The sequence below is a fragment of the Borrelia sp. A-FGy1 genome (assembly GCF_014084025.1).
GTDB lineage: Bacteria > Spirochaetota > Spirochaetia > Borreliales > Borreliaceae > Borrelia.
The window spans coordinates 743,281-918,483 of sequence record NZ_CP043682.1 but is presented as its reverse complement, the minus strand read 5'-3'; the positions used below and the strand labels follow the sequence as shown (position 1 = coordinate 918,483).

148 protein-coding genes, 6 tRNA genes and 1 other RNA gene (1 of these 155 only partly in view) are annotated in these 175,203 nt (G+C 27.4%); 59 read left to right on the top strand and 96 right to left on the bottom strand.

Features of this window, described 5'->3' with window-relative positions; translation table 11 throughout:
* Positions 1-786 precede the first annotated feature (786 nt).
* The 3 genes from F0310_RS04215 to F0310_RS04210 all read left to right on the top strand — a co-directional run bounded on the left by F0310_RS04215 (position 787) and on the right by F0310_RS04210 (position 3,293).
* Entirely contained in the window at positions 787-1,482 is a 696-nt protein-coding gene (locus F0310_RS04215) for a hypothetical protein (RefSeq protein WP_232535953.1), read from the top strand.
* A gap of 47 nt (positions 1,483-1,529) precedes the next feature.
* Entirely contained in the window at positions 1,530-1,847 is a 318-nt protein-coding gene (locus F0310_RS05795) for a hypothetical protein (protein ID WP_232535952.1), read from the top strand.
* A 780-nt stretch (positions 1,848-2,627) separates the two neighbouring features.
* Positions 2,628-3,293 (top strand): hypothetical protein, encoded by a 666-nt coding sequence (locus tag F0310_RS04210; RefSeq protein WP_182117678.1) that lies wholly within the window; start codon positions 2,628-2,630, stop codon positions 3,291-3,293.
* A gap of 119 nt (positions 3,294-3,412) precedes the next feature.
* Here the strand turns inward: F0310_RS04210 and arcC are convergent, their stop codons facing one another.
* Genes arcC through arcA form a run of 4 tightly spaced genes read right to left on the bottom strand, consistent with a single transcriptional unit; the run spans position 3,413 to position 8,091 of the window.
* Positions 3,413-4,363 (bottom strand): carbamate kinase, encoded by a 951-nt coding sequence (gene arcC / locus F0310_RS04205; RefSeq protein WP_232535951.1) that lies wholly within the window; start codon positions 4,361-4,363, stop codon positions 3,413-3,415.
* A 23-nt stretch (positions 4,364-4,386) separates the two neighbouring features.
* Positions 4,387-5,799, bottom strand: a complete 1,413-nt coding sequence (locus tag F0310_RS04200; protein ID WP_182117676.1) for a YfcC family protein — start codon at positions 5,797-5,799, stop codon at positions 4,387-4,389.
* Positions 5,800-5,851: 52 nt separating this feature from the next.
* Positions 5,852-6,835 (bottom strand): ornithine carbamoyltransferase, encoded by a 984-nt coding sequence (gene argF, locus F0310_RS04195; protein WP_182117675.1) that lies wholly within the window; start codon positions 6,833-6,835, stop codon positions 5,852-5,854.
* 26 nt (positions 6,836-6,861) lie between these two features.
* Complete coding sequence (gene arcA, locus F0310_RS04190; RefSeq protein ID WP_182117674.1) at positions 6,862-8,091, bottom strand: arginine deiminase; 1,230 nt, start codon at positions 8,089-8,091, stop codon at positions 6,862-6,864.
* Positions 8,092-8,227: 136 nt separating this feature from the next.
* On the opposite strand from arcA, the gene F0310_RS04185 reads away from it, so the two are divergent.
* The 3 genes from F0310_RS04185 to F0310_RS04175 are packed head-to-tail and all read left to right on the top strand — an operon-like array spanning position 8,228 to position 10,975.
* Entirely contained in the window at positions 8,228-9,820 is a 1,593-nt protein-coding gene (locus tag F0310_RS04185) for a hypothetical protein (RefSeq protein WP_182117673.1), read from the top strand.
* 12 nt (positions 9,821-9,832) lie between these two features.
* Positions 9,833-10,426 carry a ribonuclease H1 domain-containing protein gene (locus F0310_RS04180; RefSeq protein WP_182117672.1) on the top strand — a complete coding sequence of 198 codons (594 nt, stop codon included), beginning with the start codon at positions 9,833-9,835 and terminating at the stop codon, positions 10,424-10,426.
* Positions 10,427-10,441: 15 nt separating this feature from the next.
* A complete protein-coding gene (locus tag F0310_RS04175) occupies positions 10,442-10,975 on the top strand; it encodes a hypothetical protein (protein ID WP_182117671.1) in 534 nt (177 codons plus the stop codon).
* A 57-nt stretch (positions 10,976-11,032) separates the two neighbouring features.
* Here F0310_RS04175 and F0310_RS04170 read toward each other — a convergent pair whose 3' ends face one another.
* Genes F0310_RS04170 through uvrB form a run of 3 tightly spaced genes read right to left on the bottom strand, consistent with a single transcriptional unit; the run spans position 11,033 to position 19,284 of the window.
* Positions 11,033-14,497: an LPS-assembly protein LptD gene (locus F0310_RS04170; protein ID WP_182117670.1), complete on the bottom strand. Its 3,465-nt coding sequence runs from the start codon at positions 14,495-14,497 to the stop codon at positions 11,033-11,035.
* Positions 14,452-17,313 (bottom strand): excinuclease ABC subunit UvrA, encoded by a 2,862-nt coding sequence (uvrA, locus tag F0310_RS04165; protein WP_182117669.1) that lies wholly within the window; start codon positions 17,311-17,313, stop codon positions 14,452-14,454. The genes F0310_RS04170 and uvrA overlap by 46 nt, the downstream gene beginning before the upstream one ends.
* A gap of 6 nt (positions 17,314-17,319) precedes the next feature.
* Positions 17,320-19,284 (bottom strand): excinuclease ABC subunit UvrB, encoded by a 1,965-nt coding sequence (gene uvrB / locus F0310_RS04160; protein WP_182117668.1) that lies wholly within the window; start codon positions 19,282-19,284, stop codon positions 17,320-17,322.
* Between the two features lie 116 nt (positions 19,285-19,400).
* Between uvrB and F0310_RS04155 the strand changes: the two genes are divergently transcribed.
* Genes F0310_RS04155 through F0310_RS04140 form a run of 4 tightly spaced genes read left to right on the top strand, consistent with a single transcriptional unit; the run spans position 19,401 to position 27,277 of the window.
* Positions 19,401-21,110, top strand: coding sequence for a phospho-sugar mutase (locus F0310_RS04155; RefSeq protein WP_182117667.1), 1,710 nt, complete (start codon positions 19,401-19,403; stop codon positions 21,108-21,110).
* Positions 21,111-21,132: 22 nt separating this feature from the next.
* Positions 21,133-23,331 carry an AAA family ATPase gene (locus F0310_RS04150; RefSeq protein WP_182117666.1) on the top strand — a complete coding sequence of 733 codons (2,199 nt, stop codon included), beginning with the start codon at positions 21,133-21,135 and terminating at the stop codon, positions 23,329-23,331.
* Positions 23,332-23,342: 11 nt separating this feature from the next.
* Positions 23,343-26,477 carry an isoleucine--tRNA ligase gene (ileS, locus tag F0310_RS04145; protein WP_182117665.1) on the top strand — a complete coding sequence of 1,045 codons (3,135 nt, stop codon included), beginning with the start codon at positions 23,343-23,345 and terminating at the stop codon, positions 26,475-26,477.
* A complete protein-coding gene (locus tag F0310_RS04140; RefSeq protein ID WP_182117664.1) occupies positions 26,465-27,277 on the top strand; it encodes a hypothetical protein in 813 nt (270 codons plus the stop codon). The genes ileS and F0310_RS04140 overlap by 13 nt, the downstream gene beginning before the upstream one ends.
* Positions 27,278-27,399: 122 nt before the next feature.
* Here F0310_RS04140 and F0310_RS04135 read toward each other — a convergent pair whose 3' ends face one another.
* The 3 genes from F0310_RS04135 to sbcD are packed head-to-tail and all read right to left on the bottom strand — an operon-like array spanning position 27,400 to position 32,453.
* On the bottom strand, positions 27,400-28,332 hold the full coding sequence (locus tag F0310_RS04135; protein WP_182117663.1) for an ROK family protein: 933 nt from the start codon (positions 28,330-28,332) through the stop codon (positions 27,400-27,402).
* Positions 28,333-28,378: 46 nt separating this feature from the next.
* A complete protein-coding gene (locus tag F0310_RS04130; RefSeq protein ID WP_182117662.1) occupies positions 28,379-31,234 on the bottom strand; it encodes an AAA family ATPase in 2,856 nt (951 codons plus the stop codon).
* Positions 31,221-32,453 (bottom strand): exonuclease subunit SbcD, encoded by a 1,233-nt coding sequence (sbcD, locus tag F0310_RS04125; protein WP_182117661.1) that lies wholly within the window; start codon positions 32,451-32,453, stop codon positions 31,221-31,223. Before sbcD ends, F0310_RS04130 begins: the two co-directional genes overlap by 14 nt.
* Before the next feature lie 75 nt (positions 32,454-32,528).
* Between sbcD and topA the strand changes: the two genes are divergently transcribed.
* The 4 genes from topA to F0310_RS04105 all read left to right on the top strand — a co-directional run bounded on the left by topA (position 32,529) and on the right by F0310_RS04105 (position 39,324).
* The gene (gene topA / locus F0310_RS04120; RefSeq protein WP_182117660.1) at positions 32,529-35,066 is read left to right on the top strand and encodes a type I DNA topoisomerase; all 2,538 of its coding nucleotides are present in this window, start codon (positions 32,529-32,531) and stop codon (positions 35,064-35,066) included.
* 9 nt (positions 35,067-35,075) lie between these two features.
* Positions 35,076-37,565 carry a helicase-related protein gene (locus F0310_RS04115; protein WP_182117659.1) on the top strand — a complete coding sequence of 830 codons (2,490 nt, stop codon included), beginning with the start codon at positions 35,076-35,078 and terminating at the stop codon, positions 37,563-37,565.
* A gap of 681 nt (positions 37,566-38,246) precedes the next feature.
* Complete coding sequence (locus F0310_RS04110; protein ID WP_476577979.1) at positions 38,247-38,543, top strand: hypothetical protein; 297 nt, start codon at positions 38,247-38,249, stop codon at positions 38,541-38,543.
* Positions 38,536-39,324: a phosphodiester glycosidase family protein gene (locus F0310_RS04105; protein WP_182117658.1), complete on the top strand. Its 789-nt coding sequence runs from the start codon at positions 38,536-38,538 to the stop codon at positions 39,322-39,324. The genes F0310_RS04110 and F0310_RS04105 overlap by 8 nt, the downstream gene beginning before the upstream one ends.
* Here F0310_RS04105 and F0310_RS04100 read toward each other — a convergent pair.
* Positions 39,317-39,868, bottom strand: a complete 552-nt coding sequence (locus F0310_RS04100; RefSeq protein ID WP_182117657.1) for a hypothetical protein — start codon at positions 39,866-39,868, stop codon at positions 39,317-39,319. The genes F0310_RS04105 and F0310_RS04100 overlap by 8 nt on opposite strands.
* 73 nt (positions 39,869-39,941) lie before the next feature.
* On the opposite strand from F0310_RS04100, the gene F0310_RS04095 reads away from it, so the two are divergent.
* A complete protein-coding gene (locus F0310_RS04095; RefSeq protein ID WP_182117656.1) occupies positions 39,942-40,301 on the top strand; it encodes a hypothetical protein in 360 nt (119 codons plus the stop codon).
* Between the two features lie 172 nt (positions 40,302-40,473).
* On the opposite strand, the gene miaA is transcribed toward F0310_RS04095, so the two are convergent.
* The 8 genes from miaA to panF are packed head-to-tail and all read right to left on the bottom strand — an operon-like array spanning position 40,474 to position 47,693.
* Positions 40,474-41,376: a tRNA (adenosine(37)-N6)-dimethylallyltransferase MiaA gene (miaA, locus tag F0310_RS04090; protein ID WP_182117655.1), complete on the bottom strand. Its 903-nt coding sequence runs from the start codon at positions 41,374-41,376 to the stop codon at positions 40,474-40,476.
* Positions 41,363-41,563, bottom strand: a complete 201-nt coding sequence (locus F0310_RS04085) for a DNA-directed RNA polymerase subunit omega (RefSeq protein WP_182117654.1) — start codon at positions 41,561-41,563, stop codon at positions 41,363-41,365. Before F0310_RS04085 ends, miaA begins: the two co-directional genes overlap by 14 nt.
* A 24-nt stretch (positions 41,564-41,587) precedes the next feature.
* Positions 41,588-42,127, bottom strand: a complete 540-nt coding sequence (gene cmk, locus F0310_RS04080; RefSeq protein WP_182117653.1) for a (d)CMP kinase — start codon at positions 42,125-42,127, stop codon at positions 41,588-41,590.
* Positions 42,124-42,990, bottom strand: coding sequence for a YicC/YloC family endoribonuclease (locus tag F0310_RS04075; RefSeq protein ID WP_182117652.1), 867 nt, complete (start codon positions 42,988-42,990; stop codon positions 42,124-42,126). The genes cmk and F0310_RS04075 overlap by 4 nt, the downstream gene beginning before the upstream one ends.
* Positions 42,991-43,001: 11 nt before the next feature.
* A complete protein-coding gene (gene murC, locus F0310_RS04070) occupies positions 43,002-44,408 on the bottom strand; it encodes a UDP-N-acetylmuramate--L-alanine ligase (protein WP_182117651.1) in 1,407 nt (468 codons plus the stop codon).
* The gene (locus tag F0310_RS04065; protein WP_476577995.1) at positions 44,398-45,312 is read right to left on the bottom strand and encodes a hypothetical protein; all 915 of its coding nucleotides are present in this window, start codon (positions 45,310-45,312) and stop codon (positions 44,398-44,400) included. Before F0310_RS04065 ends, murC begins: the two co-directional genes overlap by 11 nt.
* Positions 45,313-45,319: 7 nt before the next feature.
* Complete coding sequence (locus F0310_RS04060) at positions 45,320-46,270, bottom strand: pseudouridine synthase family protein (RefSeq protein WP_182117649.1); 951 nt, start codon at positions 46,268-46,270, stop codon at positions 45,320-45,322.
* Between the two features lie 4 nt (positions 46,271-46,274).
* Positions 46,275-47,693: a sodium/pantothenate symporter gene (gene panF / locus F0310_RS04055; RefSeq protein ID WP_182117648.1), complete on the bottom strand. Its 1,419-nt coding sequence runs from the start codon at positions 47,691-47,693 to the stop codon at positions 46,275-46,277.
* Between the two features lie 243 nt (positions 47,694-47,936).
* Here panF and coaBC point away from each other — a divergent pair, with 243 nt between their 5' ends.
* Positions 47,937-49,112, top strand: a complete 1,176-nt coding sequence (gene coaBC, locus F0310_RS04045; protein WP_182117646.1) for a bifunctional phosphopantothenoylcysteine decarboxylase/phosphopantothenate--cysteine ligase CoaBC — start codon at positions 47,937-47,939, stop codon at positions 49,110-49,112.
* Here the strand turns inward: coaBC and F0310_RS04040 are convergent.
* From F0310_RS04040 to mutS, 14 genes are all read right to left on the bottom strand, one after another.
* Positions 49,109-50,539, bottom strand: a complete 1,431-nt coding sequence (locus F0310_RS04040; protein WP_182117645.1) for a HEAT repeat domain-containing protein — start codon at positions 50,537-50,539, stop codon at positions 49,109-49,111. The genes coaBC and F0310_RS04040 overlap by 4 nt on opposite strands.
* Positions 50,536-52,056: a murein biosynthesis integral membrane protein MurJ gene (murJ, locus tag F0310_RS04035; RefSeq protein WP_182117644.1), complete on the bottom strand. Its 1,521-nt coding sequence runs from the start codon at positions 52,054-52,056 to the stop codon at positions 50,536-50,538. Before murJ ends, F0310_RS04040 begins: the two co-directional genes overlap by 4 nt.
* On the bottom strand, positions 52,049-53,176 hold the full coding sequence (gene tgt / locus F0310_RS04030; RefSeq protein ID WP_182117643.1) for a tRNA guanosine(34) transglycosylase Tgt: 1,128 nt from the start codon (positions 53,174-53,176) through the stop codon (positions 52,049-52,051). Before tgt ends, murJ begins: the two co-directional genes overlap by 8 nt.
* 16 nt (positions 53,177-53,192) lie before the next feature.
* A complete protein-coding gene (locus tag F0310_RS04025; RefSeq protein WP_182117642.1) occupies positions 53,193-54,257 on the bottom strand; it encodes an LptF/LptG family permease in 1,065 nt (354 codons plus the stop codon).
* Positions 54,254-55,543: an LptF/LptG family permease gene (locus F0310_RS04020; protein WP_182117641.1), complete on the bottom strand. Its 1,290-nt coding sequence runs from the start codon at positions 55,541-55,543 to the stop codon at positions 54,254-54,256. Before F0310_RS04020 ends, F0310_RS04025 begins: the two co-directional genes overlap by 4 nt.
* Positions 55,518-57,020: a ligand-binding sensor domain-containing protein gene (locus tag F0310_RS04015; RefSeq protein WP_182117640.1), complete on the bottom strand. Its 1,503-nt coding sequence runs from the start codon at positions 57,018-57,020 to the stop codon at positions 55,518-55,520. The genes F0310_RS04020 and F0310_RS04015 overlap by 26 nt, the downstream gene beginning before the upstream one ends.
* An 18-nt stretch (positions 57,021-57,038) precedes the next feature.
* Positions 57,039-59,171, bottom strand: coding sequence for a polyribonucleotide nucleotidyltransferase (pnp, locus tag F0310_RS04010; RefSeq protein WP_182117639.1), 2,133 nt, complete (start codon positions 59,169-59,171; stop codon positions 57,039-57,041).
* A gap of 13 nt (positions 59,172-59,184) precedes the next feature.
* A complete protein-coding gene (gene rpsO / locus F0310_RS04005; protein ID WP_182117638.1) occupies positions 59,185-59,451 on the bottom strand; it encodes a 30S ribosomal protein S15 in 267 nt (88 codons plus the stop codon).
* Between the two features lie 143 nt (positions 59,452-59,594).
* Positions 59,595-60,440, bottom strand: a complete 846-nt coding sequence (gene truB, locus F0310_RS04000) for a tRNA pseudouridine(55) synthase TruB (protein ID WP_182117637.1) — start codon at positions 60,438-60,440, stop codon at positions 59,595-59,597.
* A gap of 8 nt (positions 60,441-60,448) precedes the next feature.
* Positions 60,449-60,808 (bottom strand): 30S ribosome-binding factor RbfA, encoded by a 360-nt coding sequence (rbfA, locus tag F0310_RS03995; RefSeq protein WP_182117636.1) that lies wholly within the window; start codon positions 60,806-60,808, stop codon positions 60,449-60,451.
* Between the two features lie 23 nt (positions 60,809-60,831).
* Complete coding sequence (gene infB / locus F0310_RS03990; RefSeq protein ID WP_182117635.1) at positions 60,832-63,339, bottom strand: translation initiation factor IF-2; 2,508 nt, start codon at positions 63,337-63,339, stop codon at positions 60,832-60,834.
* A 4-nt stretch (positions 63,340-63,343) separates the two neighbouring features.
* A complete protein-coding gene (gene nusA, locus F0310_RS03985) occupies positions 63,344-64,789 on the bottom strand; it encodes a transcription termination factor NusA (protein ID WP_182117634.1) in 1,446 nt (481 codons plus the stop codon).
* A 13-nt stretch (positions 64,790-64,802) separates the two neighbouring features.
* The gene (gene rimP, locus F0310_RS03980; RefSeq protein ID WP_182117633.1) at positions 64,803-65,234 is read right to left on the bottom strand and encodes a ribosome maturation factor RimP; all 432 of its coding nucleotides are present in this window, start codon (positions 65,232-65,234) and stop codon (positions 64,803-64,805) included.
* Positions 65,235-65,839: 605 nt separating this feature from the next.
* Complete coding sequence (gene mutS, locus F0310_RS03975; protein WP_182117632.1) at positions 65,840-68,413, bottom strand: DNA mismatch repair protein MutS; 2,574 nt, start codon at positions 68,411-68,413, stop codon at positions 65,840-65,842.
* 71 nt (positions 68,414-68,484) lie between these two features.
* Here mutS and F0310_RS03970 point away from each other — a divergent pair, with 71 nt between their 5' ends.
* Positions 68,485-68,997, top strand: a complete 513-nt coding sequence (locus tag F0310_RS03970; RefSeq protein WP_182117631.1) for an STAS domain-containing protein — start codon at positions 68,485-68,487, stop codon at positions 68,995-68,997.
* 32 nt (positions 68,998-69,029) lie between these two features.
* Here F0310_RS03970 and F0310_RS03965 read toward each other — a convergent pair whose 3' ends face one another.
* Genes F0310_RS03965 through F0310_RS03955 form a run of 3 tightly spaced genes read right to left on the bottom strand, consistent with a single transcriptional unit; the run spans position 69,030 to position 76,429 of the window.
* Complete coding sequence (locus tag F0310_RS03965; RefSeq protein ID WP_476577994.1) at positions 69,030-69,548, bottom strand: OmpH/Skp family outer membrane protein; 519 nt, start codon at positions 69,546-69,548, stop codon at positions 69,030-69,032.
* Positions 69,549-69,577: 29 nt separating this feature from the next.
* Positions 69,578-72,022, bottom strand: coding sequence for an outer membrane protein assembly factor BamA (gene bamA, locus F0310_RS03960; protein WP_476577993.1), 2,445 nt, complete (start codon positions 72,020-72,022; stop codon positions 69,578-69,580).
* 33 nt (positions 72,023-72,055) lie between these two features.
* Complete coding sequence (locus F0310_RS03955) at positions 72,056-76,429, bottom strand: translocation/assembly module TamB domain-containing protein (protein ID WP_182117628.1); 4,374 nt, start codon at positions 76,427-76,429, stop codon at positions 72,056-72,058.
* Positions 76,430-76,501: 72 nt separating this feature from the next.
* Here F0310_RS03955 and tmk point away from each other — a divergent pair, with 72 nt between their 5' ends.
* Complete coding sequence (gene tmk / locus F0310_RS03950) at positions 76,502-77,110, top strand: dTMP kinase (RefSeq protein ID WP_182117627.1); 609 nt, start codon at positions 76,502-76,504, stop codon at positions 77,108-77,110.
* Positions 77,111-77,186: 76 nt separating this feature from the next.
* Positions 77,187-77,759 carry a hypothetical protein gene (locus F0310_RS03945; RefSeq protein WP_232535960.1) on the top strand — a complete coding sequence of 191 codons (573 nt, stop codon included), beginning with the start codon at positions 77,187-77,189 and terminating at the stop codon, positions 77,757-77,759.
* A 45-nt stretch (positions 77,760-77,804) separates the two neighbouring features.
* On the opposite strand, the gene F0310_RS03940 is transcribed toward F0310_RS03945, so the two are convergent.
* The 17 genes from F0310_RS03940 to F0310_RS03860 all read right to left on the bottom strand — a co-directional run bounded on the left by F0310_RS03940 (position 77,805) and on the right by F0310_RS03860 (position 91,636).
* Positions 77,805-78,890 (bottom strand): thymidine kinase, encoded by a 1,086-nt coding sequence (locus tag F0310_RS03940; protein ID WP_182117625.1) that lies wholly within the window; start codon positions 78,888-78,890, stop codon positions 77,805-77,807.
* Between the two features lie 28 nt (positions 78,891-78,918).
* On the bottom strand, positions 78,919-80,556 hold the full coding sequence (locus F0310_RS03935; RefSeq protein WP_232535950.1) for a S1C family serine protease: 1,638 nt from the start codon (positions 80,554-80,556) through the stop codon (positions 78,919-78,921).
* A gap of 16 nt (positions 80,557-80,572) precedes the next feature.
* Positions 80,573-82,048 (bottom strand): hypothetical protein, encoded by a 1,476-nt coding sequence (locus F0310_RS03930; RefSeq protein ID WP_182117623.1) that lies wholly within the window; start codon positions 82,046-82,048, stop codon positions 80,573-80,575.
* A gap of 19 nt (positions 82,049-82,067) precedes the next feature.
* Positions 82,068-83,972, bottom strand: a complete 1,905-nt coding sequence (ftsH, locus tag F0310_RS03925; RefSeq protein WP_182117622.1) for an ATP-dependent zinc metalloprotease FtsH — start codon at positions 83,970-83,972, stop codon at positions 82,068-82,070.
* Positions 83,969-85,285: a tRNA lysidine(34) synthetase TilS gene (gene tilS / locus F0310_RS03920; RefSeq protein WP_182117621.1), complete on the bottom strand. Its 1,317-nt coding sequence runs from the start codon at positions 85,283-85,285 to the stop codon at positions 83,969-83,971. The genes ftsH and tilS overlap by 4 nt, the downstream gene beginning before the upstream one ends.
* Positions 85,285-85,851: an aminoacyl-tRNA hydrolase gene (gene pth / locus F0310_RS03915; protein WP_182117620.1), complete on the bottom strand. Its 567-nt coding sequence runs from the start codon at positions 85,849-85,851 to the stop codon at positions 85,285-85,287. Before pth ends, tilS begins: the two co-directional genes overlap by 1 nt.
* A gap of 6 nt (positions 85,852-85,857) precedes the next feature.
* Positions 85,858-86,406 carry a 50S ribosomal protein L25/general stress protein Ctc gene (locus tag F0310_RS03910; protein WP_182117619.1) on the bottom strand — a complete coding sequence of 183 codons (549 nt, stop codon included), beginning with the start codon at positions 86,404-86,406 and terminating at the stop codon, positions 85,858-85,860.
* Positions 86,407-86,428: 22 nt separating this feature from the next.
* A tRNA-Gln gene (locus F0310_RS03905) sits at positions 86,429-86,500 on the bottom strand.
* 65 nt (positions 86,501-86,565) lie between these two features.
* Positions 86,566-86,856, bottom strand: coding sequence for a septation regulator SpoVG (gene spoVG / locus F0310_RS03900; protein ID WP_182117618.1), 291 nt, complete (start codon positions 86,854-86,856; stop codon positions 86,566-86,568).
* Positions 86,857-86,932: 76 nt separating this feature from the next.
* Entirely contained in the window at positions 86,933-87,292 is a 360-nt protein-coding gene (rsfS, locus tag F0310_RS03895) for a ribosome silencing factor (RefSeq protein WP_182117720.1), read from the bottom strand.
* Positions 87,267-88,451, bottom strand: coding sequence for an LCP family protein (locus F0310_RS03890; protein ID WP_182117617.1), 1,185 nt, complete (start codon positions 88,449-88,451; stop codon positions 87,267-87,269). Before F0310_RS03890 ends, rsfS begins: the two co-directional genes overlap by 26 nt.
* A gap of 9 nt (positions 88,452-88,460) precedes the next feature.
* Positions 88,461-89,027 carry a nicotinate (nicotinamide) nucleotide adenylyltransferase gene (gene nadD / locus F0310_RS03885; protein ID WP_182117616.1) on the bottom strand — a complete coding sequence of 189 codons (567 nt, stop codon included), beginning with the start codon at positions 89,025-89,027 and terminating at the stop codon, positions 88,461-88,463.
* A 68-nt stretch (positions 89,028-89,095) separates the two neighbouring features.
* Positions 89,096-90,106 (bottom strand): GTPase ObgE, encoded by a 1,011-nt coding sequence (obgE, locus tag F0310_RS03880; protein ID WP_182117615.1) that lies wholly within the window; start codon positions 90,104-90,106, stop codon positions 89,096-89,098.
* 25 nt (positions 90,107-90,131) lie between these two features.
* The gene (rpmA, locus tag F0310_RS03875) at positions 90,132-90,377 is read right to left on the bottom strand and encodes a 50S ribosomal protein L27 (RefSeq protein ID WP_182117614.1); all 246 of its coding nucleotides are present in this window, start codon (positions 90,375-90,377) and stop codon (positions 90,132-90,134) included.
* Positions 90,364-90,696, bottom strand: a complete 333-nt coding sequence (locus F0310_RS03870; RefSeq protein ID WP_182117613.1) for a ribosomal-processing cysteine protease Prp — start codon at positions 90,694-90,696, stop codon at positions 90,364-90,366. The genes rpmA and F0310_RS03870 overlap by 14 nt, the downstream gene beginning before the upstream one ends.
* Complete coding sequence (rplU, locus tag F0310_RS03865) at positions 90,696-91,007, bottom strand: 50S ribosomal protein L21 (protein WP_182117719.1); 312 nt, start codon at positions 91,005-91,007, stop codon at positions 90,696-90,698. Before rplU ends, F0310_RS03870 begins: the two co-directional genes overlap by 1 nt.
* A 98-nt stretch (positions 91,008-91,105) precedes the next feature.
* Positions 91,106-91,636, bottom strand: a complete 531-nt coding sequence (locus tag F0310_RS03860) for an adenine phosphoribosyltransferase (RefSeq protein ID WP_182117612.1) — start codon at positions 91,634-91,636, stop codon at positions 91,106-91,108.
* Positions 91,637-92,444: 808 nt separating this feature from the next.
* Here F0310_RS03860 and flgF point away from each other — a divergent pair.
* From flgF to F0310_RS03790, 14 genes are all read left to right on the top strand, one after another.
* Positions 92,445-93,293 (top strand): flagellar basal-body rod protein FlgF, encoded by an 849-nt coding sequence (gene flgF / locus F0310_RS03855; protein WP_182117611.1) that lies wholly within the window; start codon positions 92,445-92,447, stop codon positions 93,291-93,293.
* A 12-nt stretch (positions 93,294-93,305) separates the two neighbouring features.
* Positions 93,306-94,100 carry a flagellar basal-body rod protein FlgG gene (gene flgG / locus F0310_RS03850; RefSeq protein ID WP_182117610.1) on the top strand — a complete coding sequence of 265 codons (795 nt, stop codon included), beginning with the start codon at positions 93,306-93,308 and terminating at the stop codon, positions 94,098-94,100.
* Positions 94,101-94,152: 52 nt separating this feature from the next.
* The gene (locus F0310_RS03845; RefSeq protein WP_232535949.1) at positions 94,153-94,740 is read left to right on the top strand and encodes a hypothetical protein; all 588 of its coding nucleotides are present in this window, start codon (positions 94,153-94,155) and stop codon (positions 94,738-94,740) included.
* Between the two features lie 168 nt (positions 94,741-94,908).
* Positions 94,909-95,175, top strand: coding sequence for a flagellar basal body P-ring protein FlgI (locus tag F0310_RS03840; protein WP_182117609.1), 267 nt, complete (start codon positions 94,909-94,911; stop codon positions 95,173-95,175).
* 140 nt (positions 95,176-95,315) lie between these two features.
* Positions 95,316-95,636, top strand: a complete 321-nt coding sequence (locus F0310_RS03835) for a rod-binding protein (RefSeq protein WP_182117608.1) — start codon at positions 95,316-95,318, stop codon at positions 95,634-95,636.
* Positions 95,637-95,778: 142 nt separating this feature from the next.
* Positions 95,779-96,582 (top strand): sigma-70 family RNA polymerase sigma factor, encoded by an 804-nt coding sequence (locus F0310_RS03830; protein WP_182117607.1) that lies wholly within the window; start codon positions 95,779-95,781, stop codon positions 96,580-96,582.
* Between the two features lie 44 nt (positions 96,583-96,626).
* Entirely contained in the window at positions 96,627-97,550 is a 924-nt protein-coding gene (locus F0310_RS03825; RefSeq protein ID WP_182117606.1) for a divergent polysaccharide deacetylase family protein, read from the top strand.
* Complete coding sequence (gene tsaD, locus F0310_RS03820) at positions 97,519-98,535, top strand: tRNA (adenosine(37)-N6)-threonylcarbamoyltransferase complex transferase subunit TsaD (RefSeq protein ID WP_182117605.1); 1,017 nt, start codon at positions 97,519-97,521, stop codon at positions 98,533-98,535. Before F0310_RS03825 ends, tsaD begins: the two co-directional genes overlap by 32 nt.
* The gene (locus tag F0310_RS03815) at positions 98,532-99,347 is read left to right on the top strand and encodes a PfkB family carbohydrate kinase (protein WP_182117604.1); all 816 of its coding nucleotides are present in this window, start codon (positions 98,532-98,534) and stop codon (positions 99,345-99,347) included. Before tsaD ends, F0310_RS03815 begins: the two co-directional genes overlap by 4 nt.
* A gap of 153 nt (positions 99,348-99,500) precedes the next feature.
* Positions 99,501-100,586 (top strand): undecaprenyldiphospho-muramoylpentapeptide beta-N-acetylglucosaminyltransferase, encoded by a 1,086-nt coding sequence (murG, locus tag F0310_RS03810; RefSeq protein WP_182117603.1) that lies wholly within the window; start codon positions 99,501-99,503, stop codon positions 100,584-100,586.
* On the top strand, positions 100,580-101,068 hold the full coding sequence (locus tag F0310_RS03805) for a CvpA family protein (protein WP_182117602.1): 489 nt from the start codon (positions 100,580-100,582) through the stop codon (positions 101,066-101,068). Before murG ends, F0310_RS03805 begins: the two co-directional genes overlap by 7 nt.
* Before the next feature lie 14 nt (positions 101,069-101,082).
* Positions 101,083-102,126 (top strand): hypothetical protein, encoded by a 1,044-nt coding sequence (locus F0310_RS03800; protein ID WP_182117601.1) that lies wholly within the window; start codon positions 101,083-101,085, stop codon positions 102,124-102,126.
* Positions 102,126-103,286, top strand: a complete 1,161-nt coding sequence (locus tag F0310_RS03795; protein ID WP_182117600.1) for a two-component system sensor histidine kinase NtrB — start codon at positions 102,126-102,128, stop codon at positions 103,284-103,286. Before F0310_RS03800 ends, F0310_RS03795 begins: the two co-directional genes overlap by 1 nt.
* The gene (locus F0310_RS03790) at positions 103,279-104,634 is read left to right on the top strand and encodes a sigma-54-dependent transcriptional regulator (RefSeq protein WP_182117599.1); all 1,356 of its coding nucleotides are present in this window, start codon (positions 103,279-103,281) and stop codon (positions 104,632-104,634) included. Before F0310_RS03795 ends, F0310_RS03790 begins: the two co-directional genes overlap by 8 nt.
* A gap of 258 nt (positions 104,635-104,892) precedes the next feature.
* On the opposite strand, the gene F0310_RS03785 is transcribed toward F0310_RS03790, so the two are convergent.
* Entirely contained in the window at positions 104,893-105,780 is an 888-nt protein-coding gene (locus F0310_RS03785) for a LysM peptidoglycan-binding domain-containing M23 family metallopeptidase (RefSeq protein ID WP_182117598.1), read from the bottom strand.
* A 110-nt stretch (positions 105,781-105,890) separates the two neighbouring features.
* Between F0310_RS03785 and F0310_RS03780 the strand changes: the two genes are divergently transcribed.
* Complete coding sequence (locus F0310_RS03780; RefSeq protein WP_182117597.1) at positions 105,891-106,220, top strand: nucleoside triphosphate pyrophosphohydrolase family protein; 330 nt, start codon at positions 105,891-105,893, stop codon at positions 106,218-106,220.
* A gap of 34 nt (positions 106,221-106,254) precedes the next feature.
* Entirely contained in the window at positions 106,255-107,121 is an 867-nt protein-coding gene (locus F0310_RS03775; RefSeq protein ID WP_182117596.1) for an undecaprenyl phosphate translocase family protein, read from the top strand.
* Between the two features lie 9 nt (positions 107,122-107,130).
* Here F0310_RS03775 and F0310_RS03770 read toward each other — a convergent pair.
* Both F0310_RS03770 and F0310_RS03765 read right to left on the bottom strand, forming a co-directional pair.
* A tRNA-Leu gene (locus F0310_RS03770) sits at positions 107,131-107,214 on the bottom strand.
* Positions 107,215-107,925: 711 nt separating this feature from the next.
* Positions 107,926-108,516: an ATP-dependent Clp protease proteolytic subunit gene (locus tag F0310_RS03765; RefSeq protein ID WP_182117595.1), complete on the bottom strand. Its 591-nt coding sequence runs from the start codon at positions 108,514-108,516 to the stop codon at positions 107,926-107,928.
* A gap of 57 nt (positions 108,517-108,573) precedes the next feature.
* Here F0310_RS03765 and F0310_RS03760 point away from each other — a divergent pair, with 57 nt between their 5' ends.
* From F0310_RS03760 to F0310_RS03730, 7 genes are all read left to right on the top strand, one after another.
* Positions 108,574-109,287 (top strand): Rossmann-fold NAD(P)-binding domain-containing protein, encoded by a 714-nt coding sequence (locus F0310_RS03760; RefSeq protein ID WP_182117594.1) that lies wholly within the window; start codon positions 108,574-108,576, stop codon positions 109,285-109,287.
* Between the two features lie 13 nt (positions 109,288-109,300).
* On the top strand, positions 109,301-110,398 hold the full coding sequence (locus F0310_RS03755) for an NAD(P)/FAD-dependent oxidoreductase (RefSeq protein WP_182117593.1): 1,098 nt from the start codon (positions 109,301-109,303) through the stop codon (positions 110,396-110,398).
* A gap of 200 nt (positions 110,399-110,598) precedes the next feature.
* Positions 110,599-111,561 (top strand): ribonuclease Z, encoded by a 963-nt coding sequence (locus F0310_RS03750; protein WP_182117592.1) that lies wholly within the window; start codon positions 110,599-110,601, stop codon positions 111,559-111,561.
* Positions 111,562-111,578: 17 nt separating this feature from the next.
* On the top strand, positions 111,579-112,505 hold the full coding sequence (locus F0310_RS03745) for an ABC transporter ATP-binding protein (RefSeq protein ID WP_182117591.1): 927 nt from the start codon (positions 111,579-111,581) through the stop codon (positions 112,503-112,505).
* A complete protein-coding gene (locus F0310_RS03740; protein WP_182117590.1) occupies positions 112,505-113,239 on the top strand; it encodes an ABC transporter permease in 735 nt (244 codons plus the stop codon). The genes F0310_RS03745 and F0310_RS03740 overlap by 1 nt, the downstream gene beginning before the upstream one ends.
* A 6-nt stretch (positions 113,240-113,245) precedes the next feature.
* Positions 113,246-114,745: a Gldg family protein gene (locus F0310_RS03735; protein ID WP_182117589.1), complete on the top strand. Its 1,500-nt coding sequence runs from the start codon at positions 113,246-113,248 to the stop codon at positions 114,743-114,745.
* 11 nt (positions 114,746-114,756) lie between these two features.
* Positions 114,757-115,785 (top strand): DUF4340 domain-containing protein, encoded by a 1,029-nt coding sequence (locus F0310_RS03730; protein WP_182117588.1) that lies wholly within the window; start codon positions 114,757-114,759, stop codon positions 115,783-115,785.
* Here the strand turns inward: F0310_RS03730 and F0310_RS03725 are convergent.
* Both F0310_RS03725 and F0310_RS03720 read right to left on the bottom strand, forming a co-directional pair.
* On the bottom strand, positions 115,715-116,266 hold the full coding sequence (locus F0310_RS03725) for a hypothetical protein (protein WP_182117587.1): 552 nt from the start codon (positions 116,264-116,266) through the stop codon (positions 115,715-115,717). The genes F0310_RS03730 and F0310_RS03725 overlap by 71 nt on opposite strands.
* 29 nt (positions 116,267-116,295) lie before the next feature.
* The gene (locus F0310_RS03720) at positions 116,296-117,801 is read right to left on the bottom strand and encodes a hypothetical protein (RefSeq protein ID WP_182117586.1); all 1,506 of its coding nucleotides are present in this window, start codon (positions 117,799-117,801) and stop codon (positions 116,296-116,298) included.
* Between the two features lie 103 nt (positions 117,802-117,904).
* On the opposite strand from F0310_RS03720, the gene F0310_RS03715 reads away from it, so the two are divergent.
* The 3 genes from F0310_RS03715 to F0310_RS03705 are packed head-to-tail and all read left to right on the top strand — an operon-like array spanning position 117,905 to position 120,177.
* Complete coding sequence (locus F0310_RS03715; RefSeq protein ID WP_182117585.1) at positions 117,905-118,345, top strand: septum formation initiator family protein; 441 nt, start codon at positions 117,905-117,907, stop codon at positions 118,343-118,345.
* 27 nt (positions 118,346-118,372) lie between these two features.
* On the top strand, positions 118,373-119,326 hold the full coding sequence (locus F0310_RS03710; RefSeq protein ID WP_182117584.1) for an ABC transporter permease subunit: 954 nt from the start codon (positions 118,373-118,375) through the stop codon (positions 119,324-119,326).
* Positions 119,327-119,328: 2 nt separating this feature from the next.
* Positions 119,329-120,177: an ABC transporter permease subunit gene (locus tag F0310_RS03705; RefSeq protein ID WP_182117583.1), complete on the top strand. Its 849-nt coding sequence runs from the start codon at positions 119,329-119,331 to the stop codon at positions 120,175-120,177.
* A gap of 2 nt (positions 120,178-120,179) precedes the next feature.
* On the opposite strand, the gene F0310_RS03700 is transcribed toward F0310_RS03705, so the two are convergent.
* A complete protein-coding gene (locus F0310_RS03700; RefSeq protein ID WP_182117717.1) occupies positions 120,180-120,815 on the bottom strand; it encodes an endonuclease III domain-containing protein in 636 nt (211 codons plus the stop codon).
* A gap of 73 nt (positions 120,816-120,888) precedes the next feature.
* Here F0310_RS03700 and F0310_RS03695 point away from each other — a divergent pair.
* Positions 120,889-120,962, top strand: a tRNA-Arg gene (locus tag F0310_RS03695).
* A gap of 6 nt (positions 120,963-120,968) precedes the next feature.
* Positions 120,969-121,041, top strand: a tRNA-Pro gene (locus tag F0310_RS03690).
* 79 nt (positions 121,042-121,120) lie between these two features.
* Here F0310_RS03690 and F0310_RS03685 read toward each other — a convergent pair.
* From F0310_RS03685 to F0310_RS03675, 3 genes are all read right to left on the bottom strand, one after another.
* Positions 121,121-123,124 carry a P83/100 family protein gene (locus F0310_RS03685; protein WP_182117716.1) on the bottom strand — a complete coding sequence of 668 codons (2,004 nt, stop codon included), beginning with the start codon at positions 123,122-123,124 and terminating at the stop codon, positions 121,121-121,123.
* A 122-nt stretch (positions 123,125-123,246) separates the two neighbouring features.
* The gene (locus tag F0310_RS03680) at positions 123,247-124,920 is read right to left on the bottom strand and encodes a PQQ-binding-like beta-propeller repeat protein (RefSeq protein WP_232535947.1); all 1,674 of its coding nucleotides are present in this window, start codon (positions 124,918-124,920) and stop codon (positions 123,247-123,249) included.
* A gap of 32 nt (positions 124,921-124,952) precedes the next feature.
* Positions 124,953-126,584, bottom strand: a complete 1,632-nt coding sequence (locus tag F0310_RS03675) for an ABC-F family ATP-binding cassette domain-containing protein (RefSeq protein ID WP_182117582.1) — start codon at positions 126,582-126,584, stop codon at positions 124,953-124,955.
* 141 nt (positions 126,585-126,725) lie between these two features.
* Between F0310_RS03675 and groES the strand changes: the two genes are divergently transcribed.
* Positions 126,726-126,998, top strand: a complete 273-nt coding sequence (groES, locus tag F0310_RS03670; RefSeq protein ID WP_182117581.1) for a co-chaperone GroES — start codon at positions 126,726-126,728, stop codon at positions 126,996-126,998.
* A gap of 220 nt (positions 126,999-127,218) precedes the next feature.
* Positions 127,219-127,926: a tRNA (5-methylaminomethyl-2-thiouridine)(34)-methyltransferase MnmC2 gene (mnmC2, locus tag F0310_RS03665; protein ID WP_182117580.1), complete on the top strand. Its 708-nt coding sequence runs from the start codon at positions 127,219-127,221 to the stop codon at positions 127,924-127,926.
* A gap of 636 nt (positions 127,927-128,562) precedes the next feature.
* Here the strand turns inward: mnmC2 and valS are convergent.
* Together valS and F0310_RS03655 are read right to left on the bottom strand one after the other, a co-directional pair.
* Entirely contained in the window at positions 128,563-131,187 is a 2,625-nt protein-coding gene (gene valS, locus F0310_RS03660; protein ID WP_182117579.1) for a valine--tRNA ligase, read from the bottom strand.
* 28 nt (positions 131,188-131,215) lie between these two features.
* Positions 131,216-132,181, bottom strand: coding sequence for a tRNA dihydrouridine synthase (locus tag F0310_RS03655; protein WP_182117578.1), 966 nt, complete (start codon positions 132,179-132,181; stop codon positions 131,216-131,218).
* 47 nt (positions 132,182-132,228) lie between these two features.
* On the opposite strand from F0310_RS03655, the gene F0310_RS03650 reads away from it, so the two are divergent.
* Both F0310_RS03650 and F0310_RS03645 read left to right on the top strand, forming a co-directional pair.
* Positions 132,229-133,059 carry a purine-nucleoside phosphorylase gene (locus F0310_RS03650; RefSeq protein ID WP_182117577.1) on the top strand — a complete coding sequence of 277 codons (831 nt, stop codon included), beginning with the start codon at positions 132,229-132,231 and terminating at the stop codon, positions 133,057-133,059.
* Positions 133,046-135,109: an ATP-dependent DNA helicase gene (locus F0310_RS03645; protein WP_182117576.1), complete on the top strand. Its 2,064-nt coding sequence runs from the start codon at positions 133,046-133,048 to the stop codon at positions 135,107-135,109. Before F0310_RS03650 ends, F0310_RS03645 begins: the two co-directional genes overlap by 14 nt.
* Here the strand turns inward: F0310_RS03645 and F0310_RS03640 are convergent.
* Positions 135,099-135,896: a septal ring lytic transglycosylase RlpA family protein gene (locus F0310_RS03640; RefSeq protein WP_182117575.1), complete on the bottom strand. Its 798-nt coding sequence runs from the start codon at positions 135,894-135,896 to the stop codon at positions 135,099-135,101. The two genes, F0310_RS03645 and F0310_RS03640, sit on opposite strands and share 11 nt — an antisense overlap.
* A 158-nt stretch (positions 135,897-136,054) precedes the next feature.
* Between F0310_RS03640 and F0310_RS03635 the strand changes: the two genes are divergently transcribed.
* Positions 136,055-137,056 (top strand): L-threonylcarbamoyladenylate synthase, encoded by a 1,002-nt coding sequence (locus F0310_RS03635; RefSeq protein WP_182117574.1) that lies wholly within the window; start codon positions 136,055-136,057, stop codon positions 137,054-137,056.
* A gap of 260 nt (positions 137,057-137,316) precedes the next feature.
* Here the strand turns inward: F0310_RS03635 and plzA are convergent, their stop codons facing one another.
* Entirely contained in the window at positions 137,317-138,102 is a 786-nt protein-coding gene (gene plzA, locus F0310_RS03630; protein WP_182117573.1) for a c-di-GMP-binding receptor PlzA, read from the bottom strand.
* A 416-nt stretch (positions 138,103-138,518) separates the two neighbouring features.
* Between plzA and F0310_RS03625 the strand changes: the two genes are divergently transcribed.
* From F0310_RS03625 to F0310_RS03605, 5 genes are all read left to right on the top strand, one after another.
* Complete coding sequence (locus F0310_RS03625) at positions 138,519-141,230, top strand: penicillin-binding protein 1A (RefSeq protein ID WP_182117572.1); 2,712 nt, start codon at positions 138,519-138,521, stop codon at positions 141,228-141,230.
* Positions 141,231-141,234: 4 nt separating this feature from the next.
* Positions 141,235-141,633 (top strand): ParB N-terminal domain-containing protein, encoded by a 399-nt coding sequence (locus F0310_RS03620; protein WP_182117571.1) that lies wholly within the window; start codon positions 141,235-141,237, stop codon positions 141,631-141,633.
* A 34-nt stretch (positions 141,634-141,667) separates the two neighbouring features.
* A complete protein-coding gene (locus F0310_RS03615; protein WP_182117570.1) occupies positions 141,668-143,242 on the top strand; it encodes a glucose-6-phosphate isomerase in 1,575 nt (524 codons plus the stop codon).
* Between the two features lie 85 nt (positions 143,243-143,327).
* Positions 143,328-144,719, top strand: a complete 1,392-nt coding sequence (locus tag F0310_RS03610; protein WP_182117569.1) for an L-cystine transporter — start codon at positions 143,328-143,330, stop codon at positions 144,717-144,719.
* A gap of 21 nt (positions 144,720-144,740) precedes the next feature.
* Complete coding sequence (locus F0310_RS03605) at positions 144,741-146,072, top strand: CoA-disulfide reductase (protein ID WP_182117568.1); 1,332 nt, start codon at positions 144,741-144,743, stop codon at positions 146,070-146,072.
* Between the two features lie 102 nt (positions 146,073-146,174).
* Here F0310_RS03605 and F0310_RS03600 read toward each other — a convergent pair whose 3' ends face one another.
* From F0310_RS03600 to F0310_RS03585, 4 genes are read right to left on the bottom strand one after another with little or no spacing between them, the layout of a single operon-like run.
* Complete coding sequence (locus tag F0310_RS03600; RefSeq protein WP_182117567.1) at positions 146,175-147,518, bottom strand: ATP-dependent 6-phosphofructokinase; 1,344 nt, start codon at positions 147,516-147,518, stop codon at positions 146,175-146,177.
* A 36-nt stretch (positions 147,519-147,554) separates the two neighbouring features.
* Positions 147,555-148,526, bottom strand: coding sequence for a MinD/ParA family protein (locus F0310_RS03595; protein ID WP_182117566.1), 972 nt, complete (start codon positions 148,524-148,526; stop codon positions 147,555-147,557).
* Between the two features lie 10 nt (positions 148,527-148,536).
* A complete protein-coding gene (locus F0310_RS03590) occupies positions 148,537-149,319 on the bottom strand; it encodes a potassium channel family protein (protein ID WP_182117565.1) in 783 nt (260 codons plus the stop codon).
* 7 nt (positions 149,320-149,326) lie between these two features.
* Positions 149,327-150,646, bottom strand: a complete 1,320-nt coding sequence (locus F0310_RS03585; protein ID WP_182117564.1) for a TrkH family potassium uptake protein — start codon at positions 150,644-150,646, stop codon at positions 149,327-149,329.
* An 84-nt stretch (positions 150,647-150,730) separates the two neighbouring features.
* Here F0310_RS03585 and cyaB point away from each other — a divergent pair, with 84 nt between their 5' ends.
* Positions 150,731-151,252, top strand: a complete 522-nt coding sequence (gene cyaB / locus F0310_RS03580; RefSeq protein ID WP_182117563.1) for a class IV adenylate cyclase — start codon at positions 150,731-150,733, stop codon at positions 151,250-151,252.
* On the opposite strand, the gene F0310_RS03575 is transcribed toward cyaB, so the two are convergent.
* From F0310_RS03575 to F0310_RS03490, 18 genes are all read right to left on the bottom strand, one after another.
* Complete coding sequence (locus F0310_RS03575) at positions 151,229-152,662, bottom strand: hypothetical protein (RefSeq protein WP_232535945.1); 1,434 nt, start codon at positions 152,660-152,662, stop codon at positions 151,229-151,231. The two genes, cyaB and F0310_RS03575, sit on opposite strands and share 24 nt — an antisense overlap.
* Positions 152,652-153,275, bottom strand: a complete 624-nt coding sequence (gene pgsA / locus F0310_RS03570) for a CDP-diacylglycerol--glycerol-3-phosphate 3-phosphatidyltransferase (RefSeq protein ID WP_182117562.1) — start codon at positions 153,273-153,275, stop codon at positions 152,652-152,654. Before pgsA ends, F0310_RS03575 begins: the two co-directional genes overlap by 11 nt.
* Position 153,276: 1 nt before the next feature.
* Positions 153,277-155,028 carry a threonine--tRNA ligase gene (gene thrS, locus F0310_RS03565; protein ID WP_182117561.1) on the bottom strand — a complete coding sequence of 584 codons (1,752 nt, stop codon included), beginning with the start codon at positions 155,026-155,028 and terminating at the stop codon, positions 153,277-153,279.
* A gap of 149 nt (positions 155,029-155,177) precedes the next feature.
* Positions 155,178-156,497, bottom strand: a complete 1,320-nt coding sequence (rodA, locus tag F0310_RS03560; RefSeq protein ID WP_182117560.1) for a rod shape-determining protein RodA — start codon at positions 156,495-156,497, stop codon at positions 155,178-155,180.
* A gap of 6 nt (positions 156,498-156,503) precedes the next feature.
* On the bottom strand, positions 156,504-158,303 hold the full coding sequence (mrdA, locus tag F0310_RS03555; protein ID WP_182117559.1) for a penicillin-binding protein 2: 1,800 nt from the start codon (positions 158,301-158,303) through the stop codon (positions 156,504-156,506).
* Positions 158,304-158,786 carry a rod shape-determining protein MreD gene (locus F0310_RS03550; protein WP_182117558.1) on the bottom strand — a complete coding sequence of 161 codons (483 nt, stop codon included), beginning with the start codon at positions 158,784-158,786 and terminating at the stop codon, positions 158,304-158,306.
* Positions 158,783-159,628, bottom strand: a complete 846-nt coding sequence (gene mreC / locus F0310_RS03545) for a rod shape-determining protein MreC (protein WP_182117557.1) — start codon at positions 159,626-159,628, stop codon at positions 158,783-158,785. Before mreC ends, F0310_RS03550 begins: the two co-directional genes overlap by 4 nt.
* 2 nt (positions 159,629-159,630) lie before the next feature.
* Positions 159,631-160,680 (bottom strand): rod shape-determining protein, encoded by a 1,050-nt coding sequence (locus F0310_RS03540; protein WP_182117556.1) that lies wholly within the window; start codon positions 160,678-160,680, stop codon positions 159,631-159,633.
* A gap of 10 nt (positions 160,681-160,690) precedes the next feature.
* Positions 160,691-161,656, bottom strand: coding sequence for a tetratricopeptide repeat protein (locus F0310_RS03535; RefSeq protein WP_182117555.1), 966 nt, complete (start codon positions 161,654-161,656; stop codon positions 160,691-160,693).
* 16 nt (positions 161,657-161,672) lie between these two features.
* An RNA gene (gene rnpB / locus F0310_RS03530) (RNase P RNA component class A) lies at positions 161,673-162,019 on the bottom strand.
* 12 nt (positions 162,020-162,031) lie between these two features.
* Complete coding sequence (locus F0310_RS03525) at positions 162,032-162,790, bottom strand: zinc ribbon domain-containing protein (RefSeq protein WP_182117554.1); 759 nt, start codon at positions 162,788-162,790, stop codon at positions 162,032-162,034.
* A 10-nt stretch (positions 162,791-162,800) separates the two neighbouring features.
* Positions 162,801-164,681, bottom strand: a complete 1,881-nt coding sequence (gene rpoD / locus F0310_RS03520; protein ID WP_182117553.1) for an RNA polymerase sigma factor RpoD — start codon at positions 164,679-164,681, stop codon at positions 162,801-162,803.
* Positions 164,678-166,447, bottom strand: coding sequence for a DNA primase (gene dnaG, locus F0310_RS03515; protein WP_182117552.1), 1,770 nt, complete (start codon positions 166,445-166,447; stop codon positions 164,678-164,680). Before dnaG ends, rpoD begins: the two co-directional genes overlap by 4 nt.
* Positions 166,448-166,460: 13 nt before the next feature.
* Positions 166,461-167,501 (bottom strand): endolytic transglycosylase MltG, encoded by a 1,041-nt coding sequence (gene mltG, locus F0310_RS03510; RefSeq protein ID WP_182117713.1) that lies wholly within the window; start codon positions 167,499-167,501, stop codon positions 166,461-166,463.
* Between the two features lie 179 nt (positions 167,502-167,680).
* Positions 167,681-167,762, bottom strand: a tRNA-Tyr gene (locus tag F0310_RS03505).
* Positions 167,763-167,765: 3 nt separating this feature from the next.
* Positions 167,766-167,839 (bottom strand) — tRNA-Thr (locus tag F0310_RS03500).
* 67 nt (positions 167,840-167,906) lie between these two features.
* A complete protein-coding gene (locus F0310_RS03495) occupies positions 167,907-168,230 on the bottom strand; it encodes a hypothetical protein (protein WP_182117551.1) in 324 nt (107 codons plus the stop codon).
* Between the two features lie 6 nt (positions 168,231-168,236).
* On the bottom strand, positions 168,237-170,006 hold the full coding sequence (locus tag F0310_RS03490; protein WP_182117550.1) for a hypothetical protein: 1,770 nt from the start codon (positions 170,004-170,006) through the stop codon (positions 168,237-168,239).
* 119 nt (positions 170,007-170,125) lie between these two features.
* Between F0310_RS03490 and F0310_RS03485 the strand changes: the two genes are divergently transcribed.
* Entirely contained in the window at positions 170,126-171,358 is a 1,233-nt protein-coding gene (locus F0310_RS03485) for a CCA tRNA nucleotidyltransferase (RefSeq protein WP_182117549.1), read from the top strand.
* Here the strand turns inward: F0310_RS03485 and rnc are convergent.
* From rnc to rimM, 8 genes are all read right to left on the bottom strand, one after another.
* Positions 171,330-172,061, bottom strand: a complete 732-nt coding sequence (gene rnc / locus F0310_RS03480; protein ID WP_182117548.1) for a ribonuclease III — start codon at positions 172,059-172,061, stop codon at positions 171,330-171,332. The genes F0310_RS03485 and rnc overlap by 29 nt on opposite strands.
* Before the next feature lie 5 nt (positions 172,062-172,066).
* Positions 172,067-172,309 (bottom strand): acyl carrier protein, encoded by a 243-nt coding sequence (gene acpP, locus F0310_RS03475; protein WP_120104473.1) that lies wholly within the window; start codon positions 172,307-172,309, stop codon positions 172,067-172,069.
* A 22-nt stretch (positions 172,310-172,331) separates the two neighbouring features.
* Positions 172,332-172,514: a 50S ribosomal protein L32 gene (gene rpmF / locus F0310_RS03470; protein ID WP_182117547.1), complete on the bottom strand. Its 183-nt coding sequence runs from the start codon at positions 172,512-172,514 to the stop codon at positions 172,332-172,334.
* 50 nt (positions 172,515-172,564) lie between these two features.
* Positions 172,565-173,062, bottom strand: coding sequence for a pantetheine-phosphate adenylyltransferase (coaD, locus tag F0310_RS03465; protein ID WP_182117712.1), 498 nt, complete (start codon positions 173,060-173,062; stop codon positions 172,565-172,567).
* A gap of 2 nt (positions 173,063-173,064) precedes the next feature.
* Positions 173,065-173,595: a hypothetical protein gene (locus F0310_RS03460; protein ID WP_182117546.1), complete on the bottom strand. Its 531-nt coding sequence runs from the start codon at positions 173,593-173,595 to the stop codon at positions 173,065-173,067.
* A gap of 134 nt (positions 173,596-173,729) precedes the next feature.
* Positions 173,730-174,092: a 50S ribosomal protein L19 gene (gene rplS / locus F0310_RS03455; protein ID WP_182117545.1), complete on the bottom strand. Its 363-nt coding sequence runs from the start codon at positions 174,090-174,092 to the stop codon at positions 173,730-173,732.
* Positions 174,070-174,789 (bottom strand): tRNA (guanosine(37)-N1)-methyltransferase TrmD, encoded by a 720-nt coding sequence (gene trmD, locus F0310_RS03450; protein WP_182117544.1) that lies wholly within the window; start codon positions 174,787-174,789, stop codon positions 174,070-174,072. The genes rplS and trmD overlap by 23 nt, the downstream gene beginning before the upstream one ends.
* Positions 174,786-175,203, bottom strand: partial view of a ribosome maturation factor RimM gene (gene rimM / locus F0310_RS03445; protein ID WP_182117543.1) — the 3' portion only. 83 nt of this gene lie beyond the right edge of the window; the window shows 418 of its 501 coding nt (coding positions 84-501); the start codon falls outside the window, past its right edge — the gene reads right to left on this strand; its stop codon occupies positions 174,786-174,788. Before rimM ends, trmD begins: the two co-directional genes overlap by 4 nt.

Sequence of the window (175,203 nt, the reverse complement as noted above, 5' to 3'; positions counted from 1 at the left end):
TTATTATAAAGAAATAAAAACTAAGTCAGGAACTGCCTAAAGTAAAGCTTGCAGATCATGCTCTAGTGGATTACCGCTCTTTAAAGAGCCTAAAAAGCTATTTTGGATAGATACAAGAAGCTATTTCTATATTCTTTCTTTATTAGAAACAGCAGTTCACTTATGCTAAGTATATAAGCTCTTATAGAACTATTGATACTTATACTGATTGTAGTATTTGTAGTATTGGATGTTTTAGATTTTCTAAAATACGTAGCTATGCTCTTGCTGACTTAGAAAACAAAAAGCTAGAAAAAGAATATGCTAAGCTTAGCAAGATTATTCCAAAGAATGCTATACCTGATTATAAAACACCTCTTTAGATGATGCAATTTCGGCGTATAAGAAAGCTATAAATAAGGCTAGTAAGGCTGAAGGAAGAATAAGGGCAGTAAATGACTATTTAAAAATTAACGAAGAGAAAAGAAAAAAACATAATTTGTTTAAAAACAGCTAGAGGTTATTGTAGGTGCTATTGCAGGCATTGCTCATCCTACACTTGAAGATTGATGGTTTGCTAATGCAAAAAGGTTTGCTCGTAATGCTAAGTGGGAGAAGCAAATAAAATGGTTAATGCTATTGATAAACTATCAGCTGCTTATAGAAGGGTTAAATCTTAATAACCTTAATAATTCTTAAGCTTAATTAGCTATCTCTTATAACTATTTAGAAACTCTTTACCTCTAACTTGATTTATAATAAAAATAATACTTAGGTTAGTAATTAAAGAAAAAGGAGAGGATATTAATGAAAAAAAGAAGCAATATCTGCATTTTACTTCTAGCAACAATTTTGCTTGTGTCTTGCAAGTTTTTTGGAAATAATAGCTCACGTAAAGAAACAGATTCTTTTTTTGATGCGGCTAGTAGTATTAGTAATCTAGCCTTGGATGCTTCTTCTAGCAAGCAAGATGAAAGTACAAGTGATGCTATAGGTGAAGATAAAAAGAATGAGACTAGCACTGACATGCTTGCCGATGCTCCCTCTGCTTATAGTGTTGGTCCTAGTATAGATAAGCAAGAAAATAAAGGTAAGTTAACTGAAGAAGATAATAAAAATCTTTATACTTTTCTTTATAAAACTATATCATATCAATATATTCTAATTTCTATTTATAACAAATATACAAGACATTATAATACCATTGCTACCTACGGCAGCTGTGATACGTATCGCATTGGGTGTTTTAGTTCAGGTCCTTCTGCAGAACGTAAACAAGCTATTGCTGATCTAGAAAAATTAAATCTAGACCAAGATTATACTAAACTTAGCAAGATGCTAAAGAGTGCAGTGCCTATTTATAACACTAAAACTTTAGATGATACAATTGCTGAGTACAAGAAAGCTGTAAGCAAAGCTAGCGAGGCTGAATGTAGGATAGAGATAGAAAATGACTATGCAGCAGCTCAAAGTGCTGCTGAAGATAAGAAGAAAAAAATATAGACTATTTAAAAATAGTTGCAGACGTTCTTCCTGTTATTAAAAAGACCATGGAAATAGCTAGTATAACTTATGCTAATGCTTTTGCCATTATAGCTTCTAGGTTATCTTCTAGCGAATTTAGACAAGCTGTTTTTGAGTTTAATGCTGTTGCTAAGGAATATGCTAATGGAAAAGGAGATAACGCTGCTAGCGTTATTGTAGGTCCTATTTCTAGTATGACTTACGTCACATTTGAAGATGGGTTTGCAAGAGCAAAAATGTTTGCTAGTAATTATAAAGGAGAAGAGGTAAAAAGAATGACTGCTGCTATTGACAAGCTATACACTGTTTATAAAAGGGTCAAAATAAAAGGGTTAAATAATTGATATAAAAACAATTAGGCTAAGATTAGAATTAGAAACTTGCTTATCTTAACTAAAAATAACAAATTATTTGTTACCTATAATTTCTATGAAATTTAGGAGGAGACTCCTGATAATATCAATAGGGCCCCTCCCTTAAGTTTAGGTAATACTTATATAGGTAAGAAGAATATTTTTTTACGTTGTTATTAATATTAAAATATTAATATTTAAAAAGATAAAATTATAATTATTATTCATTAACAAAAATCCATATTTATAAAATGATACATCAAAAGACATAAAGATTTTATTACAGATAATTAAGATATAACTAATAACAAAAATGTTGAATAATATCCGTATGATTATCACAAAGAAGATTTAATCTCTAACTGATCAGATATGAAAATAATTTATTAGTAAACATTAGTAAATAAATAATAATAGAAGCTAAATATATACTTGTCATTATATACATATTCACTGATAGTTACTTCTTCTTGTTCAATTTTTAATACCACCAACTAAATTTCTAGTTCTATATTTATTTAAGATCCTTTAAGCTCCATCGCTATTTTATAGTGTTACATAGAATTTTTATAGAATTTTAATGATATAAAATTACTCACTTTAATACTTTAATTATTAACTTCATTTCTTTTTTCTAACAGACTACCTAAGAGAGAAACTCATAACAAATTTACTGATAAGATAAATAATTTTATTTAACAACATTTGACAAAAATATATTTAATCAATATTATTAAATAATAGATATTAATTAAATTAAAGGAGATAACTTTGAATAATTTATTTACAAAATTATTGTTTATTGCTGTATTAATTTTATTTTTTAGTTGCGAATTTAGTCCTCAGTTAAAAGAATACATGGATAAGTTTACTGAATCTACTCCAAAAACTAATAATCAAAAAATCAAATCAACTCTCTCCTCTAAAGAGTCTGAACAAAAATACAATCTTGAAAAGAAATTATTAAAGGAAAAAAATTCAAGGACTACAAAAGAAGAAACTCAGCAACAAGTTATTCTTAAAAATGTAGTATCAAGAGATAATAATATAGAAAAAAATGATGACACCGACGATACTACTGAATACAGCATTCACTCAGAAATATTGAGACAGGCACGTAAACAAAGACAAGAACGTGAAAGACAAGAACGTGAAAGACAAGAAATCGAAAGAAATACATCAATAAAAGTAAATACTGTACTAATCTGGGCTAGAGGAAAAATGAAGGAAGCCATCAAAAGATTAGATTTTAGTCCTAACAGAGAAAACCATATACAAAAGATAAAGGAATACTGGGGAAAATACGGAGAATGGGTTAACAAAGAAGGACACAAATCATCATTAGAAGTAATGAAAAATAAATTTTTAGAAGGATTTTCTCCAATAATAATAGAAGCTAATAATGATAACAAAAACCGCATTATGCGCATTGGATAGTTAACTCCAATTACTACATATATTTCTAAGGTAGTCTTCTGTAAGGGACTATTTTAGAAATACCCTCTTATTAAAAACAGCTTTCAATATTTGATATAGCAATAAAATCAACTTTAAAATTAATCTCTAATAATAGTGCCTTTAATATTACCTATTTCTTTAGTGAGATTATTAATTGATGTAATAACAGCCAATCTTCCTGAGCTAGACTTTACAAAGTCCACACTAGCTTTAACTTTAGGCAACATAGACCCTGATTCAAAATGTCCCTCACTTATATACTTCTCCATCTCTATAGTATTAACTTCGTCTAATAAAACCTCATCTGCTTTACCAAAATTTAAAGATACCTTATCGACCGTTGTAATTATAATTAAAATATCAGCTTGTATATCCTGTGCTAATTTAGATGATGCAAAATCTTTATCAATTACTGCACTTATTCCTTCAATATTTCCTTTCAAATCTCTCGCAATAGGCACCCCACCTCCACCGCATGCAATAACTACAAATTTATTCCTAATTAATTCCCTTATTACTTCAGTCTCTATTATCTCTACTGGCATTGGTGAAGCTACTATTCTTCTATAGCCGCCCCTACAGCTATCTTCTCGCAAAACATACCCCTTATTTTTCTCAAGTTCCAATGCTGTAGCTTTATCATAAAATGGGCCAATCGGCTTACTAGGTTCCTTTAACCCTTTATCTTCCCTATCTACTATTACTTGAGTAATCAAAGCAGCAACATCTTTAATTATTCCTCGTTCATTAAACTCATTTCTCAACGCCTGTTCAATATGATATCCTATCATTCCTTGACTCATAGCTCCACATACATCAAACGGCATAATAGGAGTTTCATGTCTAGCCAATTCATTCTGAAGCACTATCCTACCCACTTGCGGTCCATTGCCATGACTAATAATTACATCATATCCACTCTCAATTAAATCCACAATTCCTACAACACTCTTCCTTATAATTTCCAACTGTCTCTCTGCTGTTGTTTCCCCCACTCCATACTCTAAAGAATTTCCCCCAAGACATACAACAATCTTTTTGCTATCCATTTTACACATACTCCTCTTATAATTTAAATATAAACACTGGCCATTATTACTAAAATGCATACTATAAATTCAATAATAAATAATGGCAAAACAAATTTAAACCAACTTCCATACCCTAATCTTGCAATTCCTAAAACTGCCATTATAACTCCAGTAGGAGTTATTAAATTCACAAGTCCAGATGCTGTTTGCATAGCAATAACAACAGATGACCTTGGAACTTCCAAAAAGTCAGCCAAAGGTGACATTATTGGCATCGTAAGACTTGCATGTCCAGAAGAAGATGGAATAATGAATCCTGTAAATATTTGAACAATCTCATTTAAAACTATAAACAAAGCTTTTGGTAACCCGTATAAAAATTCAGCTGCTGCATTTAATATTGTAGCTGTAATTAATCCATCATCAGCTACTATCATAACTCCTCTAGCTATCCCAATAATAATAGCAGCTGTCATCATATCTTTAGCTCCCTCTATAAATGCATCCCACATCTGAGATTCGCTCATCTTACAAACAACAGCGGAAAGTATTGCTGTACCAAGATACAACATAGTCATCTCTTGCATCCACCAACCAAGTTGTATAATACTATACATCAAAAATAAAACCATTACTCCATATAAAAATAAAACTATTTTACGCTCATTTGTAAATGATGATACATTAACTCCAATACTATTCTCACTGTCTTTAATAAATACATTATAATGCTCCTCTCTTTGTGTGTATACAATAGATTTAGTAGGATCTTTCTTTACTTTCAATGCATACACTAAAACATATATTATTGCAATCAAAGTAGACACCACATATAAAATAAGACGAAAATAAAACCCATCATTTAAATCAATCCCAGCAATTGCTGATGCAATTCCTGTTGAAAATGGATTAATAGTAGATGCCATGGTACCTATACCAGCACCCAATCCAATAATTGAAACAGCTACTATCATATCATAGCCTAAGGCTAATACTAAAGGAATCATAACAAGATAAAATGGAAGTGTTTCTTCACACATTCCTGTTGTGGTCCCGCCTATTGAAAAAATAAACATCATAAAAGGAATAAAAATTTTATCTTTACTTCCCATCTTTCTAATCGCTGCAGTTATTCCTGCATCAACCGCTCCTGTTCTTAAAATTACACCATAAGATCCACCAACAATTAAAATAAATATAATAACCTCAACCGCATGCTCCATGCCTTTAGCCATTGAAGTTAAAACAGTATAAATACCATCAAAAAATCCCCTAGAAGGTCTTTCCACTGTATGATAAGTTCCAGATATAATAACCTCTTTAGTACTTCCATTGACCACTCTTGTCTCTTTAGAAAACTCACCGGCAGGAAGTACATAAGTCAATATCGTCATAAATACTATTAAAGAAAATATTATTGTAAAACTACTTGGAAATTTAATTTTCCCAATCATGTTATCCCTCCTAACATATCTCATACATTTTCCTAAAAGGATATAAATAAAACTATCCCAAAGTTGCAATCATTAAAGCCTTGATAGTATGTAATCTATTTTCAGCCTCATCAAATACAATAGATTGACTACTCTCAAAAACATCATCTGTAACTTCAATGCCCTCAAGTCCATATTTGTCAAATATTTCCTTGCCAAGCACTGTATCTAAATCATGAAAAGCAGGTAAACAATGCATAAATATCGCATCTTCCTTTGATAATTTCATAAGTTCCTTATTAACTTGATATGGTTTTAGAAGCCTTATTCTTTCATCCCAATTAAACTCCCCCATAGATACCCAGACATCAGTATAAACAATATCTACATCTTTTACTGTTTCTTCTATAGAACTAGAAATAGTAATGCTACCCCCATTCTTATCCGCTATGTCTATTACTCTGTTTATCAATTCTGAATCTGGAAAAAGCTCTTTTGGGGCAAATATCCTAAAATCCATTCCCATTAAAGCACATCCTTCCATCAAAGAATTAGCAACATTATTTCTTCCATCCCCACAAAAAACAATTTTCAAATTTTTCAAACATCCTTTATGCTCTTCAATAGACATAAAGTCAGCAAGCACCTGTGTAGGATGAGCAATATCTGTTAGCCCATTATAAACCGGAACATTAGAGTACTTAGCTAAATCTTCTACAGCCCGCTGAGAAAATCCTCTAAACTCGATAGCATCATATATTCTTCCCAATACTCTTGCGGTATCAGAAATTGACTCTTTTTTTCCTATTTGGTTGCCAGTTGGTCCCAAATAAGTAACCCTAGCTCCTTGATCATAAGCAGCAACCTCAAATGCACACCTTGTTCTTGTTGAATCTTTTTCAAAAATAATAGCTATATTCTTTCCCTTAAGTTTCTGCTCTTCATTTCCAGTATACTTAGCTTTTTTTAAGCTATGAGACAACTCAAGTAAATATTCAACTTCCTTCTGAGTAAAATCCAAAAGTCTTAAAAAACTTCTGTTTCGTAAGTTATACATAAATCTTTCCTCCCTTAATTAAAAAATTAAATATCTTCCCTTATTAAAGGCATTGCCATACATCTTGGGCCACCTCTTCCTCTTGAAAGCTCACCAGAAGGAATTTCATGGACTTCAATTCCAAATTTTTCAAGTAATCTATTAGTAACATGATTTCTAGAATAAACTATAACTTTTCCCGGAGCTATTGCTAAAGTATTAGCACCATCATTCCACTGTTCTCTTGCCCCATGGATTAAATCTCCTCCAGCGCAATTTATTATATTAACTTTAGATCCAAGATAGAAACCTAAAATATCTTCTAATTTTGCTTTCTCAATATTAACTCTAATATCCCCAGAGTCCTCATTATAAGTTAAAGCATAAATAGTAAATCTCATGTCATCATTGCTATAACTCGTGAAGGTACTACGATCTATTTGAGTAAAAACTGTATCTAAGTGCATATAAGCTCTACTTTGTGGTATTTGAAAAGCCAAAATAGTACTGAAAGACGCTTTTGCTTTAAAAATTTTTTTAGCTACTTTTTCAACAGATTCAGACTCAGTTCTTTCAGAAATACCAATAGCCAAAACATCTCGACTTAAAACTAACTCATCACCACCTTCTAAAGTAGTATCTTCGTCTCTAGTAAACAATATAGGTACATTCTCTTTATAAATAGGATGATGCTTAAAAATATAGTCTGCAAATATTGTTTCCCTCCTTCTTGTTTTAAATTTCATTCTATTTATTGTCACTCCATTACCAATACTTGAAAAAGGATCTCTAGTAAATAGTAAATTAGGCATAGGTTCCGTAATTAAAGGATATTCACTGTTTACCAAATAATTAAGAGAATCTGATTTATAATTCTTAAATTCATCTCTAGTAACTCCCGCTATCATCTTTGAAATCAGATTTTTAACAGTCATATTACAAAAATAATCTTTTAAAGCTTTAGTTTTATTTTCTGTTCTAATCCCTGCTTCAAGAATAAACTGAGATATAAATTTATCTTTAATTTTATCATCACTAGAAATAGTTTCACTAATTAAATCCTCAATATAGATAACCTCAACTCCATTATTTCTCAAAGTATCTGCAAAAGCATCGTGTTCTTGTCTGGCAACTTCAAGATAAGGAATATCATCAAACAATAACCTATGCATTATTGAAGGTGTCAAATTTTCCAATTCTTCTCCAGGCCTATGTAACAAAACTTTTTTTAAATGACCTATTTCTGAAAATACATTAATTGGTTTTAAATACTTCATAATAAAACCCCTTTATAAAAGTTAATAATTTTTAATTAAATTACATATTAAAATTTAAATAATAAAAAATCAATATAATTAAAAATTATAAAAATTATTATAAAAAATATTTAATCAAATATGATAAAATAATAACATGCAATATCTTCGATATATATTGAACTTAGTAATTTGTTTACTAGCAAATTCTTGTGCTTTATTCAAAAATAGTCCGCAAAAAAATTATACTGATTCTAACATATTTCTTACACATAAATCGATCTCTGGCCCTTCTATTGTAACTAATATGACACATACTCAATATCATATACCTATAAATAAAATCGAAAAAATATTACAACAAACAGAAGAACCCCATTCATTAAAAATGATGGCAATCGAATTAAAAATCAATCCTCAAAAATTAGAAGAAATAAAAAATTATCTACTAGCCTATAAAAATCATCTAAACAACTCACAAGAATGGAAATTATTTCTTGAAAAAAGTAATATAAATGGATATTTAAATATCAAAATTGACACAAGCTTCATAAAAAAATCCAGCGAAACTTACTCAAATTCAGCTAGTAAAAGATTAACAGAAATAACTGAAACACAAATGTATCTAGAAAAAGAAATTTTAGTGTTGCTAGAACAAATATTTCACGAAAAAAATATAGGATACATACCTTTTAAAGACATTAATTCTTTTTTTCCTAAAGAGGACACAATAAATTATTCTATAACTAAAGATATAATAAATGGAAAAGAGTACATAACTCCGCACATAATAGCAAATCAATTATTAAAATTTAAAGATAAACAATACTTTATTCGCTTTATGTTTTTTCTCAAAATTGAAAATAACAAAATAAAAGAAATACTTCAAAAACAAAAAATTGCTGATGAAAACAATAATTCTTACAATTCAACACAATCAAAGAAAAATTTAAATTTCAAAAACAATCATAACTTAATCCCTAATATAATAGACCCAGATACAAACTCAGAAATAACACCACAGAAACTAAGATCACTTTTATCAAATGGAGATATATTACTAATAAAACCAAAAATCGACTGGACTGAATTTTTTTATTTTTGGCAACACGTAGGAGTATTCGATTCCAATAAGTATGATAATACAAAAAAATTTACATTTAAAGGAGAAGATAGCTTTGATATAAAATCTGTAATTACAAGCAATCAAATTAAATTTGAAACAGCATCTGTCCAAGGATCTGGATATGAAAAACTCTCGACTTATGTACAAGCAAGAATATTAAAAATATTATCACCTATAACAGATACAAAAACTATCCAAAAGGCAATAAATTTTGGAAGAAATAGATATGTTGACAATAATTTTGGATATATGGTTCCACTACTTTCTTCTAATATGTGGGCTGACTCATTTAACCTTGAAGATATTCATCATAAAACTTATTGTTCATTGGTAGTTGATAGAATATACAGAGTAGCTGGACTTAATGTATCAAGGAACTATGAAATATCCGGCATAGTAACACCTGGAGAAATAAATGCAGCTGCCTATGATTTTTACATGTCATATACAATAACAGGCATATTCCCAAGTGTATTACCAAAAAGAATCATTAAACCAACTCTTAAAGAAAAGTTTATAGGATATAATAAAGAAATAGTAGACAAAATAGAAATAAAGCGCTCAAATGAAAAAATTTTTGGCAAACCTTGTAACATAACTAATGTTTGGTGCTTAGGAGGTTAATTTAAATTCAATATGAAAAAATATTATGCATGCATCTTGACTGATAAAAATGAAAAAACTATTCTTACATCTTGGGAAGAATGTAAAAATAAAATTATAGGGAAAAAAAACAAAATAAAAAGTTTTAAGACAAAAGAAGAAGCAGAAAACTGGCTAACAAAAGGCTCTAATAGAAATACTACTTATCCAGTAGGAATATACTTTGATTCAGGAACTGGAAGAGGAAAAGGCGTAGAAATAAGAGTTGTCAATGAAAAAGGTATATCAATATTGAATAAAATAATAGACCAAAGTTTAATTAACAAACATAACAATTATTATGTAAAAGATTTTGAAGGAATTAGCAATAATTATGGAGAACTTCTTGGTCTATATATTGCACTAAAAATAGCATTAAAGGAAAATGTAAAAAATATATACGGAGACAGCAAACTAGTAATCGATTATTGGTCCAAAGGATTTTACAATAAAAAATTAAAAGAAACTACTATTAAGCTAATCAAAAATATTATCAAACTAAGAAATGATTTTGAAAACAAAGGTGGAGAAATACTATTTATTTCTGGAGATAATAATATTGCAGATCTTGGCTTTCATAAAAGATGAATTAATACTTTATAAGTGAATCTATATATAAAATCTATTACTAAAATAATATGTACACTATTATCTATAACTTCATGCACTACAATAGATTTTAAAAAAGAATATGAAACAAAGTTTGATATTCTAGAATCCCATGCAAAATATATTAGTATAAATGCTATTAAAGCAGAAAATGAATACATCTATATCAACCTTACAAATAGAAGCCAAGAAATAGTAAAAATAAACTGGCAACACACAAGCTTAAATTCCAAAAATATTGTTACAATAAAAGACGATATTAAATTAATAAATAACATAGAACAATATAACAATAAATATAAAGAATTTTTTATTGGACCTGAAACTTCTCAAGAATTTACATTGTTTTTATTAGGGATATCTAATAAAAACAATCAAATTTCATCCAATAAATCAGAAGCACATAGCTATTCATTTAAGCAAATTACATATCCAGCTATTCTAAAACTTAACATAGTTAAAGCCAATATTGATACAAACAAAACTATCAATATACTAATATCAAAAATTCCAAAATCTAATTCTTAATATGTTCATGATCATTTATTAAAATAAGTATATTCAGCTTAAACCTTAATAAGAATATTATTTTCTAGTTTCACGATTAATTAAAAGTTCATAATCCGTGCTTGAATTACTTTCAAATGATGTCTTAATAGGCTCGAAGAAATTCCAGGAAACATAAATTGAAAAATTATTCCTCCAAATAGAAGAATACCTATTGCTACTAGAATCCTTTAAGATATCAGGATTTAAATCATACTCACCTACAAACTTCCAATCATAAAAATTAAATTTAAAGCCTGTACTAATTTTTTTAATCTTGAATAATGAAGCTTTTCTATCTTGTAAATTAAAGAAATTAAATGACTTAAATAAATCTGAAAAAATATTGACTGTTGCAAGTCCAGCCTGATTCATATATTTTCCAAAATATCTAAAAGTCTTTGTATTAATAGAACGAGTAGAAAAATACAATTCAAAAAATTCAGTATATTTAAATTTAAAGCTAAATTCTGCCCAAAGTTCATTATCATCAATAAATTTTTGCAAATTAATTTTCCAACCAACGTTTATTCCAAGTCCAACTGAAAATTTTTCATCAAAAAATTTAAAAGTATATAAATCTCTCTTATACTGAGAGCTTAAAACATAAGGAACAAGTTTAGTAGTAGTTCCTACCCTTAAAAAATCACCTATAAATTTATCATATTTATACTCAAACTCATCCTTCATTCCAAATGTAAGCTGAAAATCATAAGCATTTAACTTAAAGGAAAGCTCAGACATCCTATTAATCAAAGGATCATAGGCAACTAACAAAGCAACCTTAAAATAATCTAAATATTTAGGCTCTATCTTATAATATAAAGCAGGGCCCATTTCCAAACCTTTATAAGGAGAGCCTGGTCTTAAAGGCTCTGTACCAACAGTTCTATTTATGAGTTTAGTTTTATACTCTTCCTTAAATTTTTTATCATATTTTACTCCAATACCTAACTCTTGTAATAAATAAGGAAATTCTAAAGAAAACTTAAGCTCAGAAGAAGCATGCATATTTTCAAAGGTATTCTTAATCAAACTTGAAAGGTTAGTACTAAAATATCCGTAATCATAAATCAAATTAATATTTAATTCTTGATAAAGAGTTTCAGGACTATTCCAAAAGACGCTCCCACTCTTTCCATCTAGAACCTTAACTTCTCTATCATACTTTTTGTCAAATGAATAAAGAGTAATTTTATTCTCAATTTTAATACTACTTCTAGAAAAAGCAGGATATCTAATAAAAGGTAATAAGTCTAAATTTATTTTATTAATAATTGAATGCTCTCCTTTCTTATCTTTTTCTACTAAATTATAATCTTTATCTAAAGGATTATACTCATCTGTATTTAAGTATATAACTTCTTCAAAAGTAATAAGTCGATTATAAAAATCAGCATGAAACTTTAAATCTATTTTACTTTTAATATCAAATAAATAGCTTTTTACAGCATATTTAAAATCTTGAGGAGATTCGACTTTAGAATCATCAAAAAATATGTTATTTTTAAAGTAAGGATTAATTCCAATTCTAATATAAAAAGAATCTGTATGATTAATATCATTTGATGTAATCATTTCAGGCGACAAATATAAATCTTTACTTAAATCATTTCTTCCTTTAAGTTTTTTATCAACATCTTTACTTTTTTTATTTTGGATATCATTTCCTTCTTCTCCAATATCTTTAACTTTTGGGGTCATAATTATCTCTTCATTCTTATTATCTGAAAAAGAAGCCCAACTATTATTGTAAAGATCTTTTTGAAAATTGATATCAACATAAGGAATATAAACTCTCTCTAAATAAAACCATTTTCTAGTTGGATCTTCAATATCTTTTGGCTTTATCAAAGGATTTGTACCATAAATATTACTAGAATCTGCCAATTTAAAACTAAAACCTATATTATTTAATTTATAATCAAAAAGAGTATTATTATCAAAAGTTCGATTATAAAAAGAAGACAAATTCCAATCAAAAGTCTTTATCATATCTTGCTTTTCCAAAGCTTTTTTACGAGATCCAAGAAAGAAAAGAAGAGTCGAATTCTCTAATCTATTTTTAAAGTCAATCATTACATAAGGATCTGAATAGTGCTCAAAAACCATTGAAAAAAGTGCATCACTTATTAAAAATTCTGACTTAGTCCTAAATAAATATCTAAAAGGTACCTCAAATCCAAATATGTCACCCTTATTTAAATTATCAAAATTAAAAATAGAATAATCGATGTTTTCATCTTTAAACGGTCGATAGTTACCTGTGATACTATTTTTATATAGATTTCTTGTAAACCCTAAACCAAAATTACCTTCAAAAGTCTTAAAAATATCTAAAGTAGCACTTACATCAAAATCAAGCCCCAAATAAAACCCCAAACTAGAATAAATATCAAAAATCAATTTGACATAGTCCTTATTTACCTTAGAAATAGCATCTTTAGAAAAAAAATAAGTTAAATAACCATTTCTAATATAAGAATTTTTATTTGAATTATATATTGAATTAAAATCAAAATCTAGGAAAGAAGCATCCTCATTATTAAAAGTCTTTTTTCCAAATAAATAGACAGTATTAAAAAGAGTAAATCCCTTTCTTAAAGAATATTCTAAAGACGGATTAAAAAATAAACTATCACCTGGTTTAAAAAAAAATGGTATATATAATATAGGGACTTCCCCCATGTAAAATACAGCGTTTATAACTCCAAAATCTCCAGAAGGCAAAACCCATATTTTGGAAGCCCTAATAGAATAGTAAGGATCTGGAACTTTACTAGTTGTAATAAAAGCCTTCTCTAATATATTAGTATCATTATCCAGCTTCTTTAAAATTTTTCCTCCAAATGAAACAACATGATTAATTAAATTTTTATGTATTTTCTTTTGAATAATTCCATTCTTTAAAAGAAAATTTTGAGAATCAAAATCAACAAATAACTCATTACCATAAAAATATAACTTTTCATCAGAGTTTAAATCAAGCTCATAATCAACATTTCCACTAGCAAAAAGCTTTTTAGTTTTTCTATTAAAAATGATTTTATCACCCTTAATATTATGTTTCTTACTATCTTTTACATCTTCAATGACAAGACTAACATTTCCTTTAAATATAATATTTTCATCTTTAGTAAGCTCATAGGTAAAATTTTCAAGACTATCTGTACTTTTAATTATTATTTTATATCTACCACCATCTTTACCTATATCTTTTGAAAAAAAATCAGGAGATAATCCAAATTTTTTCAATAGTAACTCTCGTATCTTAGAAACATCTTTTTCTTCAATACCTTCTTTTAAAGCCCATTTTTTTAAATCTTCATCACTAGAAAGTTCAAGCTCCTTTAAATTAGCTTTTTGAATTAAATTTAACTTTTCTTTACTATAATGTTTTTTATTATCATTAACTACTTGAGCAAAAAGGATAAAAAAATTGGAAATGCTTAATAATACTACAAAAGTTTTTTTAAAAACATTCCTGTATAGGAACTTTTGCATTTTGAAACCTCTTCAGGAGTTCCAGATACAATAATATCTCCCCCAGATAGTCCACCTTCAGGTCCTAAATCTATTATATAATCTGCCTGTTTTATTACATCCAAATTATGCTCTATAAGAACTACAGTATTTCCATTCTTAACAAGAAGCTGCAATACTTCCAACAATTTTTTTATATCATCAAAATGTAAACCCGTTGTTGGTTCATCAATAATATAAAAAGTTTTTCCTGTACTTCGCTTTGCAAGCTCAAAGGCCAATTTAACACGCTGAGCTTCACCTCCCGAAAGAGTTGTTGATGTTTGGCCTAATTTAATATATCCAAGGCCAACTTCATCTAAAACTTTTAAATAATGATTTAATTTTGGAATATTTTCAAAAAAATCTTTAGCCTCAATTACGCTCATCTCTAAAACATCATAAATATTTTTACCCTTATATCTTATCTCTAAAGTTTCTTCATTAAATTTTCTACCTTTACATAAATCACAAGGAATAAAAACATCTGGCAAAAAATGCATCTGAATATTTAAAGAACCTTCTCCTTGACATTTTTCACATCTACCTCCCTTAACATTAAAAGAAAACCTCCCAGCCTTAAATCCTCTTGCTTTAGACTCTGGTAATTTTGAAAAGAGTTCTCTTATTTCTGTAAAAAGTCCAACATAAGTTGAAGGATTTGATCTTGGAGTTTTACCTATTGGTTTTTGATTTATCTGAATAATCTTATCAACCTGCTCATACCCAATAATATCTTTAAATCCATTACAATAATTTATATTTCCCTTTAGCCTACTATCAAGAGCCGGATATAATACTTCATTTAAAAGAGTACTTTTCCCGCTACCAGAAACTCCTGTTATCACAGTAAATATCCCTAAAGGAATTCTAACATCAATATCTTTTAAATTGTTTTTATTAGCTCCTAAAAGTACAATTTTCCCTCTTTCTGATTTACGTCTCATTTTTGGAACATCTATTTTAAGTAGACCACTCAAATACTTTCCAGTAAGACTATTCTCATTATTTAAAATATCAGACAAAATTCCCTTAGCCACTATTTCCCCACCATAAATCCCAGACCCAGGTCCAATATCAACAATATAATCAGCAGTACGTAAAGTTTGTTCATCATGTTCTACAACAATGATTGTATTCCCAAGTTTCTTTAAATTGACAAGAGTATTTATCAATTTTTCATTATCTCTTTGATGCAATCCAATACTAGGCTCATCAAGTACATAAAGAACCCCAACAAGTGCTGATCCTATTTGAGTAGCAAGCCTAATGCGTTGAGCCTCACCTCCTGACAGAGTTCCCGATATTCTATCTAAATATAAATAAGAAAGCCCAACATCTATCAAAAACTTAAGCCTATTCTTAATTTCTTTTAAAATTTCCTTAGAAATTTTTATATCAACTTCATCAAGATTAATATTCTCAAAAAATGAATAAGAATCTATAACAGAAAGATTACTAAGCTCCTGTATATTTTTCCCACATAATTTAACAGATAAAGCAGAAATATTCAATCTCTTGCCCTTACAAGAATTACATATCTTGCGGGACATCAAACCTTCATAAAATAACCTAGCACTTTCAGACTCTGTTGTAAGATAACGCCTTTTTAAAAGAGGAAGAAGACCTTCAAATTCCTTAGAATAATGAAACCCGCCGTCTATATCCTTATTCTCAATTTCCTTAGATCGATAAACAAAGTTTATTTTTTCATTTGTTCCATACAAAATCTTTCTAAGAACATTTTCTGGAATATCTTTTACAGGAGTATCTAGATTAAAACCATAATGATTAGCAAGTCCCCTAAAAATTGCTACAGCCCAAGAAGAACTAGTTTTAAAAGTAATGAATGCATCTTCAATAAAAGAAAGCTCTAAATTAGGACAAATTTTTTCAAAATCAAATTCAAGTGTAATACCAAGTCCAGAACACTCACTACAAGCACCAAATAAACTATTAAAAGAAAAAAGCCTTGGCTCTATTGCAGGCAGAGAAAATCCACATAAAGGACAACTATTATGCTCCGTGAAAATTTTATCTATCTTTTCTAAATTATTTTCAATTTCTACCCGTAAATATCCATTAGAAACAGACAAAGCAGTTTCAACCGAATCTGAAAGCCTAATTCTTGTATTTCTACTTAACTTTATTCTATCTACAATAATCTCAATATTGTGTTTTTTATTCTTATCTAAGTTTAAATTAATAGCATCTTCTACTAAATAATCTTTAGAATCTACTCTTACCCTATTAAATCCTTGATTTAATATTCTATTAAGCTCTTTCTTGTGCGAGCCCTTAGCCCCCATAACAACAGGCGCAAATAAAACAACCTTAGATCCTTCAGCATAACTTAAAATAGTATTAATTATTTTATCTAAAGACTGTTCTTCTATAAGACTTCCATCATTTGGACAATATGGCTTCCCAATTTTTGCAAACAATAATCTATAATAATCATAGATCTCAGTAATTGTTCCAACAGTTGACCTCGGATTATTGCTTATTGTTTTCTGTTCAATTGAGATAGCAGGAGATAAACCACCTATATAGTCAACATTAGGTTTCTTCATTACTCCTAAAAACTGCCTTGCATAAGCTGATACAGACTCCATATACCTTCTCTGCCCTTCTGCAAAAATTGTATCAAAAGCTAAAGATGATTTACCAGAGCCACTTTTTCCAGATATCACTACTAAGCTATTTCTTGGAATATCAATATCAATATTTTTTAAATTATGCTCTCTAGCGCCTCTGATAGTAATTTTTTCATTCAAAAACTCATACTCCTTACGCATAAAATTTTAATTTTTAGTTAATTCTCTTATTTTATCTCTTAAAAAGATAGCATCTTCAAACCTTTCGTCATTAACTGCTTCATCCAGCTTAAACTTAAGTTTATTGATAAGATTTTTCTTAGATAAATTTTTATCTGAAATAATTTTTTTAATATCATCATTAACAGTTTCGCTTTTTAATTCTTTTTCTAAAATATTTTGAACTCTTTTAATAACAGTCCTTGGAGTAATATTATTTTTCCTATTGTATTCAATTTGAATACTCCGCCTTCTATTAGTTTCATCAATAGCATCTTGCATTGAAAAACTTACTTGATCATAATACATTATAACACAACCATTTGAGTTTCTAGCAGCTCTACCAATTACTTGTATTAGAGAAGTAGAAGACCTTAGAAAGCCTACTTTATCCGCATCCAGTATTATAACAAGAGATACTTCAGGAATATCTAATCCCTCTCTTAACAAATTAATTCCCACAATAACATCAATCTCTGATTTCCTAAGTGATGTAATAATATCAACTCTCTCAATAGCATTAAGCTCTGCATGTAAATAACTAGACTTAATATCAAGACTTAATAAATAATCCGTTAAATCTTCTGCCATTTTTTTAGTTAAAGTTGTAACTAAAACTTTCTCATTCAAAGCAATTCTTTTTTGTATTTCATTATAAATATCTTCCATTTGCCCATCTGAATTCTTAAGAATAATCTCTGGATCAACAAGACCTGTCGGACGAATTATTTGCTCAACAATAATGCTACTTTTTTCACACTCTTCAAGCCCAGGAGTAGCTGAAATAAAAACAGCTTGATTAATAATAGATTCAAATTCATGATATTTAAGAGGTCTATTCTCAAGCGCTGACGGAAGTCTAAATCCAAAATTCACAAGATTCAATTTCCTTGCATAATCTCCATTATACATCCCTCTAATCTGTGGCAAAGTCACATGTGATTCATCAACAAAAAGCAAGTAATCCCTAGGAAAAAAATCAAAAAGACAATAAGGCCTCCCTTTTTCATTTTCGCTAAAATATTTAGTATAATTTTCTATACCTTGACATGTCCCAGTTTCTCTTAACATTTCAATATCATATTCCACCCTTTGCTTAAGTCTTTCAGCCTCAATAAACTTTCCATTTTCTTTAAAATAATGATATTGAATCTTTAAATCAAGATATATTTTAGGAAGAGCATCTAATATAGTATTATAAGGAATAACAAAATAAGACTTAGCAAAAAGAGTAAATTCATCCACACTTCCTAAAATCTTTTTTGTAAATGGGCTAATCCTTTTAATACTAACAATTTCATCAAAATCCAAATAAATCCTATAAGCAAAATTATCATGCTCATTACTAGGCCATACATCAATAATATCTCCTTTAATAGAAAATTTATCATGCTCAAGATTCATAAGAGTTCTTGAATACTGCAATTTCACAAAAATATCCGCCATATCCTTAATAGAAATCTTTTGTCCTACAAAAAAAGCATGCGCTGAGCTTTTAAAAAATTCTGGAGAACCTAAGGCATAGATTGAAGATACTGTAGCAACAACAATAACATCTCTCCTTCTAGAAAGAGAAGTTACTGCCCTTATCCTCTTTATATCAAGCTCTTCATTAATAGTGGCTTCCTTTTCTATATACAAATCTTTTGAAGCAATATAAGACTCAGGCTGATAATAATCATAATAAGAAACAAAATATTCAACTGCATTATCTGGAAAAAAATCCTTAAATTCCCTATAAAGCTGTGCTGCCAAAGTTTTATTATGGCTAATTATCAAAGAAGGTCTGTTTAAATCTCTAATAACATTAGCAACTGTAAAAGTCTTGCCACTTCCTGTTACACCCTTTAAGGTCTGATACTTATTATTAAATATAATTGATTCTTTAATCTGCCTAATTGCTTTTGGTTGGTCACCGGCAGGAACATAATCAGACTTCAAACAAAATTTCATAAAAACCGACCTTAAACAAAATTACAATCAACATTTGATTACTTATTTTATGTTTAAAATATAAAATAATATATATCTATATACAAAATCTTTAATATAAAATAAAGGAAAATAACATGAAAAACAATGAACTCTTTAAAAGAATAAAAAAATATATCCTTATTGAAAAAAATAAATACTTTAAAGATGAAGCAATAAAACTACTCAACGAAAACAATAAAAACGAATTGCTTAACAGATTTTACAAAGATATAGAATTTGGCACGGCTGGTATGAGGGGCATTATTGGAGCCGGTACTTATTATATGAATACCTACAACGTAATAAAAGCAAGCCAAGGAATTGCTAACTATATTCTTAAAATAACTAAAAACCCAAAAGTTGTGATAAGCTATGATTCAAGATATTTCTCAAAAGAATTTGCTTATGATGCTGCTGAAATTTTTTCATTAAATGGTTTTAAAGTTTATATATATAAACAATTAAGACCAACACCTCAATTGTCTTATACAGTGATAAAATTAGATTGCGATATTGGAATAATGATAACAGCAAGTCATAATCCAAAAGAATACAATGGATACAAAGTTTATTGGAAAGGAGGATGTCAGATAATACCTCCTCATGAATCCCTTATAATATATGAAATTCAAAAAATGTCTCATATTGAAAGCATTATTATAAAAGAAGAAAAAATAAATAATAAATCAATAGTAGAACTCAATAATGAAATTGATATTCCATTCATAGAAAAAATAAATGAAAAATTTCCTAACTTTAATGAAAAAAGCAAACAAATAAAATTAAGAGTAGCGTATACTCCTTTACATGGAGCAGGAGGAATAATAATAAAAGAATTATTCAAAAACAGTAAAGTAGAATTATTAATTGAACCAACACAAATAAATCCTGATCCGGAATTTCCCACAGTAAAATACCCTAATCCTGAATACAATATTGCTATGTCTAAAGTAATAGAATTTGCCAAAACAGAAAAATGCGACATTGCGATTGCAACTGATCCAGATGCGGATAGGATAGGCCTTGCCTTTAATAACGGCACAGAATGGAAAATTTTAAATGGAAATCAAATAGCATGCATTTTATCGAACTATTTATTATCTAAAGAGAGTAATCCAAAAAATACATTTATAGTAGCTTCCTTTGTCACAACTCCTATGTTGGATAAAATAGTTTATAAATATAATTCAACATTATTTAGAACATATACAGGATTTAAATGGATAGGAAACTTAATAGATGAAATGAAAATCAAAGAACCGAATAAAAAATTTATTTTTGGTTGTGAAGAAAGTCATGGATACTTAATTGGAGATGTAACTAGAGACAAAGATGCATTTTCAGCTATCAAAGGTTGTTGCGAATTAATGCTTACTCTTAAAGAAAATAAAATGACAATGGAACAATATCTTCAAGAAATGTACAAAGAATTTGGATATTATGAAGAATTTTCAATTACTAAAAACTTCAAAGGTTTTCAAGGAGAACCTTTAAGAGAAAAACTAATGTCAAAGTTAAGAAATGAAAAACAAAAAGAATTTGCAGGAATTAAGGTGATTAAAAAATTAGACTATCAAAAATTGAAAGAAATAGATATTAATGGAAATGTCAACGAAATATTAGATTACAAATATCCTACTAATGCAATAAAATTATTATTAGATAATGAAACCACAATAACTGTTAGGCCTTCTGGAACAGAACCAAAAATTAAATTTTATGTATCTATACATTCAAGATACGAACAAAAAAATAATATTTTTGATATAATTAATAATATAAATATGGAGATAGAAAAATATTAATATAGCAGAAAATCTAGTAAATTTGGTTGAAGTATCCGCAAAAGAAGTTGCTAGAAAAAACAAAAATAGAGAAGTTTCAATCTGGCATCTGTTGATGTCTATCCTCATTCGTCCTAAAAAATCTGAGATAAAAAGTATAGACACAAAAACCTTAAAAAACATTAAACAAGATACATTATATGAAATAGAAAAATTAGAAAAAGTTTTAGTAACTCCTAATGAAATTATAATTCCAAAAATAAACAGAGAAATTTTTATTCTTATTGAAAAAGCAAAAAAAGAATTTAAACCTAAAACTTCAATAGGAATAAAAGAAATTTTTTATTTAATATTAAAAACAAAAAAATTACTAAAAAAATATAAACTTAATAAATTAAGCTTTGGATTTAATGAAGAAAATATAATAACAAACATAGACAAAATAAGATTAATTGAAACATATAAAGAATTTGAAGATGAAATAAGACTTGAAAACGAAAACTTCGAAATTGGGAAATATGTTAAAAATTTAACAGCACTTGCAAAGGAAAATAAACTTGATCCTTTAATTGGGCGTGAAAAAGAAATTCAAGAATTAATAAATATACTTGAAAGACGAAATAAAAATAGCACAATCTTAATAGGAGAACCTGGAATTGGAAAAACAGCAATAGTAGAAGGACTCGCAATAAAAATTGCAAATAAAGAAATAAAAAGTAAATTACAAAATAAAATAATACTAAAAATTGATACTTCTGACTTAGTATCAGGCACAAAATATAGGGGTGAATTCGAAGAAAGATTAAATAATATAATTAAATCAATTAAAAATAATAAAGATACAATAATATTTATTGACGAAATACACACGCTAATGGGAGCTGGAAATTCTGAAGGTGCTCTTGATGCATCAAATATTTTAAAGCCAGCCCTGTCTCGCTCCGAAATACAAATTATAGGAGCAACAACTTATGATGAATATAGAAAGTATATTGCTAAAGACAAAGCATTTATCCGAAGATTTCAAACAATATCAATAAAAGAACCTAATGAAAAAGAAACTCTAAATATTCTAAATAATATAATAAAAAATTTTGAAGATTATCATGGTGTTACTTACAAAAAAGAGGCAATCGAAAATGTAATATATTTATCATCAAAATATCTAATCAATAAAAGATTTCCTGACAAAGCAATTGACCTCATTGATATTGCTGGAGCTAAAAAAAAACAAGAGACAGCATGCAAGGTAATTAATGCCGAAGACATTAAAAGAATAACAGATGCAATGTTAGATATCAAAACAGAATCTAATATTAAAGAAGAAATTGATATACTTAAAAAAGCAGAAATACAAATAAGAGAAAAAATAATTGGACAAAACCATGCTATAAATGAGATCCTTAGAGAAATAGTTAAAACAAAACTTGAAATAAATGATAACAGCAAACTCTTAACAGCAGCATTATTTATAGGCTCAAGCGGAAGTGGAAAGACAATGCTAGCAAATGAAGTATCAAATATAATTATGGAAGATGAAAACTCAATATTAAAACTAGATATGTCAGAATATAGAGAAGAAAATTCTATTTCAAAATTAATAGGAACAAATCCTGGATATATAGGCTACGCTGATGGAGGACTACTAATAAATAGAATAAAATATTATCCCAAATGCTTCATTATATTTGAAAACATTGAAAATGCTCACAATTCAGTTCTTAATATAATTGAACGAATAATTGAATATGGTGAGCTTATTGATAGTCAAGAAAACAAGATATCTTTTAAAAATGCCATTCTTATTCTTACTACATCTATTGGATCTGAAATACTTCTTGGAAAAGGAAATATTGGATTTGGCAAGACAAATAATAACATAAATATTAAAAGTGAAATAAATAACCAACTTAAGAAACGATTTAAATCAACTTTATTGGATAAAATACAAAAAAAAATTATACTTAATATATTGCAAGAAGAAGATGTTAAAATAATCTATAATAATTATTATAAAAATCTTATTTCAAGATATAATTCTAAGAATATTAAAATAAAAATGGATAAAAATATTAAAAATTATATAATTAAAACTTTTTATGACAAAAACTCTGGAGCAAGAAGTATATTAAATGCAATAAAAGAAGAAATAGAAGAAAAAATTATTAATAAAATTTTTAAAAACCCCACTATTAATCTAATAAAAATATACTTAGAAAAAAACAAGATAAAAATAGAATAAAAGGAAGCTTTATGTTTAAGAATGTAGATAGTAAAGTAGATTTTCCTAAAATAGAAGAGAAAATATTAAAATTCTGGAATGATAATAAAATTTTTGAAAAATCTATTCAACAAAGAATAGGTTGTGAAGAATTTATATTTTATGACGGACCTCCTTTCGCAACAGGGCTTCCTCACTTTGGTCATTTTGTTCCAAATACAATTAAAGATATAATCCCAAGATATAAGACAATGAAAGGAAAATATGTTAAGAGAAATTTTGGGTGGGACACTCATGGTTTGCCTGTAGAATATGAGGTAGAGAAATACTTAGGAATTTCTGGAAGCAAAGAAATAGAACAATATGGAGTTGAAAAATTTAATGAAGAATGCAGAAAAATAGTTCTTAAATATACAAAAGAATGGGAAAAGACTATTTCAAGATTAGGTAGATGGGTAGATTTTAAAAAAAATTATAAAACAATGGATACAAACTTCATGGAGTCTGTATGGTGGATATTTAAGAATCTTTATGATAAGGGTTTAATTTACGAAAGTTATTATGTATTGCCATATTCTCCAAAACTTGCAACTCCACTCTCAAATTTTGAGGTAAATCTTGGAGAATACAAGGAAGTTAACGATCCATCACTCACTGTCAAGTTTAAAATAAGAGAAAAGAATGAATATTTACTTGCATGGACAACAACTCCTTGGACATTGCCTACAAATCTTGGAATTGCCGTTGGAAATAATATAGAATATTCCAAAATCTTCGATAAAGAAAGAAATGAAATTTTCATAATTGGAACTAGAAGGCTAAATCACTATTATAAGTTTGAAAAAGAATACACAATAATAGAACAATTTAAAGGTGAGCACATTGCTGGAATAGAATATGAACCTATATTTGACTATTTTATAAAACAAAAAAGAAAAGGCGCTTTCAGAGTTCATACAGCAGAATATGTCACAACTAATGATGGAACAGGTTTAGTACACATTGCTCCCTTTGGAGAAGAAGATTACCATATACTTAAAAGCAAAACAAAAGTTGACATAATAAATCCTATAGATGCCGAATGCAGATTTACAAAAGAAGTAAAAGATTTTGAAGGCCTATTTGTTAAAGATGCAGACAAAAAAATAATAGAACAACTAAAATCTATGAATCTCATTTTTAAAAGAGAAAATTTCTTGCATAGGTATCCATTTTGCTACAGAACAAATACACCTTTAATTTACAGACCTGTAAGTTCATGGTTTGTAAACATTGAAGCAATAAAGGAAAAACTTATAAAATCAAATGAAAAAATTAACTGGATTCCTTCCCATTTAAAAAAAGGAAGATTCGGAAAATGGTTAGAAAATGCAAGAGATTGGGCAATAAGCAGAAATAGATTTTGGGGGAATCCAATACCAGTTTGGGTTTGCTCAAAGTCAGGAAATAAAATATGCATAGGCTCCAAAGAAGAACTTGAAAGCTATTCAAGACAAAAGATAAGTGACCTACATAAAGATAAAATTGACAAAATAACTTGGCCCAGCGAATATGGAGGCACATATATACGCACAAGTGAAGTTTTAGACTGCTGGTTTGAATCTGGATCAATGCCTTATGCAAGTAATCATTATCCATTCGCCAATAAAGATAATTTAAATAATATTTTCCCTGCAGACTTTATTGCAGAAGGTCTAGATCAAACAAGAGGATGGTTCTATACTCTAACAATATTAGGAACTGCGCTTTTTGAAAAACCCGCTTTTAAAAATGTAATAGTCAATGGACTCGTATTATCTAGTGACGGAAAAAAAATGTCTAAATCTCTTAGAAATTATACAGATCCAATGAAAGTAATAAACACATTTGGAGCTGATGCTTTAAGGCTTTACTTAATAATGAGCCCTGTAGTAAAAGCAGATGACTTAAAATACAGTGATAATGGAGTTAAAGACGTTCTCAAGAACATTATCATACCTATCTGGAATGCATATTCATTTTTTATAACTTATGCAATAATTGATAAATTTAAAGTTAATGATAACTTTAATTTATCCAAAAATAACATTCTTGATCAATGGATAATTAGCGAAACTGAAAGTTTAAAGAAAATACTAAACGAAGAAATAGATAAATACAACTTAACAAAAGCAATAGATAAACTTATTGAATTCATTGATAAACTAAACAATTGGTATATAAGAAGATCAAGAAGAAGATTCTGGAAATCTGAGAATGATACTGATAAACAAGATGCTTATGAAACTTTATATTATTCACTAAAAAGTTTGATATTAATGCTTGCTCCATTTATTCCTTTTTTAACAGAAAATATTTATCAAAATTTAAAGACAACAGATGAGAAAGAATCAATTCACCTAAACGAATATCCAAAAGAGATTAAAGAACTTATAAAACAAGATATTGAAGAAAAAATGAATTTCATAAGAAAAGTAGTATCAATTGCAAGAGCGCTTAGAGCCTCTTATGACATTAAAATAAGAAAACCTATTAACACAATCTATGTTGTTACTAAGAACCAAAAAGAGCAAGAAACACTACATGAAATGCAAGAAATAATACTTGAAGAAATAAATGCAAAAGAAATAAAAATAAAATCAAATGAAGAAGAACTTGTTACTTATGCAGCAAAAGCCAATTTTAGAGAGCTTGGAAGCAAGCTTGGTAAAAATATGAAAGCTGTGTCATCAGAAATAATGAAGCTAAAAAATGAGGCTATATTGCAAATAATAAATGGCAATACACATATTATTCAAACACAAGGTAATACATATGAAATTACAATAAAAGACATAATACTAGAAAGAAAAGAAAAAGAAAACCTAAAAGTAATAAATGAAAACTCTATTACGATTGGACTAGATTTATTAATAACAGAAGAGTTGTATTTAGAAGGTTTATCAAGAGAATTTATAAGAAAAATTCAAAACTTAAGAAAAGAAAATAAATTTAATGTCAGTGATCGAATCATACTATATATAGATAACAATAAAACATTAACCAAAATAATAAGCAAATTTGAAAACTATATTAAATCTGAAACACTAATATTAAAAATAGAGGTAAACAAAGAAAAAGCAACAACAAAGATAGAACTTGATAATGATATAGAAATAATGATAGGCATTGAAAAATGCACAAGTTAATTGATAAAATTTTTACATTCATTCTTTTTGTAGGATGCTCAACCTTAACTTACCATTCACCTAAAAATAAAATATCTTCAATCATGTTATTAGATCCCTTTTCAGATATATACGCGTATATAGATATATCAAAAAACAGATTTATCTACGATGATTTAAGCTTTAAACACAAAATTGGAATTAATTCCTTTGGTAATTTATATTTAAGTTATACAAAAAATCCAGAAAGCTTTTCTTCAATAATAACAGGTAATTTTCCCAAAAATATTTTCTGGGGAATACAAAATAATTCAAACTTTGAATCTAAAGGCAACTTGTTAATAAATCCAAAATGGAAAATTAAAAACTCAAATATATATATTACTCCTACTAAAGACAAAAGAGGATTTCTAATAAATCAAAAAGAAACAGTATATAAAAACGAAAATATCTTAACAACACAAATCGATATACTTGAGAAAAACGAAATATTCTTTTGGATTAAAGATATCTCTTTATTAATACCAAATAATATAAATAAAAAAAATTTAATTCCTTTTAATAGAGCAACTCTTTTTGGAAATAGTGAAAATGAAATTGACTATAATTTAAAAGCCTATTTAAAAACTAAAAATCCTGCAATACTATCTATTTTATCAAAAAAATTAATACCAACTCTAATAAAAAGTACAACAAAAATAATAATTTCAAGTCCTATAAACTCTAAGATACAAGATAAAAACACTGTAGAACTTGAATTTAAGATTAAAAAAGAAAGTGTTAAAGAATTCATATCAACTTTATTTTTTAAAAAAAAATAAGAATAAAAAGATTATTCTGCTAAAATGCATACTTTTTTAATTCTAATATATTTTTAACACTAATTAAAAATAGTAATTAATATATTAGACTCATAAATTAAAAATCATAATCTTTTATAAAATTATATGTTATATAACAAATTATTTTCAACAAAATAATGATATAATGCTCCAATTTTACCAGAATCATTATTAAATTTAGTTGTCTCAAGTTTAACAAGTTTCCTGATATCATCATCATAAACACTAGCCAATTCCATAGACCATAAATTTTCTAATTTTTTATATATATTACTTATTAAATCAGATCTTGCACTTATTCCTCCCCCAATCAAAATTTTTTCAGGATTTAAAATAAAAGTCAAATTAAAAATTCCAAATGATAAAGTTTCAAAAAATTTTTCAACTTCATCCCTAGCATGACTATTCCCACAATCAGCAAGTTCAAAAACATATTCTCCAGATACTTTATTTAAGTCTTTTTCTAAGCGTTCTGCAACTCTCTTTCTTAAAGACGCAACAGAGGCTATAGACTCCCACCTACACTTAAAAGGGATATTATTATCAAGACCTCTAGTAATCATAAACCCTATCTCACCAGACATAAAAGAATGCCCTCTTAAAAGTTTTCCATTCATGAATATTCCAGCACCAATGCCTGTTCCAAGAGTCAAAGCAATAAAATCATTAGAATAAATAGCATTGCCTTTAAATTTCTCAGCTAAAGCAACACAATTAGCATCATTTTCAATCTCAACATTAATACCCGTTAAAGCTTCTAGATTTTCTTTTAAAGGATAATTAACAAACCCCTTAATGGCATTTACTCTAATAACAATTCCTTTAGGATCAACAAATCCAGGCATGCAAATAGCAACTCCTTTAACATTTTCTTCTCTTTTATAGAAATTAATTATATTGACCAAAATATCAACTTGTTCATCAGGAGTAGTACCCGATCTAACTTCTTGCTTATCAAGAAAATTACCTCCACTATCTGCTAAGGAATATTTAGTACTAGTACCTCCAACATCAATTACCGCATAGCATCCCATGTAAAATCCTTATTTTTAAAACTCAAATTAAGTATATAATAAAAATTTAAAAACTTTCTATAGAAATATTAGAAATTTTCGATATCTTACTTATCGTTATTTTTGCTTTAATCTCTTCTTTCAAATAAGCAACATGAGAAATTATACCTATCTGACGACCATCAACTTGTTGAAAATCAGAAATTTTTGGAATAACCATTTTTAAGGTATCTTCATCAAGGCTTCCAAAGCCTTCATCAAGGAAAAATGCTTCTATTTTAAGTTCACTATCTCTTATCATATCTGAGAGTGCTAGAGACAGCGATAAAGAAACAAGAAACTTTTCACCTCCAGAAAGAGTCTTTACACTACGAGTCATCCCCCCATCCCTTCTGCTTTTAACTAAAAAATCAAAATCTTTACTTCCCGAATTAATTTGAAGCTCAAAATCAGGAAGAATAACACTTAAATATCTTTTATTTGATATTTTTAATATTTCTTCAATTAAAAAACTCTGAACATAATACTTTAAGCTAGGAGAAGTAGTTATAACTTTCCTTAAAATTTCCAACTTTTCCCTTCTTTCATTCAAATTTATTAACTCCTTCTGAACGCTCTCTATATTAATTTTCTGATTATTGAGTTCTTCTTTCAAAGCCTGTAAATTTAAAAAGTTTGACTCATAATGACTAATATCCTTGGATAAAATTTCAATTTTAGACATAAAATTAGATTTCAATCTCAAAAAGTAATCCAAACTGTCTCTGTTAGGTTTAAAAGAATCAAAAGAAAAAATATATTCTTTACCTTCAAAACTATCTTGAATTGACGCTTTTAAATCCAGAAAATTAGTATTAAATTCATTTAATTCTTTCTCAAGCTCATCTCTCAAACTTACTTTACTTTGCTTCATAAATTCAATTTGACTTTCAAGTCTAAGCTTTGAATTGTTTATATTGCTTAAAATTGAATCTACTCTTAAATACTCATCATTCAATTTATTTTTATCGCTTAAAAATTTTTCAAATCCTTTCTCCAATAAAATAGGATCATCTAAATTTATACTTAAGTTAATTTTAGATAACAAATTTTTTATCTTATCTAGATTTTCTTTAATCTCTATTTCTTTAAAATCAATTTTTGAATTTAAATCACTTAAAGTCAATTTTAAAATTTCAACTTCTTTAAGCTTATTTTCAAAAATCAAAATCTTATTTTTGTCAGAATAATCTATATATCTATTGAACAGATTGTTACCTATTACTTTTAAAATTTCTGCATTTTTATTATTAAATTCTGAAATCTGATTTTCTCGCCTAATTTTATTTGCTCTTTCATTTAATATTTCTGCATTAATGTCATCTAGCTTAGATTGCAAAACTTGAAGCCTAGTATTTATCTCTAAAACATAATCTAAGCTACTAGCTTTTAATTGTTCCTTTCCTTGGTATGTATAATATTCATCTTCAATAAACTTAAGACTATCTATATCTTTATCAATAGATTCTTTATTTTTAATTAAATCTTTTAATATTCTTTTATATAAATCTATCTTAATATCGATTTTAATATCTTTTAATGTATTAAAATTTGATTCTATAAATAAATCTAATTCACATTTATATTTTAATATCAACTCTTCAATAAAGCATTTAAATAATTTTAATGCCTCATAATAAATATATTTATCAAAATCAAATGTTACTTCTTTTACATTAATACTACTTTTAAGCTCTATATTCTTTCTTGTCTGTTCTTCTAATAGCTTTTCCCTTTGCTCTTCCAACTGAAGTTTTTCTATGTTCAATTTTTCATAAGTACTCTCGTCATCAACATTCACCTCAGAAGAAAAAAGAAAATTTTCATAATATAATTCTTTTACATAATTAAACTTAAGGATATTTAAGTTTAAATATTTTAATTCTTCTAAATTTCTTTTAACACTTGAAAGCTTAAATAAAAGCATATTTTTATCATTAAGAAACTGAATTTGACTTTTAATTAAATCTTCTAAATTTAAAAACTCATAAGAATTGTAAAATTTAAGACCTTCTCCTACCTTTGCTCTGATGTTTTCATGTAAAGAATACTCATAATCTAAATCCTCTTTACTCTTAATAGTAGAAGATAGCTCTAGCTCTAAATTATCTATCCTATTCTCTACATCTAAATACTTTTGAATGTTCTTAATTATTTTGTCGCAAATAAATATTAATTTATAAACCTTCTCAAGACTTTCCCTTAGCTTTTTGATATCAATCAAATCCAAAAGATTAGTTAACCTATTTAATTTACTCTTATTATTATCTATTCTATTTTTCTCTTCTAACTCTATAAATTCCAATTTTTCTATATTCAAATTTGTAAATTCAAATTCTCTCCTTAAAAAAAATTCTATATCATCATACTTTTTTAAATTAAAAATATTATCAATTATTGCTGTCTTAATTTTTGGTTTAGAAGTCAAAAATTCTTGAAAATTGCCTTGAGGTAATATAACAGTCTGACAAAACTGCTCAAAATTTAACCTACAAAGACTCCTTATATATGCTAAAACATCTTCTCTATTTTCAATATAATTATTATCACTAAGGCTTCTTAATAGCATATTTTTAGGAGTCTCCTTTTGCTTTACATTAAGCTCAATGAATGATTCATAAATTTTTCTAGAAACAGTAAAAGTAAGTTTAACATAAGCATTATCAAACCCTTTAGAAATTGCATCTGAAATATTCTTATCAAGTCTATAAACTCTTGCATAAAGAGCAAGAGTTATACAGTCAAGGATGGTACTCTTACCAGATCCAGTATTCCCAGAAATCAAAAAGATTCCAGAATTTTTTAGAATAGGAACATCAAAATTTATCTCATATTCTCCTTTATAAGAAGCTATATTTTTAAATATAAGCTTATTTATTCTCATATTCTCCTGCTTTTCCCCTAAGCAATATTTCTTCAAAAAGAGCAACAAGCTCTTCTTCTTTAAATTTGCTTCCCCTTCTAAAACCATTAATAATATCTCTTTTCAACTTTTCTTGAAAAAAATACTTTTCATCCCTACTCAATACCTCTTCTTTACTAATTAACTTTGTTCCTGGCTCTAAAGAATTATCTTCTATATTTGATAAATCATAATAAATATCAAATATTTTAATTAAGCTTGATTTTGCTAAACTGTATATCTGTTCTTCAAGCTCAGTTTCTATTCTCTCATTAATCTCAATTTTTAAGTAGCAAAGATATGGAAACTTTTCTTTAATTTTATGCAATTCAATCAAAATCTCATTAAAATAACCTCGCAAAAAATGCAACTCGCCATATACAGGAAGTAAAACCTTATCCTGCGATACCAACTTACCACCATTGAAAAACAAAATATTAATATATTTATTTTTATCCTCGCCAAATGAATACTGAATCGGAGACCCTGAATAAACAATATTAGACTTTAATCTCCTAAAATCATGTATATGACCAAGAGCAACATAAGAGAACTTATCTCCAAAAACACTAACAGGAATAATAAAGCTATTGCCAATAATACTAACACTTCTTGTGTTACAAAAAAAAGCATGTGCAATCAAAATTTTAGGAACACTATGATACTTAATATCAAGAGAACTAATAATATTTGCTATTTTATCTCGATATGCATACTCAAGTTTTTGAAAAAATGCATTACCATTAAGCTCTATGTCCCTATATTTCTGATTTAAAATAAATCTTTCATTTATATAAGGTATACAAGCAACAATAAATTGAACTTCATCATCATCTTTTAAAAAGATTACTTGATCAATAAGTTTATCTTCCGTAATTAAAAAAAAATTAAACTTCGAGAATATCTTTTTATTAATATTAAAATACTCTTTCTTATCATGGTTACCTGAAATAACTACACACCATTTACAAGAAGTAAAAGATAATTCATAAAAAAAATCATTTATTAATTTTTGCTCTTCTAGCCCAGGCCTCTTTGAATCATATACATCACCAGCAACAAGTAAAAGATCAATACTTTCATTTTTAATAAATTTCAATAAAAAATTTAAAAATTTTTGTTGCTCGTCAATTCTATAAAAATGCCCAAGCTTCTTACCCATATGCCAGTCAGATGTATGTAAAGCTCTATAACTCTTCATAAATGTCACATCATTTTTTTTAAAAGATTATAACAATTTATACATTATGTTATATTATAAAAATATAAGGGAAATATGCAACAAGAAAGATTAATAATAGTAGAATCACCTACAAAGGCAATAACAATAAAAAAATATCTTGATAATTCATTTCTAGTAGAAGCCTGTATAGGACATATAAGAGATTTACCAAATAGCGCTAAAGAAATACCTGAAGAATATAAAAAATTCGAATGGGCCGCTTTGTCTATAGATTATAAACATGACTTTAAGCCTCTTTATATAATTCCAAATAATAAAAGAATAGTAATTGAAAAGCTTAAAAAGCTTATAAAAGGAAAAAATGAAATATATCTTGCTACTGACCAAGACAGAGAGGGAGAAACAATTGCATTTCACCTAAAAGAAGTTTTAAAAATTAAAAATTACAAAAGAATGGTTTTTCATGAAATTACAAAAAGCGCAATAATTGACTCACTTAAAAATACAAGAAAAATTGATATGGATCTCGTTAATGCTGGAGAAACAAGAAGAATACTAGACAGACTTTATGGGTACACAATATCTCCCTTACTTTGGAAAAAAATTGCTTATGGTCTCTCAGCAGGTAGAGTGCAATCTGTTGGCCTTAAATTAATCATAGAAAAAGAAAAAACAAGAATAAATTTTAAGAAAGCTAACTATTACTCAATTTCAATTGAATGTAAACATAGCAAAAATGATATCCAAGTAAAAACAATAATAGACAAAATTGAAAATAAAAATGTAGCTGAAAGCAAAGATTTTATAAATGAAACAGGATTACTACAAAATTCTAATAAAACAATTTTAATAGATAAAACATTGATGGATAAACTTGTAAAGGAATTAAAACAAGCAAAAAAAATTGAGATAATCTCAATTGAAACAAAAGAAGTAAAACAAATTCCCCCTAGACCATTCATTACGTCATCACTTCAACAAGAAGTAAATAGGCGACTCAAAATAAGTACAAAACAAATTATGAGTTACGCACAAAAACTATATGAAAGTGGTTACATAACCTATATTAGGACAGACTCTTATAACATTGCAAAAAGTGCAAGGGAAAAAATTAAAACTATTATAAAAGAAAAATATGGAGAAAAATACTTAGAAATAAATGATCGAATATATTCTAAATCAAAAATGGCTCAAGATGCACACGAAGCTATAAGACCTTCTGAAATGTTTACTTCTCCTCAAAATATAAAAACAGAAAGCGAAACTGCCAGAGAAATATACAAGATCATATGGGATAGAACCATTGAATCAATGATGGCAAACTCGATAAAAGAAATTATTAAAATAACATTTAAATATAAAATATTAACTTTTAAATCAAATTTTACAAAAATAATTTTTGACGGATTTCTTAAAAACAGTAGAGAACCTTACGAAAACAGCACTATAGATTTTTCTCTAATTAAAGAAGGTGATAAATTTATAATACTAAATATAAAACCAGAAGAACATGAAACAAAACCTCCATTAAGATACACAGAAGCTACCCTTGTGCAAAAACTTGAAAAAGAAGGAATAGGACGTCCCTCCACTTATTCCACTATTATCTCAACACTTCTTGAAAGAGAATATGTATTTAAACAAAATAACACACTAATACCAACAATAAAAGGAGCTGCTGTTGTAAAGCTTTTAGAAAAATACTTTCCATTACTAATTGAAGTAAAGTTTACATCCCTAATGGAAGAAAACTTAGATAAAATCGCAGTAGGTAAATTAGACAAAATAAAATATTTAAGCCAATTCTATAATGGAGATAAAGGTCTTAAAAATACAGTAGATAAAATAGAGCCTATTATTAGTTCCGGAGAGTTTAGAACAGTTTATGAATATAAAAATAATAAAACATTTAACTATGCAATAAACATTGGTAAATTTGGACCTTATCTAATTTCTAATGGGAATAATTATTCTATAAACATTACAACTCCCTTAGAAAATCTGTATAAAGAAGAAGAAATAAAAAAAATAATAGAAGAGAAAGAAATACAACCTAACATACTAGGAATTGATCCTGAAACAGGACTTAATGTAGTATATAAAAACTCAAAATATGGAGGGCTTATCCAACTTGGAGAAGATATCCATGCTCCACAAGAATTCACAAAAACTGGAAAACTCAAAAAACCTAAAATAATTAAAGCTAAAAAGGTATCAACAAAAAACATAGAATATGAAAATATAAACTTAGATCTGGCGCTCAAGCTACTTTCACTTCCAAAAGTAATTGGAGAATATCCAAAAACCAATGAAAAAATAATTGCTACAACTGGCATTTTTGGAGATTATATTAAAACTGAAACTAACAGCATAATATGCCCTCTCAAAAAAGACATAAAAGCATATGAAATAACACTAGAAGAATCTATTAAACTTTTAGATGAAAAATTAGAAAAAAACGGAATTATTGTAAAATCAATACCCTTATCAAAAAATAAAGTTAGAAATAAAATTTACATTTACAAACAAAACAATAAGTTCTATGCTAAAATTAAGAGAAAAAAGGTTGATTTGCCCAATAACATTGATCTTAATCAAATAGATGCAACTTATGTTTTTGGGTTAATGTAAAGCTAAAACATGAACGATTTCGAGCTTCCTATTTATAAATACAAAGATGAACTAATTCTACTATTAAAGTCAAATAATGTTTTAATAGTAGAAAGTCCAACAGGAAGTGGGAAAACCACACAAATACCAAGAATAATATATGAAGCAGGCTTTGCAAAGCTTGGTAAAATTGGGGTAACACAACCAAGAAGAATAGCCACTGTATCAATAGCAGAATACATTGCCAAACACATTGGAGTAAATCTTGGAGAGGAAGTAGGCTATAAAATAAGATTTCAAGAGATCATAAGCTCTAAAACCAAAATTAAATTAATGACTGATGGTGTACTCTTACAAGAACTCAAAAAAGACACACTTCTTTATGAATATGATGTAATTATAATAGATGAGGCACATGAAAGAAGTTTAAACATAGATTTTATACTAGGCCTTATTAAGGATATTTTAAAAAAAAGAGATGATTTTAAAGTTATAATTTCATCTGCAACAATAAATACACAAATATTTTCAAAATATTTTAACAACGCACCAATACTTAATATAGAAACAATCACTTACCCTGTACAAATAATATATAATCCTCCCTTAATTAATACACCAAAGGGCATGATACTCAAAATAAAAGAAATAATTAGTAGCATAATTAAAAGTAAACAAGAAGGTGATATCCTTATATTCCTATCTGGAGAAAAGGAAATAAAAGAAACAATAAAAGAAATTAATAATTTAAATTTAAGGAAAGATTTAATTATTTTGCCTCTATATAGTCGAATGGCAAAAGAAGCACAAGAACAAATATTTATGCCAACACCTAAGAATAAAAGAAAAATAATAGTATCAACAAACATTGCAGAAACTTCAATTACAATTGAAAACATTAAAATAGTAATTGATAGCGGAAAAGTAAAAACAAATAGATTCCAGATGAAAACGCATACTTACTCATTGCAAGAGGTGCCAATCTCAAAAGCATCTGCAACTCAGAGAGCAGGAAGAGCAGGAAGACTTTCAAAGGGCACATGTTACAGATTATATAGAAGAGATGAATATCAACTAAGAGAGGATTATCAAAAAGAAGAAATATACAGGACAGATCTATCTGAAGTAATATTAAGAATGGCAGATATTGGAATTAAAAATTTCACAAAGTTTGACTTTATCTCAAAGCCTTCCATTAAATCTATTCAAACAGCAAGTGAAATACTAAAGTCTTTAGATGCAATAAATGACAAAAACGAACTTACAGAAATTGGGAAATACATGATCATATTTCCTTTAATACCAATACACTCAAGGGCTTTGGTTGAAGCAATGATTAACTACCAACAGGCAATATACCCAACTACAATTGGACTGTCTTTCCTCTCTACGAGTGGAGTTTTTTTGCTACCTCAAAACGAAGAAATAGAAGCTAGACAAGCTCATTTAAAATATAAAAACCCATTAGGAGATTTAATGGGTTTTATTAAAATATTTGAAGACTACAAAAAAGCTTTAAACAAAGAAGAATTTGCTAAAGAAAATTATTTAGACTTACAAGGACTTGAAGAGATTATTAATATACAAAAACAACTTGAAAATATTGTAAGTAGACTCAACATTCCAGTAATAAATAAACCTGAAATTGATAAGGAAGGTTATTTAAAATCTATAATGAGAGGCATGAGAGACTACATTTGCTTTAAAACTTCAAAAAATAAATATAAAACCATAAAAGCACAAAATATAGTAATACACCCTGGATCACTTATTAATATAGATTCTGTGAAATATTTTGTTGCAGGTGAAATAATAGAGACAACTAAAATATATGCCAGGTCAATTGGAGTACTCAAAAAAGAATGGATCAATGAAATTGAATTTGAAGAAAATAAAATAAAAAAACATATAAAAGAAAATAAAATTTTAAATAAAGATAACAAATCTACATTTAAAAAAACAAAAAAACCTTTACTAGAAAATGAAATCACTATTGGTGAAAAGAAATTCAATTTTAAAAATGAAAACAACATTCAATTTATAGATCTTACCTTAACAGAAGCTAAAAAATTAATTTTAAAGAGATTAACAAGTAAAGAAAATCAAGCAACTAAAAAAATTAACGTAAAATTAATACATAAAGATTTAGTAATATTTAAAAGTAAAAAATTAATAGAAATAATACGAATAGTATCTAATATGGGACTAGATTGGACACTTATAGAAAAGTATGAAAACAATAATATCAATATTAATGAAGTTAATAAGGTTAAAAACATCTTAGAATGCACTATGAATTTCGTCCAACATCCAAATAAAAAATCTGTACTCTTTTTATCGCTCAAAAGTGATTATTCTGATAACTTTTGGTTGAAACCTCAAAAGAGCTTTATAATAGCAATCGAAGAATCAATGAACAGCATAAAAAGTCTAATTGACAACCAAAAATATATTAATAAACTTTCTGCAATAAAACCCACAATAAATAAAGTTTATAAAAAATTAAACATTTTCTTCTAAAAACATAAAAAGATAAAAACCTAAAAAAGAAAATAAAATTAATGAAAGATATTTGTTATATAAGAACTTAAACATTTTAACTTATATTTGAATATTTCATATACACTTAACAATAAAATGATGCACGAAAAACACCTGAAGTAAAACCAACATCTAATACTCATTCCAATATCTCCAACAAGAAATTTTTGATTCAATTATTAAAGCTTTTGTTAGACTTAAAAATGCTTTGTCTCGCAAGACTCTAAGAATAGATGTAAACCCCCTAAATTAGTAAATAAATAATATTTAATAAAATTTTTGAAACTAATGGTAAATCATTTCAACTGAAAATAAAAGATCACAAGCATAATAAACCTTGGGAAGTATATTTAAAAACTTTAACCTATATAAAAAAATTTTAAAAATAAAAAATAAAAAGGATATATTTTAATTTCTCTTTCTTATTTCTATAAAAAAGTGTACATTATCTATAATAATTAGAATGAATAAAATTTTATCTAACATTTTCTTAGCTTTTTTATTATATAATCTCTTACTTCTTACAGCATAAACAAAGAAAAATTTGAAAAACTAAATAAACTATACATGCCATATGATTTAAACAATAATAATTTACTAAAAGAATTTGAAACAATAAATAAAATGAAAAATTTTAACTTAGAACTATATTAGTTACTCATGATCACATATCTAAGTAAAATAAAAAAATATGAAAAAGCTAATCTTTTCTTAAAAAAGATAAAAGAAACAAAAAATGAAATTTTACTGTTAAAACTTAGAATTAATAAAGATAAAATAATCCAAGAAGAAATTAATGAAATTTTAAAAAAATATAAAAAAATAAATATAAATATAATTTACCAGTTATATATCATTAAAAGAACAAAAAATAAAGAATTGTTTATTAAAATTAAAAATATAATTTTAAAAAATCCTAAAAGTATTTATTCTTGTAAAATAAAAAGAGATGAATAAACTATTTTTATATTTAACACTATCAAATATATTACTTATATTTTTATCTGCATCAGGATTTATCAGCTCAAAGGAAGATATATTTAAATATAAAATAATTCAAGGATCATTTAAAGAAAGTAATTATATCATTGCAAAGATTAAAAATAAAAATCTGAAATTCATAATTTCAAAGCCTATTTTCGATAAAAAAATAAACAATTATTACTTTGAAGGACAAACAACAAGTCAATTTTTAATCTCAAATGAAGTAGACTTAGCTATCAATACTAGCCCATATGAGATAAAAAACAACATGTTCTATCCTCGTGGGCTATATATATATGAGAAAAAAATAATATCCAATGTAAGAAAAAGTTATGGAGCAATTATAATTAAAAACAACCAAATAATATTAAATCCCGAGATAAATGAAATAAAAACTTCTGACTATGGTTTTAGTGGTTTCTTTCCCTTAATTCAAAACGGAAAGTATACTAAAAACTTTAAAGAAAATAAACATCCAAGAACAATAATAGGAACTGACCAAGGAAACACACACTTATATCTCATAACAATCGAAGGAAGAGGTATTAATAAAAGCAAAGGAATTTCTTTAAACGATGCAATAGAATTATCCTTAAAGTATGGAATTATTAATTCTATTAACCTAGACGGAGGTGGGTCAAGCACCCTAGTTGTAAAATTAAATAATATACCTCATAAACTTAATGCTACATCTAATCTCTTTGGGCAGGAAAGAATAATTCCATTCCACCTAGGAATAAAACTGCCTAATTAAGAAACTTCCAACCAATATTAATTCCAAATGTAATTTCAGTTGTTAAATAAGAAAAACTTCCAGAAGCAGAAGTCGGAGAAATAGAAAGCATCAACAAAGGCCTAATATAAAGTCCCTTAACTTCAGGAATAAAAAGGTCTGTAGCAAATCCTAAAGACAAAAAAAACAAATTTTGCTTCTCAAAGCTTAAATCAATTGTATATTTAATCCCAAGAAGAGGAAATAATACTCGAATATATTCTTTAAAAAGAATTGGATAAATCCCATACAACCCAATTCCAAAATATTTACCGTTATGTTCCGTTATAAAAGCATCCTTATAAGACATATCAAAAATAGCATAATTAGCATCAAAAAATAAATTCAAATTTATTCCATTATCTACCCTATTAGAACTTTGTGCAAATTTATCCATATTTTTTTTGCCAGTATAATTAGTAAATTGATAAGAAAATCCTCCACCAAAATACAATGGATACGAAAATAAATCACTAATACATAAACTAATACATAAAAACAACAATAAATATGCATACTTTTTCATTAATATTCCTTAAACTTTATAAAAATATTATATTATATATATGATGTGTATCAAGTAAGTTATACAAGAAATTATGAAAAGACAATTATTTTATTTAATATGCATAATATTTTTATCATGCATAAAAAGACAAGAAATCTCCTTAACAGAAATTTTTAATTTACCTAAGAGCAGTATTTTAGGCTTTTCAAAAAAAGTAGGCATAGTAATAAAAGATTATGCACTGTTAAATAACGAAATGAAAAAAAATAATATAAATTATGATTATTTAACGATCATTAGGAAAGATGAAATAGTAAAAATTGAAAAAATAATGCAATCAACAGAAAAATATGGACTTAAAGGCAATTGGATACTAGTAAATTACAAAGGAAAAAGAGGATACATCTTTAGCAAAGATATAAACATAATAGATAGCATAATAATTGAATAAAATAATCTAATCCAAATGCTAACTAGATAAACTACTAATAAACTAAATAAAACCTCAATTTATTTATTCTTCTTCTTGTGTCTATTCTTTCTTCTTTTCTTCTTTCTTTTATGTGTAGATATTTTCTTTAGTTTTCTTTTTCTTCCACAAGGCACGTCCTCATATCTCCTTATTAATCAAAAATTAAATTCAAAATGTTCTCTAAATCATCTTCAGGATGGAACCATAAAACATTAGGAATCTTACTAAAAAAAGTCATTTGTCTTTTTACATATAAAAATGAATTACTATTTATCAAATCTATTATATCATCTAATATGTAATAAGGTCTACTTTTCCATAATAAAAACTCACGATAACCTATACCCTTAAAAGCAGGAGTTGTCTCATTATATCCCTTTTCCAATAAACCTTTAATTTCCTCAAGTAACCCACACTTAATCATATTTTTAACTCTATCTATTATCCTAGACTTAATCTCCTCAAAAGATCTATTTAATCCAATAAGCAAAACATTTTCAAGCCCTTTTCCTTTTCCCAAAAATTGACTAATTGGAATACCTGTTTGATAGTAAACCTCAAGAGATCTTTTAATCCTATAAATATCATTTTTACTTATTTTCTCATACCTTTTAAGGTCTACACTTTTAAGTTTATTTAGCAAATAATCTTTCCCATTAATCTTTAAAAGATTATCTACATAAAGTCTTACTTCATCAGAAATGGCTGGAATACTAGGTAAACCATATTGTAAATGTTTAAAATAAAATGCAGATCCACCTACAAATATAGGAAGTTTAAATTGATCCTTTAAATCATTTATTATTTTTAATGCATTTTTATAAAAGATCCCAAGAGTATACTCCTTAGTCGGCTCTAAAAAATCTACTAAATGATGTTTTATATGGCTTCTTAATTGCATGCTAGGTTTACAAGAAGCAATGTCAAACTCCTTATAAACTTGAATAGAGTCAACATTAATCACTTCAGCTATATTTTGAGGAAAATTAAATAAAATATCACTTTTACCTACAGCCGTAGGTCCAAATATAAAAACAATCTTATCTCTCTTCAATTGAATATATAAATTTACCGGCTAAAATATCATTAAAAGCTTGCCCCACTACTTTTTCATCAGAAATAGCATGGTCTGCTAAAGAAATTTCAGCAATAATTTGCTCTGTTCGCTTTATGACCGCTGTAACAAGCTCGTAATAATTACCATTAAAATCTTGTATTTTTTTCAAAGGTATCTTCATCACCTAAAACTCCTTACTTTATTCATTTTATTTTATAATTAAATTCCTCTTCTCTATTTCATCTTTTATCAATTCAAAAACTCTATTTGCTGTCCTATCCGTTGTATCAATTATTAAATCAGCTACATCCATATAGTTGTCAACATCTATATTATAAGCAGACAAATATCTCTTTGAATCATTAGAATCCCTATTAAAAGTATTGTTTAGAATACTAGAATACATCCCACCTTCTCTACTGATAATTCTCTCTGCTCTAACTTCTAGTTTAGCATAAAGATATATTTTTAAATCTGCATTTTTTGAAAGCCAAATTGCAAGACGAGAAGCGAGAACTGTATCATCCTCTCTAGAAAATTCCAATAACTTATTATCAAGATATTTATCCCAATAATAATCATTTCTACCAATAATTTCATTTTTATAAAATAAATCAAAAGGTATTTGTTTTTCTCTAGCTATATCATGAAAAGTATAATTAATAAGTTTTAAACTATAATATTTTGCTAACATTTTACTAATAGTTGTATTTCCACAACCGCTCTTACTAGAAACAGCTATTCTCATTCAATATTCCTTACCTGCTCTCTTATTTTTTCCAAATTTAGCTTCATATTCAAAACTAAATTTCTAATATCAAGATCAATTGATTTATTACTCATTGTTGTAATTTCTCTGTGCATTTCCTGAGAAATAAATTCCAAAACTTTTCCACATATCTTACTTTCAAGGTTTTTATAAAAGTTATCTATATGTGAATATAGCCTAACTATCTCCTCATTAATATCTAGTCGAATTGACATTTTAGCAGCTTCCTCTGCAATATTGACATCACTAAAATCATCTATTAATTTTAATAAATTTTCCTTTAGAGTTAAAAAAAGTCTATCATTTATGTTGTTCTGAGATCTTTTTAAAAAGTTTAAATCATCCTGTATTAAAGCAAGAGTTGAAATGATATCTTTTTTTGTATGTTCTCCTTCAAAAATTCTACTCTTATCATAATGAAGCAAAACTTCTTCCAATACAATCTTAAAATAACTATAAATCATTCCTTGATTTTCAACGCCCTCATCAAAAATTAAAGCCCCTTTTAAAGATAAAAAATCACCAAGGCTCACTTCATCCTTAATCTTTAAATTACTATGAAGCAAACTATCTCTAAGACGAATCATAGCCTCAATATAGTTAGGATTTAAAGTAAAATCAATACTTGGAACTATTTCTTTATATCCCACAGTCAAAAAAACATTGCCTCTACTAATATATCTTGCAATAAGATTCCTTATTTCATATTCATACGCATATAAAACTTCAGGTAATCTAAACTTAAACTCTAAAAATTTACCATTATAAGATTTTAAATTAACACTAAACATATAATTTTCAATAATTTTTTCCAAATGAAAAAATCCAGTCATGCTTTTCATTAAAACTACCTTTATAAAAAATCATGTAAAATAAAATTATTTCCAGCCCCCATTGTAATAAACAAATCATTCTTTTTTAATAAATTCTTTATAAAATCAACAGAATCAAATATTTCTTTAAAAAAATAAACATTCGAATTTAAATCTTTAAGAGCCAAAAATAACTTATTAGAAAGCTCATCGGGATCAAAATTTTCTCTAACAGAGAGAGATATATTATGTAAAATTAATATATCAACACTACTTAAAGCTTTAACAAAATCACTAAAAAGAATTTTTGTTCTCGTATATGTATGAGGCATAAAATCTAAAATAACACGCCTACCTTTGTAAAAACTCTTAATTCCTAAAAGTGTATTTTCAATCTCCTTTGGATGATGCGCATAATCATCAAGATATATCACTCCATCTTTTTCTCTAATAAATTCTATTCTTCTTTTTATTCCCTTATATTCTCTAGCTATTATCTTTATTTTATCGTCAAAGTTAGTAATCAACTTCCCTTCTTTTTCTAAAGTTAATTTTAAAGCCAAAAGAGCAGATACAAAATTATAAACATTATGAAACAAAGGAGTTCTTAATCTAATATCAGAAATTCCTAAAAAATCAAATCTTAGAAAATCATCTATTACTTCAAGATTTTCAACTTTAAAATCAGACAAAGAATTAATACTAAAACTAAAAATTTTAATATCTTTTCTTATAATACTATCTTTAAGTTTAACCAAATTAGATTCATCAGAATTTATGATTAATATTCCATTATGCTTTAAATTATTAATATATTTTAAGAAAACAGATTCAACTGCTTTATAATTTGCAAAAAAATCAACATGTTCGTAATCAATATTAGTTAAAACAATAATATCAGGATAAAAATGCAAAAAATGATTTCTATATTCACAGGTCTCTGCAATAAATATGTTACTACTTCCAACAAGACTAGATTTACCTCCAAAATCCTTGACACTTCCTCCAAGTATCGAATTAGGACCAAGACCCAATTTATAAAACAATATGCTTAAAAATGTCGCTGTAGTTGTCTTTCCATGAGACCCTGCAACCCCAATGCTATAATATTTTTTTGATATTCCACCAAGAAATTCAGGATAAGATAGCACAGGAATTTTAAGCTCATAAGCCTCTTGTAAAACAAGCAGTTTATCTTTATCATATGCCGGTGAATATATCAAAATATCATATGACTTATCATGTTCCTTTAATGAAAAATCATAAATATTCTCATAATAAGTTATATGATTTCTATCAAGAAGATTATCAGTATAAAATTCAAAAGGAACATCAACTCCTTCTACCAAATATCCTTTAAATTTCAAAAAACAAGCAAGAGAACAAAGACCAGAACCTTTAATCCCTACAAAAAAAAATCTATTTAAATTAGAAAAATCAAGATTCATCTTTCTTTTCTTCCAAATCATTTTTATTTTCATAAAATTTATGTATGATAACATCAATAGTAGACATATTGATTACAGTATATTTTAATACATTAGCCATAATATAATTCCTAAGCATTTCTGCATTATCAAGCAAGTTATTCCCAAGTGGAATATCTAAGAAAAGCTTAAAAGAATAACTACCTTTATTTTTCTTAATCTTTAAATCATAAACAATATAATCTTTGTTATATTCAGATACACAATGCTCAATAATTTGCCGTACGGCACTTTTAGAAACAGACAAAACTCCTTCCCCATGAAAATGAGGTTTTACAATAGAACGAATATAATTTTTTTTCTTAGAAAAAAACCATTTACTTTTAAAAAAAACTCGAATTGAATCTAATAATAAATTTGGCTTTATAGAAGTTATTTCAAAAGCTGCTGCTGGCACTACATGTTCCCCCATTTGCCTTGAAATTCTAGCCTTTTCCATCTCCTGACTAGTAGAAATATCTGTTATGTAAATAATCTTGAAAGGGTTAGGCAAAAAAAGTCTACTTACTATTTTATCTATCATACGAAGGCTTGTTCCTAATATCAGTATTTTACTGAAATCTTCCTTACGAAGAGCTTCAATAATTTCATTCCTATGAATATCATCCTCAAAAACAGAACGCCTTATTGCATCAAACACATTATCCTCAAATTTAGCAGAAGTACCTGCAATAATTCTCATATTTTTTATTAAAACACCATCATCTATTATTAAAGGAATAGCATATTTATCTGCTATTAAGTGAGATCTAAAACTTTTCCCAGTACCAGCTGCACCTACCAAAACATAAACCTTAGTCCTAACAAATTTATGCTTAATAGCAACTGAAATATCTTTAATAGTATTTAAAATATTATTAAACATGAATTTACTAAATAAATTCTTTAAGATCATATTCACCAAAAATATTACTTATCTGTTTTAAAAAATCTAAACTAGGTTCAACAAAAAATTCATTTCTTAAAAATAACGACTCTCTAAATTTTACCAAAAAAGAATGTAAAAAGTAATTAGATTTTTTAAACTTAGAATGATATTTCTTATCGTTAACTAAAGCATGTTTATTAAAAGCACATTGTGCCCTTATCTGATGTGTAAACCCTGTTTCTATTGAAATCTCAGCAAGAGTATAAAATTCAGAAATTAATATTGGCTTAACATAAGTTATGGAATTAAATTTATTTGTATCCTCAAGTATAAAAGTTTTTCTTGAAATTTTATCTCTATACAAAAAATTTATATAAGTCACAGGGTTTTTAATCTCACCTTCTAGTAAAGCTATATACTTTTTAGTAACAATACCACTACTAAACGCCCTACTTAAAATCCTTGCAGAATCTATATTTTTTGCAAAAATAACAAGTCCAGAAGTATTTCTATCAAGTCTATGCACAGCTGAAGGCTTAAAACTAAGAGACTTAAGATTTTTATTTAAAAGATAAGAATTAACTAAAGAATCAAGTGAATTATCCCCATGAACTAAAATTCCTCTCTGTTTATTAATTACAAGTAAATCTTCATCCTCATAAACTATCATTCCCCTAACATCTCTTGCTATTTCATTCTCCTTTATCTTGCTTATTTTAAAGTTAAAATTTACATTCATCAAAGACTTATATAAATAAATTTCATCACCTTGAGAAACTCTATAATAAAAAGGAACCTTTGTTTTATTTAAAAAAATATCTCCATTCCTAATGTGTTTCATTATTTTAGATTTAGGAAACCTTAAAAACTTTATTAATACTGAATCTAATCTCTTCCCATCATCATTCTTAAGTACATTAATAATACTATACTTGTTAGCATTTAAAGATATCATACTATTAAATTTTACTACATTGTCTACATGTAAAATTCACTATCAAAAATGAAAAAACAGAAATAAAAATAGAAGGAACAACAGGATGACAAGAATAAATATCAATTTCATAAAAAATTATAGTTAAATAACTTAAAAGCCCAAAAAACTGAGAAACAAAAGCTGATATTTTGCTTACATATTTAAAATAGAGTCCAAAAATAATAATAGAAAAAAATGCAACTTCCAAAGCTCCGATCGCAAAAATATTTATAAAAAGCAAAAAATCAGGTGGATTTAAAGAAAATAAAATTATTATTAAGATAAAACAAATATTAGAAATCATAGTAATTACATTAATTCCAACCTTATCTCCTATATCTTTCTTTAACTCCAATATTACCTTTATCCAAATTGATATCATTAAAAGAAAGCTTGAATCTATTGTAGACATTATTGACGATAAAAGTCCTATAAAAAATAAAAGAAAAACGCCAGGACTTAATGCTTCCAAGGCTATGTACACAATAACTTTATCATTTGGTTCAAAATTAGGAAAAATAACAAGAGAAAAAAAACCTACTAAATGCATGACAATAACCAAAAATCCTATTACAAAAGTAGCAATAGGAAGAGCTAATCTAATAACTCTCTTATCTTTGAATGCTATAAAGTTATTAACAAATTGTGGAAACCCTAACATTCCAACTCCTATCAATATCCAAAAAGAAATTATATATCCAATATTTAAATCTGAATTTGATGGTAAGAGTAAATTACTATCAAGATTCAAAATTGCCTTCTTAAAGATATTATCAATTCCTCCTCCCAAATCAACTAATCTCAAAAACAGAAAGACAGAAGCTACAATCATTAAAATTCCTTGAATTAAATCCATATAAGACAATATCTTAAATCCTCCTATACAAACATATAAAAAAATAAACAAAGAGAAAAAAATAAGAGAATCATGATAATCAACTTTAAAAACCCCCTCTAAAAGTTTAGCTCCTCCCATAAGTTGAGCTGAAATTAAGAATAAAGAAAAAAAAATTATTACAAAACTACTAAAAAGTGCCAAAGAATTACTAAAGTATCTATGCCTAATATAGTCAATAATATTTATTGCATTAATTTTTTTAGATTCTGCATTCAACCTCTCCCCAACAATAATAAATGCAATCATACTAGTAGGAATTTGAATAACTGCTAAAAAGATAAAAGGCATTCCATACTTATAAACAGCTGAAGGTCCTGAAATAAAACTACTAGCGCTAATATAACTAGAAGCAATAACTAGCGCCATTACAAAAAAATTTATTCCTTGATTTGCAAGAAAATAACTACGAATAAATAAAATTCCTTCTTTTTTTCTCTTAGAATAAATATTAAAAACACAATATAGAGTTAAAAAGATAAAAAGTAAAAAAAAACCTCTAATCATCCTTTAAAAAATACACAAAAATACAAACAAATAAAAAACTTAAAATAGGGAAAAAGATACATGATAACAAAAACCAAATAGGAATATTAAATACTACAATAGAAAAGATAGAAAAATAAAATGACAAAATCCACCAAAGAAACAGAAATAAATATATTAAACTTGAAAAAAATACTTTATTTCTCATATAAAATCCTATTTAAAATATTAGATACAATTATATAATATATGTGTGAAGTCAACATGAATACAAAAAAAAACATACTAATAGGAGTCTGCGGTGGTATTGCAGCATATAAATCAGTCTATATTATCTCAAGCCTAATCAAGATGAAACATAATGTTAAAGTCATAATGACAAGAAATGCAACTAAATTCATTACTCCACTTACACTAGAAACTGTTTCGAAAAATAGAGTAGTTTACAGCCTATGGAATACAAGACATGAAAAAATATCACATATTAATCTAGCTAAATGGGCAGATCTAATATTAATTATACCAGCTACCTACAATATTATTTCCAAAATAGCAACAGGCATTGCCGATGATGCTTTAAGTACAACAATATCTGCAAGTACTGCTCCCACTTATTTTGCAGTAGCAATGAATAATATAATGTATGAAAATCCTATCTTAAAAGAAAATATTCAAAAATTAAAAAAATATAATTATAAATTCATTGAACCTGATGAAGGATATTTAGCATGTTCTTTAAATGCCATTGGACGCCTTAGAAATGAAAATGATATTCTAAAAATAATATTAAACGAATTAAAAGCAAAATTGCCATTACAACACAAAAAAATACTAATAACAGCTTCTAGAACCGAAGAAATATTAGACCCAATTCGCTACTTTTCAAATAAATCAACAGGGAAAATGGGTTTTAATTTAGGAATTGAAGCAAAAAATCTAGGGGCTAATGTAACGATCATTACAGGACCTAGCAATGAAAGAATACCTGATGGAATAAATATTATTAAAGTAAAAGCAGCAAAAGAAATGTATGAACAAACAACAAAAATATATAAAGATTTCGATATAATTATTGGAACGGCTGCTGTTGCCGATTTTAGGCCTGAAAAAATTTATACAAACAAAATAAAAAAAAATGAATTTGAAAATCTTAATATTAAGTTCATAAAAAATCCAGATATAATAAAATATATAGGTAAAAATAAAATTAAAAACCAAATTATTATTGGATTTTGCGCCCAAGAGTCTGAAAAGCTATTATATGAAGCTAAAGAAAAACTTAAAACTAAAAATTTAGATTATATTATTGCAAACGATTTAAAATATTTCGGATCAAACTTAAATAAAATTTATATAATAGACAAAAAAAATAATATTCAAAAATTTCCCGAAATGTCAAAAAAAGAAATAGCAAAAGAGATTTTAAAAATCTTATATTAATAATTTTTTAATAGCTTTTTTAAATATTCTGAAGTTGTTATCCTCTTTATCTCTTTAAGTCTATTTTCTAATGCAGAAGACTTATTATAAACAGCTCCCTTAATTGCAAGATTCCTTAAGTCGATATTTTTGCTATTAATAATCTTAGAATAAAAATCATCAAAATTACCCTTTCTAGCCGCAAGAAGCACAGCAATATCTGATAAAAGTTTTGAAGGTTTATTAATGTTTTCTTTTTTTAAAAGTTCTAACGCAATTAAAAATGCAAAGTCCACATTTTTATCTAAAAGATAATTAAACATAGTAAATTTAAAATTATTTTCAACAGTAGGCTCTATTATTATGTTTTTTATATCTTCATAACCAGATCCCATATCAACTAAAGCCTTACCAGATGCTTCTCTAACCTTAAAAGAAGGATCACTCTTAACCTTATATACTAAAGCTTCTCTTGCAGAAATATCACCATGTCCTTTAATAGCATTAACGGCTCTAATTCTAAGTGTTTCATCAGAATCTCTCAAAAAATCTTGTAAAACTTCTTTTGATTTCAAAGATACATCTCTTGAAAGTGCTTCAATAATGGCAAACTTAATATTAGAATTATTATTATTATTTTGAAGATAAAATTCGACATTTTCTGTTATTTTTTCAGGTGCAAGATATGACAATGCTTTTATTGCAGAAGCTTTAATTGTTGGATTTTCATAATTATCCATAGAAATCTCATAAATTTTATTCCCATATTCAAAAGCATTAGATTTGCCAAGAGCAACAAGTATTGCAGCTCTAACCATATCATTTCCACTATATTTATCATAAATATCAATCATATTTTTTGAATATTCAATAGCAGAAATTTCACCAAGATAATAGGCAGCTGTAGCCACAATATTTCCTTCCTTATTCTCAAGAATATCAATAAGAACTCTCTTTAAATCATCCTTGTTGCCAAGTTCTTTAAGATATAAAATCGCTCTATTAATTAAACTATTAGGATATCTTTTACTTTCATAAGTATCAAGAATAGAATTAGCAACATCAATGCCACCACCGTACTTAAGAGATAAAAATAAATCAAGAATAGCTCCTTTAAGTTCAATATTAAAAGTCTTATGTAGTCTCTTCTCAAGTAAAGAATTATATTCGCCATCTCTAGATCTCTTAAGACTCTTGACAATCTCAATCACTTGATTATCAAGTCCATAAGAAATAGTATTACGTACTTGATTAACATATAAGTTAATATCTTTAGTGCTAGAACCTCTAGCATAACTATTGCCAAACATACTTCCTATATTTTCAGTAGCATCAATATCAAACTCAGGTGAATTAGGATCTAAAGGATCTGTTGGCAACACTGGAGCTTTAACAGCAAAAATATTAAGCGCAATAAAAAATATAAGAATAAATAATAAACACTTCATACAATCTCCCTATTAACAAATTTTAAAAACTTATTAATTCCAAGCAAATAATAGCATACCACTAAAACAAAAAAACTAATCGTGCCTGCTAAAATTAATAAATAAAAATTATTAAAACTAAATCCCATATTCCACTTAAAATCTTTAAAAGCCATATAAACTAAATACAAAGGAACAAGAGAAACACCTGCCTTTACAAAAGCCACAGCAGACTTAGCAATTTCAAGCCTTATGCCACTCTTTAACCCAACAAAATAAAAAATAATCACACAAATAATAAAAGAAATTGATTGTGCAATAGGCAAAATATCTACCTTAAAAAAGCCAATACCAAAAACTGATATAAAAATATCAATAAAAGAAAAAAGAAGATTAAAGTAAAAAGGAGTTTTTGAATCACGAATAGAAAAACAATATTTCTGAAAAAATCCAAAAATAGAAGAAAATGTTAATCCAACTAAAAAATACTGCAACACACTAACTGTTCTCTCCGTGTCATATATTGAAAATTTACCTCCTGTAAGCAGTAAGTTTAAAATAGGTCTAGCCCATATATACATTAAAAATGATATAGGAACTAAAAGCAAAATCAAAATCTCTATTCCCTGATTTAAAATATCATTTAACTTTTTCCTATTTCCCAAAGAAGCATATTTTGTCATTTTAGGAAAAATAACTGTGGAAATAGAGACATAAAAAATGCCAACAGGAAGTTGATAATAAAAAATTGCATTACTCAAAACAGAAACACTTCCAACCTCTAGTGTTGATGCTAAAGCAAATGAAATTTGCTGAGTAGTTATAGAAAGTAAAGCCGACAAAATCATATGCGACCAACTTTTCAAAAATCTCAAAAATGCAAAATTACTAAAGCTAAAAACTGGTACATATGTAAATCCAATAAAAATACAACTTATTAAATGTACTAAAAATTGAAATATACCACCAATAAGCACTCCAACAATGGCACTATATATTCCATATTTTTCATAAAACAACAATATATTCAATATAATACTAAGAGAGAATATAACAGGAGATACAGATGGAACGAAAAAAACTCTATATGAATTCAGAACTGCAGCAAATATTGATGTCAAGCTTATAAGCAATATATAGATTATTAAGTAATTAAACATATAACTAGATAACTCTAAATCACTACTTCTGTAGGAAGATACAAAATATATAATCTGTCTTGAAAAAATAATCATAATTAAAATAATAAAACTAACACTTATAATATTAAAAGTAGCAACACTTCTAAAAAAAGAAATAGCATGCTTATTAGATTTATTTCTCTCATGAGTAAATTCAGGAATAAAAGCCGAAGTCATTGCCCCTTCTGAAAGAATCTTTCTCAAATTATTCGGAATATTGAAAACATAATTAAAAATATCTGCTTCAAGGTTTGCACCAAAATAGTAAGAAAATATTTTTATTTTCACAAAGCCCATTATTCTTGATAAGAATATAGAAATCATAACGATGATGGTTGACAAAATATCTTTATTCATAAAAATTACCTTCATTATATTTTTTTAAATAAATTTTTCTGAATCTTGCAAATTCATCATTTATAATTGCATTTCTAGCTTTATCAATAAGCCTAAACATATAATGTATATTATGTTCACTAGCCAACATTATTCCAAGAGTTTCTTTTGATTTTATTAAATGTTTTAAATATCCTCTTGAATATCTCTTACATAAAGTACACACGCAATTTTTTTCAATAGGAGAATCATCATTACTAAATTCGAATCTCTTAATTCTCAATATCCCATTATCAGTTAAAAGGGAACCATGTCTAGCAATTCTTGCAGGATTTACACAATCAAAAATATCAATGCCATAATATATTGCATCCAATATATATTGAGGTGTGCCAATACCCATTACATACTTTGGCTTATCTTTAGGTATTAAGAAAGAATTATATTCAAGAATTTCTAAATATTTATCTCTTGGCTCTCCAACAGAAATTCCACCTATTGCAATACCCGGACTATTTAATTCTAAAATTTCTTCTGTGCTCTTTTTTCTTAAGTCTTTAAAAAAATTACCCTGTGTTATTAAAAATAAAAGACCATCATACCCTTCTTTTCTATTCTTATAAGCATTATATGTGCGACGAGCCCATAAAGTTGTAATATTTGTATACAAATTTGCCTTACTGTAATCAATACCATAAGAACTACAAATATCAAGTGCCATAATGATATCACTTTCAAAAGTTTCTTGCATCTTAAATACACTCTCAGGTGTAAAATAATGCCTAGAACCATCAATATGAGATTGAAAATGCAAACCCTCAGTCTCAATTTTTCGAAGTTTAGCTAAAGAAAAAACTTGAAATCCACCAGAATCTGTTAAAAAATTTTTATTCCAAGTTGTAAATTTATGCAAACTTCCATATTTCTTGATTGTAGCAATTCCAGGTCTTAAATAAAGATGATAAGTATTTGCAAGCATTAAATTACATCCTATCTTTTCAAGAACATCATGCTTTAAAGCTTTCATTACACCCAAAGTCCCAACAGGCATAAAACAAGGGGTATTTACCTCCCCATGAGGAAGATTAAGAATTCCAAGTCTAGCATTAGAGCTATTATCATTTTTAGTAATATTAAACATAAATTTATAAAACCTACTATTTAAAAACAAACTTATAAATAACAAAATTAATAATAAGAAACAATACAGTAGTAAATGAACTCGCAACCGTTATGGGCAAATAACCAAGATCAGCTAAAAAATTAAAAATTACAATTGAAATAACATATACAACTGCAAATGCAATGCTATTTAACAAACTAAGTATAAAGATATTTTTTCTTAAAACAAGACTTATAAAACCAACAGTAAAACTCAAAAGTATTAATCTAAATGAAAAAAATATTCTGTTTAAAAAATCAAATAAAGCCTCGGAATAATCTAAATTTTCTGCTTTAAGAGATCTAATCCAGCCAATAAGTTTTGAGAAATTCAATGTCTTTGAAGATAACATAACTATTTTAACATATTCAGGCTCTAGATTAATAATCCCTTTACCATCAAGAATCTCATAAAAATTTTCTACAACCTCTTTCCCAACCTTAGAAAATTCTCTTACACCATAAAGATTCCACTTATTATCAAACCACTTAGCCTTACTAACATCATATCTTTTATTAAAAACATCATTACCATCTCTTAAAATAATTATTAAATTATAAATAGTATCATCATCTATGTTGTAATATCTAATATTGTATATTTCTCGTGCATAATTTCTAATTATTACAGACCTATCACTAGATCCTTTCTCCATACTATTTTTAAGAAAAGCATCTCTTTCTGCAGCAGTATCTATTACTAAATAATTATCAAAAAAAAAGAGAGCTATTGATATCACAATACTAGTTATAATTATTGGCCTTAATATTCTAGAAAGAGAAATTCCACAACTAAAAAGTCCTATTATTTCATTTCTCATAGAAAGATTTCCAATAAGATTAGAAACAGCAAAAAGAAAAGATAAAGCTACACCATCTGAAAAAGATTTCGGTAAATATAAATAATAAACATAAATAATATCATTAACACTAAGCTTATTTTCAAGATAACTTATAAGATTTACAAATAAATCCCCAAGTATGATCAATATCATGAAAAGAAAATTCATAAATAGAAAAGTTAACGTTATATTTTTTACAAAAAGTTTATCTACTCTCATTTTTTTAAAAGTCTTAAAAAAAGTATCACTCCAGCAAATATTAATAATATATTTGGTAAAACAGCAACAAAAAAAGGATTAGGAGCATTCTGCACAGTATACACCTTACCACCAATAAACATTACCCAATAAAAAACACAAATTAAAATTGAAATTACAAGTTCAAGAATAATAGAATATTTTTTATTTGAATACATACCCATGCCAAAAGCTAAAAAAATAAAAAATAAAACAGATAATGGTAGACTAATTTTTTGATAAAGTTCCAAGGAAAAAAGAGCATAATTTTTCTTAGCTGTAATATCTTCATAAGAACCATAATTTAAATTTAAATTATACATATAGTCCAAATTTTCAAGAATAGACATCTCGTCTAATAAATTGCTCTTATCATACAAATAATTTAAATAACTACTTGAAAAATTTAAATTCAAAAAATCTTCTTCCAAATCATTTTGTACATTTAAATCTTCAATTAACTTGGCTTGATTATCAACAAGCTTAATAACATCTCTTATACTCATCTGAGAAGGAGTTACATAATTTAATAAAAATCCATCATTAAAAGTAACCTGATCAATTGAATATTTCATTCTATCTGCATAAAAGTAGTCATAAAATCCACTCTCATCTTCTGTTAAAGCAATTGACAATACATCATTTAAAATAAAATATACCTGATAATTTTCTTTTTTGATATTAAGCTTTTTGGCCACAAATACCCTATCATAACCCTTAATTCTAGTATTATCAAAAAAAGTAACATTCTTATATCCTGTCTCTAGTTTTTCCCCAGTTACAAATATTAAATCTCCATATTGTTTACTTGAATAAGGTTTTAATATCAAATGAGGTACTTCCTCCTTTATTTCATTAAATATCTTTAATCTACCAATAGACCCAAGAGGAAGTAAAAAATCATTTGAAATAAAAGAAATGAATGCAATAACTACTCCCAATTTTAAAAAAGGAAATAATAAATCTAAAATAGATATTCCAATTGATCTAAAAGCTAATATTTCATTATTAAGCTTAAATCTATATACAGTAAGTACAACTGAAATTAAAGCTGCAAAAGGAGGAGATAACGCAATTACCATAGGAAGAGAATATATAACAAAAATAAAAGCCTTAAAAAAAGGAACATAATTTTGAAGAAGTATCCTCATAAAAAAAAGTATTTGATTTATGAAAAATACAAAGAAAAAAAATAAAAAAGTAATTAAAAAATACTTAAAAAATTCAGAAATTATGTAAGATTCATAATTGTTTTTTAATACTTTCATCTACAAAAACCAAACCATTATTGAGAGTACCAAGTATTATATAGTTATTGAAACTTAAAACTTTAACTAAATTTAAATTTAGAAGCCCATCATAAGGCCCTAGATAATCCCAGCTATTATTTATAGTATTGTAAATTAATAAACCATACTCAAAAGTAGCAAACAACAATTTATTCCCTCTAACCTCCATGTCAAGAAAATATTCAATACTAAAATCATTGCCCACCTTATATTTTATATATGTCTCATCTTCTAAATTTAATCTAAAAAGTCCACCTCCATAAGTTCCTACATAATAATAATTATTATATCTCTTTATAAAATTAATATTTTTCTCACTTTTTTCCTTGCTAAAAAAGTTCAAATGTTTAATGTCTCTAAAATCATCAAGATTAATGGTATAAATACTACTGTCCATTGTTCCTACAAATAATATATTTTTCTCTTTATCTAAGTATACTGATGAGATTTTATTAGACCCAAGTTTTATATGAATCCAATTATCTAAATCAGAATAAAACCATAATCCAGATTCAAGAGTACCAATAAATATTCCATCTTTAACACCTATTAAAGTCTGTATATTGCCTAATTTAACTCTTAAAGGAACATTAACTTGTTTAACAAAACCTTCAAAATCGTCAACGTAATAGAGAACATTATTACCTCCAATGTATACAGCTCCTTTATATTCCGCAAACCCTCTAAGTCCATTTAATTCAATACTCTTTTTATCTTTAATATAAATTCTATAATTATTATTTTTAACATTATATCTTAAAAGACCGCCAAATATATTTGAAACAAAAACATTATTTCCCAAAATAAACATATCAAAAACACTATTATCTATAAACCCTAAAGCTTCTAAATTTAGATAATTTACTCCAAACTTATTATTCAAGAAATTATAAATTCCCCTATCATAATCCAAAATAATAGAAGATTCATCAATATCTCTTAGTGCAGAGATCGCCCCCATCCTGTCTTTAGCAAAATACTTTAATTCAGAAACTCTAAGACTAGCATGAGAATATTTATAATATCTCAAAAAACAATCAAAATTATATTCTGAAAGACTGTATTCGCCTTTATTATAATTTAAATAACCTAAAAACAAATTAGCCTTAGAAAGCAACTCTCTACTATAACTTTTTTCATTTGTCAATATTTTATTTAAATAAAAATTAGTCATTCCAAAATCTTTTTTTGCATAACTTTCCCTAGCACTAATAAAATAAAAATTATCTTCTTTTAAAAAAGCGTCACTTAAAAAAAAAGATTCATCATCTTGAAGCCCCAATAAATGCCCTCTTCCTTCATTGCCTATTTCTCCTTCATCGTAAGTTTTCTCTTCTTTAAAAGAACTAAAAGGCAAACTAAAATCCTCTTCAGTAATACTAAGACACGAAAATAATAGAAATAAATTTAAAAAAATAAGCCTATTTATATAAACAATTTTTAATATAAATTTCATAAATTCCTATCAATCTCTTTAATCTCTAACGAATTCTAATTCAATCTTGCCAAATTTATCTATATCAATTATCTTAACTTTAACTATTTGTCCTTCCTCTAATCTTGGAGGACGAATACTACCCATCTCTCTTCTGCTATTATTTCCATACCTAGCAATTCTACTACCACTATATCTATCGTCTCTAGGCCTTAAACGAGTACTTAAAAATCCTTCCTTTGTAGGAGTAAGCTCAATGAAAGCTCCAAAACTGTTAATCTTTTTAACAACTCCTTTATAAATTTCTCCTACCTTGGGTTCTCTGACAATGCTCTCAATTCTCTCTTTTGCCTTTTGCATCTTTAAACTATCAGCCCCAAAAAGAGTAATTCTTCCATCCTGCTCAATTTGCACTCTAACTTCAAATTCATCTGTAATTGCTTTAACCGTCTTACCAGTAGACCCAATAACAAGAGAAATTTTATCAACATCAATTTGTAATTGAATAATCTTAGGAGCATTAACAGATATATCTACTCTTGACTTTGAAATTACAGAATCCATAATAGACAGAATATGCATTCTTCCTACTCTAGCTTGCTCAAGAGCATCCTTCATCAACTGCTTTGTAACATTTAAAATCTTAATGTCCATCTGAAAACCAGTGATTCCTTTTTTAGTTCCTGCAACCTTAAAGTCCATATCACCCAAATGATCTTCTTCTCCTAAAATATCACTTAGAATAACATATTCATCACCATTACTAATAAGTCCCATGGCAATCCCTGCGACCTGCTCCTTAACAGGCACACCAGCTGCCATTAAAGACATACTACCAGAGCATACTGTAGCCATTGATGAAGATCCATTTGATTCCAATACTTCAGATACTACCCTAATAGTATAAGGAAAGTCATCTTTTTTAGGTAACACAGCTTCCAAAGATCTTTGAGCCAAATGCCCATGTCCAATCTCACGCCTTCCGGTCATAAGCCTACCTGTCTCTCCAACAGAAAAAGGAGGAAAATTATAATGAAGCATAAAATTAAGACGCTTGTCCCCATCAATATCATCCATTATCTGTTCATCAATACTTGTCCCCAAAGTAGTTACAGCTAAAGTCTGAGTCTCACCCCTAGTAAAAAGAGCAGAGCCATGCGTTCTATTCAAAAGATCAATTTCTATAAAAATATTTCTTATATCTTTAGAAGTACGACCATCTGTCCTAAGATTCTTTTCAAGAATTGATTTTCTAACAATTTCTTGTTCAAAATCATCAAAAGCTTTAACAAAAAGCTTTTCATTATCATCATTTATTTTATCAAGAGAAGAAAAATGTTCATAGGCCTTTTTCTTTACTAACTTTATAGCTTTATCTCTATTAAGCTTGCCTGTAACAAAACAAGCCTCCTTAAGTTCAGAATAAATTAAGTCCTTAAGTTCATTTTTAAATTCAAATATTCTTTCCTCATAAGCAAGTGGTAACTTTTCTTTATACCCAACAATAGATACAAACTCTTTTTGCATATCGCATAACTGCTTAATATATTCATGTGCTTTATCTATTGCAACAAGCAATATTTCTTCACTAACTTCACTAGCACCACCCTCAACCATAGTAATCCCATCTAAACTCCCTGCAACAACAATATCAAGAGAAGATTCCTGAATCTCATCAAAAGAAGGATTAACTATAAACTCATCATTTAAATATGCCACCCTAACAGCTGCAATAGGGCCATTAAATGGAATATCTGATAAAAAAACTGCCGTAAAAGCAGCATTCATACCAACAATATCAGGAGGATTCATTTGATCCGTAGATAGAGTTGTTGGAACAACTTGGATTTCTCTACCAAACCTCTTATCAAAAAGAGGCCTCATGGGCCTGTCTATTAGCCTAGAAACTAGCACTTCTTTATCCTTAGGCTTACTTTCTCTTTTAATAAATCCACCTGGAATTTTTCCAGCAGCATAATATTTTTCATTATATTCAACCGAAAGAGGAATAAAATCTAAATCTTCACGAACTAAATCTGAACAACAAACTGTAGCAAGAACAGTAGAGCCCCCATAAGTAGCAAGAACTGATCCATTTGCTTGTTTAGCTAATAATCCTGTTTCTAAAATTAATTCTTCTCTTCCTATTTTCAACCTCAAAACTTTTTTCAAAATTAACCCCTCATTACTTTCTAAGTCCAAGTTTAACTATTAAAGTTCTGTAAGCTTCCAAATTTTTACTCTGATAATATCTCAACAAACTCCTTCTCTGTCCAACCAACTTCAATAAACCTCTTTTTGAGCTATGATCTTTCTTATTTATTTTTAAATGTTCTGTTAAATATTTTATTCTATCCGTTATTAAAGCTACCTGAACTTCAACAGAACCTGTATCATTTGCACTCTTGCCAAACTCTGAAACTATTCTTTGCTTCTGTTCCTTGCTAATCATACTTGACTCCTATTACCATCATAGCAAAGTCTAAAACCATTTGCCATAATTAAAATCTCACACTAAATTATAATATTTTTTTATGAAAATAACAAAAATAAACTAAGAACCTTTCTTATTCAATAAATTATGTTCATAAGCTATTAAAAGATAATAACATATTTATACTTATTTAAACCAAGACCACATACAATTGCTAACATCTCTTCATCTTTAGTCTTAAGTATTTTAAATTCATTTAAACTTATAAAAATATCAATGTAAACACCATTCTTAACAAATCTAATCATTTTAAAATCAATATAAATTACACCAAAAAAACCTAAAGATTCTATACTTATCAAAGAATTATCATTTAAATCTTCACAAAAACAAGCATTATCCAATCTAAAATCTCCAACCTTAATTCTTTCAAGGCTTTTAACATAAGCACATGAACCCAAAGATAAGGCTAAATCTCTTGCTATACTCCTAATATAAGTTCCTTTAGAACAATTTATTTTCAGTTTTAAAATATGAGAATTAGTATCATAGCTTAAGACTTCTAGGTTATATATATTAACTTTTCTAGGTTGAAGTTCAAAAGACTCCCCTTTAAGTGCTAATTTATATGCTCTCTTTCCATTAATATGCAATGAAGAAAATTTAGGAGGAATTTGATAAATTTCACCCTTAAAAGACTCAAATACAAGATTTAATTCTTCTAAACTTGGAATGTAATCTCCTCTTTTTATTATATTACCATTAGGATCAAGAGTATCAGTTTCAATTCCAAACTCAAACTCTGCTATATATTCTTTATCCAAATATGTAATATAATTTGAAAGACTAGTATATTTTCCAACAAGAACAACCAAAAGCCCACTAGCAAACTTATCAAGAGATCCTGTATGTCCAATTCGCCTTCTAGCAAAATATTTCTTTAAAGGAAATAGAGCATTAAAAGAAGTTACTCCACTCCTTTTTCTTAATAAAATAATTCCATCCATTAAATATGTTAATTTTTATTAATATTTAAATTTTCAATTATTTTATTAACATAAAAAGCCTTAGAGATAGTATCATCTCTTAAAAAATTTAATTTCGGAGTATTTCTAACTTTAATTCTCTTTACAATCTCTCCTTGAATAAAACCCTTAGCACTATTCAATGCCTTAATAGCATTATCAAGAGATGCACCTTCCTTAATAGATCCAACAAAAACCTTAGTATTTATTAAATCATTTGAAACTTCAACTCGCACAACAGTTAAAAATGCATGTACTCTAGGATCTTTAATTCCCTTTGTTATTATTAAGTTACCGATCTCTTGAACCAACAAACTTTCAAGCTTTGTTTTTCTAATTTCTTTTTCCATATCTATAATCATGAAACAAATATTTAAGACCCAAAGCGTCTCTTTACCTTCTTAATCTCAAATGCTTCAATGATATCTCCTTCTTTAATATTAAAATAATTATCAATTATAATTCCACATTCATACTGTGCGCTAACTTCTTTAACGTCTTCTTTAAACCTCTTAAGGGAAGAAATCTTTCCAGAATGTATCTGGAACCCTTCTCTCATAACATTAGTGATAGCATCTCTCTTTATTGATCCCTGTGAAACATAACATCCAGCCACTATCCCAACCTTAGGAACACTAATAACAGCTCGAACTTCAGCAAACCCAATAAATTTTTGCTCAATATCCGGCTCAAGCATGCCTTCAAGCACAGACTTAATATCATTGATTGCATCATAAATTATATTATATTTTCTAATTTCAACTTTTTCTTGGTCAGCCAACATCTGTGCTTTTGCTGTAGGTCTTACATGAAATCCAATGATAATAGCATCACTTGCTGCTGCAAAGCTAATGTCTGTTTCTGTTATTGCACCAGCTGATGAATGTATAATTTTTACCCTAAGTTCATTATTAGTCAACTTCTCAAGAGAATGCTTTAAAGCCTCAACAGACCCTTGTACATCTGCCTTTAAAATTATCTTAAGCTCTCTCAATTCTCCATCTTTAATCGAATCATAAAAATTTGATATAGTAATTTTCTTAACATTTTTAGCATTTTCATATTTTTTAAGGTTTTGCCTTTTAGAGCTAATTAACTTAGCTTCTTTCTCAGTCCTTGTTACCTGAAACGGATCTCCAGCCTGAGGGATAGAAGAAAATCCTAAAACACTAATAGCCTTTGCAGGGCCAACATTATTAACAGAATCCCCTCTCTCATTTATCAATGCCCTGACTCTACCATGATATATTCCACCAACAAAAGAATCTCCTACAGAAAGAGTACCATCTTCAATGATTACAGAACAAATTATTCCACGTCCCAAATCAACTCTAGCATCAAGTATTCTACCAGTAGCCCTCTTACTTGGATTTGCCTTTAATCCCATTACTTCAGATTGTAAAATAATCATGTCAAGAAGTTTTGAAATACCAATATTCTTAAGTGCCGAAATTGGAACAAAGATTGTATTTCCTCCCCAGTCTTCAGGCACAAGTTCATATTCTGAAAGCTGATGTTTAACTCTATCCAAATTTGAGTCTGGTAAATCTATTTTATTAATCGCAACTATAATTGGAACTTTTGCATCCTTAGCATGATTAATAGCTTCAATAGTCTGAGGCATGACACCATCTACAGCTGAAACAACAAGAACTACAATATCCGTAACACGAGCTCCACGGCTTCTCATCATTGTAAAAGCCTCATGTCCTGGAGTATCTAAGAATGTTATTTCATGTTCATTGTAATTAATAGTATAAGCTCCAATATGTTGAGTAATCCCTCCCGTTTCTGTTCGATTTATGTCAATATTTTGCAAAACTGACAGAAGTTTAGTCTTTCCGTGATCAACATGTCCCATTATGGTAATAATAGGAGGCTTTTCAACTCTCTGAGTTTCATCCTCTTTCTCTGTTTCTATAATTGTTTCATCGTAAATTGATACCACATTAACTTTAGACCCATATTCCTCAACTAAAATAGTAGCAGTATCAGAATCAATCTTCTCATTAATAGTTGCCATTACACCTAAAGACATTAACTTAGTAATTAAATCCGAAGATTTTAAATTCATTTTCTTTGCAAGCTCTGCTACAGTAATAGTTCCCATAATGTCAATAGATTTAGGAATTGAACTCGCCAAATTTTCTTTCTTTTTTTTCTGAAGTTGTTCAAAGACTTTTTGTTCTATTGTATTAGTCTCAGTTTCTTCCTTCTTTCTCTTATAACTTTTTTGACTTTCTTGCTGTTGCTTCTTCTTCTCTCCAAGTTTCCTATTAATTCCTTTATTATCAGAATCAACAGACGCAGGTACAATATTAGATACAACCTTAGTTCTTATTACTCGCCTAAAAGTCTGAAGTTGAGATCTACTATTAGAATCCTTATTATGTACATAATTTCTGCCAGAATATCCACTCCTATTCCCCTGATGTTGATTCCCTGTATTATCCCTACTAAATGACCCTCGAACAGAAGACGCTCTCTCTCCGCTCCCCCTATTGCTATCACCATAAGAATGACTACTATTAGAATCCCTATTATGTACATAATTTCTGCCAGAATATCCACTCCTATTCCCCTGATGTTGATTCCCTGTATTATCCCTACTAAATGACCCTCGAACAGAAGACGCTCTCTCTCCGCTCCCCCTATTGCTATCACCATAAGAATGACTACCATTAAAATCCCTATTATGTACATAATTTTTGCTAAATTCTTGTTTCTTATATGAACTTGAAGGTCTATCAAAATCATTTCTAGATCCATTTGGATCCATTTTTCTATCTGGTCGAGTTACAACCTTTACTACTTTCTTACGCAACTTTACAACTTTAATTTTTTTATCATCTTCATTTCTATCATCAACATTTTCTGACAAACTACTACTCCTCTTCAAACTCAAAACTGAGTCCTATCTTACAACCTGGACAAAAAGTCATATCTTCATTAATAACAGTCCCACACTCAGGACAAAGTAATTCTTCTTCTTCTTTTACTCTCTCAATGGAATCATCATCGTTAGAAATTATTACAACTCCTTCCTTTAGTATCTTATTTATTTCACATTGTTTTTCATAACTTATCCCAAGATTCAAAAGCTTTTCTTCACTAGCTTCCAAAAAGTCATCAATCCTATCTAGACCTGCATCAATTATCCTATTAACAACATCTTCACTAAGTATCTTAAGTTCACTAATTTTATTTATCTCTTCAAATTCATCTTCTTGGGCAGTCTCTTGAATAATTTTATCAAACATTTCAAAAGTTTCTTTTTTAAATTCTCCACTTGCCTTCATCTCTGCAAACTGCCTACTAGTCTTAACATCAATTGCCCAATCAAGCAGTCTATTAGCAAGTCTAACATTTTGTCCCATTTTACCTATTGCAAGTGATAATTGTTCATCACTAACAACTACCAAAGCTTTATGTAAATCTTCATCAAGAAGATATACATGATCCACCTTTGCGGGAGTCAAAGCATCTCTAATAAACTCTTTAACATCTTTGGAATAAGGTATAATATCTATTTTCTCTCCCTCAAGTTCTTTTATGATCGACTGAATCCTAACTCCCTTTTGCCCAATACAAGGACCTACAGGATCAATTTCTTCCTTATCAGTATAAACAGCAATCTTAGTTCTATAACCTGGATCTCTCACTATCTTATGTATCTTAATAATACCTTCTTCAATTTCAGGTATTTCAATATTAAGAAGCTCCTCAATAAATTTAGGATGAGTTCTTGATAGAAGAACTTCTATTCCATTCTTACCCTTCTTTACGCCATGAACAAGTACTCGAATTTTCTCATTAAGTCCATAAACTTCTCTCGGAGATTGATATTTTTTAGGCATAACACCATCTGTACTACCAAGATTAACATAAAGATCTCCATTCCTATTCTGCTGAACATAGCCAATAATAATCTTATTTAACTTATTCTTAAACTCTAAATAAATTTCATTATCTTCAATTCCTTGTAAATCACTTTTAGTTCTCTGTTTAGCAACTTGAATTGAAAGTCTATCAAAAATCTTGGGGTCAATCTCAACATAAGCATATCCATCTTCTATTATTTTAAATTGTTTAGCATCATCTTCTAATATTTCAAGAATATTATCCTTGACTTCATCTACAATCTTTTTCTTTGAATAAACTACTAAATCTCCGGTATCTTCATCAAATTTAATTAAAGCATTTTCACTCGTTCCAAAATACTTCTTATAAGCTATTATTATAGACTCCTTAACTGTTTTCCTTATTGCATCTATACTCATTCCTCTCTCATTAGCAATATTGAATATCATTTGGCCAGTACCTTTTATCATTTCCAAATCTCCTTCATAATAACCTAGCCTTCTTTACATCACTATATAGAATTTTAATTTCTTCTCTGTTTACTTTAAAAATAAAATTATCTTCTTTGGCTTTTAAAATCAACCCTTCTTGAAAATCATTATCCAACATCAACTTAATCTTCTTACCCTCAAAAATCTTAAACTCCCTTTTGCTCTTAAATTTCCTATTCACTCCAGGCGTAGAAATTTCTAAGCTAAAATTATATTTAAGAGCTGATTCTAGTTTTAACAAAATCATTTTATGTAGGTCACAAAGACTATCAACCCCAAAATCACCTTTCTTATAAAGAACTATATGTATTCTACCTTGATTTCTTTTCCTAAAGGCATTAATTTCTAAAACCTCAATCTCCAATCGATTTGTTAGATCCTTTATTAAATTGTAAATTTCATCTTCTACAAAACTCTTATTCAATTAGATCCCTAAAAATAATAAGGTTCTTTTCAAAAGAACCTTATTAAATAATAATAATTTATTTTGTAAGGATAGCATTAATAAAAATAAATGTCAATATTAAAACTTTTCAAACTAAAAACTTTAAAAACTAATAAATCTACTATTCTATAAACCCATATACTATTAAAATTTTTACAAAAATCATAAATATTATTATTGTAATAATATTCGTCAATGAGTACTGTTTTAGTATTAGATAATAAATTTACAAATATACTCATATGATCAAATCTATAATCACATGGATATAAATTTTATCTTCATATTGCAAGGAACACTAACTACAATATCAAAACTATCAAAACCAATATTCAATAAACACTTAAAATTCTATCTTCAAAAAATCTAAAAAGAGATTCTTGTAAGTATTACTTATATGAAAGAAAAATTTTTATACTCGGTTCATATATTAAAAATATATACAAACATAATCATTCCAAAACTCAAAAAATTCAAAAAGATACATATAAATAACATTAAAACAAGCATAATTCCTATAGCAAAAAGACAAAAGGTCATAAATAAATTTTAAGAAAAATTATCTCCAACCTGCATACCAATGCTTAAGCCTTAGTCTTTAAAATTATTTGATTGAGCAAATCTATTGCCTGATGAGGCGTAGTATTATTAATATCTACTTTAGAAATTAACTCTTTAATCTCCAAGTATGCATTAATATCATCTTTATATTTTAAATCTTCTTCCACTTCACTATCGTCCACAGAAGAACCTAAAGACAGAAGTTCTGATATATAAAGCCCTTCTCTGCTTGTTAAACTTTTAAGAATAAAATTTGCCCTTTCAATAACTTTTAAAGGTATTCCAGCTATTCTAGCAACATAAATTCCATAAGAATTAAGCGATGGTTTTTCTTCAATTTCCCTTAAAAAAATAAGTTCACTTCCTTGTCTTTCTATCTTCATTGAAAGATTAACAAAAGAGCTATGTTTAATAGCTGAAAGTTCATGAAAATGAGTTGCAAAAAGACTTCTAGATTTAATATATCCTAAAATATATTCTACAATGGAATAAGCAATAGCAAGCCCATCATTAGTGCTAGTACCTCTTCCAACTTCATCCATAATTATTAAACTATTAGGAGTAGCGTTTCTTAAAATATTAGCAGTTTCATTCATCTCAACCAAAAAAGTAGATTCTCCTTTAGAAATATTATCGCTTGCCCCAATTCTACAAAAAATTTTATCTGTAACTCCTATTACAGCTTTAGAAGCAGGTACAAAAGATCCGATATGACCCATTAAAACAACTAAAGCAGTTTGACGCAAATAAGTTGATTTGCCGGCCATATTAGGACCAGTAATTAGACAAAAATACTTTTCATTATTAATCCTTACTGAATTTTTAGTAAAAGACTCTACTCCCTTCATATAATACTCAACAACAGGATGCCTTGCACCCTCAAGAATAATTTCTTTCTCATTAGTTAATGTAGGTTTTACATATTCATTTTTTCTAGCCAAATAAGCAAAATTAGATACCACATCACTATATGCATAAAACTCAGAAATTTTCTTAATTACTGCACTATGTTTAGATATTCTTAAAGCTATCTCATCAAATATTTCTTGCTCAAGGACTGATAAATTATCTTCAGCATCATTAATATCTCTTTCAAGCTCAATAAGCTTGCTAGTTTTATATCTCTTTGAAGAATTTAGAGATTGACTTTCAATAAAATGAGGTGGAATATGACCATAGTAACTTTTTGTAACTTCAAAAAATAAACCTCTAACATTAGTCTTCTTTATTTTAAGATTATTAATCTTGCTAAAATTTCTCTCAAAATTAAGATAATCTTCAACATATTTGCTTGCATTATTTTTTATTTCCCTTAAGCGATCAATTTTAGGATTATATCCTTGCTTAATAATCTCATTTTGTTCTCTTGAAATTGAACCATTTATTAAAGAATAAATTCCTCTTATATTATCTTCATCATTATTATCAAATATCCAATATCCAAAAGAATGTTCGTTAAATAATCTCTTTATTAAAAAGAAAGCTATTAAAGCTTCTCTTATAAATAAAAAATCTTTTTTTGCATACTTTCTCATTTGAAGCCTTGAAATTATTCTCTCAATATCCCAAACATTACTAAGAATATCTCTTAATTTTATTGTCAAATTAACATTATTATTTAAAAATTCTACATGATCTAATCTAGCATTGATTTCAGAAATATCTAAAAGTGGATTTAATATATATTCTCTTAAAAGTCTCTTTCCCATTGGAGTTTTGCAATCATTTAAAACTGAATAAAGAGAATAACGAGAAGTTAAATCATTATTATTTTTAACAAGTTCAAGATTAATTTGAGTAACATCATCAAGAAACATATATCCAGAATCATTATTAATATGAATCGTATTAATATTACTCAATAAGTTCTTTAAATTATTTTTGATATAATCTATTATTAAAAAAGATGAAATATAATGAGGTTCTTCTTCTTTAAAGCCAAGAGCACTCAAGCTAACTATATTAAAATGCTCTTTCAATGCTTTTATTGCAATTTCTTTATCCAAGTGCCAATTAGGCACTTTATTTACTAAAAACTTATCAAAAACAAGCTTTTCCAAGTATTTATAATAAAAACCTTCCGATACTATTACTTCTCTTGGAGAGTACTTTTCAATATCCCGTCTTAACTTTTCTAAAAAACTACCCTCATAAATTATTATCCCAAGCCTGGATGTTGATAAGTCTATATATGAAAATGAATAATATCCCTTATAATCACTAATCGCAACCAAATAATTATTAGCATCATCTTCTAAAAAATCCTCATCAATAACAACACCAGGGCTTACGACCTCAACAACCTCTCTCTCTAAAGGCCCTTTAGACTCTGCTTGTAATCCTTGCTCACAGATTGCAACTTTTTTATCTAACGAAATTAATTTTTTTACATATTCCTTACTTGCATGACAAGGCACCCCACACATAGGAATACCTTCCCGTTTAGTCAAAGTTAAACCTAAAAGTTTACTTCCCTCGAGCGCATCATTAAAGAACATCTCATAAAAACTTCCTACTCTAAAGAATACAATAGCATCTTTATAATTATTCTTAATTTTTAAATATTGCTTCATCATTGGTGTAACTTTTTTTTCCATAAAATGATATTGAATTATAATTGATATTATTAAAACTTTACAATATACTTGTTATTGAAAAAGAATATATTATGAAAGAAATTATTCCTAAAAGTAATATTTTTTATTTATCAAGGGATATTTATATTTTCATAAAGTTAATTAATAGATTTACAGCACTACACGCTATCAGTTTTAAAACATTCATTAAAGATATATTTAAAAATGGTACTAAAATCTGTTTGGTATACCTAGACTTATCAGAAATACAATATTTAGATTCAACATTCATGGGCACGCTAGTATATGTTAATAAAAAAAGCAATGAATACAAAAAAATCTTTAAAATTATAAACCCTAGCAAAGAAGCTCTCGAAAACCTAAGATCTCTTGGTCTTGAAAAGATATTAAAAATAGAAAAAAGAGAAGAAATTTATAAAAAAAATGAAATGAAAGAATATCTTTGCTATAATGAACAAAAAAATAAAATATTTAAATCAATATTAAAATCACATATCTTACTTTCAAATATTAATAAAGACAACAAAAAAGAATTTTGTAGTTTGATTCAACGATTAAAACAAGAAATTCATAATCATAATTAAATTAAAAATAAATCTTAATCAAAATATCTTATTTAATTCTTATTTAAATATCTAATAATATCATCTGTTATATCAACAATACTATTATAATAAAGGATATAAGGATTATCCTTTTTAATAACCAAAGAAATACCATTAGTCTCTGCTATATATTGGATTCCATTAAGTATTTTACTCAAAAGAACACCATCGCTATTGATACTATTTATATTAATCTGTTTTTGTTGATCAAGATTGCTTTTTGCTAAAGTTGTAAGTTTTTTAAGCTCATCTATTTTTAGATTATACTGGTTACCATAAAGCCTTGCATTATCTAAATCATGAACATCAACTGCTTCATCATACATTTTTCTCAAATCTTTAATCTCAGAATTCAAGGCATCTATTTTTTCTTGATAATGTTTCTTCAACTGCTCAAGATTAGATTTTAACTGTGGATTCAAAAATTCAATTACAACTTTTTCAAAATCTACAATACCTACCTTTGTAACATCTAGAGCAAAAATGTTTAATGGAAATAAATAAACTAACAAAAATAGTAAAAGCATAATTTTCTCCCTATAAAGACAAAACAATTATATCAATATCTCATATCAATTGCTAAGAAAAATTTAAAACCTGAATAGTAATTATAATGTTTATTAATGCCTTTATTATCAAAATAAAATGGATAGGCTACAACTAAAGATAAAGGCAACTGAGGCAATAAGCTTCTAACTCCAAAACCCCAACTAAACATAAAACTACTAAAAGGAATAAATAAGGCATTTTCTTTCTCTTCTAAAGAATATGCAGCTATATCCAAAAATAAAGCATCCCAAACCAAAATATTCTTAATTACAGGCATTGACAGCTGAATAGTACTAATAAATGAACTATAAATATTCTTCAAAGTTCCCCATCCTCTCGCTGTCATAAAATTTTCGCTAATAGTTATAAAATGATGCGGCTGTATTTCCATTTCAAACCCATTTCCAAGAGGTGGTAAAATATTTGTATAAACACTTCTTAAAGTCAATATTAAGTCAAAATAGGGGGTAAAAATATCTTGATATCCTAAAAGAGAAAAATACCTTTCAAAGGTTGTAGTAGATTTTGTAAAGTGACTCTGCCCAAATAAAAATCCACCAAAAAAATCAAATTGTTGTTTAAGCAAAAATCCATCATTAGATAATGATTGAGAATTCCTTGTATCCCATGCAATACTAAGTCCAAGAGAATTCTCAAATCTAATAGTATTATAATTATCTCTTAAGTAATAACTTGAAGGCCTATTAACACTATTATCATAATATACATACTTTAAAGCAGATTGAACAGTACCAGCAAATGTTTGTTTGCCAAGGTAATTGGAAAAAGTATATCCAGTAACTAAAGCTAAACTTAATTTTACTAAGGAATAATTCATGATATTAAAATCTGAAAAATTCTTTGCATTATGATACTCTTCCCAACTCTCGAAAGGATCCGGAACTTCCTTTTTACCAGTAAAAATAGGACCATTAATATCCTGATAAGCAGTATTTACAGAATGTGAAAAATCAAGAAATCCTCCAAGAGTCCATCTAGTCTGCATAAACCAATAATCTTCAAATGATAGCCTGAAACTTTGTTCTGAAAAGGCAAGATTAAGCCTTGCGGATAAAGAATATCCTTCACCTAAAAAATTAGATTGTTCCCACTGTCCAAACAATGAAAATGGAAACCAAGAATTACTAAATCCACCAAAGTTCATACCAAACCTAAAGCTTGCAGTCTCTCTCTCTTCAACGGAAAAATTTATTTTCATTAAACCATCAATACTGCTCTGTGCAATATCAGGAACTACATTTCCAAAATAACCAAGTCTTTGTAAATTAAGCATTCCCATTCTAAATTTTTCTAAACTAAAAACATCTCCTTCTATGAGAGGCACTTCTCTAAGTATTACATGAGAAGCTGTTTTTTTATTCCCCGAAACATTAATAGATTCAATATGAGCTTTATCTTTTTCTACTATATTAATTAAATAATCTACAAACTCTCCTCTTATTGTCCTAGTAGGTAAAATCTCTGTAAATATATATCCATCTGAATAATACTTTTCCCGAATTTTAGCAAAGTCCTGCTCAAATTTTGACTCATTAAAAATGTCTCCTTCTCTTAGAGTAATTAAAGACTTTAACTCATCTAAACTAAAAACCAAATTACCAAAAATTTCAAGCTTGCCAAACTTAAAAACATTTCCTTCTGAAATAAAATATTTCAAAAAAACTTCTTTTTCCAATTTTCTAGAATCATTAGGCTCCCGTATATCTACAGTGTTATCTATAACTTTAGCATTAATATATCCATTATTCTTATAAAAAGACTCAAGCTGATTCTTATCCTTGTCGACATTTGACTTTAAATATTTCCCATCAGAAAATAAAGAAGCTGTTCTCGACGCTAAATATTTCCTAAGAGTACTACTCTTAAATTTTAAGTTTCCCTCAAAATCCACTTCTTTAACGACATATTTAGAACCTGCATTTATTTCAAACACAATATCTACTAAATTATTTTCTTCCTTAGTCTCATATTTAACAGAAGCATCAAGATACCCAGCTTCTCTATACATCTCTTCAAACTTAACCACACTTCTTTTAACATTTGCAAGATTTAAAGACTCATTTACCTTTACGTTCGACTTATCACGAAGTTCACTATTCCAAAAAACTTTACTATTATCAACAAAAGAAATTGTCCTTACTAAGGATTTCTCTTTTACAAAGAATGTTATAAAAAGTTTATCATCATTTACCTTAAAATCAGGTCTTATAATTCCATCAAAATAATCAAGAGCATAAAGATCAACTTGTAACTTATCAAAAACTTCATCAGAATAAATCTGACCTAAATAAGGATTTAAAATAGAGACAAGATCTCTTTCTTTTATATTTTTAAGTCCATTAAAATCAATGCTTTTTATGACTTTACCTTCATATTTAGCCTGCGAATAAACTAAACTAATAGGGAATAAGAAAAAAAATATAAAAATAAAAATCTTAAAAGACTCCACCTAAACTCCCCTTAGTACTCAATACTTAAATTTCCAAGAAATAGATATCTCATTACCTATGCCATGCAAACCATTTTTCATGAAATCATAATCAAAAATATAATCCACGAAGAAAAATGGAGAATCAAGTTCAATACCCAAATTGACACTAAAATTTAAATTCTGTGAAAATGGTGTTACTTGCTCTTTTAAAAATCCAAAACCTGCCTTACCAAAAACACCATTAGAAAAATATTTACCTACAACAACACTTGTATTGTCAAGAAAACTTGCAAAAGTTGGATTCTCCAAAATACCAATAGCATTCCTTAATATATCTGTCTTTATACTCAATAGGTCTAATTTTAATACAGAACGCACATAATCTTCAATAGGTTGTACTACCAAATCCACAAGAATATCATTAGCTAATCCAATTGCAATTTCAGCTGTATTGGTACCTGCAAATTGTAATCCATGTCCACCTCCAATTATTTCACTTGACAAAAGATATTTTATTTCTTGCTCTGTTCGAAAGGGATAAGATACAAATTTAAGCTTCCACAAACTTAAAGGACAATCCATACTCATAGTTACAAGTAATTTTTCACTACCATCTTTAATCGCATTTGTTGCTTCAATTTTTACCCATGGATCAAATTTAATCTTATTTTCATTAAAAGAGATATACGAACCACCTTTGAACACAAATTTCTTATTATTATAATTAACAGAACCATTTGATATATTTAAATCTCCCTTAAGCATAAAATCATCTGTTTTAGTATCAGACCTAATTATCAAATTATTATTTTTAGCAACAGTAACACTTAAAAATGAAATTTTATTATCTGGCCAATGAAAAGTAACATTACTATCAAAATTTATTTTAAGATCTGTAACAATATCGAAATCTTTAGAATTAATGTCAGCTACTCTAGATCCTTTAGATCTTTTAAAAGGATCCATTAAAAAATCAAAAATCGAATTTTCAAGCAAGTAAACCCAAGAATTTGAAATATTTAGATTTCCTCTAAACACAATTTCTTCAGAATTACCTTCAATAAAAAAGCTACCTGATGTATAACCAATAAAATTTATAGCTACTTTATCAAACTTAATAGGGACCCCAGAACCACTAGGAACATCAATGTCTACCTTATAATAATCAACAATAGTATCGCTTAAAAAGTTCAGATTAAAACTAGCAGATATATTAACATCAGAATAGTAACTTAAATTAAAGCTATTATTTAATAATAGCTTATTATCTTGAACCAATATTGGTACATTCACTAATTCTAAAATTCTACTCTTTCCATGCCGTCTAGAAAATCTCAGATATTCTGTACTAATTGAACCATTTACTACATTAATCTCTCCATTAAGATTTGGATTGTATAAGTCGCCATCAATGCTCAACTCACCACTTAAATTAATATCATAAATAACAAAATGCTCTTCAATATTAAAAAGAGACTCTGAGTTTAAAAAATCTTTTGTAATTAACTCTGAATTAAACTTAATATCTTTAATATTTCCATTAATTTTATTCTCCAAAATTTTACCCCTTGCCTCAAAGCTAAGAGGCAAATAATCACCAAGTCTAACGTTAAAATTGCCATCAACATATTCATATAAAACATTAAAAAGATCATATTCAATTGATTCCGCAATAAATCTTTCAAGATTATTTTTAAATTCAATAGTAAGATTAGAAATATTATTATCTTTGTATTTTACATCTCTAAAAGAAATTTCCCCATCAATTTCTCTTTTCAGAATTCCAAGATCTTCATCATTATTTTCAAATTTTTGAAAACTTGCCTCTACTCTTGAAGAGAAAAGATCACTGTCAATATTTAAATTAGAAACTCCAATAAAATCTTTAATATCATATCTAAAACTACCTGTAACAATTTCTCTTTTATGCTGTTTTACCTTTATGTCATAGACATTAAGGCTATTATCAACTAATCCTAATTTAAAAGAAAAATATGTAGGGATACCCATTAAAGAAAGTCCATCTGTTTCAAGATATGCATTAAGAGAATAATTAAATAAATCATTATCTTTAAAATTAAGGATAAAGTTTCCATTAGCTTTACCACTTAAGAATGAAAAAAATCTTAAATTATCAAAATTTAATCCCTGAAACCTACCCAAAACATAATTGCCATCTTCATTAGAATTAACACCTAGAAAATAGCGCTCCGAGCTCAAATTTGAAAATAAGTTTATTTCACCAATAAGCTTATCATTTAAATTAAAATGTCCCTGTCCTTGTAAACTTGAATACTTATTTACAAATTTAATATTTAAAAGATTAATTTCTTTATTTTTGTATAAGCCCTCAAAACTAAAATTAAGATTATAAGCTGGAGCATCTGAAATCCTATCTACTCTAAATTTATTGATTGTAACACTTAAATCATTATTAATTTTCTCATAATTTCCATAAGAAATAATATTTAACAAAATATCAGAATCTTTATTATGAAAACAAAAATTATCAACATTTAAAGTATAAATTATCATTGAATTAGAATAATTTAAACTAGCTCTCGCCTTAGGAGTAAATTCAAGATCGACATGATTATCTTTAAAATTAAGCTCAAGATAGAAAGGATAATTTCTGTTTAAATAACTAAAATTTGTAGAAATCTTCAATCTATCATCAAACAAATATATTAAAAAAATAGAATTTATATTATAATCTCCACTTTTATATTTAAAATTTCTGACCTTATAAATATTTTTCTCTCCACTAGCATTAAACATTAAATTAAAATCATCTAATTTTGAAGCAATAGAAAAATTAAATCTATCCAACCTAATCTTAGCATAATCAAGAGTATTTAAATAAAAATCCGAAGCTAAATTCAAATACTTACCCGATAATAAATGCTCAGGAATAAAATTAGTAATCACAGATTCTGGGAGGAAATCATTTACGAAAAACAAAGGGAATTCCTTAATGTCCAAATTAAATTTAAAATTTTCCTTATCAAAATTTCCTTTTAATAAAATTTGAGAACTATTATTTTTAAAATTTATTAAATAATTAACATAAGTTTTATTTTGAGAGAAATGTGTTTTAAGATTTAAATTTTGAATTTTAAGATTACCAATTCTAAAATTATCAGACTTTACAAAAAAATCTTTCTGTTTTTCACTAAAATCTAAATGACCATTAATATCTCTAAAGTTTAGTATTCTTGCGGACCTAAAATCAAGTCTTCCTATTGGCAATAAATCTTCCAAAGAATAGTATCCCTTATAGTTAATAAAGCCTCGCTTAAGTTTTAAAAAAGCATCTTGTATATTTATGAACCTATCATTACCCTTAAGTTGTATTCTTATCCCCTGAATTTCTTTATTTACTGTAATATCTTGCAAAAATGAATTTAATAAAAATGCATATCTTAAATCTTCATCCTTTAAATTATAAGAAAGTGCTAATTGCCCATTCAAATTTATATCAAAATAATCTCTATAAACATCAAAACTTTTATTAAATCTTACCCAAGATAAAAGATTAACATCAAAAAATAAAGCATCTAATCTTAAAAATTTTTTATTAGCATCATAACTTAAATTAAAATCCAAATTTTCTCTTCTAAGATTAAATACTTCAAGATTTCCCTTTGAATAATTTATTTGAAAACCCTGATCAAGCAAAGAAAAATAACTTGTATTAAATTCCAAAAAACTGATATTAACATATCCATCTTCAAGATCCTTTTTAAATTTACCTTCAAAATAAAATGTCGAGTTAAAATAACTATCATTAATAATACCTTCTTTTAAATTTGAAAAAGAATCAAAATCAACAATAGAACTATATAAAAAATCATCATCTATTGTTTTTAATGCAAAACTTCTAACCTGAAATTTTAATAATTTATCTGAGCTTAATTTAAGATTAATATTAATGTCTTCCATATTAATATGAAGTTTATCTAGATAATTAGAAATTTTGCCGATAATTTCATAACTATTTAACTTAAAATTATTAGAACTCGAACTTGAAGTCTTCAAAAGATTTAAATCATTGAAATCAAAATTTAGGTTACTGCCTTTCACAAAAACATTTAAAATAATATTTTTATCTCCTAATATCAGTTTAAATAAATCCAAATTTATCTTAACTGTATTCATCAATATTTTGTCTTGGTCATTTAAACTTAATTCTAAATTATCTATTTTTATTGAAGAGAAAAAATAAGGCGCAATTTGCTCATACTTTATTTTAAATCCAGATTTCAATTCAAGATAACGTATCACCAAAAATCTTACAGAATAAACCTGAACTTGTATAAACAAAATAAAAATTATAAGAATTGATATAAAAGTTATAACTGAGAAAAAAAATACTAAAGAAACCTTACTTCTAGTAAAAAATAAATTCATATATTTATATGCATATTATATAATAATTCACTAGCATATATTTGCTTTAAAATATTTAAGGAGACAATTTTTGTGAATAAAATTCTAAAAAATTTCTATTGTATAGAAGGTATAGATGGAAGTGGAAAAACAGCTACAATTCAAAAATTACAAAAACTTTGTGACAACAAGTTAAAATATTATTTTACAAAAGAACCCTCAGAAGGAATAATTGGGAAATTTATAAAAAAACAATTAACTAATTTCAAAAATCCTCTACAAAAAGCATCATTAGCACACCTATACGCAGCAGATAGGTACGAGCATCTCTATCATCCAAAAAATGGGATAATAGAGATATTAAATAAATCCGAAATAAAAGTAATAACTGATAGATATTTATTCTCTTCTATAGCATATCAAGGAGAATTAGGAATTAAGCTTAATGAAGATTTCCCGCTTCCTGAAAAACTTTTTTTTATAAAAACAGAGCCTAATATTGCATATAAACGTATTCAAAAAAATAGAAAACAATTTGACCTTTTTGAACTTGAAGCAAAAAAGCTTAAAAAGATCTATTCCAGATACATAGAAGTTCTAAAAAATTTTGAACATTTACTTGATATAGTTTACATTGAAAATTCAAATGAAGAGGATTTGGAAATAAGTACAAAAAAAATCTTTAATTTAATAAAATTTTAATATAATTAAAATAAAAAGGATATAAATTTTAATGAACCACAGAAGTTTTCTTACCTTAAGTTTATTTATACTTTTAATGTTTTTGACAATCAATGCAAATGCATCATCAAAATTTTTCTATGCTGAGCAATGGTATGTCATTTTCAATGCACAAATGAAAAGAAAACCTCAAAATTTTACAAGGAATATATTTTTTTTAAAAAATGCATTAAAGTTCCCATTTGGAAATCCAAAGTATTCTTTAACAAAAGTAGAAACAAAAGAAGAATGGGATAAATATAAACTCCTATTTAAAATGCATGTAAATTTACTCCTTGTTAAACAACATCTATATTTAGGAGATTTATTTGATACAAGATATGTATATTTTTACAAAACTTCAAAAAGAGATGGGATTCTTGAAAACTTAAATAAAGCTACAAATTTTTATAAAATAGCTTCAAGTTATTATACAAAAGCTTTAACACACCATAAAAAATTAAAAAAATATAAATCTACTACAATAAAAAATGATGGAATAACAAATTGGGAAGACGAATATTACAGAATTGAAAATAAAGAACTTGACTACTACAATATAATTGAAAAGGAACTAATACGCATTGAAAAAACAAAGGATTTTTTCATCAAAAATCCAAATTACTATTAATATGTTTCAAAGTCTCCCCCCCCCCTTATATCCGTCTTTAAATTTTTAAACAAATATCTTTTGGATATACTCTTTACTAAGAGAGAATTTATTAACAAGCTCTTTAAAATCAGCTTCATTAAGTATATTATATTCAGATGAAAGCGTAATTAGAGCTCTTTCTGCCAAAAAAGGCAAGTCCAATAACTTTTTTAAAACCTCATCAACTTCATACTTCCCCTTAGACTCAATTAAAAGAGAACTTTCAAAATTTGAGTTGTATTTACCACCATTTAAGCACATTATCTCCATCTCAAATAATTTTTTATCTCCTTTAGAATATAGCAACGCAAAAGGTTTAAGAATGGTGAAAAAATATTCTCTACCTACAAGATAATGATGTCTAGCACACCTTGTAGCATAATTTGGATAAATAGCAGATTCAACAGCTTCATCTCCTCCAACAATCAACAAAGGATCAAAATAAGGTGCAGCTATTTCTTGCCCTCTATAAAAATAATATCTATAAGTTAAAAAAGATTCATCCATACAATTAGAATGCTCACAATAAGCACCAAGACGACAAATTTTGTCTGAATATTCTATTAAAAGTTTAGCAGTATTATTAAAAATTTCTTTTCTGAAATTATAGAGTAAGGTAGGTAATACAAATAAAATATTTGAATTTAACGCAAGCTTATTTAAAATAAAAACCAAGCGTTCATCATAAAAACAAGTTTCATCAATAATAAAAGTTCCATAACAAGGATTTTCTTCTATTATTTTTTCAACATCAAAAGAATTGCCCGCAAATCCAACTCCGATAATTTTATCACTACCTCCTCTTCTATAAGGAATCACATTTTCCGGATAATCTTTAAATCTTTTTTTATCAAGAATATTTCTAATAAAAAATACATTAGCTCTATTCCTATTGCCTTTAGTTATAGAATCTAAAATTTTTAAAGATTTATTCTTAATAATAAGAGAATCTTTATATATCTTGGCCGCATATTCTGTCTTTCCACTACCCATAGGTCCAATTATAAGAATTAAATTTAAGTTATCTTTAAAATTAAAATGATTAATAGATACCATATTATCCAGCTTGGACTCTATATTTCCATTAGCAAAATTTAAATAAAAATTCATATGATATACCAACTACTTTAAAAGATTTTTATACAAATGCAACAGAATCAAATGGAATAATAAGCTGTAAAGGAGCTCCTACATACCCTGAAAATAGCTTTTTAGTATAAAGCAAAAAGACAAATACTCTCTTTTTTTTAAGATATTTAAAATCATAAATAAAAATCTCATCATTCACTTTAAAATTAAGTTCGCTCCCGATTCTATTGGAAAACACTTTAGTAACCCTATATTCTCTCCCAGAAACTAAATTTAAACTTAAACCCAAAAAAGCTCCCATTAAATTTTTTAAAGAATCTACTTTTAAAATACTATCAATGACATTATCTGGTCTATTCTGCGGGTAAAGATAGCTTTCATAGTTTTTATTATCTCTCTTATACAAAATTTTTACCATAGATTTTCTTTGCAAGATATAATATTGAAGTTCTCTTAGGTTTTCAAATTTTAAAGAATCAACACCAATAATAGAATCTCCGCTCCTCATGCCACCAATATCTGCAGGAGAATTAGGCACCACATATGATACTTCCATATTTCCTAAACTTTCAGAGAATATAAATCCCAACCAACGATTTTTTAAATCTCCACCTTCATACATAAAGGGTAAAACTTTTAAAACCCATTTTGAAGGTATAACGAAATTAAGGCCTTGAGAATGTAAAATTCCAGCGAATGTAAGCCCAATAAATTCTCCATCTTCATTTATAACAGGCCCACCAGAATTTCCCTGATTAATAGCAGCATCAATCTGATAAGAATCACCAACAGGCAATAATTCCCTATTCTTTCCAGATATTATTCCTGAAGTAATAGTTTTCTCAAACCCCATAGGAGAGCCCATTGCATAGATTTTATCTCCTATATTAATATTTGAAGAATAATTTAATTCAAACTGATTTTTTACTTTAAAAGGAACCTTAATTAAAGCAAGATCCATCTCCTGAGAATAAGAAATTACTTTTGCAGGAAGTTTTTCTCCCTTACCCTTTGGAAGTCTAACATAAAGATTTGAGATTCCCTTATAATCTTTATCGACTTGAGAACTAATTACATGATAATTAGTTAAAGCATATCCCTTAAGTTTATCAATAACAAAGGCTGTCCCTAAAGAAATATTTGGCGCTCTATTTCCATTTTCCAATTTAGTGCCCATATTGACCCAAACTGTTAAAACAGATGTATCAAGTAATACATTTCTTGATGGAGGTTTTTGATTAATAATAAAATTATTTATAGAGGTAAAATTATTATCAAATAAATAATACTTTGCAAAAAAACTTGCAAGCATTGGATCCTGACTTTTTAAATTTTTAAGATGATTTAAGATTAATTGCTCCTTACATTCCTGAAGCATAATTCCAAATAAATTTAAGGTCTCAAGCTTAGAAAGTGCCTTATCATACTCTTTTTTTTGATAAAGACTTAAATATTGATTTTGAATTTCAGATAAAGCTTTATTCCTCAAATCTATGTAATTTTGATCAATTTTAAATCCATTATTTTTCAAATTATAAAAACTTGAAATAGCAATTTCAAAATTATTATTTTCAATATAACTGCCTATATTCTTAGAAGGAATGTAATAAATTTCCTTTTGATCTATTTCACTTAGCGTTTTGCATGAAAAAATCAATATAAAAATAAAAAAAAATTTTTTATGCATCAATAATACCTAAAAGCTAATTAATATCATGGTATATATCATCACTATCATCTAGGATAACTCTTTTAGCTTTTATATTTCCTCCATCATAAACTTCAACATAGTTAAATCTCCTAGATCTGTTAACTTTCTTATAAATAGAATTCAAGTTCCCAAAACGATAATGCCTAATTTCAACAACTTCACCCATATTCAATATTTGTTTCTCTATTAAATTTTCTTTAAAACTTAATAGAGAAACTTTATTAAGTTTTAAATTCAAAATACTAGGAAGAAAAATGTCTAAAATATCAGACACCAAAAACTCATTAATCCCCACATAATCAAATTTATAGATAAAATTACTAAAAATTTCATACTTAAAGGAATTTAAAGCAAAAGTATATATTTCTTTTTTATCGGAATAATCAAACTCAATCATACTCACATAAGGATAAGTAGAATATATAACTTTATAACAAAGTAAACTATTTTCATAATATACAGGAGCTTTATTTTTAAAATAAACTTTATTAAAAAATTTATCCTCTTTGTTACAATTTGAAGAATAATCTACTATTTTTGAAAAAAAACCTACCAAAACTCCATTATCAAAAACCGCAGCACTATTTTTATCGTTTATAAAAAACATACCGGATAAATTTTGATAATAACTTATAAATTCTTTCCTTATCTCAGGATCCCCCAAAAGATCGTAAAACATTTTATATTCACCTATATTTTTTGGAGGATTTTCTTTAAAAAAGGTACAAGCCTCATCAGGGGTTAGTAATTTATATTTTAATAGGTAAATACTCTGAACCCCATTTAATTTTTTACTCCTATTTTTTAAAAGAGAAAATAAAGCAACAGAATTAGATTCATTTAAATCCACATTTTTACATATGTAATCAATATTATCACTATCAAAAAAAGAATCTTCTTTCAGTTTAAGTTTACTAAAAATACTTGGAAAAAATTTATTTTCCTTTAAAAACCATTTAAAAAATCTAAAATCATCACTATATATTGCAAAAGAATTCGTTAGGATTCTATCAAAATTCTCATCAAATTCTCCCAGTCTACTTGAAGCCTCAAGTCTCATATAAATTAAGTCTCTATCATTCTTTAAATCATTATCTAATCTATCATACAAAAAAATAATTTCTCTATTCTTAGAAATATCCTCGTTTTGCCTTAAAATCAATGAAAAATATTGATAATATAAATCTTTAGTTTTTACAGATTCAAATTTATTAATTTCCATTGCAGATTGCAATAAATAAATTCTATCTAACAATAAAATATCATCACTCAACGAAAGCTCATAAAGAGCATCTGAATTATTTAGATTAAAATCAAGTGAACCATATATCATATCCATTCCTCTCTGAGTATCTGCAAAATTCTTAGCCTCATTAAGAAGAATCTTTGATATATCCCAATCTCCTTTACTTAAAGCAGCATTCAAGTTTATTAAAGAAAATAGAAAAAAAATCTTCAAGAAACTCATATCACCCCTAAAATCTTATTTATACATTCACTATATCAAGTTTAGTCTCTTCTAAGCTTTTTTCATATTCATCTTCAACCAAATCAAATCCCAAAAGCTCTCTTACTTCCCTATCTGTCAAAGTTTCTCTTAAAACCAAAGCTTCTGCAAGCTTAACTAACTGATCTTTATGTTTAATCAGAATATCTGAAGCCTCTTTTAAACACTCCTCTAAAATTCTCTTAACTTCTCTGTCTACCCTATCCGCAGTGTTTTCAGAATATGCTTTTGACTTAGAAAATTCTTTTGGAAGGAAAATAGGCGCGTCATCATCCACTAAAAATATTGGACCCACATCTTCTCCCATCCCCCATTCTGTAACCATTCTTTTTGCCAGACTAGTAGCCTGCATTAAATCATTCTGAACACCAGCCGTAGTAAATCCTAAATTAATCTGCTCACTAGCATAACCACCATAGCATATCTTAATCTTGTCAAGAACTTGATTTTTATTTATTGAAAGTCTGTCTTCTTTAGGAAGAGAAAAAGCTACTCCAAGCGCTCTACCTCTAGGAATGATAGTGACCTTATGAAGAGGATCTGCATGCTCAAGATAATAATGAAGCAGCGCATGCCCTGCTTCATGATAAGCCGTTTCAAGCTTTTGCCTATCAGTAATAGTCATAGATTTTTTAGCAACACCCATTAATATTTTATCCCTGGCTTCTTCCAAATCTTTCATCAAAATTTCAGATTGGTTATTTCTAGCAGCAATTAAAGCTCCTTCATTAATTAAATTTGCAAGATCAGCACCACTAGCGCCAGGAGTAGCTCTTGCTATTACATGTAAATTAATATTCTTTGAAAGCTTTGTTTTTTGAGCATGTATATTTAATATAGCTTCTCTCTCTTTAATATCTGGCAGAGTAACTGTAACCTGCCTATCAAATCTTCCAGGCCTAAGGAGTGCAGAATCAAGAACATCCGGTCTATTTGTTGCAGCCATTACAATTACATTAGTATATGTTCCAAAACCATCCATCTCTACTAATAACTGATTAAGTGTTTGTTCTCTTTCATCATGTCCACCACCAAGACCAGCACCACGGCTTCTCCCTACAGCATCAAGTTCATCAATAAATACAATGCAAGGAGAATTTTTCCTAGCATTATCAAATAAATCTCTAACTCTACTTGCTCCAACTCCTACAAACATTTCAACAAAATCAGATCCTGACATATGGAAAAAATTTACACCAGCTTCTCCAGCAACAGCCTTAGCAAGCAAAGTTTTTCCCGTTCCAGGAGATCCAACTAAAAGAACACCTTTCGGTATTCTTGCACCTATCTTTTCAAACTTTTTAGGATTTTTAAGAAATTCTACTACTTCATTAAGTTCCTGTTTAGCCTCTTCTTGACCCGCTACATCCTTAAATGTAATCCTATTCTTACCTGCTTCATACTTTTGAGCATTGCTTTTCCCAAATGAAAAAACCTTACCACCTCCTCCTTGAGTTTGGCGAAATATAAAGAAGAAAAAAACAAAAAATAATATCCATGGCAAAGTTTGAAGAAGAACACTAATTAAAGATGCCTGGCTCTTACCAGAACTTACCTCAACTCTTCTATTCTTAAGTTCAGCAAGTAAATTGATATCCAGATAAGGAATATTAGTTGAAAAATAAGATTTCCCCAAGTTTGAATTCTTGACAATAAATTGAATTTGACTCTTATCAATTATCACAACTGATTCAATTAAACCACTGTCTAAATAGGTCTGAAATGTACTATAAGGAACATTCTTATAAATCTCGCCTCCTCTCATAAAATAAGACATGAATATTGCTAAAATTAAGAAGATTATAACAAGACCTAAAATCCAATTTTTATTTTTCTTTTTATTATTAGATTTACCATTATTCAAATTATTATTGTTAATATTCATTCTTTTAAAAATCCTCCAATCAAAGATATATTAATTTTCTTAAGAATTCTCTCATCACTCCACACTAAGTTTAAAGTATTTAAATCCATAATCCCAATTAACTTATTTTTTAGAACTAATAACATTAAAAAGAGAGGATTATACCTTACAAATTTAGAAAAGAACCTCTTCGCTTCTAGCTTATTTTTAAAAAATCTATGTTTAAATTCATAAGAACAACATCTCAATTCTAATACAGAATTATCTTCACACTCTAAACATTTTAACAAAATCTTACCTAAAGATAAACTAAAATATTCATTAAGTTTTAAGATAAAATCAAATGGTTCATATAAATCTTCAAATCGTTTCAATATAAGATTGACCTTATCTCTACGTTTTTCCAAAACAAAATAATTATTTTTTAATAAAACTATACTCTTTTTTCGTAAATGACTTACTCTAAAAATCTCCCCAAGAGCTCCATATGATATATTTGATACAATCTCCTCTAAACTCAAAATCTTCAAAATAGTCCTAAAGACTAAATACTTAGGTAACTTAAAAAACAAAATAGCATCAAAAGAATAATAATACTTACCCTTATTAAAGGGCAAAAAATTATTCTTATCAAAATAATCTACAAATTCACTCGAAAATTCAGATATTCTTTTTAAACTCCTCTCATACCCCTTAAAAATTTTATCAATAATAGGTATTAGGTTGTTTCTGATCTTATTCCTCAAATATAAGTCTGTACTATTGGTGCTATCAACAAAATAAATAACATTATTTAAAGAAAGAAATTCATTAATATCTTTTCTAGATACCTCAAGCAAAGGTCTAATAATATTTCCATTAATGGTTGGAATACCAGAAAGCCCATCCAAAAAAGAGCCTTGAAAAAATCTCATAATTAGAGTTTCAAATTGATCTTCCTTATTATGCGCAAGTGCAATATAAATAGCTTTATTTTCTTCAAAAGACTCTAACAAAGCATTGTATCGACATTTTCTAGCTAATTCCTCAACTGACATACGCAACTCTCTAGACACCTTCTTTATATCAATACTACAATGCTTTATTTGAAATGTAATATCATAAAGATTGCAAAAATTTTCTATATGCTCTATTTCATTTCTTTGTTCACACTCTGTTCTTATGTAGTGCGCAAAATAGAATGCAACTATGTTATTATGTAAATATTCTCTTAAATTCAGCAATAAAGCAGTGGAATCCGCACCTCCAGAAAAAGCAACAATTACTTTCCCCTTACTTAAAGCATTCTTTTCATAAAAATCTTCTATTCTTTTTTTTATATTGTTATAATACATCAAAAACTACTAGAATTAATTCTTACAACTTTATCTTTAAAATTAAATTCATCAATGCCTATTACCTCTTTACTTAAAAAATCAAAAACATTTTCAATACATGTTAATTCATTGTTGCTAAATTTTGAAAGGACAAAGTTTCTCAGATTATTCTCTTTATTATTGCCAATACCAATATAAAGCCTGCAATATTTTGTACTTCCAAGACTTTTAGAAATAGACCTAAGGCCATTATGTGTAGACGAACCCCCTTCTCTCCTAAGCCTACATTTACCTAAACGCAAATCAACATTATCAACTATAACCAACAAATTAGATATATCCATATAAAATTTAAAAAAAACAGAAGGAAAAATATCCCCACTTAAATTTATATAAGTTAAAGGCTTAATTAAAACTATCCTTTTGCCTTCAATACTAAAATCAGAATATTCATAATTCTTAGACTTACTCAAAGAAAGACCATTATTTAAAATCAATTTATCCACAAGAGCAAATCCAACATTGTGCCTAGTATTAAAAAAATTAGACCCAGGATTTCCTAGGCCAACTATTAATAAATTCATAATTCTTTACTTCACAAGTAAAATAACTGAATCTTCATCCTCTTCAGAAAGATTAACATTATTAGGAAGTATAATATCCCTAAAAGTTACCTGATCTCCTCTCTTAATGGGAGATAAATTTAATTCAATAAATTCTGGTAATTCTAAAGGTAAAGATTTAACTTTAATCTTGGTATTAATTACACTTAAAGTTCCGCCTTCCTTAACACCAATAGAAGCTCCAACAAATTTAATATCAACATACCTTTCAATGCCTCTATATTGATCAACTTCATAAAAATCAATATGATAAATAAAATTTTTAGTAAGATTTTCGTCAACATTTTTAATAAAAACACATTTATCTACATTTCCATCTCTTAAAATTAATACCGTATTATTAGTAAATTTCCCAAATTTTTTATTAAACTCATTACTCTTAACCTTTATGTGAAGAATATCTCGCCCTTTTCCATACACAACAGCCGGTATCTCAGATTTCAATCTCATCCTACGAGCACAAGAAGAACCAAAATCTAAACGATTGTCATAACTTAAAACCCTACTACTATCCACAATAAAACTCCTAAACAAAATACTGGGACGGAAGGATTCGAACCCTCGAATGACTGGACCAAAACCAGTTGACTTACCACTTGTCGACGTCCCAAATACTTATACTACTTACAAGTCAAAAGAATACAAAATACAATACTCTTTGTCAATAATATTATATTAACTTAACTCAAGCTCAAGATTTGAAGGATTTTCCTTAACATATTCTTTAAAAATAGAAGTTTGTAAAATTTCTCTAAAACTTTGATTAATAGGATGTACAATATCTTTGTATTCTCCTAACTTAGTTCTTCTATTAGGCATGACAATAAAAACACCTTTCTGTCCCCTAATAACTCTAATATTGTGAAGAACCAAACAATCATCAAAAGTAACTGTAACATACGCCAATAACTTAGAACCGGGATTTTTATTATCAACTTTCCTAATTCTTATATCTGTAATATTCACTCAAAGCCTCCCTAAAATACATATTTTAAATCTAGAATATTTTTAATTTTTTGTAAACAATTTTTATTTTTTTTAATTAAGTATCCTTACAAGGATATATCCCAAATCCACTCCATAACTTCTCAAGCTCATAGTATGCTCTAGCCTTATTACTCATTAAATGTATAATTAAATTTTCACATGAAACAATTGTCCAATCATAAACAAAACCCTTACCCTGAACACAATAATTAAAAGCTCTTTCATTAAAAAATTTAACCAATCTTTCAAAATGCAAAGCCTCCATATGCTTAAACGATGAACATGTTACAATAATAAAAAAATCTGACCAGTTACAAACAGAACTAACATCAATACCTAAAACATCAATTCCATCAAAATCAGATATTATGCTACATAATTCTTTAACATTATCTGTGTTTAACATACCTCCCATCAAAATCATCTCCCAAAATGATTATTACATCAGGAATTATATCAGATCCATCAATTCCTAATATATCTGCATGAAATTCAGAAATTGGCTTAATATTTCTTACCCTAATAACTTCCCCTACTTTCATAGCCATTTCTAAATTATCTGAATTATTTATAACTAAAGTATTAGAATAATTATCTCTATCTGCATTTCCAAATTTTACAATCTTAAATCCTAAAGATTTAAAAATATTAGTTGCATTTCTTGCAAGTCCAGTAGTCTTGGTACCATTTAAAATAATAACTTTTATGACCTCTTCATCTCTATTTTCACTTATCAAATCCTTGTTTAATTTCTCTATTGACTCCTTAAGGACTGCACCTCCATAATAAGGAAAAACAACTTTTATTACATTATTATCTCTACCCTTAAATGTTTCTTCTTGACCTTTAATATTAACAAAAACCAGCTTCTCATTTTTTATTTTATAATTAGTAAAAATATATTTAAACACAGTCTCAGAAAGATTGGTATCTAACATAAAATACATTCTAGAAAAATCCTCATGAGCCTCATCCAAGTCTTCAAACTGTGCTAAAATTTTCTTAAAAAATTCTTTAAAAAATTCAAATCTCTCATCAAAATAAATAATATCCTTAAAGTAACTTAAATAATCATAAGCTTTATCACCATCAAATACAGAGTTACCAGAAGGTATTAAAATAGGATTTCTAACGCTATATATCTTAACTGGTCTCTGAACAAGAAGCCTTACGCCACCAAGATAATCAATAAATCTGACAAAATTATCTTTTTTAAAGCGAATATAATAATCGGGCTCATGATTTAACTGACTGCATACTTTAGACAAAAATTCATTAAAACTATTCCTTTCGTATAAATCCTCAAACCAAGATACATTTCCTTTTAAATCCTCATATCCCGTATAAATAGGAATATCTAAAAATCCAATATTTCCCGTCTTTATATTAATAAAAATTTCCTGCATACTTAAAAGATTTCCGATATCATCTTCTATTAAAAAGAAAAAGCTAATATTACTCTTGGTATTTAATTCGAAATAAACTTGTTCCTTTTTTGAACTATCAATAAAAAAAATTATAACACCAAGAATTATCAAAGCTATTAAAACTAAAAAAAATAATTCTTTCTTCAATCACTCACCTTAAACATATAAGTTATTATCTTTAATATATCTTAAAACATCAAAGGGAAGTAAATAATCAACAGGAAAACAATTTTCAATCCTATTTCTAATCTCTGAAGAAGAAATAGGAAAAATTTTATTGTCAATATAAATGTGATTAAAAGGACTCACAAGCCTTTCTTTATACATCCTATGAACCACCACAAGATTAACAGACTTAACTATTTCTTCTGGATTCTTCCATAAAGCAAAATTTTCAAAAAGATCATCACCAATAATTAAATAAATTTCATCATGAATATATTTTTTTTTAATGCAAGTAATAGTGTCAATGGTATAAGTTATACCTCCTTTTACTATATCACACTCATCTATAAGCATTTTTCTTTCATTTTTTATTGCTAACTTAAGCATTTCAATTCTATCTCCAATACTAACATTCCTTGCAATAACTTTATGAACAGGCCTATGAGTAGGAATAAATACTATTTTATCAACATTTAGAAAATATTCTATTTCCTTGGCCAAAAACATATGCCCAATGTGCACAGGATTATAAGTACCACCCAATATTGCTATTTTCATAAACTCCTACTAAATTTCTACTAAATAATGATAGTTATTTCAGTTTCAAAAAACTAATATCTTAATTTTTAAAATAAAAAATTATCTTTTTTATTTCCTAACAAAATAAAAAATTCTCTAATAAGTTCTTTTATTCCTTTATCTTCATAAATAGAAATACCCAAAACTTTCTCACCTTTATCCTCTAAAACCTTTTTAATTTGCTCAAAATTTTTTTCTGCACCTTCTAAATCAAGTTTATTAGCTACAATTATTCGTCGCTTATCTAAAAGCCCAGATCCATATATTCCAAGTTCATTAATAAGAATATTATAGGAACTCAAAAAGTTATCACTAGAAACATCAATCAAAAAAACTAAACCAGAAGCTTTTGAGATATGTCTTAAAAATTCAAAACCAAGTCCTACACCTCTACTTGAACCTCTAATTATTCCAGGAATATCAACAATAACTAAATCATAATAAGAATCTTTAAGCACACCAAGATGTGGTATTTTAGTAGTAAAAGAATAATCCGCAGATTTTGACCTTGAAGAAGTTATTCTAGAAATTAGCGAAGATTTACCTGAATTAGGAAGTCCAACGAGTCCAATATCAGCTATTAAAGATAATTCCAAACGAAGATTTAATGTAATTCCCTTTTCTCCAGGTTGAGCATATCTTGGAGCCCGTCTTGTAGAATTTTTAAAACTTGAATTTCCAAGTCCACCTCTGCCGCCCCTCAGAACAATAAATTCATCATTAATATCTAAAAGCTTAAATAGAATAGAACCAGTATCAGAATCATAAATAGAAGTATTTGAAGGAACAAAGAGAACTAAATCTTCCCCATTAGCTCCCTTTTTCTGAAATCCCATCCCAGGTTTACCGCTCTTAGCAAAAAGTCTTTGTCCATTCTTATAAAAAGATAAAGTTTTAAGAGTATCTTTAACCCTAAAAACCACATTCCCCCCCCTTCCACCATCTCCACCATCGGGACCTCCCTTTGCCTTAAACCTTTCGCGCAAAAAAGAGACACAACCAGCACCACCATCCCCTGAAGACACGGTTATGTATATGACATCCTTGAATGTATGCAAAATAACCTCAATTCACACTAAGATATTAAACAATATTTACATACTTTCGGCCTCTAGAAGTTCTAAACCCTACTATACCATCTTTCAATGCAAAGATTGTATAATCTCTGCCTAGGCCAGCATTCTTTCCCTTATGAAACTTAGTACCTCTTTGCCTAACAATTATCTCTCCTGCCCTAACAAATTGTCCTCCACTTCTTTTAACACCAAGCCTCTTAGATATAGAATCTCTTCCATTCTTAGAACTACCGCCACTTTTACTTGTTGCCATTCATTTCCTCCAAAATTAATTTAATATCATAAGGATACTCAAGGCATAAATCTTTTACTCCTCTTATTAAAAAATTACTATAGTAAAAAAGACTTTTCTTGCTTAAATCCTTATAAGAAGCCTTAAATTCTAAATAACCCAAAGAAGTATTATCAACATCAAACCTCTCTTCTTCATAATCAAGAACACTTAAAAAAGTTCTTAAAATTAAAGAAAAAGAAGAACATACTATATTAACACAATGATTTCCCTTAGCATGCCCATTAGCTAAAATATAAACAATGATATAATCATAAGTCTTTATTGAAATATTAATCACTAATAAACAATATCATTAACCAATACATAAGAATAAGTTTGCCTATGTCCTACTTTTCGTTCACTTGATTTTCTTCTTCTATATCTATAAGATACAACTTTTTTATCTTTTTTATCTTCCAGATAAGTACATCTAACACAAGAACCCAAAACATAAGGCCTACCTATTTTCACATACCCTTCTTTATTTATAAGCATTACACTATCAAATTCTAATTTTTCTCCCTCGCCAGAATCAATCTTATCTATTTTCAAAGTCTCTCCCATAACAGCTTTGTACTGCTTACCATTTATCTCTAATAATGCATACACCACAATTACCTCTCAATATCCAGGGAAGTATTATAAAGCTAATAGAAATTAAAGTCAACAAACAATTAATAATATAGACAAACTTCTGTTATTAAAAACTAAGAATACCTCACAAGAGAATTAAAATTATACTTACTTAAAACATCTCTACCTTTAATCTCCAAAAGTTCAATAAAACAAAATATATCAGATACAACCCCACCTGCTTTTTCAAGTAAAAGGGCAGCTGCTTTTAAAGTACCTCCAGTAGCCAAAATATCATCTACTAACAAAATATTTGAATGATTCTTAACATCATCTTTATGTATTTCAATACTACTAAATCCATATTCAAGTTCATACTCTTCTCTTAAAACTTGCCTTGGAAGCTTTCCCTCTTTTCTAATTAATAAAATAGGTATTTTCATCTTCAAAGCCAAAGGAGAACCAATAAGATATCCTCTTGACTCAACAGCCGCAATACAATCAATTTTTTTAAATGAATAAAAAGCATATGCATCCTCTATTAAAGAATTATATGCTTCTGCATTTAATAATACATTAGTAATATCATAAAAAAGTATATCTTTTCTTGGAAAGTTAGGTACCTTTAAAATAAATTTATCATAATATTCAGTCTTATCTTTCACTTAAATTTCCATAAAAATTAACAAAATAAAATTTATTCTTTCTAATACAGGAAAAATTGGAAATAAATTACCTACATTTAATCTTGGCATTTCACCTTTCCTAGCACATATCCAAATTTTAGTCCCGATAAAACCTATAATTTACTCTTAGCGATAAGATATCAAGCCTATCAAGTCTCAGAGTCTACCCATCCTCATGTCAAAAACATAAACCTTACTATTATACAAGATTAAGGATTTTGCACTCACCCCATTTACCATAACAAGTAAGACATTTAAATCCCCATAAAAATCAAGACTTTCAATCCTCCAATTGCTAAAATCCTATAACTTTAAAATTCGAAAAATTATTAATATCATAAACTCTTCTTTCTCTTATTAAATTTAACATTCTACCCTAGCCTTGTCATTATATTTGTATTTATATACGTCTACTCTACTATAGAGTCTTTAAGATTTGTAATAACATCAACCAATCCAATATCTTAAAACCTTGCTAGATCTTTTGAATTCTCAATACCAATAGACTTGTATATAAAAGATGGAAAAAGATAAAAACATAAACACTGAGCCCTTTTTAAAAATAAACCAAACCATCTTCAAATCTAATAAAACTCATAAAAATTATACATTTATTTTATAATTTTTCAAAAATAACGATATAAAGCAATAATAAGATTTATCTATTGGTTATTAAATTATATGTAAAAATGTAATCAATTAAAAACATAAAATTAAAATTAAATTGATATATAAATATTTTAGTGATAGTATTAAAACAATAAGAATAAAAATATAAGGATTTAGTTTGGTAAGAGGAATTTATACTGCCGCTAGTGGAATGATGGCTCAAAGGCATAGGTTAGATGTTATTGCTAACAATTTAGCAAATATTGATCTTACAGGATATAAAAAAGATCTATCTATCCAAAAAGCTTTTCCGGAAATGTTAATTAGAAGATTAAATGATGATGGTCTTTACAAATTTCCTTCAGGTTATCTTGAGACAGCTCCAGTTATTGGAAAGCTTGGCACAGGAATTGAAGAGAACGAAATATATACTTCCTTTGAACAAGGACCATTAAAAATAACAGGCAATCCTCTTGATGTGGCATTAACAGGCGAAGGTTTTTTTGTAGTGCAAACTCCAGAAGGAGAAAGATATACAAGAAACGGTTCATTTACAATTGGAAAAGAAGGCATACTTGTTACAAAAGATGGATACCCTGTTATCGGAGAAAAAGGATATATTCATCTAAAAGAAAATAACTTTAAAATAACAAATCAAGGACAAATATTTCATAATGCAACATTTGAAAATAATTCTAGAAGGCTTGTAAGTGAACATGAAAACTCTTGGGAAAATTATGAACTTCTTGACAATCTAAGGATTGTAAATTTTGAAAAAACAAGATTTTTAAAAAAGCAAGGCAACTCACTCTGGAATAGTACAGAAATATCAGGACAAGCTAAAGATATTGCATTAGGATCAAGGCCTAAACTTGAAGTTAATGCTCTAGAAGGATCTAATGTAAGCGCTATTAACGAAATGGTGTCTATGATTGAAGTTAACAGAGCTTATGAAGCAAATCAAAAAACAATACAAACCGAGGATTTACTCCTTGGCAAATTAATTAATGAAATTGGTAAATTTTAAGGAAGTTATTTTATGATGAGAGCACTATGGACAGCAGCCAGTGGGATGAAAGCACAGCAATATAATATAGACACGATTGCCAATAACCTTTCAAATATAAACACTACAGGATTTAAAAAAATAAGAACTGAGTTTGAAGACTTAATATACCAAACACAAAAAAGAGCTGGTACTCCTGCTACTGAAAACACGGTAAGGCCTCTTGGAAATCAAGTTGGACATGGGACAAAAGTATCAGCAACACACAGAATTTTTGAGCAAGGAAAACTCAAGACTACGAACTTAAATACTGATGTTGCTATTGAAGGAGATGGATTTTATAAGATACTACTACCCGATGGAACTTACGGATATACAAGAGATGGCTCGTTTAAGATAGATGCAAACGGAAACCTTGTAACAAGCCAAGGGTATAAGTTATTGCCTGAAATATCTTTTCCTGAAGAATACATAAAAGATTCTCTTAAAATATCCCAAGAAGGAATATTATCAGTTAAAATTGATAATGGGTCTGATCCAATTGAAATTGGGCAAATAGAAATTTCAAGGTTCGTAAACCCAGCAGGCCTTATTGCAACTGGCAACAATATATTTAAAGAAACAATTGGCTCTGGGGAAGAAATATCAGGAGCTCCCGGTAGTGATGGAATGGGTAGACTAAGGCAAGGAATTCTTGAAATGTCAAATGTATCCATTGCAGAAGAGATGGTAACAATGATTGTTGCACAAAGAGCTTATGAGATAAATTCAAAAGCAATTCAAACTTCAGATAACATGTTAGGTATTGCTAATAACTTAAAAAGATAGTGATAAGATATATAAAAAGCTTATGTTCGCCTTTATTTTCACAATAAGCTTAATGCAAACAGTTCCTTATGATACATGTTTTAAAATACGACCCAACAAGGTATATTTCTTCTCAAAAGAATATTCAAAAATATGTAATGATATAAACTTATCGCAAATTTATATAGGCCCATCTTTTAAGCAGAAACAAATAATATTCGAAATGATTAACTATATAACAAAAAATCTAACAAATAAAAACATTTACATACTTCAATTCAGTTTTGATAAATCAGAACTCAATATAGAAAATAAATTCTCTAATAATATAAAATTTAAAATAATAAAAAGCAAAACCTATAAAAACATACCAATTCAAAAAACTTTAGTGTATTATGCAAAAAAATTCGAAGATTACAAAAAATATAATAAAATAAATTTATACATTGACATAGTAGAGCCAATTGTATTTGCAAGAACAAATTTAAAAACTGGACAACTCTTAAATGAACATAACGTTTACTTTAAATACAAAATAAACACAGCTCAGCCTAATGAATTCTTAAATTTAAACGAACTAAATAAATCCAAATATATAGTTTCATATGAAATAAACAAAAATGATGAAATAAAACTAGATAAAATACAAAAACTCAAATAAACTAAAAATGTAATTCAATTAGCTAATTTAAAGAAAACTTAAATAAAAAGTGAAAAAATAGATTAATTTGCAATAGCATTAAAATAAATATAGATTATATTTCCTATATGAAAGGAGAAAATAAAGAATGATAAAATTAACAGTATTAATTGTATTGAGCATGAGGCAATGTTATCAGTTCATTTTCACAAAAAAAAACAACCTGTTAAAGATTTACTAAATATGAATAATATTTTAAGGCAACCAAATAAAACAATAAAACTGAAAAAAATTACAGAAATACAATCTAAAAATCTATCTTTATTAACAGAAATAGACATAATATCAGGACTTAATGAAAAAGAAGATTCTTTTTTAAAAAAAAGTGAAGAAATTTTAAACAAGAATTTACTTCAAATTGGAACAAATGAATATAAAATAGAAATTATAAAGTAAAAGTGAAATACAAGGATAAACATAAATGAATTTATATCAAAAAATTCAAACCATGCTCACTAACGAAAAATTGATAACAATGATTAAAGAATCTAAAAAAATCAACAAGTTAATTGAAAAACTAATCTTGGAGAATAAAAATGATAGATAAGAGTAATCTACTATATATGAAAACAAAAAATCAAATAAATCAAATAAGAAATTTAAAAAATAAATCAGAACAAGCGAACAAAAACAAGAATGATCTTTACAATGTCTCTTTAGAATTTGAAACAATTTTTATAAATCAAATATTTAAGAGCATGAGAAGTTCTTTAAAAAAAGAAAATAACATAATAAACGGAGGACAAGCAGAAGAAATTTTTGAAGATATGCTTTATTTAGAAAAGGCAAGACAAATATCAAAATCCAAAAACTTTGGTCTTGCTACTTTAATTTATAATCAAATAAGCAAAAAATAAGCATAATAGTACATTATAATAATAGATAAAATAATTAATGCTTCTATTTATTATTTGCTGCTATTGGCATATTTTTTGCTTTACATTTTAATGGTGGGGAGGTGATTGTATTATACAAATTTAAAAGATAGGGAGAACCATTGTGAATATATTCAGTAATGAAGATTTAAATATTTATTTAAAATCAGTAAGAGAACACAGATTAATAACTCATGAAGAAGAAATTGAACTTGCCGCTCAAATTAGGCGTGGAGATATGAAAGCTAAAAATAAAATGATTAATGCTAACCTACGTCTTGTTTTAAAGATAATTAAAAGATACGCTGGAAAAGGCTTAAAGATTGAAGACTTAATACAAGAAGGAAATTTAGGATTAATTAGAGCTGCTGAGAAATACGATCCAAGTAAAAATACCAAATTTTCAACCTATGCTTCATTTTGGATTAAGCAATCTCTTCAAAGAGCCCTAAATACTAAAACGAGGCTTGTAAAAGTTCCTTATAGAAAAGAGAACTTAATATTACAAATAAACAAGTATCTCATGGAAGAAGAAAAATACCCTAAAAAAGAAGATATAATGGAAAAATTTAACTTAACTCCTGCTCAATATATAAAAATCATTCCATATCTTGAAAAAGAATATTCTCTTGATAAAGAGATCGAAGGCTCGGAAAATTCTACACTTTTAAATCTTTATGAAGACAACTCTTTTAATCCCGAAAGTACTCTTGAACAAAACTCAACGCTAAAACATCTAAATCATATATTGGAAACTAAACTAAATTATAAAGAGAGATATATTATAAGAAAAAGATATAACTTAGATAATAATGACAAAAAAAGCACTCTAAAAGATATTTCTAATGAACTCGGGATATCTTCTGAAACTGTAAGACAAATTGAAAAAAGAGTACTCAAAAAACTTAGAGAAGAACTTTATCAATAAATATTGACATTAATTTTGGGTTTTGTTCTACTTAATTATCAGGAATGAATATCAAAAATGTTTTTCTTTTAATAAAGAAAAATAAAACAAAAATTAAAATATTATCCATTATAGCTACTATTATTAGTGCATCAATCTTACTCTTCTCTAGTCTGATATTTATTAAAAAAAATTCAAATGCTCTTAACTTCAATTTAAAGGAAAAATTGAAAAAAATTAAAAAAGAAGATTTAATGAAAAAGAGAAAAAAAAACAAAAATAAATCTTTAAAACCCGAGTTTTATCTCATAATTGATGATGTTGGATACGATGAATCTATGTTAGAAAAATTCATAAAAATTAATCTAAAAATTAACTTCGCAATTATTCCTTTCCTACCTAAATCAATGCATGCTTATAATAAACTAACAAGTAAAAATAAAATTACAATGATTCACTTTCCAATGCAATCAAAGTACAAAAATTCAATAGAAAAATTTCACATTAACCTCAATGATAATGAGCATACAATACGAACAAAAATTGAAAAAACATTTAAAGAATATCCTAATGCAAGAATAATGAATAATCACATGGGAAGCCTCATTACATCAAACGCAAATATAATGAAAATAATTTTAACTAAGCTTAAAGAAGAAAATAGATATTTCTTTGACAGCTTTACCACTAAAGAAAGTATATCAACAAAAGTTGGAGAAAAAATTGGGATAAAGGTAGAGAAAAGAGATATCTTTCTTGATAATAAAGACACTGAAAAAGATGTCATTGCATCACTTGAAAAAGCAAAACAAATAGCAAGAATAAAAGGAATTGTAAAAGTAATAGGACATATTTGGTCAAAAAATACCTTTAAAATACTCAAAAAAGAATCAGAAAGCTTAGATAAAGAATTTGAATTTAAAAACTTAATAAACCTTTATGAAAAAGAGGAAAACAATGAAAGTGCTTGGCATAGAAAGCTCCTGTGATGATTGCTGTGCAGCTATCGTAGAAGATGGTATTAAAGTTTTAAGCAATATTAAACTTAGCCAAGACGAACACAAAAAATACTATGGTATAGTTCCAGAGATTGCATCAAGATTGCATACAGAATTTATTATGTATGTTTGCAAAAAGGCTCTAGCAGATGTACATATGAATGTATCAGATATTGACTTAATAGCAGTGACCTCTAAGCCAGGCCTTATTGGTTCTTTAATTGTTGGGGTAAATTTTGCCAAAGGTTTATCAATAGCCATTAACAAACCCTTAATCTGCATTGATCACATTTTAGGACATCTATACTCTCCACTAATGACTAAAAAATTAGAATACCCATTTCTATCTCTTATCTTAAGTGGAGGACACACAATACTTGCAATACAAAATAATTTTGATGATATCCAAATACTTGGGCGAACCCTTGATGATGCTTGTGGAGAAGCTTTTGACAAGATATCCAAGCACTACGGCATGGGATTTCCAGGAGGACCCAATATAGAAAAATTATCTAAAAGTGGTAATGAATATGCATTTAATTTCCCAGTCACAATTTTTGAAAAAAAAGAAAATTGGTATGACTTTTCATATTCTGGCCTTAAAACAGCATGCATACATCAAATTGAAAAATTTAAAAACAAACATGAAAAAATAACAAAAAATAATATCGCTGCAAGTTTTCAAAGAGTAGCTTTTGAAATCTTGTTAAATCCAATCAAAAGAGCAATAAAAGATACTAATATAAAAAAATTAATAATATCCGGGGGTGTCGCCAGCAACCTTTACTTAAGAGAAAAAATCAAAAATCTTGGAATAGAGGCCTACTACCCACCAACAGAGCTTTGCACAGATAATGGAGCAATGATTGCAGGAATTGGATATCATATGTATTTAAAATATGGAGCAAGTCCAATTGAAACCGACGCAAGTTCAAGAATAGAAACATATAAATATAGGAAGAAAATAAACTTATGAAAAGAGTATTAGCAATGCATGATATTTCAACCATAGGACGCACATCACTTACAATGTGTATTCCAGTTATCTCATCATTTAATATGCAAGTCTGCCCATTTGTAACTGCTGTTCTCTCGGCAACAACAGCTTATAAAGAATTTGAAATAATAGATTTAACAAATGAATTAGAAAAATTTATTTTATCCTGGAAAAACCAAAATGAAAACTTTAACATATTTTATAGCGGATTTCTTGGAAATAATAATCAACAAAAAATAATAAAGAACATGTTAAAAACATTAAAGTTTGAAAAAATCATAATTGACCCTGTTTTTGCAGACAACGGATTACTTTACCCTATTTTCGACCAAAAAATTGTAAGTGGTTTTCGCAGCTTAATAAAACACGCAAACATTATAACACCTAATATTACAGAGCTTAAAATGCTTACTAAAACTGAAAAGATACACAATAAAGACGAAATAATTAATGCTATATTAAGCCTTGAAATAAAGGGAATAACTGTAGTTACCAGTGTAGAAAAGGATAATCTTACTGGAACAGTTGCCTATAATCCAAAAACAAAAGAATATTCAGAAATTTTCTTAGAAAAATTGGAAAAAAATTTTAGCGGTGCAGGAGATCTATTTGCTAGCTTATTAATAGGATACTTGGAAAAATTGGATATAGAACAGGCCTTAAAAAAAGCAACTAGAGTAATTCACTCAATAATAAAATATTCTATTGCAAATAATAATTCCCAAAAAGAAGGTATTCAAATTGAACAATTTCTAAAAAATAATTTCAATGCCACTCAAATCGATTTTTAAGCTCAATTTAGCAGTATTTTAGAATTTAGAATGAGAAATCTCAATCAAATAAAAGCAGTATTTAATATTTGCATTAAAATGTACTATTAATTTAAAATAAGAATATAATTCAACTTATGTTGCTAAAATTTAATCAATGAATAAAAGAGGAGCATGAAAAATAAAAGTATAATATTTTTTACAGGAGGAGGTACTGGAGGGCATGTTTTCCCAGGGATAGCAATAATTGAAACTTTAAGAAAATTAGACAAGAATATTGAATTTTTCTGGTTAGGGCAAAAAGAATCAATAGAAGCTAAAATCATAAAAGAATATTCTCACATTAAATTTATTGAAATTCCATCCGGAAAACTTAGAAGATATTTCTCACTACAAAATTTTACCGATTTTCTAAAAATTATAGCTGGAATAACTAAAAGCTTTTTTATAATAAAAAAGTATAAACCTAAAATTATATATGCAACTGGAGGCTTTGTATCAAGTCCTCCTATTATTGCAGCAAGTTTTTTTAAAGTAAAAAAAATAACTCATGAAATGGACCTTGATCCTGGCCTTGCAACTAAAATTAATTCAAAGTTTGCAAACAAAATACATATCAGCTTCAAAGAAAGTACAAAATATTTTAAAAATAAAAATGTCATATACACAGGTTCGCCAATTAGGGCGGAATTTACAAATCCAAATCCAAATATTATAAAAACCCTGTCTCACAGCACAGAAAAGCCTATTATTAGCTTACTAGGAGGTTCTCTTGGAGCAGAAGTTTTAAATAAACTAGCAGCCAATATCAAAAATAAAATTGACGCCTATTTCATACACCAATGTGGCAAAAGTCTAGATGAAATTAGAGAAAATAATTATCTAAGACGTCCGTTTTTTAATGCAGAAGAAATGTCAAGCATAATCAAATTTTCAAATATAATAATTAGCAGAGCTGGGGCTGGAGCCATTAAAGAATTTGCTAACGCGGGAGCTTGTGTAATACTTATTCCATTCAAAAAAGGATCAAGAGGTGACCAAGTTAGAAATGCAAGCTTACTAGAAGAACAAAATGCATGCTTAAAAATAGAAGAAGAAAATTTAAATGAAAATATTATTATAAATACTATACAAGAAATATTGGAAAATAAAGAAAAAGCCAACATATTAAGATTTAATATCAATAAATTTCATCAACAAGGTTCATCAAACCTAATAGCTAATATATTATTAAAAGAATTTGAGGAAATAGAATGCTAGAACAAAATCCCGTTAAAATAACTGGTATAGCCGACATATTAATAACAATAATTTTTGTCTCGCTAGGGTTTAGAGGATTTTTAAGAGGTTTTATTAAAGAAATTGGTGGATTTATTGAAGTTTTTGCTTTAATACTTTTACTTTACAATAAGACTCATAATTTTCAAGCATTTATATCTCCTATTCTTGAACTATCCTATATTCAAGCATTATTAGTATTTTTTCTATTAATACATATAGGATTTCTAATATTACAATCACTCATTGAATCAATAATAAGTCAACTTAAACTACTATTTTTTAATAGAATACTTGGTCTAATACTTGGGCTATTTGAAGCTTTTGGAATAATTGCAATTGTAATTTATTTAATTCACTCACAACAAATCTTTAAACCCTCTTACTTTTTAGAAGGAAGTATATTAATTGAATATCTTAATCCTGGGATAAAATATTTTTTCAAATTATCAAAAATACAATAAAGAAAAATAAATAAATGGAATTACTACCTAAAATCACTAAAGAAATATTTAATGAATATGAAAAGGGAAATCTCCCTAATACGATGCTTTTTTGGGGAGAAAGGTTCTCTTCTAAAAGGATAAGTGCTCTTGCTCTTGCCAAAAAAATATTAAATTCACAAACCTTAACAAATCCTAATCTACTAATCTTCTCAAGTTTTAACACAACAGAAGCAAAGGCATTTCTTAATTCAGACTCAAATGAAGTTATAAATAAATATCTAAAATATGTTAAGAATATCATTTTTACTAAGTACAACTTCAGCAATGATAAAAAATTAAAAAAAATAGAAAAGAACGTTAATTTCATTAATAATATTTATTATAAAAATGAATATAACAACACTGTAAAAAAAGAACTTATTAAAAAAATTGAAGAGATTACGAAAGACATAAATTTTAACATTACTATTAATGACATTAGAAAGATTAGATCTTGGGTTTTCTCTGAAAAAGAGAAGATAAAAGTAATCTACATGAATGAAACTGAAAATCTATCTTTTAATGTTTATAATTCACTTCTTAAAATATTAGAAGAACCTCCTTTAAATATTTATTTTATATTAACCACAAGAAATAAAAACAAAATTCCAAAGACAATACTATCAAGGCTGAGATGCTACAGATTCCAAAAAGAAAATAGAGAATTTGAGATTAAAAAATTTAAATCAATTTTTAAAAAAAATGAGACACTCACAACCGAAGAATATTTTAATTCATTTCATAATGAAGAAAGTAAAAGATTAAAAGAAGAAGTAAAAAAAGTTTTGAGCATAATAAAAGAAAAAAAAGGACTATTTAATATTGACACATTTAATTTTTTAAAAGATGATGAGATATTTACATCATTTCTAAAAGAACTTACTTTTCAACTTAGAAACGAATTTTTAAACCAAAATTTAGATATTAATATCTATCTAAAAAGATTAGAACATTTAAAACATATTTCAAAACACATGCCCTATAATCAAAACAAAAAGCTAATAGTAGAAAACTTAATACTAATTTACGAGGATTAATGAGTAAATTTTTTAAAAAAGCCTTATCTAAGCTAAATAAACTATCAAGCGAGCAAAAACTAAAGTTTATTCAAGATCTCTATAAAAAAATAGAAATATATGACGGAATTTTTGCATCTATTAATGAAGGGATTCTTGTACTTGATAAACTTAATAACATAATTTATTTAAACAAAATGTTATTTCAAATACTAACTCTTAATTCTGATTCTAAACTAGAAAACCTTAACGATATCCAAATTCCGACCTTAACAAATTTAATAGAAGAGCTAGCAATAAATGAAGATAAGATCATAGATCACGAGATCCAAATTTCAACAAATATTTTTATTAAAATATCATTCATGCCATATGTTAAAGATCAAAAACTTGAAGGAAATATTATTTTAATTGAAGATATCAAAGATAAAAAACATAAAGAAGAACTTTTTAGAAGAGCAGAAGCCTTAGCTGCCTTTACAAGACATGCAAGAAATATTGCACATGAAATTAAAAATCCATTAGGGGCAATTGATATAAATTTGCAGCTACTCAAGAAAGAAATAGACAGACAAAATTTTAAAAGTTCTAAAGCAAATAATTATTTTAAAATAATAAAAGAAGAAATAAATAGAATGGACAAAACTGTAACAGACTTTTTATTAACAGTAAGGCCTATCAAGATAACAGCCGAAAAAAAAGATATAACTGATATAATAAAAAGCGTATATAACTTGTTAAATCCAGAATTAAAAAATAAAGATATTAAATTTATACTCAACCTCAAAAAAGTAAGCCCTGTTTTAATTGATGAAAAACTTTTAAGACAAGTAATAATAAACATAGTAAAAAACGCAGAAGAAGCTCTAATTGAATCAAATAAAAAAATAAAAAAAATAGATATTTCTATATACGATAGTAAAGATAAAATATATATAAATATAAAAGATAATGGAGATGGAATTAAAGATGAAGCAAAGGATGAAATATTTAAGCCACAATTTAGTACAAAAGAAAAAGGAAGTGGAATAGGACTCACTATTTCTTATAAAATAATAAAAGAACACGGAGGTGAAATTTTTGTAGAGAGTAAAAACATGAAAGGAACAACTTTTACAATTACTCTTCCAAAATTAAACACAGACAAAATTTTAATTGAAGGATATTTAGAAAATGAGTAAGTTACTTGTAGTAGATGATGAAAAAAATATAAGAGAAGGAATAGCAACTTATCTTGAAGAGGAGGGGTTTTTTGTATTTACTGCTAGTGATGGAGAAGAAGCTCTTGAAACAATTGAAAATGAAAAAATTGATGCTATAATAGCTGACCTCAGAATGCCTCTATTATCAGGAGAAGAATTATTAAAAATTGTAAAAGATAAAAATCCAAATATACCTTTCATTATTCTAACAGCACATGGGACCGTTGATTCAGCAGTTGATGCTATGCGAGAGGGTGCTTATGACTTTTTAACAAAACCAGTTGATCTTGAAAGATTATTACTCATAATAAAAAGAGCCTTAAACAGTCAAAATGATAAAATTCATAAAAGCTTATCTTCAAAAAATATTATTATTCGAAAAGATTTAAACTATTATGAACATATTCTTGGAAAATCTCTTGTCATGCAAAAGATTTTGGAGCTCGTAAAAAAAATTGCTAAATCAAAAGCATCTGTGCTAATAACTGGAGAAAGTGGAGTTGGAAAAGAAGTAATAGCAGATGCTATTTTTGACCTATCAAATAGAAATGATAAACCCTTCATTAAAGTAAACTGTGCAGCACTCTCTGAAAGCATACTTGAAAGCGAACTTTTCGGACATGAAAAAGGCGCATTTACAGGTGCCATATCTCAGAAAAAAGGAAGGTTTGAACTTGCCGATAAGGGAACAATATTTTTAGATGAAATAGTAGAAGTATCACCTGAAGTTCAGGTAAAATTACTAAGAGTTCTTCAAAATAAAACATTCGAGCGCGTAGGTGGAGAACTTACCATGCAAGTTGACATTAGATTGTTAACAGCAACAAATAAAAATATTGAAGAAGAGATCAAGAAGGGAAGATTTAGGGAAGACTTATTTTACAGGCTAAATATAATAAACATCAATATTCCGCCCTTAAGAGAGAGAAAAGATGATATATATAACCTAACAAGCATACTAATTAAAAGCGTTGCTAGCGAAAACAATAGAGAAGAAAAAAGCATCTCTAACGATGCACTCAAAGCTCTTTATGCATATGATTGGCCAGGAAATATTAGAGAGTTAAAAAATGTACTTGAAAGTGCCCTCATATTATCTAAGGGAAAGCAAATTCTAAAAGATGACCTGCCACCAAAAATTAAAAATAATGCAAATCAAATAGTTAAAATAACATTACCAATAGGCATAAGCTTAAAAGAAGCAGAAAGGGAAATTATTAAGCAAACACTTCTATATTCTAAGCATAACAAAAGCAAATGTGCAGAAATACTAAAAATAGGAAGAAAAACACTTCACAATAAAATAACAGAATACAACATCGACTAAATATATGTTAAAAACAAAACTATATTATTAATTAATAATGAATATTAAAATAACTTATGTTTTTAATACTGTATACTTTTGATACTAAAATTTCTATAAAATGAAAATAAATATATCAAGTTGTTACAATATTAAGTAAAAACTTTAATTAAAGTGTATCATAAAATTATCCTATTATATCTTATCTATTTATAGATTATAATATTAGAATTAAAATAATATGATAATATATTTTTATATTGCTTTAAAATTATATAACTACTTTAAAATCTTAACAGGATTAATGGGTATATCTTTTTTTAATATTTCAAAATGTAGATGAGGCCCTGTCGTACGTCCTGTTTGCCCTACTCTACCAATAATATCTCCTACTTTTAAAATATCTCCCTTAGAAACAATATAAGAATTAAGATGCCCATAAAGAGATTTAATATTGTTTTTGTGTTCAACAACAACAAAATTTCCATAAATATCGTTATATCCAACCAAAACTACAACACCATAAGATGAACAAAATACTAGAGTACCCATTGGTGCTGCAAGATCTATTCCTGTATGAAAACTATCCCTACCCGTAAAGGGATCCTCCCTATATCCAAAATCAGAAGTAACAATAAATTTCTCTAAAGGAAAAATAAAATCAGAATTTAAGAAAAAAAGAATTTCTGTGTTTGAAAAAAAACTCAAATCTGGCTGCTTAGCATAATCAAAAAAATAAAATTCATAAATTTTATTTTTTCTCTTAACTTTTATCTTCTCTGCTTTTTTCAGGTCCCTTGTAGCCAAAAGTAAATTATTAAATCTATAATTCTTATTATCAAGGATAAAAAGACCTTTCTTATTAGGTATTAAAATTTCTTGCCCCTTACTTAAAAAAGGAGAATCTAGCAAATTAATAGTAGCAATACTAGCCTGCCATCCATTTACTTTATTTGCAATCTTAAAAAAAGTATCACTTTTTTTTACTTTATATAAATAAATAAATAAAGGAATATTCTCGCCTCTATTGTATTTAGAAATTTTTGCCCTAAGATCAGAGAAAATAGGATCTTTATTTGAAAAATTTTTTATCTCAGGATAAGAATAAATATAATTAAACTGAAGAAAGCAAAAAATAATCTCTAATATAAAAATAACCTTATTCACATATAGAACCTAAATAACACATTTAGCTTAAATTTAACAAAATTTTTAAAAAAAAGATATAACAGATAACCTTGTAAATAATAACAAACTGTATTAAACTAATTTTAATTATGGAATTAAATGAATACCAAAAGCAAGCAAAAAAAACGGCTAAGTATAAAAACAAAAAAGAAGAACTAATTTTAACAACACTTGGTCTTGCAGGAGAGACAGGAGAAGTTATAGAAAAAATAAAAAAATTGGGTCGTGATAAAGACTACGTACTTGACAAGGAATATTTATTATCTATTAAGAAAGAGCTTGGCGATGTTCTATGGTACATTTCAAGCTTAAGTAATAATCTTGGAATAACACTTGAAGACGTTGCTATTACCAACTTAGAGAAATTAAAAAAAAGATATCAAGATGGAACAATTAATGGTGAAGGAGATGAACGATAAAAGATACCTTAACCAACCAAATTAAGAAGATATTATGCTCAGTGTTTATATAAAGGGATTGTTAATTGGGATTGCAAATATCATGCCTGGAGTCTCAGGTAGTACATTAGCATTAGCACTAGGGATTTACTATAAAATAATACATTCTTGTTCTAATATTATAAAACTAAGGGATAGCAAAAATATAACTTTTCTTATACCACTTTTTCTTGGAATACTAACTTCAATAATAATATGCTCAAAAGCACTTAAAATCTACCTATTAGATGGAGGAATAAAAGAAGCATGCTTAACAATGTTTTTTGTAGGATCAATTACAAGAATTTTATTTATCATAAAAAAAGAAATTAAAATAAAAGAAATTACTAATAAAGATAATAACAATATGAAGTACTACTTATTCTTGATCGGATTTTTTTCTACAATATTTCTTTTAATCATAAGAAGCCATAATTTGTCCTTTGATATCTCTAAATATCAAGACAAAAACTCAATAGAGTACTGTTTATTAATTATTGGCTCAGGTCTAATAAGCGGATCTGCGATGATTATACCAGGAATATCAGGTTCAATACTATTAATAATACTTGGAACTTACAAAGAAATCATAAATATTGTCTCTACCCTTAACATAAAGCTATGCATATTATTTAGCATATCTACAATAATAGGATCAGGAATCACAATACTAATAATAAAAAAAACCATAGACAAACATCTAATTAAATTCCTTTATTTATCTAGTGGTCTAATATTAGGTTCAATTTCACAAATGCTATTTATAATAATAAATCTTAACTTTAATCCCTCTCTAATTTTCTTCATTATACTTATCATTTTATTCACCTTAGGATTACAAACAATCAAAATAATTGAAATTAGGTTAAAAACCAGTTCATAAAATTTTTTATACCGAAGACCGGACTTGAACCGGTACGGATTTCTTTCCTCAGGATTTTAAGTCCTGTGTGTCTACCACTTCCACCACTTCGGCATTGCTAGTAATAATATAATAATCAAATTATGATGTCAATAACTAAATATTTTAAAAGTTTATTAAATAATACTCAATAACAATATTTTAAAATTTTTTAAATAAAATTTATATAAAACATGATAAAAAATTAATAGCTATTTGATACAAAAAATTAGAATAAACCTTATAGTTAAATCTTTGATTATATTTATAGACTAGTTGAAAACCTGAATCAAACTAAAACCTTTCTAAGAATTAAACCCAATATAATAAGTTAAGTTTTATTAAAAATAAAATCCAATTTTGTGTTGCAAATTTAAACATATTCTTGATTATCAATCAATTAAACTAAAAACAACAATTTCATAATATATATCTCTAAAATTAAAATCAACTATAATATCTAATCCTTGCTTATACATACCCCCTCCCTCTCTCTTCATCAAAACTTAAAATCCTAGTTTTAATAAATTTTTAGCAAATAAATATAATAGAATAATTATTATTTTAACCAATAAAATATTGGTTTCTAAAATTCCCAAATCAAACTCTGTTATTAATAAATCTAATTCCTCTTAACATTTAATTTCTTAATAATAATAAAACCAAAATCTGATAAGATATTGTAAGTAAATCTAACAATAAATTTAGAGAATCAAAAGTTTGATTTAAATTATCAGCTACAAGTTTTATTCCACTTTAGGTAAAGTATAAGATAATACTAGAAGACTAAGAAATAAATTTTTCAAGTTCAAGTCTAGTTTCAACAATCTTAAATACAAGACCATATTTCATTGCATCTTTGCTATTTAACCAAAAATCTCTATCAGTATCATTTTCTACTTTAGAAAGATCTTGGCCCGTTTCTTTTGCAATAATAATATTAAGTTCTCTCTTAATTTTATTAAGCTCATTTGTATAAATCTCAATATCTGTAGCTACGCCTTTAAAACCACTTAAAGGTTGATGCAATAAATATCTTGCACGAGGCAAAGAAAATCTACTCTTTGATCCTGATGCCAAGAATATCAAAGCACCCGCACTAGCAACAAGTCCAACCCCAATTGTGAAAACTTTAGGCTTAACAAATCGTATCATATTAAAAATAGCAAATCCAGCATCAATATCACCACCCTCTGAATCAATATAAACAAATATAGGCTTCGTACAGTCCGAGGCTTCTAAAAATAATATCTTTTCTTGAAATAACTTTGAAGTATCCTTATTAATCTCTCCTGTAACAACTATTGCCCTGCTCTTTAAAGCAAATTCTAATGATTGATTTATTTCTGCTTGTGTTTTATTATCTATACAGCTCATGCTCTTCCTTTTTCAACAAATATAATAATACATATTATAATTTAAAAAAGGTTTTAAATGTCTAATACACCAAAAAATTATTCAATAACTATACTAATCACTATTGGTATAATAATTAAAGTAGAAAAAACAATAGTTAAATCTTTAAACAAAGGTAAAAACATAATTTTCATATATCACTTAAATGAAAATGAAAAAATAAACTTAAAAAATCTGAAAAAATATACAAAAGCAATTAAATATAATCTTTTAAATAAAAAAAATAATTCATTATTTAACAAAACACTAGATTTAAACATACATAATAAAATAGATGTTCTAATAAATAATGCACCAATCTTTAAACAAAAGATTCTAATAAATTTCAATAGCAAAAGATTCAATAAAAATTTACAAATAAACAACTTAGAAATACTTAAAATTGGTAAACAATTCTTAAAACAAAAAATTAAAAAGTTAAGTATCACAAATATTCTAGACCTAGGTACTTCTTATTACAATAAAAACTATTTTGAATATAATTTGTATAAAAAGTTGATTTCTAATGTCACAAAAGAATTAAAATATGAGAAAAGTCTAGATGATATAGTCAACGGAATTGCTAAACTTACGATAAAAAATTACAGAATCTTACTTAATGAAAATCCCAAAAAGATTAATCTACTATTTAAATTTGAAAACTCATCAGATACAGTAAGAAAAACAAATTTTTTAATCAAATCAAAATTTATTACAGGAAAATTAACATTTATTAACAGAAGTAAAGTTTAAAAGGGATATTATTATGGAATTTGAATTTGCAGTAATTGGAGGAGGCATTGCTGGAAGTACTTTAACTTATGAGCTACTTAAAAGAAAAAAAAGCGTAATTTTATTTGACAATGAAGATGAAAAGGCAACAACTGTGGCAGGAGGTCTTATTAATCCTATTATGGGAAGAAAAATGAACCTTGCTTGGAAAGAGCCTGAAATTTTCAAATTCGCAATTCAATACTATAAAGAAATTGAAAAAAATATTGAATGTAATTTTCTAGAAGAAAAGTCAATATTTAGACCATTTACTACAAAAACACAGAAAGAAGAACTTATTTTAAAAATAAAAAAGGATAAAAATATAGAAAAATTCATATTATCAATTATCAATGGAAAAATTCATGACTTTTCCATTGATAATTCAGGAGGTATGTTAATCAAGGGAGCTATAATTAACACAAATTTGTATATAAAAAATCTTAAAAAATATTTCATAAAAAAAGATGCGTACATTAAATCAGAAATCAATGAAGATTCAATTCAAATAAATGAACAATCATTTCAAATCAATGAATTTAAATTCAAAAAATTAATATTTACAAGAGGATATAAAGAAACAACTACAAATCTCTTCTCATATCTTCCATTCAAACCAGCAAAAGGAGAAATTCTTATATTAGAAATCAAAGAATTAAATCTTAGAGAAGTTTATAACAGACATGTTTCATTAATACCATTAAAAAATAATAAATTTTATCTTGGTGGAACTTACGAATGGGAAAATTTAGACACAAGTACAAATGAATGGGCTAAAAGGAAACTTATAGAAAAGCTTAAAAAAATCACAAACCTAAGTTATAAGATCATCCAACATAAAGCACATATAAGACCCTCTACTCTTGATAGAGAACCTTTCCTTGGAGAACACACAAAATACAAAAATATATTCATATTAAATGGGTTAGGAACAAGAGGTATATCAATGGCACCATATTTATGTCAAAGTATTTTAAATTATATTGAAAAGAAAATTACTATCCCAAGTTATTATGACATTAAAAGATATTCAAGTTTATATAAAGAAACAAATAATTTTAATTGCAATATATCTAAATTTTTAAAAAAATAATATAATATGTAAATATAAAATAGTTTCTAATTATGTTTTAATGAAATGAACATTTTCACTAAAACATAAGGAGCATTTACTATTAAAATCAAAAATAAGAAGGAAATCCAAAATAACGATATAATTTAATCGTTTATTTTTAAAATAAAACTCCACTTTTATTTTTATTCATTAAAAACAAAAAAATTGGGAGAGCATTTTTGAGTTTCAATATTAATATTCTTGGTACAGGAGGCACAAGACCACTATATAACAGATATTTAACTTCTATTTTAGTAGAATACTATGGAGATAATTTTTTGTTTGATTGTGGAGAGGCTACTCAAATGTCACTTAGAAAACAAAAAATATCATGGCAAAAAATCAAAATCATATGCATCACGCATTTACATGCCGATCACATTACAGGATTACTTGGAATAGTAATGCTTATGGCACAAAGTGGAGAAACAAGAAAAGAACCCCTTACTATCATTGGACCCATTGGAATTAAAAAGTATTTAGAAACAAATATTGAGCTTTTGAAAGTACATAAAAATTACGAAATAATTTATAAAGAAATAATAATTAATAAAACAGATGAGATTCTATATGAAGATAAAAGGAAAAGAATTAAATATATAAAATTAAGACATTCTGTAGATTGTGTTGGATATCTATTTATAGAAAAAGATAAGCCTGGAAAATTTGATAACCAAAAAGCAGAAATTCTTAATATCCCGAAAGAACACATTAGGAAAAAATTACAGGATGGTCACGAAGTAATTCTTAATAAAAGGAAAATATTACCCTCTGATGTTTTAGGAAAATCTCAAAAAGGACTAAAATTTGCATACATTACAGATACAGGCTATTTTGAAGAATTAATCACACATATTAAAAACTTTAATTTAGTTATAATTGAAAGTACATTTAAAAATGAACTAAAAAAAGAAGCTGAAAAAAAATTGCATTTAACTGCACAATCAGCAGCAATAATTGCAAAAAGGGCAAAGGTTATTCAAACAGGACTCATTCATTTTAGTGAAAGGTATACACTAAATAAAGACTTATGTGAATTACTAAATGAAGCAAAGCAAGAATATCCAAATGGAGAAATATTTTTAACAAAAGATGGGATGAGACTTGAAGCAGATAAAAATAGATTTATTATAAAATATTAATATCTAAGGAGAAATATATGATAAATGTAAAAAATGTCACTAAAACATATGGTTCATTTACAGCACTCTTTAATGTTAGCTTTAAAGTTAGCGAAGGAGAAATACTTGGCATACTTGGTCCAAATGGAGCAGGAAAATCTACATTAATCAAAATTTTAACATCATTTCACTACCCCAACAAGGGCAATGTAAAAATCTTTGAAAAAGATATCACAGAACATCCAACAGAAATATTGCAAAATGTAGGGTACGTACCTGAAAAACTAGCTCTTTATCCTGAATTATCTGTTAATGAATATTTAAGTTTTATCTCAGAAATAAAAGGCATTCAAAACCCCAAAAAAGAAATAGATAAAGCGATAAGTATTTTTAAAATAGAAAGTGTAAAAAACAAATTAATATCTAATTTATCAAAAGGATTTAAACAAAGAGTAGGAATAGCCGGTGCCTTATTAAATAATCCTAAGCTTGTAATTCTTGATGAACCTACAAATGGACTTGACCCAAATCAAATTATAGAATTCAAAGAATTCTTGAAAGAACTGGGAAAAACCAGCACAATACTTTTCTCTTCTCATATTTTAAGCGATGTTGAATCAATTTGTAAAAGAATAATTATTATAAACAACGGAGAAATTATTGCTGATGACACTAAGGAAAATATAGCTAAAAACAGACTAAAAGAGACTGAGATAGATCTAATTGTATATAAAGATTCTGTCATAAATAAAGAACATTTTAACAATAATAACAATATATTTAAATTGCTAAAAGAAGAAGAATATGAAAACGAAATTAACATTTCACTAAAACTTGCATCTGATAAAACTGAAAAAGAACTCTTTAATTATATTGTAAGTAAAGGTATAGTATTAAAAGCAATGATTCCAAAATATGAAAGCTTAGAAAAAATATTTAGCAAACTAACAAAGGAGAAAAAATAATGAAAATAAATTTAAGGAAATCTCTAGCTTTGTCAAAAAAAGAATTAAAAGTTTTATTCGGTACACCAACAGCATACGTTGTAATCTTATTTTTCATATTGTTCATAAACTTTTCTTTCATTTTTTTCTCAGGTTTTTTTATTAAAGACAATGCTTCATTAATGTCTTATTTTTCATCAATGCCAATTGTTTTAATGTTCGTATTGCCTGCACTTAGTATGGGAGTTTTTTCAGAAGAACATAAAACAGGAAGCATTGAATTACTTTACGCACTGCCAATAAATCCAAAAGAAATAGTAATTGGAAAATTTATCACACTTAAAATATTTACACTAATACTTTTTGCCTTCACTTTACCCCTTACAATAATGACAATTTTTATGGGTGAATTTGATCTTGGCATAGTATTTCTTCAATATTTAGGAATAATTCTCTATTCTTATTCCGTTCTTAGTATGGGAGTATTTATATCTTCCATTACCAAAAGTCAAATAGTATCCTATATATTAACAGTATTTCTTCTAATGCTAATAATATTTTCAGGAAAACTAATAATGATATTTGGGAAGGAAAACATACTTGGAGAAATACTCAATTTTATCTCAATTGCCAATCACTTTAGTTACTTTAATATGGGAATATTAAACCTATCAGATCTTATTTACTTCATAACATTTTCATTTACATTTTTAATATTAAGTTCATATAGCATAAGATTGAAAAAATGGAGATAATTATTTATGAAAAATAAAAATAACGAGAATCTAAACTTAATTTTAAACCTTGCAATAATATTTCTAATTCTTTGTAATACATCTATTTTAGTATTCAAAATAGATTTTACTAAAAATAAAGCGTTCACAATTTCTTCAGTTACAAAAGATTTATTTTCAAATGCAAACGAAAAAATATATATTACCTACTATAATTCCTCAAGTCTTGGTAATTATTTTGCATTTCCAGATCAAATAAAAAATTTCCTAATAAGCTTTTCTGATGCTTCAAATGGAAAAGTAATTTACAAAGAAATAGATGCTGATAAAGTATCATATCCTCTAGAACAAATTGGAATTCCATCTCAACAAATTGACCTCAGAGACATAAATCAACTTTCCATACTTAAAATATATTCAGGAATTGAAATAATTTACGAAGAAAAACGAGAAGTACTCCCCATTGTAACTGAAATTGGAAACTTAGAGTATGAACTTGCAAGTAGCTTAGATAAATTAATAAACAATACAAAAAAAGTATTAGGGCTTGTTTTTGGTGATGAAACATTAAAAGAAACACATAAAAGATTCATAGAAATAATGAATAAAGCTTTCAAAACCGATATTAAAGAAATTAACATTAACAAAGAAAAACTAGAAGAAATCAATGGATTATTTATAATTGGTGCTAAAGAAATTAATAATGACTCAATTAAAAAAATTGATGAATTTATTATAAACAATGGAAAAGTATTATTTGCTATAAGCAAAATAGATTATAATCCCCAAAATCCATACGCAACATCTCCAATTAAATCTCCACTTTTCAATCTAATTGAAAGTTATGGAATTAAATACAATGAAAACATCATTCTTGATAAAAGAGCTCCAAATCTTTTCCTAGGAGGATACTTTCAAATCTATTACCCATGGATATTAATTAACAAAAGTAACCTTATCAATCCAAAAAATCCTTTATTTAAAAATTTCTATGATGCTTTAATTCCTTGGAGTAGCTCACTAGAACTTATAGAAAACAAAGAAAATGGAATAAACTACTTATCTTTATTTGCAAGCTCTAAAGAATCTTGGGAAATTAGCGATGAAAATATTTCAAGTATAGCACTGCATTCATTCGATGTTCCAAAAACCTTTGACAAAAAAGATACACAAAAAATTTTAGGATATTATATTGAAGGCCAAATTAAAAGTTTATATAATGACAAAAAGTCCAAAAATTCAAAAATAATTTTTCTAGGTTCAAGTATGGTATTTAGTGATTATATGTATAATGGATCCCCTTCAAATTTTGAACTTGCTGGACGAATTTCAGATCACCTAATGCAAAAGGAAGAATTTTTTAGTATTAAATCAAGAGAAGTGCGCTCTAAACTAAAATTTGTAAATTCTTCACAAGAAATGTTAAATGCAAAGTTTTTATTAATAATAATAAATTTAATATTATTACCTATAACAATAATAATATTTGGACTTATAAGATTCACCCAAAAAAGAAGAATCAACTAAAAGGAGTTTTTATGAATAATAAATGCATATTGTTAGAAAAAAAAGAATACGTAAAAATAGCAATAATTTTTATTTTAATAAGTACATTTTTAGCGGGAATAGTATTTTCAAACAAAAATCAAACTAAAAGGCTTTTAGAAGAAAAATTATTTGAACTTGATTTTACTAAAATTGTAAAAATCGAGACAGAACTTGAAGGCACTCTTACAAAAACAGTAAAAGGATGGGAGCTTAAATACAACGATATAAATCTTCCAATTGATGAGAGAAGAGTTACCTCTATGATTAAAGCTCTAGAAAATTTGCAAAAAAATAAACTTGTAAGTAGAAATCCCCAAAAATACAAAGAACTAGGAATAAAAGAAAACCCAGATTTTAAATTTTTTGATGATAAAAATAATTTGATGACAGAAATATTTATTGGAAACCCGGGAGAAGGAGACTCTAGATTATCTTATATAAAAAGAAGTGATGATAATGTATACTTAACTAATAATATTTTCTTATCATATAAAGGAAACTCTTACAATACCTTTGCAAATACTAAACTTTTTAGAGAAAAAAATATAGACCTAGAAAGTTTATTGCTAACAGTACATAGTAAACCAAACAAAGATGAAGAAAATGCAATACAAAATAATTACAAAGTATTTAGAAAAGATGGTCTTTATTTTTTTAACGAAAAGCCTTTAAAACAAGAAAAACTATTACAAATTATAAAAGAATTCACAACAGATGGATTTGAAATAAATAAAAATAAAATCAAGGAATACAAGCTTCAATATAACATTGAAGTCATATGGAATAACAAAAGTATAAACAATATTGATGTTTATTTTAGTAAAAATGAAAAAGATAAAAATCTTTTACTTAAAAAAGATAAAGAAGACTATTACTATAGTACTAATAAATGGGCTTTTTTTGATGTATTCAATTTAGAAAAAAAAATAAAAACAACTGATAATGATTCTAATGAAGATCATCTAGATGAGAAGCATGATCACCATCACCAACATCATCACGAAGAACATGAACACTAGTATTTCGATATATACAGTACAATATAAAAATAGAAAAATGCAAATATAAAAGAGACATTAAAAAAAGATAAAAATTTAAAATATATAATATCCTGTTCTTTGGCAGGATATTATAATATACAACTAAACTAATTAAATCATTTCCCAATTCAAAATTAACCTTAAATTTTTTTATAAAAATGCTCTTCTTTAAAAGAACTGGATCTAATTTATCTGAAAATTTATAAATAAAATTATCTTTTGTTCTATAAACTAAAATCCCATTAACTGACGATAATAAATAATAAGAACTAACTAAATCATGCTCTCCTAAAGTTTTATCAAAATATTGTTCTAAATCTAGATCCTTAAAAAATTTCACATTATATGCTCTAATATTATCTGTTAAATAAGCAAGATCAAAATCAATCTGATTTATAAACTTGCTAATAAAATAAAAAAAAGTTAAAAATAAAAGTAGAACTGCAGTAATAAAAAACAAAAAATAGTACTTTATTAAACAAATAATTCCTACTCTCTTACTAATAAACGCTTAATCTTCTGCAAAATTTCATACTCTCGCCTAATCTTAAAACTACTAACCCTAGGACTAAATTCAAGATCTCCTTCCAGTTTATCAATAAACTTAACTAAAACTATTCTCTCTTCACTACTCAATCCAATCTTGCTCAAATATTCATTATCATCAAATTTATTTATTATCCTCTCAACCTCAGCAAAACTAAAAGTAGATAAATTATCTCTTAAATTGTCTTCTGTTTGTCCTTTAGAATATAAATTCACTTTTTCACTTTGCCCCAATTTATCCTCTAAATCATCTACTTTATTATCATAAAGGTTTTCTTCTTCAAAATAACCCTCAACACACTTCTGCAAGTCTGAACAGTTTAAATCTGTCTTTAAAACATCTTCAAAATTATCAAAATTGCCAAGATCTTTAAAAGAAAAAACATCATTAATTTCTTTTTTTTGATTATAAACAGATTCATTAGATTCATTTTTGTTATTACTAACTTCAGAAATAGAAACTTCATCTAAAATAGCCAACTCCTTCGAACTCAAACTCTCATTTTTTTCTTCTTTATTCAAAAGCTTTAAATTTTGATCAGAAAATTTTACTTCATTAAAGCTCTCATTTAAATAAAAATCAAGTTCCTCTAATCTGTTTCCCTCTTGTTTCTCTATTTCCTGTTTTTCTATTTTTTCCCCGTCTGTGGTCTTATTAGAAGAATCTCCGCCAAGATCAACATAACTAAAAGAAATATCATCACTATCTACATCTAAACTAGAAATAGCATCAATCTCTGCATTATCTAAAGCAAAAGAAGATTTTCCATCTAGTAAATTACTTTCTTTTCTTAAATCACAACTAATATTTAAAGATTCTGTATTTTCATTTTCTGCTTTAACTAGATTTTCTATCTCATTGCCACCTCCTTCCTCTAAAGATTTATGAAAACTAATATCGCCTGAAGCATTAAAATCTATACCAGAAACTTCTTCATCAGAACTACTTTTAGTTAAACTACATGCTAAATCACTTTCACTTAAAGTTTGTTTATTATCTTTTGAAATATCATTTAATCCTTCAAGCAGAGCATCTAACTCTTCCTGGTCAATTGCAATATTAGGCAAATTGTTCTCTTTTCTTAAAGAAAATTCACCAAATGAATTATCAAATTTACTATTAGAATGATTTAAAGAAAGCAGATTTTCAGGAGTTTTTAAATTAGGTTCATCAAATGCATGAGTAGAATCCAATCCATAACGAATTCCCTCCTCAACTCTTGAAATACGAACATCAACTTCTCTTAAATAATTAACTAACTCACCATGTCTTTTTTTTAAAGAACTATCTAATTCTAATAACTTTTCATCTAAAAATTCTTTAATTTTATCAGAATATAGCTTAACATTACTGCCAGAAAATGAAGAATTTAAAAATATACGACCCATATCAAAATCAACTTCTCTAGGACCTTCCTTGATAAAAAAAGCTTTTTTATAATCTGACATACTTAACTCTATTCTCCAAAATTATTTAACAAACCTTAGACGCATATCTCAAAGTCTATATACTTGTAAATATAATATATTAAGAATATAATTACAAGACAATATGTTTTTGATAAAAAAAATAATATTGTCAATTTATGTAGGTCTAATAAGCTATTTTATAATTATCCCAATATTTGGAGAGAGAGGGATTATTAACTATAAAGAATTGCACAATAATTTAATTTTAATGAAAAATCATATCGAAACTTTGAAAGAAGCACAGAAAACATTAAAAACAAGGTATATAAATCTACAAATCTCTAAACCTGCAATCTTAAGAGAAGCAAGCAAAATTGGATACTATCCCAAAAATTCCATAGTAATAAAAAATTTAGATAACAATGAAAACTACAACCAAGGAAAGATTCTACACTTAAAAAATACACACAAAAATAATAACATAGATAAAAATTTTTACTTAATATCAATAGTCATATCTTTAATTTTTTATTTTGTATTAAGTTATTTGGAGAGTCTTAAAATTATTAATAAAGGAAGGTAACTTATAGCTACATTTATTTTAAAAAATATGTTCCTTACATTAATAAATATTATTATATCAACATTTTTTTGTGTATCACTGCTAAACATATTCTCAAATAACAATTACAATATTCCATTTATTCGAAAAAATATATTTAAAGAATATCTAGAATACATTGGACTACTTAAAAGTATTGAAAGCTATAAGATAGTATATGATTTGGACGCTAATATACCTCTAAGTAAAAATTATTTTGCTAAGCACATTGCAGGTAATTCATATATAGTATATAAAATAAAATATAAGGGACTAATATGGGGAACCCCTTCCTATTCACCACTCACAAAAGGAAAGTCAACAATAAAAGTAATTTTCAATAAAATAAAAAACACATTGAAAATATCAATCCCAGGAATTGTATTTTCTTACTTAATTTCAATTTCTTTTATTATTGCTTGGACTTTATCTGTAAAAAATAAAAGTATAGATAATATCTTAGACTATATAATGCTATTTCTAAACTCACTACCAAGAAATTTAACTGTAATATTACTAATTTCTTCACTCTATTATCTAAATATAAATCCAAAAAACTCAATAATAGGTGGGTTTGGATGGTTTTTTTCATTTTTCATATTTAATGCAGTCATTTTCAAACAAGCTCTACACAAAAATCTATCTGCTTGTTACATAATAACTGCAAAATCAAAAGGACTTAAAAAAATTAAGATAATACTAGTCCATGCATTAAAACCCTCATTAATTCCGATAATCACAAATCTTAGGTCCACTCTTGCAACAGCTTTTTTTGGAACATCTATAATTGAAAAAATGTTTGGAATTGACGGAATAGGCTCTCTAACAATCAATGCCATCAAAAATAATGATTATATTATTTATAAAGACCTAATATTCATTGGAGTTTTTATTATGCTTATATCAAACTTAATAAGTGACATGTTAATATACAAAATCAATCCTTATAAAGGAGTTACATAATAATGAAAAAATTTAAAAAATTATACCTTATGTTATTAGGAATATTAATTTTAATATTAATATCACTTCCCCTTTTAATTAACGAAACTTCAAAATTTGCAATATACAAAAAAGATCCAAATAAAATATATATTGAAACAACAAATAAACTTCCGCAACTACCTACCGTTAACAATCCTCTAGGAACGGATAAAATAGGAAGAGATATAATGGCAAGACTAATACTTGCAACTAGAAACTCTATTTTACTTGCATTTAGCTACGCAACAATTTCTACATTTATTGGAATTTTTGTAGGAATAATAATTGGAAGTTTTAAGTTTAAAACTTGTATGCTAATATCAAAATTAATAGAATCATTACAAACATTACCATTCTCCTACATATTAATATTAATTTTCTACTATTTTTCAAAATATAAAAATTATAATATATTAGAAGTCTCTCTTACCTTAGCTTTAATACACGGATGGATCCCATTCTCATTTGCAACAAGAAACAGCACTTTAATAATAAAAAATCTTGATTATGTTAAAGCAAGTCAAACAATGGGTTCAAGTAAGTTCAGATTAACAATATACCATATATTCCCAGAGATTTTTTCATCAATATCATCAATAATTCCTCTCCAAATATCAAAAAGCCTAACTACATTTGAAGTAGTAAATTATATACAACAAGAAGATAGAAGATTTTATCCAAGCCTTGGAGAACTTTTAAGCTATATGGAAATGGGAAGAGAATATTTTTGGGTATGGGGAAACCCTCTGTTCATATTGATATTAATCAATATAATATTAGCCTTAATAAGCTTAAAACTTAAAAACCATATGAATTTTATTTCATCTTAAACCTAAATAAGTCTTGGTGCAAGTTTATTTAAGAAACAATTCTTGCAATCTTTATTACGAGATGTACAAATATCTCTCCCATGCCTATTGATAGCCATAGAAAACATATATTGTTTTTCAGAAGGTATTTTACTCTTTAAATCTAACTCAATTTTCATAGGCATTTTCTCAAGAGTAATGCCATGTCTAATAACAACCCTGCTAAAATGAGTATCTACAATTATAACAGGTTTATTATAAACAATACCAAGAATAACATTAGCCGTTTTCCTACCTACACCTGGAAGAGATATAAGATCCAAAATATTATCTGGAATAATGCCTTTAAAATTCTTTAAAAGCATACGTGAACAGTTTATGATATTTCTAGATTTATTTGAATACAAACCCAACTTACAAATTAATTTTTCTACCTCCATTATATTAGCATTGGCTAAACTTTCAAAATCTCCATATCTTTTAAAAAGACCAGGTGCAATTTTATTAACCATATTATCAGTTGTTCTTGCACTTAAAATCACCATTATTAAAAGTTCATAATTATTTTTAAAATTTAAAAAAGGCATAACATTTGGATACTTAGATAAAGTTTCATTTACAATTAAATCAATATCAATCACAATAAAATTATAAAATATTAAAAATATTAAGCAATAATATTTTATTGACAAGGCGTTTTTAACATGATATACTCAATTTTAGTTTTAAAAGGCGCTAATAGCTCAATTGGATAGAGCAACAGACTTCTAATCTGTAGGTTTTAGGTTCGAGCCCTAATTAGCGCGTTTTCACGGGACGTGGCCTAGTGGCTAAGGCACCTGCTTTGGGAGCAGGGGATCGTGAGTTCGAATCCCACCGTCCCGATTTTCAATAAATCAAGCAAATAAGCAATTAGTCCTTCTCTAGATTTTATTTTAAAAATAAAAATAAAAATAGGTAAAAACTAAGATACTTTTTTTAAAGTTTTTAAATCCAAACTAATAATCTTTTTAGACGCATCTTGTAAATAAACATACTTGTCACCAACACTAAAGCTTGTAAACGGAAAAACTTCATCCTCTGAAAGAATAAAATTACTCAAATCTTTTGAAGAAAATTTTGCCAATTTCCAAACATTATTATCTTTAACGACTACTAAAATCATTTTTGCATCAACAAAAAGAGATGAATTTCTATTTAATTCAAACTGTGATTCATCCTCTACTTTTAAATTTTCTAATTTATTAAGCAGTTGAAGCTTTGCAATACCTGAACAAAGCTTTATAGCTACCAAATCACTTGCTCTTTCATAAATACCATATCTTCTAATCCCATATTGAGAAGTCTCTTCCAATTTATTTCCACTAGAATCAATAAATTGAAGCACTCCCAAATTAGTACTTGGATTAAGTATTTCTAAAAAAACAGATTTATTTTTATTATTCTCAATAGATGCTTTATTATCTATGTCAGCCTGACCTATAGGCTGTTTTTTAGAATTTACTACTTGTGAATCTGATGAAATATTAGACTCACCTTTTGCACTAGAATTAATGCCATCCTCTGTTTTTCCGATCTGTTCATCTAACTCATCTTTCTCATCCTCCTCATTTACTTTAGATGAATTTATTTCTCCTGGCTTTGGTAAATTTTTTCCCTTGTTCTCTTCATCAATATTTTCTTGCAATTTTTCCTTTACTATATCTCTTTGAATTTCTAACTTCTCTTGATTTTTATCTAACTTATCCTGGGATTCTTTAAGTTCACTTCTCTCCTTCTCTAAAGCTTCCTTCTCGCTTCTCTTCTCTTCTATCTGTTTCTGTATTTCCTTCTTCTCTTCTTCACTAGTAGACTTTTCTAATTGTTTCCTCAAATCTTCTATATCTTCATCTAACTCGTCTTTCTCATCCTCCTCATTTACTTTAGGTGAATTTATTTCTCCTGGCTTTGGTAAATTTTTTCCCTTGTTCTCTTCATCAATATTTTCTTGCAATTTTTCCTTTACTATATCTCTTTGAATTTCTAACTTCTCTTGATTTTTATCTAACTTATCCTGGGATTCTTTAAGTTCACTTCCCTTCTTCTCTAAAGCTTCCTTCTCGCTTCTCTTCTCTTCTATCTGTTTCTGTATTTCCTTCTTCTCTTCTTCACTAGTAGACTTTTCTAATTGTTTCCTCAAATCTTCTATATCTTCATCTAACTCGTCTTGAATACTCTTTAAAATGTCAGTTTCATTATCAACTTTTTCCTGATCTATATCATGAATTTCATCTTGAATATCAGTAATATCCCTTGCGAAATCCGTACCACCACTTTCATTCTCGCTTAAAAGAGCTGATATTACTCTGTCTGTTACTATTCTATCAAGGTCAACATCTGATTCAATACTTCCTGATAAAATATTTCTCTTAAGAGGAATAAAAATACGAGTTTTGCCAGCCCATTGACTATAAACCCTAGAAAGCCCAACGTTATCTTTAGTTATATCTTTAAGAGAAGACTGAATATAAGATTCACTGTAATAGTCCAAATCTCCTCTATAAACAGCATTGTATATTGTAATAGCTTTAGCTAATAAAGCTGCACTACCTTTACTGTAACTAAAAACTCCCATCAAATATCCCATAAGTATTCTTCTAAGGTTCAAAATACTATCAAGAGCAGATCCATCACCAATAAGAAAAATATCAGTACTGCTCTTCTCGTCATTCTCATCAATATATCTATTAATGTAATATTTGTTGTAGTAATTAGATTTATTATTAATTAAATTCTTAGCTAAAAATTCACCAATTCCTATTATCTGTTCATATGTATTCGTGTTAACATAAGAACCCCGATAGTCCACAAATTCAAGATCCATATCAATAAAATCTTTCAATCTATCCTTATCAACCTCTTTAGCATGAAGAGTAAAAAAATTTAACAAAATAAAGAAAGAAATAAGTACTATCCATATTCTTTTCATCATAAAATTCTCCTATAGTTAATTATATTCCTATTATTAACTAAATAAGAATAAATTTAAACCCAAATTTTAACATAACAAGTAATGTAAAACCGCAACTTAAACCTTATCAAAAAAATAGATTAAAGAATAGCAATAATTTCATTAATATGCTTATTAATTTTCTCAGAAAAGTTTTGCCTTCTTATAAATTTCAACAAAGTCAAACACTTATCCCTATAAATTTTAAGAATATCTTTTGTAGAATTCAAAATTATCTTTCGCAAATTCAAAAGAACAGCATATGCTATGTCTAAATTTCCTTGGTAATTTAATATAACATACTGTATATAATTATACACAAGATCTTCCTGTCCATGATAACATTCAAATTTAGCAACATTTTTAACTAATTCAATTATATTACTGATATTTTTTTCCTTAATTGCCATATTTATAAAACTCTTAATTGAAGATTTATCATTAACATAAACAAAATATTTATAAAGCTCCCCCCTTTGTGCTATTCTATCAATACCATCTCTAGGGAAAAGCCAATTATCAAAAGCTTTTTTATATAAATCTAAATATTTCTTTGGAAGATTCCCGTATCTAATAACCAGAGAATATAGAGTATTTATAAATTTATTATAAGTACTTCTACTATATTCAGCATTTAACATTCCATCAAGAGACAAATAAATTTCATCATAATCTATTAGAGTCTTTTCTATGTAATCTATTCTATTTTGATGATATCTATTTCCTAACGAATGATTCCAAATTTTAACATCAAGTTCATCTTTATATTCATAATAATAAGTAGTTAATATCCAACTAAGATCACCTGTAGCAATTACTCCAAAATTAGCACTAAGCCCAGATATTTCTTTCATATTATCATATCTATCAACTGGCTCAAAATATTCATTAAGAGATAAAGCTCCATTAGGCTTTACGGCAATAAAAAGATTTTTATTATTATAAAGAACAGCCTCTTTTATATCAAACCCTATATTTTTAGTGAATTTAAGATCAAGATTTCTACTTAAATTAAACAAAACTCCAACATTGGATACTGCAATATACTCACCGTTAAATTTCTCAAACAAAAAATTAATAGGATAATTTAGAATAAGAGAATCTAAAACCTCTCCTACATCACTATCATAAATAACAACATCTCCAGATTGATGACCTACAATAATATCATTATTAGTATTTATCATGAACACATTAGGATAAGATATAAGAGGAACACTCCATAAATTTATACCTAAAGAACTGAAAGAAAACATTGTGCAATTTTCATTTGCAATATAAAAATTGCCATTACCAAGAACAACAGCAGAAGTTGCAGCCTTTCCCTCTATATTAACCTCAAAAATTTTATGTCCATCTTTAAGTCTTAGTGCAACAACTTTCGAATTACTCTGAGGAATTAAAATATAGTCATTACCTATTGAAGGAGCTTTTATAGGAGAAGAGCTTAATCTATACCTCCAAGCAAGTTGCCCCCTTCTAATCTTTTGAACTTCATTACGAATTGTTATAACATAATATCCATTACCAAAATCCTTTAAGAGAAAGGGATAAGTAGCTCTATCTATTCTATAAGAATATTTTTTCTCCAAAGACATATTATAAGTTACAAGCCATTTATCTTTGGTTAGTACAGTAATTGTATTACGTCTTTCATCTAGTATAGGGTTACCTATTATTTTTCCTGTTAAAGCCTTTTGAAAATAAAGATTAACGTCTGCTGATAGAAAAAAATAAGAAATAAAAAATAAAAATATACAAAAAATTTTAATCAAAATTAAAAATATCCTAAAAAAATCAATTACTATTAAAGTATTAAGCTAGACTGACCCTCATAAAGCTCAGCTCTCAAATCTCTAACTTTAGAGTTATCAATATATTCTGAAAAAGTCATGTAACGATCAATTATACCATTTGGTGTAAATTCAATAATTCTATTAGCAATAGTATCAATAAACTGATGGTCATGAGATGTAAACAAAACAACTCCTTTAAACTCTTGAAGTCCCGTATTTAAAGATGTAATAGCTTCAAGATCCAGATGATTAGTTGGCTGATCTAACAATAATACATTAGCTCCACTAAGCATTATCTTTGCAAGCATACACCTCACCTTTTCACCCCCTGAGAGAACACTTACTTTCTTTAAAGCTTCATCTTGACTAAAAAGCATTCTTCCTAAAAATCCTCTAATATAAGTTTCATCTTGCTCCTTTGAATACTGTCTTAACCAATCTACCAGACTTAAATCCAAATTAAAATATTTTTCATTGTTTTTATTAAAATATGCAAAATTAACCGTAGAACCCCACTCATAATGCCCCTTATAATTTCTATCTTTATTAGTAATTATATCAAAAAGAAAACTTACTGAAATTGGATTACCTAAAAATACAACCTTTTGACCAGGTTCCACAACAATGCTAAACTTATTTAAAATATGTTGTCCTTCAAATTCTCTAGTTAAATTCTTAACTGAAAGGACATTTTTGCCAAGCTCTCTCTCAATCTTAAAGTTAACATAAGGAAATTTTCTAGAAGAGGGCTTTAAATCTTCAATCTTAATCTTATCAATTAATTTTTTTCTTGAAGTTGCTTGCCTAGATTTTGAAGCATTACTTGAAAACCTTTGAATAAAAGTTTTAAGTTCTGCAATTTTTTCTTCCGTTCTTTTTTTTGCATCTTTTAACTGCTTATTCAAAAGCTGACTAGTTTCATACCAAAAATCATAATTACCAATATAAACTTGTATTTTGCCATAATCAATATCAACAATATGAGTACAAACTTGATTTAAAAAATGCCTATCATGCGACACAACAATAACAGTATTTTCAAAACTAATCAAAAATTCTTCCAACCACCTAATTGACTGAATATCAAGATTGTTAGTAGGCTCATCAAGAAGTAGTATATCAGGATCACCGAAAAGAGCTTGGGCTAATAATATCCTTACTTTTAAAGCTCCTTCAATATCTCTCATTAAGCTCCCATGAATTGATTCTTCTATACCCAGTCCTTTAAGAAGAATTGCAGCCTCGGACTCAGCCTCATAACCGCCAAGTTCTGCAAATTCGGCCTCAAGTTCTCCAGCTCTAATACCATCTTCATCGCTAAAATCAAGCTTCTCATAAATTTCATTCTTTTCCTTTTGAATAGCATAAAGCTTCTTATGACCCATTATAACAGTATCAATTACCTTAAAATTATCATAAGCAAATTGATTTTGCTCAAGTACAGCCATTCTTTGCCCTTTAGGAATAAAAATATCACCCTTGCTAGCCTCAATAGTTCCTCCCAAAACTTTCAAAAAAGTACTTTTGCCTGCACCATTAGCCCCAATAATTCCATAACAATTTCCAGGAGCAAACTTAATATTAACTTCTTTAAATAAAATTCTATCTCCAAATGCAACTTCCAAATTACTTACTGTTATCAATCTATTTCCCCACCTAAATTTGTATCTTACTACAAAAATTATCTTTAAAATTAGAATAAGTTTCAAGTATAGCCTAAACATATTGACTTAATACTTCATTTTTTCGTAATATTATATTATCAAATCAAGGAGATGTTTTAGATGAAAAATATTAAACCTTTAGCTGATAGAGTTTTAATAAAGATAAAAGAAGCTGAGAGTAAAACAATCTCAGGATTATATATACCAGAAAATGCAAAAGAGAAAACAAATGTTGGAACAGTTATAGCTATTGGCTCTAACAAGGAAGAAATTACGGTTAAGGTTGGAGACACTGTGCTTTATGAAAAGTATGCTGGTGCTGCTGTTAAGATTGAGGATAAGGAACACCTTATTTTAAAGGCAAAAGAGATTATAGCTATAATAGAAGAATAAACTGAGAAACTAAGTTTTTATCTTAGTTTCTCTCAAGAAAAATTTTAAGCTTATTCAAAAAGATATTAAATATTATTCTAATCAAGCAATTGAAGTTTTTGGGTATTTTTTTTCTCTTTAGTTACTTCTAAAAAAATAAGGCTTTTTACCTGGAATATATTTAAAGTTTACATTTTAAAAATTAGAAAAGGTGTTGATTAATTGATTAAATGAATAATGAATGAATAAATTAATATTTAAAGGTAAGACTATATATTCAAATAAATTTGATGATATTTATTACCACGCACAGTTTGGAATTGAAGAGAGCACTTATGTATTCATCAAAGGTTGTAATCTAGACAAAGAGCTTCCCCATTTAAAAACTGCCAACATTGTAGAATTGGGGTTTGGGACAGGACTTAATTTTATAGCACTTTTAAAACACTTAAAAGAAAATCATATTAATGCAAAGATTAATTACTATTCAGTTGAAAAGTTTCCATTAAGAAAAGAAAAAATCAAAGAAATATCAAAGTTTTTTAACCAAGAACTAAATTATTTTAGAACACTACTTAAAAAGTACCCAAATATACCAAAAAAAAATATAAAGTTAAAAATAACAGAAAATGTTAATTTAAAAATATTAATTGGAGATGCGAAAGAAAAACTTAAAGAGGTTCCCAAATACATAGACTATTTTTTCCTAGATGGTTTTAGTCCTAATAAAAATCCTAGAATGTGGAATAATGAAATATTTACTTTAATTTCACAAAAGAGCAAAGCAAACACAAAGCTTTCAACATTTTCCTCAGCCAAAATTGTAAAAGATAGATTAAAACTTGCAAATTTTAATTATTCTATAGAAAAAGGGTTCATGAATAAAAGACATATGATAAAAGCACAAAAAAAGGCAAAGAGCAATCTAATGAATAGAAAAGTATTATGAAATTGTGTCTGAAAAACTAGATAAAACTCTAGATATTAAACTTAATCAAATTTAAAAAGCATGCCCCCCCCTATCTGGTATAAAACCCTCTTTTAATTATCAAATGCCTTAATTTTTAATTTCATGATAAATTCTAAATTTGCTCTTTCAAAGCTTAAAAATTCACTAAAAAAGATTTCAAATCATTATATTGAAATTGTAAAAGAAAATTTTGAATTTAATAGAAGCTTCAAAAATTAAACTTCTTGAAGCTATATAAAGTAAACTAGTATTTCTTTCACTAAAACAAAAAACAATGAACCCTGTTTGAATGCTTATAAAAAATTCAATGGTCAAACACAGAATATTTCTTGAATGTTTAGTAACAAGAACTATAAGAATGAAGCAAAATCGACAATAATTGTTACAATGTAAAAATAAAATTTAGATAAAATCTTAAAAAATCTTAAAAAGATATAAAAAATCTATGAGTATAATTTCACATTAAAACCTAAAATTTGCAATTGAAATATAAAAACAATAACAAAATAAAAAAATAATAAATGAAAAATCAACACAAAAATATTAAAAAATTTAAACAAAAATTAAGAGTTATGCTTATCTAATGTAATATTAGATAGCTTATGCAAAGTTTTTTCAATTACTTAAATTCTCAATATAATGACTAATTTTTGAAATAAAAGAATCAAACTCTTCTAATTTTGATTTCTCTAACTCAACAATCTCGTTAGGCGCATTTGACAAGAAATTTTGATTTTTAAGCTTAACTAAAGTTAATGATTTAAGTCTCTCATATTTATCCAATTGTTTAGAAAGCCTAGAAAGCTCCTTATCAGTATCTATTAAATTTTTAATGTCTGCAAAACTTTCAAAACCAATATTAGGTACTCCTATCATATTTTCATAGTTTTGATTGTAAAATACATAATCAAAGTTAATAAGTTTTTTTGCAATATGCTCATGTTCCTTAAAATATCTCTCATATTTGAAAGCATGGTCAAACTTTAAAGCAACATTTATCCTAACATTCGGTACTATATTAAATTCACTTCTAAGAGTTCTAATAGATATAACAAAATCTTTAAACGAATTAAAACTTTCAAATTCTTCTTCAAATTTTTCTTGATTTGTAGTCTCAGGATAACTTGCTAAAACTAATACGCCATTTGAAGATGGAAGCTTAGAATAAATCTCTTCAGTAATAAAAGGTAAAAAAGGATGCATTAAAAGTAAAGATTTTTCAAGGAAAAAAATCAACTTAGAAATAGTCATATTTTGAATACTATTATCTCTACTGTTCAAATTAATTTTACTGATTTCAATATACCAATCACAAAAATCATTCCAAAAGAATTCATATATTAATTTTGTAGCCTCATTATACTTATAATTTTTAAAAGCACACTCTAGAGAAACAATAGTAGAATTTAAACTTGCAAGTAACCACTTATCAATATCGTCTAAATCTAATCTATCTGATATAACCCTGCCATCCAAATTTGATAAAATAAATTTAGATGCATTAAATACTTTATTTACAAACTTAGCACCAAACACAAAATCTTTATTATCAATATTTAAATCCTGACCCTGAACAGATAAGAAAGAAACAGTAAAACGCAAGGCATCACTTCCGTATTCTTCGATAATTTCAATAGGATTTATTCCATTGCCTAAAGATTTTGACATCTTTCTCCCGTGTTTGTCTCTTAAAAGAGGTGTTATATATATATCTCTAAAGGGAACCTGACCTGTAAATTCAATTCCCGCCATAACCATTCTTGCCACCCAAAAAAATATTATGTCATAAGCAGTAATTAAAGTATTTGTAGGATAATAATTCTTAAAATCAAGGGTATACTCTGGCCATCCAAGCGAAGAAAATGGCCATAACCAAGAAGAAAACCAAGTATCAAGCACATCTATATCTCTAGTAAAATTCCTGTCTTTATACTTCTCACCTAATGAAGGGTCATTCTCACTAACAACAACATCTCCTGTTTTGCAATCATACCAAGCAGGAATTCTGTGACCCCAAACTAACTGTCTAGATATACACCAATCCCTGATATTTAACAACCAATGTTTATAAGTATTCTCCCACTTTTTAGGATAAAATCTAATTTTATCTTCTTCTAAAGCCTTTAAAGCTTTTAAAGCCAAAGGTTTCATTCTCACAAACCACTGATTTGATAAATAAGGTTCAATAACTTCTCCAGACCTATGACAATGTCCAACTTTATGCTTATGATTTTTAACATCCATTAATAATCCTATATCTTTTAATTCTTTTTCTATTTTAGCTCTTGCATCTCTTACACTTAAACCCTGATATCCAACGGGAACATTCTTATTAAGTCTTGCATTTTTATCTAAGATATTTATTTTAGGTATATCATGCCTTTTTGAAATTTCAAAATCATTAGGATCATGTGCAGGAGTTATTTTTAAGGCACCGCTACCAAATTCCATGTCAACATAATCATCCCCTATTATCTTAATCTTTCTATTTACAATAGGAACTATAACCTCTCTACCAATCAGAGATTTATACCTATAATCCATAGGGTTAACAGCAACAGCAACATCACCAAACATAGTTTCAGGTCTAGTAGTTGCAACCTTAATAAAACTGCCATCATCCAATAAATACTTAATAAAGTAAATTTTTCCAATAATTTCTATATATTCAACTTCCTCATCGCTAACAACACTTCCAGATCCAGGATCAAGATTTACAAGATATTCTCCTCTATAAATTAATCCCTTATTATACAAATCAACAAAAGCTTTATTAACAGCCCTACAAGCCTCGTCATCAAGAGTAAATCTTTCTCTTGAATGATCATAAGAAGCACCTAGTTTTTTTATCTGGCTAACAATTATTTCTCTATGTTTATTTTTGAATTTAAAAATCTCATCAATAAATTCTTCACGAGTAAAATCATCCTTATTCTTTCCTAGCTCTTTAAGCTGTTTCTCAAAAACTGATTGAGTAGCAATACCAGCATGATCTGTTCCAAAAAGCCAAAGCGTACTCTTTCCCTTCATCCTCATATAGCGAACAAGAATATCCTGCAAGGTAAAATTAAGAGCATGCCCCATATGAAGAATGCCTGTAACATTTGGAGGAGGAGCTACCATACTAAATTTATGTTTAAGCCTATCATTGGGGCTAAACACATTATTATCTAACCATTTTTTATAAATCCTATCTTCAAAAACCTTAGAATCATATTTTTCTGAAACTTTATTGTTCATTGATTAACATAATCTCCCTAAAATCACTTCAACCTATACTTTCAAAAAGCTCTTCATAATTAGTTGAGCTCATAATATTATGAAAATATTCACTGTTCCTCTCACTTTCATTAAAATAAATCTTGAAGTATTTCTTAAGTTTATTAAAATCTTTAGTAAATCTCCAAGTAGAATAAAAATCTTTTATATGAAATTTTAATATATTCAATCTATAGTTTAAATTATTACTCAAAAAGTTAGGAGAATCTTTTTTAAATAAATTCAAATTTTTGAAAATACCACGCCCAAACATTATTCCATCAATAGAATAATCTCCTATAATTCTAACTGCTTGTTTCAAACTTAAAACATCTCCATTTCCAATAATTAATGTAGAAGGATTAATCTTATCTTTCAATTTAACAACTTCATCAAAAACATTAATATCTATGGAGCCTTCATTTTGATTGACAGCAAGTCTTGGATGTACTGTAAGCATATCAACACCCAATTTCAGTAAAAATCCTAACCAATCCTCAACTTCAGAATAAAAAAATCCATGCCTTGTCTTTACACTAAGAGGCAATCCAAACTTTAAACACGCCTCCTTACTAGCCATTACTATTTCATAGGCTAAGGATTTATTTAAAATCAAAGCAGAGCATACACCCTTCTTAACTATCTTCTTCTTAGGGCAACCCATATTAAGATCAACCCCCCAAAATCCTAAATTTCTTAAAATTTTTATGGCATTAAAAAAATCATCAGGATTTTTACCCCAAATTTGAGCAATTAAGGGTCGATTCAATTCATCCTTTTTTGTTAAAACATGTTGCATTGACCGCTTAGATCCCCTTACAAGACCCGAAGCAGAAATAAACTCAGTAAAATAAATATCAGGCTCATCCTTTCCATTACCTATTAAATGAATCAAATTCCTAAAAACAGTATCTGTTACATCTTCCATAGGAGCTAAAATCATAACCGGACGAATAATATTGTTTAAAAAATTCATAAAATAAATATATAATAAGAAAACACCATGGTAAAGAAGGGAATAGGATGAATTTCAAAGAAATCAACAAAAGAATAGATAAGTCATATGATTCAATCAAATATAATTCAGAATTTAAGCCAAAAACAGCAATAATACTTGGATCTGGACTTAGCAAATTAAGCGAAATATGTGAGAATGGTATTGAAATCCCTTATAAAGATATAAAAGAATTTCCAATACCAACTGTAGATGGGCATAAAGGTACATTAAACATTAATAAAGACCTAGCTATTTTTTCCGGAAGATTTCATTATTACGAAGGTTATCACCCTAAAGAAATAATAATGCCTATATTACTCGCAAAAAAATTTGGAGTTCAAAATTTAATCATTACAAATTCCGCAGGAGCAATTAATAGTCAATTTAAAATAAATGATCTCATATTAATAAATAACCACATAAATTTTATGGGAATCAATCCCTTGATTGGAATAAATGATGACAATTTAGGAGTAAGATTTCAAGAATTAAATTCAATTTACAGTAATTCAAATTTAGTTGAATTAACAAGAAATGTTTATAAGAATATTTTTAAGGAAAATATTAAAGAAGGTGTTTATCTTGCAGTTTCAGGGCCTTGTTATGAAACAACAGCCGAAATAAGTTTTTTCAAAACAATAGGTGCAGATTTAGTTGGTATGTCAACCATACCTGAAATAATTATAGCAGCATATCTAAAAATGAACACAGTAGCAATTTCAAATGTAACAAACCTAGCATCAGGAAATCAAAAGGAAATTTTAAATCACGAAGAAGTTAAGATAAATTCAGCAAAAGTATCTAAAGAATTTGAAAAATTAATAAAAGGAATTATCAATAAAATTGAATTTAATTGACTATATACTAAAAAAAGCCGAATTAAATATCAAAGGATTTGTAAAAAGAGAACCACAGCTCAGAATGATAGAAAAAGTAACTAAAGCCTTCAACAATGAAAATTTTCTAGTTATTGAAGCACCAACAGGAACTGGCAAAAGCCTTGCTTATTTAATATCTGCTATTGATTTCATTCAAAAAACACAAGAAAAAGTCATAATTTCAACAGCCTCTATTAATCTTCAAGAACAACTAATTAAAAAGGACATTAAATCTTTAAGTGAAATCATTCCCTTTAAAATAAAGTTTGGACTTATTAAAGGAATGAGAAATTATCTATGTCTTCGTCGACTTGAAGAACTTGAAAGAAATCTAATAATGCATACATTTAATAAAAACAATCTGGAATTATTATTTCATTGGGCAAAAAATACACAAACTGGTGATAAAGACGAACTTAATTTTGTAGATGAGAAAATTTGGGAAGAAGTATCATCTAATACCGAAACATGTTCGGGAATTACTTGCCCTGATGAGAATAAATGTTTCTTCAAAAAAGCAAGGAGAAAAGTATCAGAATGTGATATTATAGTAACTAATCATCATCTACTCCTAAATGATATCTACATAAGAAACGAAATATTAAAAGAAAAAGAAAATCATGAAGATATTTCGGAAAAAAATGATATAGAAGAGGAGCTCAACTTAATTCTTCCTAATATAAAAAACATAATAATTGATGAAGCTCATTATCTAGAAGAAGCTGCAAGATCTCTATTTAGCAAAAGTTTTTCAAAAATTAGTTTAAAACAACTTTTTTCAAAAGTAGATAAAATAATTAAAAGACAAAACATAAGCGGTATATACAAGAAAAACTTTGAAATTGCAACAATGCTAAACTTTGAAAGTATAGATTATACAATAAGAACAAAAAAAAATTTACCTTCTGTTTATAGGATAACTAGAAATACACATAAAACCGATTTCTACATAAGAATTAAAACATACTTAAAGGATATAATTTATAGCCTAGAAAGTTATAGGTCATCTATGGTATCAATAACGCAAGAAATTGAAAATAAAACAGCAAAAATTGAACTTGAAAGACTAATTAAAAATATAGAAGAAAAAGAAATATTAATTAAAGATTTCATCTCATTAAACAAATATGACAATTTTTGTTTTTGGATAGAAAATAAAAAAAATATAGTTACATTCAAAACCTCAGAGATTAATTTAGGTCCTGTATTAAATAAAATTATGCATAAAAGAGCAAAAAGAATAATTTTTACCTCAGCTACTCTGCTTATAAATCAATCATTTTCATATTTTCTAAACCAAACAGGATTAAACTTAAGTGATAAAGACATAGTAAATGAAAAAATACCATATTCTTTCCCTTATAAAGAAAAATCAATGCTAGTAGTTACATCTGACATTGAAAATCCAAATAATGAAGAAAACTTTTTAAGTCAATCAATAAAATACATTAAAGAACTTGTATTACTAAATAAAGGAGGAACTTTAATTCTTTTAACTTCATTTAAAAGTTTAAAATATATAGGGAGAACAATTAAAGATTTTTTACTTGTAAATGATATAAATCTTTTTATACAAGGAGATTTGCCAAAATATGAATTAATAAACTCCTTCAAAAAATCACAAAAAAAAAGTGTACTTATAGGAATTAAGAACTTTTGGGAAGGAATAGACATTAAAGGAAATAAATTGACAATGGTAATAATGCCCAAACTTCCATTTCAGACTCCCTCAGATCCTGTTTTAATAGCAAAGAACGAATTAGCTATTAAAACAGGAGAAAATTTTTTTAGAAAAGAAATATTACCTCAAGCAATCATAAAATTTAAACAAGGGTTTGGAAGACTAATTAGAGATTCAAAAGATTATGGAATTATAGTATGTTTTGATAAAAGAATTTTTGAGAAGACTTATGGGAAACTTTTCTTAAAATCCTTGCCAAATATAGATTACTATTATTCAAAATTTGAAAATATAAAATTAAAAATAGATATTTTTTTTCAAAAAATAGAACAAAACACTATTCTATAGCTAATCTATCTCCCAAGATCTTAGTCTTTCTTACCAAAATATCCTTGTACCCTGTAGATTTAATAAGTTCAACATTTTTATGTACATCATCAGCAGAAGTAGGGATAAAAACTGTAAAAAAAGGGCCATGAACATTTATTAAGACATTTAAACCAACCCTTTGCAGTGCCCTATAAGCTTTTTCAGCATAATCTTTCATTTTATAAGAGCCAACCTGTATATAAAAATCTGATTCCATCTCAATTTCATTTAAAAGCTTAGTTTTAGCTGCAACACCATTTTCATTATTTTCCTTTTTCTCTATAAGAATATCTTTATCTAACTTCGAATTTGAACTAATATCAGGCTCCTCCTTTTTAGAAGAATCTACTGTATTTAAAGACTCATTATTTTCTTTTGCTATACCTTTTTTTTCATCTAACTTTTCCAATACCTCAATTTTTACAGGAGCAACACCTATTCCTAAAAAGTCTAGCTTCTCAGCAGCCGATTTTGACAAATCAATGATCCTATCTTTTCTAAAAGGTCCTCTATCATTAATCCTTACAACAACAACCCTATTATTCAATAAATTAGTAACTCTTACAACAGTATTAAATGGAAGCTCTTTGTGAGCAGCAGTAAGAGCCGTCATATCAAATTTTTCCCCATTAGCAGTAACTTTTCCATGGAAAGCTTCTCCATACCAAGAAGCAAGACCTACAGTAGCACTATTCAATTCCATAACAACAAAAAATAAAATAGAAAAAATAAGAATAAAGTTATAAAGATTAATCAAACTTCTCATGTTGTTCATTATAATATAAAATTTAAGATTTTCAAAAGTAAATTTAAGCTATCTATTAACTTAACACAATTATTATTTATTAATATTTTTATTAATTTTTTATTAGAGTAAAAAATATTAATAAATAATATTATAAAATATGGCTAAGGATCAAATAAATGAAAACAGAAATAATAGAATGGAAAGACATAGAGAGAGCAGCAAAGTATATAAGAGAAGGAGAATTAGTAGTATTTCCTACAGAAACAGTGTATGGAATTGGAGCTAATGCATATAGAGATGATGCTGTAAGGATGATCTTTTTAGTTAAAAAGCGCCCCATAACAAATCCATTGATAGTTCATGTTGACTCAATAAATAAAATAAGAGAACTTTCAGAATATATCCCCAGCAGTGCTTTGCGATTAATGCAAAAGTTTACGCCAGGACCTATAACATTTATATTAAAGAGTTCTGGCAAGATTTCTAAATTTGCAAGTGGAGGACTCAATAGCATAGCAGTAAGAATACCAAGAGAACCTATAGCTATTAAATTAATTAAAATGAGCGGAGTTCCAATAGTAGCACCATCTGCCAACTTGTCAAGACGTCCTAGTGCTACGAATTCTACAATGGCAATCCGAGAGCTTAATGGACTAGTTAAAGGAATAATAAAACATGATAGATTCTCAAATATTGGTATAGAATCAACTGTCGTAGATTTTGATGATAAAGGGAATGCATTAATCTTACGTCCAGGTTCAATTACAAAAGAAAAAATACAAGAAGTACTTAAGGAAGAATTTAAAGTAGATTACGCCATAGGGTCAGAAAGAATATCTGCATCCCCTGGCAACTTACTAGAACATTATAGGCCTAGAATACCTGTTTATTTATTTAAAAAACAAGACAATATAAGAAAATATGCAGAAGATAAAAACACAAGAATACTTATTATGAGAGATACTCTTAATTTATATTGGCTTAATAGGTTTTGGGATATGGAAAACATTTCTGTATACAATACTCTCGAAGAATATGCAAAAAACATATACAAAGAATTTGTAGAATCTGAGAGAAAATATAAAAAAATACTTGCTGAATTTACTCACAACAACGAAATTGGTTACTCAATTAACAACAGACTTATTAAAGCTAGTCTAAATAAATTTATTTCTTAAAATATAATATTAAGCATTAACTCTTATTTTCAAAGCCCTTATCCATCCTAGATACTTCGACAAATTAAAAACAAAATTAACATAAAAACATGAGCATTCTTGGAATTCTATTTTAAAAATAATATAGATACTGAAATAAGAATAACTATAAGTTTATTTAAATATTAACGTTCACATTATTCTACTACATAATTAAAAATACAAATCCTATAATATTCACTGAAAGAAAATAATAAAAACAACCTCTCAAGCACAAATTTTTAATTAAAATAGTCATGGATCAACATGGTATATTCAATAGGAATTTCTTCTTCATAAAAAGCAATTCCTAAAGCTAAAACTTTACCATTAGGAGTTTGAATAACACTTAAATTTTTTGCTTTCCCCTTAATAGGTACTTCTTTATCTGCAATATTAAAATTTAAAGTTAAATTAATTTCCTTTTCTTCTACTTCTTCATATTCAAAGTAAGAAATCAATAATGCTCCTCCATAAGACAAATCCTTAATTAGACATTTATGCTTAACTCCATTAAATTCAATAAAGGCCTTATCTGAATCAAGCTTAAGCTTTCTAAGTGAATCTTTATCAACAATAATACGCTCATGTATTCTTTGATTCTGTCCAAGCTTTAAATCAAGAAGTTTGCCAACTTTAACAGCAAATTCTTCTGGCATAGGAGATAAAAAATCTAAAGTCAATAAATTATAGCTCCTCTCCTGAGAAGGATAATCAGATGTATTTGATAACTTAACCGTTAAGGATGGTATAAAAAAAGAATTATTTTCAAAATCATCAAATCTTCTAAGTTGAATATTTCCCGAATTTCTATTTCCAGCTAAAGTCCGTAAAATTGAATCTTCCTGAAAAATAATCTTAATACTATTCATAGAAATAGAATAAATCACTCCATACGCTATATAACTACCAACTTTCATCTCAACAGTATTTCTAATATTAAGAAAACTGTTTATCTCAGTACTCATTTTAATTTCTTTACCTTTATACTTAGCCTCATAATCTTTTATTTTCCTAGACAAAAGCATAAACCTCTCCTTTCAAGTCCAACAAACAATAAAAACATAGCATAAATTTAAAATCGACATTTAGGAACCTTATTGAAACAAAATCCAAAACTTTTAAGGCTATTCATAAATTGTTTAAAATAATTCCATTCCAAAATACTAGTACAACCATTCTCTCATATAAGATAATACAATAAACTCAAAAATAAAATTTTGCTCTAAAATAGCAAAAAAACCTAATTGTACTAAATAAAAATAATAAATATTTCTGATACTCTTAAAGCCATACTTTTATTTATTGTTAACTTGTATTATAGAATCTACACAATAATAGAATCTAATAATATATTATGAATAAAAATTATAGCAATACTTTAATATTATCACAACTAAAGAAAAATATTATTAATTTTATCTTATCTATAGTATAATTACATATGGGATATAATTTGAAAAGTGTTAATTTAAATAATAAAGTCAATATACTCCTTTACTTAACATGCTTTACCATTAGCTTTTCTATTATTTTATTATCATTCTCTTTAGTTGAAACTATTAACATACAAAAAGATAAAAATTTTGGTGATTCAAACCCTGCAGTACCTTCAAAACTTTTTGATACTAATGGCAAAATAATTACACAATTTATATCAGATGAAAATAGAGAGATACTTTCTTTAAAAGAAATGCCTAATAACCTAATAAACATCTTATTAATACGTGAAGATACTGAATTTTATTCTCACCGAGGCTTTTCATTAATAGGAATGCTTCGAGCTGCTCTTAATATCGCACTTGGTAGATATTTTTCAGGTGGAAGTACCTTAACTCAACAACTAGCAAAACTCCTTTATACCAATCAAGCAAAAAGGTCTATTTTAAGAAAACTAAATGAAATTTGGTGGGCTATACAACTTGAAAAAAAGCTATCAAAGTATGAAATACTTGAAAGATATTTAAATAAGGTCTATTTTGGAAATGGAAACTACGGAGTAGTTGCAGCTGCTAATTTCTTTTTCGATAAAAGCGTTAAAGATATTAACACTGCAGAAGCTGTTTTAATGCTTATACAATTACCCAATGCAAAACTTTATTCTCCCTTTTACAATCCTGAATTTTCTAAAAAAATACAAAAGGCAGTATTAAATCAAGTAGTAGTTAATGGAATAATAACTCCTGAGCTAGCTGAAAAAGAATTTAATGAATACTGGGAAAACTACGATTGGACTCGTATGGCAGACATATCTGCTATTTCATATAAGAAAGATAATGCACCTTATTTTTCAGAGTATATAAGGCAAAGAATAGTTAAATATCTTCCAGCTGGAGCAAACATATATAAAGATGGTTATTCTATATACACAACACTTGATCTAGATGCACAAAAGTGTGCAGATGAAGTTACTCATGAAATGATTTATAAAGCTCGCAAAATGTACAATTCTACAAAATTATCTGAAACATTAATAATTAATTCAGAAATAGTTCCTGTCCTTGATACAATATCTGATTTTTTTGGCATAACAAACGTTAGAGTAAATGGTAGGCAATATAAAAAACTAAGAACAAGAAAATTTTATGAAGATAATATTGATTTGATTGCAAGCTTTGCAGCAATCTTAGGTATTGACACAATAGATAAAGCAACAAAAGAATATACAATTAAAACTAAAACAAACTCAAATTCCTTAGTACAACCAGAAGGTGCATTCATAGCAATAGATACTACAACAGGTGCAATAAAGGCCATGGTTGGGGGGAGTGGATATAGTAAAGGAAGTGAATTTAATAGAGCAACTCAAGCAAAAATACAACCTGGAAGTGCATTTAAATCCTTATACTTTTCAGCTGCTATTGATCTCAAAAAGATTACACCCGCAACAATGTTTTCAGATTCTCCAGTAGCTTTTTTTAATGAAACAGGAGATGTCTATGCCCCTGAAAATTATGGAGGGAAATGGAGAGGCAATGTATTGACACGAAAAGTGTTAGCTTTATCTCTGAACGTCCCATCTCTGAGAGTACTAGACAAATTAGGCTTTGATGATGCAATTAGTTACTCTGCTAAATTACTAGGAATAAAAGATCAAAATGAAATCAATAAAACATTTCCCAAAGTTTATCCTCTTGCACTTGGTGTTATTTCAACATCTCCAATACAAATGGCAAGAGCATTCGCAATTTTGGGAAACAGTGGTAAAGAAGTAGAACCATACGGAATAAGATATATTGAAGATAGAAATGGAAAAATAATAGCAAATGTAGAATCGGATATTTTAACAGAAATAAAAAATAAGGGAGCTAATGCACAAATAATATCTCCTCAAGCTGCCTATATTATGACAGACATGATGAAGTCAACAATTCAATACGGAACTTTAGTAAACCAAAGATATACAAACTTTAAGAATTTCAATTCTGACATTGCTGGAAAATCAGGAACAACTCAAAACTGGGCAGACGGATGGGCAATAGGATATACACCTTACATAACAACAGCTATTTGGGTCGGTTTCGATAAAAAAGGATATTCACTTGGAACCTCAGGCACAGGAACAGGACTTGCTGGTCCTAGTTGGGGTAAATTTATGGCAGGATATCATAAAAATTTACCTAAAAAAGTTTTTATAAGACCCACAGGGATAATTAACGTTAACATACAAGCAGAAACAGGTCTACTGCCAGAAGGAGTACCAAACGAAAAAATAATAAATGAAATTTTTATAGAAGGCACTCAACCATTTGAAAAGTCAAAATATTATGAAAATCAATCTGATCTTCTAAATAAAATGGAATTTAATGTATATGGAATTGATAACATCAATAGCAACGATGACTTAAATAACGATGACTTAAATATTGAAACACATAAATTTGAGTATCTTAAATATGACTTTGATAAACTAAATGAAGCTGATAAAGATCAAAGCAACTTAAATAAAGAAAAAAATAATAATTCTGAAGGCAGATATAACAATAAAGTTGATTTTCAGGATAATCAAGATCCTGAAACAAATATTAATATTAATAAAGACAAAATAGAAAAAAATACACCAGGCATTAAAGAAAATGATACTAAAGAAGAAAGTTCTCTTATCTACGAAAATGTAAACAAAGATGTAAATGGAAAAAATATTCAATTGGATTAAAAAAATGTTAATAGACATAGAACAAATAAAAATAAAAGGTAGAATCAGACAAAATATAGGAGATATAACAACTCTTAAAGAAAGCATAAAAAAGCATGGCTTAATTTATCCAATAATAATAGACAAAAACAAAAATTTAGTAGCAGGATTTAGAAGATATCAAGTTTTAAAAGAGCTTGGATACAAAGAAGTTGAAGTTAAAGTAATATCTATAGAAGATAAAAAAACTTTGCTTGAAATTGAATTAGATGAAAATAACACTAGAAAATCATTTACAAGAAGTGAAGCAAATGCTGGAGAAGAGCAACTAAAAATTTATTCAGAAAAAAATATAATAATAAAATTTCTAAAATTCATTATTTTAAAATTAAAAAAATTCTTTAAAAGAACAAAAACACACTAAAATTTAAATTATCTAATATCATTGGAGGAAATTTATGCCCAATTATCAAAATCTTAATATGCTCAAAGCTTTTCAAGAGCTAAAAAAAATCAATCCCGAAGCATTAAGTAAAACCTTAAGCTCGGATAGAATAAATAAATATGATATTAAAATAGACGGTAATAATGTACATTATAATTATGCTACAAAACAAATTAGTGAGACTCACCTAAAAATATTCCAAAGTTTAAGTGATGAAGCAAACTTAATAGAAAAATATAGAGAAATAATTAACGGTAAGAATATTAATATCAGTGAAAACAGAAAAATTTTACACCATTTAACAAGAGGTCAACTAGGAACAGAAGTAACAGATAATAATGAAAATATGCGAGAATTTTTTGTCAGAGAGCTTCAAAAAATTTTCTCATTTGCAAAACAAATTCAAAATGGAAAAATTAAAAGCTTAAAAGGGGAAAAATTTAAAAATGTGGTACAAATTGGCATTGGAGGCTCAAGTCTTGGCCCAAAAGCATTGTATACTGCAATTAAAAATTATGCTAAGCAGAAAAATTTATATCTAATGAAAGCCTATTTTATTTCAAATATCGATCCAGATGAAGCGGAAGAAGTTTTAAGCGAAATAGACCTTGATAAGACTCTATTTATTGTAGTATCAAAAAGCGGATCCACACTAGAAACTGCTTCTAATATGCAATTCTTAATTAAAAAATTAAAAGACAATGGGATTATAGAATACAAAAAACAAATTATAATCATTACCTCAAAAGAAAGTATGCTAGCACTTGAAAAGGGATATCTTGAATACTTCTTTATGCATGATTCAATTGGTGGCAGATTTTCATCAACATCCGCAGTCGGTCTTGCTCTTATTACTCTTTGCTTTTCAGAAAATATTACAAAAGAAATACTGAAAGGAGCTCATGAAGTCGATAAAAGAGCATTAAACAAAAATATAATAGAAAATGCTCCTCTTATGGCAGCCCTAATTAGTATATATGAAAGTAATGTACTTAACTACAGCAGTAATTGTATTATTGCATATTCAAAAGCAATGGAAAACTTTTATCTTCACTTACAACAACTTGAAATGGAAAGTAACGGAAAACAAGTAAACCGATTTGGAGAAAAAATAGATTACAAAACAGTCAGAATAATTTGGGGAGGAATTGGGACAGATGTACAACATTCATTTTTCCAAATGCTTCATCAAGGAACAGAGATTGTACCAATGGATTTCATCGGGTTTAGCGAATCTCAATTAAAGAAAGATATAATTGTGGAAGGAACATCAAACAATAATAAGCTAAAAGCAAATTTAATAGCCCAAATCATTGCATTCTCTCAAGGTAAAGAAGACATAAACAGAAATAAAAAATTTGAAGGAGAGAGACCTTCTGCCCTAATATATTCAAAAGAGCTTATTCCTTATGTAGTAGGAGCAATATTAGCTCACTATGAAAATAAAGTAATGTTTGAAGGATTTTTACTTAACATAAACTCATTTGATCAAGAAGGAGTTCAACTTGGGAAAACAATTGCAACAAAAATCCTAAAGAAAGATAATAAAAAAAACGAAATAATAGAATCTTATTGCAACTTACTGTAATAATAAAAGTATAGAAAGGGTTTTTAAAAAACATGATAATATCATTAATGATAAATAATTGTTTAAGTTTCAATAAGAGGCAAAAATGAATATAGCATTAATATATATATTACTAAATATAATAATTATGGTTGGGTTACTAGGAATACTCTATTTTTTCCATAAAAAACATATCTCATTTACAAAAAGAATATTTATAGCACTAGGACTAGGATTAATTTTTGGCATATCTATGCAGTACCTTTATGAATCAGATTCTACAGTAATAAAAGAAAGCATTAGATGGATTAACATCCTAGGAAATAGTTATGTAAGACTTCTTAAAATGATTGTAATTCCTCTCATTATTGTCTCGATAATATCTGCAATAACAAAACTAACAAACACCCAAGATGTTTGGAAAATGAGTTTATCCGTAATATTAGTACTTGTATTTACAGCAGGAATCGCATCAATAATTGGAATTTATACCTCCTTATTCTTTAATTTAACAGCAGAATCTCTCCAATCTGGTGAAGATAAAATTACATATGAAAGAAAGCTAACCCAAGGACTTGATCGCCTAAATTATACTTCAATTACGCAAAGACTAACAGAACTTATTCCTGAAAATATATTTGAAGATATGGCAGGTATGAGGCCAAGCTCAACAATTGGAGTAGTAATATTTGCTGCCTTAGTAGGTATATCCGCTGTTAGAGTTTCAAAGAAAAAGCCAGAATCAATAGAATTTTTCAAACAAATAATGACAACATTACAAGATTTAACTTCAGGAATACTAATTTTAATTTTAAAGTTGACTCCTTATTCTATATTAGCAATGATCACAAAAATATCAGCAACAAGCGATATCTCAAGCATACTGAAGCTTGGAAAATTTGTACTTGCATCTTATATTGCTATTGGCATTACTATATTAATGCACATGACATTAATTGCCTTTAATAGACTAAATCCAATTACTTTTATTAAAAAGGCATTTCCTGTTTTAACATTTGCATTCATATCTCGTTCTAGCTCAGCTACAATACCCGTTAATGTAGAAGTACAAACTAAACAATTAGGAGTTAGTGAAGGTATTGCTAATCTTTCTAGTTTATTTGGAGCTTCAATTGGACAGAATGGATGCGCTGCTATCCATCCTGCAATGATAGCAATAATGATTGCCCCTACTCAAGGGATAAACCCAACAGATCCATTATTTATACTTCAACTTATAGGAATAATAATAATAACATCATTTGGAGTAGCTGGAATAGGAGGAGGCGCAACAATGGCATCTTTAATGGTTCTTTCGTCAATGAATCTACCTGTTGAACTAGTTGGGATATTAATATCTATTGAGCCTCTAATTGATATGGGAAGGACATCTGCTAACGTAAGTGATTCAATGGTTGCAGGAATAATTACTGCTAAAAATTTAAATCAATTAGATATAAATATTTACAACAATAAATATTTACAAAAACAAAAATAAAATAGAAAATAAGGAATTTACATGAAAGTAATAATTATCGGAGGCACAGCTGCAGGTACTAGCGCTGCTGCTAAAGCGAAAAGAATAAATAAAAAATTAAATATCACCATTTATGAAAAAACAAATACTACATCTTTCGGTGCTTGCGGATTGCCCTATTTTATTGGAGGATTCTTCGATGATTCAAATAAAATGATAGCTAGAACACCTGATGAGTTTGAGAAAAATGGAATATCTGTACGTACTAAACATGAAGTTATCCAGGTAAAAATCAAAAATAGTACTATTAAAATAAAAAATCTAAAAACTGGAGAAATATTTAATGATACCTATGATAAATTAGTAATTGCAACAGGAGGAAACCCTATTATACCTCCTATCAGCAACATCCACCTAAGTAATTTTTATACCTTAAGAAACATGAAAGATGGAACAGAAATAAAAGAACTCTTTAAGAAAAAAGAAATAAATGACATAGTAATAATTGGAGCTGGATATATTGGACTTGAAATGGTAGAAGCAGCTAAAAATAGAAATAAAAATGTAAGAATCATTCAACTAGATAAGCGAATACTTATCAAATCATTTGACAAAGAAATTACTAATATAATGGAAGAAGAACTAATTAAAAACAATGTCTTACTCCATACAAATGAATTTGTAAAAAGTTTAGTAGGAAAAGAAAAAGTTGAAGGCATCACTACAAATAAAGGTGAATATAAAGCTGATCTTGTAATTCTATCTACGGGAATACAACCTGCTACTGAATTTTTAGAAGGACAACTTGAGACTTTTAAAAACGGCGCTATAGTCATTAATGAATATGGTGAAACTAGTGTAAAGAATGTTTTTTCTGCTGGAGACTGCGCTACAATATACAACATTGTAAGCAAGCAGAATGATTATATTCCTCTTGCAACAACAGCTAGTAAAATGGGCAGGGTAATAGGAGAAAATTTAGCAGGAAAACGTATTCCTTTTAAAGGGACATTAGGGTCTGCATCTGTCAAAGTCTTGTCTCTTGAAGCGGCAAGAAGTGGACTTACAGAAGAAGATGCTTTAAATCTTGGAATAAAGTATAAAACAGTATTAGTAAAAGATAAAAACCACACAAATTATTACCCATCACAAGAGGATATATATATTAAGTTAATCTATAATGAAGAAACAGAAGAAATTATCGGAGCACAAGTAATAGGGAAAAATGGAGCAGCTTTAAGAATGCATACACTTTCTCTTGCAATTTACTCAAAAATTACGACAAAAGAACTTGGTATGTTAGATTTCGCATACTCCCCTCCCTTCTCAAAAACTTGGGATGCTCTAAATGTCGTAGGAAACGCAGCAAAGTAAATGAAAAATGAATTGTCAAATGAATATGGAAATTATTATCAGTTATTCATGGTATTCAAAATTAATAAAAGAGAACTAAAATAAATATACTAGATATTTACTTTAGTTCTTCATACTAAATGGCTGTCCAGTACTTGCAAGAACATCTCTCCAAAAAGAACCATTTATATTAACTTTATTTCTATCAAATACTGCCATTTCTATTGGTATATGCACAAATTTTGTACTCCACAAGCTAACTAATAATTTTGTTTTTCCCGCCATAGCAGCGTGAACAGCATTTGAACCAAGACGAGCACAATAAAGAGAATCACTAGCATTAGCTGGTGAACTTCTAATAATATAACTAGGATCAATATACTTAAGAGTAATTGGAATATTTTTAAATTTAAAATATTCTGTAATCTTATCTTTAAGGTAAAGGCCAATATCCTCATAAAGCAAATTACCAGAGTCATCTCTTTTTCGACTACCATGATCAAAATATTTTTGTCCTGCTCCTTCTGCTATTAATATTACTGCATGAGGAATTTCATCTAAACTCTCTTTCTCCAATAACCTTCTCTCAAGATGAGTAAGAAACCCATTAGGCCCTTCAATATCAAAGTCTAACTCTGGTATTAAACAAAAGTTAACATCATTCGAAGATAAAGCAGTATAAGAAGCAATAAAACCAGAATCTCTACCCATAACCTTAACAAGACCAATTCCATTATATGCACTATTTGCTTCAAAATGTGCACCAGCAACAGCAGCAACTGCTTGCTCAACCGCTGTTTCAAATCCAAATGACTTCTGAACAAACATAAAGTCATTATCAACTGTCTTAGGAATCCCCACAACAGAAATTTTTAAATTTCTCCTAGCTATCTCATTAGCAATTAGAATAGATCCCTTCTGTGTCCCATCTCCACCAATATTAAAGATCATATTAATATTCATTCTTTCTAAAGTATCAACTATTTCAACAGGCTTAATTCCTCCTCTTGAGGAACCAAGTATTGTACCTCCAAACTGATTAATATCATCCACTATATCAGGATTAAGTTGAACAAAAGGCGAATTAGACTCTGACAAAAGCCCCTGATACCCAAATTTAACACCATAAATATTACGAACTCCGTATACTTTCCATAATGTCCTCACAATTGAACGAATAACATCATTAAACCCAGGACAAAGCCCTCCACAAGTAGTAATTGCCGCCTTAACATGTTTTGGAATAAAATATATTTTATCTCTAGGTCCAGCTTTCTCTAAAAGGATATTTTCATACTTATCGCAACTTTCTTCATTTTTATAAACACTAAATCTAATTTTATTAATCTCATTAGTAAAATGAACATGATTTTTGCTGGCATAAAAATCAATTAAAGGATTATTTTGTTTACATTCTCCTAGACTTTCTATTCTAAAATTCAATTCCTTATCTCTAATCCTATACATTATATTATTCCTCCATCATAAACCATTATAATTCAACTAGTTCCTAATAAATTGACTTTGATCCTTAATCATATCATATATGTCATCATAAATATAAGGAGATCCTTCAAGAGGAGACTTAATCAAATTATTAGAAATAAACTCGAAATATTTATTGAGCTTTGAATTTTTATCAAAATCAATAAATGGAATTCTATTATTAACAGATTCTCTAAAACTCTTTGCAAAAGGAATAAATCCAATAAATTCTATTGGTATATTAATATTATTCTTAACCACATTTATTAAATTTTCACACATACCTATTTCTTCACTAGATTCTATTCTATTAAGCACAACTCTAGGGTAAAAATTATTCATCATTTTTTTTACCTTAAGAGATGAACTTAAAGATATAAGCTCAATCCCTGAAACTAAATCCTTAAACTTAACATTTGACCCTTCTATTTTTTCTTTAAAGAAATTACTAATATATTCACGCTCCTCACTCTTTGAAGGAAAGCCTAAATACAAAAGACGATAAAGTGCATTTTTTAAAAATGAATAAGCATTCAGTATAGAAGGAGTCTCTGGCACAGTAACAATAATACCACTATAAGCCACTAAATAAAAATCTAAGGTATTATATGATGTTCCTGAACCTAAATCTATAAAAACAAAATCTGCAACAAGATCTCTTTGAATTGAATCAATTATTTTCTTTTTGATAGAAAAAGGAAGATTAGCTGTACCTGCATAAAGAGCATCTCCTGGAATTAAATAAAGCTTATTATAAGGTGTTTCAATAACTAAATTCGAAAAATTTTTTTCACGCTTATTAATAAAAGACCCTACACCAACACCAGTATTTTTAACCCCTAAACATGTATGTAGATTAGAACCGCCAAGGTCAAGATCAACTAGTATTACAGTTTTTCCTAAGCTTGAAAGTTTATAACCAATATTAGCAACAAAAGAGGTCTTACCAACACCTCCTTTTCCGCTTGCAACAGGAATAATCTTAGTCATTCTAAATCCTTTAATTGCTATTCTTATCTTTATTAAAATTTTTCATGAAATCAAAAAATCTTAAAAAACCCATCTTTTTAGATCCTTCTATTTGTGAAGCCTCCTCTTCTTTAGAAGCCGCAATTAAATCCTTAATCAAATCCTTATTATTCGTAAAATTTTCAATACTATCAGGTTTCCCACAAATCACAATTTTATCATCCTTTAAAAAAAAATAATCACCATCCACAAACTCATACCTAGAATTACTTAAATTCCTAACAGCAATAACTGTAATACCCTTTTCTCTTCTCAAATCAGCCTCAAGAAGAGTCTTCCCTACATACTCGTTAGGAATAACAGTTTCAGCAACAATAATATCATACCCAATAATATTATACGTCGAAAGATTGGGAGAAACTAACAACGGAGTTAATCTTCTTGCCGCATCCTTACTTGGAAATATAATTTTTGTAGCCCCAAGAGTCTTTAATATTTCAGCATCATCTCTATCTTCAGTTTTAACACATATCTCTCTCATGCCTAAAAGATTACAATAATGAGTAACAAGAGCACTCTTGCCAAGATCATCATCAAAATCAATAATAACAGCATCCGTATCCACAGGAATTACTTTTTTTAACGCATTTTTAGTAAATTGATCAAGAATAAAACTCTCAGTAGCAATAACATCATATTCTTCAACTAATTCCTTTGATGTATCAACAATAATAATTTGACAATCAAGTCTACTTAAATCTTCAAGAAGATGTATACCTAAATTACTAAGACCAATAATAACAAATGTTTTCACTCTTTGTCTATCCCACTAAAATATCTTGCCTTGGTCTTGTAAATTCTTCAAAACGAGATCTCCGTGATACAAAAATTGCCATAGAAAAAAGACCTATTCTGCCTGCAAACATAGTAAAAATTATAATTATTTTACCTAAAAATGACAATTCCGGAGTAACCCCTACCGAAAGCCCAACAGTACCAAAAGCAGAAAAAACCTCATACCCTAAATCAATAACTTTCCACTTATCTCCGCCCTCAGCAGCAAGAAGAACAAAAAATGAAAAACACAGGATAAAAACAGCTCTTACAAAAAATAAAAGAGCAAACCTTATACTATCAATTGACACTTTATATGAGCCTATAATATAGCCATTACCATCTTGTGCTTTTATCACCGCAAGTATAATTAAAAAAAATGTTGTTATCTTAATTCCTCCAGCAGTTGAACCAGGAGCACCCCCAATAAACATAAAAGGTAAAGTAATCATCTGAGTCCTACTTGTAATAACAGAATTTTCAAGATAATTAAATCCTGCTGTCCTTGTACTTATTGAATAAAATACTGAATTTAATATTAGAGTTCCAATTGAATAACCTTCCTTTATTTTATGAATTTCAGACAGAAAAAATATAATTGCTCCAAAAACAATCAAAAATAAACTAAAACTAAATACAACTTTAGCATGAAGAGATAATTTTTTTTTATCTCTAATAGTGTTACTAACATCACGATATACCATAAACCCAAGCCCCCCACAAATAATTAAAACAGCAATAACAATTATTGCTTCAGGTACATCCCGCCAAGCATAAATACTCTCAGAATGCATAGAAAAACCTGCATTACAAAATGCTGAAATTACAGTAAATAAAGCTTCAAACAATGAAATCTTAACACCTCGAATTTTAAAAAAAACTAATATTAATATTAGTCCAATCAGTTCAATTAGAAAAGTTATAAGAAGTATACTTTTTAAGATTTTAATGGGATTATATTCAATATTTGAAAGAGAATATTGCTTTATTATCCTAGCATCTGTCATCTTCAATTTACGCTTAGGAATAAGCAAATAAAATGTAGTAATAGTTATAAATCCAAGACCCCCAAATTGAATTAACAACATGATAACAGTAAATCCAAAAGTAGAAAAATTTTCTATTTTAACAGTAACAAGACCAGTAATACTAACAGCAGATACAGATGTAAATAGAGCATCTATGTATTCTAGTTTTTCTTCACCCTTCCAAGAAATAGGTAATAATAATAAGAGAGAACCAAAAAACATAATTAGAATAAAATAACTAAAAAGAAAAAATCTATCGCTAAACTTAAACTTTAACATAAAAATAATAAAGGCATAAAAGCACTATTTAAAATATAATCATAAAACATTGAAATATTATCACAATTTTACTATTTTTAATACATGTTAGAAATTGAATCTAAAGCTTTCATTCCAAAAAATGAAATTAAAAGAATTTTTAAATTAGCTAATAAAAAATTTAAATTTATTAAAAAAGAGCTCAAAGATGATGTATACTATTGCAATACCAAAAAAATAATTAGAATAAGAAAATTTGATACTTCAACAGAAATTGTAACATTTAAAACTAAATATTTAGATTTTGACATAGAAGTCAACAAAGAAATTGAATTTAGAGTAGATAATATAAATAATTTTGTACTCTTTTTAGAAGAAATGGATTTCAAAATCCTATATAAAAAAACAAAAAAAAGTCTAATTTATAAAAAAGAAAATTTGACTATAGAAATCAATGAAATTAAAAACCTTGGATTCTTTTTAGAAGTAGAAAAAATCATTAAAGATAAAAACGAGCTAGCTCTAGCCAAAACAGAAATTTATGAAATGATAGAAGATTTTCAATTAAAAAATAATATTGAAAAAAAATCATATTTTGAACTACTAAGTAATCAACTTAAAATATAAACTTTTAAAATCCAAACTTACATATGATAATATAAATCCTTCACTTCCATACTGTTTAACTTTAGGCTTAAGAGCAGATCTCTTAAAAATCTCAGATTCATTCAGAAAATACCAATGATCATCATCAAAATAAATAACTCTAATATTATTGCCATCTTCATAAGCTAAGAACAAATTACCTCTATAGTCTATAATATCACTTCTTATACCATTTATCTTAATATTTGGACTTATATTATGCCATTTATCAAACTTCAAAGTAGATACACTAACAATAGGCCTACTCTTTGTTACATAACTTAAAAAAACTTGACCAGATTTAACATTAGAAATAATTTTTATTGAATTTGCTATATTGGCAGACTGCATATTTGTATTCACCCAAGTCTTGCCCTTATAAATAATAAATTCAGATTTTATATATTCATCTATTTGATAATTGTAAAAAATTCCCAAGAAAGGTTCGGAAACGATTCCAATATTTGAAGTATTAACATTAGCATTTCCTTTAGAAATATAAGAAATCCCAGTATTACTCCAAATATTTCCATATCCTTTATTTTTAATAAAATTTATTTTATATTCTTTTCCAACCTTTTTTAAATAAGCCAAGTATAAATTATTTGATTTGTCAATGCTAATATTTATCAAAAATCCAATACTATCTCTAAACTTAGGACTAATATCAATCCACTTTCTACTATTAAATTTTTTAACTATAAGTTCTCCAGAAAAATTATCTGTCTCCTTAGTAGTAAAAGCAACATATAATTCTCCTTTAGAATTGATTGCAAAATCAAAGCAAGCAACCCCAGTAATATTTTCATTAACAGCAGAGGCTATATCAAACCAACCAATATTTTCAATAAAAGCAGAAACTTTAATACTATCACTAGTTTCCATTTGATATGCAACATAAATATTTTTTTTATATGTTCTTAATATGTATTTTTTTAACTTAAAGTCTAAACTAAAGCTTGGCAATTCCCTTAATAGAAAAGTCTTATCTTGCATTTTTATATTGGATGGTTTTACTTTTAAAGAAGCTTCACTTATTATTGATAAATCCAGATCCGTAAGAGAAAAATTAATATTTATATTTTCAGATGTGATATAGATTATCGCATAAAGAACATCTTTGTCTAATTTTATTTTAAAATCTTTCTTTCTTACCTTATCCGTCATATATTTTTTATTTACAACATCATAAATCATATAAACAAAATCTGATTTTAAAGAACTATCAAAAGTTAAGATATAATTAGAAGACTTACTAACTTTTAAATAAACGCTTCCCTTTCCACTCTTACTCGAAATACTCAAAGAACTTATCTCTGTTAAAATTTGCTTGTCATGGGCATAAGAATAATAAACAATAATTAACAAAAATAAGAATGTCTTAATCTTCATATTTTTTAAGATCCAAAAATACCATTAAATAATCAACAAAAGATATAACAATTAAAAAGGCAGACACAGCATATATTATTCCAATAATAAAAGAAAAATTAAAATTTATTTTTAAAGCAGAGCTAACATATTTTTCAATCAGTACAGTCAATTTCAATTTATCTAAACTATAAATGAAAAAACTAGCAAATGTTGTAATAGCATAAAACAATGATTTTAATTTACCCGAAAACTTAGCTTGTTGAACTATATCAAATTGTATAATCAAATTTCTAATAAAACCAATAGAAATTTCACGATATACAAATATTACAAAAAAATAATATGGAGTAATGCCTTTATAAAAGAAAAAAACAAAATATGTTAAGTGTTGTAATACATCTGCATAAGGATCCAAAACCTTTCCCATATCACTAACTAATCCATATTTTCTAGCAATATAACCATCTACAAAATCTGTTATTTCATTCAAAATAATTAAAACCCAAATCAAAACTAAAAAGAAATAAGGATTCCATAAATCTTCAAGGAAAAATATAAATAGTATAATGAAAGACAATATAATCCGAAAAAAAGTTATCTTATTTGGACTAATTATTCCCGAATTATTCAATTTATAAAATCTCCTTACTATTTATTTTTGATTTAATAAACTCAAGAACTTCTTCAAGTCCAAGCCCATTAATCTGTTCATTAGTTCTAGTTCTAATAGCAATTTTCTCTGTTTGAACTTCTCTCTCTCCTATTATAAACATATAAGGGACTTTTTTTGCTTGATATTCTCTAATTTTTGCATTCATTCTTTTATTGCAATCATTATCAAGTTTTATCCTAATACCTTGTTCTTTAAACATAGATAGCACTTTGAATGCATATCCTTCTACAATATTATTTATAGGAATAATTACAACTTGAAGAGGTGCTAACCACACAGGAAATGAACCCCCATAATGTTCTATTAAAATTCCAAAAAATCTTTCAATAGAACCAAAAAGAGCACGATGAATCATAAAGGGCCTCATTTCTTTACCATCTTCTGCAGTATAAGTCATTTTAAATCTTTCAGGAAGATTAAAATCAAACTGAATTGTACTCATCTGCCATTCTCTTTCAAGAGAATCTATTATCTTAAGATCAATTTTAGGCCCATAAAAGGCTCCACCTCTTTCATCAATATCATAAGCAATATTAAGCTCAATTAAGGACTCTTCTAATACTCTTATAGACATATTCCAATCATTGCTGCTCCCTACAGATTTTTCTGGTTTTGTAGAAAGATATGCCTTTAAACTTGTAAAACCAAATTTATCCCACATATAAAGAGCAAATCTTAAAACCTCTTTAACTTCAGTTTTAACTTGATCATAAGTACATATAATATGAGCATCATCTTGAGTAAATCCCCTTACACGCATAGTGCCATGAAGAGCACCCATCTTCTCATAACGATATACCGTACCAAGCTCAGCCCATCTAAAGGGTAAGTCCTTATAAGAATGTTTTTTTTCATTATAAATTGCAATATGAAATGGACAATTCATAGGCTTAATATAATAATTACTCTTATCCATTTTAATCTTCTCAAACATATTATCTTTATAAAAATCTAAGTGTCCAGAAGTTTCCCAAAGACAAGATTTACCTACATGAGGCGTAAAAAGAATATCATATCCATTTTTAAAATGTTCTTCTCGCCAAAAATCTTCTAATAAAGTTCTTATTCTAGCACCATTAGGATGAAAAAATATAAGCCCAGGACCTATTTCTTCATGTATAGAAAATAAGTCAAGTTCGCGTCCAAGTTTTCTGTGGTCTCTCCTTTTTATCTCTTCTCTTAAGTGAAGATATGCCTTAAGCTCCTTTTCATTGTTCCATAAAGTCCCATAAATACGAGTAAGCATTTTATTTTTCTCATTTCCACGCCAATAAGCACCAGCAATGTTAGTCAATTTAAATGCCTCTGGATCAATTTTCTGCATATTATCAACATGAGGTCCCCTACAAAGGTCAACAAAATTATTACTCTTATATACCGAAATCTCTTCTTTGATATCAATATTACTAATTAATTCCATTTTATAAGGCTGGTTTTTAAATAAAACTAAAGCTTGTTCTCTAGTAATTATTTCTTTTATAAAAGAACTACCTGTCTCTAAAATCTCTCTCATCTTTTTCTCTATTAAAAAAAGAATATCTTCTGTTATATTATTTTCAAAATCAAAATCATAATAAAAACCATCTTTAACTGGAGGTCCTATCGCAATTTTAGTATTTGGAAACAATTCAAGCACTGCTTCTGCCATAACATGGGCAATTGAATGTCTCTTCTTGTATAAGATATTATCTTTTTCTAAATCTTTACTCATAAAATACCTTCTCAATTTTAACTTTTAAATACAAACATCACATATTGGAACTCTAATAGTAAAAAATAATAAATATAAAATCCCAAATAAAATATACAAAAAAATTTATTAAAAAAATAGATAAAAGTAAACAATACTCAATAAATTAATTAATCTACTGTTACTATAGACTCAATGTTAAAATAAAGAGCCATAGCTAAAAAGAAAGTAATACTAGAAGAACCCCCATAAGAAAGGAAAGGTAAAGGTATGCCCGTAATTGGCAAAAGCCCTAAACACATTCCAATATTAAAAGAAGTATGAAAAAATAAAAGACCCAATATACCCGATAAAACCAATGACATATACCTATCTTTGCTCTTATCCATTATTATTAAAATCTTAAAGAAAATAAAGAAAAATAATATTAAAACTGTACTAACCCCAAAAAATCCAAATTCCTCAGCAAGAATTGAGAAAATAAAATCTGTGCTCTGAGAAGGTACATAGTTAGCATGGGTATAAGGACCTTTTAAAAACCCTTTTCCCAAAATACCCCCAGAACCAATAGCAATCTTTACTTGATTTAAATTCCATCCAGCTCCTTTGAGATCAATATTCGGATCTAAAAAAACTAAAAATCTCTTAATTTGATAAGGTTTCATTATTTTAGAAAGAAACTTAGATGAAAAAGTAGCAATTAACAAAATTGAACTCATAAACATAATATAAAAATAAGAAAGTCTAATGTTTAAATTGCATTTTGAAATAAAAAAGCCTATCATAGATGCTAAAAGCACTAAAATTAACACTAAAAAAGCTATCTGAAAATAAAAATTGTTTGAAAAAATTAAATATATTACATTCCCCATGTCTGCCTTATACTCATACCAAACAGGCAATACTACAAAAAGAAAAGAAAAAAATCCTACTAAAATAAAATACAAAATATAATGTAAATGAACACCAGCAAAAAAGGAAATAAATATAAATATACTCAAGTATACCACAGCAGTTCCAAAGTCAGGTTGTAAAAATACAATCAAAATAATAGGAGAAATTAAAATAAAGGCAAAAATAAAAACAAAAAAGCTACCATTATCCTTTCTACTACTGTAAAATTTAGCAAGAGCTAAAATACTAATAATTTTACCAAATTCTGAAGGCTGCCCACCTAACTTCCAAATTCCAATCCAAGATTTAGCTCCGTTAACAGTAACGCCAAAAAAAGCAGTAAAAATTAAAGAAGCTACCAATAAAAAATATAAGGGATAAATTATTCCTTGTATGATCTTAAGATCATACCTTCCTATTATAAAAATTAGGGAAAATCCACTAAGAACCCATATAGTTTGTTTAATATATTCAACTTTAATTAAGGAACCATTAGAAGTATAATCACTAGAATATATAAGCAAAATTCCAGTAAAAGATATAATCGCCAAACTAATCAATGCTAAAAGATCATACCCTTTCCTAAAAACAGCCACTTTAATTTACCTAATATACCATGGTCTATATTCTCTAAGGATATCTTCATAACTTTGATTAGCAAAAATTCCCTGCATAATCAAATCTACAGCTTTAGCAGGCCACATATCAGCATTACTCCTTCCTTCAACTAAACTAAAAACAATAACTTGTTCATCAGAAGTCTGATTATAAGGAGCAAGTCCTACAAAAGAACTATTTTCAAATCCAATGACACCAGTTTGACCCGTTCCTGTCTTACCTGCAACTGATACAGCCTTAGTAAGAACTGAATTTTTTGCAGTACCATAAGTTATAACACTTCTCATATACTTTTTTAAAAACTTAAAGGTACTCTTACTAATAAGTTTAGTATTTCTAAGAATCTCTGGAGTACTTTCAAGAACAACCTTATTAGTACTTCCATCTAAAATTTTATTGACAACTCTTGGCTTATATACAAAACCTTCATTTGCAATCATAGCTATCATATTAGCAATCTGAATAGGAGTAGCATTTAAAAATCCTTGCCCTATTGAAAAATTTACAGTATCACCACCAACCCAAGGTTGCTTAAAAGTTTTCTCCTTCCATTCTGGACTTGGAAGGAGTCCTGATACCTCATTTGGCAAATCGATACCTGTCCTCTCACCAAACCCATATTCTCTTGCATATTTAAAAATTTTCTCCGCCCCAAGATACTTAAGCCCCATTGTATAAAAATAAACATTACATGAATGTGCAATAGCTTCTTCTAAATTGACATAACCATGCCCGCCACGATGCCAACAATTAAAAATTCTATTACCTACCTTAAAGTATCCTGGACAATGTATCTTTCTGTCTTTATCAAAAACTTTTTCTTCCAATATTGCGGTAGCCATAACCAACTTAAAAATAGAAGCAGGAGGGTAAACTGATTGTACTGCCCTATTCAGAAAAGAATAATCTTCTCTAGAATATTTATTATAAACATCCTTCATTGAATAGTAAGGATAATTATGAAGAGCTAAAATACCTCCTGTTGAAGGCTTTAATACAACTATAGTACCATACCTATCCCCTAAAGTATTTTTGGCAAGCATTTGAATATCCTTATTAAGATTTAAAACAATATTATTCCCAGGAGTCATATTTTCTATAATAGAGCCATTATCTATTTTTCTTTCTTTAGAATCTACCTTATATTTAATTAACCCATCCTTACCTCTAATATAACTATCATAAATTTGTTCAATTCCCGACTTTCCTATAGTAGAATTATTATCATACCCTTTAACATTATAGAAAGAACGAAGTTCTCTTTGATTAATCCTACCAACATACCCAATAGGATGAGAATAAGAGTTATCCACCAAATAATTTCTTTTAAAAGAATATGACCATAGAAGTGCAGGATAATAACTTCTTTTTTCAGATATTCTAAATAACATCTCAGGACTAAGTTCAACTATTTCTACATCTTTAAGATATCCTCTAGGAGCTTCAATCTTAGAAAAAATAAGTTCTCGATCTATATTCAGAGTATTTGATAAAAAATCTAACATCTCTTCTCTATCTTCAAGAGACATATTATAATATTGTTCCAAACTAACTTTTAAAACAAATGCAGTAATATTATTTGCAATAACATTCAAATTTGAATCTAAAATTTCACCTCTTGAAGCATTAATTTTTTCAACCCTAGATAAAAGAACCGTTGCTTCTCTATCATAAAACAAATGTTTTCCAATCTGCATCTTAAATAAAGTAAAAAAATATATAAAAAAAACAAAAGAAACAAGCAATAATCCAAATCTATATCTTTCTTTAAAGATAACCTTCATTTAATACTCCTCTCTAAAAATATAAAGATTTCTAGTAAAATAACTTAAAATTGGATACAAAAAATTTATAAATACTATATTTACAATAAGATTAAGATTAAATATTTCATAATTAAATCCCTTAAGATCTATAAAATCTGAAAAAGTCATTGCAACAAACCAAATAATAAATTTTGATAGAACAAAAAACATTGTCATGCTAAGCATACTTTTAGGAATTAAAATCTTAATTTTACCAAGAATATAAAATACTAAAACATAACTAAATACAAAAAAACCAAGCGGTAGTCCTGTAAAATAATCCATAATAAAACCATGTAAAATACTAGAAATTAAACCTACATTAAAAATAAAATTTAGAGAATTAAAAATTAAAATTATTAAAAATATATCTATTGAAAAAGAAAAATTAACTGAAAAATAATATTGAAAAATTTGACCCAAAAATATGCTAGTGATGTAATAAATAACAAAAGATATCAATTTTGTATCACCTTATCATCTTTAATCAAAAAAACATACTCTAATCTATCCAAAACCATTATAGGTTCTATTTTAATACTTAAAAGAGAATTATATTCAAGAATATTAAAATGAATAATCTTACCTATATAAATCCCACCGGGATAATCACTAAACCCAGCTGTAACTACAGAGTCACCCACTTTTAAATCATTTTCAGCTAATCTATTAACATAATTCATCTCAAGTGGCTCACCATATCCCTTACCTTCAACAAGGCCAATAAACTTGCTATTTTGAATTCTTGCAGAGACAAAATTCTCATAACTAGTTAAAGGTAAAATTTTAGCAGTATTTGCATAAACTTTAACAACTTTTCCAACCAAGCCACTAAATCCATCTTGATAAGCAACAGCTACCATATCTTTTTGAACACCGTCACTATAACCCTTGTTAATTGCCATTAAAGAAGAAATATTTGAATAATTTAAATAAATTATTTCAGCTGGTATAAACTCACTAGAATTTGATGAATAAAACCCAAGTTGTTCCTTAAGTCTAGAATTTTCTTGTCTTAGTATTTGAACATTTTGAGTAACTATCTCAAGTTGTTGTATTCTTTTTTTGTATTCCTCTATTCTCTCACCATAATCCTTATATTCACTTATTGCCTTAAAAATACTAGAAATAAAACTAAAAAATTCATGCAAATTATCCTGAATATATGAATTTAAGGTAAAAACAAAAAAATTGTCTTTTGTCTTCTTGCTATGACCACTAGAATCATATACCATAAGAATAATGGCAAGTATTAATATACTTAGTACCTTAACAAAATTCTTGAACTTAACAAGAAACTTCATATCTATTCATTAATAAAACTATATATATTCTTACTAATATCTATCCTATTAGCATAGTCATAAAATAAACCTGCTCCAACAGATACAGAAAGAAGAGGATTGTCTGCTACATAAACGGGCACTCCTGTTTCTTTTGACAAAAGCCTATTAAGCCCTTTAAGAAGAGCTCCTCCTCCTGTTAATATAATTCCACGCTCAACAATATCTGTCGCAAGTTCTGGAGGTGTAGCACCAAGAGTTCTCTTAACCTCATCAACAACTGTACTAATAGGCTCCTTTAAAGATTCTCTTACTTCCATAGAATCAACAATCTGCTTTCTGGGAAGACCTGTAACAGCATCTGTTCCTTTAATATCTATTGTTTCCACTTTCAAATTATGAGTATCTGGATAAACATTACCTATCTTAATTTTTAATTTTTCTGCCGTTTGTTGTCCAATAATAATGTTATGAGCATTTCTCATATATTTTATTATACTTTCATCAAATTCATCTCCACCAGTCCTAATAGCTCTACTTACTACCATCCCACCAAGAGAAATGACAGATATTTCAGTAGTCCCCCCACCAATATCACATACCATATGACCTGTTGGTTCAAAAATAGGAATATCTGATCCAATAGCAGCGGCAAGAGATTCTTCAATAACTTTAACCTCACGAGCACCTGCATTCATTGCACTCTCTTTAACAGCCCTCCTCTCAACTTCTGTAATGCAAGTTGGCACTCCTATTACCATTCTAGGTTTAAAAAATAATTTTTTTCTAGAAAAAATATGATTTATAAAATACTTAATCATTTTTTCTGTATTTTCAATGTCAGCAATAACACCATCACGAAGAGGCCTTACTGCCTTAATGTTCTCTGGAGTTTTCCAAAGCATCTTTTTAGCATTTCGACCAACAGCAACAACTCTATTACCCTTAGTAACATCAATAGCAACAACCGAAGGCTCACTCATAACCACACCATAATCCTTAATGTAAACCAAAGTATTGCATGTACCAAGATCAATGCCAATATCTATCAAAAAAGACTTAAATAAGTTCAAATCAAGCCCCCTAAAAATCTTCTAAGTTAATCCTAAGCCTTTCCCTTGCTTCCTCTAAATAAGGATTAATGCTTAATGCTTCTCTCCAATATTTTCGAGCTTTAGGGTAATCTTTATCTCTCTTTCTATATATATCTCCTATTTTAACATAAACATTGGGATTTAAACTATTAATTTTCAAGACTTTATCATAGTAAATAAAAGCATCATCATAAGCACCTTGGTCCAAATATATATCTCCATATAATAAATACACCTTTTGCATCAAATTATCATCTTTTCTTTCATTAACAAAAGACTTGCTTTCATCTTTTATAAATTTACTTATATATTCAATACTTTTATCAATATCTCCTATTTTATAATTAATATATGCCAAACTCCAAAGAACAAGATCTGACTTATTTTCCTTATAGGCCTTCATAAAAAACTTTAAACTAGATTTATAATCTTTCAAAAGCTGATAAGAATATCCTAAATATTCAAAAATATCTTCTTTTATACTCATGAAATCAAAATTATTCGAATATAAAGCTTTATTTAAATATTTAACAGAAAGTTCACTATAATATTCACCTTTATGAGAGTAAGCTTTTCCTAAAATATAATAAAGTGAACTCATAGGAATATCATCATTAACTGCCATTAAAAACCTTAGCCTTTCTATTGAATTATCCAAAAAATGAGTCTTTAAAGAACTATCATTTAGCATTAACGAATAATAAAAATATGAGAATCCAAGAAGCAAATTTAGATTAAAATCAAACTTGTTTACCTTAAGATCATTCTCAGCATAATCTATTATTTCTTTATATTCCTTATTTTCCCAAAGAACAAGTAAATTTACTTCAGTGGGGCCTGCTTTTAAATAAGAGTTGGAAAAGGCTTTAAAATAAGATAAAATATAAAAAATAAAGAAAAAAAGTAGCAAAACTACAATCAAACAAAAAATATATCTTACATACTTTATTTCCATAAACTCTCTACAAAAATTTAAGTTAATACCCATAAGCCGAGTTCTGTATTATGTCATCATCTATCTCATTTTCTCATCACTGAAAAAATCATGCAATCTACCCGCAAGTCTTCAAGAGCTAAGCAACTTGCATATTTGATTTTGCTCCTAATGAGGTTTGTCTTGTCCTTATCTATCACTAAATAAGCGGTGAGCTCTTACTTCACCTTTTCACCCTTACCCTAATCCTAAGGCGGTATTTTTCTGTGACACTCTCTTAAGTTTAAAACTCCTAGGTATTACCTAGCATTACGCTCTTATTGGAGCTCGGACTTTCCTCTTAAAATATCTCAAAATAAATTAAGCGATGACTGGATATTAACTTAAACTAAATTCTTATTCAACAAGATCTGCTAAACTTCCAGGTACCATCCCCAAGCCAACTTCAAATTTATCTTGATAATAAAGTATTCTACTACAGTAAGGACAAAATTTAACATCATCTGGCTCACGCCTTACCTTATTTGCAAATTCAACAGGAAGTATCATATTACAACCCTTACAAACATTTTCAACTAAAGGAACAACTCCATTAGATTTATTTCTAATAATCCTCTGAAATTTAAACAAAAAATCTTCATCCATTTTAGAAGTATATTTCTCTTCTTCATATATGATATCAAAAAGTTTCTGTTTAATCTCTAAAAGCTCATTTTCAAGTTCGGCACTCTCAGTAATATAAATATCTTGCTCTCCCTCAAGCTTACTCTTTATTTCGGATATTTCCCTGTCTACTCTTGTTTTAAGACCAGTAATATGTGTCATTTTTTTTCTAATAGCAACTTCATCATCAATAATAGTTTGTAACTCTTTCTCAAGGGCTTCATATTCCCTTTGAGTTTTAATACTATCTATTTTTTCCTCTGCCTTGGTCTTTCTCACATTAATATCTTGAATACCTAATTTTAAAGAAGCATCTTCTTTTTGGCATTCTTTAAATTTAATTTGTAATTCATCAAGAGCACTATTAAGTTCATCAATTTGAGATTTCTTGAATTGCAAATACTTAGGAATATTTTTTTGTCTTTCCTCAAGTTTAAACTTAGCCTTATATATGCCTTCAAGGTTTTTTAATATGTTAATATTACTTTCCACAAATCCCCCATTAATTTAAATCTTCTAAATAATCTTTAAGTTTTTGTGTCTTTTTAGGATTTTTAAGTCTTCTTAAAGCTTTAGATTCAATCTGCCTAATCCTTTCTCTTGTAACATTAAAATGAAGCCCAACTTCTTCAAGAGTCAAAGAATATCCATCTTCAAGCCCAAATCTCATTTTAACTACTTCCTGTTCTCTTTCTGGAAGAGTACCAAGAATTGATCTTATTTGATCTTGTAAAACCACAAAAGATGTATGTTTTGCCGGATTCTTTATTGCCTTGTCCTCAATAAAATCACTAAGAACAGAATCCTCCTCTTCCCCAATTGGAGTTTCAAGTGATACAGGTTCTCTTGAAACATTTTTGACAGTCTTAACTTTCTTTAATTCCCATCCAAGTCTAACTGAAAGTTCCTCATCTGTTGGGTCCTTACCTAAAACCTGAACCAAATATCTTGTTTCTCTATTCAATCTATTTATTTGCTCAATCATATGCACAGGAACACGTATCGTGCGCGCTTGATCTGAAATTGACCTTGTTATTGCTTGACGAATCCACCATGTAGCATAAGTAGAAAACTTAAATCCTCTCTTATATTCAAATTTTTCAACAGCCTTAATTAAACCAATATTACCCTCTTGCACAAGATCAAAAAAATGAAGACCCCTATTTGCATACTTCTTGGCGATACTCACAACAAGTCTTAAATTAGCTTTAATAAGCTGATCTTTTGCATGTTGCATCATCTGCTTACCTTTAAGAATTTCTTCTGACATCCTTATTATTCTATCTATTGGATATTCATAATACATCTCAATTCTCTCAAGCTCCTTTTGAGCAAGCTGAGCTTCTGTAATCTGTTCCTTAATAAGATCTTCTCTCATATTTAAAAATTTTTCTATCTTCTCCCGCCTCTCGGGTATAGCTAAATCTCTTCCAAGAACCCTAAGATTCCTAATTTTGTCGACTTTTAATCTATCTAATATAGACTTCTGCTGCCTTTTTAAATCCCTTATCTTACTAGCAGAGTCAATATAATCATCTGAAAAAATCCTTAACTCTTCTTGATACAAAGGTACAGATTTAAGCATATCTTTTAAATAAAGCCGTTCATTATTAATACTTTCCTCAAAAATATCTTCTCCAAGTTCATATAATTTATGCTTATTTTCAATATAACTTACTAAACGATCCTGATATGGTTTTAATGAAGTTTTATAAAAAGACGTGATTCTTTTTTTTTTGTTATAGTAGTCAGCATTATTATCCTTTTCTCTTTCCTTTTCCCTTTTAAAAAATTCTTCCCTATCTGCTCTTGAATAAATAGCATTAACCAAATTATAATAATTCTCTATAACAAGTCCTTCACTCTTAAGAATGTTTTCAATAATAGACTCACCAGAATCCATTTGTTTTGCAAGCTCAACTTCTTGATTTCCGGTTAACAAGAATTCCTTTCCTATCTCTTTTAAATAAAGCCTTATTGGATCTTCAGTATTGTTATCTTTTAATAATCCGCTCTTAATACACCCTGAAAAATCTTCCTTGTCTAAAATATCATCATCAAATTCATCTAATTTATCGTCATTATCAACAGAATCACCTAAGACCATAAATTGACTATCCATTTTAGCTGCTTCTTCTAATTCAGAACTATTATTAGAGTTCTTAGCTTCTACTCTTTCATCAATCAAACTTATTCCCTCGTCCTCAAGTATTCCATAAATAAAATCAATGTTTTCCGGCTCTAACATATCCTCTGAAAGCAAATTAGATAAATCTCCAAATGTAATCTCTTTTCTACCCATCAAATAATCCAATATGGCTTTTATTAATTTTGAATTTTTCTTTTTAAAACATTGAAAATCTTTATTTTCCATACTATTCATTTAAAATATATCCTCAAACTCTCTCTTTGCATATTTAAAAACATTAATTCTCTTATTTGAGTTTTAGCATCTATTAAAGCATTATCCCTATTCATTTCCCTAAAAGCCAAAACGCGCTCTTCCAATTTCCTTTTTTTAATTGCAAATAAAATTTGAATAACCATTTCATTATCTACTTCAAACTCTATCTTTAACATATCTTCAAAAAAAATTTCACTAACGCCATACCTATCTTTTAAAAATTCTTTTAAATTAAGCAATGAAAAAATCTCATTATTATCAAATAAGTTTTCAAAGCACATAAAAACCTTTCTTACATCAACGTCATGTAAGTCACTATCAGTAATATTACGCCTTATTATATTAAAATAATTAAAGTCTTTCAACAAGGCAATTACTAAATATCTCTCATATGTATTTGGTTGATAAGAATACGCACTCTTCTTATAATTCTCAATTGCATTTCTTTCTCTAATATCATAGTAATCTTTTCTTAAGGTCTCAAGTCTAACCCCAACCTTACTCTCTATTTTTTCTAAAAGAATATCTCTATGTGTATTAGTACTTGATAAACTTATTAACTTTATAAAGATACCAATCACATGATTTAAATCCGATGTTTTATTTAAATCATATTTAGAAAAATATCTTTCCAAAAGATACTCAAATGCATCGCAAGTATTCCTAGCAATATTTCTTAAATAAGAAATACCTTTGGTTTTCAAAATATCTGCAGGGTCAAGTCCATACTCCATCTTAATTACACTTACATCAATACCAAAGGGCAAGCAAATTTGATATGCTTTAAGCGTAGCTAAAAGTCCAGAATCATCACCATCAAAGCACATTATTATTTTATCCGCATATCTTCTAATCAAAGCAAGATGTTCCCTTGAAAAAGATGTGCCCAATGTAGATACTGCAGTCTTTAAACCAGCTGTAAAAAAAGAAAGGACATCTATATACCCTTCTGTTAAGATTACCGATTTCTTTTCTTTAATCACAGAAAATCCCTCATAAAATCCGTAAAGCAACTCTCTTTTTTTAAAAGCATCTGTTTCGCTCAAATTAATATATTTGGGACCATTATTTAAGACCAAACTTCTCCCTCCAAATCCCACCACATTTCCTTTAAAATCTTTGATTGGAAAAATTAATCTACCAGATAAAATTGAAAACTTTTTCTTTTTCCTTGAAAATAAACCACTCTTGCTTAATATTTCAGGAGAATATCCTTTTGAAATTAAAAAATTATAAAAACTAAATTCACCTTCTATGTCAGACCGTAAATATCCAATATTAAATAAACTAATAACTTTTTCTGATATATTCCTATTTTTAAGAAGATAATTCAAAACTTCACTATTTTTGTAAAAATAAAACAAAAAAAATTTAACTAATTTAGCATTTAAGCTGTATATCTTAGAAACTATTTCTTTATCTTGAAATCTATCTTTAAAAATAACTGATTTCTTAATATCATCATATAGAATACCTATTCTATCACATAAAAACTTAAGTGCATTATCATAACTAAATTTCTCAATATCCATTAAAAATTTTATAACATCCCCCCCCTTTTTGCACCCAAAACAATAAAAAAAACTCTGAGAAGGATTTACAAAAAAAGAAGCTGTTTTTTCAGCATGAAAAGGGCAAAGACCCTTGTAAGATGATCCTGATTTGACTAATTTAACGCGTTCGCCTATAAAATCTACAATATCTACTCTGCTTTTAATTAAATCTATAACTTTTGCATGTTCCATATCTCTCAATCCCTCAATTCTTAGTAACAAAATTATGAATATAACTATTTACAGCCAATAGATGTTCACTATAATCTGAAGAAAATTTATGAATTCCAGTCTTAGGATTTTTTAAAACAAAAAATAAATAATTTGTACTATCAGGGAAAAAAGCTGCACGTAAAGACACAATACCTGCATTAGAAATTGGAGTTGGAGGATAACCCCTATTAACATAAGTATTATAAGCAGACTTAATCTCTAAATCTGAAAAATAAATTCTTCTGGGATGAGGCCTTTTTAACTCTTCAGTAATTATATACTCAATAGTAGCACAAGATTGTAATGCCATGTTAGCATTTATCCTATTAAAAAAAACAGACGCCATCAACGTCGCTTCACTCTTAACTCTATATTCTCTTTCTACAATAGAAGCAATAATTACTCTATTATAAAGATCCTCACTAGAATAAGATTTATAATCTATTCCCATAGAAATAAGTTTACTAAAAAAATTACCAACGAAAACCCGAATTATTTCCTTTATCTCCATATCTTTATAAAATTTATAAGTATCTGGAAATAAAAACCCTTCAAGAGAATAATAATTAAGCCCAAGTTCGCTAATGAATTTAACATCATTTATCAAATCAACAAAACTCTGAACATCATTAATAATGCCAACTTTACTAAGTTTTAAAGCTATCCTTCTAGCTGTATATCCTTCAGGTATAGTAACATTAATGTCAATCGTAGGACTTCCTTTCAAAAGCTCCTTGTATACATCAAAAGTTGAAAAACTACTACTAATTAAATAGTTACCTTCTTTAAAATTTTTATCACTATCAAAAATATAAGAAATAGCTACTAAAAGTCTCTCAGATCTAATAAATCCTTGCCTTTTAAGTTCCTTAGCTATCCTCTTTACTCCCCATCCTTTATGAACTTCAAATTCATATAAAAATTCAGATTCAAAAGGAGATGAGTTTAAAAAATATAAAAAAAATACTAAGATGAAAAGTATAAAAATCAAAACAAAAGAGAAAATAAAATTTTTTTTCATTTTCATAAGAATTTAAAATCTCTTTTTAAAAGAGAACAGCACTCTCATATACTCTGATTAATAACCAAAAAAAATAAATCTCCTATAAATAAGTACTTACTACCCTATAAAAAGGATATCAAAATCCAACTTTCAAAATAAATCAAACAAAGAAAACACAAACTCTTATAATAATAAAAGAAATCTTAAATTGGGGAGGGTGGGATTCGAACCCACGTAGGCAATGCCAACAGATTTACAGTCTGCCCCGGTTAACCACTTCGGTACCGCCCCAAAAGCCGACTGTCGGATTCGAACCGACGACCTGAGGTTTACAAGACCGCTGCTCTGGCCAGCTGAGCTAAGTCGGCGTACACTAATGGCTAGTTTATAATAAATAAAGCATATTAGTCAATAGCAAGCTTAAAAATTGACAAGCTATATACCAATAGAAAGAAAAACCTTTATAAAAAAAGCAAAAAAACAAACTATAAAACTAGAAATCAAAATTATATAATATCTAATCTTTTTTTTCATAATCAAATAAAAAAATATTAATCTGGTAGCCTCAAGCCCAAAAGAAACAGAGCTTAGTACAATAGCAAAATCAAGAGAAAATTCTTGAAAAGAATACATAAAGGTATTATAAGCACCTGCCAAAAACATAAATAAACTAAGTAAAGAATTTAAAAATAATATTATTATCAAACCTCTAATAAAAATTGAAAAAAACCTAATTTTATCTGTTCTAAAAGCTTTCATAATAATCTACAAACTCTCAAGTATAAAAAGAGTTTGATCTATTATAGATAAAATATTATTAATAACATAAGCTAAATTAATACTTTCACTATCCCCATCCCCTGTAGATAATTTATAAGAAATATTTAAAGCACTTTGTATAAAAGTATTATTGTTTTCTAAAAGAAAACAATACCTTTTCCTAAGTTCAATAAAACAATCTATAAAATTAAGAACCAACTTTTCAATATAACAATTCTCATTCAAGCACCATTCCAAAATTTTTTCCCTACAAGAATTACCATTATCTTCCTGATTACATCTCTCATACTCTTCATTTTTATAATTAATCTCAAAACAAAAATCATAAATTTCCTTTCTCATCAAATTAAAATTTTTCTCAAGTGAAATATAAGCACTTCTCAATTCGATATTATTTACAAGCACTACATTAGCTATAATTTTTAATACTTCCATTATTCTAGTATCATAAATGGTTCTAAAGAATTCATTCATAAAGTAAATCTTTTTGAAATTAGAATATTCAATTTTAAGGCCTATAAAAATTATATTATTTAAATTCACAATAATATTATAATTCTTAATTAAACTCTTAATTTCTTTATTCATAAGACTTTTTAAATCATCATCCTGTCTGCTAATAATCTGACCACTAACATTTAAAAACAAAATATTTTCATAAAAACTTTTAAGATCTAGATAAGAAACATATTTTTTAGGTTGCAAAACTGGATTTTTATAATATAGTTTAAAAACCTTCATATAAGGTAAAGTTTTTGACAAACTAATAATATCTGACATAGCGCTTAAAATATTTTTATACATTATGTCAAATTCTAAAATATTCTCATCTCCCAAAATTTCATCTTCACTAGAATCTATTTTTAAAAAATAATATCTAATAATAATTTTTAATATTTCTTCATTAACTTCAATATCTCTTAAAGTATACAAAATGTCAAAAAAAGAATTAAAATATTTATCAACACTATCAAAACTAACATTAACTAAGTTATTAAAATTAATAATATCTAAATTCTCATTATTATCTAAAAACTCTATATCAAAAAAAGAAAAAAAAGACTTATAAGGAAAAAATGCAATACTATTCAAAATATAAAAAAATTTAAATATATCTTCTACTGTTTTATATGTTTGCAAAGGAATTGAATTAATATAAGTGTTAATTCTTGATTTAATAATACATTCTAAGTCATTCTTACTTTTATCTTTTTTTAAATATTTCTCATATTCCTCTGAGTCTAAGAAATCTTCCATCTTATGCTTAACATCAGGAATTTTTCTATTAATAACTTCAAATATTGCCCTCTCAACAGCATTTCTATCATCTAAAATTTGAAAAAATTTCTTAAGCTTCATAGAATAACGATACAATCCAAAAAACATTTCTACAAAACCCATATGTAGAATTCTCTTCCTGAAATCTATTACAGGCTTTTTGTAAATGTTATTAATACTATTTTCTAAGCTTTTTAAATAATAATTTTTATATATGTCCTTCTTACTAACATCTTTTTGAAAAAATTTTAAAATATATATCCAAATCCTTACTAAAAAGGATTCTCCCTTTAAATTCTCCGATAGAAAATTTTCAACTTGTAATGCAGAATCTGGGTCCAAATTATTAGAATTATTCATAAACAATCTTGAAGAATTTAAGTTTAGATTTTTTTTAATCTCATTTATTAGTTTAACCCTTGACCCTTTTGAAAGCTTGGCAATAGAGTCACGTATATTAACATTAATTTTTTCCATAAACTTACATTTATAAAAATTAAATCAAAATTTAACAAATACTTTTTACAAATTTCAGGCAAGTTAAAATTATAATCTAGTTATAGAAAAATCATTAATTCACTATAATATATTCTGGAATGAATTTAGGATCTAATAGTGAAGATATAATAAGAATTAGTAAAATTTTCAATAATAACAACTATGAATTTTTCCTAGTAGGAGGTGCTTTAAGAGATTTACTTCTTAAAAAGATACCTTATGATTTTGATTTTACAACTAATGCAACACCAAAAGAAATAATGTATCTATTTCCTAATAATATACAAACAGGCATCAAACATGGAACAGTAAGTATTATTTTTAATAAAAAAATTTTTGAAGTTACTACTTATAGAATAGATAAAGAATATGAAAACAAAAGATCTCCCAAAAAAATAGAATTCACAAAAAATTTAAATCAAGATCTAAAAAGAAGAGATTTTACGATAAATTCAATTGCAATGAACACACTCAATTATGAAGTAATAGATTATTATAATGGGAAAAGAGACCTTAATAAAAAAATAATTAAATGCATAGGCAATGCTAACAAAAGATTTGAAGAAGACGCTCTTAGAATATTAAGAGCAGCAAGATTCGCATCCACACTTGACTTTACAATAGATAAACAAACATTAATCTCTATGAAATACAAAAAAGAAAACATCTTACTCTTATCAAAAGAAAGGTTAAATAGTGAATTTATTAAACTTTTAGAAGGGAAAAATCCAACAAAGGGCATTAATTATCTACAAAAAATAAATTTTTTCAATTACTTCTTTAATATAGAAATAAATAAAAAATTAAAAAGTAAAATTAAACTACTAGAGAAAAAAAATTTTTATCTAAAAGCACTAGTTATTCTTACAATTGAAAAAGACATCATTTCCTTAAGACAAGCTTTAAAATCACTTAAATTTGCAAATAAAGATATAAAATTAATCTTATTCTATAGATATACTTTTAATAATATCAACAATTCTCAAATCAAGACATTAAAAGACATAAGATTGCTATTAAGCAAAACCACCAAAGAAAATTATGAGGAAATATTTGATATATATAAAGCTATTAAAGGCAAAGACCACAAACTTAAGTTCATATTAAATAAAATAAAAAGCAAAAATTTAATAAATAATCCATTATCTTTAAAAGAATTAGCAATAAATGGCAATGATATTAAAAGTCTTGATATAGAAGAAAGCAAGAATGCTGGACAAATTCTAAACAAACTATTAGATAAAGTATTAAACAATCCTAGATTAAATAAAAAAGAAATTTTAATAAAAGAGGCAAAGAAAATCAAAGATCAATATTTTCAACATTTTTAAGTGCCATCTCAGCAGCTCTCATTTCAGCTTCCTTTTTAGACTTCCCCCTACCATTTGATACAAATTTATCATCTACATAAAGTTCTACACAAAAAACCTTATTGTGGTCAGGTCCTATTTCTTTTACCAATTTATAATTTGGTGAAATTTTATATTTCTTTTGAACATATTCCTGAAGAAGACTTTTATAATCTTTAAAATCCCCACGATTAAACATTAATCTTATATAAACATCAAAAAGCTCTATTACAAAAGCCGAAGCTTTTAAAAATCCACTATCAAGATACAGCGCACCAACAAAAGCCTCAATAGCATCCGCAAGAATACCCTTCTTATTCCGACCATCATTGCTCTCTTCTCCCCTACCAAGCAAAAGATAAATTCCAATGTCAAGCTCTTTAGCAATAGTAGAAAGAGAATCTTCACTTACAATATAAGATCTAGCCTTACTAAGTTCTCCTTCACTCTTCTCGGGATATAATCTATACAAATAATCTGTAATAATAAGGTTGAGAACAGAATCTCCTAAAAACTCTAACCTCTCATTATTAATAAATTTTTGTTCAAGCTCATTAGAATATGATGAATGACTTAAGGCTGTATTTAATAAATCAAAATCGTTAAAATCAATATGCAAGTTCATTAAAAATTCATCTAGCTGTTTTTTCCGTTCCTCATCACACCTCATCTCAACAGGACTCATTTTAATTAATCCTTCCTTTTCTCAATAAAGGTAACAACATCTCCCACAGTTTCAAATTCACTAGCTTCATTTTCTGGGATCTTATCATCAAATGCTTCCTCTAATAAATATAAAAGCTCATAAATATCAAGACTGTCTGCTCCAAGATCCTCAACAAATCTAGACTCCATAGTGATCTCGTCTTCTCTTTTGTCAAGCTGTTCAGATATAATAGACCTAATCTTTTTAAAAATTTCACTTTGTTCCATATATATACAATCCTCGTACAATCTACAAACCCAATTCTAAATATTGATTATTTCTATAATAACCACACTTTAAGCAAATCCTATGTCTTACTACAAGATAACCACAGTTTGAACATTCTTGAAGTTGCGGTATTTTTTTTTTCATATTTATACTACGCCTTGTCCTACTTCTAGACTTTGAAGGTTTAAACTTTGGAACAGCCATTTCTTTGTCTCCTTACAAATAACAAATTTATCTTAATAATATATATATTATTAAGACCATTTGTCAATAAATTCAGATTTTAACTTATTTTGAACTAATTCCGGAACAAAACTTGAAAGATCAAAATTTTTATTTTTTATTAATTCTTTTACAATATCTGATCTTACAAATAAATATCTAGAACTACTCGGAAGAAAAACTGTATCTATTTCAGGACTAAGTTCACCATTAATGATGTGTCTTTCAAACTCACACTCAAAATCATGAAAAGCCCTAATGCCTCTTAAAATAAACCTAGCATTATTCTTTAAAGCATAATCAACAATTAATCCATTATGCCTATCTACAAATATTTTTGAAATAGATAAAGATTTAATAACCTGACAAGTAAGTTCATATCTTTCAACTTCACTAAGTAAATAACTTTTACTACTATTCTTAGCAATAAGAACAATAACCTTATCAAAAATAAATGAAGCCCTTTTCACCAAATCAATATGGCCCCAAGTAATAGGATCAAAAGAACCAGGAAACACTGCTATTTTCATAATCAATAAAATTTAAATCTTTTATTCATATTCTCAAGAATTTTTTTTCGCCAAACAGGAAGCTCTTCTAAATTTTCAAAATTAATTTCTCTAATTATCTTAAAAGCTAAATTATTGCCTTTAATAGACTTATTAACAATAAAAAATTTACCAACCCCCCCATACACCAAATCTTCATTCTTTAAAAGATTATTTTCTAGCCTTACCTTATTAATGGCACAATCAAAATGTATAGGTTTATCATCATTATCAAACCTCATAGACATACAAGAAGCAATCTCTTTAATTTGCTTCTCACATAGAGGACAGATCCTTTTAACAAATATTCGTGCTCTAATGTCTAAATTTTTTGGTTTATTAATCTTATGATTTCTCTGCTTGCTAAAATGAACATTAAAAGATTTATCCTCTTTAACAAAGGAATCAATCTTTTGCTTTTTAATATCAGGAATTGTTTTTTTTCTTTTCCAATAAGGAAATCTACTAATTTTTTTAAAATTATTTCGACTGCCTCTTCCTTGCTCAAATTCCAACTATTATCTCCTTCAATTAAAATAAACACTAATATTTTCAAAACTAAAAATACAAACAATAAAAACCCTAAATGGTTTAAATATTTAGCACAGTATTAGTAATCTCCTAGCTTATATCAATAGATGTTTTCCTTCTATTTAAGTTTCTTAATTTCAAGACGCTCTCTTACTTTCATGGCAGCCTTACCAATCCTACCCCTCATATAATAAAGCTTAGCCCTTCTTACTTTTCCCCTCTTTAAAACTTGAACCTTCTCTATAATAGGAGAATGTATTGGAAATATTTTTTCAACTCCAATTCCTGAAGAAATCTTTCTAACTAAAAAAGTTTGACCAATGCCTTTATTCTGAATAGAAATAACAAGTCCTTCAAAATTTTGTATTCTTTCATTACTTCCTTCAATAATCTTATAACTAACACGTACAGTATCTCCAACTTTAAATTCAAAAACATCTGTTCTCTTTTCTCTGGCTTCAATTTGCTTTATTAGATCCATTATATTCTCCATTCTTTTCTAAATATTTAAGGTATAAATCACATCGATTCTTCTTTGTTTTTTCAATAGCTTTAATAAATCTCCACCTCCTTATTTCTTCATGATGTCCTGAAATAAGCACTCTAGGCACTTCAATTCCTTTAAATGAATAAGGTCTTGTATAATGAGGATATTCAAGAAGTTCATATTCACCACTAAAGGATTCTTCAACCAAAGACTTCGGATTTATTACACCATCTAACAATCTATATATACTATCTATTAAAACGAGAGCAGCAACTTCACCTGAAGACAATACATAGTCTCCGATCGAAATTTCAAGGTCAACATATAAATCAATAATGCGCTGATCTAGCCCTTCATATCTTCCACAAATTATAACAAGTTCTTTTTTCCTTGACAAGTCATAAGCTAATTTCTGATTATACCTTAAACCAGAGGGACTTAAAAATATTGTAGTTTTATCTTTTGAATTCACATAATCAAGAGCATCTGCCACAGGTTGAGCCTTTAAAACCATCCCTGCTCCACCGCCATAAGAAATATCATCACACCTTTTATGCTTATCATTAGAAAAATCACGAATAGAAATAAGTCTGTAACTCAAAATACCCCTATCCACCACTTTTTTCATTATTGAATTTTCAAAAAATGGAATAATTATTGAAGGGAATAAAGAAAGAATCGTAATTTTCATCTTAAAAGCTCTACCATTTTAAGCTCAATAGTTTTCAATTCTCTATTAATATCACCAAGATAAACTTCTAAAAATGGAATAAAAAACAATTTATCGCAAGTCTTTACTTCAAGAAGAACAGAATTTCCACATTCTAAAAAAGAAATAACAACCCCTAATTTTTCCCCGCTACTTACAATACTGTATCCAATAAGTTCTCCAAAATAATATTCATCTTCTTCCAACTTAGATGCAAATTCATCACTAACCCATAACTCAAAACCAATTAAATTCTTAACAGCTTCAGGAGAATTGAATTCTTCAAATTTTAATAACAATATATTTTTAGTTAAAAATATATTTTCAACGCTAACTTCAATAGAAGAACAACATTTTTTCCTTAAAGTTAATTTATTTCCCTTTAGGCTTAAAAAG

What these genes read in the sequence shown, in the direction of transcription:
- F0310_RS03845 (WP_232535949.1), top strand. Translation starts at nt 94,153, where the DNA reads ATGCAAACAGTTCCTTATGATACATGTTTTAAAATACGACCCAACAAG.
- dnaG (WP_182117552.1), bottom strand. Translation starts at nt 166,447, where the DNA reads ATGGAACATGCAAAAGTTATAGATTTAATTAAAAGCAGAGTAGATATT.
- thrS (WP_182117561.1), bottom strand. Translation starts at nt 155,028, where the DNA reads ATGAGTAAAGATTTAGAAAAAGATAATATCTTATACAAGAAGAGACAT.
- F0310_RS03640 (WP_182117575.1), bottom strand. Translation starts at nt 135,896, where the DNA reads ATGAGAAGTTTGATTAATCTTTATAACTTTATTCTTATTTTTTCTATT.
- F0310_RS03585 (WP_182117564.1), bottom strand. Translation starts at nt 150,646, where the DNA reads ATGTTAAAGTTTAAGTTTAGCGATAGATTTTTTCTTTTTAGTTATTTT.
- F0310_RS03605 (WP_182117568.1), top strand. Translation starts at nt 144,741, where the DNA reads ATGAAAGTAATAATTATCGGAGGCACAGCTGCAGGTACTAGCGCTGCT.
- rpoD (WP_182117553.1), bottom strand. Translation starts at nt 164,681, where the DNA reads ATGAATAGTATGGAAAATAAAGATTTTCAATGTTTTAAAAAGAAAAAT.
- arcC (WP_232535951.1), bottom strand. Translation starts at nt 4,363, where the DNA reads ATGGATAGCAAAAAGATTGTTGTATGTCTTGGGGGAAATTCTTTAGAG.
- F0310_RS03535 (WP_182117555.1), bottom strand. Translation starts at nt 161,656, where the DNA reads ATGGAAATAAAGTATGTAAGATATATTTTTTGTTTGATTGTAGTTTTG.
- F0310_RS03805 (WP_182117602.1), top strand. Translation starts at nt 100,580, where the DNA reads ATGCTAGAACAAAATCCCGTTAAAATAACTGGTATAGCCGACATATTA.
- pth (WP_182117620.1), bottom strand. Translation starts at nt 85,851, where the DNA reads ATGAATTTATTAATAGTTGGCCTAGGAAATCCTGGGTCTAATTTTTTT.
- murJ (WP_182117644.1), bottom strand. Translation starts at nt 52,056, where the DNA reads ATGAATAAAGATATTTTGTCAACCATCATCGTTATGATTTCTATATTC.
- acpP (WP_120104473.1), bottom strand. Translation starts at nt 172,309, where the DNA reads ATGGAACAAAGTGAAATTTTTAAAAAGATTAGGTCTATTATATCTGAA.
- F0310_RS04115 (WP_182117659.1), top strand. Translation starts at nt 35,076, where the DNA reads ATGAACGATTTCGAGCTTCCTATTTATAAATACAAAGATGAACTAATT.
- F0310_RS04015 (WP_182117640.1), bottom strand. Translation starts at nt 57,020, where the DNA reads ATGAAATTTATATTAAAAATTGTTTATATAAATAGGCTTATTTTTTTA.
- mutS (WP_182117632.1), bottom strand. Translation starts at nt 68,413, where the DNA reads ATGGAAAAAAAAGTTACACCAATGATGAAGCAATATTTAAAAATTAAG.
- F0310_RS04060 (WP_182117649.1), bottom strand. Translation starts at nt 46,270, where the DNA reads ATGATATCTTTAAATGCTAACAAGTATAGTATTATTAATGTACTTAAG.
- rpmA (WP_182117614.1), bottom strand. Translation starts at nt 90,377, where the DNA reads ATGGCAACAAGTAAAAGTGGCGGTAGTTCTAAGAATGGAAGAGATTCT.
- rplS (WP_182117545.1), bottom strand. Translation starts at nt 174,092, where the DNA reads ATGGATCTAATAAAGCAAATTGAAGCCAGAGAAAAGAGAACAGATGTT.
- F0310_RS04155 (WP_182117667.1), top strand. Translation starts at nt 19,401, where the DNA reads ATGAAAAACAATGAACTCTTTAAAAGAATAAAAAAATATATCCTTATT.
- F0310_RS03730 (WP_182117588.1), top strand. Translation starts at nt 114,757, where the DNA reads ATGAATAATAAATGCATATTGTTAGAAAAAAAAGAATACGTAAAAATA.
- F0310_RS03780 (WP_182117597.1), top strand. Translation starts at nt 105,891, where the DNA reads ATGGAATTAAATGAATACCAAAAGCAAGCAAAAAAAACGGCTAAGTAT.
- F0310_RS03760 (WP_182117594.1), top strand. Translation starts at nt 108,574, where the DNA reads ATGTCTAATACACCAAAAAATTATTCAATAACTATACTAATCACTATT.
- ftsH (WP_182117622.1), bottom strand. Translation starts at nt 83,972, where the DNA reads ATGAATATTAACAATAATAATTTGAATAATGGTAAATCTAATAATAAA.
- flgG (WP_182117610.1), top strand. Translation starts at nt 93,306, where the DNA reads ATGATGAGAGCACTATGGACAGCAGCCAGTGGGATGAAAGCACAGCAA.
- nadD (WP_182117616.1), bottom strand. Translation starts at nt 89,027, where the DNA reads ATGAAAATAGCAATATTGGGTGGTACTTATAATCCTGTGCACATTGGG.
- F0310_RS03840 (WP_182117609.1), top strand. Translation starts at nt 94,909, where the DNA reads ATGTTATCAGTTCATTTTCACAAAAAAAAACAACCTGTTAAAGATTTA.
- F0310_RS04095 (WP_182117656.1), top strand. Translation starts at nt 39,942, where the DNA reads ATGAAAAGACAATTATTTTATTTAATATGCATAATATTTTTATCATGC.
- F0310_RS03625 (WP_182117572.1), top strand. Translation starts at nt 138,519, where the DNA reads ATGGGATATAATTTGAAAAGTGTTAATTTAAATAATAAAGTCAATATA.
- F0310_RS03935 (WP_232535950.1), bottom strand. Translation starts at nt 80,556, where the DNA reads ATGCATAAAAAATTTTTTTTTATTTTTATATTGATTTTTTCATGCAAA.
- mnmC2 (WP_182117580.1), top strand. Translation starts at nt 127,219, where the DNA reads ATGAATAAATTAATATTTAAAGGTAAGACTATATATTCAAATAAATTT.
- F0310_RS03970 (WP_182117631.1), top strand. Translation starts at nt 68,485, where the DNA reads ATGAAAGAAATTATTCCTAAAAGTAATATTTTTTATTTATCAAGGGAT.
- F0310_RS03620 (WP_182117571.1), top strand. Translation starts at nt 141,235, where the DNA reads ATGTTAATAGACATAGAACAAATAAAAATAAAAGGTAGAATCAGACAA.
- F0310_RS03610 (WP_182117569.1), top strand. Translation starts at nt 143,328, where the DNA reads ATGAATATAGCATTAATATATATATTACTAAATATAATAATTATGGTT.
- truB (WP_182117637.1), bottom strand. Translation starts at nt 60,440, where the DNA reads ATGGATGGAATTATTTTATTAAGAAAAAGGAGTGGAGTAACTTCTTTT.
- F0310_RS03790 (WP_182117599.1), top strand. Translation starts at nt 103,279, where the DNA reads ATGAGTAAGTTACTTGTAGTAGATGATGAAAAAAATATAAGAGAAGGA.
- mreC (WP_182117557.1), bottom strand. Translation starts at nt 159,628, where the DNA reads ATGAAGTTTCTTGTTAAGTTCAAGAATTTTGTTAAGGTACTAAGTATA.
- F0310_RS03495 (WP_182117551.1), bottom strand. Translation starts at nt 168,230, where the DNA reads ATGAAAGCTTTTAGAACAGATAAAATTAGGTTTTTTTCAATTTTTATT.
- F0310_RS03485 (WP_182117549.1), top strand. Translation starts at nt 170,126, where the DNA reads ATGAATTTAGGATCTAATAGTGAAGATATAATAAGAATTAGTAAAATT.
- F0310_RS04110 (WP_476577979.1), top strand. Translation starts at nt 38,247, where the DNA reads ATGATCACATATCTAAGTAAAATAAAAAAATATGAAAAAGCTAATCTT.
- cyaB (WP_182117563.1), top strand. Translation starts at nt 150,731, where the DNA reads ATGTTAGAAATTGAATCTAAAGCTTTCATTCCAAAAAATGAAATTAAA.
- cmk (WP_182117653.1), bottom strand. Translation starts at nt 42,127, where the DNA reads ATGAGAATAGCTGTTTCTAGTAAGAGCGGTTGTGGAAATACAACTATT.
- F0310_RS04025 (WP_182117642.1), bottom strand. Translation starts at nt 54,257, where the DNA reads ATGAGAGTAGATAAACTTTTTGTAAAAAATATAACGTTAACTTTTCTA.
- plzA (WP_182117573.1), bottom strand. Translation starts at nt 138,102, where the DNA reads ATGCTTTTGTCTAGGAAAATAAAAGATTATGAGGCTAAGTATAAAGGT.
- rpmF (WP_182117547.1), bottom strand. Translation starts at nt 172,514, where the DNA reads ATGGCTGTTCCAAAGTTTAAACCTTCAAAGTCTAGAAGTAGGACAAGG.
- F0310_RS04140 (WP_182117664.1), top strand. Translation starts at nt 26,465, where the DNA reads ATGCACAAGTTAATTGATAAAATTTTTACATTCATTCTTTTTGTAGGA.
- ileS (WP_182117665.1), top strand. Translation starts at nt 23,343, where the DNA reads ATGTTTAAGAATGTAGATAGTAAAGTAGATTTTCCTAAAATAGAAGAG.
- F0310_RS03655 (WP_182117578.1), bottom strand. Translation starts at nt 132,181, where the DNA reads ATGAATTTTTTAAACAATATTATTCGTCCGGTTATGATTTTAGCTCCT.
- F0310_RS03490 (WP_182117550.1), bottom strand. Translation starts at nt 170,006, where the DNA reads ATGGAAAAAATTAATGTTAATATACGTGACTCTATTGCCAAGCTTTCA.
- argF (WP_182117675.1), bottom strand. Translation starts at nt 6,835, where the DNA reads ATGTATAACTTACGAAACAGAAGTTTTTTAAGACTTTTGGATTTTACT.
- F0310_RS03575 (WP_232535945.1), bottom strand. Translation starts at nt 152,662, where the DNA reads ATGAAGATTAAGACATTCTTATTTTTGTTAATTATTGTTTATTATTCT.
- murC (WP_182117651.1), bottom strand. Translation starts at nt 44,408, where the DNA reads ATGAATCTTGATTTTTCTAATTTAAATAGATTTTTTTTTGTAGGGATT.
- F0310_RS03685 (WP_182117716.1), bottom strand. Translation starts at nt 123,124, where the DNA reads ATGAAAAGAATATGGATAGTACTTATTTCTTTCTTTATTTTGTTAAAT.
- F0310_RS03800 (WP_182117601.1), top strand. Translation starts at nt 101,083, where the DNA reads ATGGAATTACTACCTAAAATCACTAAAGAAATATTTAATGAATATGAA.
- F0310_RS03740 (WP_182117590.1), top strand. Translation starts at nt 112,505, where the DNA reads ATGAAAATAAATTTAAGGAAATCTCTAGCTTTGTCAAAAAAAGAATTA.
- rsfS (WP_182117720.1), bottom strand. Translation starts at nt 87,292, where the DNA reads ATGGGAGGTATGTTAAACACAGATAATGTTAAAGAATTATGTAGCATA.
- F0310_RS04200 (WP_182117676.1), bottom strand. Translation starts at nt 5,799, where the DNA reads ATGATTGGGAAAATTAAATTTCCAAGTAGTTTTACAATAATATTTTCT.
- F0310_RS03940 (WP_182117625.1), bottom strand. Translation starts at nt 78,890, where the DNA reads ATGAATTTTTATTTAAATTTTGCTAATGGAAATATAGAGTCCAAGCTG.
- F0310_RS03615 (WP_182117570.1), top strand. Translation starts at nt 141,668, where the DNA reads ATGCCCAATTATCAAAATCTTAATATGCTCAAAGCTTTTCAAGAGCTA.
- F0310_RS03815 (WP_182117604.1), top strand. Translation starts at nt 98,532, where the DNA reads ATGAAAAGAGTATTAGCAATGCATGATATTTCAACCATAGGACGCACA.
- F0310_RS03825 (WP_182117606.1), top strand. Translation starts at nt 96,627, where the DNA reads ATGAATATCAAAAATGTTTTTCTTTTAATAAAGAAAAATAAAACAAAA.
- murG (WP_182117603.1), top strand. Translation starts at nt 99,501, where the DNA reads ATGAAAAATAAAAGTATAATATTTTTTACAGGAGGAGGTACTGGAGGG.
- F0310_RS04065 (WP_476577995.1), bottom strand. Translation starts at nt 45,312, where the DNA reads ATGTTTAATAATATTTTAAATACTATTAAAGATATTTCAGTTGCTATT.
- F0310_RS04215 (WP_232535953.1), top strand. Translation starts at nt 787, where the DNA reads ATGAAAAAAAGAAGCAATATCTGCATTTTACTTCTAGCAACAATTTTG.
- groES (WP_182117581.1), top strand. Translation starts at nt 126,726, where the DNA reads ATGAAAAATATTAAACCTTTAGCTGATAGAGTTTTAATAAAGATAAAA.
- nusA (WP_182117634.1), bottom strand. Translation starts at nt 64,789, where the DNA reads ATGATAAAAGGTACTGGCCAAATGATATTCAATATTGCTAATGAGAGA.
- F0310_RS03835 (WP_182117608.1), top strand. Translation starts at nt 95,316, where the DNA reads ATGATAGATAAGAGTAATCTACTATATATGAAAACAAAAAATCAAATA.
- F0310_RS04105 (WP_182117658.1), top strand. Translation starts at nt 38,536, where the DNA reads ATGAATAAACTATTTTTATATTTAACACTATCAAATATATTACTTATA.
- rbfA (WP_182117636.1), bottom strand. Translation starts at nt 60,808, where the DNA reads ATGGAAAAAGAAATTAGAAAAACAAAGCTTGAAAGTTTGTTGGTTCAA.
- panF (WP_182117648.1), bottom strand. Translation starts at nt 47,693, where the DNA reads ATGATTAGAGGTTTTTTTTTACTTTTTATCTTTTTAACTCTATATTGT.
- rpsO (WP_182117638.1), bottom strand. Translation starts at nt 59,451, where the DNA reads ATGATTAGCAAGGAACAGAAGCAAAGAATAGTTTCAGAGTTTGGCAAG.
- F0310_RS03765 (WP_182117595.1), bottom strand. Translation starts at nt 108,516, where the DNA reads ATGAGCTGTATAGATAATAAAACACAAGCAGAAATAAATCAATCATTA.
- F0310_RS04170 (WP_182117670.1), bottom strand. Translation starts at nt 14,497, where the DNA reads ATGCAAAAGTTCCTATACAGGAATGTTTTTAAAAAAACTTTTGTAGTA.
- topA (WP_182117660.1), top strand. Translation starts at nt 32,529, where the DNA reads ATGCAACAAGAAAGATTAATAATAGTAGAATCACCTACAAAGGCAATA.
- F0310_RS03795 (WP_182117600.1), top strand. Translation starts at nt 102,126, where the DNA reads ATGAGTAAATTTTTTAAAAAAGCCTTATCTAAGCTAAATAAACTATCA.
- sbcD (WP_182117661.1), bottom strand. Translation starts at nt 32,453, where the DNA reads ATGAAGAGTTATAGAGCTTTACATACATCTGACTGGCATATGGGTAAG.
- F0310_RS03720 (WP_182117586.1), bottom strand. Translation starts at nt 117,801, where the DNA reads ATGTCAGATTATAAAAAAGCTTTTTTTATCAAGGAAGGTCCTAGAGAA.
- F0310_RS03635 (WP_182117574.1), top strand. Translation starts at nt 136,055, where the DNA reads ATGAAAACAGAAATAATAGAATGGAAAGACATAGAGAGAGCAGCAAAG.
- trmD (WP_182117544.1), bottom strand. Translation starts at nt 174,789, where the DNA reads ATGAAAATTACGATTCTTTCTTTATTCCCTTCAATAATTATTCCATTT.
- F0310_RS03715 (WP_182117585.1), top strand. Translation starts at nt 117,905, where the DNA reads ATGTTTTTGATAAAAAAAATAATATTGTCAATTTATGTAGGTCTAATA.
- tsaD (WP_182117605.1), top strand. Translation starts at nt 97,519, where the DNA reads ATGAAAGTGCTTGGCATAGAAAGCTCCTGTGATGATTGCTGTGCAGCT.
- uvrA (WP_182117669.1), bottom strand. Translation starts at nt 17,313, where the DNA reads ATGCGTAAGGAGTATGAGTTTTTGAATGAAAAAATTACTATCAGAGGC.
- F0310_RS03745 (WP_182117591.1), top strand. Translation starts at nt 111,579, where the DNA reads ATGATAAATGTAAAAAATGTCACTAAAACATATGGTTCATTTACAGCA.
- F0310_RS04185 (WP_182117673.1), top strand. Translation starts at nt 8,228, where the DNA reads ATGCAATATCTTCGATATATATTGAACTTAGTAATTTGTTTACTAGCA.
- F0310_RS03595 (WP_182117566.1), bottom strand. Translation starts at nt 148,526, where the DNA reads ATGACTAAGATTATTCCTGTTGCAAGCGGAAAAGGAGGTGTTGGTAAG.
- F0310_RS04135 (WP_182117663.1), bottom strand. Translation starts at nt 28,332, where the DNA reads ATGGGATGCTATGCGGTAATTGATGTTGGAGGTACTAGTACTAAATAT.
- F0310_RS03650 (WP_182117577.1), top strand. Translation starts at nt 132,229, where the DNA reads ATGAATTTCAAAGAAATCAACAAAAGAATAGATAAGTCATATGATTCA.
- tilS (WP_182117621.1), bottom strand. Translation starts at nt 85,285, where the DNA reads ATGTATTATAACAATATAAAAAAAAGAATAGAAGATTTTTATGAAAAG.
- mrdA (WP_182117559.1), bottom strand. Translation starts at nt 158,303, where the DNA reads ATGAAGGTTATCTTTAAAGAAAGATATAGATTTGGATTATTGCTTGTT.
- F0310_RS03945 (WP_232535960.1), top strand. Translation starts at nt 77,187, where the DNA reads ATGTTTTTGACAATCAATGCAAATGCATCATCAAAATTTTTCTATGCT.
- F0310_RS04075 (WP_182117652.1), bottom strand. Translation starts at nt 42,990, where the DNA reads ATGAAAAGCATGACTGGATTTTTTCATTTGGAAAAAATTATTGAAAAT.
- F0310_RS03600 (WP_182117567.1), bottom strand. Translation starts at nt 147,518, where the DNA reads ATGTATAGGATTAGAGATAAGGAATTGAATTTTAGAATAGAAAGTCTA.
- tgt (WP_182117643.1), bottom strand. Translation starts at nt 53,176, where the DNA reads ATGTTTAATATTACTAAAAATGATAATAGCTCTAATGCTAGACTTGGA.
- F0310_RS04040 (WP_182117645.1), bottom strand. Translation starts at nt 50,539, where the DNA reads ATGAAGTGTTTATTATTTATTCTTATATTTTTTATTGCGCTTAATATT.
- rnc (WP_182117548.1), bottom strand. Translation starts at nt 172,061, where the DNA reads ATGAGTCCTGTTGAGATGAGGTGTGATGAGGAACGGAAAAAACAGCTA.
- F0310_RS04130 (WP_182117662.1), bottom strand. Translation starts at nt 31,234, where the DNA reads ATGAGAATAAATAAGCTTATATTTAAAAATATAGCTTCTTATAAAGGA.
- F0310_RS03955 (WP_182117628.1), bottom strand. Translation starts at nt 76,429, where the DNA reads ATGAATTTATTTTTTACTAGAAGTAAGGTTTCTTTAGTATTTTTTTTC.
- F0310_RS04020 (WP_182117641.1), bottom strand. Translation starts at nt 55,543, where the DNA reads ATGAAAGTATTAAAAAACAATTATGAATCTTACATAATTTCTGAATTT.
- F0310_RS04100 (WP_182117657.1), bottom strand. Translation starts at nt 39,868, where the DNA reads ATGAAAAAGTATGCATATTTATTGTTGTTTTTATGTATTAGTTTATGT.
- coaD (WP_182117712.1), bottom strand. Translation starts at nt 173,062, where the DNA reads ATGAAAATAGCAGTGTTTCCTGGTTCTTTTGATCCTATTACTTGGGGC.
- F0310_RS03755 (WP_182117593.1), top strand. Translation starts at nt 109,301, where the DNA reads ATGGAATTTGAATTTGCAGTAATTGGAGGAGGCATTGCTGGAAGTACT.
- uvrB (WP_182117668.1), bottom strand. Translation starts at nt 19,284, where the DNA reads ATGAAATTTTGTTTGAAGTCTGATTATGTTCCTGCCGGTGACCAACCA.
- F0310_RS03930 (WP_182117623.1), bottom strand. Translation starts at nt 82,048, where the DNA reads ATGAGTTTCTTGAAGATTTTTTTTCTATTTTCTTTAATAAACTTGAAT.
- F0310_RS03775 (WP_182117596.1), top strand. Translation starts at nt 106,255, where the DNA reads ATGCTCAGTGTTTATATAAAGGGATTGTTAATTGGGATTGCAAATATC.
- F0310_RS03710 (WP_182117584.1), top strand. Translation starts at nt 118,373, where the DNA reads ATGTTCCTTACATTAATAAATATTATTATATCAACATTTTTTTGTGTA.
- arcA (WP_182117674.1), bottom strand. Translation starts at nt 8,091, where the DNA reads ATGAAGTATTTAAAACCAATTAATGTATTTTCAGAAATAGGTCATTTA.
- F0310_RS03735 (WP_182117589.1), top strand. Translation starts at nt 113,246, where the DNA reads ATGAAAAATAAAAATAACGAGAATCTAAACTTAATTTTAAACCTTGCA.
- valS (WP_182117579.1), bottom strand. Translation starts at nt 131,187, where the DNA reads ATGAACAATAAAGTTTCAGAAAAATATGATTCTAAGGTTTTTGAAGAT.
- F0310_RS03705 (WP_182117583.1), top strand. Translation starts at nt 119,329, where the DNA reads ATGAAAAAATTTAAAAAATTATACCTTATGTTATTAGGAATATTAATT.
- F0310_RS04180 (WP_182117672.1), top strand. Translation starts at nt 9,833, where the DNA reads ATGAAAAAATATTATGCATGCATCTTGACTGATAAAAATGAAAAAACT.
- coaBC (WP_182117646.1), top strand. Translation starts at nt 47,937, where the DNA reads ATGAATACAAAAAAAAACATACTAATAGGAGTCTGCGGTGGTATTGCA.
- F0310_RS05795 (WP_232535952.1), top strand. Translation starts at nt 1,530, where the DNA reads ATGGAAATAGCTAGTATAACTTATGCTAATGCTTTTGCCATTATAGCT.